Source organism: Streptomyces sp. B93 (assembly GCF_018070565.1).
In the GTDB taxonomy this organism is placed as follows: domain Bacteria; phylum Actinomycetota; class Actinomycetes; order Streptomycetales; family Streptomycetaceae; genus Streptomyces.
Map to the genome: position 1 here is coordinate 55918 of NZ_JAGPXL010000008.1, position 197486 is coordinate 253403.

The following is a 197486-nucleotide window of genomic DNA, read 5'->3' on the forward strand; positions in this document are numbered from 1 at the left end:
CCTTCAGCTGGAGGGCGATGAGGTCCTTGCAGACCTCGGTCTGGGCGTAGACCATCACGGACCTGCCGCCGGTGAGCGCGGGGAAGTCGACGCGATACCGCCGCCGGTCGAACCGCAGCTCGATACCGTCGTGCCGCAGCCCCTCCCGGTCCATCCGCGTCCCGGCCCCGGCCGCGCGCAGCACGTCCACCGTCCCCTGCTCCAGGATCCCGGCCCGCTGCCGCTGTTCGACGTACTGCCGCTCCCGGCCCTCCAGGACGACCGAGTCGATCCCGGCGTTGTGCAGCAGCCGCGCGAGCAGCAGTCCGGCCGGACCGGCTCCGATGATGCCGACGGTGGTACGCATCGGTCGTCCCCTTTGACGTGGTCGGGTTTGACATGACGGCGTGTTCGCACAGTGAATTTTTATTCACTTACTCTCCGGCCTGAGTCTCCGATCCGGGCCGCCCGCTGTCAACGGGTCGGCGCCCGGCACTCCGGAAGGCAGTGGAAAAGCGGGGCGCCCGGTCGGCTGTGCGGCTCCGGGGCCGCTGGATCCGGACAGGGCGGGCCGGGCGTCGTACCGTCAGACGGTGAAAGCAGTCAGGAATCGGCCAGTTGACGACCCGTCGGAACGCCTCGGCGGCCCGGTCCGGGCGTCGCGCGCGCGGCCACCGGGTACTCACACACAGTGACGGCACCCTACCGACCACGAGGGTAGGTCGAGTGCCGTAGACGTGGAGGTGCCCGGAGCCGGACTTGAACCGGCACGCCCGCGAAGGGGCAGCGAGGTTTAAGCTCGCCGTGTCTGCATTCCACCATCCGGGCAGGCCGTGAGCTCCGCATCGAGCGCCCCGAGCCTATCGGGACGCATCCCCCGAACAGCGGACGGGCGGAGCGATGTTGTCTTATTTTATTGACGTCTGAGGGTGCATCAGCACACGGAACGAGCCATCCGCACTTGCCAACAGCCTTACGCGCGCCGACCTCCCGCGTATGCGGAATGACGGAATTTCACCGCCTGGACCAGGGTGCTCCACCCGTTCTTGACACCGCGCCCCACCGGGCCGCCCTCAGGGGCCCCCGTCATCCCCAGGTATGACACGGCGGCCCCCGGTCCGACCCGAGTCTGCCCCCGGAACCCGAACAGGGGCTGACTACACGGCACCGTCCGGTCGGGACGATGGGAGGGCCCCTTGAACGCCGCCCTCCCGACAGGAGTGTCCCTGCCGTGACCACCGCATCCCTCGCCCAGCCGACCACCACCGTGGCCGCCCGCGCCACGGACCTGTCGAAGATCTACGGGCAGGGCGAGACCCAGGTGATCGCCCTCGACCGGGTCTCCGTCGACTTCCGGCAGGCCGAGTTCACCGCGATCATGGGCCCCTCCGGCTCCGGGAAGTCCACGCTGATGCACTGCGTGGCCGGGCTCGACACCTTCTCCTCCGGCTCCGTGCGCATCGGCGACACCGAACTGGGCTCCCTGAAGGACAGGCAGCTCACCCGGCTGCGCCGGGACAAGATCGGGTTCATCTTCCAGGCGTTCAACCTGCTGCCGACGCTCACCGCGCTCGAGAACATCACCCTCCCGATGGACATCGCGGGCCGCAAGCCGGACCAGGGGTGGCTGGACACCGTGATCGGCATGGTCGGCCTGTCCGACCGGCTGCGCCACCGGCCCGCCCAGCTCTCCGGCGGCCAGCAGCAGCGTGTCGCCGTGGCCCGCGCCCTCGCCTCCAAGCCCGACATCGTCTTCGGCGACGAGCCGACCGGCAACCTCGACTCCCGCTCCGGCGCCGAGGTACTGGGCTTCCTGCGCAACTCCGTGCGGGAGCTGGGGCAGACGGTGGTGATGGTCACCCACGACCCGGTGGCGGCGGCGTACGCGGACCGCGTGGTGTTCCTCGCGGACGGACGGATCGTCGACGAGGTGTACCGGCCCACCGCCGAGGCCGTGCTCGACCGCATGAAGCAATTCGACGCAAAGGGCCGCACCAGCTGAGCCGCCGTCCCCCCAGCCACCCCTCCCCTCTGGACTGAGATCACCCCATGTTCCGTACCGCCTTGCGCAACGTCCTCGCGCACAAGGCCCGGCTCCTGATGACCGTCCTCGCCGTGATGCTCGGCGTGGCCTTCGTCTCGGGGACCCTGGTCTTCACCAACACCATCTCCGACGCCCTCCAGAACAGCTCCGCCAAGGGCTTCGACCACGTCGACGTCGCCGTCGAAGCGGAGTACCGGGACGCCAGCGGCGACCGCGTCGGCAAGCGCCACGAGCTGACGCAAGACCTGGTCGACGACAGCGCCGCGGTGCCGGGCGCGGCCTCCGCCATCGGGGTGGTCCGCGGGTTCACCGCCGTCGCCGACAAGGACGGCAAGCTGATCGGCGACGGGTTCCAGTCGCAGGGCGGCAACTACTGGGGGACCAAGGACCCGCGGTACCCGCTCGTCGAGGGGCGCGCGCCGAGCGGCGAGGGCGAGGTGCTCATCGACTCCGAGACCGCGAAGCGCACCGGGTACGGCGTCGGCGACACCGTACGGCTGTCCGTCGACGGCCCGGTCCTGGCGCCGGAGGTCACCGGCGTCTTCACCACCGACGACGGCAACGTGGCGGCGGGCGGCAGCCTCGCCCTGTTCGACACGGCGACCGCCCAGAAGCTGTTCGGCAAGCCCGGCGTCTACGACGAGATCGACGTCAAGGCCGCCGAGGGCACCAGCCAGACCGCGCTGAAGGCCGCGCTGGACAAGGCGCTGCCCGGGGACGTGGTGGAGACGACGACCGGTGCCGAACTCGCCGACGAGCAGGCGGAGATCATCGCGTCGTCGATGAGCGGGCTGAAGCAGGGCCTGCTGGTCTTCGCGGGCATCGCGCTCTTCGTCGGCACCTTCATCATCGCCAACACCTTCACCATGCTGGTCGCCCAGCGCACCAAGGAACTGGCGCTGCTGCGGGCCGTGGGCGCCTCCCGCCGCCAGGTCACCCGGTCGGTGCTGATCGAGGCGTTCGTGGTGGGCACGGTCGCCGCGGTGACCGGGCTGGTCGCGGGCATCGGCATCGGCGCCGGACTGCGGTCCCTCATCGGCTCGCTGGGCGCGACGGTGCCGGACGGACCGCTGGTGGTCTCCCCGGGCACGATCGGCACCGCCCTCGCGGTCGGTGTCCTGGTGACCATGCTCGCGGCGTGGCTGCCGGGCCGCCGCGCGGCGAAGATCCCGCCGGTCGCCGCGATGAGCAGCGTGCACGCGCAGGCCACCACCCGGTCGCTGGTGCTGCGCAACACCCTCGGCGCGCTGTTCTCCGCCGCCGGCGTCGCCGTCGTCCTCGCCGCGACGAGGATGGACGGCTCGGACGGCCAGGCCCCCATGGGCCTCGGCGCGGTGCTGCTGATCATCGGTGTCTTCATCCTCACCCCGCTGCTGTCCCGGCCGCTGATCGCGGCGGCCTCCCCGGTGATGCGGATCTTCGGGGTGTCGGGGAAGCTGGCCCGGCAGAACTCGGTGCGCAATCCGCGCCGTACCGCCGCCACCGCCTCCGCGCTGATGATCGGCCTGACCCTGATCACCGGCATGACGGTGATGGCGGGCAGCCTCCAGCAGGCCATCGACAAGATGGCGTCGGCGTCGATCCGCGCCGACTACGTGGTCTCCATGGCCAACGGCAACCAGCTCTCCCCCGACGTCGCCGAGAAGCTCGACGCCGCCGACGGGGTCACCGCGACCAGTCCGCTGCGCAACGCCGCCTCCCGGATCGACGGCGAGACCGAGTACCTGACCGGCGTCACCGGTGCCACCATCGGCGAGCTGACCGACCTGCCGGTGGCCGACGGCGCCTTCGAGGTGGGCGGCGGGCGGGTCGTGGTCGACGACGACACCGCCGAGCGGCACGGGTGGCGGGCCGGTTCGACGTTCACCGTCTCCTACGAGGACGGCGCGAAGGACCGGCTGACGGTCGCCGGGGTCTACCAGGCCAACGAGATGATGCGCGGCATCATGGTCGACAACGTCGTCCTCACCCCGCACCTGTCCGACCCGGTCGACATGCAGGTCATGGTGAGGACCGAGGACGGCGCCTCGGCCGCGGCGAAGGACCGGCTGGAGGAGGCCCTCGGCGACAACCCGGCGATCAGGGTCCAGGACAAGGAGGACATCTCCAACGACATCGCGCAGATGTTCACCCTGATGCTGAACCTGCTCTACGGCCTGCTGGCCATGGCGGTGATCGTCGCGGTCCTCGGTGTCATCAACACCCTCGCGATGTCGGTGTTCGAGCGTTCGCAGGAGATCGGCATGCTCCGCGCGATCGGCCTGGAGCGGGGCGGCGTCAAGCGCATGGTCCGGCTGGAGTCGCTGGTGATCTCCCTGTTCGGCGGGGTGCTCGGCATCGGCCTCGGGGTGTTCTTCGGCTGGGCGGCCGGTGAGCTGCTCGGGACGCGCATGGCGACGTACGAACTGGTCCTGCCCTGGGCCCGGATGGGCGTCTTCCTCCTGCTGGCCGCCGCGGTCGGCGTCCTCGCGGCGTTGTGGCCCGCGCGGCGGGCGGCACGGCTGAACATGCTGGCGGCGATCAAGTCGGAGTGAGGCGATGGGCCCGACCCCCCTCGGGACTCGGGCCCATCCCGTTCAGTTCCAGGTGCGGGCCCGCAGCGGCATGCCGGAGGCGCCGCTGTCGTCGGGGGTGCGGACGGCGAGGACCTGGTTCACGCCGATCCGGTTGTGCTCGAAGGCGAGGGCGGAGGCGGCCATGTACAGCCGCCAGACGCGGGCGCGGCCGGGCCCGGCCAGGCGCATGGCGCGCGGCCAGTCGGCCTCCAGGTTGGTGACCCACTGGCGCAGGGTCAGGGCGTAGTGCTCGCGGATCGACTCCACGTCCCGCACCTCGAAACCGGCGCGCTCCAGCTGGGTGACGGTCGTGCCGAGCGGGGCGAGTTCGCCGTCGGGGAATACGTAGGAGTCGATGAACTCGTCCAGGTGGTACACCGACTCGTCGCGCTGCGGGCGGCGGGCGATCTGGTGGTTGAGGAGCCGGCCGCCGGGCCTGAGGAGATCGTGCAGGGTCTCGGCGTACGCCAGGTAGCGTTCGGCGCCGACGTGTTCGGCCATGCCGATGGAGGAGATCGCGTCGTAGGGCCCGTCGCGTACGTCCCGGTAGTCCTGCACCCGGATCTCGATACGGTCCGTCAGTCCTTCTCCGGCGATGCGTTTACGGGCGTACGCCGCCTGCTCCTGGGAGAGGGTGATGCCGACGACGCTGACGCCGTGCTCGCGGGCGGCGTGCACGGCCATCGAGCCCCAGCCGCAGCCGACGTCGAGGAGCCGCTGACCGGACCGCAGCCCGAGCTTGCGACAGACAAGCTCGAGCTTGTCGCGCTGTGCGTCCTCCAGGCTGCCGTCCGGGGACTCCCAGTAGGCGCAGGAGTACACCATGGACGGACCGAGGACGATCTCGTAGAAGTCGTTGCCGACGTCGTAGTGATGGCTGATGGCGCGTCTGTCGGTGCGGCGGGTGTGCAGATGGCCGCGGCGGCGGACCTCCTCGCGGGGCGGGGCGGGCGGCAGCGCGGGACCGGCCAGCCTGACCAGCCCGCGTACGGCAGCCCGCACCTCCGGCTCCCGCAGCGCCTGCGCGAGCGTCCGGGCGTCGTCCTCCCGCTCCCAGATCAGCCCCGACAACAGATCGAGGGTGGTGTAGAGATCCCCCTCGATGTCGAGGTCCCCCGCCACCCAGGCCCGCGCCAGGCCCAGTTCGCCCGGCTTCCACAGCAGGCGGCGCAGGGCCCGCCGGTTGCGTACGACGAGCAGCGGTGCCGTGGGCGGGCCCGCCTGCGAACCGTCCCAGGCGCGGATACGAACCGGCAGCGGTACTCCCAGCACCTGTTCCAGCAGCCCCTTCAGCCGCGAAGCCGCGTCGGCCATGGCGCACACCTCCGTGACGACGATCCCGGAATGTCCAACACCCACGTAAACACCCCGCCGACCACTGAGCAGTCCCCCACGCCCGTCACATCTGTGCAAAATACGGCGTACGGCGCCGTGAGCACCGGACCCGGGTCACCCCGCGGCGCACCACGCCTTCTCCAACCCGGGCAGGTAGGCCCGCAGAAACGCGCCGATGTCCCGGCGCCGACCGCTCGGGTCCTCGGGCACCAGGTCCGGGTCCCCGACGTTGAACTCCACCACCAGCGCCTGGTACGGGCGCCCGCTGACCGCGTCAGACCGCGGCTGGCCCTCCTTGGGCTCACACCTCAGCCAGGCGATGGCGCCGTTCTCCCCCACACCCGCGCTCTTCACCCTGCCGCCGAGCGTGACCTCCTCCAGGTTCCGGTAGTCGTCCATGGCGTACTTCAGATCGGCATAAGCCGTCTGCCGCGACACCTCCATGGCCAGCGCGACCTTCTTGTCCACGCGGACATTGCAGTAGTCATGCGCCCCTGGCCGGACATCACTGTGGTCGATGTCCTCCGTCAGGGACTCACCCGCCGGCAGCAGGGGAGCGAGGACCTCATGCCCCGGCACACCAGGTCTTCTCCACGCCGGGCAGGTACGCCCGCACGAAGTCCTCGATGTGCTGACGCTGCTGGTCGGGGTTCTTGATCTCGGCGCCCTTGTTCCCGACCCTCAGTTCCATCACCAGAGACTCGTACGCGCCGCCGGTCGGCCTCGTCTGCGGCTGCGCGCTCTTCGGCTTGCAGTCGAGCCAGACGATGGCGCCGTCTTCTCCGACCCCGGCACTCAGCACGCTGCCGCTGAAAGAGGCTCGCTTCAGGTTGCTGTAGTCGTCGGATGCCAGCATCGCATCCACTCCGTCACCGATGTCACGGTCAAAACTGACGGTCAGGGCATAGCCCTTCCCCACCTTCAGGGCACAGAAGTCCTCCACACCCTCATCCTGAGAATACGGTCGCTTCTCCGCCAGGGAATCGCCTTCCGGGAGAAGAGGCTCGACGGCCGACTCGGCGACAGGGACATCGCAGACTTCGGCAGGGACGGCATAGTTCCGCTCCTGCTCACCACGAGAGCACCCCAGCCCGAAAAGCAGGACACTGAATGCGGCAACGGAACCGATGAGCTTGTTCTTCATGACCCCGCACCTGCCAGACGCCGGGCCGTCGCGTTGCCGTTGTTCGCGGCGTTGTCAATGGTTTCGACTGTCATCCACTTTTCTTCATCGGAAACCACACTGGGATTCTCTGTCATCCAATGCTCGGCCAGCATTTCGAGGCGCCCTTCTCTGCCAATCCCGGTCGCCAGGTTCGCGCGCGCTTGATTACTGTCAATGCGAGCAATCTCTTCCTCCAGCCACTTGGCGGTGACTACATCCACACCTCGCTGCGCGGCATCCCCGACGTGGGGAATGAAATTAACCACGCCGCCCCAGGTGTGGTAATCCCACTTCGCATCCCAGGTGGCCTTGCTCTTGGCGTCGTCGACATCTACCTGAAGGCCCTGATAACGGGCCTCCTCCAGGAATCCAATGGTGCGGCCTGCCCTGATGAGGGGCTCTTCACCGCCTTCGGCACCTGTATTGATGTCATACACGATCTCCCGGTTCAGGCTGTCGTGCAGTGTTCCGTACGCGTTCTGGTCGCGGGAGATCTGCTTGGCCACCTCGAGGACGTGCTGGCGGTTGAGGGAGGTTTCGCTGTCGTTGTGGGCGCTGGTGGCCTCGTGTACGGCGTCTCCGTGGTTGCCCATCACGAGGGCCATGGGCTCACGGAGCTGCGGTGGGAAGTCGTTGCCCTCCGCCGCGAGGTGGTCAAGGGACGTCTCGAAGATGCGGTCGTTGGCCGGCGAGTGGGGGACGAACCCGCCGCTGGAGTTCGCCGGGTCGATTCCCGTCGCGCCCGCGATCAGCGCCGCCCCAAGACCCGACCTGCTGCCCGCGTCCTCGATGTCGTACTGCCGCAGTACGTCGTCGGCGGCCCGGTCCGGGTCCATCGGGTTGCGCATGGCCGGATGCCCGTCGACCACGTTCCAGTCCCGCTCCCGCAGCAGGTACTCCAGCCGGTCGCCGGAACCCACCGCGGGGTCGAGGAAGCCCTCCGCCGCGCCGGGGTCGTGGCTCATCACCCCCAGGAGCCCGTCCAGGGGATCGTTGGCGAGCCAGTCGTCCCGTGCCCGCACGAACCCCTTGGGCAGGTCCCAGATGTCGTCGCCCCGGTCGGCGCGCTCGGCGGCGATCAGGTCGTCGCCGAGGTCGTGCAGGAACCGGTCCGAGTAACCGCCGCCGTGCTGCATGAGGGTGACGAAGGACTGGTACCCCGTGACTTCCTCCCCTGCCACTCGTACCGCCGGGCGCCCGCTTCCCGCAGCCCTTCCCGACACTCCCGGTAGAAGGCGGAGTCCGGGTCCCGCGTCGCCGTGGCGACGGCGGTGGCGAAGCCCTTCTCGACGGCCAGGTACCGCTGCCGGTTCCCCTCGTCCGAGTCGTAGGCGAGGTCGTTCAGCTGGTTGGTGAGCCGGATCGTGCCCTCGGGACCCACGTGGTCGAGCACCGTCCTGCTGAACACCTCGTCACCGGAGTTGTCCCGCATGAGGCGTTCCCACTCGGCCAGTTCGGTGCCGTCGAGCTTTTCGCCGCCGAGGATCCGGTCCGTGTACTTCTCGGCTTCCCGCGCCTCGTACACCTCGACGTCCCCGACGGCGGACCCGTTGAAGGTGTGGTCCCGGCCCAGCGGATCCCGGAGCCGGTCGAACCAGCTCCGCACACCCGCGGCCTGGTGCAGGGCGAGCTTCACGCCCTGGTCCGCGTCGTCGACGGCCCGTACCGCGTCCTTGATCTGCTTCGTCCAGGCGGCCTCGGCGATCTTCACCTGTGCCTCGTACTTCTGGAAGTCGGGATCGTGCCGCATCGCCTGGACGCTGTCCGCGTCGTAGACCGCCACGCCTTGGCTGGTCACGGTGAACTTCTCCGCCTTCGCCTGCTCCACGAGGCTGCGGACCCGGCCGATCAGTTCCGCGAACTGCTGGTGGGCGTCGCGCAGGAGGGAGGCGATGGCGCGGGCTTCCGTCTGGGCGTCCTTGAGCTGTCCGCGGGTGGCCGAGAGCTGCTCGTCGGCCGCGGTGGCGCTCACCCCGACCCATCTGCCCTTCCTGGCGACCGACAGCACCTGTGCGGCGTAGAGGGTCTCCAGGTCCTCGAAGCCCTTCGCCATGTCGTCCCAGTGCGTGGCCGCCGTGGTCAGCACGCCGATCCTGACCGTGACCACGTCCTGATAAGTGAGCATTCCCCGTTACCCCCGTCCCCCGGACTCCGTCACCGCCGCCCCGCCGCTAGACGTCCCGTCGCGGCTCGGTGCCCGCGTCGATCTGTGCCAGGCCGCTGCCCACGCCGTGGTCGACCTGCCGGAACTCCCGCTTGTTCGCCCGCAGTGCCGCCTTGTCGGCGGCCAGGCGCGCCTTGAGGTTCCTGACCTGCAACTCCCACTCCTGGTGAGCGTCCTTCAGGCCGGCGCCGGTGTCCCAGCCCGTGAACTCCCGTACGGCGACGTTCGACGACTCCTCGGCGCGGTTCCCGGCGCGGTCGGCGCCCGGCTGGATGTCCTCCTCCAGCGCCCTGACCGCCATGCTCTTGCCCGTGGGATCGGTCCTCAGGTCGGGCTGCCGGGTCGCGGCGCCGGCCTTCAGCTGTTCCCACTCGTCCCAGGACATGACAGATCTTCCCCCTTCTGCTCCAGCTTCCCCTTCAGGGCACCGGTGCCCATCGTGTCACCCCTGACAGCATCGCCCCCGGCCAAGCGCTTCGAACGAGCCAGCGGAGGCGGATGCCGAAGGGCCGCCCGCACCACGGATGGCGGGCGGCCCTTCAGGGTTTCGGTGCGGGTGGGTCAGGAGGCCTTGGCCTTCTGGTGCTCCGGCTTGGGGGTGGCCTCGGCGGGGGCCGGGGCCGGCTTCGCAGCCTCGTAGAACTCCTCGCGCGGGGACTCCAGCGCGCCGAGGGCGACGACCTCGCGCTTGAGGAACATGCCGAGGGTCCAGTCGGCGAAGACGCGGATCTTGCGGTTCCAGGTCGGCATGGCCAGACCGTGGTAGCCACGGTGCATGTACCAGGCGAGGCGACCCTTGAGCTTGATCCTCATCTTGCCCATGACGATCATCGCGACGCCCTTGTGGAGGCCGAGACCGGCCACCGCGCCCTTGTTGGCGTGCGCGTAGTCCTTCTGCGGGAAGCCCCGCATACCGGAGATCACGTTGTCGCCGAGGACCTTCGCCTGGCGCAGCGCGTGCTGGGCGTTGGGCGGGCACCAGGCGTTGGGGTTGCCCGCCTTGCGGCCGACGAGGTCCGGGACCTGGGCGTTGTCGCCCGCGGCCCAGATGTAGTCGGTGCCGGTGACCTGGAGCGTCGGCTGGCAGTCGACGTGGCCGCGGGGGCCGAGGGGGAGGCCGAAGCGGGACAGGACCGGGTTGGGCTTGACGCCCGCCGTCCACACGATCGTGTTGGAGTCGACCTCGAGTCCGTTCTTCAGGCGGACGTGGCCGTCGACGCAGGAGTCCATGGAGGTGGAGAGGTAGATCTCCACGCCCCGGCTCTCCAGGTGCTCCTTGCCGTAGGCGCCCAGCTTGGGGCCGACCTCGGGGAGGATCTTGTCGGCGGCGTCGACGAGGATGAAGCGCATGTCCTCGCGGGAGACGTTGTTGTAGTACTTGGCCGCGTCCCGGGCCAGGTCCTCGACCTCACCGATGGTCTCCGCGCCCGCGAAGCCGCCGCCGATGAACACGAAGGTGAGCGCCTTGCGGCGGATCTCCTCGTCGGTGGTGGAGTCGGCCTTGTCGAGCTGCTCGAGGACGTGGTTGCGCAGGCCGATGGCCTCCTCGATGCCCTTCATGCCGATGCCCTGCTCGGCGAGGCCGGGGATCGGGAAGGTGCGGGAGACGGCGCCCATCGCGATGACCAGGTAGTCGAACGGCAGCTCGTACGCCTCGCCGACCAGCGGCGCGATCGTGGCGACCTTGCGGTCCTGGTCGATGGTGGTGACCCGGCCGGTGAGGACCTCCGCCTTCGGCAGCACGCGTCGCAGCGGGACGACGACGTGCCGGGGGGAGATGTTGCCGGCGGCGGTTTCGGGGAGGAAGGGCTGGTAGGTCATGTACGACCGGGGGTCGACGACCGTGACGGTCGCCTCGCCGTAGCGCATCTTCTTCAGGATGCGCCGAGCTGCGTACAGGCCTACGTACCCACCGCCTACTACGAGGATCCTGGGACGCTCCGTGGTGCTCATGGCATCGAGTATCCACCCGCCCCAGGGGGGTACCTCGTGCGCCCCTTCACAAGGTTCTACCGGCCCTCTGCTACACTGCGCCGCCCGCGTGACCCAGGTCATGGGGGCGGACAGGAACCACGGTGCGGTTTCGGGCGTTGTCAATGCCGCGTGAGCTGCCGCGCAGGGTTCCGGAGGGGTCCGTACCAGTCGGTGGACGGATCTTGACAGGGTCGCCGTACACCCTCACCCCGAACCCCACAAGGGGCCGTTCGGGGCACCGAAACGGCCCCCTGCGGCCTTGCTGTCGCCCCCCGGGGCCCAATTCCTTGTGAAGAACTTCACGAACTTTTCCGACGCCATGTCACCGAAGGGCCGGTTCCACCTCGGAACCGGCCCTTCCGGCGCGCTCAAAAGCCATCCGCCCTGCTCAACCGAGGGGCGTAGACGGCATCACGAGGGCCTCAGGCGATCGACCACGCGATGCCGTCGAGGATGTCGTGCTCGCTCACCACGACCTCCTCCGCACCGATCCGCTCCATGATCGTCAGCAGCACCAGCGCGCCCGCCGCGATCACGTCCACCCGGCCGGGATGCATCGACGGTACGGCGGCCCGCTCGGCGTGCGTCGAGCGCAACAGCCAGTCCGTGATCTCCCGGACCCGCGCCCGCGAGACCCGCGAGTGGTGAATGGCCACCGAGTCGTACTCGGGCAGCTCCTGCGCGATCGCCGACACCGTCGTCACCGACCCGGCGAGACCGACCAGCGTGTGCGCCTCCCGCAGCGGCACCTGCTCCTCGGCGAGGTCCAGCGCCGCCACGATGTCGGCCCGCATCGCCGCGATCTGCTCCTCGCCCGGCGGGTCCGACACCACCCCGTCGCGCACCAGGTGCCGTTCGGTCATGCGCACACAGCCGACGTCGACCGAGCGCGCCGCGCGCACCTGGTCCTCGCCGACGACGAACTCCGTGGAGCCGCCGCCGATGTCCACCACCAGGAACGGCGGCGTGAGGTCCGTACGCCCCGCCAGCTCCCGGGTCGCGCCGGTGAACGAGAACTCCGCCTCCTGGTCACCGCTGATCACCTCGGGCTCGACCCCCAGGATGTCCAGCACCCCGCGCACGAACTCGTCCCGGTTCTCCGCGTCCCGGGAGGCGGAGGTGGCGACGAACCGGAGCCGCTGCGCGCCGTGCTCCTTGATGACCGCCGCGTACTCGCGGCAGGCCGCGAACGTCCGCTCCAGCGCCTCCGGCGCCAGCCTGCCCGTCCGGTCGACGCCCTGGCCGAGGCGCACGATCGTCATACGGCGGTCCAGCTCGGTCAGTTCACCGGTCGCCGGGTCGCAGTCGGCGACCAGCAGCCGGATGGAGTTCGTACCGCAGTCGATGGCGGCGACGCGGGTCACTGGCCGCCCTCCTCGTCGGTCACGGGGGTCACACAGGCGCCCTTGCGCCACCACTCGGGCAGCATGGCCAGCGCCTCGTCGCCCAGCGGGTTCACGCCCGGCCCGGCGGCCAGCGAGTGGGCCACCAGGACGTGCAGGCACTTCACCCGGTCCGGCATGCCGCCCGCACTCGGGAAGCCCGTCAGCTCCTCGATCTCGTCCCGGCGCCGGATGTAGTCCTCGTGCGCGGCACGGTAGGCGGCGGCCAGCTCCGGGTCGCTCGCCAGCCGCGCCGTCATCTCCTTCATCACGCCGTCGGCCTCCAGGGTGCCGATGGCCGACGCCGCCTTCGGGCAGGTCAGGTAGTACAGCGTCGGGAACGGCGTGCCGTCGGGCAGCCGCGGCGCCGTCTCCACCACGTCCGGCTGTCCGCACGGGCAGCGGTGGGCGATCGCGCGCAGTCCGCGCGGCGGACGCCCGAGCTGCTGCTTGAAGGCCGCCACGTCCGCGTCGGTGGGCTCGGTGCGCGGGGTGGGCGGCGGGGGCGTATCCATACGAATCTCTACGAGTCTCTCTCAGGTGTCACTGGTCGGCGGCGTCGGCCTTGTCGACCCCGTCCCAGACGTTGGAGTACCAGGGGCGGTCGGCGGTGCCCTGCTCGGCACGGGCCCGCTCGGCCGCGTCCGGGTCGATCACGACGTACCCGGTCTCCCCGGGCATCACATAGTGCAGCCGCTGCCGGATCTGCTGCTCGGCGTACGCGTCGTCCTGCCACCGGGCCTTCAGGTCGCGCAACTGCTCGACCCGCTCCCTGGCCTGCTGCTTCTGCCGCGCCAGGTCGGCGATCTCGGCGCGCTGGGCGACGTACTGCCTTATCGGGTAGGCGAGCGCGACGACCAGCGAGCAGACGACGAGGGCGAGCAGCGCGGCGCGGCCGGTGAGCCGGGAGCGGCGGGCCTGGCGCCGGGTCTGCGAGCGGTAGACACGGGCCGCCGTCTGCTCGCCGAGCAGCTTGAGTCTGGTGGTGGTGGAGAACCGGTCCCGGTCCTTCACGGCCATGCCCCGCCTCCCGTCTCGTCCCGCCGCACACGCGCGTACGTCCCCGCACACGGTACGGGACCGGGTACGGGGACGTACGTACGACGCTTCCTACGCGCGCGTGTGTGCGCTCAGCCCTCGAAGCGGTTCAGCCCTTAAAGGGGCTCAGCCCTTGAAGCGGCTCAGCCCTTGAAGCGCGGGAAGGCGGAGCGGCCGGCGTACACCGCCGCGTCGTCGAGGATCTCCTCGATGCGCAGCAGCTGGTTGTACTTGGCGACGCGCTCGGAGCGGGCCGGGGCGCCGGTCTTGATCTGGCCGCAGTTGGTGGCGACGGCGAGGTCGGCGATGGTGACGTCCTCGGTCTCGCCGGAGCGGTGGGACATCATGCACTTGAAGCCGCTGCGCTGGGCCAGCTCCACGGCGTCCAGGGTCTCGGTCAGCGAGCCGATCTGGTTGACCTTGACGAGCAGTGCGTTGGCCGCGCCCTCCTCGATGCCGCGGGCGAGGCGCTCGGGGTTGGTGACGAACAGGTCGTCGCCGACCAGCTGCACCTTGTCGCCGAGCTTCTCGGTGATGGTCTGCCAGCCCGCCCAGTCGTCCTCGAACAGCGGGTCCTCGATGGAGACCAGCGGGTACGCCTCGACCAGCTCGGCGTAGTAGTCGGTCATCTCGGCGGCGGTGCGCTCCTTGCCCTCGAAGACGTAGGAGCCGTCCTTGTAGAACTCGGACGCGGCGACGTCGAGGGCGAGGGCGATCTGCTCGCCGGGGGTGTAACCGGCTTCCTTGATCGCTTCGAGGATGAGGTCGAGGGCCTCACGGTTGGAGCCGAGGTTCGGGGCGAAGCCGCCCTCGTCGCCGAGGCCGGTGGCCAGGCCCTTGCCCTTCAGCACCTTCTTGAGGGTGTGGTAGACCTCGGTGCCCCAGCGCAGCGCCTCGGAGAAGGACTCGGCGCCGATCGGCGCGATCATGAACTCCTGGATGTCCACGTTGGAGTCGGCGTGCGAGCCGCCGTTCAGGATGTTCATCATCGGCACCGGCAGCAGGTGCGCGTTCGGGCCGCCCAGGTAGCGGAACAGCGGCAGGTCGCTGGCCTCGGAGGCGGCGTGGGCGACGGCGAGGGAGACGCCGAGGATGGCGTTGGCACCGAGGGAGCCCTTGTTGTCGGTGGCGTCCAGGTCGAACATGGCCTGGTCGATCAGGCGCTGCTCGGTGGCGTCGTAGCCGACCAGCTCCGGGCCGATCTGCTCGATCACGGCGAGGACGGCCTTCTCGACGCCCTTGCCCTGGTAGCGGTTCGGGTCACCGTCGCGCAGCTCGATGGCCTCGAAGGCACCCGTGGAGGCGCCGGACGGGACGGCGGCACGACCCGTGCTGCCGTCGTCGAGGCCGACCTCGACCTCGACCGTGGGGTTGCCTCGGGAGTCCAGGATTTCCCGGGCTACGACGACGTCGATGGACGGCACGAGCATCTCCTTCTTGGATGTGACGCGGGTCAGCAGTACCACGGTGGGTGCTGCGTCATGAGCCTAACCGGCCCGGGGCGATCGGCCAGCCGTCCGACCCCCCGATGACCAGAACCGAGAGTAAATTGTTTCCGAACGGAACAAAGAGTGGCCGGAAAGGGAGCGCTCACACAACACCCCGCCCCGGCGCGTACGGGGGGACACGCACCGGGGCGGGGGGTCTGACGGGGCAGCCTTACTTGAGGTGCAGCTGCTGGCCCGGGTAGATCAGGTCGGCGTCCTCGACGATGTCGTCGTTCAGCTCGAACAGCTTCGCCCAGCCGCCCTTGACGCCCTGCTCCTCGGCGATGGTGCTGAGGGTGTCGCCCTTGACGACCTTGTACTCGCCGTCGCCCTTCTTGACCTTCTCGCCGGTCGGGGTGGTGACGGTCTTCTTGGCGGCCGGACGCTCGGCGGAGCGGGAGGTGCTCGGCTGCTCGCTCTCGCGGGCGGTGGTGCCGCTGCCGGTGCCGGCGGACGACGAGCCACCCCCGTACGGGGTGCTCGACAGGTTCACGCCGCAGACCGGCCAGGCGCCCTTGCCCTGACCCGCGAGGACCTTCTCGGCGATCTCTATCTGCTGCGCCTTGCTGGCCTGGTCGGCGGTGGAGGCGTACTGGGTGCCGCCGTACGCGGCCCAGGTGGAGGCCGAGAACTGGAGGCCGCCGTAGTAGCCGTTGCCCGTGTTGATGGACCAGTTGCCGCCGGACTCGCACTGGGCGACCGCGTCCCACTCGGAGGCGGTGGCGGCGGAGGCGGTGCCGGCCGCCATCAGCGGGGCGGCGACGGCCGCGGCGCCGGTGACGCCGACGGCGGCGATGGCGCGGACGGTCTTGGACGGACGGCGGTGCTTGCCCTTGCCGGAGAACAGCATGGTGGATCCCCTCACCGACGCCTGCGAGGTGAGCTGTCGGGTTCGGGCCGGTTGAGTTGCCCGGCCACGCCCTTCTTTACGAACGGCGCGGCTTCACCCCTAGCCGGTCCGGCGGCGAGTCCTCTCAACCGCCGGGCCCGGCACTTACCTTGGGTCCCCCGCTCCTGCCTACGGCGCTTGACGCGACGACTGTTCCCGGGCAGCCACTGGCAGGATTCGGCGTTGCGGCGGCCGGGGCTCGGGTTGCCGAGCGGTCACGACCGTAGACACGCGATCCGCCGAATTTCAAAGACGATCAGGGCTTCTGAGACTCATCCCACACTTTCGCCAAACCGGACATTCAGCGCGAAGCGTGACGTGAACTCCCGCTACTTTTCGCCCGGTTCGACCCCTACTTCCAGGGTCTGACCGGGGATGATGAGGTCCGGGTCGGCACCCACGGCCTCCTGGTTCGCCCGGTACAGCGCACGCCACCCACCGCTGAGGTCAAGGGAGTCGGCGATGTAGGTGAGGTTGTCGCCGGGCTGGACGGTGTACGAGCCGTCGGTCACCTCGCGGGCGTCGCCGGAGGCTCGCGAGGCGTGCCGCCCAGAGGACTCGGACCGGTCCACGTCAGCCGGGTCCTCGTCGGCGCTGTCGCCGCGGTGACGTCCGCCACCGCCGCTCGCCTCCGAAGAGTCGCCCTCCTGGAGGGAATTGTCCGAGTCGTCGCTCTTTGTGGCGGGGGTGGACGAGCTGTGGGGCGCGGAGGAGTTGTCGCCGTCACCCGAGGAACCGGAATCGGCGCCATCGTCATCCGAGCCGGAATCCACACCGGAATCGGACTCAGGGGACTTGTCGGACTTGGTGGACTTGCCCTTGTCCGTACCGTCCGACTCTCCCGACGCCGAGTCAGAGGAGTCCCCGCCGGAGGAGGAGGGCGAGGTGGAGGGAGCGGGCGAGGCGTCCTCGGCCACGCCCGTGTCCACGTCGGCCGCGTCCGAGTCCTGCGACAGCCCGGAGAGCAGGCCGCAGGCGGGCCAGGCGCCGGGACCCCGGTCGGCGAGAATCCGCTCGGCCACGGCTATCTGCTGGGACCGGCTGGCCAGGTCGGCGCTGGCCGCGTACCCCAGACCGCCGTACGCCTCCCAGTCGTCCTGGGAGATCTGGAGGCCGCCGTAGTAGCCGTTGCCGTTGTCCGCGCTCCAGGAGCCGCCGCTTTCGCACTCGGCCACCTGGTCCCACACCGTGCCGTCGGCCGCGCTCGCGCCGGATGCGCCGAGGAGCGGGATGGCGATGGCGGAACCGGTCACCCCGGCGGCGACGAGGAGAGCCGGGGCCTGGCGGGGGCGACGGTGACGACCGTTCCCGGAGAGCATGCTGGGACCTTTCGCAAGACAGCAGGACCGGCGCGGCGTGTGTGACTGAGCGTCGCGCTGATGGGTGAACGTATAGGCAGACGATCACTTGTCACAAGTTAATGCCGCGCAGATCACGTGAAGATCACAGAGCTGAGCGTGTGTCACCTTTGCGTCGGGGAACGGTGCGTTCCGTTCTCCCCCGGCGGCGTGAACTCCACGGGCAGGGTGCGCAGTCCCCGCATGATGAGCCCGCCGCGCCAGCGCAACTCCCCGGGTTCCACGGCGAGTCGGAGATCCGGCAGCCGGGTGAGGAGCGTCGCCAGCGCGGTCTGCCCCTCCAGCCGGGCCAGCGGGGCACCGAGGCAGTAGTGAATGCCGTGGCCGTATCCGAGGTGCTGATTGTCGCGGCGGGACAGATCGAGCGTGTCCGGATCGGCGAACCGCTCCGGGTCCCGGTCGGCGGCGGCGAGTACGACGAGCACGGGGTCGCCCGCCGCGATGTGCTGACCGCCGAGGGTGAGCGGCTGGGTGGCGAACCGCCAGGTGGCCAGCTCCACCGGGCCGTCGAAGCGGAGCAGTTCCTCGACACCGGTCGCCAGCAGGCCCCGCTCACCGGCGGCCAGGGAGCGCTGGAGGCGGGCACGCTGCTCGGGGTGGGTGAGCAGCGCGTACATGCCGTTGCCGATCAGGTTCACGGTCGTCTCGAAACCGGCGAACAGGAGGATGAACGCCATCGCGGCGGCCTCGTTCTCGGTGAGGTGCTCACCGTGGTCGGAGGCGCGGATGAGCCCGGAGATCAGGTCCTCGCCGGGTCCGGGCTCGGCGGGCAGCGCCTCCCGCTTGCGGTGGATCAGCTCCGACAGATAGCCCCGCATCATCTTCACCGACCGCGCGACCCCGCCCCGCGGCCCGCCCTGATGCCGGATCATCATGCCCGCCCAGTCCCGGAAGTCGTCCTGGTCCTCGCGCGGGACGCCGAGCAGGTCACAGATGGCGTAGATGGGGAGCGGGAAGGCGAACTCATGGATGAGGTCCGCGCTCCCGCGCCCGGCGAACCGGCCGATGAGGTCGTCGGTCAGCTCCCGCACCCGCGGCGCGAACTCCGCCACCCGGCGCGGGGTGAACGCCTTGCTGACGAGCCGCCGCAGCCGGGTGTGGTCCGGCGGGTCGATGTTGAGCAGATGCGTCATCAGCTCGGCCTTGCGCTCCCCCGGGATCCCGGTCTTGCCCTTAGCGTGCGCGGGCTCGTCGTGGTGTGCCGGGTTCTTGCTGAGCCGCTGGTCGGCGAGCGCCTGCCGGGCATCGCCGTACCGGGTGACCAGCCAGGCCTCCACCCCACTGGGCAGCCTCGTCCGGTACACGGGCGCGTGCTCCCGCAGCCAGGCGTACGCGGGGTAGGGGTTGGCGGCGAACTCCCAGGTGAAGAGGTCTGGGGCGGGAGTGGACGGCGGGCTGGGCTGGTGCTGGTCGGTCACGTGTCGACGGTAGCGGGCGGGCCAGGGCGGCGGCTCAGTCCCGGGTCCCGTGCCAGTACTGAACGATGCGGTCGGCCTGGGCGAAGAAGCGGGCGTACTGCTGCTCGGTGCAGCGGATCTCGACGTAGGGGGCGGCCAGCCAGACCGTACGGCCCCGGGTGGTGCGGACCCGGACCCGGTGGGCGCCGTTGCCGCGGCTGGTCCGCTCCGCCACGGCGACGGACTCGACGTCCGCCCACGGCAGGAAGCGGCGGCCCAGCGGCCGGCCCGTGCGGATGCCCGCATCGTCCACGACCGTCTTGCCGAAGGCCACGTTGAGGAGGAACGGGGACAGGGCCAGCAGGGCGATGCCCAGCACGTCGAAGAACGTGACCTGCCCCAGCGACACCCGGATCAGCCCGGTCACCCCCCACACCGCGCACACCAGGGCGAACACCAGCGAACGCCTGCGGTCCGGGGTGCGGAACTCCAGCTTTCCGAGTCCCTGCCGCTGTGATCCTTGGCGCGCTCTCCACGGTCCCCACGGAAGACGCTTGGCGTGCGGGGCCCAGCGGGCGTTCCGCACGGCGGGTCAGCCGCTGTAGAGGACGAAGGACAGGCAGCCCCAGGCGATGACGCCCACCAGCATCGTCCACACGACCCAGGACGGTGGCTCGTACTCCTTGGACTCGATCTTCTCCCCGGCCGCCTTCCTGCGGTTCAGCTCCTTCCGCCTGCCGCGGGGGAAGTAGAGCATGAGGGACAGCAGGGCCAGACCACCGCCGAGGCTGAAAAGGAGCATGTTCAGCGGCTCGCCCTTGCCCAGCCCGAGGCTGATGCCCCCGATGAGCGGGATGAGCGCCCACAGCAGCGGCGTCCGCTGCTTCCAGTTGACGGTGACGGCGTAGTAGCTGAGCGCGAAGACGGCGGCGCCGAGAACGAAGACGACGAGCGCCAGCTCGCGAGAGGCGTGGGACATGGTGGACGGTCCTTGAATCAGCGATGGGGGAACGGACGTGGGCGGTGGGACGGGAGCCGGGAGGACGACCCGAGGCCCCCGTCAGGATGAGGGGTGCGCCGGACGACCGGGATACCGGGGTGCCACGGGGACCCAATGATCGCCGTGACGGTCACCCGTGTCACCGGCTGTGACGGCTCGGATTCCCCGGGGCCCGCGAGGCTCAGGCCGGAGAACGGCAGGACGCCAGGCGTGGCTGGGTGGAGGTGGTGGGGCGGAAGACGCGGCACGGGGTGCCCGGACGTGTCCGGGCACCCCGCTTGAGCGGTCGGGGAGGCGTCTACTTGAACGCCTTGTCCTGGCTCAGGCCCATCCACCCCCCGACGTTGGCGGCCGTGGTGTGCAGGCCGATGGACGCGCGTCCGACGCCCCGTTCCATCGCGCTCGCGCCTTGGTGGGCGAGCTTGATGCCGGGCCCGGACAGACCATCGCCGAGCGCGGCGCGGGCTCCGCGTGCGATGCCGCCGCTGCCCCTGATCAGCTTGACGGCGGCACCCGCACCGCCCAGCGTGATCGCGGCGACGGTACCGGCGAGCTGGCCCGCCGCCTTGTCGCCCTGGCCGTTGAGGGCGTAGATGCCGGCGGACGCCAGACCGGTCGCCGCGGACGCGGCCCCGAAGGCGGCGGCCACTCCTTGGCCACCCGGGACCATCGCCGCGACGCCCGCGATCGTCCCGGTGATCGTACTGACGTGCCCCAGGATCTCCGCGGCCCGTTCACTGGTGACCGCCCGGCCCACCTTCTTCGCTCCGGACCAGGTGGCCTTCGCGGCTCTCTTGGTGACCGAGGCGGCTTTCTGCACCCCTCGTTTCACCGCGCTCTTGGCCTTGGAGTAGGTGCGTTTCACTGCCCGGTAGGTCTTCTTGGCGTACTTCTTGACCACGCGCACGGTCCGCTTGACGACCTTCTTGACCGCCCGCGCCACCTTCTTGACGACCCGTTTGACCTTCTTCGCAACCTTCTTGACGACCTTGGTGACCTTTTTGACGGCCTTCTTGACCTTCTTGACGGTCTTCTTGACGACCTTGGTGACCTTCTTCGTGACCTTCTTGACGGTCTTCTTGATGGCGTTCTTGATCTTGCCGAAGAACAGGCCGTCGGGGTCGGAGAAGGAGACGGGGTTGTTGTTGGCGTAGGCGTAGGGGTTCATCCGCTGCGACTCGGTGTAGTCGACCAGCGGGTCCACGCTGATGAACCGGCCCAGCGTCGGATCGTAGGCCCGAGCGCCCAACTGTGTCAGGCCCGTACTGTCCGTGATGCCGCCGACGAAGCCCCGGTCCACCGGCCAGACGCCGGAGAGCAAGCCGCGCTCGGCACCGAACGGGTCGAGCCACCGGTGCGTGACCTCCTGCGTGGTGGCGTCGATCGCGGTCGTGCCGGTGCCGTGGTGGTCGGTGAAGAGGAACTCCAGCTGCCCGCTCGTACGGACCGCGACGGTCTCCCCGTCGAAGTCGTAGTAGCGGGTCCCCGCCTTCTTGCCGTCCGGCTGGAGCAGCAGCTCGTTGCCGCCGGGCAGGTACAGGGTGGTCCCGAGGGCGTCCTTGCGGAGCATGCGCTCGCCGCTGGCGTCATAGACGTACTCGGTGGTGGCCTTGCCCGGCTCCTCCACCTTGGCGAGCTGGTTCTCCGCGTCCCAGGTCAGCGTCTGCTGCCGGTTCCCCTCCTGGCGGCTGACGGTGTTGCCCGTCGCGTCGTAGGCGAAGGACTCGGTGGAGGCGGTGCCGCCCGCGACCGTTTCGACGGAGGCCAGGGCGTTCGGACCGCCCTGGGCCGAGCCCGACGGGCCGTAGCCGTAGGTGCGCACCGAGTCCTTGGCCGGGTCACCGCTCGTGTCGTGCTTGACTTCCTTGGTGCGGTTGCCCAGCGCGTCGTAGCTGTACGACGTCCAGTAGGGCCGCGGGCCGCCGACGTTCGCCTTCGACGGGCCGGCCGCGCAGTCGTCGGTCGACGTCCACGCCTCGGTCAGGCGCTGGAGCGCGTCGGTCGTGAAGCACTGGGTGTCGGTCTGCAGGTCCTCGCCCTGACCGGTCGACGTCTTGATGCGCTTGACGTTGCCCGCCGGGTCGTAGGTGTAGTGCGTGTCGTCGACCCGCTGGGGCGCCAGCGTCCGGTCGGTGGTGACGCGCAGCAGCTCACCGGTGTGCTCGTCGTAGGACCAGCTGCGGTACAGACGGCGGGACTGGTCGTTGTACTCCGTGCGGAGCACCCGCCCGAACGGGTCGTAGGTGTTCGAGTTGACCAGGATGCGGCCGCCCGCCGTCAGGCCCTGGGCCTGGTCGTCCCCGTCGTAGCGGGTGACCACGCGCTCCGCGGGCAGGTCGCCGATGGCCGGCTGGTTGATCTGGGTCAGCAGCCCCGTCCTGTCGTTGTAGGTGAACCCCCAGGAGTACGTGCCGGCCAGGTCCCCCTGCGCGGCGGGGATGACGACCTGGAGGCCGGTGGGCTGGTAGTCGTTCGTGTAGCCGGTGACCTTCTGGGTGTACGCCTGTCCGTCCACGTACCGCCGGGCCTCGGACAGTTCGCCCTTGGCGACCGTGTCGTAGACCCACTCGGAGCGGAGAGTGGCCCCCTCCTTGACCGAGACCACGCGGCCGAGCGCGTCGTAGCCCGTCGTCAGCGTCACGCCGCGGGCGTCGGTCGTGGACACCCGGCGGTCCATGACGTCGTACGCCATCGTGGTGGTGCCCTGGTCCGGGTCCTCGGACCGGACCTCCCGCCCACGGGCGTCGTAGGCGAACGTGCGCACGGTTCCGGCCGGGTCGGTGATCCGCTCCAGCAGGCCCCGGGCGTCGTAGGCGTACTTCGTCGACTGCGAGGCGGTGCGGGCCTCGTTGGTGTACTCGATCTCCTCGACCGGACGGTCCAGCGCGTCGGTGACCGTGGTGCGTGCCGTGCCGCCCTTCGGCGGGACGACGGTCGTGTGGTTGCCGTCGTACACCGTCGTCGCCCGGCGCGTCTCGGTGCCGTACTTCAGGGCGACCGTCTCGGTCGGGCGGCCCGCCCCGTCGTGGGTGATCCGGACGGCCGCGGGCGCCTTGGTGTCGTCGCCCGCCACGAGGACGGGCTCCGGGTCACCGGTGGCGTAGTAGTCGTCGTAGACCTTCCATTCCAGGCCCCGCGAGTCGTACAGCGTCTCGGTGAGCACCCGGCCGCCGGTTCCGCCCAGCACGGGCATCTGGGTCTGGCGTTCGCGCAGCAGGCCGTCGTAGAGGGTGTAGCTGGTCTCCGTCGACCCGTCGCCGCGCAGCTCCCGCGTCGTGACGGCGGGTGCCTCGGTGCGCGAGATGCGGTACTCGTACGCCGCGCTGGGCGAGTCCGGGTACTGGTCCTTCCCGCGGCCCGGTTCCCACACCTTGGTCACCCGGCCGAGGGCGTCGTAGGCGATGTCCGTGCGGTTGCCGTTGGTGTCGATCTCGGCGGTCTCCACACCGCGCTTGGCGTCGATCTCGGTGGTGAGCGTGTGGCCGAGCGGGTTGGTGACGACCATCTTCGTCGGCATCCCGGTGGCCGGAACGTACTCGGTGGTCATGGCACGGTTCTGCGCGTCGGTCACCGACACCGGCCGCCCGTAGGCGTCGTACGACGTCGTGGCCGCGGTGATGAAGCCGGTGCCCTTGTCGTCGTTCTCGTCCTGCCGGGTGGCGTTGCCCTTGACCGGGGCGGCGCCCAGGGTGGTGCTGCCGTCGTAGTAGGTCCGCTCCTCGGCGATCAGCTCACCGGGCGCGGCGCAGGTGCCGGTGGTGGTCTTCTCGGAGGCTTCCAGCTCCAGGATGTTCGCGCCCGTGTTGCGGGCGTACGTCATCCGGGTGCAGGTCTCGTCGCCGGCCTTGGCGGTGTCGCCGTGGTCGGTCTCCGTGGCGAGCATGCCGTAGGCGTCGAAGGTGCGCTCCGACTTGGTGCGCTGCCAGCCGCCGCCCTTCAGCGGACTGCGGCTGGTCTCCTGCGCCACGTCGGTCCGGTACGCGGTGAGCGCGGGCAGACCGGTGCGGGCGCGGGTGGCGATGGCGCCGCTGCGCCACGGCGTGGTGGTCTCCTCCGCCAGGACCGCGCCGCCCTCGTACGTGGCCTCGGCCCGCTCGACACCGGCGAACACCGGGTGGTCGGCGACCTCGTTGCCCTCGAAGTCGGCGACCTGGGCGCCCTCGATGCCGCGGAAGTAGCGGGTGCGGCTGTCCAGCCGGGGGCCGTCGGTGCCGTTGCCGACCTGGGTACGGACCTCACCGTAGCCGCGGAAGTCGCTGTAGGTGCGGTGCTCGGCCTTGGTGAACTCGTCCTCGCTCTTGGCCCAGGCCGCGCCGCCGACGTAGGTGTAGTCGGTCTGCTCGGTCGGGGACCCGCCGACCAGGTCGTTCTCCAGGACGCGGGTGACGACGTACTTGTGGAACCAGTCCTTGACCGGCTTGTAGTCGGCGGCCGGGGAGTCGGCCGAGGACCAGTAGACCGGGTAGCAGCGCTTGGTGTTGGTGGACTCCGCGGGCAGGCTGCCAGGGGCGCAGTCGGGCGCCGAGTAGGTCACGCCGATGGTGGACCCGGTCTCGGTGTTCACCTGGCGGACGCGGTAGCGCACGATCGGCGGGATGCCGTCGCCGGTGGTGTCGACGCGGTTGGCGAGCTGCTGGCCGAGGAAGGTGACCTCGGGCAGCGACTGCGCCTGGTCGGCGGTGTGTCCGGTGCGGGTGATGCCCGCCAGCCACAGCGCGGGCGTCGTGCCGTCGCCCGGGTCGGGGAACTGGTGGCGCAGCGCCCAGCTGTCGACGGCGGCGTACGAGCCGCCGGCCAGGACCTTGGTGGTGATGTTCGTCAGCCGCTTGGTGGTCCAGAAGGTGGGCGCGATCTTCGCCTTGCAGTCCTCGCCCGCGCGGCAGTACTGGTCGACGGGGACGTCGGGCCAGCGCTTGGCGTTGGCGTCGGTCATCTTCGACGGCGCGCAGTCGAAGGACGCGTCGGGCAGACAGCGCTCGGCGACGGTGAACTCCACCTTCGCGGCGGCGGCGTTGGTGCCGTAGAGGTTCCCGGCGCGCAGGCCGTACTCGATGCGCAGCGGGTAGCCGCCGCGCTGGTACTCCGTCACGGTGCCGAGGCCGGTGGTGGCGCTGGCGCCACGCGCGTAGCGGTTGGTCTCGGCGGCGTAGTAGTAGGCCGTGGCGTTGTCGTTGGTGTCGACGACGTAGTCGAGGTTCCAGCGCCAGGCCTGCTGGCAGTACGAGTCTGCGAAGGCGGTCTTGTGGCAGGGCTCACCGGACTGGTTGCCGTACACCGGCACGGTCCAGGCGGAGTTGGTCTCCGCCTTGCCCGACGTCCAGCCGGGCAGCCGGTGGTACCCGAAGTGGTACTGGGTGCCGTCGGTGGTGGTGATCCGCCAGTACTCGCCGTCGTTGTCGCCGTTGGCGCGGGCGGTGTCGGTCAGCCGCTCGATGCGGGTGCCGTCGTCGTCCTTCAGCTTCCAGGTGCCGCTGGTGTCGTCCCGGACCAGTTCGTGGGACTGGCCGTTGAGGGACATGGTCGCGTTGTAGCTGCCCCAGCACAGTTCGCCGTTGTTGGCGGTGTTGTTGCCGCCCGTCTTGTCGTCGTTGCAGGACGTGTAGCGGCGTTCGATGTAGTTCTCGGTCAGCGACCAGCCGTCACCCACCCAGTTGGTCTGGTTGTTGGTGGCGGCGGTGCGCCCGTCCAGCGACTGGGAGTTGTAGCCCAGGTCGAGGTCCGGTTCGAGACCGCCGGGGGCCTCGGGTATCTGGAGGTCGTAGGACCAGGTGAAGGCGCCGGAGGAGGAGCCCGCCGCCCACTGGCCCGAAGGGCTGAGCGGGGTCGCCTTGTAGTCGCCCCCGCCGCCGGAGGGGGCGGCCGTCGCGGCGAGCAGGGTGACACTCTGGTCGGCGGAGGCGGCGGCCCGCGCGAGCTGGGTGCGGGTGCCGTCCTCGACCGGGTCGCCGGTCAGGGTCGACGTGCCGTCCACGGGAACGTCCGCGGTCAGCGTGCGGTCGTCGGCGTCGTTGTCGGTGACTAGGGGTTCGGCGGTGGCGCACTTCCTGGCGTCGGGGTTGTCCAGCGCGCAGTGCGGCAGCCGGACGAAGGAGAGCCGGGAGGCCCATCCGGCGCCGTAGGCCTGCTCGAAGGCGGAGTAGTCGAGGGTGACCTTGACCTTGCCGTCCGCGCCGCCGCCAGTGCCGCGTACCGCGATGACGACGCCGTCGACGCCGAGTTCGCGGGTGGTGGCGCGGTCGAGGACCTGGACCTGGGCGGTCTGCGGGGGCGCGGTGTCCCGTGCCGTGCCGCCGCCCTTGGGGAGACCGACCGACACCGGCAGGGTTCCGACCTTCCGTGCGGCGCCGCGCCGCTCCGGCAGTTCGGCCTCGCCGGTGGCCGCCCGCGGCCACTCGACGTCCGCCGCGGCCTTGCGCGCGTCCCGCGCGGCGTCGTCGCGGCCCTTCGCCTTCTCGGCCCGCACCTCGGTGACCGGCACCGGCTTGACCTCGTCGAGGCCCGGCAGCTTCAGCTCCCCGACGGCTGCCGCGATGTCGGTGCCCAGTGCTCCGGTGACCAGCACGGTGACCGCGGTGGCGGCCGTCGCGCGCACCCAGCGGCGCTGTCTGATGGGTGGTCTTCTTCGCCGTTTGCGCATTGCGGCGCTCAATGGGTTGAGCACTCCCGCCCCCTGTCATTTTTGAAACAAAACGGAGGCAGGTTACTCGCCCTTTACTATTCGTCAAGCGAATAAAACGGACTCTTCGGCCTAGATCAATCCCTGGCGACAGAACGTTCTTGACTTGTGATCAGGATCGACAGGGGGGCCGCGCCTCCCGCACGAACGTTTACCCTTCTCTGGTTTTTGCCGAGTCATCCGGTGCCGCCCGTCGGCGGCACCCACGCGCTGGGGGCACAGAGCCGTCGACCGGCAGGGCGTCCCGAGCGCCAGGGAGGGGAGAGCTTTGAGACAGCAACCGCCATCACGCCGTTCCAGACCGGGGGCCGGACGCCGCGCGCTGGCCTGCGCGCTCGTCGCGGGTCTGGCGAGCGGCATCCTGCCCGCGGCGTCGGCGACCGCCGCGGAGAGCACCGCACCCGTCGAACGCACGGCCACCGAACGCGCCCTGGACCGGGCCGCGGAGACGGGCGAGCGCGTGGAGGTGACCGCCGAACGGACGGAGTACTCCACCACCTTCGCCAACCCCGGGGGCACCCTCACCCAGGAGACACACGTCGTCCCGGTCCGGGTCCGCCAGAACGGCCGCCTGGTCACCGCCGACCCGACGCTCGTCCGGGGCAAGGACGGCGTCGTACGGCCCCGGGCCACCACGGTCGGCATCGAGTTCTCCGGCGGTGGCGCCGCCGAGGACACCACCATGGCGACCATCACCCGTGACGGCCGCGCCCTGTCCCTGGACTGGGCGGGCGCCCTGCCCGAGCCCGTGCTCGACGGCGACACCGCCACCTATCCGGAGGTGCTGCCCGGCGTCGACCTCAAGCTGCGCGCCGGGGTCACCGGCTTCCAGCAGCTGCTGGTCGTCAAGAACCGCCAGGCGGCCGCCTCCCCCCAGCTCAGGCAGCTCCACTACGCGCTGGGCACCGAAGGCGTGCGCGCCGACACCGACGCGGCGGGCAACCTGACCGCCGTGGACCCGGCGGGCCAGGAGGTGTTCACCGCGCCCACGCCGCTGATGTGGGACAGCTCGGGCATTCCCGCCGAGCCCGCCGCCGCCACCCTGCGCTCGGCGGACGCCGGCCTCGCGGCGCCGCAGTCCGCGCCTCAGGCGACGGACCAGGAACACCACTTCGACCCGGCGGTGGGCGCCAAGCAGGCCGCCCTGGAGACCGACGTCGAGGGCGACGTCCTGAAGCTGACACCGGATCAGAAGCTGCTCGGCGACGCCGACACGGTCTACCCGGTGCACATCGACCCGTTCGTCTCCGGTGCCCGCAACAACTGGGCCGCGGTCGCCAAGAAGTACCCGGACACCGCGTACTGGAACAAGTCCGACAACGTCGCCCGGGTCGGCTACGAGTCGGACACCGGCGGCACCTGGCGGTCCTTCTTCACGATGGACTCCCGGAACCTGCACGGCAAGACGATCGTCAAGTCCACGTTCCGCATCAAGAACACGCACTCCTGGTCCTGCACCAAGAAGGCGGTCACGCTCAGCCTCACCGGCGCGATCAGCTCCACGACCACCTGGAACAAGCAGCCCACCTGGAGCACGACGCAGGCGACCGTCACCGACGCCAAGGGCTGGTCGTCCTCCTGCCCGGCGGGCAACCTGGAGTTCTCCACGCTGGACGCGGCCACCAAGGCGTCGGCGAACAAGTGGAACACCATCACCCTGGGGCTGAAGGCGAGTGAGACCGACACCTACGCGTGGAAGAAGTTCGACGCCTCCACCGCGGTGATCTCCACCGAGTACAACACGCCGCCGGCCGCGCCGAGCGCGCTGGACACCATCCCCAGCACCAAGAACAGCACGGGCTGCGGCGACACCGCCCCCTACGGCTTCATCGGTGACACCGACGTGTACCTGACCGCGAAGGGCAGCGACCCCGACGGCGGCACGGTGACCGTCAGGTTCCACCTGTGGGCGACGGGACACCACCCCAACGACGATCCCAACGGGGTGATGATCGTCAACCAGACCGTCGCCGTCACCTCCGGAGCGGTCGCCAAGCTCAGGGTCGCCAAGAGCACGCTGGTGCCCCACATCGGCGCCGCCAGCGGCAACTTCTCCTGGAAGGCGCAGGCCAGCGACGGCACCCTGACCTCGGACTGGACGCCCACCAAGGGCGCGCCCGGCTGCCGGTTCGTCTTCGACCCGGAGCGGCCCAGCACGCCGCCCACCGCGTCCTCGGCGCAGTTCCCCAACGGTGACGACGGCTGGCCCGCCGACACCAGCCCGGTGCGCACCAAGGGCGACTTCGTGATCACCCCCGGCGCCGCCAAGGACGTGGCCTCCTACGAGTACTGGTCCACCCTGGACGCCACCGTGCGCACCGCCACCCCGGCGGCCCTCAACGGCAGCGTGACCCTCTCGCTCACCCCGACCAAGGCGGGCCCGCACTACCTGTACGTACGCAGCGTCGACCGCGCCCAGAACAAGTCCGACCTGCTGTCGTACCTGTTCTACGTCAACGGCGCCGCGGTCCCCGACAAGCCGGGCGACCTCAACGGCGACGGCCACCCCGACCTGTGGGCGGTCGACGGCGCGGGCACCCTCCAGCGGTACTTCGGCGACGGCACGGGCGCGGCCCTCAAGGCGTCCGGAGCGGCCTCCACGGCCGGGAAGTACACCAGCGGGAAGACCACCCGGCGCGGTGACTGGACCGACGACGGCATCGAGGACCTGCTGCTGCTGCGGCCCGACACGGTCGAGCAGCGCGACCGGCTGTGGATCCACGCCAACGACGGCACCGGCGCCATCGACACCTCCGATGTGCGGGAGCTAAACGTCTGGGAGCCGGAGAACGACCACTGGCAGGGCGCGGACCAGATCCTCGCCATCGGTGACGTGGACGGGCCGCTGGACCTCGACGGGGACGGCACCATCGGCCCCGACGACCGGCCGGGCCACCCCGACCTGCTCGTCAAGCAGGGCGACCAGCTGTGGCTGTACTTCGGATCGCCCTCCGGCTACCTGGACGAGTACCTGGAGCAGCCTCCAGTGCTGATCGGCAACGGCGGCTGGTCCGGGTACGGGATCGCGGCCCCCGGCGACGCCACGGGCGACGGGCGCGTCGACATGATCGCCCGCAACCTGTCGACCGGTGTCCTGTACCGCTACGACGGCACCGGCCCGAACGGCGAGGGCCTCGGCGCCGGCGCCACCCGGGTCCAGATCGGCACGGGGTGGACTCCCGCCAACCGGCCGCTGGTCACCTCGGTGCCGAACGTCAAGGGCGACGGTCACCCGTCCGTCTGGGCCACGGACTCCTCCGGCACGCTGCTGTTCTACCCGGAGATCAAGGGCAGCGGTGTCAACGTCGGCTCCGGGCTGTCGGGCTTCCGGGCACTGAACTGATCCCCTGACACCCGAGGACACCTGACCGATCGCGCGCCCCGGCGGCCATGCCCCGGGGCGCGCGGCGCTCAGTCGCCGCCCTCGGCCACCCGGATCAGGTCCCGGTAGGCCCGGGCCGCCGCCCGCAACGCCGCCTCGGGGTCCGTGCCCGCCGCCTCGGCACGTATCGCCGCGGCGAGCAGTTCGTAGCCGATGCCTCCGTCCGTCGGCGGGGGGACGTCCAGGCCCGCCGTGCGCACCCGCGAGCCCAGCTTGGCGGCGAGGGCGAGGGCCGGCTGGTGCAGGGGGACGCCGTCGGTGACGGAGGCCCGCTGCTTCTCGACCGCCTTGGTGCGCAGCCAGTGCTCCTTGACCTCCTCCGGCGTCGAGGCGGTCGCGTCGCCGAAGACATGCGGGTGGCGGTGGATCAGCTTGGCGACGATGGTGGCCGCCACGTCGTCGATGGAGAACGGCGCGTCCGGGTCCTCCTCGGCTATCCGGGCGTGGAAGACGACCTGGAGCAGGACGTCGCCCAGTTCCTCGCGCAGTTCGTCGCGGTCGCCGTCCTCGATCGCCTCGACCAGTTCGTAGACCTCCTCGATGCCGTGCTTCGCCAGGCCCTTGTGGGTCTGCTGGGAGGACCAGGGGCACTCGGCGCGGATGCGGTCCATCACCTGGACGAGGTCGAGCAGCCGGGCGCCCGGCAGGTCGTAGGAGGCGGGGAGCAGTTCCAGGTCGGGCATGCGGACCCGGCCGGAGCCCGCGAGCCGGGCCAGGCCGTCCGTCAGGGCGGGCTCGCCCTCGCCGGTGGCGACGACGACCACCGTGCGGCCGCCGGCGCAGGCGTCGACCAGTTCCTCGGCGGTGGGGGCCGCCTCGGACACGGTGATCCCGGCCTCGCGCAGATACGGCAGCTGCGGATGCGCCCCGTCCGCGCACAGCACCCGGTCGGCGGCGTGCAGCGCCTGCCAGGCGGGCCAGGACAGCAGGCCGGGGGCGACCCGGTGGCTGGTGGTGAGCAGGACGACACGGCCGGGGCCGGCGGCCTCGGGGACGGCTTCGGAGCTGATTGCGTTCACGATCCGAACGTAACGCACCCCGCGGACCGGCCCCTCAAGTTGTCCACAAGCCCAGGTCGATCATCGGATGATCAACCCGCACCCCTCATGAAGTCGCCCAGCACCCCTCATGAGGTCGCCCGGCACCCCTCATGAAGTCGCCCCGCACCCCTCACGCGGGCTGTTCCTCGGCCCCCGCCGTCACCTCACGCACCCACGGCGTGCTCGCGTCCACCCGGCTGACCTTCTCCACGTCCCAGGTGCCGTAGCGCGGATTGACGTCGACGTTCAGCTCCTCGGACGCCTCCGACAGGACCGACCAGAAGGCGGGCTGGCTGGTGTCGGTGCCCAGCTTCGCGGCGAGCTTCTGGGCCTCCAGCTGGAGCAGCAGGTTCTCTTCGAGGCGCTCCGGCGCGACGCCGTACTGCTGGAGCCAGGCCGCCTCCAGCGCCTCCGCGCCCCCGGCCTGCTGCTCCAGGCCGCTGCGCATCTCCTGGACCTCCTTGCGGCTGACCGTGATGCCCGCGTCCTCGGCGGCGCGGTGCAGCACCCTGTCCAGCACCATGCTGTGCAGCGTGTCCCGCGCGAGACCCCCGGTCCCGGCGATGGCCTGCGCGTACTGCGCGTCGTCCTGGATCGCCGCACGCTGTGCCGAGCGCACCTCGTCGACCCGGTTCTCCAGTTGCGCGACGGTGATGCGCTGTCCGCCCACCACGGCCGCCGCGCCCGGATGCGCGTCGTTTCCGCAGGCGGTGAGCAGGGGGGCCGCGGCGGCGATCGCGGCGGTGAGGACGAGCGCGGTGCGACGGCGGCGGTGCAAGGAAACCTCCAAGGGAGATTGTGCGGCGGTGCACAAAGTCTTGCGATGATCGATGGTAGGCAGCAGGCAAGCTCTGGCCAACCCATTGGACCAACGATTCATCAGTCGTTACGGCACCGCCGCCTCCCGGGCCGCGACGGGATTCCTACCGCGCGCACAGCTCCTTGCCATGCTCCTGCTAATTGTTGACGAAACCGTCGACCTCGTGACTGACATCACGAACGACACCACGAACGGACACCGGCCCCGCACCCCCGCGACCCACCGCTCACGCCGGTGGTTCACGAACAAGGCCCTCCTCGCGGGAGGTGCCTCCGCCGTCGCGGTCATGGGCGGATACGCCGCCGCCACGGCCGGAGCCGAGGAGACCGCCACCGCCGACGCCACCGCGAGCGCGACCCCGTCCGGCCCGCCCGCGGGCGGCGGCTTCGGCCAGACCAAGGGCGCGCCGGAGCGGGCCAGGACAACGCCGTCATCCCCTACAAGGGCGTCAAGGGCTCCGACCTGACCCACCGCCAGCAGCAACCGCTCCTCGACCTCGCCGAGGTCTACGTCGGCTGCATCCACAGCCCGGTCGTCCTCATCGAGTACGACGCCCAGTCCCCGCTCGCCTACCACGAGGGCGAGGACGGCACCGGCGGCGGCCCCGGCCCCCAGGGCGGCACCTCCCAGCAGCACATCCACACCATCATCCGCACCCCCAACGGCAACGACTACGGCGTGGACCTGCTCAGGCTCCACCTGGAGACCGACCACTGACCAGGGGCCCGGCACGCCCGCCCCGGCCGGTCCGGCTCAGTCCGCGTGGAACCGCGGCGGGGCGGCCGTCGGGTTCCCGCCCGTCGGGAGCCGCTGGTCGGGGCACCCGGACAGCACCCGCTTCATGGCGGCCTGTTCGGCGGAGGTCACCCACAGTCCGTACTTCTTCTTCACCGCGACCTGGGCCGCGACATACGAACACCGGTACGACTTGTTCGGCGGCAGCCAGGTCGCGGTGTCGCCGTCGCCCTTGGCCCGGTTGGTGCCCGCGTCGACTGCCAGCAGATTGAGCGGGTCGTTGGCGAAGGCGATGCGCTTGCTCGGCTCCCACTTCCCGGCGCCCTTCTGCCAGGCGTCGGAGAGCGCGACGACATGGTCGATGTCGACCTGGCTGCGCCCGCGCACGAAGCGGACCTCCTTGCCGCTGTACGGGTCGGGGTCGAGGACCCCGGAGGCCACCTTGCAGCGCCCGTCGCCGAACTCGACGTCCTCCAGGTCGCGTTTGAGGATGTCGTCGCGGGTGCCGCAGTCGTTGGAGTCGGTGTCCGCCCACGGGCTGCCGAACCGGTCCCGGTCGTACCCCGTCTTCGGCGCCCGTCCCTTCACGGTCAGCGACTCCACGGCCGCGAGAGCGGGCCCCCCGCCCCCGCCGCCGGCAGCCCCGCTGGTCCCTCCGGCCCCCGCGGTCTCCTCGGTGCACCCCGCCGCCCCGGCCAGCAGCCCGGCCACCGCCACGGCGACCACCACGCCACGCCCCCGCCGCTTCCGCGAACCCCTCACCAGCGCTCCTCCCCTTGCCCGAGCCTGCGACCTGCCACGGTACCGACCGAGAGGTCCAGACCATATCTGCCCTTAAGGCGCATTCCGTACACCCGCGGCGTATCGTCGAACATGAGATCACCTACGGAAGGAGCCTTGCATGGGCATCTTCGACAGGTTCAAGAGCCACGGCCAGCACAAGGACAAGGGCACGGACAAGCGCGAGCAGATGTCCGACACCGTGGAACGGCAGGCCAACGAGAGGACGGGCAACAAGTACGAGGACCAGATCGACGCGGCCCAGCAGCAGGCCGAGGGCAGGATCGGGATGGACCGCGACCGCCCCGACCAGCAGTAGGGCAGCACGCGCGGGTCCCCGGGCGACGAGGAAGCCGCCCGGGTGACACCTACGTCCGGGCCCCGGCGGGGCCGCCCGCGCCTAGGACCCCGGCACCGACGTCAGGAACTCGCCCACCCAGGCCAGCAGCTCCCGCCCGACCAGCGGCTTGCCGCCCACCTTCGCGGTCTTGGGACGCGGTACGAGCACCTGCCGCACCGCGGGCTTGATCACCGAGCCCGGGTAGAGCCGCTTCAGCCGCAACTCCTGCGACTCCCGCAACTCCACCGGCGCGAACCGGATGTTGGTGCCCTGGAGGACGATCTCCCCGACCCCGCAGGCCCGCGCCAGCATCCGCAGCCCCGCCACCAGCAGCAGGTTCTCCACCGGCTCGGGCAGCTTGCCGTAGCGGTCTGTCAGTTCCTCGCGGACGGCGCGGATGTCCTCCTCGCTGTTGGCGGAGGCGATGGAGCGGTACGCCTGGAGACGCAGGCGCTCGCCGGGGGCGTAGTCGTGCGGGACGTGGGCGTCGACCGGCAGCTCGATCTTGACCTCCAGCGGCGGCTCCTCCTCGATCTCACCGGTCTCCAGCTGCCGCCGGTAGTCGGCGACCGCCTCACCGACCATCCGCACGTACAAGTCGAAGCCGACGCCCGCGATGTGGCCGGACTGCTCGCCGCCGAGGAGGTTGCCCGCGCCGCGGATCTCCAGGTCCTTCATGGCGACGTACATACCGGCGCCCATCTCGGTGTGCTGGGCGATCGTCGCGAGCCTCTCGTGCGCGGTCTCCGTGAGGGGCTTCTCCGGCGGATAGAGGAAGTAGGCGTAGCCGCGCTCACGGCCCCGGCCGACCCGGCCGCGCAGCTGGTGGAGCTGGCTGAGGCCGAAGTTGTCGCCGCGCTCCACGATCAGGGTGTTGGCGTTGGAGATGTCGATGCCGGACTCGACGATCGTCGTCGACACCAGCACGTCGAACTTCTTCTCCCAGAAGTCGACGACGACCTGCTCAAGCGCCGCCTCCGACATCTGGCCGTGGGCGGTGGCGATCCGCGCCTCGGGCACGATCTCCCGCAGCCGCGCAGCCGCCCGGTCAATGGACTCCACCCGGTTGTGGATGTAGAAGACCTGGCCCTCGCGCAGCAGTTCGCGGCGGATCGCGGCGCCGATCTGCCTCTCCTCGTAGGGCCCGACGAAGGTCAGCACGGGGTGCCGCTCCTCCGGCGGGGTGGTGATCGTCGACATCTCACGGATGCCGGTGACCGCCATCTCCAGGGTGCGCGGGATGGGCGTGGCGGACATGGTCAGCACGTCCACGTTGGCCCGCAGCTTCTTCAGCTGCTCCTTGTGCTCGACGCCGAAGCGCTGCTCCTCGTCGACGATGACCAGCCCGAGGTCCTTGAACTTGGTCTCGGAGGAGAACAGCCGGTGCGTACCGATGACGACGTCCACCGAGCCCTCGCGCAGGCCCTCCAGGACGGCCTTCGCCTCGGTGTCGGTCTGGAAGCGGGAGAGCGCCTTCACGCTCACCGGGAACTGCGCGTACCGCTCGCTGAAGGTGCCGAAGTGCTGCTGCACCAGCAGGGTCGTGGGGACGAGGACGGCGACCTGCTTGCCGTCCTGGACGGCCTTGAAGGCGGCGCGCACCGCGATCTCCGTCTTGCCGTAGCCGACGTCACCGCAGATCAGGCGGTCCATCGGGACCGTCTTCTCCATGTCCTCCTTGACCTCGGCGATGGTGGTGAGCTGGTCGGGCGTCTCCGCGTACGGGAAGGCGTCCTCCAGTTCGCGCTGCCAGGGGGTGTCCGTGCCGAAGGCGTGGCCGGGCGCCGCCATCCGCGCGCTGTAGAGCTTGATGAGGTCGGCGGCGATCTCCTTGACGGCCTTCTTGGCCCTCGCCTTGGTCTTGGTCCAGTCGGCGCCGCCGAGCCGGTGCAGGGTGGGGGCCTCCCCGCCGACGTACTTGGTGATCTGCTCCAGCTGGTCGGTGGGGATGTAGAGCCGGTCGCCGGGCTGGCCGCGCTTGGCGGGGGCGTACTCCACGACGAGGTACTCGCGGGTGGCGCCCTGCACGGTGCGCTGGACCATCTCGATGTAGCGGCCGACGCCGTGCTGCTCGTGGACGATGTAGTCGCCCGCTTCCAGGGTGAGCGGGTCGATGGTCTTGCGCCGCCGCACCGGCATCCGGGTGCCGTCCCGTCCGGCGGCCTTCTGGCCGGACAGGTCGGTCTCGGTGAGCACGGCGAGCTTGAGCGCCGGGTCGACGAAGCCGTAGTCGATGGACCCGCAGGCGACGTGCACGACCGACGGGGAGATCTCCGCCAGTTCGGTGTCCAGGCGGGCGGCGATGCCCTCGCCGCCGAGGACCTCGGCGGTGCGGGCGGCCGGGCCGTGGCCCTCGGTGACGTACACCGTGCGCCAGCCGTCGGCGAGCCAGCCCTTGGTGTCGGCGAGGGCCCGCGCGGTGTCGCCGCGGTAGCTCTCGGGGGCGCGCATGCCCACCTTGAGGGTGTCGGAGTCGTGCTCCTCGTCGGCGGCGAACGGCGACACCGACCACCACATCATGTCCAGCTCGCGCGCCCGGTCCCGGACGTCCGCGATGGACCACAGCGAGGCCGCGCCGACATCGATCGGCGCCTCGCCACCGCCGGCGGTGGCCGCCCAGGACGCCTGGAGGAACTCCTGGCTGGTCGCGACCAGGTCGGCGGCCCGCGTGCGGACCCGCTCCGGGTCGCACACCACGGCCATGGCGCCCTTCGGCAGCACGTCGACCAGCAGCTCCATGTCGTCGACGAGGACCGGAGCCAGCGACTCCATGCCCTCCACGGCGATGCCCTCGGCGATCTTGCCCAGCAGTTCGCCCAGCTCGGGATGGGCCTCGGCCAGCTCACGCGCGCGTGAGCGCACCTCGTCGGTGAGCAGCAGCTCACGGCAGGGCGGCGCCCACAGCCCGTGCTCGGCGACCTCGAGGGAGCGCTGGTCGGCGACCTTGAAGTACCGGATCTCCTCGACGTCGTCGCCCCAGAACTCCACCCGCAGGGGGTGCTCCTCGGTCGGCGGGAAGACGTCGAGGATGCCGCCGCGCACGGCGAACTCGCCGCGTTTCTCAACCAGCTCCACGCGCGCGTACGCCGCCGCGGCGAGCGCCTCGACGACCTCCCCGAGGTCGGCGGTCTGCCCGCTCCTGAGCGCCACCGGCTCCAGCTCGCCGAGCCCCTTGACCTGCGGCTGGAGCACGGACCGTACCGGCGCGACGACGACGGAGACCGGGCCCGTCTCGGGGTCGTCGGCGCGCGGGTGGACCAGCCGGCGCAGCACGGCCAGGCGCCGTCCGACGGTGTCGCTGCGGGGCGAGAGCCGCTCGTGCGGCAGGGTCTCCCACGACGGGTACTCCGCGACGCCGTCCGGCGGCAGCAGGGAGCGCAGCGCGGCGGCGAGGTCCTCGGCCTCCCGGCCGGTCGCGGTGACGGCCAGTACCGGGCGGGAGGTCTCGCGGGCCAGGGCGGCGATCGCGAAGGGACGGGCGGCGGGCGGGCCGACCAGGTCGACGTGCATGCGGTTGCCGTCCGCGGCCGCCTTGATCGCTTCCGCGAGTGCGGCGTCCTTGACGACGGCGTCGAGCAGACCGTGCAGGCTCATGGAGGGCTTTTCCGTCCTGGACCGAGGTCCTGGGTGTCCTGGGTGGGGCAACACATCGGGCAATGCTGGGCAACACGAAGGGCCCGGCGCGAAGCGCGGCCGGGGCTGTCCAGAGTACGACGCCGCACTGACGCCCGCCGGGCCTGTGGATGACGCCCGGCCTGTGGAGAACCACGTCACCCCGAACGCGAGCGGGAAAACGCCCGGTGCCGGGAAGCCCCCCAAGGCTCCCCGGCACCGGGCCGTCCGCACGCCCCCGCAACCCCCGTATGCGGTGGCCGCGGCACGTCTACTCGGTGGCGATCGCGTTCAGGACGTTCATCCGGCCCGCCCGGAACGCCGGGACCAGCGCGGCGAACAGTCCCACGAACGCCGACCCGATGAAGACCCCGATGATCGTCGGCCACGGGATGTCGAGGACGTTCAGGCCCTCCAGGGCGAGCAGCTGCTGCGCCGTGGCGCCCCAGCCCATGCCAAGACCGAGCCCCAGCAGGGCGCCGAAGAGGGCGATGACGACCGACTCCAGCCGGATCATCCGGCGCAGCTGCCGCCGCGACAGTCCGATCGCCCGCATCAGGCCGATCTCCCGGGTCCGCTCGACCACCGACAGGGCGAGGGTGTTCACCACACCCAGGATCGCCACGATGATCGCGAGGGCGAGCAGGCCGTAGATCATGTTCAGGAGCTGCCCGATCTGGTCCTTCAGGGCTTCCTTGTAGTCGGTCTGGTCGCGGACGGTGTACTGCGGGTAGTCGTCCAGCGCCGTCTTCAGCGAGGCGTACGCGGCCTCCTGCTGGCCCTCCTTCGCCATGACGAAGATCAGCGAGTCCAGCGGCATCTTGTCGGCGGGCACGTACTTGGCCAGCGTGTCGATGGAGGTGTACTTGGACCCGGCGTCGATCACGGCGTCGCTGCTGGTGATCGCGCGCACGGTCAGCTCGGCGGGGGCGGACGCGCCCTCGAAGGTGACGGCGATCTTGGAGCCGATGCTGATGCCGTGGTCCTTGGCGAAGTCCTCGTGCACGGACATCGAATCCGGCCGGTAGGCGTCGGCGAGGTCGCCCTGAACCGTCTCGACCCGCAGGTCCTGCGCGTAGGTCGGGTCGGCGGCGGTGATGTCGGTGTCCTTCAGCGTCTTGCCGTCGGGCGTGCGGTAGTCGGCCTTGAGCCACTTGTACTCGGTGACCCGCTCGACGCCGTCCGCCGCCCGCGCGGCCTCGACGGCCTGCGGGGTGATCAGCTGCCCGGAGTCGCTCTGGACGATGAAGTCGGTACCGACGCTCTTGTCCAGTTCCTCGGTCGCGGAGGCGACCATGGACGACCCCACCACCGACAGGCACGCCACCAGCGCGAGCCCGATCATCAGCGCGGCGCCCGTGGCACCGGTACGGCGCGGGTTGCGCAGGGCGTTGCGTTCGGCCATCCGCCCGACCGGGCCGAAGATCCGCAGCAGTACGGCGCTGAGGACCCGTACGACACCGCCCGCGAGGAGCGGGCCGATCACGACGAACCCGATCAGCGACAGCACCACCCCGGCACCCAGCCACAGCGCGCCCTCGCTGGCCTTGGTGGCGTCGGCGGCCAGGAACAGGGCCAGTCCGCCACCGCCGGTCAGCAGCAGCCCGAGCACGGCCCGTACGACACCGGCGCGGGCGTCGGCCGGGGCGCCCGCGTCGCGCAGGGCGGCCATCGGCGAGACCTTGCCCGCGCGGCGGGCGGGCAGGTAGGCGGCGAGGACGGTGACGACGACGCCGAGCACCAGGCCGACCACGGGGGTGGTCCAGGCGACGGTGAGGTCGTCGGTGGACAGGTTCATGCCCACGGCGCCCATGAGCTTCATCAGCCCGATGGCGAGCCCGACGCCCGCCCCGACGCCGAGGACCGAGCCGAACAGGCCGAGCAGCAGCGCCTCGACCAGCACCGACCGGTTGACCTGCCGCCGCGAGGAGCCGATGGCCCGCATCAGGCCGATCTCGCGGGTGCGCTGGGCGACCAGCATGGAGAAGGTGTTGATGATCAGGAAGACGCCGACCAGGAACGCGATTCCGGCGAAGCCGAGCATGGCGTACTTGATCACGCCCATGAACTGCTGGACGTCCTCGGCGTTGGCGTCCGCGACCTCCTGGGCCGTCTGCACCTGGTAGGCGCCGTCGAGCGCGGCGCTGACGTCCTTCTTCAGCTGGGCGTCACTGACACCGGAGGCGGCGGTGACGTTGATGTTGGTGTAGACGTCCGGCTCGCCGACGAGGGTCTGCTGGGCGGTCTTGGTGTCCAGGTAGAAGATCGCGGCGCCGGGGTTGGTGACCTCGAAGGCGGCGAAGCCGGAGACCTTGGCCTTGTGGGTGCCGACGACGGTGATGATGCCGATCTCGTCGCCGAGCTTCAGGTCGTGTTTGTCGGCGGTGTCGGCGTCCACCATCACCTGGTCCGGGCCGCGCGGGGCGGCGCCGTCGGTGACGGTCATGGTGCGGGCCTCGTTGCGGTTCCAGTTGCCGACGATCGTCGGGGCGCCGCTGGTCGGGGAGAGGCTGTCCTTGTCGGCGTCGATGACGGTGACGGAGGTGGAGAAGACGGCGCCCTCGGCCGACTTCACCCCGTCGACCTCGCCCACCCGCTCCAACACGGACGCGGGCATGACAGGCGGCTTGCCGTTGTCGGCCGTCGTCTCACCGGTGTCCGAGGAGTCCTTGGAGCTGACGGTGACATCGGAGGAGGTGGCCGCGAACAGCTTGTCGAACGTCGTCGTCATCGTGTCCGTGAAGACGAGCGTGCCGCAGACGAAGGCCACCGACAGCAGGACCGCCACGGCCGACAGGGCCATGCGTCCCTTGTGCGAGAAGAAGTTGCGCATCGAGGTCTTGAGCACGGTCATGACGTGCGCCCCCGCGCGTCGAAGTCCTTCATGCGGTCGAGAACCGTCTCCGCGGTCGGCTTGAGCATCTCGTCGACGATGCGCCCGTCGGCCAGGTACAGCACCCGGTCCGCGTACGAGGCGGCCACCGGGTCATGCGTGACCATCACGATGGTCTGCCCCAGCTCGTCCACGGACCGCCGCAGGAAGCCCAGCACCTCGGCGCCCGCGCGGGAGTCCAGGTTGCCGGTCGGCTCGTCCCCGAAGATGATCTCCGGCCGGGCGGCCAGCGCCCGCGCCACCGCGACCCGCTGCTGCTGGCCACCGGACAGCTGCGTCGGCCGGTGCTTGAGCCGCTGCGCCAGACCGACCGTCTCGACGACCCGCGCGAGCCACTCCTTGTCCGGCTTGCGCCCCGCGATGTCCATGGGGAGCGTGATGTTCTCCAGCGCGTTCAGCGTCGGCAGCAGGTTGAACGCCTGGAAGATGAACCCGATCCGGTCCCGGCGCAGCTGGGTGAGCTTCTTGTCCTTCAGCCCGGTGATCTCGGTCTCGTCCAGATAGATCTGACCGCTCGTCACGGTGTCCAGCCCGGCGAGGCAGTGCATCAGGGTGGACTTGCCGGAACCCGAGGGCCCCATGATCGCGGTGAACTGCCCGCGCGCGATGTCCACGTCCACATGGTCCAGGGCGACGACCCGGGTCTCCCCCGACCCGTAGGCCTTCACGACCTGCCGCGCCCGCGCGGCAACGGCCGTACGCCCTCCAGTACCCCCGTGCCTGGGAATGGTCACAGCCGATGTCACGGTATGTCTCCTAAGTCGGTCTTACGAATGAGTCGGTGTCACGAACAAGCCGGTCTTACGAACAAGTCGTGTGCCGCAGCCCCGCACCAGCGTGCCGGGTGAAGCGGACGTCAGCCCTACGACTGCCGCACATCTGAAGTCTGGTCGCCGAGACGGGTCCGGCGCGCTGGTGCCGGGCCCCGTCTTGTGCGGGGGAAAACCCCACCCCCGAAGCTGCGGCCAGTGGTACCGGCCGTCCCCCCGGCCGTTCCTCCGACCGCTCCCCCGCGGCGTAAAGCCAGGTTAAGGACGCACCCGGCCCCGTCTCGTCCTCCGCCGGTACCAACCCTCCCCGAGACGTAGTACGGAGATACCCCTAAGGGGCCTCCACCCCCAGGGGGACCCGGAGTAGGGGTCGTCTCCGCCTCCAGACCCAGGCACTCTCCACCCTCCCGCCGCGTGAGGCTCAAGTGGGAAGCTGTCCGACGGCAGATAGGTGCAAGGGGCACGCGGCGGCCAGGAGAGCGAGGAACCTGAGGTGGGCGACACCGGAGGTCATGCGGTACCCGACAAGCGCGGCGCGGTCGTGGCGGCCCTCATGCTCGCCATGGCCCTGGCCGCGCTCGACTCCACCATCGTCTCCACCGCCGTACCGCAGATCGTCGGCGACCTCGGCGGCTTCTCCGTCTTCTCCTGGCTCTTCTCGGGCTACCTGCTCGCCGTGACCGTCACCCTCCCCGTCTACGGCAAGCTGTCCGACACGTTCGGCCGCAAACCCGTACTCGTCATCGGCGCCGCGGTGTTCCTGCTCGGCTCACTCCTGTGCGCCCTCGCCTGGAACATGTGGGCCCTCATCGCCTTCCGCATCGTCCAGGGACTCGGCGGCGGCGCCCTCCAGGGCACCGTGCAGACCCTCGCCGCCGACCTCTACCCCCTCGAACAGCGCCCGAAGATCCAGGCCCGGCTGTCGACCGTATGGGCGGTGTCCGCGGTCGCGGGGCCCGCGGTGGGCGGCCTCCTGGCGGCGTACGCGGACTGGCGCTGGATCTTCCTGGTCAACCTGCCGATCGGCGCCGTGGCCCTGTGGCTGATAGTCCGCCACCTCCACGAACCCGCCCGGCAGTCCCCGACCGGCACCCGCCCCCGCGTCGACTGGGCGGGCGCCCTGACCATCTTCGCCTGCGGCGGCGCCCTGCTCACGGCACTCGTCCAGGGCGGGGTGGCCTGGTCCTGGCACTCCACCCCGTCCCTGACCCTGCTCGGCACCGCCGCGGCCCTGGTCGTGGTCGTCGTACTGATCGAACGCCGGGCGGCGGAACCCATCATCCCCGGCTGGGTCTGGCGCCGCCGCACCATCGCCGCGGTCAACCTCGCCCTCGGCGCGCTGGGCCTCCTCATGGTGGCGCCCACGGTGTTCCTGCCGACGTACGCCCAGTCCGTCCTCGGCCTGGCCCCCGTCGCCGCGGGCTTCGTCCTCTCCGTCTGGACCCTCAGCTGGCCCATCTCCGCGGCCCTCAGCCAACACGTCTACCGCCGCATCGGCTTCCGCTCCACCGCCATGCTCGGCAGCGCCCTCGCCGCGCTCATCCTCCTGGCCTTCCCCTTCCTCCCCTATCCCGGCTCGGCGTGGCAGCCGACCCTGCTGATGCTGCTCCTCGGCGCCGCCCTGGGCCTCTTCCAACTCCCGCTGATCGTCGGCGTCCAGTCCACCGTCGGCTGGGCGGAACGCGGCACCACCACCGCGTCCGTCCTCTTCTGCCGACAGACCGGCCAGACCATCGGCGCCACCCTGTTCGGCGCGGTCGCCAACGGCGTCCTCGCCTCCCGCCTCGGCGGCGCGAGCGATCTCGACTCCGTCACACAGGGTTACGACACGGGGACGGCGGCGCCGGAACCGGTGCGGGGCGCGATCGCCGACGCGGTCCACGCGGTGTACCTGGGCGCGTCGGCCGCCGCGGCCCTCGCCTTCCTCGCCCTGCTCCTCCTCGCCCCGCGCCGCTTCCCCGTCCTCACCCCAGCCGCAGACTCCGCTCCCGGTCCCGACACCGAGGACACGCACACGGCGGAAACCGGCCCGCCGAGTCGATAGGCGCGTCCAGCTTCGACGGCCGGAACACCAGGGTCGGGCCCCAGGTGCGGCCACCGTCCCGGGAGACGCGGAGGGTGAGGCGGGGGGTGTCGTCGTCGGCTTCCATGCTCTTCTCGCTTTCTGTGCTGTTCCGTACACAGCGTGCAGTCGGAGTGGGTAGCCTCGGAAGGTGACGGAGCGTGACAACGGAGGCGGCACGGAGGGGAGTTGAACACGTGGCCATCGAGGACAATCCGCGGTCGCGGGAGAAGTACGGGGAGGAACTGCGGAGGAGGCGGGAGGGGGCGGGGCTGACACAGGAGGAGCTGAGCCAGCGTGTCGTGATGTCGCGCACGCACATCGCCCATATCGAGGCGGGGCGGCGGAGGCCGGATGTGGAGGATGCGCGGCGGCTCGACCAAATGCTGGGGACGGACGGGTTCTTCGAGCGGTTCCTACCGGTGCTGGACGGGCGGAAGGTCTCCGAACACTTCAAGGGGGCCATGGAGTTCGAGGCGAAGGCAACCGAGATCCGGCTCTACGCCCCCAAGCTCGTGCCGGGCATCTTGCAGACGCCTGCTTACGCGCGCGAGGTACTCAGCTCCGGCGCCTCACCCAGGACGGCCGAGGATCGCGACAAGCTCCTGGCCACCCGCCTCGAACGTGGTCGCATCCTCGACAACTTCTACTCGCCTGCGGTGTGGGCCATGTTCGACGAGGCTGTACTACGCCGCCCCATCGGCAGCCCAGCCGTGATGTGCGAGCAGCTCCGGCACATCGTGTCCTTGGCCGAGAGCCACCGCATTCGCGTACATGTGCTGCCCTTCGCGCGTGGCTATCACGCCCTCCTGGAGGGCTTCGTCTCCCTCATGTGGTTCGAGGACTTGCCGCCCGTCGCCTACGTGGAAGGCTTGAAGTCAGGGCGCCTGTGGGAACTTCCACCCGTGGTCCGCGAGTGCCAGAAGGCCTACGATCACGCGCTGGGCGACGCCTTGTCGCACCAGGAGTCCCTGGCACTGCTCAGGTCGGTCACGGAGGATTACGAGCATGAAGTACAGCAAACACACCATCCCTGACGCATCGGTACTGACCGCTTGGCGCAAGTCCAGTTACAGCGGTGGGGACAGTGGGGACTGCCTCGAAGTGAACGGCACCGCCGTCCGCGACAGCAAGAAGCCCACGGGCCCGGCGTTGATCTTTTCCGCCCCCGCATGGGGGGCGTTTATCGCATCGCTCACGGGAAGGTGACCGTTCATTACGTTTTCCGCACAGGGATATTTGGATCCTTAATGGCTCTCGATTAACCAATTATCCACGCGCCCATTCACCCGTTTGCCCCGCATCCAACTGAGTGAGGCAACGTTAGTCGGTATATGAATGAGGCAACCGAGGAGGCGTCGGCCGACCTCAAAGCGACCGACTCCCTGCTGTCGGAATTCCTCGACGCGATGGCGACACTCGAAGCCGACCTCGCTCCGAGATGGCCGAGATTCGAGAGTGGACGCTTTCCAGCCAGGGCGGAATAACTCGGCCGCGCCATGTACAACGAAGAGATCGATTACGGCCGAGCAGCGTCGGCCCCGTTGGTGCCGCCGGAAGCGACCTGGGATCCGGCCGAGGAACTGGCCTGGATGCTTCAGGAAGCAATGGTCGAGCAGCCTCCGGTAATTCCGGGACCCCGCGACGAGCAGTCGGTCACCGCACCCCCGGCAGGTTCTCATCTGAGCAACCTCCAGGAAATCACGGCAGAACTACCGCCGTTGAAAAGATCCTCTCACAGTCATCGCAGGGTCCGGGAGCGTGGCCGCCTCAACGCACTGCGGTCCATCAGTTACCTCATTGCGGCGATCGCGGCGGTTATCGCGTCCGCGGTGAGTTTCCTCAGCGGAATAGTCGCGGGGGATCCCCTGCGGGCGGTGGCCGCGGCGCGTACGCAGGGCGGGGTCATCGCGTGGTGGCCGTTGCTGGTGTACGGCCCGTGGCTGGTCGCGTCACTTTCGATCCTCAGGGCGGCCCTGCACCGACGCCGGGCGACGCACTCGTGGTGTGTGGTCGTCCTCTTCTCGGCGATCGCCATCTGCCTGAGCGTCGTACAGGCGCCGCACACCTTCATCGACAGCACGGCGGCAGCGCTGCCGGGCCTCGCCGCCCTGGCCTGCCTCCAGCAGGCGGTACGCCAGATCACCCTGACCCGGACACCGCGCCGAGCGGCCCCACGCCACCGAGTACGGCAAACAGACGCACCCCCGAAGGACCAGGAACCCCACGAGGACGACACCCCCAACCCCCGGCATCCCCACGCCCCCTGAAGCCTCAACGCCGACGCCTTGGCGCAACTCCCACTGCAGCAAGAACCCCACGGGCCCCGCATTGACCTCTTCCGCCCCGCAGAGGGGAGGGAGGGGGACGTTAACCGCATCCCTCACCAAGAAGTGACCGTCGGGGCCGCCCGCTTCTTGGCCAGTGTCGTGCTTCCGCGACCCGGCCTCAAGGGCGCTCCGCTACGCTCCGCGTCGGCTACGCCGATAGCCCTGCGGGCCACCCTTGACCCCGGCCCGCTCCAGCCCGGGTGAGAAGCGAGCGGACGGCCCGGAAAGACGGGTGGCCGGGGCGTGTTCTCCCTTCGGGTGGGCTGCGTGGCGGGCCGGGGTGGCGGGGGCGCGTCGGCGCCTCGCCAGCACGCCGGGCCGGCTCAGCGGCCTGCGGCCCGGTGGGCGGTGCGCGCCCGGTGGCCGGGGGCACGCCGGGATGGACGTGGCGGCTGACGGCCGGTTAGGGACGCGCGTCCGGTGGGCGGAGGCACGCCGGGATCGGCTTGGCGGCCATCGGCCTGTGTGCGGCTGGGGAGACGCGAACGGTAGTCACCAAGCACGCTCGCTTCGGCGACCGACCGTCGGTGGCGGGTGCGCGCCGGGTGAGTGGACCACACCGGGCGGACTAGGCCACTGACAGTGACGGCGTAGTGGGCGGGGCGCGCCAGGCAGTCGGGCCACGCCGGGCGGACTTGACGGCTGACAGGCCAATGGACGGGGCGCGCCAGGCGATCGGGGCACGCCGGGATGGGTTCGGCGGCAAAGGGCCGGTGGGTGGGGGTGGTCGCGGGCGCGTCCGGTGGATGGGGGCACGCCGGATCGGCTCAGCGAGCCTCGGAGGGCGGGCAGGTGTGTGGGGGCGCGGGAAGCACGGGGGCGGGGCCGGGGCCTCGCCGGGATGGGCTGGGCCTGGCCATCAGGCGGACGGACGGGCATAAACGACCCTCACCAGCCACACAAACCTCACCAACCCCAGCAAACACACCCCCCGACACCAATTGGCCCCTTTGACCCACACGCCACCTGACCAGGCACGACATACCCCCACCTCACAGAGGATGCAGGCCAGACAGGCCATGAGCCAAAGGCACCAATCACTCCCACAGGACTCACTCACGAGGCTGATGTGACCCCAGAGGTCCCTGACCCGAGTCCCAACAGCCACCCACACCCCACCCAACCGAAAACCCCCAGCACCGGCACGCCCCACAGCAACCGGACCCCACCACCCAGGCACCCCACCCACGAACCCACACCACCCACCAGCCCGAGCCAGCCGCCGACCCCACCTGGCATGCCCCCCGCCTGACGCGCACCCCACCACCAGCCAATGGCCGCTTAGCCAGCCCGGCGTGCCCCCGACAACCAGGCGCGCACCCGCCACCGGCCGATAGCCGCCAAGCCCATCCCGGCGTGCCGCCACCCGCCTGACGCGCAACCGCCCACCGGGCCGCCACCCGCTGAACCCGCCCGGCGTGCAGGCGAGACGCCGACGCGCCCCCACCACCCCGGCCCGCCCCACAACCCACCCGCATGGCCAACACGGCCCGGCCCCCCGTCTTTCCGGGCCGTCCGCTCGCTTCTCACCCGGGCTGGAGCGGGCCGGGGTCAAGGGGCGGCCGCAGGCCGATCGGCGTAGCCGACGCGCAGCGGTAGCGGAGCGCCCTTGAGGCCGGGGCGCGGAAGCACGACACTGGCCAAGAAGCGGGCGGCCCCCACGGTCACGGCGCGTAACCGCTCCGGGAATCTCAGGTTCCCTCAAGCTGCGCCCTGGTCAGGGGGCCGATGTCGTGGGGCCGAGGTGCTTCGCGAGAGGCTGACCGGTGTCGGGAACCCGTCACTCGGGCGGACCTTCCGCTTCACGAGGTGGGTAGGGCTCCGGGGGAGGGGGGCGGGGCTGAGGTCTTGGTTCTTGGTTGTAAAAGTCTGAGTTAACGCGGGTAACAGCCCAGGTCAGCGGCTTCCCCGGTGCGTTCGCGCGTACCGACCAATCAGTTTGGCGAAAGCCTTACGTTCGGGTCTACGGACGAGTAACGTGCGTGCCCCGCACCACGCCCCCCACTCCCTGCGGTCCCTCAGGGACCTGAGCCGCGCAAGGAGCGCCGGGATGTCCTACGAGCCGTATCCAGCCAATTCCCATCCACATCCCCCTCATCTGACCTACCCCTGGCTGCCGCCACCCCCGGCCGCCCCGCCCGCCGCCGCCCCGTCCCGGGCGCCGCAGCATCCGCCCCTCGGGCACCACAGTGACCTGCGGATCCTGCGGACCGCCTACCGTTGGCAGCGGCGCGTCGCGACGCTCGCCGCGCTCGGGTACTTCGTCCTCTTCCTCGTGCTCTCCGCCTTCGCACCCGGGTTCATGGCCGGTACCGTCGCCGACGGGCTCCCCGTCGGGCTGGTGCTGGCGCTGGCCCAACTGCCCGTGACCTGGCTGGCGATCGCGCTGTACGAGTACACCGCCCACCGGTACGTCGACCCCCTCGCCCGGCGCATCCGGCGCCAGGCCGAGGTCGACGCCAAGCGTGCCGGGCACGGGGGAGTCACAGGCCGATGACCGGGTTCAGCGACTCCGACCAGGCCATGTCCCTGGTCGCCTTCACCGCCGTAGCCACCGTCACGCTGCTGCTGTGCGTGATGACGGGGCCGGACCGTGACGACCTCGACGAGTTCTACACCGGGTACGGGTCACTGTCCCCGATGCGCAACGGGCTCGCCATCGCCGGTGACTACATCTCCGCCGCCACCGTCCTCGGCACCGGCGGGGTCATCGCGCTCTACGGCTACGACGGGATCGTGCTCGCGCTGAGCACGGCTCTGTCCCTGCTGTTGCTGATGTTCCTGCTCGCCGAACCGCTGCGCAACGCGGGCCGGTTCACCATGGGCGACGCCTTCGCCCGCCGTATGCCGGGGCGCTCCGCGCGGATCGCGGCGTGTGTGGTGACGCTGGCCGCGCTGCTGCCGATGATGCTCGTACAGCTCGCGGGGACCGGGCAACTGCTCGCCTTCATCCTCGGGTTCAGCAGCGACGAGCTGAAGACCGGCGTCATCATGGGCGTCGGCGCGCTGATGATCTCGTACGCGGCGATCGGCGGGATGAAGGGCACGGCCCTGATCCAGATCCTGAAGATCGTGCTGCTGCTCGGCTCCGGTGCCGTCATCGCCGCGATGATGCTCAACCGGTTCGACTGGAGCCCGGGCGCCCTGTTCGACGCGGCCGCCGCCAACAGCGGTGTCGGGGACTCCTTCCTCAGCTCCGGCCTCCAGTTCCAGCGCGGCTCACAGCCCGAACTCGACATGGTCAGCTCCCAGCTGGCCGTCGTCCTGGGCGGAGCCTGTCTGCCGCACGTCACCATGCGCATGTACACCGCCTCCAGCGCCCGCCAGGTACGGCGGTCGATGTCCTGGGCGGTGTCCTGCGTGGCGCTGTTCGTCCTCGTCATCACCGTCGTCGGCTTCGGTGCCACCGCCCTGATCGGGCGCGAGCCGATCGCCGCCGCCGACCCGCAGGGCAACACCGCCTATCTGCTGGGCTCCCGGGCCGCGTTCGGCACCGAGGTGTCCACCCTGGAGACGTTCCTCTTCACCACGGTCACCGCTGCCATCTTCCTCACCGTGCTCGCCTCCGTCGCCGGGATGATCCTCGCCTGCGCCAACTCCCTCGCGCACGACGTGTTCGCGGCCCGGGTGCAGGAGATGACCCCACGCCGGGAGATGACACTGGCCCGGCTCTCCGCCCTGGCGGTCGGGCTGCCCACGATCCTGCTCGCCACCCTCGTCCAGCACCGCAGCCTGCAACCGCTGGTCACGCTCTCCTTCTGCATCGGCGCCTCGGCCCTCGCGCCCGCCCTGGTCTACAGCCTCTTCTGGCGCCGCTACACCCGCACCGGTCTGCTGAGCACCCTCATCGGCGGCACCCTCGCGGTCCTCGTGCTGATGCCGGGCACCAACCTCGTCTCCGGCTCCCCGCACTCCGCCTTCCCCGAGGCCGACTTCAACTTCTTCCCCTTCACCACCACCGGCCTGGTCTCCATCCCCCTCGGCTTCGCCTTCGGCTGGCTGGGCACCGTCCTCTCCGGCCGCCGCAAGGCCGACGAACAGCGTCGGCAGTACGAGGCAGTGGAGGGATGGATCCTCGCGGGGATCACCCGCAGGGGCGGCAAGTGACCCGGCAGGCAACCACCGGACGGGCTGACGGACGGGACGGGCGCCGGACGCGCTGACGCACGTGCTGACAGTGGCGGTTACGGCTACTCCGCGATCGCCCGTCCGCCCGTGAGCGCCGCGATGGTGTCGCGCACCTGGTCCATCTGCGCCTGTACGTCGTCCCAGCGCTCGCCGTGCTCACGCAGCAGCCGCTCCGTCTCCCGGGCGACCCGCTCGGCGTCCGCCCGCGCCCCGTCGACGATCTCGGCGGCGCGCGCGGTCGCCTCCTCCTGCCGGCGCCGTACGGACTCCTCCGCGTCCGCGAGTTCCTGCCTGGCCTCGGCCAACGCGGCATCGGCGCGCGCCGCCGCCTCGGCGTGGCGCGCGTCGAAGGCGGCCTCCCGTTCGGCGGTCTCCCGCTCCACGGCGGCGCACCGCTCGGCCTGCTCCCGCTCCTGCTCGGCTAGCAACGCGGCGGTGCGCTGGCGCACCTCACGCAACACGGCGAGCACCTCGGCGCGCCGCTCCTTCACCTCACGCCGGGCGGCGACCCGGATCTCGTCGGCCTCGGCACGCGCCGCGGCCAGCCGCTTCCCGGCCTCCTCCTCGGCCTCGGCGCGCACTCCGTCGGCGTACTCCCTGGCCTCCCGCATCAGACCGTCCCCCCAGGTCTCCGCCCGTGCCAGCTCCTCCCGCCCCGCGCCCCGCGCCCGCTCCCGCACGTCCGCCGCCTCTTCCTCCCCGAGCAGGAAGAGGCGCCGCGCGCGCTCCCCGAGCGACTCGTACGTCTGCGGCCGCAGCTCCGCCACGACCTCCCGCAGATCCTCCAGGTCCTCCTCCATCTCGCGGGCGAGGACGGTGAGGCGGGCGGCCCGCTCCCACGCCGCGTCCCGGTCGTCGGAGAGCGCCACGACGAACGCGTCCACCTGTCCGGGCCGGTAGCCGCGGCCCCGGACGGTCGTGAACCCATAGGGCACATAGGGCACGTGCGGCGGCATCGACGCGCTGCTCATCCTGGAACCCCTCTCCACCGGTCACGCGAAGGACAGCGAGGGGCGAACGACGCCCTTCGCTGCATTTGGCGCACATCTTGATGGATGAGAGGGAAGTGTTCATAACGCGACACTCCGCCCACAAGTCACGCACACAAAAGGGCTGGGTCCGGTCACACGACCGGACCCAGCCCCTGGCAACTGACCAACTGCCCTACAGCAGCCCGTCCCACATCTGCTCCAGCAGCACCGACCACCAGCTCTCCGGCGAACCCAGCGCCGCCGGATCGAGCGCCGCCAGCTGGGCCTGGAAGTCCACCGTCCAGCGGCCCGCCTGCTCCTGGTTCAGCCCGAACCGCAGCCGCCACATCCGCCCCAGCAGCGCCAGGCACCGCGTGAACTCCGGCAGCCCGGTGTTCACGAACTGGGGCGGCACCGGCGCACCGCCCGGACCGGCCTCCACCGGCACGGCCACGATGTGCGCGGTCCCGTACTGCACACAGATCGCCTTGCCGAAGTCGCTGCCCATCACCAGGTACGACCCCGCGTCCGACGCGGGCTGCACCCCACGCTCGGCCGCCAGCTCCGCCAGCGTCGGCACCGGCCGCCCCGGCTGGGCCTGCGCCCAGAAGAACGGGCCCATGTCCACCGGCAGCCCGGCCACCATCAGCGTGTGCGCCACGACCGGCGGCACACCCTGCCGGGACACCGCCGCCTGCTCGAACCGGAACACCCCCGGCCCGAACGCCGCCGCCAGCTCCTGCGCCACGCCCTCCGGCGGGACCGGCGGCGCGGGCTGCACGGGAGGCAACGGTGCCCGCACCGGGGCGGGACGCGCCGGGCCGTCCGCGACCTGGTGCAACTCGCCCTGGTGGGACAGCAGCTGCCGCATGCCCTGCTGCCGGCTCGCCTGATCGGTGCCGTACGGCGCGATCGACGTGATCCGCGCCTGCGGCCACTGCTCCCGGATCATCCGCGCGCAGTACGCGCCCGGCAGCTCGCACGACTCCAGCTCGGTGTGCAGCTCCAGCACCTGGTCCGGCGGCACGTTCATGGCCCGCAGCTCATGGAAGATCTGCCACTCCGGGTGCGGCGTACCCGGCGCCGAACGCCGGATCAGCTGCTGCTCGGAACCGTCCTGCGCGCGGTAGCGCAGCACGGCCTGGTAGCCGGGGCCGACGGTGGGCTGACCGGTCGGCTGCTGCGGGTAGCCGTACGCCGGGGGCGGGCCGCCCGGTGCCGGGGCGCCGGGGGGACCGGGCGGCATCGGCTGCGGGGGAGGCGGGGGCGGGGGCGGCGGCGCACCCGGGCCACCGACCGGCGGCGCGGACAGCATGGTCTCGGCGTGGTGCACGGCACCGTGCGCACCACCGGCGGAGCCGCCAGGGGCGCCCGGGGCACCGGGGGCGGCCGGGGCACCGGGGGCGCCTGGACCCGCCATGCCCCCGGGGCCGGGGTCGGCGAGCATCGTCGCGGCGTGGTGCACGCCACCCGGCGGGGTTCCGGCACCACCGGCACCACCAGGAGCACCGGGCGGACCGGGCGGACCGGGCGGGGTGGGGGGAGCAGGAGGGCCGGGCGGGTTCGGAGCGCCCGGTGTGCCCGGCGGAGGCGTGCCAGGGCCGTCCGGGCCCAGCGACGACACCATCTGCGTGGGCACGTACGCCCCACCGGTACCGCCAGCACCACCGGGCACCCCCGGCGGCGAAGGCGGCGGCGGAGTGGCGCCCCCGGCCCGCGCACCCGGCGCCCCGGGCGCACCCGGCGGAGGCGGCGGCGCGACCCCGGCGCCCCGGCGTGGCGGAGGCGCGGCCTTGCTCGTCGCGGCGTCGGCGATGTCCCCGGCGTTCGGCGCGAGCGGGCGCTCGGGCGCAGGCGGGGTGGGTGCTGGCGGGGCAGGCGCGTGCGGAGCGGGCGGGGAAGGCGGGGTGGCAGGAGGCGTCTGACCCGGCCCCGGCGCACCCGGCGGCGTCTGACCCGGCCGCCCCGGCGCACCCGGCACCCCGGGTCCCCCGGGCACCGCAGGCGCCACCGCCGTCGGCGGCAGCTGGCTGCCCCCCGACATCAACGCCGTCGGAGCCTCCGGCGGCGTACCACCGGAACCGGAACCGGAGGAACCGGAACCGAAGCTGGGGCCGCCACCGGCCCCCGGCCCCGCGTCCCCGTCGCTCAACTGCGGCGCGTACACCGTCTCCGGCAGCGGTACGGAACGGTCCTCGCCCCCCGCGCCATTGGTGTCCGTACCCGCCCACGGCGTCGCCCCGGCGGGCGCCCCCGGCGCCGCGTCGTCGGCGCCCGCGGCGGCGGGCCAAGGCGTGGCCCCACTGGACCCAACACCACTGGACGCACCGCTGGACACACCAGCACTGGACGCACGAGCACTGGACGTGCTGGACGCACCAGCACCCGAGGCGCCCCCGGAAGCACCACCCGCCCCGGACGTCTCCGCCTCCCGCCGGTCAGGAATCCCGATCCGGTCCGCCGCCTCCTGGAGCCACTCCGGCGGAGTCAGCAGGAAGGACGTCTGATTGAGGTCCACCCGGGCCGGAGGCGCGGGCGGCGCGTCGGACACGGCGTCCGCCTGGCCGCCGTACTCCTCCTCGTAACGGCGGATCACCTCGCCCACCGGCAGCGAGGGCCACAGCGTGGCCTCCCCGCTGTCGCGGGCGATCACCAGCCGCTGGGTGCCGCCGTCGGAACGCGGCCCGTCGGCCCGGTCCTCGGCCCACACCACGAAACCGAGGTCGAACTCCCGCACCCGCACCTCACGATGCTGGTACGACGGCACGTCCCCGTTGATCCACTCCTCGGCGCGCTCCTGCGCCTGCGCGAAGGTCACCATCGCCAGCTCACTCCCCCACCGGGACGGAACGGGCGAACCCGCCGTCCACCATCAGGTTCGCCACCGTGTCCAACTCCGGCGGCGAACCCGCGAGTCGGGACAGGAAGGCGTCGAAGTCCTCACCGCAGGGCAGCAGCAGCCGCTCCACCCGTTCGGCGGGTGACCACGACGGGTCGACGTCGCGGGCGTCGTCGTAGGCGCAGAACCACACCGACCCGATCCGCTCGCCCTTCACCTTCACGGCGAGCAGACCGCCCTGGACGAAGGCGACACCGAGGTAGTCCTTGGTCAGGTGGTCGCGCAGGCACTTGTTGACGTAGACGAGGTCGTTGACCGCCGCCTCGTCCCGCACCGTGAAGAACGGCTGGTCGATCAGCAGCCCCAACTCCGCGTCCAGGGCCGTCCCCACCGGCGCGCAGCCGCCCGCCGCCTTCAGGAAGGTGCGGTACGCGCCCGGCAGCCGGTAGCCGAGGTCCTCCTCGACACCGAGGACCTGCGACTCGGTCACCGCCACCGACGCCTTCGGCAGTCCGAAGTGCGCGGGCCGGGTCTCCTGGAGGGGCCGGGTGCCGCGCTTGGTGTGGTCGACGGCCGTGGTGGCGATGCCGCCGTGGTGCCGCAGCAGCGCCTTCACCTCGACCGGCACCAGCTCCAGGCGCCGCGTCCCGACGACGTGGTGCCAGGTCCAGCCGTGCGGCGTGGCCACCGCGGGCACGGTGTCCCAGAGTTCATGGCCGGATGCCGAGAGCGCCGCGTTCGCCGACACGTAGTCCGTGAGCCGCAGCTCGTCGACGCCGAAACCCTCCGGGGGCTCCGCGATCTCCGCCGCCGCACGCGCGTAGGCCGAGAAGTCGGGGTAGCCGTGCTCGTCGACCCGTACCCCTCTGGGATGACGCGACGCCCGGACCGGATCCGGGAAGTGCACGACCTGCCCGGCGTAGGCCGCGTTCGGCGGCGCAGCTTGTCCCCCGGCCTGGCGGCCGGGAGGTGCCCCCAGCCCGAGCCGACCTGTCGTCATGGCGGTTGCCCCCTGCGGCACTCTGGTACGGCCCGCGACGACCGCCCTTGGCCGTCACACCCCGTATCGGTTTCCGATCTTGCGCGGCCGGGACCCGGCGCTGGTGCCGGTCCCCGTCCGCGACGCGTTGCCCGCGCAAGCGCGGTGCCCGACAGCCTATGCGGTACGCCTCCACCGGTCACCGGCACCGGTCGGCACCCCCTCCGCTTCGCCCCCGCCACCGTGACCAGCCGTCACCCCGCCGTGACGCACCGCCCCGACCGGGCGTGTCGCACCGCCCCAGCTTCCGCACCAGCCACGCCATTTGGCAGTCTGTGACATCCGGGGGGATGCACTGGAGGGGAAAAACGATCATGAACGCGACACAGACGGGGCCGCACACCAGCGCATCAGGCGACCCACGCATCGGCTGGAGCACCAGCGAGGCCAACCAGGCCCCTACGCTCCGTCACCGCCGCGACGGCATACTCCCCACCATCGCCGCCGCCCTCTCCGTCCGCGGCGCCACCCTCACCGGCACCGCCGCCCGCGGCGACCAGCCGCCCGCCCTGCACCCCCTCGTACAGGACTTCCTCGACACCCTCACCAGCGCCCAGCGCGACCGTTTCACCGGACGCTGCGCCGAGACCATCCTCATCTCCCGGCACATCGCCACCGCCGACGCCGCCCGCAGCAAACGCGCCGCCCGCAAACCCATGACCAACGGCGAAGCCCGCAAGATCCTCAAGCAGGCCAAGCTCACCGCCCGCCGCATCCGTGAGGACGGCGACCCCCTGCACGGCAGCTACGCCGCACCCTGCCGCGCCTGCGCCGCACTCAGCGCCCACTTCGGCGTCCGCGTCGTCGACCCGACGGCCGGCGACGACTGAACACCGCGCGCCCCACGGACGTAACAAGAAACACGAAGAACCCGCGAGACCCGCACACCAGACGATCGAAGGGCAGATGCACACCGACCGCACGTCGAGCACCCGCTTCCCCGTCCCCGTCGACGCCGCCCTGCGCGCCGCCGGCTGGCAGCCCGGACACTGGGACATCAAACAGGCGGAGATCTGGGCCGACACCCTGCGCGAGCACACCTCACCGGCAGGACACCGGCACGCCGTCTTCCCCGCCGCCGTCGAGGCCTGGGCCGAATTCGGCGGACTGCACCTCACCCCCAGCGGCACCGGCCGCCAGCTCGCCCCCACCGCCGTCCACCTCGACCCCCTGCACGGCCTCCACATGGCCCGCACCCTCGGCGACCTCGGCCGCGCCCTCGGTACCGAAGTCAGCCCCCTCGGCACCGAGACCGACACCGAGGCCCTCCTCGCCATCGACGCCGAGGGCCGCGTGTACGTCCTCGACCACACCGGCGACTGGTACCTCGGCCCCACCATCGACCATGCCCTCACCACCCTGGTCACGGGCATGGAACCGGTACGGCTGACCGCCGGCTGACGGATACGGCTCCGCCTACGACGCCGGGATGACCGCCGACACCCGGAAACCCCCCGCGTCCGTCGGCCCCGACACGAACACCCCGCCCAGCGCCGCGACCCGCTCCTTCATCCCCACCAGACCGTTCCCACCGGACGGCAACCGGGCCGACGACGCCGACGACGCCTCCGGCGGCGGCTCGTTCTCCACCTGCATCGCGATCTCCGACGCCCGATGCGCCAGACGGACATACGTCTTCGCGCCCGCCGCGTGCTTGTGAACGTTGGTCAACGCCTCCTGCACCACCCGGAACGCGGTCTGCTCCACCTCCGCGGCATACGCCCGCACCTCCCCCACCACCGACAGGTCCACCACCATCCCCGCCGCTGCCGACTGCCCGATCAGCTCGTCCAGCTCATCCAGACAAGGTCCCTCCACGTCGTCCGCCACCCGCGAGGCGGCAGCCGCCGCGGCCGCCCCGACCGCCGCCAGCGGCGGCGCCCCGGCACCCGCGCCCTCGGGCCGCCGCCCGCCGTCCGAACTCCGCAGCACCCCGAGCATCTCCCGCAACTCGGTCAGCGCCTGCCGCCCCATGTCCCCCACCAGGGCCGCGTTCCGCACCGCCTTCTCCGGGTCCTTCCGCGCCACGGCCTGGAGCGCCGCCGCGTGCACCACCATCAGACTCACCCGGTGCGCCACGACGTCGTGCATCTCCCGCGCGATCCGCGTCCGCTCCTCGTTGCGCGCCCACTCCGCACGCTCCTCGGCCCGCTCCGCCAGCAACTGAAGCTCCCGCTCCAGACTGTCCGCCCGCTCCCGGAGGCTCTCCATCAGCCGCCGCCGCGCCCCCACGTACAGGCCCAGCAGCACCGGAGGCGCGGTGATCCCCAGCGAGGCGGTGACCGAGATGAACGGCACGAACCAGTCCCCGCCGAAGCCCTCGTACTCCCCCCGCGTCATCCCCTGCTGGGCCCGCACGAACGTCACGATCAACGTGCCCACCAGGGACATCCCCGCGAGCGAGGCGATGATCCGGCGGGGCAGCTCGGACGCGGCGAGCGTGTAGAGCCCGACGACGCTCATCAGGAAGCCCATCTGGGCGGGCGCCACGGCGATGGCGACCAGCACCACCGCGATCGGCCACTGGCGCCGCACCAGCAGCACGGAACCGGCCAGCAGCCCGAAGACGACCCCCACCGCCACCGGAAGCCCGGCATCCCCCGCGAACTTGACGCCCTCGGCCCCGCACTCCACGGCGGACAGCAGGGCGAGCCCCCCGTCGAGCGCGGCACTGCGCCGCCGCTCCCACCACCACGGCCCTCCCCGGGCCGTCACATGCTCTTCCCCCGTCGCGGTCATGCCTCCAGCCTACGATCGCCCGCCACCCCTTTTCCGGCGACTTCCGCAAGCGATACGTCGCGATAGCCCTCGAACTGGTGGACCCGCCGCGCCCCAGGCCCGGAACCAGGCATTCCTCCCGGACGGTATGCCCATGGCACATGCACAGAACAGGTACGCGGACTTCGAGGAACTGCGTGAACGGGCGGTGGCACTGCGACGCCAGGGCCACCGCCTTCGCCGGATCCGCGACGAACTGAAGGTCTTCAACAACGACGTCCTCAACCGCCTGGTGCAGGGCGAACCCCCGCCGGAGTGGACGAAACGCCCCGAGCGAAGGACGACCTGAGGGCAATCAACCGGGAACTCCGGCTTCAGGGGTGGACGTACGACCAGATCCCGGTGGAACTGGGCTGCTCGAAGAGTTCCATCGCGCTGTGGGTACGGGATCTGCCTGCACCTCTACGCAGCGCACAGCCGACCCAGGTGAGGGCGGCACCACGAGCCCGTCCCGCGCAGGATCCAGCCGAGAGGGAGGTCGCCGCGCCAGAGATCGGCGCTCTGTCTGATCGAGAGTTGTTTCTCGTCGGGGTTGGCCTTTACTGGGCTGAGGGCGCGAAGGCCAAGCCAGGCTCCTACCGCCGGGTCATCTTCGTGAACAGTGATCCGAACATGATCCGCCTCTTTCTTGCCTGGCTCGATCTACTGGGCATGGCCCCGGAGCGCCGCCGGTTCTCGGTCGACATCCACGAGTCGGCAGACGTGCCAGCGGCTGAGGTGTACTGGGCTCGCCAGGTCGGCATCGAAGTGCGCACCCTTCTGAAGACCTCCCTGAAAAAGCACAACCCCAAGACCAACCGCACCAACGTGGGGGATGACTACCATGGCTGCCTTCGCGTCGCCGTGCTCAAGAGCGCCGAGCCGCACAGCCAGATCGAGGACTGGTGGAACCAGATCGTTCTTGGCAGCCCACTAAGCTCGGGTATGGTCTGACGCAGCCATCCGCCATGGGGTAACTGGTAGCCCGCGGGCCTTTGAAGCCCTGTAGTGCTGGTTCGAATCCAGCTGGCGGAGCTGCAACGTGCGGGGCCCTGACAGCCATGTCAGGGCCCGCTCTCATGTCACCCCCAAACGCCCCCGGTATCCTGCGCATGTCACCCCACCCCATCCCAAAAGCCGAAGGGCAACCCCGTGAGCGCCATTCGCCCGGCAGCCGTCGTCGTACTCGCAGCGGGTGAGGGCACCCGTATGAAGTCGGCCACACCGAAGGTCCTGCATGACATCTGTGGCCGTTCCCTCGTGGGCCATGTGCTGGCCGCCGCCGGTGAACTGGAGCCGGAGAGCCTCGTCGTCGTGGTCGGTCACGCGCGTGAGCAGGTGACCGCGCACCTCGCCGAGGCCGCCCCCGGCGTACGCACCGCCGTGCAGGCGGAGCAGAACGGCACGGGGCACGCCGTACGGATGGCCCTGGAGGAGCTGGGCGGCGCGGTCGAGGGGACCGTCGTCGTGGTCTGCGGGGACACTCCCCTTCTCACCGGGGAGACGCTCGCGCGGCTCGCCGCGACGCACGGCGACGACGGCAACGCGGTGACCGTGCTGACGGCCGAGGTCCCGGACGCCACCGGGTACGGGCGGATCGTGCGGGACGAGACGGGCGCCGTGACCGGGATCGTCGAGCACAAGGACGCCACCGACGTCCAGCGGGCGATCCGAGAGATCAACTCGGGCGTGTTCGCGTTCGACGGGCGGCTGCTGGCGGACGCGCTGGGCAAGGTGCGTACGGACAACAGCCAGGGTGAGGAGTATCTGACGGACGTGCTCGGCATCCTGCGGGAGGCCGGGCACCGGGTCGGGGCGTGTGTCGCCGCCGATCACCGGGAGATCGCCGGGATCAACAACCGGGTGCAGCTCGCGGAGGCCCGTCGCATCCTCAACGACCGGCTGCTGACCGAGGCGATGCTGGCCGGGGTCACGGTCGTCGATCCGCCGACGACGTACGTCGACGTCACCGTCACCTTCGAGCAGGACGTCGTGGTGCACCCGGGGACGCAGCTCCTCGGGGACACGCACCTGGCGGAGGGCGCGGAGGTCGGCCCGCACAGCCGGCTGAAGGACACCCGGGTGGGTGCCGGGGCGAGGGTGGACAACACGGTCTCGGACACGGCGGACATCGGTCCGCAGGCCAAGGTCGGCCCGTACGCGTATCTGCGGCCGGGCACCCGGCTGGGGCTGAAGTCGAAGATCGGTACGTACGTGGAGACGAAGAACGCGTCCATCGGCGAGGGCACGAAGGTGCCGCATCTGTCGTATGTAGGGGACGCGACGATCGGTGAGTACACGAACATCGGTGCGGCGAGCGTGTTCGTGAACTATGACGGTGAACACAAGCACCACACCACCATCGGCTCGCACTGCAAGACGGGTGCGGACAACATGCTTGTGGCTCCGGTCACGATCGGCGACGGCGCCTACACCGCCGCCGGGTCCGTGATCACGCGTGATGTGCCGCCCGGTTCGCTGGCCGTGGCCCGTGGCCAGCAGCGGAATATCGACGGTTGGGTGGCCCGTAAGCGTCCGGGGAGCGCGGCGGCGAAGGCGGCCGAGGCGGCTTCCCGGGAGCCGGAAGGCGAAGGCTGACCGGAAACAGGTGCGTCTGGGACGGCGTACCGTGATAAGTGCACACCCGCACCTAACCAGCTGAGACGGCGTCCGGCCCGCCCGCTGTGACGTCGTGTCCACACCCAGCTGCGACACCTCTGAGGAGACAGTGCTGTGACCGGGATCAAGACGACCGGCGAGAAGAAGATGATGTTCTTCTCCGGCCGCGCCCACCCCGTGCTTGCCGAGGAAATCGCCCACCAGCTGGGTGTCGGGGTCGTCCCGACGAAGGCCTTCGACTTCGCCAATGGCGAGATCTATGTGCGGTATCAGGAGTCTGCCCGTGGCGCCGACTGCTTCGTGATCCAGAGCCACACGGCTCCGATCAACCAGTGGATCATGGAGCAGTTGATCATGATCGACGCGCTGAAGCGTGCGTCGGCCCGTTCCATCACGGTCATCGTGCCCTTCTACGGTTACGCGCGGCAGGACAAGAAGCACCGTGGCCGTGAACCGATTTCGGCCCGCCTGATCGCCGATCTGATGAAGACGTCGGGCGCGGACCGGATTCTCGCCGTGGATCTGCACACCGATCAGATCCAGGGCTTCTTCGACGGTCCCGTGGATCATCTGTTCGCGCTGCCACTGCTGGCGGACTACGTGGGCGCGAAGGTGGACCGGGCGAAGCTGACCGTGGTATCGCCGGACGCGGGCCGGGTGCGGGTGGCCGACCGTTGGTGCGACCGGCTGGGCGCGCCGCTGGCGATCGTGCACAAGCGGCGGGACAAGGACGTGGCGAACCAGGTCACCGTGCACGAGGTCGTGGGTGATGTGGAGGGCCGGATCTGTGTGCTGGTGGACGACATGATCGACACGGGTGGCACGATCTGTGCGGCGGCGGACGCGTTGTTCGCGCACGGTGCGGAGGACGTCATCGTGACGGCGACGCACGGTGTGCTGTCGGGTCCGGCGGCGGACCGGCTGAAGAACTCGCGGGTGAGTGAGTTCGTGTTCACGAACACGCTGCCGACGCCGGGTGAGCTGGCGGACGACCTGGACAAGATCAAGGTGCTCTCGATCGCGCCGACGATCGCGCGTGCGGTGCGTGAGGTGTTCGAGGACGGGTCGGTGACGAGCCTGTTCGACGAGCAGTAGGCGGCCCTGGCCGGGCGTTCTGCTTGATCGATTTTTCGCGGCCTTCCTGGCCGAGTATCCTGCTGGGGTTGCTCGGCGAGGGAGGCCGTGGTCCGTGTGTGGCACGGATGTACGGCGGTCCGTTATCGACGCGCTCTTCGTAGCAGGCCGTTCGTGGCCGGGTGACCTGGTCCGTCAACTAGCTTTCTACGAGGAGTGATCATGTCTGAGGTGAAGCTTTCCGCCGAGACCCGTACCGAGTTCGGTAAGGGTGCCGCCCGTCGTATCCGTCGCGCCGACAAGGTTCCCGGTGTTCTCTACGGCCACGGTTCCGACCCGCTGCACCTGACCTTCCCGGGCCACGACCTGCTGCTGGCGCTGCGTACGCCGAACGTGCTGATCTCGCTGGACATCGACGGCAAGTCGAACGAGCTGGCGATCCCGAAGTCCGTGCAGCGTGACCCGCTGAAGGGCTTCCTGGAGCACGTGGACCTGCTGCTGGTCAAGCGTGGCGAGAAGGTCAACGTCGAGATCCCGGTCGTCACCGAGGGCGAGCTGGCCGCGGGTGGCAACCTGCTGGAGCACGTGCTGAACGCGCTGCCGGTCGAGGCCGAGGCGACGCACATCCCGGAGCAGGTCACGGTCTCCGTCGAGGGCCTGGAGGCGGGTGCCTCGGTGCTGGCGAAGGACATCGCCCTGCCGAACGGTGTGACGCTGGCCGTCGACGAGGACGCGGTCGTCCTCCAGGTGCTGGCCGCGCAGGCCGAGGAGGCCCCGGAGGGTGCCGAGGCCGAGGGCGAGGGTGAGGCGGCCACCGAGGCCTGATCCTCACCTTTTCGTCGTTTCGTCAGCCGCTGTTCCGCCCGGGTCGGGTGGGGCAGCGGCTGGCGCGTATGCAACGCGTGGTCCGCGTATTCAACGCGTATTCGAGGAGAGACGGACGTGACGACCGATGCCGGTGCCCCGTGGCTGATCGTGGGGTTGGGCAATCCGGGGCCGGAGTACGCGATGAACCGGCACAACGTGGGGTTCATGGTGGCGGATCTGCTGGCGGAGCGGATCGGGGGCAGGTTCAAGCGGGCGGGCAGGGCGCAGGCGCAGGTCGTGGAGGGCCGGATCGGTCCGCCGGGGCCGGGCAGCCGGCGGGTGGTGCTGGCCAAGCCGATGTCGTACATGAACCTGTCGGGTGGTCCGGTGAACGCGCTGCGGGACTTCTACAAGGTGCCGGTGGCGCATGTGGTGGCGGTGCATGACGAGTTGGACATCGACTACGGCACGCTGCGGTTGAAGCTGGGTGGCGGGGACAACGGGCACAACGGTCTGAAGTCGGTCACGAAGGCGATGGGGCCGGACTATCACCGGGTGCGGTTCGGGATCGGGCGGCCGCCGGGGCGGATGCCGGTGGCGGACTTCGTGCTGAAGGATTTCGGGTCGGCGGAGCGCAAGGAGCTGGACTACTTCGTGGACCGGGCGGCGGACGCGGTGGAGTCGTTGGTGATCGATGGTCTGGAGCGGGCGCAGAGTACGTACAACTCCTGACTTGTCCGTTGCCCCACCGGGCTCGAGTTGACTGACCGTGCAGGCATGGCCAAGGATCGCGGCCATGCCCAAGGCCGCCGTCAGGTCCGGCCAGGGCGCCGCCGTCGCGTTGCGGTTCGGGCGGCTCGCGGTGATGGGGGTCGTCGCGGCGCTGATCCTGATCGCGGGGGTGTGGGCGTCCTGGGGGACCGCGCAGTACGTGATGCTCACCAAGGGCCGGGAGTCCGGCACGGTGGCGGTGACGCGGTGCGACGGGGAGCTGTGCGGCGGCCCGTTCACCGGGGACGGTCCGGCCCTCCGGCGCGGTGATGTGGTGATCGAGGATTCCGTGGCCGTGGAGAAGGGCCGCACCTACGCCGTCGTCGTGAAGCCCGGCAGTGACGAGGCGGTGCGCTCGGGGCCCGCCGGGGTGCTGTACGCGTGGGTGCCGCTGGGCGGCGCGCTGCTGCTCGCGTCGGTGGTGGTGGCGGGCGGGCTACGGCGTCCGCGGGCGGGCTGGGTGCTGGCGGGGGCGGGGGCCGCGCTGCTCACCGCCGCGTTTGTCGCGGTCTGAGCTTGTCGCGGTCTGAGAACAACTGTCCGACTTCCACGACTGTGGATCATTCGAGTGTTCTCTGTTCGTCATTGACCTGCGGCCGCCCGGTGCAGGAAGCTGAGCCGCCCCCCTCACATCTTCCCCATAGGTAACAGAAGATGGGTTGACTCATGCGTACCCTCACCCGCGCCGGTGTATTCGTCACCGCCGCCTCCTCCGCCGTCCTGCTCGCGGCCCCCGCCGCCCTGGCCACCGCGCCCGGCGACAACGGCACCGTCAAGATCCACGATGCGGTCACCGGCGAGGAGCAGCGCCAGAACGAACCGCACGTGTGCACCTTCTACCTGGACGCCTTCGGCTTCGACGGTGTCCAGGAGGTCGACTGGCGCATCGATGCCTGGGCCCCCAGCGCCGAGGTGAAGGGCGAGACGGTCGAGTCCGGCGCCATCACCCTCGACGCCGAGGGTCACGGCCGTACCGACGACCTGTCGCTGCCCGACGGCCACTACAAGCTGTTCTGGAACTTCGAGGGCGAGCACGGCTCGGCCAAGCACAAGGTGTTCTGGACCGACTGCGAGGACGAGGACGGCGGTTCGGAGCCCACGCCGTCCGGCTCCGCGTCCGAGAGCACCGGTACGACGGCCTCGCCCTCCCCGTCCGCCGGTGAGCCGGGTGAGTCCGGCGAGCCGGGCGAGGAGGTCGCCCCGGGTGCCTCCCCGTCGTCGTCCCCGTCGGCGCAGGGCGACAGCGGGAACCTCGCCGAGACCGGCAACGGCGCCCCCGTCGGCCTGCTCTCCGGGCTGGCCGCGGCGCTCGTCGCGGCGGGCGGTTTCCTGCTGTTCCGCCGCCGGAAGGCGCAGCAGGGCTAATCCCTTGGGGTGAAACCTGGATACGGGCGAACCCGGACACGGGTGAACCCGCGAAGACGGCGGTGCCCCCGTGCTCGTACGCGGCACGGGGGCACCGCCGTTGGTGCGAGGTCCGTCAGCCGGTGTTGCGCAGGCCCGCCGCCACACCGTTGACGGTGAGGAGCAGGGCGCGGGAGAGCAGCGGGTCGGGTTCCGCGCCGGAGGCGGCGGCGTCGCGCTGCCGCTTCAGCAGGGCTACCTGGAGGTAGGAGATCGGGTCGAGGTAGGCGTCACGGATGGTGAACGTCTGCTTCAGCACGGGCTGTGCGTCGAGCAGTTCCTCCTCGCCGGTGATCCGCAGTACCTCGCGGACGGTGAGTTCGTGCTCGGCGCGGATGGTGTCGAAGACGTGCTTCAGCTCGTCGGGGACGAGGGTGTCGACGTAGTGCCGGGCGATCCGCAGGTCGGTCTTGGCGAGGGTCATCTCCACGTTGGAGATGAAGTTCCGGAAGAAGTGCCACTGCTCGAACATCTCGTCGAGCACGGTGTCCAGGCCCGCTTCCCGCAGCGCCTTGAGCCCCGACCCGACGCCGAACCACCCGGGGACGATCTGCCGGGACTGGGTCCAGCCGAACACCCAGGGGATGGCGCGCAGGCCGTCGAGCGAGACGCCGGAGCCGGGGCGGCGGGAGGGCCGGGAGCCCAGGTGCAGGTCGGCGAGCTGGTCCACCGGCGTCGACGCGAGGAAGTAATTCGGCAGGTCGGGGTCCTCGACCAGGCGCCGGTAGGCGGCGTGGGCGGCGTCGGAGACGACGTCCATCGCGGCGTCCCAGCGGGCGAGGGCCTCGTCGGACTGTCGGGGGGCGGTGTGCAGGGCGGACGCCTGGAGGGTGGCGGCCACCGTGAGTTCCAGGTTCTCCCTGGCCAGCGACGGGATGAGGTACTTGTCGGAGATGACCTCGCCCTGTTCGGTGACCTTGATCTCGCCTTCCAGGGTGCCCCAGGGCTGGGCGAGGATGGCGTCGTGGCTGGGGCCGCCGCCGCGGCCGACGGTGCCGCCGCGGCCGTGGAAGAGACGCAGCCGTACGCCGTAGCGGTGAGCGACGTCGCGCAGGCGGCGCTGGGCGCGGTGGATCTCCCACTGGCTGGTGGTGATGCCGCCGAACTTGGACGAGTCGCTGTACCCGAGCATGACCTCCTGGACGTCACCCCGCAGCGCGACGAGGCGCCGGTAGGAGGGGTCGGCGAGCATGTCCTCCAGGATGGTGTCGGCGGCCTTCAGCTCGTCGGTGGTCTCCAGCAGGGGGACGATGCCGATCTTCGCCCAGCCGGCGTGCAGGTCGATCAGCCCGGCCTCGCGGGCGAGGACGGCGGCGGCGAAGACGTCGTCGGCGCCCTGGCACATGGAGATGATGTAGGACTCGATGACCTCGGGTCCGAAGACCTCCAGGGCCTTCTTCACGGTCTGGAAGACGCCGAGGGTCTTGGCTCCGGCCGCGTCGACGGGCGCCGGGGTGGGCGCGAGGGGTCTGCGGGAGCGCAGTTCCTTGGCGAGCAGCTTGGTGCGGTACTCGCGGGGCATGTCGGCGTACCGCCAGGACTCCTCGCCGAGGCGGTCGAAGAGCTGGCCGAGGGCGTGGTGGTGGGCGTCGGCGTGCTCGCGTACGTCCATGGTGGCGAGCTGGAGGCCGAAGGCGGCCAGGGTGCGGATGGTGCGGGCGAGGCGGCCGTCGGCGAAGAGGGCGCCGCGGTGCTCGCGGAGGGAGGTCTGGATGATCCGCAGGTCGCCGAGGAGTTCGCTGGTGCCGAGGTAGTCGCGGCCGGGTTCGTGGGCGGTGCCCTTGGCGAGCCGGGTCTTGGTGTTGACCAGCTTCTGGCGGATGCAGGTGGCCTTGAGCCGGTAGGGCTCCTCGGCGTTGAGGCGCTTGTAGCGGGGGCTGATCTCGGGCAGGCGTTCGAGGTCGGCCTGGAGGGACTCCAGCAGTTCCTCGGTGGCGCCGGTGTAGCGGATGGAGTTGGACAGCAGCCCGCGCAGCTCGTCGATCATCTCCAGGGCGTCGTTGATGCCGTGTTCGTGCTGGAGGATGAGGACGTCCCAGGTGACCTGGGGGGTGACGTTGGGGTTGCCGTCGCGGTCGCCGCCGATCCAGGTGCCGAAGGTGATGGGGCGGGTGCCGTCGGGGAGCTTGACGCCGACGCGTTCCAGTTCCGCGGTGAGGTCCTCCAGGACGTCGCCGACGGCGCCCGCGTGGAGTTCGTCGAGGTAGTAGATGGCGTTACGGGCCTCGTCGGCGGGTTCGGGTCGTACGACGCGCAGTTCGTCGGTCTGCCAGACGAGGTCGATGTTCTCGGCCAGTCGGGTGTCGTGGCGGCGGCGGTCGGATTCCAGGACCGGGGTCTCCAGGAGGGCGGCGACGCGCCGGAGCTTGTTGAGGACGGAGCGGCGGGCGGCCTCGGTGGGGTGGGCGGTGAAGACCGGGCGGACGTTGAGGTGCCGGACGGTCTCGCGCAGGTGGTCGGGGTCCGCGTCCTTGAGGCGGTCGGCGGTGCGGGAGAGCAGGCCGCCCTCGGCGGCGCGCCGCTCGCGCAGTTCCCGGCCGCGGTGGACCTGCTCGGTGACGTTGGCGAGGTGGAAGTAGGTGGAGAAGGCGCGGACCAGCTTGGCCGCGGTCTCCAGTTCGGTGCCGCGCAGCAGTTCGGCGGCGGCCTCGCCGTCCTCTCGGGTGAGGCGGCGGACCTTCTCGACGAGTTCGAGCAGCTCCGGGCCCTCCTGCCGGACGAGGGTCTCACCCAGGAGGTCACCCAGTCGGCGGATGTCGGCGCGCAATTCGCTGCTGGTCGTCGTGGTCTGGTCGTCGGCACTGCTCACAGGTGCGGCTCCTTGCAGTGTTGAAGCTCGTCTGAAGCTCGGCTGGGAGGGAACCCGGTTGACCGTCACGCGGCGGCGGCTGCCGCATACGGGCCGGACATCCGGGAAGGAATCAGAGCGGACCGCGCTGTCCGACCGACACCAGGATAGGTGTCGGCGCGGACGCGCAGGCTCACGGGCTCTTGCCGCCGGGCGACGCGCTGCCATACTTACGACGCCGTAGGTTACGGAACCGTAGGGAGACCCCGCGCGGTTCCGCGGCCCGGTACCCGCCTCAACCCTCGATCCCACAGGGACGCCCCTATGACCACAAGCTCCGATGTGATCGATGACGCCCCGAAGGCGACCGACGACACTCCGCCCTCCTCCGCCACCCTGGGCGGCGAGCAGAAGCGTTCGGTAGAGCAGCTCGCTCTGCTGCTGTTCATCACCGTGCCGTTCCTCGCGCTGCTCGCGGCCGTGCCGCTGGCGTGGGGATGGGGTGTGAGCTGGCTGGATCTCGGTCTGCTGGTCTTCTTCTACTTCCTCGGCTGTCACGGCATCACCATCGGTTTCCACCGTCACTTCACTCATGGTTCGTTCAAGGCCAAGCGGCCGCTGAAGATCGCGCTGGCCATCGCGGGGTCGATGGCGGTCGAGGGCCCGCTGGTCCGCTGGGTCGCCGACCACCGCAAGCACCACAAGTTCTCCGACGCGGAGGGCGACCCGCACTCGCCGTGGCGGTACGGCGAGACGGTCCCGGCGCTGATGAAGGGCCTGTGGTGGGCCCATATCGCCTGGATGTTCGACGAGGAGCAGACGCCGCAGGAGAAGTACGCGCCGGACCTGGTCAAGGACCCGGCCCTGCGGGCGATCTCCCGCCAGTTCGTGCTCTGGACCGTGATCTCCCTGGCGCTGCCCGCGCTGATCGGCGGCCTGGTGACGATGTCCTGGTGGGGCGCGTTCACCGGCTTCTTCTGGGGCTCACTCGTCCGGGTCGCCCTCCTCCACCACGTCACCTGGTCGATCAACTCGATCTGCCACGCGGTCGGCAAGCGCCCCTTCAAGTCCCGGGACCGTTCGGGCAACGTGTGGTGGCTGGCGATCCTGTCCTGCGGTGAGTCCTGGCACAACCTGCACCACGCCGACCCGACGTCGGCGCGGCACGGTGTGGAGCGCGGCCAGATCGACTCCTCGGCGCGGATCATCCGCTGGTTCGAGAAGCTCGGGTGGGCGTACGACGTGCGCTGGCCGTCACGCTCGCGTATCGATTCGCGCCGTAACACCGGCGAAGAAGGCTCCCGGCGCCGGAAGGCGACGGCCGAGGCGGCATGATTGACGCCGTGGCGACCGACTCCAGCACTCCCAGCAATGAAAAGCCGCGGCGCGCACGGCGCACCCGGATGACCGGTGCCGAGCGCCGCCAGCAGCTGCTGGAGATCGGTCGCACCCTCTTCGCCGCGAAGGGCTTCGAGGGCACGTCGGTGGAGGAGATCGCGGCGAAGGCCGGGGTGTCCAAGCCGGTGGTGTACGAGCACTTCGGCGGCAAGGAGGGGCTGTACGCGGTCGTCGTGGACCGTGAGATGCGCCGCCTGCTGGACATGGTGACCAGTTCCCTCACGGCCGGTCACCCGCGCGAACTGTGCGAGCAGGCGGCGTTCGCGCTCCTGGACTACATCGAGGAGTACACGGACGGCTTCCGCATCCTGGTCCGTGACTCGCCGATCCCGCAGTCCACGGGTTCCTTCGCCTCGCTGATCTCCGATATCGCCACCCAGGTGGAGGACATCCTCGGCCGCGAGTTCAAGAGCCGCGGCTTCGACCCCAAGCTGGCCCCCCTCTACGCCCAGGCCCTGGTCGGCATGGTCGCCCTCACGGGCCAGTGGTGGCTGGAGGTCCGCCGCCCCAAGAAGGCCGAGGTCGCCGCCCACCTGGTCAACCTGGCCTGGCACGGCCTGGACGGCCTGGAGGCGAAGCCTCACCTGATAGGCCGCCGCAAGAGCTGACCGGTATGGCACGCTGCGGCCATGCACCAGGTTCCCGTCAGCGAGGCCGCCCCCCCAGTTGGAGGCGCTGGCCCACCGCGTCGCCCGGCACCGGGAGACCATCGCGCTCACTGTCGAGGGGCACGTGGCCGCCCTCCTCGTATCCCCCCGCGTCCTGGAAGACCTGGAGGACACCCTCGCCGTGGCTGACTACCGACGGCGCAAGGCGGAGGGCACGCTGGAGCCGGGCGTCCCACACGAGGAGGTCAGGCGGCTGCTGGGCTTGAGCTTCGATCCCTCGCCCTCTCAGAGCGGCTCCAGGAACTTCAGGCGGTTGCCCACGGGGTCCCCTGAGTAGAAGCGGCGGTGGCCCGGCAGGCCGTCGTCCCAGGTGATGGGCGCGCCGTGGGCTGCGAGGCGGGCGGCGAGGCTGTCGATGCCGGTGACCCTCAGGCCGGGGTGCGCCTTCCTGGCCGGGCGGAAGTCGTCCTCGATGCCCAGGTGCAGCTGGACGGGGCCCGCCTGGAACCAGCAGCCGCCGCGGGCAGCGAGCGCGGGTGGCTTGGGAATCTCCGTCATGCCTAGGACACCGGCGTAGAAGGCACGCAGCCGCTCCTCGCTGCCCGGAGGGGCGGCGAGCTGGATGTGGTCGACCGCGGTGATCATGCGGACTCCCTGCGGGCCACCGCGAACACGCGGCGGAAGGGGAACGGGGTGCCGTGTGGGCCCGGTGGGTAGGCCTCGCGGAGGGCAGACCGGTAGTCGGCGATGAACGCCTCCCGGGACTCCGGGTCGTCCGCGAGGGCCGTCAGGACCGGGCGCAGGCCCGTTCCCTTCACCCAGTCGAGCACCGGATCCTCCCCCGTCAGCAGGTGGACGTACGTCGTCTCCCAGGCGTCCACCGTGCAGCCGAGTGCGGTGAGGCGGGCCAGGTACGCCTCGGGGGTGTGGACGGCGTCCTCGTGGTGGAGGGTCGTGGAGAGCCGGTTCCGCCAGCGGGGGGACCGGGCGAGGTCCCGCATCAGGCGGTGGCTCGGGGCGTCGAAGTTGCCGGGGACCTGGAGGGCGAACGTGCCGCCGGGGACCAGCGCGGCGATCCAGTCGGGGAAGCGGTCGGCGTGGCCCGGCACCCACTGGAGGGTGGCGTTGCTGATGATCAGGTCGTGGGAGGCGGGCGCGGGCGTCCAGGTGCGGGCGTCGGCTTCCGCGAAGGCCGGCCGGGGGTGGTCGGCGCGCGCCTTGGCCAGCATCTCGGGTGAGTTGTCGTAGCCGGTGACGTGGGCGGTGGGCCAGCGTTCGGTGAGCAGCGCGGTGACGTTGCCGGGCCCGCAGCCGAGGTCGGCGATCCGCGGCGGGTCGCCGGGGAGGTCGGGGACGCGGGCCAGCAGGTCCAGGAACGGGCGGGCGCGGTGGTCGGCGTGGCGCAGGTACTGCGCGGGGTCCCAGCCGGGGGCAGCGGTCGTCATACGACCAGACTGACAACCGAAGTATCTTGACGTCAAGAGACTTCACGTCGACACAACCACTACACTGATCAGCATGGAGGACGAGGTCGATCGGCTGGTCGCAGCATGGCGCCGGGAGCGCCCGGACCTCGACGTGGAACCACTAGAGGTCCTCAGCCGGGTGAGCAGACTGGCCCGGCACCTGGACCGCGCGCGCCGTCTGGCGTTCGCCGAGCACCACCTGGAGCCCTGGGAGTTCGACGTGCTGACCGCGCTCCGGCGCGCCGGGACGCCGTACCAGCTCTCCCCGGGACAACTGCTCACCCAGACCCTGGTCACCTCCGGCACGATGACCAACCGCATCGACCGCCTCGCCAAGAAGAGCCTGGTCGAACGCCTCCCCGACCCCACCGACCGCCGCGGCGTCCTGGTCCGCCTCACCCCCGAGGGCAGGGACCGCGCGGACCAGGCACTCGCGGGCCTGCTGGACCAGGAGCGCGCCATCCTCGCCGAACTCTCGCACGCCCAGCGCGGCGAACTGGCCGCCCTGCTACGCCAGCTGACCGCCCCGTTCGACAACATCCCCGGTTAGGTCGACCGGACCCACCCCGGCCCGCCGCGCCAGCGCGACCGCCGCCAGGGTGGAGTGGACGCCCAGCTTCCCGAGGACGTTCTGCATATGCGTGCGCACGGTGTGCGGGGAGAGGTACAGGCGCTCCGCGACCGCCTTGCGCCCGAGCCCCGCCACCATGCACCGCAGCACCTCCCGCTCCCGCGGCGTCAGCGACTCCACGAGCCGCTCGCTCTCGGTGCGGTGCTTGCGGGCGGCGGTCAACTCCCGCAGCACGCCCGTGAGCAGGGCGGGCGGCAGATGGGTCTCGTCACGCAGCACACCCCGTATGACGGTCAGCAGCCGGGACAGCGAACAGTCCTTCGCCACCCAGCCGGACGCCCCGGCCTGCAACGCGAGCGCCGCCCGCCGGGGCTCGTCGCGCTCGGCGAGGACGACGATCCGCACACCGGGCTGCGCGGTGCGCACCCCCGCGACCAGCGACAACCCGTCGACGAGCCCTTCCTCACCGTTCTCCCGCACGGGTACGGCGGCGGGCCGGACCCCCGGCACGCTGCCGCCCAGATCGGCGTCGACGAGCAGCACATCGAACCGGCGCCCTTCGGCGGCCGCCCGCTCCAGACTGCGCAGCGCGGCGGGACCGCTCCCGGCCGCGGACACCTCGACATCGGGCTCGGCGGCCAGTGCCGCGGCGAGCGACTCCGCGAAAATGCGGTGGTCGTCGACGACCAGGACTCGGATGCGAACCACGAAACCCCCTTCCCCAAGCTCTCCATGAGCAGGGGATCACCCCATCGTCGGAGCCGACGACCGGTGCGGGCACGACACCCGAAGCTCCCGGGTTTCCTTGCGGTCGCTTACCCCGGGATGGGTCGCCGCAGCCACACGGCCGCCGCCGTGCAGAGACTGCTACCCCCACTTCGGGTGTCGTACCCGACTTGTCTCGCCCCCTGAACAGCACCGGCCCCCACCGGTGCTGTCCATCAGAGTACGGGCGGGGGCCGTAAGGGGAAGGAAATTCACAGAACTGGCCGCCCAGCGCGTTTATGGTGTGCCGCATGTTTCGTCTGGAGACAGAAGTCGACAAGGCCCGACGCGATCTGCTCCGCGCCCGCCTGCGGGACACCAACACCAAGGCGTCCCCCGTCCTGCGCGCCCTGCGCGGCACCCCCGAGGAGCACGACACCCCCCTGCACATCTGGGCCATGGACCGGCACGACGCCCTCGCCGGCGGCCTGGTCGGCTACACCTGGGCGACCTGGCTGCACGTCAACTACCTCTGGGTGGACCGGGCCCACCGCGGCGGCGGCCTCGGCTCCCGCCTCCTCGCCGAGGCCGAACACCTCGCCGCCTCGGAACGCGGCTGCCGGGCCGCCCGCCTGGAGACCTGGGACTTCCAGGCCCCCGGCTTCTACACCAGACTCGGCTACGACATCGTCTGCGTGATCGACGACTACCCGCCGGGCATCACCGAGTACACGCTCACCAAGCGACTGCCCTGACCCCTACCGCAGCCGCCGCGCGCCCTCCGCGGGCACCGCCTCGAACACCCGGGGCTCGGTGAACCCGGCCGCGGCGAAGGCCTCCTGGACGGCCTTAGTGACCGCGTCGACGTCGGCGGTCTCCGCCAGCACGATCGCCGAGCCGCCGAAGCCGCCGCCGGTCATCCGGGCGCCGAGCGCACCGGCGGCCAGGGCGGTGTCGACGACGAGGTCCAGCTCCGGGCAGGAGACGCGGAAGTCGTCGCGCAGCGAGGCGTGGCCCTCGACCAGGACGGGCCCGATGGCGCGGGTCTCACCGGCCTCCAGCAGCCCGACGACCCGCTCCACCCGCTCGTCCTCGGTCACCACGTGCCGCACCAGCCGCCGTACCTCCTCCTCGTCGCCGAGCCGCGCCAGCGCCGCGTCCAGCTCCGCGTACGGGATGTCCCGCAGGGCGTCCACGCCCAGCAGGGCGGCGCCCTTCTCGCAGCCCGCGCGGCGCCTGCCGTACTCGCCCTCGCTGTGGGAGTGCTTGACACGCGTGTCGACGACGAGCAGGCGCATGCCCTCGGCGGCGAGGTCGAAGGGGATCTGCCGCTGGGACAGGTCGCGGGTGTCGAGGAAGAGCGCGTGGCCCGCCTCGCAGCAGGCGGACGCGGTCTGGTCCATGATCCCGACGGGCGCGCCGACGTAGACGTTCTCGGCACGCTGGCACAGCCGGGCCAGCTGCCACCCGCGCAGTCCGAGCCCGTACAGGTCGTTCAGCGCGAGCGCGACCACGACCTCCAGGGCGGCCGAGGAGGACAGGCCCGCGCCCGCCGGGACGGTGGCGGCCAGGTGGATGTCGGCGCCGGTCACGGCGTGCCCGGCCTCCCGCAGCGCCCACACCACACCGGCCGGGTACGCGGTCCAGTCCCGGTCGGTCCCGGGGGCGAGGGCGTCGACGCGCAGCTCCACGACCCCGCCCTCGACGTCGGCGGAGTGCAGCCGCAGTACGCCGTCCTCGCGCCGGGCCACGGCCGCGACCGCGGTGTGCGGCAGCGCGAACGGCATCACGAAGCCGTCGTTGTAGTCGGTGTGCTCACCGATGAGGTTCACCCGGCCCGGCGCGGCCCAGACCCCCTCCGGTTCGCTCCCGTACAGCCGCGTGAACCGCTCAGCGACTTCGGCCGCCGTATCGACGCTCATCCCCAGACCTCTCCCTGCCTGAACTGCCAGCCTGCTACTTGTCGCGCCGCTGCGCGAAGGCCCACGCGTCCGCGACGATGCCCGCGAGATCCGCGCGGGACGGATTCCAGCCGAGCCGCTCCCGGGCGACCTCGGCGGAGGCGACCAGGACGGCCGGGTCGCCGCCCCGGCGTGGTGCGGTGACCTCGGGGACCGGATGCCCCGTCACCTGCCGGACGGTCTCGATGACCTCGCGGACGGAGAAGCCGTTGCCGTTGCCGAGGTTGCAGATCAGGTGTTCGCCGGGGGTGGCCGCGGTGAGGGCCAGCAGATGGGCCTCGGCCAGGTCGGCGACGTGGATGTAGTCGCGGACGCAGGTGCCGTCCGGCGTCGGGTAGTCGTCGCCGTACACGGAGATGGCGTCGCGCCGTCCCTGGGCTACCTGGAAGACCACCGGGATCAGATGCGTCTCGGGGTCGTGCCGCTCCCCGAACTCGCCGTACGCGCCCGCCACGTTGAAGTACCGCAGCGAGACGGCCCCCAGCCCGTGGGCGGCGGCCTCGCCGCTGATCATGTGGTCGACGGCGAGCTTGGAGGCGCCGTAGGGGTTGGTGGGCGCGGTCGGGGCGCTCTCCACGATGGGCGTGCGCTCCGGCTCACCGTAGGTGGCGGCGGTCGACGAGAACACCAGCCGCCGTACGCCCGCCTCCCGCATGGCCCCGAGCAGGGCCATGGTGCCGCCGACGTTGTTGTCCCAGTACTTCTCGGGCTTCACCACGGACTCGCCGACCTGCGAGAAGGCGGCGAAGTGCAGCACACCGTCGTACGAGGAGTCCAGCCATTTGGCGGCATCCCGGATGTCGCCCTCGACGAAGGAGGCGCCCGCCGGGACGCCCTCCCGGAACCCGGTGGAGAGGTTGTCGAGGACGACGACCTCGTGCCCGGCCTCCAGCAGATGCTGGGCGACGACACTGCCGACGTACCCCGCCCCGCCGGTCACCAGGTACTTCCCGCTCATGAACTAGCCACCTCTCGCAGTCGCTCGGCCGCGCGCTCCGGCGGCACGTCGTTGATGAACACGCTCATGCCGGACTCGGAACCCGCGAGGTACTTCAGCTTGCCGGACGTACGGCGGATCGTGAAAAGCTCGAGGTGCAGCGCGAAGTCGTCACGGCTGACACCGTCGAACTCCTCCAACTGGCCGAACGGCGCCTGGTGCCAGGCGGCGATGTACGGCGTCGGAGACTCGTTCTCCCCGAAAAGCCGGTCGAAGCGCCTCAAGAGTTCCAGATACACCTGGGGAAACTCTGTGCGCGCGGCCTCGTCGAGCCCCAGCAGGTCGGGCACCCGGCGCCGCGGGTACAGGTGGACCTCGTACGGCCAGTGCGCGGCGTACGGCACGAAGGCGACCCAGTGTTCACCCGCAAGGACGACCCGCTCGTCGGCGGTCTCCCGCTCCAGCACGGCGTCGAACAGGTTCTCCCCGCCGGTGGCCTCCTTGTGGGCGGCGACCTGACGCAGCATCAGGGCCGTGCGGGGGGTGGTGAAGGGGTAGGCGTAGATCTGCCCGTGGGGGTGCTGGAGCGTGACACCGATCTCGGCCCCGCGGTTCTCGAAGCAGAACACCTGTTCCACAGCGGAAATATGGGACAATTCGGCGGTCCGGTCGGTCCATGCGTCCAGGACCAACCGCGCCTGTTCCGGGGTGAGATCGGAGAACGACGCCTGATGGTCAGAGGTGAAGCAGACGACCTCGCAGCGACCGGAGTCCCCGGCGAGCGAGGGGAAACGATTCTCGAAGACCACCACGTCGTACGACGCGTCAGGAACCTCGCTCAGCCGCCCCTGCCGGGACGGGCACAGCGGGCACTCGTCGGCGGGCGGGTGATAGGTCCGGCCCTGGCGGTGTGAGGCGATGGCGACCGAGTCCCCCAGCAGCGGGTCGCGCCGGATCTCGGAGGTGGTGACGGTGGGCTCCAGGGGGCGCTGGTCCACCGCGTTCCGCACCACGTCGTCGCGCAGGTCGTAGTAGATCAGCTCGCGACCGTCGGCCAGCCGGGTCGAGGTCTTCTTCACCGGATCTCCCACCACTCTCCAAACAGAATCAAACACATCGAAACACAACTCACCACAATCGTCAACATCACAATCAAACAAAGAACATCAACAGAAGTGTTCAATTACTGAACGCGGAGGCATGGGTTCCGCGGTATCGGTTCGCGCAACGAAGCGAGTACTTATGCAAACCCAGACACACATGCCCAACCACCTGGCCGCCGAGCTGCGGCTCCCGACCAACTGGCTCGACTACGTCATCCTCGCCATCTACTTCGTCGCCGTCCTGGGCATCGGCTTCGCGGCCCGCCGCTCCGTCAAGACCAGCCTGGACTTCTTCCTCTCCGGGCGCTCCCTGCCGGCCTGGGTCACCGGCCTCGCGTTCATCGCCGCCAACCTCGGCGCCACCGAGATCCTCGGTATGGCGGCCAACAGCGCGCAGTACGGCGTCTACACCACCCACTGGTACTGGATCGGCGCCATCCCGGCGATGGTCTTCCTGGGCCTGGTGATGATGCCGTTCTACTACGGCTCCAAGGTCCGCTCGGTCCCCGAGTTCCTGCTCCTGCGCTTCGACCGAGGGGCCCACCTCCTCAGCTCGATCCTGTTCGCCTTCGCCGCGATCCTCATCGCGGGCGTCAACCTGTACGCGCTGGCGATCGTGGTCGAGGCCCTCCTCGGCTGGCCCGAATGGGTCTCCATCGTCGTCGCCGGGTTCTTCGTCCTCGCCTATATCACCCTCGGCGGCCTCTCCTCGGCGATCTACAACGAGGTGCTCCAGTTCTTCGTCATCCTCGCCGCGCTGATCCCGATCACCATCCTCGGCCTGAAGAAGGTCGGCGGCTGGGACGGCCTCTCCGACACCCTGACCGAGAGCAAGGGCGGGGACTTCATGACCGCCTGGGGAGGCACCGGCATCGGCAGCGACAACCCGCTCGGCGCCAACTGGCTGACGATCGTCCTCGGCCTCGGATTCGTCCTCTCCTTCGGCTACTGGACGACCAACTTCGCCGAGGTCCAGCGCGCGCTCTCCGCGAAGAACCTCTCGGCGGCCCAGCGCACGCCCCTCATCGCGGCCTTCCCGAAGATCTTCATCGTCTTCCTCGTGATGATCCCCGGCCTGGTCGCCGCGGCCTTGGTCCCCCAGTTCGGCACCCCCGACTCGGGCTACCAGTACAACGACGCCATCCCGTTCCTCATGCGGGAACTACTCCCCAACGGCGTCCTGGGCATCGCCGTCACCGGACTCCTCGCGGCCTTCATGGCGGGCATGGCGGCGAACGTCTCGTCCTTCAACACGGTCTTCACCAACGACATCTGGTCGAAGTACGTCGTCCGGGACCGCGACGACAGCTACTACGTCGGCTTCGGCCGCATCATCACCGCGATCGGCGTCCTCGCCTCCATCGGCACGGCGTTCCTGGCGTCGTCCTTCTCCAACATCATGAGCTACCTCCAGACGCTGTTCTCCTTCTTCAACGTGCCGATGTTCGTGGTCTTCATCATCGGCATGTTCTGGCGGCGGGCCTCGATGAAGTCGGGCTTCTGGGGCCTCCTCGCGGGCACCACGGCCGCGATGATCAACTACTTCGTCATCTACAAGCAGGACATCATCGACATCCCCACCGACCAGGGCGCCAACTTCGTCTCGGCCATCGCGGGATTCGTCGCCGGCGCGGTCGTCATGTTCGCGGTCAGCCTCTTCACCGCGCCCAAACCCGACGAGGACCTGCAAGGCTTGGTGTACGGCACCCGCTCCCCCGGCATGGAGGAACCACCGGCCGCGGGCGACGACGCCTGGTACCGCAAGCCCGCGCTGCTCGGCTGGGGTGCGGTGGTGCTGGCGGCGGCCTGCTACATCCCGTTCTCCTTCTGACGTCCGACCGGGGAGTGTGAGAAACCATGTCCGAACACCACGAGCGTCATCCGGCGTACTCGGAGCGGGACGTCCAGCGGGAGGTCTCCGAACTCGAGACGAAGTCCGCGACCGCGGCGCGCCTCTTCGACATCCGTCGCATCATCGGCGTCCTGTTCGTCCTCTACGGCGTCATCGTCATGATCGCCGGGTTCACCGCGTCCGACGCGGACATCGACAAGGCGGAGGGGGTGAACATCAACCTGTGGACCGGGCTGGGCATGCTGCTGCTCGGCCTGTTCTTCCTGATCTGGCTGAAACTCCGCCCCACGGCTCCGCCGCCCCCACGGGTTCCTCCGGAGGAGGGACCCGGCGTCTGACAGCCGCCCGGCGTGTGGCTGAGCGGGGGCGTTGCGCACCCCGGCGCTACGGGGTGCCCGCAGCTATGCGGGGACAACCCCCGCAGCTACGGCAGCGGGCGACGGCCCGCAGGCGCCGTACCACGGAAGGGGACGTGTCGGGGGGTGTCCGCCCGCAGTGGTTCGCGCGGAAAGCCCCGGTGGCTATCCAGTTGGCAGACCGCGCGGTTCCGAGGACGGACACCCCCCGGCGCGGCCCCGACCCACCACCGGCAGACAGCGCCACGCAAGCCACCCACCGGACCCTCGCAGGCCGCCGCAGGCGATCAAGCCTCCGGCCGAACCACCCGGTCCAGCAACCCCGTCCGCGCCGCCAGCGCCGCCGCCTCCAGCCGGGAGCCCACGCCCAGCTTCATCAGCACCCGCTGGACATGGGTGCGAGCCGTCGACGGAGCGATGCCCATGCCCGCCGCGATCAGCCGCGTGTCCTCGCCCTCCGCGACCCGCACCAGCACCTCCACCTCCCGGGGCGTCAGCATCTGAAGCAGCCGCTGCCCTTCGTCATCCGGCTGCTCCGCCGGGTTCAGCAGCTCACTGAACGCGCCCTGAAGCAACTGCGGCGCCACCGCCGCCTCCCCCGCGCGCGCCTTCATGATCGCGCGCTCCACACCCTCTATCCGCTCGTCGTGCCGCACATACCCCGACGCCCCCGCCGCGAACGCCGCCGCGATCCCCCGAGGACTCGGCACCGGCCCCAGCACGAGCACCGCCACCTGCGGCCGCTCCCGCTTGATCTTCAGCACGGGATCGAACACCCCGGCCTCCGCGGGCGTCGCCGTCCCCAGCAGACACACCTCCGGCGCCCGCGCGATCACCAACTCCGCCGCCCCGGCCGCGGGCGCCGCCGCGGCCAGCACCCGGTGCCCCCGCAGCTTCAGCGCGGAGGCCAACGCCTCGGCAAGCAACCGGTGATCGTCGACCACCATGAGCCGCACACCCATCGAGCAACCCCCCAGTCCCCCCAACGGACGCCCACTATGGATGCCCGGAGGCCCACACGGAAAGACCACCTGACGCCAAGCCCCCCCGACGTCAGCTCCCCGACATGCTCCCGGAAGCTACACGCTCACCCGCCGTTGCGCTGCCCCTACCGGGGAACCTTTCACACCCCCGCACCGAAAGCGATCACCAGGTACTCCTGCTCGCCCGAACTGGACGCACTCGCGTACACATCGGACATGTACAGCCGCCCCTGCGAGTACAGGATCTCCGCGTACTCGGGCAGCATGCTGCTCTCCACGTCCCGCACCGACTCCGTCGCCGGGTTCTCCAGCAGCTTCGTCTCCTTGAACGACCCGCCGTCGATGCTGACGATCTGCCCGCCCTTGTCGTACGGCGGCCGCTTGTACGCGATCACGTTCCCGCCGTCCATCCTCAGCGGAGTGATCGTGTACCCGTCACCCGCGTCCGCCCGCTGCCCGGTCTGCTTCCCGGTCGCGAGGTCGAAGGCGACGATCTCGTTGGTACGGCTGTACGACTCACCGCTGCCGTCGTGCTCCTCGGTCGGCAGGTACAGCCGGTCGTTGCCGACGGCGATGCCCGAGCAGTCCTCGATCCGGGAGATGCCGTCGCAGTCCGCGGCGTACTCGTCACCGGGCGCGGAGATCCGGTTGCGCAGCTTCCCCGTCTTGTTGTCGATGGAGAAGAAGTCCGAGATACCACTGCCGTCACCCGCGGAGTCCCCGACGTCGGCCGCCACGACCAGCGGGTCCGTGGACACGACGCTCGCGTACTCGATGCCCTCGGTCATCTTGTACTCGGAGATCACCTTCCCCGACTTCGGGTCGATGGTCTGGATGTGCAGCTGCCGCTGGTCGTACGGCCCGCACTTGCGCACCGCGACCAGCTTGGGCCCGCCGCCGTACCCGGCGTCGTAGCAGGTGTCCTCGGGCTTGGGCGCCCACAGGGCCTTGCCGCTCTCGATGTCGAAGGCGGCCCCGCCGCTCGTACTGCCGACGGCGACGGTGCCCCCGCTGACGGTGACGTTGTCGAAGCGGATCGGCTGGTCGCCGGTCTTCGCGGTCTCCTCCCACAGCTTCTTGCCCGTGGTGAGGTCGATCGCCGCGACCTGGCTGCACCCGGCGGAGGTGTTCTTGTCCGGCATCTCCGGCTGGAAGATGACGGCGGTCTTGTTGTCGTCGGTCATGAACCGGCTGGCCTGGCAGACGGGCCCGGACAGCGGGATCGTCCACTTCTTGGTGCCCTTGGCGGGGTCGTAGCCGACGATCTCGGCGACGCCGCTCTTGGCGTAGACGTCGTCGGTGAGCCAGGAGCCCTCCACGACGATGCTGTCGTCCTTCTCGACCTTGGGCGTGGGCACCTGGAAGAGCACCTTGGACGCGGGGTCGGAGGGCACCTTCTCGCTGCCCTTGGACGAGGTCCCGCCCTTCTCGTCACCGCCGTCCTCGCCACCGGTGCCGCCGCTGCTGCTCGCGGTGTCGTTCTTGCCGTCGTCCGAGCCGCTGGTCTTGGAGTACCAGACGCCGGCGCCGACGATCAGCGCGATGGCGACGACCGCGGCGACGATGATGACGACCTGAGCGTTGAACTTCCCCCCGGCACCGGAGGCCGGCCCCGGCTGCTGGGCCTGCATCGGCACGGTCGGCCCGCCCGGGTAGCCGTACCCATAACCACCCTGCTGCCCGTAGCCGCCCGGCTGCTGGACGGTGTACGGGTTCGGCTGCTGCCCGGGATACCCGTACCCGGGCTGTGGCGCGGGCGGTCCCGCGGGCGGCGGCGTCTGCGGCGCACCCGGGGGCTGCTGCGGCTGCTGCGGGTACCCGTACCCCGGCTGCGGCGCGGGCGGCCCGGCAGGCGGCGGTGTCTGAGGCGCACCGAAGCCACCCCCCTGTGGAGGCTGGCTTCCCCCCTGCGGGGGCTGGTTGGGCGGCGGGGGCGGCGGCTGGGTCATGACGTGGGTACCTCGTGGGAGCGAAACGGCCGGGACACGGAACGAGACGGGACAGCAGGAGGAAGGCCTACTTGCCGTACGCAAGCATCAGCTTCTCCTTAGCGTCGTCGTTCCCGGACAACCGAGTCGTGGAGATGTAGAAGCGGCCGTCGACCCAGTCGATGTCCCGGGAGAAGAAGGAACGCTCGACGGTGGCCGCGCCCTGCGGGTTCTGGAGCAGCTTGGCCGGCTCGTGGCCGCTGCCCGTCGTCGGGATGGCGACGACCTGCCCGCCCGTGTCGTAGGTCGGCTGGACGTAGGCGACGAGCTTGCCGCCCTCGACCCGCATCGGCAGCATCGCGGCGTCCGCGGGCGACTTCACCCGCCACTTCTCCTTGCCGTTGTCGAGGCTGATCGCGACGATCTCGTTGGCGCTGGCCGTGGACTCGGTCGGCAGGTAGAGGGTGTCGCCGTCGGCGGCGACGCCCGCGCAGCCGGTGAGGTCACGCTGGAGGATGGCCCAGCCGCACTCGGGGGCGAAGTCCTCGTCGACGCCGACCTGGGCGCCGATGGAACCGTCCTTGCCGAGGACGGAGATGTTCCACTGCTTCTTGTCCTCGTTGGTGCTGTAGACCACCAGCGGGTCGAGGGAGTAGGCGCGCTCGACCCGCCACCCCTTGCCGAACTTCCGGGTCCACTTGGCCTTGCCCGTGGCCGGGTCCAGCTCCTGCACCTCGTCGTGGGCGTTGTCGGTGCCCGCGCCGCAGGACGCGACGGAGATCAGCCGCTCGCCGCCCGCGAAGCCGGTGGGGAAGCAGGCGTCGCCGTATTTCTTGACGTCGAAGAGCTTCTTGCCGGTCGTCACGTCGTACCCGGTGCCGGACTGGGAGCGGCCGACCATCAGTGTCTTGCCGGTGATGGACAGTTCGATGCTGAGCGCGCTGTCGAAGAGCCCGCCGTCGGCGACCTCGCCGCTCCAGCCCTTCTCGCCGGTGGCGAGGTCGATCTCCTGGAGCTGGTTGCACTTGGCGCGGTCGCTGGAGCCGTTCATGTAGGCGACGACGATCTTGTCGTCGGCGGTCTTCTGCGGGGTGGTCGCGCAGATCTTCTGGTCGAAGGTGATGGCGTCCCAGGTGGGGTCGCCGTCGGCGACGTTGAAGGCGAACAACTGCTTGTACGCCGCCTTCACCGCCGTCCTGTCGGTGATCCACATGCCCTCGGCGTCGGCGCCGGAACCGGGTGCGTCGGGTGCCTCCTTGTACCAGAGCACCTTCGCCTCACCGGCCTGGCGGCCCTCATTGAGGTTCTCCGGGTCCTCGCCGCCGTCGCCGCTGCCGTCACCGGGGTTCACCGGGGCGCCGCTGTCGGTCGGCTTGGCGTCGTCGGTCTGCTGGGCGACGGGCTTCTTCTTGCCCTTGCCGTCGTCGTCACCGCCGGACACGGCGAAGACGGTGGCCCCGGCGACGACCAGCACGGCCACCGCGGCGCCGATGATGACGGCGGGCTTGCCCTTGAAGGGGTTGCGGGAGCCGCCCCCGGACGGCGGCGGGGTGCCGGGCGCGCCCGGGAACTGGGCCTGCGGATAGCCGTACCCGGGCTGCGGCGGCTGCCCGTACGGTCCCGGGGTGTTGTACGGCCCGGGGGTGCTCCCCGGGGTGTTGTACGGCCCGGGGGTGCTGTACGGCCCCGGCTGGGCGTACGGTCCGGACGGCGCGGGCTGCGGCGGACCGGCCGGGGGCGGCGGTGGGGTCTGCGGAGCCCCGAACCCACCACCCGGCGGCGTACCCGGCGCACCCGGCGGAGCGCTCGGCGGCGGGTCCTGCGGCGCTCCGAAACCACCCGGCTGCGGCGGCTGGTTGGGCGGCTGCGTCATCAGCGGCTTCCCCCGTTCCTCACTGATTTCTAGCCAGTTCTGGCCAGCTTCGGCCAGTTCTCAGACGGCCCTTTCTATCACCCGCCGCCGACACGGCACCGGGCCGCATCCACCCCTGTTCCCAAGGGAGGACCGGCCCGTGATGCCCTCGTTACGCGCCTTCACGCCCCCTTCACGGGTCGCGCGCGCCCCGCACGCGAGTGGCGTCGAGCGCCTACGCGTCCTCGGCGAGTTCGAGCCAGCGCAGCTCCAGCTCCTCGCGCTCGCCGGTCAGCTTGCGCAGCTCGGCGTCGAGTTCGGCGACCTTGGCGAAGTCGGTGGCGCTCTCCGCGATGGCGGTGTGCAGCTTGGTCTCCTTCTCGGAGATCTTGTCCAACAGCCGTTCGATGCGCTGGAGTTCCTTCTTCGCGGCGCGCTGGTCGGCGGCGCTCTTCTCGGTGGCGGGCCTGGCCGCGGCGACCGGTGCGGAGGCGGCCGCGGCCTCCTCCATGCGCTGCCGCCGTTCCAGGTACTCGTCGATGCCGCGCGGCAGCATCCGCAGGGTGCCGTCACCGAGGAGGGCGAAGACACGGTCGGTGGTGCGCTCGACGAAGAACCGGTCGTGGGAGATGACGATCATCGAGCCGGGCCAGCCGTCGAGGACGTCCTCCAGCTGCGTCAGCGTCTCGATGTCGAGGTCGTTGGTGGGCTCGTCGAGGAAGAGGACGTTGGGCTCGTCCATCAGCAGCCGCAGCAACTGCAACCGCCGCCGCTCACCACCGGACAGGTCCCCGACCGGCGTCCACTGCTTCTCCTTGCCGAAGCCGAACGTCTCGCACAGCTGGCCCGCGGTCATCTCGCGCCCCTTGCCGAGGTCGACGCGCTCGCGCACCGCCTGGACGGCCTCCAGCACCCGCCACGCGGGGTTCAGTTCGGCCACCTCCTGGGAGAGGTAGGCCAGCTTGACGGTCCTGCCGACCTTGACCCGCCCGCCCGCGGGCTGCCGCTCGCCCTCGCTGAACGCCGCGTCCGCCATGGCCCGCAGCAGCGAGGTCTTGCCCGCGCCGTTGACGCCGACGAGGCCGATCCGGTCACCGGGCCCGAGCTGCCAGGTCACGTGCTTCATCAGCACCTTGGGCCCGGCCTGGACGGTGACGTCCTCCAGGTCGAACACGGTCTTGCCGAGCCTGGACGAGGCGAACTTCATCAGCTCGCTGCTGTCCCGCGGCGGCGGTACGTCCTTGATCAGCTCGTTGGCGGCCTCCACCCGGAACCGCGGCTTGGAGGTCCGAGCGGGCGCGCCGCGGCGCAGCCAGGCCAGCTCCTTGCGGACCAGGTTCTGCCGCTTGGCCTCCTCGGTGGCGGCGATGCGCTCGCGTTCGGCACGGGCGAAGACGTAGTCGGAGTAGCCGCCCTCGTACTCGTGGACGACACCGCGCTGGACGTCCCACATGCGGGTGCACACCTGGTCAAGGAACCAGCGGTCGTGGGTGACGCAGACCAGCGCGGACCTGCGCTCGCGCAGATGGCGGGCGAGCCAGGAGATGCCCTCGACGTCGAGGTGGTTGGTGGGCTCGTCGAGGACGATCAGGTCCTGGTCGTCGATGAGCAGCTTGGCCAGGGCGATCCGGCGCCGCTCGCCACCGGAGAGCGGCCCGATGACGGTGTCCAGGCCCTGCGGGAACCCCGGCAGGTCGAGTCCGCCGAAGAGGCCGGTCAGGACGTCCCTGATCTTGGCGTTACCGGCCCACTCGTGGTCGGCGAGGTCCCGGATGACCTCGTGGCGGACCGTCGCCTCCGGGTCGAGGGAGTCGTGCTGGGTGAGGACGCCCATGCGCAGGCCGCCGGAGTGGGTGACCCGGCCGGTGTCCGCCTCCTCCTGCTTGGCGAGCATCCGGATCAGGGTGGTCTTGCCGTCGCCGTTGCGGCCCACGACGCCGATCCGGTCCCCCTCCGAGACGCCGAGGGAGATCCCGTCGAGCAGGGCACGGGTGCCGTACACCTTGCTGACGTTCTCGACATTGACCAGGTTGACGGCCATTTCACTCCTGTGCGCGGGGACCGGTCAGCCTCCCAGCCTAGTGCGCGCCGGTGGGTGGCCGGTCCCCGTGCAGGTCAGCGGCCGGTCACTGGGCGGCGGCGGTCCGCACCTCGCCGAGCAGGTCGTACATCGTCTGGCCCGGGCACTCGGTGGCCAGCCAGTCGCGGTGGCCGCTGATGGTGTGGACGTCCTTGGTGACGCCGTTGACCGGGTTGACGTAGGTGATCTTGGCCTGCGGGTCCAGGCCCTTGATCTTGCAGACGGCCCTGATCAGGCGGGTCAGGGACTCCTTGGCCGCGGCGGTGGGCCCGGTCTCGGTCAGCTCGCCGAGGAGGGCGATGCCGAGGTTGCCGGAGTTGTAGCCGCCGGTGTGGAAGGCGGTGACGACCTTGCCGTCCGCGTCGAAGCCGGGGATGCCGTCCTCGCCTGAGTAGCGGCCCTCGTAGACGTTGCCCGCCTCGTCGATGAGGAAGTGGTAGCCGATGTCACCCCAGTCGAGGGTGACCGCGTGGTACTCGTAGATCGCCCGGATCGTGGCCGCCGGGTCGGGGTCGCCGTTCACGCCCGCGGTGTGGTGGACGGTGATCGACTGGAGCGGGTAGTACACCTCGGGCGAGTTGACCACGCCGTCCTTGTAGCGCTTGGACTCGTCGGCGCCCCACGCGGGCCGGGACAGGTAGCGCACGCCCCGCACCCGGGTGGGCTCGGTCGGCACCTGGAAGGTCCGGGCCGGTCCGTCGGTGGTGTCGATCGCCAGCGAGCGCACCTCGGTGGCCCCGTCCGGGGCCTGGACCTCGTACGCGGTGGCGTCCCCGGCGGGCACCAGCGCCGTACCGCCGCCCTCGACGGTCGCGCAGCCGCACCTCACCGGCTTGAGGGCGCCCGCCTCGGTGCCGTCGGCGAAGCGGATCGCCGCGCCGTCGGGGGCGCCGGTCCAGCGCAGGGCGACGTAGGAGGCGGTGAGCGCGGTGGCGGCCGTACCGGTGCCGGTGGCGGCCTCGGTGCGGGTGGCGGGGAACGTCTCGGGCTCGGTGCCCGTGGGGGTGGGCGCGCTGCCGGATGGGGCCGCCGCCGCGACGGCGTCCGGCAGCAGGGCGGCTCCGGCGGCGACGGCACCGGCGGCGCCGAGTACGCCGCGGCGGGACAGCGGGCGCCTGCGGGGGGTGGTTGCAGTCACGAAGTTGCCTTCCATGGGGGAGTCTTCGATCTTCGAGTCTTCGAGTCTTCGAGCAGCAACTCACCCTAGGGACAAGATCGTTGTCCGGACGGCACTTCGGCGCAACGGCGCGGTGAGACCATCGCCACGCCGTTGCCGGGCAACCGATCCCGGTACGGCCTACGCCACCGGCGGCCCCTCGGTCACCGTCGCGCCCCGCGCCGGACCCGACGCCGTGCGCACCGTCCGGCAGGTGCCGGAGCCGCGCAGCGCGTCCGCCACCTTCGCCGCCGACTCGGGGTCGCGGGCGAGGAAGGCGGTGGTCGGGCCGGAGCCGGAGACCAGCGCGGCCAGCGCCCCGGCGGCGGTGCCCGCGGCGAGGGTGTCGGCGAGGGCCGGGAAGAGGGACAGCGCGGCGGGCTGGAGGTCGTTGGAGACGGCGGCGGCGAGCGCGTCCGGGTCGCCCTTCGCCAACGCGTCGAGGAGGGGGCGGGAGGCGACCGGCGCGGGCACGTCACGGCCCTCGGCGAGCCGGTCGAACTCCCGGAAGACCGCCGGGGTCGACAGCCCGCGCTCGGCCATCGCGAACACCCAGTGGAAGACGCCGCCGACGTCCAGCGCCGTCAGCTTCTCCCCCCGCCCGGTGCCGAGCGCCGCCCCGCCGATCAGACTGAACGGCACGTCACTGCCCAATTCGGCGCAGATGTCGAGGAGTTCAGTGCGCGAGGCGCCCGTCCCCCACAGCGCGTCGCACGCCACAAGCGCGCCCGCCCCGTCCGCGCTGCCGCCCGCCATGCCGCCCGCGACGGGGATGTCCTTGGCGATGTGGACGTGCACGTCCGGGCCGCGGCCGTACCGCGCGGCGAGCGCCTCGGCGGCGCGGGCGGCGAGGTTGGTGCCGTCCAGCGGGACGAGTGCGGCGTCCGGGCCGTCGCAGGTGACGCGGACGCCGGTGCCGGGCTCGGCCGGGGTCGCGGTGATCTCGTCGTACAGCCCGACGGCGAGGAAGACGTTGGCCAGGTCGTGGAAGCCGTCGGGCCGGGCGGCACCGACGGCGAGCTGGACGTTGACCTTGGCGGGGACGCGTACGGTGACGCTCACTGCTGACCGGGCTCCTTGTGCTGGGCGTTCTCGGCGATGCGGGCGAACTCCTCGACCGTGAGGGACTCGCCGCGGGCCTGCGGGGACACGCCCGCCGCGACCAGCGCCGCCTCCGCGGCCGCCGCGGAGCCCGCCCACCCGGCGAGCGCCGCCCGCAGCGTCTTGCGGCGCTGCGCGAACGCCGCGTCGACCACGGCGAAGACGTCGCGCTTCGACGCGGACGTCCTGACCGGTTCGGTGCGGCGGGTGAGCGCGACCAGGCCGCTGTCGACGTTGGGCGCGGGCCAGAAGACGTTGCGGCCGATGGCACCGGCCCGCTTCACCTCCGCGTACCAGTTGGCCTTCACCGACGGGACGCCGTACACCTTCGAGCCGGGGGCGGCGGCGAGGCGGTCGGCGACCTCGGACTGCACCATGACGAGGGTGCGCTCGATGCTGGGGAACGTGGCGAGCATGTGCAGCAGCACCGGGACGGCCACGTTGTACGGCAGGTTCGCCACGAGGGCGGTGGGGGGCGGGCCCGGGAGGTCGGTGACGTGCATCGCGTCGGAGTGCACCAGGGCGAAGCGGTCCGCGCGGTCGGGCAGGCGGGCGGCGATGGTGGCGGGGAGGGCGGCGGCGAGTACGTCGTCGATCTCCACGGCGGTGACGTGGGCGGCCGCCTCCAGCAGGGCGAGGGTGAGCGAGCCGAGGCCCGGACCGACCTCGACGACGTTGTCGTCCGGGCGGACCTCCGCGGTGCGGACGATACGGCGGACGGTGTTCGCGTCGATCACGAAGTTCTGGCCGCGCTGTTTGGTGGGGCGCACGCCGAGGGCTGCCGCCAGCTCGCGTACGTCGGCGGGACCCAGGAGGGCATGATCGGGGACGGGGCTGCTGCTCACGGGACAAGGGTACGGGGGGTGGCCGTGAGGGTGGGCCGCGCGGCCCGGCGCGAGCGGGGTGCGCGGCCCACCCCCCGTCACCCCTCCAACCGCGCCCCGCAGTGCGGCCAAGCCGCGGCGCCCCTGCGTACGTACAGTTTCTTCGCGCGGTACGTCTGTTCGGACGCCGTCGCGTCCTGGGGGCGGCCCGAGCCGCCGAGGCTGCGCCAGGTGTGGACGTCGAACTGGTACAGCCCCCCGTACGTCCCGGACGCGTCCACCGCGTCCGCCCGCCCACCCGACTCGCACGCCGCGAGCCCCTGCCAGTTCAGCCCGTCCGCGCCCGCGACGGAGGCGGGCATGGGCCGGGTGCCGTACTTGATCACCTGCTCGCGCGGCTCCCGGACCACCTCGGACTTCTCGCGCCGGGGCCGCTCCTGGACCCCGTTGACGGTCCGCAGGAGGTAGGTGACGCGGCGCAGTCCCGGCTGACCGGCCTGTTCGACGACCTCCGTGCCCCGGAAGACCGTGGGGTCCGCCACCCGCCGTACCTGGAAGGGGATCTCCTCGTCCCGCACCTCCCGCCCCTTGGTGATCCGCAGCACGCTGATGGTCTGCCCGTCGCGCGGGAAGCTGTCCTGCGCGACGGACGTGCTGTCCTGCCCGCGCAGGGTGACCCCGGCCTCCTCGACCGCCTCGCGCACGGTGGCCACGTTGGTGCGGATCGTGCGGGCCCGCCCGTCGGCCATGACCGTGACCGCGCGTTCGGTGCGGACGTCCAGCGTGAGCCCGTCCCGCCCGATCCGCCGGGAGGACGGCACGGACAGGTACGCGCCCTGGGGCCGCACCCCGAACTGCCGCAGCGCGCCCGCGACCGTGCGGGCCGTCGTCCAGACCTGGTGGCGCCGGCCGTCGAGGGTGAGCCGCAGGGGCCGCCCGTAGCGGACCACGACCTCGTCGCCGCTGGTGAGCGCGGTACCGGGCGCGGGCGCGACGACATCGTGGGCGCCGAGTTCGACGCCCTCGTCGGCGAGGAGTTCGGTGACGTCGTCCGCGAAGGTGTGCAGCCGCCGCGGCTGCCCGTCCACGCTCAGCTCGATCGCCTTGTCCTCGGCGACGAACGCGCTGGTCCCGCCCGCGAGGAACGCCACGACCAGCGCCTGCGGCAGCAGCCGCCGTACGGGACCGTCGGCGCGTCGGCCGGACCGGGACGGCCGGGATCTGCGGCGCCGGTGCGACACCTGTCCCGCGTCGGACGGGGTGGCCTGCGGCGGCAGGTACGCCGGGGCCGCGGGCCCGTAGCCCAGCGTCGGCGCGCTGTGCACGTCGTCCACGGGTGCCTCGTACGTCCCGTACTGCGAGTTGCTCATTGCCGACACGCTCCAGGGTCCGGTGGCGTCCAGGGGGTCCGGATCGGGCCCAGAACCTAGCGGAGCGGCCGTCACTCTCCAAAGCGACGCGACTACGAAACGTGAGCGAATCGCCGGGCGGGGTGGCGGTCAGTAACCGAAGGCGCGGGCCGTGTTCGCGCCGAGCGCGGTCGCCATCGCGTCCTCGTCGACGCCGCGCACGGCGGCCATGGCGCGGACCGTCACCGGGATCAGGTACGGGGCGTTGGGCCGCCCGCGGTAGGGGGCCGGGGTGAGGAAGGGCGCGTCGGTCTCGACCAGGACCAGCTCCAGCGGGGCCACCGTCAGGGCGTCCCGCAGGTTCTGGGCGTTCTTGAAGGTGACGTTGCCCGCGAAGGACATGTAGTAGCCCGCGCGGGCGCAGACCTCGGCCATCTCGGCGTCGCCGGAGTAGCAGTGGAAGACGGTCCGCTCGGGCGCGCCCTCCTCCTTCAGCACCCGCAGGACGTCGGCGTGGGCGTCCCGGTCGTGGATGACGAGGGTCTTGCCGTGCCGCTTGGCGATCTCGATGTGGGCGCGGAAGGAACGCTCCTGCGCCGCCTTGCCCTCCGGCCCGGTCCGGAAGTAGTCGAGCCCCGTCTCGCCGACCGCCTTGACCTGCTCCAGCCCGGCCAGCCGGTCGATCTCGGCGAGCGCCGCGTCGAGGGCGGCGTCGCCGCCGGGCTCGCGGGCTCCTTGCCGGGACCATCCCGCCCGTCGCCCACCACCACCCTTGTCCGAGTCGCTACGCGACGCCCCTTCGATGGGGTCGCCGTGGACGATGCGCGGCGCCTCGTTGGGGTGCAGGGCGACGGCCGCGTGGACGTCCTCGTGGGCCGCCGCCGTCTCGGCCGCCCAGCGGGAGCCGTTGATGTCGCAGCCGACCTGGACGACCGTGGTGACACCCACCGAGGCCGCCTTGGCGAGCCCTTCCTCCACCGTGCCGGACTGCATGTCGAGGTGGGTGTGGGAGTCGGCGACCGGCACCCTCAGGGGCTGCGGCAGGGGCGGGGCTTCGGCGTCACGGGAAGGCATGCCCCGATCCTACGAAAGCGCCACGCCCCGGTGAGGCCCTAGCCGGCCCGGCGCTGGAAGGGGTGCAGCAGGTGGGAGAGCTGCCAGTGGGGTCCGGGGCGCCGGGCGCGGGAGGCGTCCCGCGCGGAGGACACCCGCCCCGGCCGCATGATCCGCACCAGGTGCCCGTCGCAGTTGGCGCACGCGGGGCGGCTCAGCGGCGACGGCACGACGCGCCCCTCGGCGACGTACCGGACGAACTCGCGGCCCCCGGCGTCCGTGTGGTGCTCGATCGCGTACGACTGCTCCCAGCCGTGTCCGCACCGCATACAGGCGAAGGAATAGGACTCGTGTACGACGGCGATGCGGCTGGCGTCCTGGCTCATGCCGACTCCCCTTTGATCCACTGGAGGACGTTTCGTCCCGCTCCAGTGCATGCCCGAGAGCCCCCCAAAGCCACGTCAACTACCCACTGTTGCCCAGCATTTGGGCCCCCCTTGCCCAACGCCCCGCACCCCTTTACCGACGCATGGCGCAACGCCTCCGGGGGCGCGGGGCTGTGACATCATGCGGCTCCGCCGCGTGGGCGCGACCAGCCACACCGAACCCGCACCCGCCTACGGCGATTTCTTGGCAGCCACGACCGCGTCAAAGACAACCCGCTTCGGCACACCCGCCTCAACGGCCACCGCCGCAATCGCCTCCTTGCGCCGCTCCCCCGCCTCCTCCCGCACCCGCACCCGCCGCACCAGCTCCTCCGGCCCGACCTCCTCGGCCCCCTTCTCCGGCGCGCCCTCGACCACCACGGTGATCTCCCCGCGCACCCCCTGCGCCGCCCACGCCGCCAGCTCCGCCAGCGGCCCGCGCCGTACCTCCTCGTACGTCTTGGTCAGCTCCCGGCACACGGCGGCCCGCCGCTCCCCGCCGAACACCTCGGCCATCGCTGCGAGGGTGTCGTCGAGACGGTGGGGGGCCTCGAAGTAGACGAGTGTGCGCCGCTCACCCGCGACCTCGCGCAGCCGCGCCAGCCGCTCCCCCGCCTTGCGGGGCAGGAACCCCTCGAAGCAGAACCGGTCCACGGGCAGCCCGGACAGGGCGAGCGCGGTGAGCACGGCCGACGGCCCCGGTACGGCGGTGACCCGGATGTCCCGCTCAACCGCCGCGGCGACCAGCCGGTACCCGGGGTCGGACACCGACGGCATCCCCGCGTCGGTGACGAGCAGCACCCGCGCGCCGCCCGCCAGCTCCTCCACCAGCTCGGGCGTGCGGGCGGCCTCGTTGCCCTCGAAGTAGGAGACGACCCGCCCCTTGGGCGTCACACCGAGGGCCTGGGTCAGCCGGCGCAGCCGCCGGGTGTCCTCGGCGGCGACCACGTCGGCCGCCGTGAGTTCCTCGGCGAGCCGGGGCGGCGCGTCCGCGATGTCACCGATGGGGGTACCTGCCAGCACGAGGGTTCCAGTCACGCCCCCATCCTCCCAGCCCCGGCGAGGCCCCCGATATCCGGACGCAACCGGCCCCGTGGCCCCATGCACGGGACTCCCACAGACGTGTTCCCTACGATGGCGCGGTGACCAGTACCGCGTCCTCCACGGACACCCGGCAGGACCAGGCCCCGCACGAGCGGCGGACGCCGTGGCAGCAGCGGCTGCGCCGTTTCGGTTACCGACCGGCCCGCCCGCGCGGCGACGTCAGGGACCGTCTGGTGCCGCCGTACGCCGCGCCGGGACCGCGGCTGTGGGCGACGCTCGGTGTGCGGCACATGCTGGCCGGGCGGATCACCCGCTGGTCGGGGTGGCTCGGTCCGCTGCTGGTGACGCTGTTCGCTGGGGTGCTGCGGTTCTGGAACCTGGGCAGCCCGAAGGCGGTGATATTCGACGAGACGTACTACGCGAAGGACGCGTGGGCGCTCATCCACCGCGGCTTCGAGGTCAACTGGGACAAGAACGCCAACGACCTGATCCTCTCCTCGGGGGGCAATGTCCCGATCCCGACGGACGCGGCGTACGTGGTGCACCCGCCGGTCGGGAAGTACGTCATCGGGCTCGGCGAGCTGGTCTTCGGGTTCGAGCCGTTCGGCTGGCGTTTCATGCCCGCCCTCCTCGGCACCCTCTCCGTGCTCCTGCTGTGCCGGATCGGGCGGCGGATGTTCCGCTCCACGTTCCTGGGCTGTCTGGCGGGCGCGCTGCTGGCGCTGGACGGGCTGCACTTCGTGATGAGCCGGACCGCGCTGCTGGACAGCGTGCTGATGTTCTTCGTGCTGGCGGCGTTCGGCTGTCTGCTGGTCGACCGGGACCGGGCGCGCGAGCGGCTCGCGGCTGCGCTGCCGGTGGACGCGGACGGCCGGGTCCGCCCGGACGCGCACGTGGCGGAGACCACCCGGCTCGGGTGGCGTCCGTGGCGCTGGGCGGCGGGTCTGATGATGGGCCTGGCGGTCGGCACCAAGTGGAACGGCCTGTACGTGCTGGCCGCGTTCTGTGTGATGGCGGTGCTGTGGGACGTCGGCGCCCGGCGGGTGGCGGGGGCCCACCGCCCGTACACGGCGGTCGTGAAGCGCGATCTGGGCCTGGCGTTCCTCGCCACCGTCCCGGTCGCGGTGTTCACCTACTTCGCGTCCTGGATCGGCTGGATCCTCTCCCCGTCGGACGGCTCCGGCGGCTACTACCGCGACTGGGCCACCGCGAACGGCCGCGGCAGCGACTGGAGCTGGCTGTTCCCGGACTGGTGGCTGAGCCTGTGGCACTACGAGAACCAGGTGTACGACTTCCACGTCGGCCTGTCCTCACCGCACACCTACGAGTCGAACCCGTGGAGCTGGCTGGTCCTGGGCCGCCCGGTGTCGTACTTCTACGAGTCCCCCGAGCCCGGCACGGACGGCTGTCCGCTGGACGCGGGCGAGAAGTGCGCGCGCGAGGTGCTGGCGCTGGGCACCCCGGTGCTGTGGTGGGCGGCCTGTTTCGCCCTGCTGTACGTGCTGTGGCGCTGGTTCTTCCGGCGCGACTGGCGGGCGGGCGCGATCGCCTGCGGCATCGCGGCGGGCTATCTGCCGTGGTTCCTGTACCAGGAGCGCACGATCTTCTTCTTCTACGCCGACGTCTTCGTGCCGTTCCTCTGCCTGGCCCTGGCTATGCTGATCGGCGCCCTGCTCGGCCCACCCACGGCCCGCGACACCCGCCGGGTCGCGGGCGCGGCGGGCGCGGGGGTGCTGGTGCTGCTGATCGCCTGGAACTTCATCTACTTCTACCCCCTGTATACCGGCATCGCCATCCCGATCGATGACTGGCGTTCACGGATGTGGCTGGATACATGGGTCTGATCCGGTATCCGGCCAGGTGAAGGGGTTTCCGGATCTCCATTCGGACAACATCCGGGCACAGAGCAGAACACCGCTCACCATCCGTCCCTCCCGCCCCATACAGTCGAAGGTCCGCAATCGGGAGGGGACCGTGCCATGCGCAGGGGGGTCAAAGCTGCCGTCGTGGGCAGTGTGTTCGCCGTGATGCTCGGGGGGGCCGGGTACGGCGCGTTCAACTTCGTGTCCGCGTTGGGCGATGACGGCGGGTCGGGGTCCGGCTCGCAGGCGGAGGTCAAGAGCGGGCCGCCGAGCGCGGCGGAGGTCGAGGAGACCACGCGGGAGTTCTTCGCGGCCTGGCAGCAGGGCGACGGGGCGAAGGCGGCGTCGTTCACGGACAACGCGGCCGAGGCCGAGCCGGTGCTGACCTCCTTCGGGCAGGCCGCGCACATCGGGGACGTGAAGATCACGCCGGGTGCCGCGGTGGGTGACACCGTGCCCTTCTCGGTCAAGGCGACCGTGTCGTACGACGGGAAGAGCGAGAAGCTGGCGTACGACAGCGAGCTGAGCGTCGTGCGGGGCGTCACCACCGGGCGGGCGCTGGTCGACTGGGAGCCCTCCGTCGTCCACCCGGAACTGGGCGACGGAGACACCCTGGTCACCGAGGAGTCCGCGAACCCTCCGATCGAGGCCGTCGACCGGAACGGCACCGTGCTGACGAAGGAGAAGTACCCCTCCCTCGGCCCGATCCTCGACGAGCTGCGCGCCAAGTACGGCGACAGCGCGGGCGGCACGCCCGGCGTCGAGCTGGCCGTCCGGCACACCGCGAGCGGCGCCGCCGACACCCCGCTGCTGACGCTCTCCGAGGGCGAGCCGGGCCAGCTGCGCACCACGCTCAGCGCGACCGCGCAGGCGGCGGCCGAGAAGGCGGTCGAGAGCTACGACGAGTCGTCGGTGGTGGCGGTCAAGCCGAGCACCGGTGAGGTGCTGGCGGTCGCGAACAACCGTGCGGACGGCTTCAACGCCGCCTTCCTGGGCAAGCTGGCCCCCGGCTCCACCATGAAGATCGTCAGCGCGGCCACCCTCATCGACAACGGGATCACCTCGATGAACGGCCCGGCGCCCTGCCCGAACGAGGCGGTGTGGCAGAGCCAGACCTTCCACAACCTCACCGGCATGACCCCGAACGAGAACGCCACCCTCTCCGAGAGCTTCGCCCGCTCCTGCAACACGGCCTTCGTGAAGTACGCCGACGAGGTGCGGGTCGACTCCCTCACCAAGGAGGCCGAGGAGCGCTTCGGGCTCGGCAAGGACAACTGGAAGGTCGGCATCCCCTCCTTCGACGGCTCGGTCCCCGCGTCCGGCGGCCCCGACACCGCGGCCAACATGATCGGCCAGGGCCAGGTGCAGATGAGCCCGCTGAACATGGCGTCCGTCACCGCCACCGCGATCACCGGCACCTTCCGGCAGCCGGTGATCGTCCCGCAGAGCCTCGACGACCGCCCGCTGGCCCAGGCACGCGGCCTGGACTCCGGGACCGTGCAGCAGCTGCGCGCCATGATGAACCGCACCGCGACCAGCGGCAGCGCGGCCGGGGTGATGACCGGGATGACCGGCAGCTTCGGCGCGAAGACCGGCTCGGCCGAGGTCGACGGCCAGGAGGTGGCCAACAGCTGGTTCACCGGCTACCGCGACGACATCGCCGCCGCCGCGATGAGCCAGCAGGGCGGCCGCGGCGGCGAGGCCGCGGGCCCGATCGTGGCCGCCGTACTGCGTGCGGGCGGCTGAAACCGAACGGTCGCCGCGCCGCGTCACCCCTGTCGGACGGGACTCTAGGGTGGTGCCGTCGTTGGGGAGTACAGGCCGGTCGCGGGGGGGCCAGCGAGAGCACGGAGGAACGGGTAACTGTGGGCACGAGAAGGCGCGTCGCCGAGCGACGGAGGACGAGACGGCCCGCCGTCGTCGGCGGGCTGGTCGCCGCCGCGGTCGTGGGGGGCGCCGGGATCGCCGCCTGGGCGCTGCTGGGCGGATCCGACGACAAGTCCGCCGCGACCGTCGCCGCCGGTGAGAAGGCGGCCGTCAAGTCCGGCCCGCTGACGGCGGCCGAGGTCGACTCGGCCGCACGTGCCTTCCTCACCGCCTGGCAGCGGGGCGACGCCGACGAGGCCGCGGCCGCCACCGACGACCCCGAGGCGGCCGGGCCGCTGCTGACCGGCTACGCCAAGGACGCCCGCATCAAGGACGTCACCCTCACCCCGGGCACCCGCGCGGGCGACCGGCTGCCGTTCTCCGTCAAGGCCACGGTGGCCTACGACGACCTCAGCAAGCCGCTGACGTACGACAGCGCGCTGACCGTCGTACGCGCGAAGGCGGACGGCGAACCGGTGGTCGACTGGTCGCCCGCCGTGCTGCACCCGGAGCTGCGGGACGGCGACCGGCTGGTGACCGGGGAGGCGGGGACACCTCCGGTGACCGCGCTGGACCGGGACGGCGGTGAGCTGACCACCGAGGCGTACCCGTCGCTGGGCCCCGTCCTGGACGGCCTGCGCGAGAAGTACGGCAAGACGGCGGGCGGCGAGGCGGGCGTCGAGCTGCGGGTGGTGCGCGGCAAGGCGGCCAAGGACGACGACAAGGACGCCGAGCCGGCCGACAAGACACTGCTGGAGCTGAGCGAGGGCACCCCGGGCGAGGTGAGGACCACGCTGAGCCCGTCCCTCCAGAAGGCGGCCGAGCAGCAGGTCGCGGGCCGGGACCGGGCGTCGGTGGTGGTGCTGCGCCCGTCGACGGGCGAGATCCTCGCGGCGGCGAACTCCTCCGCCGGTTTCAACACCGCCTTCCAGGGCTCCCTCGCCCCCGGCTCCACCATGAAGGTCATCTCCGCGTCGCTGCTGCTGGAGAAGGGGCTGGCGGCGAACGACAAGGCGCACCCCTGCCCGAAGTACTTCACGTACGGCGGCTGGAAGTTCCAGAACGACGACAAGTTCCAGATCGACGACGGCACCTTCAAGGCCAGCTTCGCGCGTTCCTGCAACACCGCCTTCATCAGTCAGGCGCCCAAGCTGAAGGACGACGACCTCACCAGGCAGGCGCAGCAGGTGTTCGGGCTCGGCCTGGACGACTGGGCGGTGGGCGTGCCCACCTTCGACGGGGCGGTGCCGGTGACGTCGAACGCCCCGATGGGCGCCGCGCTGATCGGGCAGGGCCTGGTGCGGATGAACCCGCTGAACATGGCGTCGGTCTCGGCGACCGTGAAGGCGGGGACCTTCCACCAGCCGTATCTGGTGTCACCGTCGGTGGACGGGCGCAAGCTCGCCACCGCCTCGCGCACGATGTCCGCGGGGACGCTGGGCCAGCTGCGGGAGCTGATGTCGTACACGGCCGCCTACGGCACCGCGGCGGAGGCGATGGCCGGGGTCACCGGCGATGTCGGCGCGAAGACCGGTTCGGCGGAGGTCGACAACCAGAAGAAGCCCAACGGCTGGTTCACCGCCTACCGGGGCGACCTGGCCGCGGCGGCGGTGGTGCAGTCGGCCGGGCACGGCGGGGACACCGCCGGCCCGATCGTGGCGGCGCTGCTCAGGCAGGGCGGCTGACCGGCGTGGCGGCCGGGGCCGCCAGGTAGGTGCGGCGCAGGAAGCGCATCAGGGTCTTGGACTCGAGCTGCACGACCGAGGTCCCCTTGGCCGTGTGGAACTCCACGACGGCCTGCACCCGGCCGCACGGCCACACCCGGATCTCACCGCTCCCGGCGGGGGCGCGCAGCCCCTGCTCCAGCAGGGCGCGGGGGAGGGTCCATTCGTGTGGTCCGGGCAGGCCTATCCGTACCGAGCGGGGGTCGCGGTCGGGGTCGTAGCGCAGGACGACCGGTATGGCGCCGCGGCCCGTCTGCACCTGGTCGTCCGTGTCCGTGACGATCTGGGCTCGTGCGTACTCTTCGACTACAGACATCGGACGGCCCCTAACGCTGAGCGACCTATGCGAAAGATAAGAATCCGCTTCCACTCCAATGTCCCACATCTTCCGGATTACACCCGTCGGGATACCCGCGGGCGAGATAACGACCACCTCGCTCTTGCAAGCCGTTCGCATTAAGCCCTTATCATCGACGCGTGCATGTACCTGACGGATTCATCGACGCCCCCACCTCCGTCGCCACCGGCGTGATCGCCGCGGGCGCCGTCGCCGTGTCACTGCGCGGCGCGCGCCGGGAGCTGGACGAGCGGACGGCGCCGCTGGCCGGGCTGGTGGCCGCGTTCGTCTTCGCCGTGCAGATGCTGAACTTCCCGGTCGCCGCCGGGACCAGCGGGCATCTGCTGGGCGGCGCGCTGGCCGCGATACTCGTGGGCCCCTACACCGGGGTCCTGTGCGTCTCCGTCGTCCTGCTGATGCAGGGCATCCTCTTCGCCGACGGCGGCCTGACCGCCCTCGGCGTGAACATCACCAACATGGCGATCGTCACCACCGTCGTCGCCTACGCCCTCTTCCGCGGCCTGGTGAAGGTGCTGCCGCGCACCCGCCGTACCGTCACCGTCGCCTCCTTCGTCGCCGCGCTCGTCTCGGTGCCCGCCTCGGCGCTCGCGTTCACCGCCATGTACGCGGTCGGCGGCACCACCGACGTCTCGATCGGCAAGGTCGCCACCGCCATGGTCGGCGTGCATGTGCTCATCGGCCTCGGCGAGGCCGTCATCACCGCCCTGACGGTCGGCGCGGTCATCGCCGTACGCCCGGACCTGGTGTACGGGGCGCGCGGGCTGACGCGGCGGCTGAAGCTGCGCGTGCACGGCGAACTCGTCGACGCCCCGGCCGCCGAGCCGGAGCCGGTCCCCGTCGCCGCCCGCTCCCCGCGCCGGGTGTGGATCGCCGGGCTGGTCACCTCCCTGGTGCTCGCCGGGTTCGTCAGCTTCTACGCCTCCGCCGACCCGGACGGCCTGGAGAAGGTCGCCTCCGACAACGGCATCGACGAGAAGGCCGAGGACCACGGCCTCGCCGACTCCCCGCTCGCCGACTACGGCGTCAAGGACGTCGACGACGCCCGGCTCTCCGGCGGCCTCGCGGGCGTGATCGGCGTCGGTCTCACCGTCGTCGCGGGCACGGGCGTGTTCTGGGCGGTGCGCAGGCGCCGCTCCGACCAGGCGTCCCCCACCGACACCTCGCCCGCCAGCACCACGAGCGTCTGACATGGCCGCGGGGCACGCGCACAAGCTGTACCGGCACGGGCACTCCCCCGTGCACGGACTGCCGCCGCACACCAAGCTGGCCGCCGCGTTCGCCTTCGTGATCGTCGTGGTGTCCACACCACGGGAGGCGATGTGGGCGTTCGCCCTGTACGCCGTGCTGCTCGCCGGGGTGGCGTGGGCGGCGCGCGTGCCGCCCGGCTTCCTGCTGAAACGGCTGCTGATCGAGGTGCCGTTCGTGGCGTTCGCGGTGCTGCTGCCGTTCGTGGCGGAGGGCGAGCGCGTGGAGGTGCTCGGCATGTCGCTGAGCGTCAGCGGACTGTGGGGCGCCTGGAACGTGCTCACCAAGGGCACCCTCGGCGTCGCCACCTCCGTCCTGCTGGCCTCCACCACCGAACTGCGCGAACTGCTCCTCGGCCTCCAGCGACTGAGGCTGCCCCCGCTGCTGGTGCAGATCGCCTCCTTCATGATCCGCTACGGCGATGTCATCACCGACGAGATGCGGCGGATGCGGATCGCCCGTGAGTCGCGCGGCTTCGAGGCGCGTGGGATACGTCACTGGGGTGTGCTCGCCAAGTCGGCGGGCGCGCTGTTCATCCGCTCCTACGAGCGCGGCGAGCGCGTGCACCTGGCCATGGTGAGCCGGGGGTACGCCGGTTCGATGCCGGTCATCGACGAGGTGACCGCCTCGCGAGCCCAGTGGTCCCACGCCTTCGCCCTGCCGGTCGCCGCGCTCGTCGTATGTCTGCTGGGATGGACCCTGTGACCGCACCCGAACCGCCCCCGTCCCTCGAGGTCTCCGGCCTCGCCTTCGCCTATCCGGACGGCCACCAGGCCCTGTTCGGCGTGGACTTCCAAGTCGGGCGCGGCGAACGGGTCGCGCTGCTCGGCCCGAACGGCGCCGGGAAGACCACCCTGGTGCTGCACCTCAACGGCATCCTCGGCGGCGGCACCGGGTCGGTGACGGTGGCCGGGCTGCCGGTCGGCAGGAAGCACATGGCGGAGATCCGGCAGAAGGTCGGCATCGTCTTCCAGGACCCGGACGACCAGCTGTTCATGCCGACCGTGCGGGAGGACGTGGCGTTCGGCCCGGCCGCGGCCGGACTGAAGGGTGCCGAACTCCAGGCACGGGTGGAGGAGGCGCTGACGCGGGTCGGGATGGCGGAGTTCATGGACCGGCCGCCGCACCACCTGTCCTTCGGGCAGCGGCGCCGGGTGGCGGTCGCCACGGTGCTGGCGATGGAACCCGAGATCCTCGTCCTGGACGAGCCGTCCTCCAACCTCGACCCGGCCTCCCGCCGTGAACTGGCCGACATCCTGCGCTCGTTGGACGTCACGGTCCTGATGGTCACCCACGACCTGCCCTACGCCCTCGAACTGTGCCCCCGCTCACTGGTGCTCAGCGACGGGGTGATCGCCGCCGACGGCCCGACCGGGACGCTGCTCTCCGACGACGCCCTGATGCGGGCGCACCGTCTGGAGCTGCCGTTCGGCTTCGACCCTCGGTCGGTGCCGGCGGGCGCCTGATCCACCCCGAGGAATCGAAGGCGCGGCGCCCGTGTTCCACTCACTGTCGCAGGCGGGTCGAGAGAAGTGGAGTACGGACGTGAACGCGGACGTGGAGGTGCACGGCACCGTCGCCGACGGCTTCGAGCCGGTCAGGGAAGCGTTCGCCGCGAACTTCCGGACGCTGGGCGACCGCGGCGCCGCCGTCGCCGTCTACCGGGACGGCCACCGCGTCGTCGACCTGTGGGGCGGCACCAAGGACGTCGACGGCACCCTGCCCTGGGAGCGCGGCACCGCGCAGATCGTGCGCTCCGCGACCAAGGGCGTCGCCGCCGCCGTACTCCTGCTGCTGCACCAGCGCGGCGAGCTGGACCTGGACGCGCCGGTCGGTGAGTGGTGGCCCGAGTTCAAGGCGGCGGGCAAGGAGCGGACGCTGGTGCGTGACCTGCTCGCACACCGCGCCGGAGTGCCCGTCCTGGACCGGCCGCTCACCCCCGCCGAGGCCGCCGACCCCGACCTGGGAGCCGCGGCGGTCGCCGCGCAGGCGCCCGCGTGGGAGCCGGGCACCGACCACGGGTACCACGCGCAGACCTACAGCTGGCTCACCGGCGAGCTGGTCCGCCGGGTCACCGGACGGCCCGTCGGCGACTGGATCGCCGACGAGATCGCCGCGCCGCTCGGCGCCGACCTCTGGCTCGGGCTGCCCGATACGGTCGCCTCCCGCGCGGGCCGGGTGGGCCCCGTCACCGCGCCCGCCGCGTCCGGCGCGCTGCGGACCCGGCCCAAGCGTGCCGTCGTCGACGCCTACGCCGACCCGGACTCCCTCACCAGCCGCGCCTTCGCCGCGATCACCCCGGTGCCCGACGAGAACGACCCCGGCTACCGCGCCGCCGCCCTGCCCGCCTCCAACGGCGTCGCCACCGCCGACGGGCTCGCCCGCTTCTACGCCGCCCTGATCGGCGACGTCGACGGCGGGACCCGGCTGTTCACCCCCCGCACCGTCGAGCTGGCGCGCGCCGAACGGGCCGCGGGCGCCGACCGCGTCCTCGTCGTCCACACCCGCTTCGGCCTCGGCTACATGCTGCACGGCGCCGCCTCCCCGCTGCTCTCCCCCGCCTCCTTCGGCCACCCCGGCCGCGGCGGCGCCCTCGGCTTCGCCGACCCCGAATCCGGAATCGCCTTCGGCTATGTGACCAACGGCTTCCGCACGAGCGTGACGGCGGACTCGCGGGCCCAGGCCCTGGTACGGGCGGTGCGCACCGCGATCACCCAGGAGCAGGGGCGGTCCTGAGCAGGCGCGGCCCGGAGGACCGGGTCCGCCCGGCCCTCCGAACCGCACCGCGCCTTCCTATACGTGAATGGGGTGGGAGGTCCGGCCGGACGCCGCGTCGATCTCGTCGTGCGCCTTGGTGAGCAGCTGCATCGCGAGTTCGTTGAGCGCGCGGGCACCGGCGATCTCCTCGCCGACCCTTGGCTGATTGGAGTCGGTGTGGTGCCTGGTGGCACTGCCGTGGGCCCGCACCTCGGACCCGTCGGGCAGGCGCACCAGCGCGGCTGCCTTCGTCCGCTGGTCGTCCTCCTGGAACTCCAGCTCGACATGCCATCCCACAGTGGTGTGCATCGTCATGACGGTCACCTCCGGAATACCTGCTTCCAGGGTGCCCCCCAGCCCCGCGGGACGCACCTATGAGCACGGGATTCGGGAACGCCGCGACGAGGGGGTCACTGCGTGGGCTCGCGTACGTCCACGAGGATGCCGCCCGCGTGGGCGATCAGCTCCTTGGGCTCCATCGGGAAGACGGAGTACGGGGTCCCGGCCGCCGCCCAGATCACGTCGTGGGCGAGGAGGGAGCGGTCGGCGAGTACGCGGGTGCGGGTGCGGTGGCCGAAGGGGGGAACGCCTCCGATGGCGTACCCGGTGGCCTCGCGGACGACGTCGGCCTTGGCCCGGGTCACCTTCTGGGCGCCCAGCTCGGCCCGGACCCGCTCCACGTCGACGCGGGAGGCGCCGTCCATGAGCACCAGGACCGGTTCGCCGTCGGCGGCGAAGATCAGTGACTTGCAGATCTGGCTCAACTCGCACCCGATCGCCGCGGCGGCCTCGGCCGCGGTGCGCGTGGCCTCCGGGAAGCTCCGGACCCGCGCGCCCACCTCCCCGAGGCCCAGCTCGTCGAGCGCGGCGGCGAAACGGGGGCTGGCTCCATTGGTCATGCCGGGCACGGTAGCGGTGCGTGTACGGGGCATGCGAGCGGATTCCGCGCGCCCGGCCCGGGAGCGGCTACCCGCCCCTTCCCCAAGAGACCCCTCCCCCAGGAAACCCTCCCCGGAAAAGGAGGAAGCCGGTGAGGGCGCCCCGTCCCCACGGAACCCTCACCGGCTGGTCTCTCTCAGCGGCGGTACGTCAGGCGCGTACCAGCTCCTTGTCGTCGTCGCGGTCGGCGTCCCTGTCCGACAGCGCGCGCAGGCCCTCGCCCTCGACGTCCACGTTCGGCATGACGCGGTCCAGCCACTTCGGCAGCCACCAGGCCTTGCGGCCCAGGAGCGCCAGGACGGCCGGGACGATCGCCATGCGGACCACGAACGCGTCGAAGAGGACCGCGATCGCGAGGCCGAAGCCGATCATCTTGACCATGGAGTCGCTGGAGCCGATGAACCCGGAGAAGACGGCCATCATGATCACCGCGGCGGCGGTGACGACGCGCGCCCCGTACTTGAAGCCGGTCACCACGGCCTGTCCGGGCTGCTCGCCGTGGATGTAGGCCTCGCGCATCCGGGTCACGAGGAAGACCTCGTAGTCCATGGCCAGTCCGAAGACCACGCCGACCATGAAGATCGGCATCATCGACATGATCGGGCCGGTCTCCTCGACGCCCATCAGGCCCGACAGCCAGCCCCACTGGAAGACCGCGACCACCGCGCCCAGCGCCGCCATCACGCTGAGCAGGAAGCCGAGCGCCGCCTTCAGCGGGACCAGGATCGACCGGAAGACCACGATCAGCAGCAGGAACGCCAGGCCGACCACCAGGATCAGATACGGCACCAGCGCGTCGTTCAGCTTCTGGGAGATGTCGATGTTCATCGCCGTCGTGCCGGTGACCAGCACCTCCGCGCCGGTGTCGGCCTGGATGTCGGCACCGGTGTCACGCATGGCGTGCACCAGGTCCTCGGTGATGGTCGAGGAGGGCTTGGAGTCGGGGATCACGGTGATCGTCGCGGTGTCGCCCGCCTTGTTGGGCGCGGCCGGGGTCGCCGTCACGACGCCTTCCAGGCCGCCCATCTTCTCGGACACGTCGTCGAAGACACCCGTCGCGTCCTCGCTGCCCTTGGCGTCGACGACGACCATCAGCGGACCGTTGAAGCCGGGCCCGAAGCCCTCGGAGAGCAGGTCGTAGGCGCGGCGCTGGGTGGTGGACGTCGGCTGCGAGCCGTCGTCGGGCAGGCCCAGCTCCAGGGAGGCGGCCGGGACGGCGGCGGCACCGAGGCCGATCACACCGAGCAGCAGGACAGCGACCGGGCGGCGTACCACGAAGCTGGCCCAGCGGGTGCCCATGTTGGCCTTGCCCGGCTGCTTCGGGGTGCGCCCGCCGCCGAGCAGCTTGCTCTTCTCGCCCGCGGGACGGACCTTGCGGCCCGCGTAGCCGAGCAGCGCGGGGATCATGGTGAGGGCGATCAGTACGGCGATGGCGACGGTGCCCGCCGCCGCGATGCCCATCTTGGTCAGCATCGGGATGTTGACGACCGACAGGCCGACCAGGGCGATGACGACGGTCAGGCCCGCGAAGACCACCGCGGAGCCCGCGGTGCCGACGGCACGCCCGGCCGCCTCCTCGCGCTCCCGGCCCTCGGCGAGTTCGGCCCGGTAGCGGGAGACGATGAACAGCGCGTAGTCGATGCCGACCGCGAGGCCGATCATCGAGGCCAGGATGGAGGTGGTGGAGCCGAGGTCCAGGGTGCTGGCCAGCGCGGTGATCGAGGAGACGCCGATGCCGACGCCGATGATCGCGGTGAGCAGCGGCAGCCCGGCGGCGAGCAGCGAGCCGAAGGTGATGACGAGGACGACCGCGGCGACGGCGATGCCGATGATCTCGCCGGTGCCGGTGTGCGGCACGGCCTGGAGGGCGTCACCGCCGATCTCGACGGTCAGACCGGTGTCCCGGGCGTCCGCGGCGGCCTGCTCCAGGGCGTCCTTGGTGGAGTCCTCCAGCTCCATGCCGGAGACGTCGTACCTGACCTGGGCGTAGGCGACCGTGCCGTCCTCGCTGACGGCGTTCGCCTGGTACGGGTCGGCGACGGACTCGACCTCGGAGCCGTCGGACAGCTCCGAGACCGCCTTCTCGACGGTGGCCTTGTGCTCCGCGTCGGTCATCTTCTCGCCCTCGGGGGCCTTGAAGACGACCCGGGCGGTGGCGCCGTCGGCGCTCATCCCGGGGAACCGTTCCTCCAGCAGGTCGAAGGCCTTCTGGGCCTCGGTGCCGGGGATCGAGAACGAGGTGCTCCCGGGGGTGGGGGCGCTTGCCGCGCCGACGCCGGCGAGCGTCAGCAGCGCCACCCAGATCAGGGCGACGAAATGCCGTCGCCGGAAGGCGAGCCGGCCGAGTTTGTAGAGGAACGTGGCCACGAGGGCGTACTCCCGGTCAGGTCGTGGGATGTTCGGGGCAGGGGTGATCAGCACGGTGGGGAGCGTGGCTGATCGGCCCGACGACGTGAGCGGTTCGCGTCAGGTGGTAACGGAAGAGGTGGTGCTCAGGTGGTCGGGACGCCGAGAGCGGGGAGGATCACGGCGTCTACGTACGAGATGAGGAAGTCCTGCGTCGGCGGCAGTTCGTCGATCAGGGTCCGGGTCACGAACGCGCCGAGCATCATGTGCACGACGTACCCGGTCGCCGGGTTGTCCGGGCGGACCTCGCCCCGGTCGACGGCGCGCGCCAGCACCCGGTGGAACTCCTCCAGCTCGGGCTCGATCAGGAACTCCCTGAAGGCCCGCAGCAGGTCGGGGTTGCCGTGCATCGCCATGGCCAGGCCCCGCATCAGCGCGGCGTTCTGCTCGATCTGGCCGTCGTCCTCACGGGTCACCAGCGCGATGAAGTCGCCCCGCAGGGACCCGGTGTCGAAGTCGGCGAGGCTGCCCGGCTTCAGGCACCGGATCGCCTTCGCCACCAGCTCGGCCTTGCCGCCCCACTGGCGGTAGAGCGTGGCCTTGCTGGACCGGGTGCGGGTGGCCACGGCGTCCATGGTGAGGGCGTCGTAGCCGACCTCCCGGAGCAGGTCGAGCACGGCGCCGTACAGCTCGGCCTCGCGCTCGGGTGTGAGGCGACTGCGGCGCGCGGTCGCGACCTCCGTCATCTCTCTCACCTCTCCACTCCGACAGCTCCGTGCCGAACGACACGGTTTCGTACACGTCGAGAGTAGCCCAGACCACGAGCGAAACGAAACGGTTTCGTACGTGGCGTGGATCACTCCTCGGACACACCTCCGACCGCGTGCCCCGAAAGTCACGACTTGCCCCGCCTACTCCCCCGGAAAAGCATGGGGAGGGTGAGCTATCTGCGCCTGCCCCACATCAGCGGTGACCTGCTCTGCTTCGTCGCCGAGGACGACCTCTGGCTGACCTCCCTGGACGGTCCGGGCCGCGCCTGGCGGCTCACCGTCGACCGCGCCAAGACCGGCCCGCCCCGTTTCTCCCCCGACGGCCGCCACCTCGCGTACACGAGCTGGCGGAGCCTCGCCCCCGAGATCCACCTGGTCCCGGTGGACGGCGGCACCGCCCGCCGCCTCACCTACTGGGGCAGCTACGACACCGAGGTCCGCGGCTGGACCCCGGACGGCGAGATCCTCGCCGTCGCCTCCCACGGCGAACCCTTCTCCCACTTCACATGGGCCTACAAGCTCACCCCCGACGGCGACCCCGGCCGCAAACTCCCCTGGGGCCCGGTCACCGACATCCAGGTCGCCGACCTCGACGGCGAACGCAGGACACTGCTGCTCACCGGCACCCCGCCGCACGAACCCGCCGCCTGGAAGCGCTACCGCGGCGGCGCCACGGGCCGCCTCTGGCTGCACGGCGAACGGCTCCTCCAAGGCATCGGCGGCCATCTGGCCTGCCCCATGCTGGTCGGCGGCCGGGTCGCCTTCCTCTCCGACCACGAGGGCGTCGGCAACCTCTACTCCTGCGCCCACGACGGCTCCGACCTGCGCCGCCACACCGACCACGACGCCTTCTACGCCCGGCACGCCGCCAGCGACGGCACCCGGGTCGTCTACCAGTGCGCGGGCGACCTGTGGATCGTCGACGACCTGACCGCGGGCTCCGAGCCGCGCCGCCTCGACGTCACGCTCAGCGGACCGCGCGCCGGACGGCGCCCCTACCAGGTGCCCGCCACCCAGCACGTCGACGGCATCTCCGTCGACGAGACCGGACGGGCCAGCGCCGTCGTCGTACGCGGCAGCCTCTACTGGCTCACCCACCGCGACGGCCCCGCCCGCACCCTCACCGACGCCCCCGGCGTCCGGGTCCGGCTGCCCGTGATGCTCGGACCGTCCGGGCAGGTGGCGTACGTGACGGACGCGGAGGGCGAGGACGCCGTCGAGATCGCCTACCTGCCGCGCGCCACCGGCGACCGCGAGCCCCGGCGGCTGGCGGCGGGCGAACTGGGCCGGGTCCTGGAGCTGGTGTCCGACCCGGCGGGCGAACGGCTCGCCCTCGCCGCGCACGACGGGCGGCTGCTGCTGATGGACGCCACCGAGGACTCCAACGGCGAGGTCACCGAGCTGGTACGGTCCGCCAACGGGCCCGTGCGCGACCTCGCCTTCTCCCCCGACGGGGCCTGGCTGACCTGGTCGCACCCCGGGATCGGCCGGACCCTGCGGCAGATCAGGATGGCCCGCATCAAGGACCGGTTCGTCATCGAGGTCACCGACGGCCGCTTCGAGGACGAGAACCCGGTCTTCACCTCCGACGGCCGCTACCTCGCCTTCCTCTCCTGGCGCGGCTTCGACCCGGTGTACGACGTCCACACCGGCGACCTGTCCTTCCCGCTGGGCTGCCGCCCCTACCTGGTACCGCTGTCGTCGGCGACCCCGTCCCCGTTCGCCCTCAGCCCCGACGGGCGGCCCGCGGCCGGGGGCCTGGACCCGGTGGCGGACGCGGCGGGCACCGGGGAGGCGGGCGCGGTCACCGTCGAGACCGAGGGCCTGGAGTGCCGGGTCACCCCGTTCCCCGTCACCGCCTCCAAGTACTCGGCGCTGCACCCGGTCGCGGGCGGCGGCCTGGTCTGGCTGCGCTGGCCGATCTCCGGCGCGCTCGGCGAGACCTTCGCCAACCCCGACGACACCACCGGGCGCCCCACCCTCGAACACTTCGGCATCACCAAGGCCAAGCGGACCGAACTCGTCGGCCACCTCGACTGGTTCGCCGTCAGCGGCGACGGCTCCCGGCTGGTCGTCGTCGACGAGGGCGAACTGCGCGCCGTCCCGGCGACGGAGTCCGGAGACAGCGACAGCACCGTCTGGATCGACGTACGCCGCATCCTGCACGAGGTCGACCCCGGCGCGGAATGGCGGCAGTCCTACGAGGAGGCCGGGCGGCTCATCCGCGCCTACTTCTGGGAGCCGGGGATGTGCGGCATCGACTGGGACGCGGTGCTCGCGCAGTACCGGCCGCTGGTCGAACGGGTCGCCTCCCCCGACGAGTTCGCCGACCTGCTGCGCGAGGTGCTGGGCGAGCTGGGCACCTCGCACGCGTACGTCACCCCCGCCCGCCGCAACGAGGGACCACCGCACTACCAGCGCTGGCAGGGCCTGCTCGGCGCCAACTTCGTGCGCCGCGACGGCCAGTGGACGGTCCGGCGCATCCTGCCCGGCGACTCCTCCGACTCCAAGGCCCGCTCCCCGCTCGCCGGTTCCGGCATCCGGGCGGGCGCCGTCCTCACCCATGTCGACGGGCGGCCCGTGGACCCGGTCACCGGGCCCTACCCGCTGCTCGCGGGCGCGGGCGGTACGACCGTGGAGCTGACCTTCACCCCGGCGGAGGGCACCGCGGGCCGCTCCCGCCGGGTCGCCGTCGTCCCCCTGGTCGACGAACGCCCCCTGCGCTACCAGGACTGGGTCGCCAAACGCCGGGAGGTGGTCCGGGAGTTGAGCGGCGGCCGGTGCGGCTATCTGCACATCCCCGACATGGGCGGCTCCGGCTGGGCGCAGTTCAACCGCGACCTGCGGATGGAGGTGTCCCGGCCCGCGCTCATCGTGGACGTGCGCGGCAACGCGGGCGGCCACATCAGTGAACTCGTCGTCGAGAAGCTCACCCGCACCATCCTGGGCTGGGACCTCACCCGCCACTCCCAGCCGGTGTCGTACACCTCCAACGCGCCGCGCGGGCCGGTCGTGGCGCTCGCCGACGAGGCCACCTCGTCCGACGGCGACATGATCACCGCCGCGTTCAAGCTGCTGGGGCTGGGGCCGGTGGTCGGGCAGCGCACCTGGGGCGGGGTCGTCGGCATGACCGGGCGGCACCGCCTCGGCGACGGCACGGTGATCACGGTGCCGATGAACGCCGCCTGGTTCGACGCCTACGGCTGGTCCGTGGAGAACGAGGGTGTCGACCCCGACGTGGCGGCCCTGCGCACCCCCCTGGACTGGGCCGAGGGCCGCTACGCCCAGCTCGACGACGCCGTACGGCTCGCCCTGGAACTGCTGGAGAAGCACCCCGCCGCGACCCCGCCCGACTACAGCGCCGTACCGGACCGTTCGCGGCCGGTGCTGCCGCCGCGAGCATGAGAACGGGGGCATGAGAACAGGGGTGCTCCCTCGCGGGGGCACCCCTGTCGCTCGGCTCAGGCCGGGCCGACGTCAGACGTCGTAGTCCTGGTCGAAGCGCTCCTCGTCCTCACGGTCCTGACGGGGCCGCTCGGTGCCCGGACGCATGTGCTCGGGCTGCTCGCCCTGCTGGCGGCCGCGCTGCTGCTGGGACCGCTCGCGGGTCTCCTGCATCTTGTCCTTCGCCTGCTGCTGCCACTGCTCGGCCTGGTCCTGGAACTTGTCCTTCATACCCATGTGGGTTCACTCCTGTGATGAATGAGGTTGTTGGGCCTCGTGGGCCCAACTCAGATTCACACGGGCCGTGACCCTGCGCATGTCGATCACTTACGGTGCGTAGCCCTTGCCTGTTCGTCGGCGGCGCCGCCCGCCCCGACCAGCCCCGTACGCATCCCGTCCAGCCGGTCCGCGAACCGCCGCATCTCGCGCTGGCCCACCGTCCCGATCAACGCGGGCAGATACCCGCGCACGCCCTGCATGCCGCGCAGCCACCACTGCCCGTACACATGGCTGGACCGCCGCTCGATCCCGGCGACGATCCGGTCCACCGCCGGACCCAGCGGATAGGTCTTGTTCGACGGCCACGGCAGCCGCTGCCGCAGCTCCCGCATCACGTCCAGCTGGTCCGCGCCGCGCACCATGTCCGTGTCCGTCCACGACAGGTACGCCACCCCCACCCGTACGCCCTTGTAGCCGACCTCGGCGCGCAGACTGTGCGCGTACGCCTCCACACCGGACTTGGAGGCGCAGTACGCCGTCATCATCGGCGCCGGGGTGATCGCGGCGAGGGACGCGATCTGGAGCAGATATCCCCGGCTCGCGGCGAGCAGCGGCAGGAAGGCGCGGGCGGTGACCGCCGAGCCGATCAGGTTGACCTCGATCACCCGGCGCCAGGCCTCCGGATCGGACTCGGAGAACGGGCCGCCGGTCGCGACGCCCGCGTTGGCGACCACGATGTCGACCTTGCCGAACCGTTCCTTGACCTCACGGGCGACCTCCGCCATGGCCTCGTGGTCGGTGACGTCGGCGTGCCAGCAGTCGCTGTCGCCGTGCAGCCGCTCGGCGACCCGCTTCAGTTCGTCCGGCTCCAGGCCGACCAGCGCCACGCTCGCGCCGCGCGCCGACAGCTTGCGGGCCAGCAGCTCCCCGACACCGCGTGCGGCACCGGTGACGACCGCGACCTGCCCTTCGAGGCTCACCCTGGTCATGCGCCCTCCTTGACGTTGGCGTACGTCGTGACGAGTTCCCGTATCTTGCCGGTGACCAGCTCGGGTGCCTCCACCGGTGTCATATGGCCGAGGCCGGGCGCCTCGGTCAGCCCCACGCACCGCGGCAGCGCGGCGGCCAGCGACCGCGCGTGCACCGGCGGCGTCAGCCGGTCGGCGGTGCCGACCAGCACGGCCGTCGGCGCCCGCAGCTCCCGCACCCCGTGGTCGAGGTCGAGCAGGTCCAGTACGTTCGACCAGGCGTGGCGCACCCCGCGCGGGCAGGCGTGCACGATCCGCGCGCACGCCTCCACCATGTGCGGCGCGGAACCGGCGCCCATGGTGGCGTACTTGAGGATTCCGCGGGCCAGCGGTGTGACCGGCCCGAGGGGTGCGCGTGAGCCGAGCACCCTGCGGGTGAGCCAGGTCCGGGCCCGCCCGGCCCGCATCGGGAGCACGGTCGACTCGGCGACCAGCCGTGAAGCGCCCGTGCTGCACAGCAGGACGGCCGCGGCCCGCGCCTGGAACGCCGGGCGTGCGGCGGCGGCCAGCACGGTCATGCCGCCCATGGAGTGCCCGACAACCACCGCGCGCTCGCCGGGCGCGAGCGTCGCGTCCAGTACGGCTTCCAGGTCGTCGGCGAGGGCTTCGGTGCCGCAGGCCCGGCTGGCCGGGCTGCGTCCGTGGCCGCGCTGGTCGTAGGCGATGACGCGGTGGTCGGTGGCCAGGGCGCGGATCTGGGCCGCCCAGAACGCGGTCGAGCAGGTCCAGCCGTGGGCGAGGACGACGGCCGGCGCTCCGTCGGGGCCGTGCACCTCGACGTGCAGCCGGGCTCCGTCGGCGGAGACGGCGGTGAGTTCGCGGGCGGCGGCGGGCGGGGCGTAGGGCCCGGCGACGACATGCGTCAGACGGCTCATACGGCGGCCTCGGTCTCCGCGGCCTTCCCGGAGGTCCTGGCGACGGCCGGTCGCAGGACCTCGTACTCCGCGAGATCGACGCGCCGCGTCGCACGCCGGAACTCCGCCGTCGTACCCGGCCAGATGGTGGTGTTGCGCCCGCTGGCGTCCAGGTACCAGCTGGTGCAGCCGCCGGTCTTCCACACCGTGCGTTTCATCCGCTCCTGCACCCGGTGGTTCCAGGCGGTGACGGCGTCGGGGCGGGCGTCGAGGGCGACGCGCCCGCCGAGCACGTCCAACTGCCGCAGGTAGTCGGCGAGGTAGTTCAGCTGGGACTCGATCATCAGGATCATCGAGGAGTTCCCGAGGCCGGTGTTGGGCCCGATGATCGTCATCCAGTTGGGGAACCCGGCGGCGGACGCGCCGCGCAGCGCCTCCATGCCGCCCTTCCAGGTCTCGGCGAGGGTGCGGCCGTCGGCGCCGACGACCCGCTCGGCGATGGGCATGTCGGTGACGTGGAACCCGGTGCCGAAGACGACCACGTCGGCCTCGGTCTCGGTGCCGTCGGCGGCGACGAGGACGTTCCCGCGCACCTCGCTCAGCCCGCTGGCGACGACGTCGACATTGGGCCGCGCGAGCGCCGGGTAGTAGTCGTTGGAGAGCAGGATGCGCTTGCAGCCGATGCGGTAGTCGGGGGTGAGCTTGGCGCGCAGGGCCGGGTCCTTGATGGCGCGGGCCATGTTGCGCTTGGCCAGCTGCTCGACGAAGCCCAGCTCGCCCGGGTGCTTGGTGAAGGCCTGCACCTGCAACTCCCGGATGCCCCACAGCAGTCCGCGGCGCAGCTGGGTGGTGAAGGGCAGGTTCCGGTGCAGGGCGCGTTCGAAACCGCTGATGGGGCGGTCGACGCGGGGCATCACCCAGGGCGGGGTGCGCTGGAAGAGGGTGAGCCGGCCGACCTCGGGCTGGATGGACGGCACGATCTGGATGGCCGAGGCGCCGGTGCCGACCATGGCGACGCGCTTGCCACGCAGGTCGAGGCCGTGGTCCCAGCGGGCGGAGTGGAAGACCTCGCCGGGGAAGGAGTCGAGGCCGGGGATGTCCGGGACCTTGGGGTCGGACAGCGGCCCGGTCGCGGAGACGACGACGTCGGCGGTGAGCGACCCGGAGCTGGTCTCGATGGCCCACCGCAGCCGCTCGGCGTCCCAGGTCATCTTCTTGACCTCGGAGTTGAACCGCAGGTGCGGGCGGAGCCGGAAGGTGTCGGTGACGTGCTCCAGGTAGGCGCGGATGTGCCGCTGCCCGGAGAAGGTGCGGGGCCAGTCGGGGTTGGGAGCGAAGGAGAACGAGTACAGGTGCGAGGGCACGTCACAGGCGCACCCGGGGTAGCTGTTGTCCCGCCAGGTGCCGCCGACGCTGTCGGCCCGCTCCAGGACGACGAAGTCGGTGATCCCCTCGCGGCGCAGCCGCACGGCGGCCCCGAGTCCTCCGAACCCGGACCCGACGACGGCCACCCTTACGTGCTCGTGCTCGGCCATCCGATGCCTCCTGACCCCACTGATGCCACTGGGCAATTCCGCCAGTGAACACTGGCGCAATGGGAGCGTAAGGGAGTCGGCTACCGATGGGTAGGGGTCGGTCGCAGGAAAGTTACCGGCGGTACGACTTAGAGTCGGGGCGTGACAGAGGAGCGCGAGACCCGCGAGTACCGCATGGAGGAGCTGGCCCGGCTGGCCGGCATCACCGTCCGCACCCTGCGCTTCTACCGCGAACGCAAGCTGATCCCACCGCCCCGCCGCGAGGGCCGGATAGCGTGGTACGACGACCACCACCTGGCCCGGCTGCGCACCATCGCCGCACTCCTGGAACGCGGCCACACCCTGAACGGCATCGCGGAACTGGCCGACGCCTTCGACCACGGCCGCGGCGTCGGCGACCTCCTCGGCTACGGCCCGCCCACCGAGGAGACCCCGGTCCGCCTCACCCCCGAGGAACTCGCCGCCCGCTTCGAGGGCGAGGTCACCCCGGAGAACCTCGCCGCCGCGATGGACCTCGGCTACCTCGGCACCGACGGCGACGAGATCGTCCACATCAGCCACCGGCTGCTGGACGTGTCCTCGGCACTGGTCCGCGAGGGCATCCCCCTCGCCGAGGTCCTCAAGGCGGGCGCCCGCGTCCGCGAGCACGCCGACGCCCTCGCCGACCTCTTCGCCGAGATGGTCCTGCGCCACGGCACCGAGCCCGACCTCCAGCGCCTGCGCCCGCTGGCCCGCAACGTGGTGGCGGCGGAGCTGTCACTGGCCCTGGACCGCAGAATGCGACGCCAGGACTCCTCGAACTCCTCGAACCCCTCGAACTCTTCGGACTCCTACAGGTCGTAGACCACGGTCACCGGCGCGTGGTCCGACCAGCGCTCGGCATGCGTGGCGGCCCGCTCCACGAACCCCTTGACGGCCTTGCCCGCGAGCCCGGGCGTGGCGACGTGGTAGTCGATCCGCCAGCCGGTGTCGTTGTCGAAGGCCCGCCCCCGGTACGACCACCAGGAGTACGGCCCCTCCACCTCGGGGTGCAGCGCCCGTACGACGTCGACGTACCCCCCGTCGGCCGGGTCCAGGACCCGGGACAGCCACTCGCGCTCCTCCGGCAGGAACCCGGAGTTCTTGGTGTTGCCGCGCCAGTTCCTCAGGTCGGCCCGCTGGTGGGCGATGTTCCAGTCGCCGCAGACGAGGACCTCGCGCCCGTCGGCGGCGGCGCGCTCCCGCAGCCCCTTGAGGTGGGCGAGGAACTCCCCCATGAAGCGGACCTTCTCGTCCTGCCGCTCGGTGCCGACCTCGCCGGACGGGAGGTAGAGGGAGGCGACGGTCACACCGGGCAGGTCGGCCTCGACGTACCGGCCACTGCCGTCGAACTCGGCCGAGCCGAAGCCGACCCGGACGGCGTCGGGCTCGCGGCGGCTGTAGAGGGAGACCCCGGCCCGGCCCTTCGCGGCGGCGGGGGCGTGCAGGACGTGCCAGCCCTCCGGGGCGCGGACCTGCTCGGACAGCTGCTGCGGCTCGGCGCGCACCTCTTGCAGACAGAGCACGTCGGCGGAGGTGTCGGCGAGCCACTCCACGAAGCCCTTCTTCGCGGCGGCCCGCAGCCCGTTCACGTTCACGGAGGTCACAATCAGCACCGGGGCACCATACCCTTACCTTGGACAAAGTCCAGATCCGGGCCGACCGCCCACCAACTCCCCTTCCGCATGATTGTACGATGCATCGCATGAATATTCGCCGGGTCGCCTTCGACCACCCCGACGCCGTCAAGCTCAACGACGAGGTCCAGGCCGAGTACCACGAGCGCTACGGCGACGGCGGCGACGCCACCCCCCTCGACCCGTCCGACTTCACCCCGCCCAACGGCGTCTACCTCATCGCCTACGACACCCAGGACCGCCCCGTGGCCACCGGCGGCTGGCGCAGCCAGGACAAGAACGACGAGGGCAACGAGGACGGCGACGCCGAGCTGAAGCGCATGTTCGTCGTCCGCGAGGCCCGCGGCAACGGACTCGCCCGACGCGTCCTCGCCGCCCTGGAGGACGACGCCCGCGCCGCCGGACGCACCCGCATGGTCCTGGAGACCGGCACCCAGCAGCCGGAGGCCATCGCCCTGTACACCTCCAGCGGCTACGAGCCCTGCGCCAAGTTCGGCTACTACCGCTTCCATGACGCCAGCCGCTGCTTCGCCAAGCCCCTGTGAGCGGCACCGCGATCAGCGCGGGCACCGCCGTGCCACGGCTGACCCCACAACACGATGAAGCCCCAGTCGGTTTCCCGACTGGGGCTTCATGCTGCGTGGACCTGAGGGGATTTGAACCCCTGGCCCCCTCGATGCGAACGAGGTGCGCTACCGGACTGCGCCACAGGCCCTTGCAACGAGTGAAACCTTAGCACCCCGATCCGGGTGCTTGGAAATCCGTTCCCGGCGCAGGTCCGGGGGCTCTACTCGTTGGCCGCGCGGGGGCGGTCGCCGTCCTCGTACTGGTCGAAGAGGGGGGTGCGGCCACCGCGCTCGCGGGAGCGGCGGGCGGAGGCGGCGCGGCGGCGGGCGTCGTCGCGGTCCGCGTCCGGGGCGGCGGGGGCGGGTGGCTCGGGCTCCTCACGCTGGTCCGGCTCGTCCTGGCCCGCGGGACCCGAGCGGGCGGAACTCCAGGCGTCCGGTCCCGCGAGGTCCACGTCCGCCGTCGCGCGCGGCGCCACCGGCGCGGTGACATACGTCGGCAGGGGCACCGGCACCGGGTCCCAGCTGTCGCCCTGGCCGGGCCGCCGCTGCCGCTCACGCTGCTGGTCCACCCACTCGGCGTGGTCGGTCTGCTCGACCAGTGCCCGCCGGTCGGCGGCGAGGGCGGTCAGGCCCGGGTCGGTGTCCGTCGCCGGTCCGTCCTCCTCGGGCTCGTCGGCGTCGGCGGGCGACGACACCGGACGGCGCGGGGCGCGGGCACGCTCACGCAGGTGCTGGGCGGCGGCCTCCGCGCGGCGGCGGTCCATCTGGTAGGTGAAGCGACGGCGCTCCTGGGAGCGCAGGTACGCGATGTAGGCGCTGAGCATCACGGCGGGCACGCCCGGTGCCCACAGGAACGCGAGCCCGCCGACCGCCGCGACGATCGCGCCGAGCGAGAAGGCGAGGAAGAGCATCACCGTCGTACGGCGACGGCGTGCGAGCACCTTCGAGCGCTGGGCGCGTGCTGCCGCCGCCTCCGCGCCGGGCGCGCGCCGGGGCGCCGGGGCGCGGCGCCGGGGTTGCGGGGACGGCCGGGAGGTGGCAGGGGTGGGGTCGGGGGCGGAGGGGACCGGTGTCCGGGTCCGCTCGGGTGCCTGTACCGGCGCCTGGACCGGTGCCTTAGCCGGGGGCATGGCGAAGGCCCGGACGTCCACCGAGTCGGTGACGCCGTCCGGGTCGCCTGGGCCGGGCTCCGCCTGGTCGGTGGAGCGTGCCCGCAGGTCCTTGGCGTATCGGCGCTCCATGGCCGCCCGTCCGGACAGCAACCGGATGGCGGTGCTGAAGCGCTCCGTCGGACGGGCTTCGTTCAGCTCGTCCTGCCTACGGAGCCACATCGGCACCAAGTAGGCGGCCCAGGCCCCGACGATGACTGCGTAGATGAGGCCGCTGCTGCTCACGCCTCACACGGTAGAGGGGTTCGCGTGAGGGCATCCGCCAATTGGGCCGGTGTGTCGCACGATCCGGCTGATATTTCGAACTTTTTTTGTGACCGATGCGATCAACAGCCCGCCGGAACCGTGAATTCTGTGTCCTTCAGCGATCCCTGAACGACAGAATTCGAACGTCTATTCAATTTCCGCGTTGTGCGAGTTCCGCTTCCGCCGCCAGCGGTTCAGCAGGCCGTCGGGTACTTCCTCGGCGGTCAGCGCGAAGACCAGATGGTCCCGCCAGGCCCCGTCGATGTGGAGATAACGGGGCCTGAGGCCCTCCTCACGGAATCCGAGTTTCTCGACCACCCGGCGGCTCGGGCCGTTCTCGGGGCGAATGCAGACCTCGATACGGTGCAGTCCCACCGTGCGGAAACAGTGGTCCACCACCAGGGCGACAGCCGTCGGCATCACCCCGCGTCCGGCCACCGACTGGTCCACCCAGTAACCGACATGGCCCGAGCACATCGAGCCCCAGGTGATTCCCGCGACCGTCAACTGGCCGACCAGCCTGCCCTGGTACTCGATGACGAACGGCAGCATCCGGCCCGCGTTCGCCTCGGCGCGCAGGTGCCGCACCATCTGACGGTAGGTCGGCCGGTGGGTGATCGGCCCGCCGGGCGTGGGCGGCGGGATGGTCGCCTCCCAGGGGCGCAGCCAGTCGCGGTTGCGCCGGTTCACCTCGCGCCACGCCCGCTGGTCGCGCAGCTTTATCGGCCGGAGGACGACATCGCCCTCCGCCAGCTCGACGGGCCACGACGGGCTGTTCAGCTCGCACCCCCACTGCCACCGGGTCTGGGGTGGTCGCCGCCGCGCAGCTGGTCGACGGCGTGGACCAGCAGCGGCTCCAGCACGGCCAGCCCGTCGCGCACCCCGCCCGTGGAGCCCGGCAGGTTCACGATCAGCGTCCCGCCCGCCACCCCGGCCACGCCCCGCGACAGCACCGCCGTGGGCACCTTGTCCCGGCCGTACGCCCGGATCGCCTCCGCGATGCCGGGCACCTCGTGGTCGAGGACCGCGCGGGTCGCCTCCGGGGTGCGGTCGGTGGGCGAGACGCCGGTGCCGCCGGTGGTGACGATCACGTCGTACCCGGCGTCGACCCCGGCGCGCAGGGCGGCCTCGACCGGGTCGCCGTCCGGGACCACCTGCGGGCCGTCCACCGCGAAGCCGAAGCCGCGCAGGCCGTCCGCGATCAGCGGGCCGCCCTTGTCCGCGTAGACACCGGCGGCGGCCCGGTTGGAGGCCGTGACCACCAGGGCGCTGTACGGCGCGGTCAGCGCGCCGCCAACTGATGTGTCGAGGGTCATGCCCGGCTCCAGTCGCCCGACTTGCCGCCCGTCTTCTCCTCCACCCGTACGTCCGTGATGACCGCTCCCTTGTCGACCGCCTTGACCATGTCGATCACGGTGAGCGCGGCGACCGAGACCGCGGTGAGGGCCTCCATCTCCACGCCCGTGCGGTCGGTCGTCCTCACCGTGGCGGCGATCTCCACGGCGTCGTCCGCGACCGACAAGTCCAGTTTCACACCCGACACCGACAACGGGTGGCACAGCGGGATCAGGTCCGGGGTGCGCTTGGCGCCCATGATCCCGGCGATCCGCGCGGTGGCCAGCGCGTCGCCCTTGGGGACGCCCTCCCCGCGCAGCAGCTCGATCACACGGGGCGAGACGAGGACGCGTCCGCTCGCGCGCGCGGTGCGGGCGGTGACGTCCTTCTCCGATACGTCGACCATGCGGGCCGCGCCCGCCTCGTCGATGTGCGTCAGTCGGTCCTGCGTACTCATGCTCGTGTGGCGCTCCCGGTCCGGGGTGGGCCCGGTGCGGTGCGGCGCGCGGGCCTGTCGTGCGCGACACGGTACCCCCAACCGGTGGCCCTCAGCCGAGCAGGACCACCTCGACCTCGGTGCCGGGCTCGACGGCCGCCACGTCCTCCGGGACGACGATCAGCGCGTCCGCGTGCGCGAGGGCGGCGACCAGATGGGAGCCGGCGCCGCCGACCGGGGTGACCGCGCCGTCGGCGTACGTCCCGCGCAGGAACTGTCTGCGGCCCTTGGGCGACGACAGCGGCTTCCCGGCCGTGAGGGTCGCGCGTACGCGCGGGCGGTGGACGTCCTCCAGACCCATGAGGGTGCGGATCGCGGGGCGCACGAACAGCTCGAAGGAGACGTACGACGAGACCGGGTTGCCGGGCAGGGCCAGCAGCGGGGTGTGGTCGGGGCCGATGGACCCGAAGCCCTGCGGCTTGCCGGGCTGCATGGCCAGCTTGCGGAACTCGATGCCGCCGCCGGGCTCGTCCTCGTCACCGACGTACGACAGCGCCTCCTTGACGACGTCGTACGCGCCGACGCTGACCCCGCCGGTGGTCACCATCAGGTCGGCGCGCACCAGCTGGTCCTCGATGGTGGTGCGCAGGGTCTCGGCGTCGTCGGCGACCGCGCCGACCCGGTAGGCGATGGCCCCGGCGTCACGGGCGGCGGCCGTGAGGGCGAAGCTGTTGGAGTCGTAGATCTGACCGGGCGCCAGCTCCCCGTCGGGCTGGACGAGTTCGCTGCCGGTGGAGAGCACCACCACGCGCGGACGGGGGCGCACCCGGACCGTGCCGCGGCCGATGGCGGCGAGCAGGGAGATCTGCGGCGGGCCGAGCACCGTCCCGGCCGCCAGGGCGCGGTCGCCCGCCTTCACGTCGCTGCCCTGGGCACGCACATGCGCGCGTGCCTCGGCCGCGCGGTACACCTGGACCTGCCCGGTCGCGGCCTCGGGGGCGAGGCTGCGGGCCCGCATCCCGGTGACCGGGCCCTCGCCGAGCCCGCCGTCGGTCCACTCCACGGGGACGACCGCCTCGGCGCCGGGCGGCAGCGGGGCGCCGGTCATGATGCGGGCGGCCTGGCCGGGCCCCACGTGCAGCAGCTCGGCCGCGCCCGCGGCGACGTCCCCGACGACCTCCAGGGACGCCGGGTACTCCTCGCTGGCGCCCGCGACATCCGCGACCCGGACCGCGTACCCGTCCATCGAGCTGTTGTCGAACGGCGGCAGCGAGACCGGCACCGTGATGTCGTCGACCAGGACGCAGCCCTGGGCATCGAGCAGTTGCAGCTCGATGGGGTCGAGGGGACGGACGGTGGCGAGGATGTCCTCCAGGTGTTCGTCCACCGACCACAGGTGGTCCTGGCCGGTGGCGCGGGGCGCGGCGGTGCTCAAGGTGGCTACATCTCCTCGGTGACGTAACTGCGCAGCCAGGTCCGGAAGTCCGGGCCCAGGTCCTCACGTTCGCACGCGAGCCTGACAATGGCACGCAGATAGTCGCCGCGGTCGCCGGTGTCATAGCGGCGGCCCTTGAAGACGACGCCGTGCACCGGGCCGCCGACCTTCTCGTCCGCCGCGAGCTGCTGGAGGGCGTCGGTCAGCTGGATCTCGCCGCCGCGGCCGGGCTCCGTGGTGCGCAGTATGCCGAAGACGGCGGGGTCGAGGACGTAGCGGCCGATGATGGCGTAGTTCGAGGGGGCGTCCGCGGCGTCCGGCTTCTCGACCAGACCGTTGACCTTGACGACGTCGCTGTCCTCGGTGGTGTCGACGGCGGCGCAGCCGTAGAGGTGGATCTGCTCGGGCGCGACCTCCATCAGGGCGATCACGCTGCCGCCGTACTGCTCCTGGACCTCGATCATCCGCTTCAGCAGGGGGTCCCGGGCGTCGATGAGGTCGTCGCCGAGGAGGACGGCGAAGGGCTCGTCGCCGACGTGCGGGGCGGCGCACAGCACGGCGTGGCCGAGGCCCCTGGGGTCGCCCTGGCGGACGTAGTGCATGGTGGCGAGGTCGCTGGACTCCTGGACCTTGGCGAGCCGTTCGGCGTCGCCCTTCTTCTCCAGGGCGGACTCAAGCTCGTAGTTGCGGTCGAAGTGGTCCTCGAGGGGGCGCTTGTTGCGGCCCGTGATCATGAGAACGTCGTCGAGACCGGCGGACACGGCCTCCTCGACCACATACTGGATCGCGGGCTTGTCCACGACCGGCAGCATCTCCTTGGGAGTCGCCTTGGTCGCCGGCAGGAACCGGGTGCCGAGGCCTGCTGCGGGGATGACAGCCTTGCTGATCCTGGGGTGCGACTGAGTCATGCCCGACACCATAACCGGTGCCTTTGTGTGGAATCTGAGGCTCCGAGCGTTTGGCTCATATGAGCACATTCACGAAGGGAATGGGGTACGACAGGTGCGCCAGATGGGGTCCGGGGCCGAGCCTGACAAGCGAACGTTGCGACGGGAGTTCCTCGCGGTGAGGAACAGGTTGACAGCGGATGACGTGCGGGAATCCGGCGCTGCGCTGGCGCGGCACGCGCTCGCCCTGCCCGAGTTGGCGCATGCGCGCACGGTGGCGGCGTACGTCTCCGTGGGGAGCGAGCCCGACACGCTCGCGCTGCTGGACGCGCTGCGCGCGCGGGGCGTGTGCGTCCTGCTTCCGGTGCTGCTGCCCGACAACGACCTGGACTGGGGCGAGTACACCGGCGAGGGCTCGCTCGCGCGGGTGCGGCACGGCGGGCGGATGGCGCTGCTGGAGCCCGTCGGCGAGCGGCTCGGACCGGACGCCGTCGCCGCCGCCGACGCCGTGCTGCTGCCCGGCCTCGCCGTCGACACACGCGGGATGCGGCTGGGCCGCGGCGGAGGGTCGTACGACCGTGTCCTCGCCCGGCTGGACCGCGCGGGTGTCCGTCCGGCGCTGGTGGTGCTGCTCTACGACACGGAGGTCGTCGGGCACGTCCCTGAGGAGCCGCACGACCGGCCGGTGCGGGCGGTGGTGACGCCGTCCGGGGTGCGGCGCTTCTCCTGAACCTCCTCGAACACCGGAAGGGGCCGTCACGCGCGCGTGACGGCCCCTTCCCGAGGGGTCCCGGTCAGGGCTTGAGCACCAGCGTGTCGCTCGTGCTGTCGTCGACCGCCTTGTCGGTGAATGCCCACGGCAGCAGTTCGCCGTTGGCCCACTTGTCGGTCTGGTCGACGTAGTGGGCGTTGTAGGCGTGGCCGGAGGCGCCGGTGAGGTTGATCCACTGGGACTTGTCGAGGTTGTCGAGGTTGACCACCATCCGCATCGACGGCACCCAGACGACGCCGAAGCCGCCCGCCGCGTTCCAGCCGGTCGCGTTGACCGTGGCCTCGCCTCCGCTGAGCTTCCAGGGGCCGCGGTTGAGGACGTACTGGACGAAGCCGGGGCCGGAGGTGCCGAGCGTCTGGTTCTTCAGGAACAGGCGGTGCAGCCGTCCCCAGCTCCAGGTGTCGATGTCCTTGCCCAGCTTGGCGGTCAGCTCCCAGCGGGCGTCGATCAGGGCCCGCTTGAACAGGTCGTCACGGTTGGCGGAGGCCGGCGGGCGGGTGCCCGACCGGGGCGTGGTCCACCAGTCGCTGTCCTTGTCGTCCATCAGGTTGCGGACCACCTCGAACCAGCGGTCGCCGCCGTCCGGCTGGGCCTGCTCGGCGTCGCGCTGACCGCACTCGCGGACCTTCTCCACCTCGTCCGCCGGACCGGTGGTGTTGACCGGGTCGACCCACAGGCACTGGCCCTTGACGCGCAGCTCCTTGGGCAGCTTGTTGCCGAAGGACAGCTTGAGGATGTTGCGCCACACCGAGTTGAAGTAGGCGGCCGCCGCCGAGTCGGCGTCCTGGGTGTAGTCCCAGCCCTCCAGCAGCTTCTGCGCCGCGCGGACGTCCTTGTCGCCGACGTCGATCTTCAGCAGCTGGGGGACGAGCAGCTTCGCGATCTCGCTGCTGTTGTCCATCTGCATCTGGCGCATGTCGTCGGTGGAGATCTTGCCGTCGCCCTTGATCTTCGACTCGATCAGGTCGGTGATGCGCTGGCTGCGGGTGCCGTAGCCCCAGTCCGTGGTGAGCGTGTAGGGGTAGTCCTTGCCGACGACGGCCTGGTTGGCGGTCACGATGTAGCCGCGCTCGGGGTTGTACTCGTACGGCAGCTCGTCCTGCTCGATGTAACCGGTCCAGCGGTACTTGGCGTCCCAGCCCGGCGCGGGGATGGAGCCGTCGTGGTTCTTCGCGCGCGTGGGGATCTTCCCCGGCAGGGTGTAGCCGATGTTGTTGTCGGTGTCGGCGTAGACCAGGTTCTGCGAGGGCACCTCGAACAGTGCGGCCGCCGCCCGGAAGTCGTCCCAGTCGGCCGCCTTGTTCATCGCGAAGACGGCGTCCATGGTGGTGCCCGCCTCCAGCGCGGTCCAGCGCAGGGCGATGCCGTAGCCGTCGCCCCGGTCGGGCGCCGCGGTGTCGACGGTGGCCTTCTTGCCGACCTTGACCAGCTCGTCGTCGCGGTCGGACAGCAGCGGGCCGTTGTTGGTCTCCCGGACGACGATCCGCTTGGAGGCGCCCCCGGCGACCTTGATGGTCTCCTCGCGCGTGGTGAACGGGACGACCTTGCCGTCGTACTGGTAGCCCTCGCCGGTGAGCTTCTCCAGGTAGAGGTCGGTGACGTCGACGCCGGAGTTGGTCATGCCCCAGGAGATGTCCTGGTTGTGGCCGATTATGACGCCCGGCAGGCCCGCGAAGGTGTAGCCCGCGACGTCGTACTGGCACTTCTCCGAGACGCTGCGGCAGTGCAGGCCCATCTGGTACCAGACGGACGGCAGCGAGGCCGACAGGTGCGGGTCGTTGGCGAGCAGGGGCTTGCCGCTGATGGTGTGCGCGCCGCCGACGACCCAGGAGTTGGAGCCGATGCCGTTGCCGTTGACACCGACGGCGGTGGGCAGGTCCTCCAGGAGGCCGTAGAGGCCGCCGAGCTGGGTCTGGAGGGCGTCGGTGGAACCCGTCGACGTGCCGAGCGGATCGGTGCCGCTCGGGTCGGTGCCGACGCCGCCCGTGGAGCCCTCGGTGCCGGTGCCGGTGCCGGTGTCCGTGCCGGTGCCGCTGTCGCCCTGCGTCCACGCCCCGGTCAGCTCGTCGTACTGACCCTCCTGGACGATCGCCTTGTTACGGCTGTAGGGGTACTGCGGGTACAGCTCCGCGATCTGCTGGGGGCCGAGACGGCTGGTCATCAGCGCCCGGTCGATCTCGTCCTCCATGTTGCCGCGCAGGTCCCACGCCATCGCCTTCAGCCAGGAGACCGAGTCGACCGGGGTCCACTTCGCGGGCTTGTAGTCGTTGGTGAAGCCCAGCGCCGCGTACTCCAGCGAGATGTCCTCGCCGTCCTTGCCCTCCAGATAGGCGTTGACCCCCTTGGCGTACGCCTGGAGGTACGTCTTCGTCTCGTCCGACAGCTTGCTGTCGTACTCCTCGCGCGCGATCCGGTCCCAGCCCAGGGTGCGCAGGAACTCGTCGTTGTCCACCTGGCTCTTGCCGAACATCTCCGACAGGCGGCCGGACGTCATGTGGCGGCGGACGTCCATCTCATAGAACCGGTCCTGCGCCTGGACGAAACCCTGCGCCATGAAGAGGTCCTCGTCGGAGGAGGCGTAGACCTGCGGGATGCCGTAGCCGTCCCGCTTGACGTCGACCGGCCCGGAGAGGCCGTCGAGCGTGATCGAGCCCTTCGTCTGCGGGAAGGAGGCCCGCACGGTGCTGATGGACCAGTACGCCCCGTAGGCGACGCCGCCGATGATGGCCAGTACCAGCACGAACACGATCAGGCGGGCTCCGCGTCCCTTCTTCCTGCCGGACTTGCCGGGCTGCTGACCCGTTGAGGCGGTGGTGTTGGGGGGCATCGCTGTCCTTGCTGTCCTAACGCGAGCGGCAGGTCGGGCTGTGATTTTGAATGAGCGCTGGAGCAACCATAGGCGCAGCGCCTTGAGCCAGTTGACGCGGAGTGGGGAACCGGGACGGACGGACGTTCGATCATGCCTGTCCTCGCGTCAAGAAATCGTCAAGAGTTAGGTAAGGTAATGAAGTAACCGATTGGTTGATACGAAGCCCAGGGCCGGCCGCGGGGGCGCGCCGCCGCTTCGTGTCCCATGCTCGAAGGCGTTCACGCGCGCGTGCCGCACGTGAGCCAGGGAAGGGAACGGCCGCTGACTGTCCACGACCTCAACCAGCTCCTGCTCGTCTCCTCGCTCGTCCTGCTCGTCGCCGTCGCAGCGGTCCGGGTCTCCTCGCGCAGCGGGCTCCCCAGCCTGCTCGTGTACCTCGGCATCGGCATGGCCATGGGCCAGGACGGCATCGGCGACATCCACTTCGACAACGCCGAACTGACCCAGGTCATCGGGTACGCCGCCCTCGTCGTGATCCTCGCCGAGGGCGGACTCGGCACGAAGTGGAAGGAGATCAGACCCGCCCTGCCCGCCGCCTCCGCGCTGGCGCTGGCCGGGGTCGCGGTGAGCGTGGGCGTCACGGCGGCCGGAGCGCACTACCTGACCGGGCTGGAGTGGCGCCAGGCCCTCATCGTCGGCGCGGTGGTCTCCTCCACCGACGCGGCGGCCGTCTTCTCCGTCCTGCGGCGTATCCCGCTGCCCGCGCGCGTGACGGGCACCCTGGAGGCCGAGTCCGGCTTCAACGACGCCCCCGTCGTCATCCTCGTCGTCGCATTCTCCACCGCCGGGCCGATCGAGAACTGGTACACGCTGCTCGGCAAGATCAGCCTGCAACTGGCCATCGGCGCCGCCATCGGCCTGGCCGTCGGCTGGCTCGGTTCCTGGGCGCTGCGGCACGTGGCCCTGCCCGCCTCCGGCCTCTACCCCATCGCCGTGATGGCGATCGCCGTCAGCGCCTACGCGCTCGGCGCCATCGCCGAGGGCAGCGGCTTCCTCGCGGTGTACCTCGCCTCCATGGTCATGGGCAACGCCCGGCTGCCGCACTGGCCCGCCACCCGCGGCTTCGCCGACGGCCTCGGCTGGATCGCCCAGATCGGCATGTTCGTCCTGCTCGGACTGCTGGTCACCCCGCACGAACTGGGCGCCGACATCCTCGCCGGACTCGTCATCGGGCTGGTCCTCACCGTCGTCGCCCGCCCGCTCAGCGTCTTCCTCTGCCTGCCGCCGTTCCGGGTGCCCTGGCGGGAGCAGGCCCTGATGTCCTGGGCCGGGCTGCGCGGCGCCGTGCCCATCATCCTGGCGACCATCCCCATGGTGAACGGCGTCGAGGGCAGCCGGCGGATCTTCAACATCGTCTTCGTGCTGGTCGTCGTCTACACTCTGATCCAGGGTCCGACCCTGCCCTGGCTCGCCCGCAAGCTGCGCCTCGGCGACAGCTCCGGGGCCGCCGACCTCGGCATCGAGTCGGCGCCCCTGGAGCGGCTGCGCGGGCACCTGCTGTCCCTCGCGATCCCCGAGGGCTCGCGGATGCACGGCGTCGAGGTGGCCGAGCTGCGGCTGCCCGCCGGGGCCGCCGTCACCCTCGTCGTCCGGGAGGGCACCTCGTTCGTACCGCTGCCGACGACCGTGCTGCGGCGCGGCGACGAACTGCTCGTCGTCACCACCGACCCCACCCGGGAGGCCGCCGAGCGGCGCCTGCGGGCCGTCGGCCGCGGCGGCAAGCTGGCCGGGTGGCTGGGCACCAACGGCGGCGAGACGTAGTCACGGGTGGTAATCGCAGGTGGCGAGTCCTGTGGTGCTCGCTTTCACAGGTGCGCCGCCCGCCGCTCCTTGTACCATGTGGGTGAACCACCTGATCGAACCAACTCTGCCTGACGCAGAGCTGGCGCGACCGTATGGCGGCCGGGTAGCCCGCTGGAGCAGCGGGCACCGGTATCTACCGCATCCGCGCACGAGGACAGCTCTCGGCGCCGCCCCCACCCGAAGGGGCCGCGCTACCAGGCGGCAGAAAGGCACGGGCCGTGGAGTCCACGGTCACCTCGTCGAAGGAGCCGAAGAACTCGGCGTCCTCCTCCCGCCAGGGTTACGGACAGCTGCTGCGCACCCGCGGCGCCTGGACGTTTCTGCTGCCCGGGTTCGCGGCACGCCAGCCGTTCGCGATGCTCACCCTCTCCATCGTGCTGCTCGTACAGCACACCACCGGCTCCTACGGCGCGGCAGGCGCCGTCGCGGCCGTCACCGGCGTCTCCATGGCGCTGTTCGCGCCCTACAGCGGCCGTCTCGCCGACCGCTTCGGACAGCGCGCCGTCCTGGTCCCCGGGGTGCTGGCGCACACCGTGTCCGGACTCGCCCTGACCGCGCTCGCGCTGGCCGACGCTCCCCTGTGGGCGCTGTTCGTGGCGGCCGTCCCGACCGGCGCCTCGGTGCCCCAGATCGGCCCCATGGTGCGCGCCCGCTGGGGCGTCAAGCTCCAGGGCTCCCCCCTGATGACCACCGCCGCCGCCTTCGAGTCGGTCACGGACGAGCTGACCTTCGTCGTCGGCCCACTGCTCGCGACCGCCCTGTGCACCACCGTCGACCCGGCCGCCGGCCTGGTCGCGGAGGCCACGCTGACCCTGGTCGGCGGTCTGCTGTTCGCCGCCCAGCGCTCCACCCAGCCCCAGGTCTCGACCGGCGCCCACGCGCGCGTGAAGCACGCCTCCGCGCTGCGCGTACCCGGCGTGCGGGTGCTGATCGTGGCGTTCCTGGGCATCGGCTCCGTCTTCGGCGGCATGCAGGTCTCCCTGGCCGCGTTCACCGAGTCCATCGGCGAGCCCGGCCTGAACGGCGTCCTGTACGGCGTCTTCGCCGCGGGCAACATGATCTCCGGCATCGTCTGCGGCGCCATCGCCTGGAAGTCCGCCCCGCAGCACCGCCTGGTCGTCGGCTACGCCGCCCTCGCGCTGGTCGCGTCCGGGCTGTGGGCCACCCAGTCGGTGGTCGTCCTCGCCGGACTCGGTCTGCTGGTCGGCATGGCCATCGCGCCCGCCCTGATCACCGGCTACACCCTGGTGGAGGGCCTGGTCCCGGCCGGTGCCCGCACCGAGGCGTTCACCTGGCTGACCGGCGCGGTCGCCCTCGGCCAGGCCGCCGCGGTCACGGTCGCCGGGCAGCTGGAGGACCGCGTGGGCGACGGCGCCGGGTTCCTGGTGCCGATGGGCGGCACGCTGCTCGCCCTGGTGACCGTGTTGGCGCTGCGCTCGCGTCTGAGGGCACCGGCAAGCTCGCGGACCGTCGCACGTGGTGTCGGTCACCGCGCCCCGGTGACAGTGGACTGATCGGCGGGAATACGTCACTATGGAGCGTCGTTAGCACTCATCGAGTGAGAGTGCCAGGAGGAAGACAGTGCCGACCTACCAGTACCAGTGCACCGAGTGCGGCGAGGGCCTCGAGGCGGTGCAGAAGTTCACCGACGACGCCCTGACCGAGTGCCCCAACTGCGGTGGCCGCCTCAAGAAGGTGTTCTCCGCGGTCGGCATCGTGTTCAAGGGCTCCGGCTTCTACCGCAACGACAGCCGCGGCTCCTCGTCGAGCAGCAGCCCGGCGTCGTCCAAGCCGTCGACGTCCTCTTCCGCTTCTTCGACGTCCTCGTCGTCGTCCTCCGACTCGAAGTCGTCGAGCGGCAGCACCACCTCCAGCTCCTCCAGCTCCGCCGCGTAGCACTCAGCGCGCCTTCGCCCGGACCCTGTCGTCGACCGACGGCGGGGTCCTCGGCGTATCCGGGCCTCTCGGCGGCGTACCTGGGTTTCCCGGCGGCGTATCTGGGTTTCCCGGCGGCCAGCTAGGGTCAGGGGCATGGCGAACAAGGTGAACGCCGAGATCGGCGTGATCGGTGGCTCCGGCTTCTACTCGTTCCTCGACGACGTGACCGAGGTCCAGGTGGACACGCCGTACGGAGCGCCCAGTGACTCCCTCTTCCTAGGCGAGATCGCCGGCCGTCGGGTCGCCTTCCTGCCCCGGCATGGACGCGGCCACCATCTGCCGCCGCACCGGATCAACTACCGCGCCAACCTGTGGGCGCTGCGGTCGGTCGGGGTGCGCCAGGTCCTCGGGCCGTGCGCGGTGGGCGGACTGCGGCCCGAGTACGGGCCGGGCACGCTGCTCGTGCCGGACCAGCTGGTCGACCGCACGAAGTCCCGGGCCTCGTCGTACTTCGACGGCCTCCCGCTGCCCGACGGCCGGGTGCCGAACGTCGTGCACGTGTCCCTGGCCGACCCGTACTGCCCCACCGGGCGCGCGGCGGCGCTGAAGGCGGCCCGCGGACGGGACTGGGAGCCGGTGGACGGCGGCACGCTGGTCGTGGTCGAGGGGCCGCGGTTCTCGACCCGTGCGGAATCGTTGTGGCACCGGGCGCAGGGCTGGTCCGTGGTCGGCATGACCGGCCACCCCGAGGCGGCGCTCGCCCGGGAGCTGGAGCTGTGCTACGCGTCCATGGCCCTGGTCACCGACCTGGACGCGGGCGCCGAGACCGGCGAGGGCGTCTCTCACGACGAGGTGCTGCGGGTGTTCGCGGCGAACGTGGACCGGCTGCGGGGCGTGCTCTTCGACGCGGTGGCCGCGCTGCCCGCGACCGAGGAGCGGGACTGTCTGTGCACGACTGCGCTGGGCGGTATGGATCCGGGGTTCGAGCTGCCGTAGGTGAGGCGGGGCGGGGGGTGAGGCGGCGCGACGCGGGGCAGGGCGCGGCGGGGCGCGGCGGCGGAACTTCTCGTTCGAGTGGGCGAGTTGTCCACAACCTGTGAGTAGTGCACGGGCTCCGGCGGGCCACGCCGGGAGGCCTCATCGTGGACGGGCAAGCCGATCCGTTGCCGCGTCTCGCGCCGTCCCAGGTGGTGGTCCCCGTGCCCGTGTCTCCTCCCTCGCCGTCTTCTTCGTCCTTCTCCCCTTCCTCCTGCGCGGCTCCGCTGCCGTTCCCGTCCGGCACCGAGGTGCCTCCCGGCCGTGAGGTGCCCGGCTTCGCTCCCGTTCGGGTGCGTGGCGGGCGGGCGGGGTTGCGCCGGTTGGTACGGCATCGGCGGCGGGCCGTAGCCGCCGGGCTGGCCGTCACCGCCGCCGCGCTGGTGGCCGCCGGGCCACGTGCACCGTCGGAACCCGCGCGGGACGCGCAGGCCTCCCGCGGCCACCCTGTCGTGCGGCCGGAGCGGGAGCCGGGCCGGGCGGACGAGCGGCGCGGCGACCGGCGGGTGACCGCACCGGTGCGGATCGCCGACGCGGCCACGGCGCGGCTGCTGCGGCCCGGCGACCGGGTCGATGTCATCGCCGCGGAGGAGACGGCGACCGGCCAAGAGGCCAGGGTGGTCGCGCGCGGCGCGGTGGTCAGCAGGACACCCGAGCCGTTGCGGGCCACCGCCGATCCGGACGACGCGACCGTGACGGACCTGGACGGGTCGACCGAAACCGGTGCGCTGGTGCTGCTCTCCGTCCCGCGCTCGGCGGCGGCGGACCTGGCGGGCGCGAGCGCCACGGCACGGCTGGCGGTGACGCTGTGGTGATCGGTGCGCCACGCCCTGTGCGCACAGCCGGACCTGACGCTACATCAAGCCGCCTCCTCGAACGCCCCCGTTGGACAGTCCCGCAGGGCCCTGACGTAGGTTGCGGAGCGTTTTGTTCCGTGACTTGTTCCGCGCCGTGGGCGCGTGAGGAGAGGCTCCTAAGTGAGCGAGAAGCAGGGACCGAGCGTCTGGCAGGGCTTCAAGACCTTCCTGATGCGCGGGAACGTCATCGACCTGGCCGTGGCGGTGGTCATCGGCGCCGCCTTCACCAACATCGTCAACTCGGTGGTGAAGGGCGTCATCAACCCACTGGTCGGCGCGATCGGCACACAGAACCTCGACAGCTACCAGTCATGCCTGAAGGGCCCCTGCGTGGTGGCCGAGGACGGCACGGTCACCAGCGGCGTGACGATCCTCTGGGGGTCCGTGCTGGGGGCCACGCTCAGCTTCGTGATCACCGCGGCGGTGGTCTACTTCATCATGGTCCTGCCGATGTCGAAGTACCTGGCCCGGCAGGAGGCCCGCCGCAAGGCGCGGGAAGGCACCCACGAGGTCATCGAGGTGACCGAGCTGGAGGTGCTCAAGGAGATCCGCGACGCCCTGGTCGCGCAGCGGGGCACGGGGCCCGACCGGCGCTGACGTCGGCCCGCGGGCGGGCCGGGACCGGCGGTCAGAGGTGGTGCGGCGGCTTCTCGTCGAGGAAGCGCTTCAGGTCGTCCGCGCTGTCCCCGCCCGTCGTACCCGGCCGCTCGCCCCACCCGCGGTCCGTGTCGTCCGAGGACTGCTGGTCCAGCGGGTCGTCGAAGATCAGCGGGGCCTTGGGCTCGCGCGGCTCGGGGGCGGATGCGGTGGTCATGCCTCCAGGGTACGGGGCCCGGGACGCGCGCTTTCGTACGCTGGTTCCGAAGACTTTCGGCCAGGTATCTGCTGGACTTGATCTCATGATGTCCAGTTCAACACCGCCCACCGGACCGGCCGAGTCTTCCGGCGGGCGGTTCCCACAGGCTCCGGTGCGGCCGCTCATCGCCCGCACCCGCACCGAGGTGCACCGCGGCGCCACCCCGCTTGAGCTGTTCTTCGACCTCTGCTTCGTGGTGGCCGTCGCCCAGGCGGGCGTCCAGCTGGTGCACGCCCTCGCGGAGGGCCATGTCGGCGAGGGCATCCTGGACTACGCGATGGTGTTCTTCGCCATCTGGTGGGCCTGGATGAACTTCACCTGGTTCGCCTCGGCGTACGACAACGACGACGCGCTGTACCGGGTCGTCACCCTGGTGCAGATGGCGGGCGTCCTGGTGCTCGCCGCGGGGGTGACGCGGGCCTTCGACGACCACGACTACGGGCTCGTGGTGCTGGGCTATGTGTTCATGCGCGTGGCGATGGCCGCGCAGTGGCTGCGGGCCGCGAGAACGGCCCGGGGCGCCGAGAGAACGGTCGCCGTGCGGTACGCGGTCGGGGTGCTGGTCTGCCAGGTCGGCTGGATGGGACTGCTGGTCCTGCCGGAACCCGTCCGCCCCTGGCTGTTCCTGGCGATGGCGGTCGCGGAGCTGTCCGTACCGGTGATCGCGGAACGCAGCCGCCCCACGACCTGGCACCCCCGGCACATCGCCGAACGGTACGGACTGTTCACGATCATCGTGCTCGGCGAGACGATCCTCGCGGCCACGGTCGCCGTGAAGTCGGCCGCCGACGAGCACGAGGCGCTGGGTGAGCTGCTGCCGATCGCCACGGGCGGGCTGCTGATCGTGTTCTCCGCCTGGTGGATCTACTTCGTGGTGCCGATCCACGGGCATCTGCGCTCCAACAGACAGTCGTTCCTGTGGGGTTACGGCCACTATCTGATCTTCGCGTCGGCCGCGGCGATCGGCGCGGGCCTGGAGGTGGCGGTCGAGCAGGCGGTCGGCGTGGCCCACATCTCCACCCTGGCCGCCTCCGCGTCGGTGACCCTGCCCGCCGCGCTGTACCTGCTGTCCGTATGGGCCCTGCACGCACGGCACTTCAAGGTGGGCCTGGCCCAGCAGATCGTCCTGCCGACCACGGCGCTGCTGGTGATCTGCTGCACCTTCCTCGGCGACTGGGCGGTCCTGGCGGCGGGCGTGGTGTCGGGACTCTCGGTGGCGACCGGCGTGATCCTGTCGGCGCGCACGACCGCGACCCGAGAACACCGGACACCGGACAGCACACTGACCTCATGACAGCAGACGCATTGACGGACGTGGCCGGGCTGCGGGTGGGACATGCGACGCGGAACGGGGACGGGTGGCTCACCGGTACGACGGTCGTGCTCGCACCGCAGGGCGGCGCGGTCGCCGCGGTGGACGTGCGCGGCGGCGGACCCGGCACCAAGGAGACCGACGCCCTCGATCCGCGCAACCTGGTGCAGAAGGCCGAGGCGGTGGTCCTGACGGGCGGCAGCGCCTACGGACTGGACGCGGCGTCCGGGGTGATGGCCTGGCTGGAGGAGCAGCGGCGGGGGGTGCGGGTCGGGCCGGACCCGGCGCATGTGGTGCCGGTGGTGCCCGCCGCCTGCGTCTTCGACCTGGGGCGCGGCGGTGACTTCCGGGCCAGGCCGGACGCTGCGCTCGGCCGGGCGGCCGTCGAGGCGGCCGCGGCCACCGAGTACGGCGGGCCGGTGGCGGAGGGCTGCGTCGGCGCCGGGACGGGGGCGGTGGTCGGGACGGTGAAGGGCGGCGTCGGCACCGCGAGCACCCTGCTCGGCTCGGGGATCACGGTGGCGGCGCTGGTGGTGGCGAACGCGGCGGGAGAGGGGGTGGACCCGGAGACGGGGGTGCTGTATGGGGAGCTGTTCCAGGGACGGGTGGAGTATCCGGAAGCACGGGTGCACGAGGCGGCGCGCGGGCGGCTGGCGGAGGTCGCGGCCAGGAACGCGCCACCCCCGCTGAACACCACGCTCGCGGTCGTCGCCACCGACGCGGAGCTGTCGAAGGCGCAGGCGCAGAAGCTGGCCGGTACCTCCCACGACGGGATCGCGCGGGCGGTGCGGCCGGTGCACCTCCTCAGCGACGGCGACACGGTGTTCGCGCTGGCGACCGGGGAACGCCCGCTGGACCCGCACCCGCTGGCGCTGAACGAGGTCCTCGCCGCGGGCGCGGACATGGTGACCAGGGCGATCGTGCGGGCGCTGCGGGCGGCGGAGCCGGTGGCGGGCCCCGGGGGCGCCTGGCCCTCCTACCGGGAGCTGTACGGGGATCGATAGGCGGCGAGAAGTGGCCGGGGGTGCCGAAGGTTTGACGGATCGTCGGCAATGCGGGAACTTTTCGCGCGGGGCGGCCGTTTTCCCGGCGTACGTTTTCTCGGTTCCCGGACATGATGTCCGATCGAGGGGCTACGGTATGCACCCACAAGGTGACATGCAGCAACGCCAGGAGAAACCTTGAGCGTTCCGTACGAGACGGCACCGTACGAACCGTCCGAGTCGCCCGAGTCTCCGGAGGAGCACCTCGCGCGACTGCTCGGCCGTGCACTGAACTCCTTCGAACTGCCCGACGAGACGATAAGGCGGCTCGACAGCGCGCTGGCCCACGACAGCTCCCTGCACTCCGCGCACCACGGCGCGGGCCTGCACCGGGAGACCTACCGCCACACATGGCTGCTGACGGACGGTTCGGCGCTCACCCTGTGGGAGCTGGTCCACAACACCGCGCCGGATCACGGCTTGCAGCGTGAGGTGTATGTCGACGAGGAGGAGCTGCGGGTGGCCACCGGGCGGCTGCCGATGCCTCCGGACGCCCCGGACTTCGAGCTTCCGGTGCTGGTGGAGCTGTCGCCGCTTCCCGAGCCGCGGCACGCGTATGTGCCGGACGACTCGGCGGACCACGCGCGCCGGCTGCTGCGCCGCGCGGAGAATCCGGACCGGCCGGGCGCGGACACGGCGGCCCTGCTGACCACGGCGTTCGCGCATCAGATCACCCAGGCGTTCGGGCGTCCGTGCCGGGCGGGCCGGATCGGCATGGGCTTCTCGCTGTACGAGCACGCGTTCCTGCTCCGCGACGGCCAGGAGGTCTCCCTGTGGGAGGTCGAGCACACGGCCACGCCCGACGGGCGGCACATGTGCGAGGTCTACCCGACGGAGGACGCCGCCCGGGACGCCATGGAACGCCGCGCGGCGCAGGTCCCCTGACCCGGCGCCCCGCGACAAACAGCGATCCGCACACGCGCCGGGCGGCGCGGGTCCGCTGACCCGCGCCGCCCGGTGCTGCGTGTGTGGGTGCGTTACGCCGCCACCGCCTGCTTCGTGCCGGTGGTCGCGGTCGTCGCGCCGCCCGGTGCCTCGGACGACTCGGTGCCCCGCACCGGCCCCCGCAGGCCCTTCAGCAGGATCACCAGGCCCGCCGTGACCGCCGTACCGGCCGCGATGGCCAGCAGGTAGAGGAACGGCTTGCCGATCAGGAAGGTGACCCAGACGCCGCCGTGGGGGGCGCGCAGGGTGGAGCCGAAGGCCATGGTCAGCGCGCCGGTGACCGCGCCGCCCGCCATCGAGGCGGGGATGACCCGCAGCGGGTCGGCGGCGGCGAAGGGGATCGCGCCCTCGGAGATGAAGGAGGCGCCGAGGACCCAGGCGGCCTTGCCGTTCTCCCGCTCGGCCGTGGTGAACAGCTTCTTGCGCACCACGGTCGCCAGGGCCATGCCCAGCGGCGGCACCATGCCCGCCGCCATCACCGCGGCCATGATCTTCATCGCGGAGTCGCTGGGCGCGGCGACGGAGATACCGGCGGTGGCGAAGGTGTAGGCGACCTTGTTGACGGGCCCGCCGAGGTCGAAGCACATCATCAGGCCGAGGAGGATGCCGAGGAGGACGGCGTTGGTGCCGGACAGGCCGTTCAGCCAGTCGGTCAGGGCGTTCTGCGCCTCGGAGATCGGCTTGCCGATCACCACGAACATCAGGAACCCGACGACCGCCGAGGAGACCAGCGGGATCACCACCACCGGCATGATGCCGCGCAGCACGGGTGGGATGTCGATGCGCTGGATGGCGAGGACGACGCCACCGGCGATCAGACCTGCGACCAGACCGCCGAGGAACCCGGCGCCGATGGTCAGCGAGATCGCGCCGCCGACGAAGCCGGGCACGAGGCCGGGCCGGTCGGCCATGCCGTAGGCGATGTACCCGGCGAGGACGGGGACGAGGAAGCCGAAGGCGGCGGCGCCGATCTGGAACAGCAGCGCGCCCCAGCTGTCGACCTGCCCCCAGTCGAAGTGCTCGGTGACGGACTTGGCCTCGTTGATCTGGTAGCCGCCGATCGCGAAGCCGAGCGCGATGAGCAGACCGCCCGCGGCGACGAACGGCACCATGTAACTCACGCCGGACATCAGCCACTTGCGCAGCTTGGTGCCATAGCCCTCGCCGGGCTCACCGGCCCGGTCGACGGGGGTGGAGCCGGGCCGGGCGGCGGCCGTGACCTCGCCGCGGGCGGCCTTCTCGCGCACCTCGGCGATCAGTTCGGCGGGCCGGTTGATGCCCGCCTTCACCCCGACGTCGACGGTGGGCTTCCCGGCGAAGCGGTCCTTCTCCCGTACGGCGACATCGTGGGCGAAGATCACGCCGTCCGCCGCCGCGATGACCGCGGGGTCGAGGCGGGTGAACCCGGCCGAGCCCTGGGTCTCGACGACGACCTCGACGCCTTCGGTGTCACGGCCGGCGTTCTCCAGGGCCTCGGCGGCCATGTAGGTGTGCGCGATACCGGTGGGACAGGAGGTGACGGCGACGATCCGGAACGGGCCGTCCGGCACCCGGTCGTCAGCGTCATCGGCGTCGTCGCCGCCCTCGGCGCCTTCGGTGACCGTGGCGGCGTCGGTGGAGGCCGCCGCCGAGGCCGCCACGGAGTCTGCCGCGCCCGGCGCGTCGGCGGCCGGGGCTTCCTCCCCCCGTATCAGCGCCGCCGCTGCCGCCGCGTCGGTCACGGAGCGCAGCGCGCCCGTGAACTCGGCGTCCGTCAGCTTGCGGGCCAGCGACGAGAGGATCGTGAGGTGGGCGTCGTCGGCCCCGGCGGGCGCGGCGATCAGGAAGATCAGGTCGGCGGGCCCGTCCGCCGCCCCGAAGTCGATCCCGGCCGCGCTGCGCCCGAAGGCGAGCGTCGGCTCGGTGACATGTTCGCTACGGCAGTGCGGGATGCCGATGCCGCCGTCGAGGCCGGTCGGCATCTGCTCCTCACGGGCCGCCACGTCGGCGAGGAAGCCGTCGAGGTCGGTCACCCGGCCGAGGGCGACCATGCGCTCGGCGAGGGCCCGCGCCGCGGCTTCCTTGGTGTCGGCGGACAGGTCGAGGTCGACCAGATCCACGTTGATCATGTCGCTCATCGCGGGCTCCTTAGCACGCGTATCGCCCGTTTCGGGGTGGGGAGATGGGCGGGGGTGGGGACGGGGTGCGGTGGGGGGCTGTGGGGCTCAGGGGCTGCCTACGGGGATGACAGCCGACTGGTGGGCTGCGCGTACAGCCGGTCGATAGGCGGCGCGTAAGGGCCCGTTCATGACACCGGCTCCGAAAGTTCCCGGTCCACCGGTACCTCCGCCGTCACCGTCACCGCCGCCGGGTCCAGGTCCCCGGGCGTCGGCATCACGCTGCCGGGCAGCTGGACGGCGGCGGCGCCGTGGGCGATGGCGGAGGCGAGGGCGTCCGGCCCCCGGCCGCCCGCGATCAGGAAACCGGCGAGGGAGGAGTCCCCGGCGCCGACGTTGCTGCGTACGACGTCGACGTGGGCGCTGCCGTACCAGGTCCCCGCGCCGTCGACGAGGAGCTGACCGTCGGCGCCGAGGCTGGCGAGGACCGCGCCCGCGCCGCGCTCGCGCAGTTCCTCGGCGGCCTTCACCGCGTCGCCCACGGTGGCCAGCGGCCGTCCGACCGCCTCGGCCAGTTCCTCGGCGTTCGGCTTGACGACGTCGGGGCGTTCGCGCAGCGCGGCCAGCAGGGCGGGGCCCGAGGTGTCCAGGGCGATGCGGGTGCCCGCGGCGTGGGCGCGGGCGACCAGGTCGGCGTACCAGGAAGGGGCGAGGCCGCGGGGCAGGCTGCCGCAGCAGGCGATCCAGTCGGCGTCGCGGGACTGCCGCCGTACGGTCTCCAGGAGCAGTTCCTGCTCCGCCGCGGACAGTTCCGGACCAGGCGCGTTGATCTTGGTCAGTACCCCGTCCGCCTCCGCGAGGGCGATGTTGGAGCGGGTCGCCCCGGCCACCGGGACCGGCGCCACCTCGATGCCCTGCGCGTCGAGCAGTTCGGCGACGAGCGCGCCCGGCGCACCACCCAGGGGCAGTACGGCGACCGTGCGCCGTCCGGCGGCCGCGACGGCGCGCGAGACGTTGACGCCCTTGCCGCCGGGGTCCATGCGCTCGCCGGTGGCGCGGATGACCTCGCCGCGCTCCAGCGAGGGCACCTCGTAGGTGCGGTCGAGGGACGGGTTGGGGGTGACGGTGAGGATCATGCGCGCACCACTTCCGTACCGCCCCGCTCGATGGCGGCGGCGTCCTCGGGGTTCAGCCCGCTGTCGGTGATCAGCAGGTCCACATCGCCCAGCGCGCCGAAGCGGGCGAAGTGCTCCTGGCCGTGCTTGGCGGAGTCGGCGAGCAGCACGACCCGGCGGGCCGCCGCCATCGCCGCCCGCTTCACCGCCGCCTCGGCGAGGTCGGGGGTGGTCAGCCCGTGCTCGGCGGAGAAGCCGTTGGCGGCCACGAACAGCACGTCGGCGCGGATCTCGCCGTACGCCCGCAACGCCCAGGCGTCCACGGCGGCGCGCGTACGGTGCCGGACGCGCCCCCCGACGAGGTGCAGCTGGATGCCGGGGTGGTCGGCGAGCCGGGCGGCGATCGGCAGGCTGTGGGTGACGACGGTGAGGTCGGCCTCCAGCGGGACGGCGGCGGCGAGGCGGGCCACGGTCGTACCGGCGTCGAGGATGAGCGTGCCCTCGGTCGGCAGTTCCGCAACGGCGGCCTTGGCGATGCGGTCCTTCTCGTCGGTGGAGGTGGACTCGCGCTCGGCGAGGTCCGGCTCGAAGTCGAGCCGCCCGACCGGGATGGCGCCGCCGTGCACCCGGCGGACCAGGCCCGCGCGGTCGAGGGCCTTCAGGTCCCGGCGGATCGTCTCCGCCGTGACCTGGAGTTCCTCGGCGAGCGAGACCACGTCCACCCGGCCGCTGTCGCGGGCGAGCCGGAGGATCTCCTGCTGCCGCTCCGGTGCGTACATGCCCGTTCGCCTCCGCTTCCGTCTGGCTTTCTGCCCGAACGTGTGGTTTCAGTGCGGAGGCTACGCCCGGATTTCCGGAAAGTAAACAGGCTCGGGCTTCAAGCGGACATGAACGGGCTCACCCACCCCTCGGGGAGCCGGGACACAGGTGTGGCCCGGCATCACCCCGATGCCGGGCCACCCGCAAACTCACACCCCTCGGCTCACCCCACCAGCTCAGGCTCCTTGACCGCCGGACCCTCCGCGGCCGAAGAACCCTCCACATGCTGCGCGGGCCGCTTCGGCAGCGCGAACATCAGCAGGAAGATCACGCCCATCACCGCGGCGACCCACCCGACCGAGTGCTGGAAGGCGTCCACGAACTCCGCGCCGACCCGCGCGGGGGCCACCCGCTCGTCGATCACCCCGAAGAACACCACCGAAACCAGCCCGAGCCCCAGCGCGTTGCCCATCTGCTGCACGGTGTTGATCAGCCCGGACGCCGATCCGGCGTGCTCGTGCGGCACCTCCGACAGGATCGCGTCCGTCAGCGGGGCGAAGATCAGGCCCATGCCCGCGCCCATGACGACCAGCGGCAGCATCATCTGCCAGGAGGAGATGCCGAGGCCGTACCGCTCGGCCTCCCACAGGTAGATCAGCAGCCCGGACGCCAGCACCAGCGCGCCCGCCTGGAGCACCTTGCGCCCGAACCGCGGCACCAGCTTCTGCACCGACATCCCCGCCGCCACCGACACCGACACCGAGAACGGCACCCCGGTCAGCCCGGCCCGCAGCGGGCTCCAGCCGAGGCCGATCTGCATGTAGAGGGTCCACACCAGGAAGAAGATGCCGAGCCCGATCCCGAAGACGGTCTGTACGGCGATGCCCGCCGCGAAGCTCTTCACCCGGAACAGCGACAGCTCGATCAGCGGCGAACCGTCCCGCGCGCTCTTGCGCCGCTCGTACGCCACCAGCGCCCCGAACACCCCCAGCGCGCCGCCCATCGACACATACCCCCACAGCGGCCAGCCCAGCTCATGCCCGCGGGTCAGCGGGTACAGCAGCATCAGCAGCCCCAGCGTCACCAGCGCCACACCCACCAGGTCCAGACGCAGGGCCCGCGGGGCCTTGGACTCGGTGATGAAACGACGGCCGAGGATCAGCCCGGCGATGCCGACCGGCAGGTTGATCAGGAAGATCGGCCGCCATTCGAGCCCGAAGAGGTTCCACTGCGTCAGCAGCGCGCCCAGCAGCGGCCCGGACACCGCCCCAAGACCCACGATCGCGCCGAACAGCCCGAACACCTTGCCCCGCTCGTGCGCCGGGAAGGTGGCGTGCACGATCGCCAGCACCTGCGGCACCATCAGCGCCGCCATACCGCCCTGGAGGATGCGGGAGGCCACCAGCATCTCCGGGTTCACCGCGAACCCGCACAGCGCCGAGGCGAGCGTGAAGCCACCGATACCGATCAGGAACAGCCGCTTACGGCCATGGATGTCACCCAGCCGACCGCCGGTGATCAGGCCCGCGGCGAAGGCGAGCGCGTACCCCGCGGTTATCCACTGGATCTGGCTGAAGGACGCGCCCGCGTCCCGCTGGATGGAGGGGATCGCGACATTGACGATCGTGACGTCGACGAGGTCCATGAAGGCCGCCGTCATGATGATCGCGAGGGCGAGCCAGCGGCGCCGGTCGGCGGTGCTCCCGCCCGAGGTCGGAGTCGTTTCGGTGGAGGTCATACCTCGACGCTAGAACCCCAGTAGGACAGATCATGTCCTACTCATCGGGCATCCTCGTCACCATGACGACGGACACCCCGGCCCGGCTCCTCCAACTGCTCTCCCTCCTCCAGACGCCCCGCGAATGGCCCGGCGGCGAGCTGGCGGAACGCCTCGGTGTCTCCCGGCGCACGGTCCGGCGGGACATCGACCGGCTCCGCGAACTCGGCTATCCCGTGCAGGCCACCATGGGCGCCGACGGCGGCTACCGGCTCGTCGCGGGCAAGGCGCTGCCACCGCTCGTCCTCGACGACGAGGAGGCGGTGGCCATCGCGGTCGGCCTGCGCGCCGGCGCCGGGCACGCCGTCGAGGGCGTCGACGAGGCCTCCGTACGCGCGCTCGCCAAGCTGGAGCAGGTGCTGCCCTCCCGGCTGCGCCACCGCGTCACCACCCTTCAGGCCGCGACCACCCCGCTGACCAGCGGAGACGGCCCCAGTATCGCCCCGGAAACACTGACCGTGATGGCCTCCACGGTGGCCGGGCACGAGCGGCTGCGGTTCGCCTACCGCGCCAAGGACGGCACCGAGACCCGACGCCTCACCGAGCCGTACCGGCTGGTGTCGACGGGTCGGCGCTGGTACCTCGTCGCCTACGACCTCGACCGCGACGACTGGCGCACCTTCCGCGTCGACCGCGTGACCAGCCCCTTCGCCACCGGCGCCCGCTTCGCCCCCCGTGAGCTGCCGACCGGCGACGCCGCCGAGTACCTCCGGCGCTCCATACGGCACCACCGGGAGACGTACGACTTCACCGTCACATTCGCCGCGCCCGCCGAGGACGTCGCCGCCCGGGTACCGGCCTGGCTGGGCGCCCCCGAACCCCTCGGACCCGACCGCTGCCGACTGCGCGCCACGACCGGCGATCCGGTGGAGTGGCTGGCGGTCCGGCTGGCCATGCTGGGCTGGGACTTCACCGTCCACGAGCCGGAGGAACTCGCGGCCTGCGTACGGGAACTGGGCGGACGGCTGAGCCGGGCCGGGGGTGGGTGAGCACCCGGGACCCGGATGCGCGGGTCCGAGGTGGACCTCCGCGCGCGCCGCTACGTGCCCTGCCCGGGCCAGGGGAACCGCCGCAGCGCCCCCAGGTTCCGCAGCACCGACTCCACCGGCCCCTCGGGACCGTCGAGCGGCGCGTCGCCGTTCGCCCAGGACTCCACCGCCACGCGTACGGCGGCACTGGCGACGGCGGCGGCGAAGCGCACGTCGGGACGGACGGGGGCGCCAGCACTGGCAACGTTGTCCGATACGTCCTCCGGCGCGCGGCCCACCGCCTCGTCCACCGCCTCGTCCACCGCATCGCCCAATGCCCCACCCGGCACCTCGCCCCGCGCCGCCGCCGTACGCCCCAGCAGCACCTCCGCCAGCGCCGCCTCCGTCTCCTGGCACACCTCCGCCCAGACCTTGCGCAGTGCCGGGCTGGTGCGGGCGAGGCGGATCAGGGTGCGCGCCCACTCCCAGGAGGCGGCCGAGACGCCCGCGCCGGGGGTGAGGGTGTGCCGTACGGCGTGTTCGAGGGCCGCGGGGACGGACAGTTCGGCGGGGGCGGTGCGTACCGCGTCGGCCCAGCGCTCGGCGCCCGCCGCGTAGAGCGGGGCGACCGCCTCCTCCTTGGTGGCGAAGTAGCGGTAGAAGGTGCGGGGGGCGATCCCGGCGGCCTGGGCGATGTCCTCGGCACGGGTGGCGCGCAGGCCGTGGGCGACGAAGAGCCGGGCGGCCGCGCGGGCGATCTCCATCCGGGTGGCGGCCTTGCGCCGCTCGGTCAGGGACGGGGACGCGGAAGAGGGCGGGGTGGTGCTGCTCACGTCGGCAGGCTATGCCCATGTGGCACAATCTGCCATCCGGAGCGGGCCACCCCGGTGTTCAGGTACGGGGTGGCCCGCTCCCAGGTAAGCAGGAAGCCGCAGGCACAAAAGGGCCGGGCTCCGACGCCCGGGGGAAGGCGCCGAAGCCCGGCGGGGAAAGTCCCGGCGCTGGGGGGGTGTGCGACGGGACTTGGCTTCTGGTCGGGCACGACAGGGGTGAACGTGCCCGAACTGCTGTGCCCGGAAGTCTTGTTCCCGGGCGCAGGCCGATTAAGCGGCGTTACACGGCCATGTTTGCGCGGGCTTTCGCCACCCGGCGTACGCGGCCACCGCCGGTTGTACGCCACCGGCGGTCACGCAACCGTACGCGCCCCTGGAGCAGACGTCACGTCACGCCACTCCCGTACCGCCGTCGGCGACGGGGCGCACTCCTCACGCCGCCGCGTCGAAGCCGGTCTGACGGGCCAGCTTCTTCAGCTCCAGCAGGGCGTGCTTCTCGATCTGGCGGATGCGCTCGCGGGTCAGGCCGTGCTCCTTGCCGACCTCGGTCAGCGTGCGCTCGCGGCCGTCCTCGATGCCGTAGCGCATCTTGATGATCGAGGCCGTGCGCTGGTCGAGGCGGCCGATCAGGTCGTCCAGCTCCTCGCTGCGCAGCAGCGTCAGCACCGACTGCTCCGGGGACACCGCGGAGGTGTCCTCCAGCAGGTCACCGAACTGCGTCTCGCCCTCGTCGTCCACCGACATGTTCAGCGAGACCGGGTCGCGGGCCCAGTCGAGCACATCGGTGACGCGCTCGGGCGTGGAGCCCAGCTCGGCCGCGATCTCCGCGGGCTCCGGCTCACGGCCGTGCTCACGGTTGAACTCGCGCTGCACGCGCCGGATGCGGCCCAGCTCCTCCACCAGGTGGACGGGGAGGCGGATGGTGCGCGACTGGTCGGCTATCGAGCGGGTGATGGCCTGGCGGATCCACCACGTCGCGTACGTGGAGAACTTGAAGCCCTTGCGGTAGTCGAACTTCTCGACGGCGCGCACCAGGCCCGCGTTGCCCTCCTGGATCAGGTCCAGCAGGGGCAGGCCACTGCGCGGGTAGCGGCGGGCGACGGCGACGACCAGGCGGAGGTTGGAGCGGATGAAGACGTCCTTGGCGCGCTCTCCCTCGGCGACCAGGGCTTCCAGCTCCTCGCGGCTGGCGTCGGTCTTCGACTCCTCGTAGCCGTCGAGGACCTGCTGGGCGAACACACCCGCCTCGATCGTCTGGGACAGCTCGACTTCCTTGGCGGCGTCGAGCAGCGGTGTCCGAGCGATCTCGTCGAGGTACATGCCGACCAGATCGCGGTCGGCGATCTCGCCGCCATGGCCGCGAACACTGCTTGCCGCGTCGCGGGTCTCGCCGTTGGCGGACGTACGACGGGCGACGGCACGGGTTGCCATGCGTGCTCCCTTGCGATGGTGAGGTCAGCGGGTGGTCCTGTGGACACTGGGGGCTCTCGGCACTCTCGCCACTCTTGGCACTCTCGCCGGGTGCCCGGCATCCGATGGAAACAACGACTGGAATCAGGACAGAATTCCCAACCCACCCCTCAATTTTTCTGATCATGCAGTACCCTGTCGGGCCGCGCGGGGTCGTAGGGGTTCCCGGAGGATCTCCGTGAGGGCTGTATGCCCAGGTCAGAGGGGCTGTCGAGCGACCTCCGAGCCGCTTCCGCCCGGTTCCGCCCGGTCCCCCGTCCGCCCCCGCCTGAGACCGCCCTCACCCGTCCGGCGCCCTCCACCCCCGCACCGGCGCCCTTCACCGGTATAGACGACCCGCGCCGCCCGAAGGTTGCCGGAGCCGCCCGTTGCCCTTCGGCCCGTCCGCCCGGTCAGCCGAACTGCACGGACCGCTTGGCCAGTCCCATCCAGAACCCGTCGATCACCGACTTCTGTTCCCCCAGCTCCCCGGCGGCGTCCGCGGCGCCCATGGTCACGAACAGCGGGGCGAAGTGCTCGGTGCGCGGGTGGGCGAGGCGCCCGGCGGGCGAGGTATGCCCGAAGTCGAGCAGGGCGTCGACGTCCCGAGCGTCCAGCGCCCGGCGCCCCCAGTCGTCGAACTCCGCCGACCAGCTCGGCACTCCCCCGCCGGTGTGCCGCAGCGCGGCGAGGTTGTGGGTGAAGAAGCCGGAGCCGACGATCAGCACGCCCTCGTCGCGCAGCGGTGCCAGCCTGCGGCCGATGTCCATCAGCCGTACGGGGTCCAGGGTCGGCATGGAGATCTGGAGGACGGGGATGTCGGCCTCCGGGAACATCTCGGCGAGCGGGACGTAGGCGCCGTGGTCGAGGCCGCGGTCGGGGATGTCCTGCACGGGCGTGCCCGGCCCGCGCAGCAGCTTCCGTACGGACTCGGCCAGCTCGGGGGCGCCGGGCGCGGGGTAGCGGACCTGGTAGTAGTGCTCGGGGAAGCCCCAGAAGTCGTAGACGAGCGGGACCGTCTCGGTGGCGCCGAGGGCGAGCGGGGCCTCTTCCCAGTGGGCCGAGACCATCAGGATCGCCCTGGGCCGCGGCAGGTCGGCGGACCAGGCGGCGAGCTGTCCGGGCCAGACGGGGTCGTCGGCGAGGGGCGGGGCGCCGTGGCTGAGGTAGAGGGCGGGCATGCGCTCCTGGCTACGGGCGGACATGACGGGGGCTCCTTGGATGCTGGACGCTAAATGCTTTAAATCTCAAACACTCACGACACCGCCACGATACGACCCGCTTGTTTAACTTTCAAGAAGCTCACTCGTACAGTGGACCCATGAACGAACCCGTGTGGCTCACCGCCGAGGAACAACGCGTCTGGCGCGCCTACCTGCACGCCACCACCCTCCTCGAGGACCACCTCGACCGTCAGCTCCAGCGGGACGCGGGCATGCCGCACGTCTACTACGGCCTCCTGGTGATGCTCGCCGAGGCCCCGGGCCGCCGACTGCGCATGACGGAACTGGCCATGCAGGCGAAGATCACCCGCTCCCGGCTCTCCCACGCGGTCTCCCGCCTGGAGAAGAACGGCTGGGTACGCCGCGAGGACTGCCCGGCGGACAAGCGGGGCCAGTTCGCCGTACTGACGGACGAGGGGTACGAGGTGCTGCGGCGGACCGCGCCGGGCCATGTGACCGCCGTACGCGAGGCCCTCTTCGAACGGCTCACCCCGGAACAGCAGAAGTCCCTCGGCGAGATCATGGAGATCGTCGCCGAGGGACTTCAGCCCACCGAAGCGGGAGCGGACCTGCCCTGGCTGCGCTGAGCCGCCTTCCGCTGGCGGCCGTGCGCGGTCCGGGGCAGGTCCGCCGGGGACCGTACGACGGGGCGTCCCCTTCCCCGTCGTACGGGTGGTGCTGGCGTACCCGAAGGGGTGGCGTGACTAGTGGGCGACGACGGGCACGGCGACCTCGTCCTCGGCACCGGCGCCGGATCCGGCGGCCGCGCCCATGTTGGGCTTGCCCGCGTTGACGAGGGTCATCGCGATCGCCGCGGCGACGACCAGGATGCCGACGGCGAACCAGATGGCGCTGGTGTAACCCTCCACCTGCGCCTGGAGCTGCACCAGCTGCGCCTGGGCACGGGAACCGGCCGAGCCGATGTGGTCCTGCACGTACGCGGTCGTCGCGGACGCGGCGATCGTGTTCAGCAGGGCCGTGCCGATCGCGCCGCCGACCTGCTGCGAGGTGTTCACCATCGCGGAGGCGACACCGGAGTCCCGGGGCTCGACGCCCTGGGTGGCCAGGGACATGGCGGGCATGAACGCCGTACCCATACCGAGGCCGAGCAGCACCATCGCGGGCAGCAGCAGGGCGGCGTACGAGGAGTCGATCTCCATCCGGGTCAGCAGCAGCATGCCGACGGCGGCGACCAGGAAGCCCGGTCCCATCAGCAGCCGCGCCGGGACCCGGGTCATCAGCCGGGTGCCGATCTGGGTGGAGCCGATGATCATGCCCACGATCATCGGGAGGAAGGCGAAGCCGGTCTTGACCGGCGAGTAGCCCTTCACGATCTGGAGGTAGTACGTCAGGAACAGGAACAGGCCGAACATCGCGATGATCGCCAGGCCCAGCGAGAGGTAGATCCCACCGCGGTTGCGCTCGGTGATCACGCGCAGCGGCAGCAGCGGGGCCTTCACCTTGGACTCGACCAGCACGAACGCGCCCAGCAGCAGCACCGACGCGACGAACATGGTGACGGTCACGCCGTCGCTCCAGCCGTCGGACTCGGCGCGCGTGAAGCCGTAGACCAGCGCGACCAGACCGAGGGTGGACAGGACCACGCCCGGGATGTCGAGCGGCGAGCGGTTGCGGCCGCCCTTCGGCTCACGGATGACCAGCCAGGCACCGATCGCCGCGACCACGGCGAACGGGATGTTGACGAAGAACGTCCAGCGCCAGTCCAGGTACTCGGTCAGGAAGCCGCCGAGGATCAGGCCGACGGCGCCACCGCCACCGGCGATCGCACCGTAGATGCCGAACGCCTTGGCGCGCTCCTTGGCGTCCGTGAACATCACGGCGAGCAGCGACAGCGCGGCGGGCGCGAGCAGCGCGCCGAACGCACCCTGGAGGGCACGGGCGCCGAACATCATCGCCTCGTTGGTGGCGGCACCGCCGAGCGCGGACGCGGCGGCGAAGCCCGCCAGACCGATGACGAACGCGCGCTTACGGCCCCACAGGTCGGCGATCCGGCCACCGAACAGCAGCAGACCACCGAAGGCGAGGGCGTACGCCGTGACGACCCACTGGCGGTTGCCGTCGGATATGCCGAGGTCCTGCTGGGCGGAGGGCAGGGCGATGTTCACGATGGTCGCGTCGAGGACGACCATCAGCTGGGCGAGCGCGATGAAGACGAGCGCCTTCCAGCGACCCGGATCAGGAACCGGGGCGGCTGAAGCACCGGAGGCGCTTCGGACTGTTTCAGACATGGGGGTACCCACTTCGGGACTTCGTGACGGAAATTTCGGTACTTGTACGGGACGTTAGAACTGCTGTGTCTGTGTGCGAGGTGTCTGTCTGCGAGGCGTCTCTGTGCGAGGTGCCTCTGTATGAGGTGGGGGACTGCCGGACGGGCGAGAACTCATCGCCCGCAGCCGGGGTCCCTCAGGTCCTGCAAGGTCACGGGCGTCCCCGGCAGGTCGTTTGAGCGGGAGTGGGCCCGCAGACCGTCCAGGAACAGCTGTAGGTGGCGGTGGACGTAGCGGTCGATGCTGAGGCACCCGAGCCCCGCCGGAGGCCGGCTGAGCTGGCCGATGACGATCATCAGATCGCCGACCGCCACATCGGTGCGCAGTTGACCGGCCGCCTTGGCGCGTTCCATGACGTCCGCGACGAGCCGCTCGACCCGTAGCCGGGCCGCCTCCAGATCGGGGTGGTGCTGGTCGAAGGTGGTGGAGATCATCGGACAGAGCGCGCTGATCCGTTCGTCGGCGGCGGCGTGCACGAAGCGCTCCAGCGCCATGAAGGCGTCGTCGTTCTCGGCGAGCGCCTGCTCGGCCGCCCGTGCCGTACGCTCCATCACCGAGCAGACGACCTCGCGGACGAGGGCATCACGGTCGGGGAAGTTGCGGTACACGGTGGCGTTGCCCACCCCGGCCCGGCGGGCGATGTCGTCGAGCGGCACGTCAGCGCCGTGTTCGACGAACAGCTCGCGGGCGGCGGCGACGATCCGCTCCCGGTTGCGCAGAGCGTCGGCGCGGGGCCGGGTCGTCCTGCGTCGCTCGGGAGGCGCGGTCTGCACGGTGTGCTCCTTAAGTGGCCGAGGTGCCGGGACGGTCCGGGGGCTCCCCGTTGTGCGGAAGGCTCCCCGTTCCGGGAAGGGCCCCCTGTTCAAGAGAGGGACTCCCCGTTCCGGGGAAGGAATCCCCGTTTGACCCGGACGCATGGTTAAACGGGGATCGGGTCCCCGCTTATTTCCCCCCGCCCGAATCAATTCCCGTGACCTGAGTCACATCCCCCGCCGGTCCCACGATCGGTCTCCTCCAGCGCGCGCCCGCGCCCGCCTCGGCACATGGTGATCAAGAGGGTGCAGCCGGAGACGGTGGCTGCCTGGAGCGAAAGGTCCATGCATGCAGCCGCTGCCGAGGAGCCGTCGGATACGCGCGCGGCGCGGGGCCGCCCTCACGGCCGTGACGGTCCTGACCCTCGCGGTCAGCACCTCGGCTGGCACCGGCCATCTGCTGCCGGACAGCACCACCGCGTCCGGCGCCCGCGCCATGTCCGCCGCCCGCTCCTCCGCCCTGGGCCCCTGCATGATCAACGGCGGCCTCGAGGTCCAGATGTCGGAGGGCCTGCCCACCCCCACCGGCTACACCCGCTCCACCGGCACCGTACGCGCCCTCACCCTGATGATCGACTTCCCCGACGCCCGCGGAAAGGGCAGCGCCCAGGCCCGCTACCGCGAGTTCTTCCCCCAGACCCGCACCTGGTTCCGCACCAGCTCCTACGGCCGCCTCGACTACCGCCCCGAGGTCCCCATCCGCGGCTGGCTGCGCATGCCGAAGCCCTTCCGGTCGTACGACATAGAACGCGGCGCCCCCTTCGACCCCGGCTACCGCGCACTCGTCGAGGACATCGTGGCCGCCGCCGACCCCAAGGTCGACTTCCGCCGCTACGACCTCGTGAACGTGCTGGTCACCCCGAACGCGGGCCCCTCCGCCCTCGACACCGTCCTCTCCGTCACCTTCGCGGGCAACACCGAGGCCCCGACCGCGGACGGCGTCCCCGTCGCCAACGCCTCCTTCGTCTACTCCCGCCAGGACGACGGCTCCGGCTCCTACGCCAGGACCGGCTACCGCGTCCTCCCCCACGAGAACGGCCATGTCTTCGGCCTCCCCGACCTCTACACCCAGGAAGGCGGCGGCGCCGTCGGCCACTGGGACATCATGAGCGAGGACTGGGGTGCCAACAACGACCTGCTCGGCTGGCACAAATGGAAACTGGGCTGGCTGGACCCCCACCAGGTGGCCTGCGCGTCCGCCCCCGGCACCACCACGGAACACCTCCTCACCCCGCTCTCCCGCGCGGGCGGCCCGAAACTCGTCTTCATACCCGTCGACGGGAGCACCGGATACGCCGTCGAACTGCGCACCCGCGGCGGCAACGACGAGGCGGTGTGCCGCCCGGGCGTCCTCATCTACAAGGTCGACGCGGAGGTGGACACCGGCCGCGGTCCGGTCACCGTCTACGACTCCCGCCGCGACAGCGGAGGCTGCACCCGCAGCCCCAACGTCCACGCGGAACTCTCCGACGCCACGTTCACCCCGGGCGAGACGTTCAAGGACCCACGGCACGGGGTGCGGGTGGAGGTGGCGGGAGCGGACCTTGAGGGGAACCATGTGGTGCGGGTGACTAGGCGGTAGGGGGAGGGGTGGCCTCCGGGGCGGGGGATGAGGGGGCGGGGCAGGTGAGGCGAGGCGAGGGGCCACTTGGGAGGCGAGGAGCCACTTGGCAGGTGAGGTGACGGGCAGATGCCCCGCCCCCCACATCGGGCATTACGGTGGGCCCTGCCGCCCCCGGCGCCGCCCCGCGCCCCGTACCGGAGACCCGATACCCGATGCCCGCCGCCCACACCACCACGCAGGCCCAGCAGGCCCAGGAGGCCCAGCAGGCCCAGGCCGCCCGGGAAGCCGCCGCACCGACCGCACCGACCGAGGCGGTCACTCCGCTGATCCGGGGAATCGCCGTACTGCAACGCCTCACCGAAGCCGACGGCACACTCACCCCCAGCGAACTGGAACGAGCCACCGGCCTCGCCCGCTCCACGGTCGACCGCGTCACGGCGACCCTGGCCCGCATGGGGTACGTCCGCCAGGACGGCCGCGATGTGACACTCGCCCCCCGCCTGATGGAACTGGGCAACGCCTACCTGGCCGCCCTCCGCCTGCCCACCCTCCTCGGCGCGCACGCCGACGCCCTCGCCGACGAACTCGACGAGTCGGTGTCCCTGGCGGTCGCCGACGGCGACGGCATCCGCTTCATCCACCAGGCCACGCGCCGCCGGGCGATGTCCCTGAGCTTCCGCATCGGCGACCTGCTCCCGGCCGAACGCACGGCCCCGGGCCCGCTGTTCGCCACGGAGTGGACGGAGACGGACTGGCAGACATGGCGCACCCGCCGCACGACGGACCCCACGGACGCGACGTTCCCCACGCTCCCCCCACGCCCGACCCCGATCCCGGACGAGGATTTCGAGACCCGGGTCCGGGACGCGGCACGCGACGCCCACTCCCTGGACGACCAGCTGATCGAACCGGGCCTGGTGGCGCTGGCGGCCCCGGTACGCGACCCGCACACGTCCCGCATCGCCTGCGTGGCGAGCATCGTCAGCCACACCAGCCGCCACTCGGCGACGAACCTGCGCGACACCCTGCTCCCCCGCCTCCGCAGGGCGGTGGCATCCATGGAGGCCGAACTCCGCACGGCCCCACCCCCCGAACCGGGCCCACCCCCCTCAGACCTGGCACTGTGGACAGGCGCGTCAAAGCAACAACTGGGCCGTGAATTCATCGAATCCCTGGCCAGAGGCCTGACCGTCCTCACCGCGTTCGGCGAGGGCCGCGCCGAGCTGACCCTCACGGAGGTCGCCAAGGCCACGGGCCTGGCCCGCGCGACGGCCCGCCGCGCCCTGATCACCTACGAACACCTGGGCCTGGCCACGCAAACCCCCCACCGCACGTTCACTCTCACCCCCCGAGCCCTCTCCCTCGGCTTCCCACCCCTCTCCCGCACCACACTCGCGGACATCGCGTCCCCCCACCTGGCCGCCCTGACCCAGGCCATCCACGAATCGTCGTCCCTAGCCGTCCTCACCCCCGACGCCCGCGAGATCCAGTACACGGCCAGGGTGGCCACGACACGCATCATGAGCGTCAACATCACCCTCGGCACCCGCTTCCCGGCGTACGCCACGTCCATGGGCAGAGTCCTCCTGGCAGACGCCCGCACCCCCCTGGACCTGGGCCCGCTCCCCCCACTGACCCCCCACACGATCACGGACCCCGAGCGCCTGACAGCCACCCTCACCACCATCCGCGCCCAGGGCTACGCCTTGGTCGACGAGGAACTGGAAGAAGGCCTGCGCTCCATCGCCGTCCCCATCCGCGACCGCACGGGCCGAGCCGTCGCCGCGATCAACGTCGCCACCCACGCGGCCCGCCGCACCGTCACCGACTGCGTGACGGACATCCTCCCCCACCTCTCCACCACCGCCTCAGCCATCGAGACCGACCTCCACGTCGCCTCCCACTTCACCCGCCTCCCCCTGACCTGACCCCCACACCCCGCCTCCCATCCGCTAACCTTGTGACGCCGCCCGCACAGGCGGCACCGCCTTCGTAGCTCAGGGGATAGAGCACCGCTCTCCTAAAGCGGGTGTCGCAGGTTCGAATCCTGCCGGGGGCACCAGATTAGACACATTCAAACCTTCGACACCCCGAATGGGGGCCGAAGGCCCATGACCCCCGGTCGCACGTAGTGCACCGGGGGTTTTGCCGTGCGCCGCGCCGCTGGGGCCCTGCTCCAGCGGCGCGGCCAAGGTGGCTAGTCCACTGGCCCGATCAGCCTGCATGGCCCTCCCAGCCTCGCGTACGTCCCCGTTCAGCAGGACGTCGAACGGCTCCGCGTACTCGCCGTGAGCGCTGTCTTCGTCGATCATGAGGTGAGTGAAGAACGCCTGATTGAAGAGCCTGCGCTCCTGGGGCGTTGCAGTCAGGTAGGCAGAGTGACAGTCACTGGCGAGGTCGAGCGCTGCGGACAGCGTGGATTCGATCTTGTCGGTTTCGGCTGCCGCGGCGCTGAGTCGTTCCTCGATGGCAGCAAGCCGGCTTGAGATGCGCTCCTGCTCGCTGGCGATCAGGTCCATGGGCATGGCGCCGCTGTAGATGGCCTCGACGAGCTTCTGACGCTGCGCTGTCAGCTTCTTCTTCTCGGCGAGCATGTGCCGATGCTCGTCTTCGGCTTCCTTGCGCTGTGCGGCCAGTGCATCGCGCAGGCCCTCTTCGAGCTCCTCTCGCAAGGTTGGGCCGAGCGTCACGGTTGCCCAGTGGTCTTCCACGAGCCTCTCGACCTTGCTGATGAGCAGCGCCTTGCGCGTGCAGGTCGTTGTCTTCTGGTGTCTCCCCAGGCACACGAAGTACGGGTAGATGGTGCCGTGTCGGTTCTTGGCGTTGGTGATCACCAGTCGGCTGCCGCAGCTACCGCAGAAGACGCTCGACTTGAGGTAGTGCCTATGCTCGCGCTGCTTCTCGCCGACGAGGTGGGAAGCGAGTACGTCCTGGACCTTCTGCCAGGTGACCGAATCGGTGAGATGTGGATGGTTACCCGGATGAGCAACACCTCGGTAGATCACTTCACCCTTGTAGTACGGGTTGGTCAGGATGCCGTGAAGGACGTTCGGCCGGACCGGGCGAGCGGGCTGCTTCGGCGTCTGCCGAGTGGTCAGCCCACGCAGTTCCAGCTCATCGGCCATTGAGCGTAGGGTCCACTCCCCTGTTGCGTACGCAAGGAACGCCCAGGCGATCAGCTCGGCGCGCTCCGGGTCGATTTCGACGGTGCGCTCCTCACGGCCTTCGGATGTAAGTCGGCCGACGTTGCGGTACCCGAGCGGCGCCCGTCCCGGGGTGCCTCCAGCTTTGGCCTTCTGCGACATGCCCTTGTGCACTTCGGTGGCCAGGTTGCGGGAGTAGAACTCCGCGATCGAGGACATGATGCCGTGCAGAAGCATCCCGGACGGCGTCTCGTCGATGTTCTCGGTTGCCGACACCAGCATCGCCCCGGCCTTCTTGATGGCCATGGTGATTTCGACGTCGTCCATGCGGTTCCTGGCCAACCGGTCGACCTTGTGCACGATGACAAAGTCCACGCGCGTGTTGGCCAAGTACTCCAGCATTCGCTTCAAGTTGGGGCGGTCGGCTGACTTCGCCGACTCCCCAGCATCGATGAAATCCTCGATGATGATCGCACCGAGACTTTCTGCCTTGCGTCGCAGTGCTTCACGCTGGGCCGGGATCGAGAACCCCTCGGCTTGTCCACCTTTCTGGGCCTGCTCTTTGGTTGACACCCGAAGATAAATTACAGCCAGCTTGCTTGCTTCCACGCCCTCCGGGCGCATCATTGACCAGTCCATTCCGCCTGCAATTTCCTTTCTTTCTTGGTTACTTACTACTTCCATTCTACCTCCGTTATTGCTAATTACGTACAGTGACTTTACGATTACTGGCCGGGTGGGGCCGTTTAGGCGCCACCCTTGGCCACGAACCTGGAAAATCTGTCTTTCGTGACCACTCGGAACATGCCCGTAGCGAACGACTCGCGTGTAGCGGACTCCGTTTCCAAAGCCGCTTCAATAGTCCCCTTGCGTCGTTCGTCCGGTACCACGAAGGCCACCACCGGGAAAACCTGGTGCTCACTCTGGTGGGCACCCGTGGCTGCATACTGCTGGTAAGTCATGGCCTTGCGGACAATGACTGGAGTGTGCTCAGTGCCGAGGTCTGTCTCAAGAAACCAGTGGTCCTCAAAGTCTCCGCCGGCGGTAATGGCGAACAAGTCCGGCTTGAGCCACTGCTTAGCCCCATGTGGAGCCAGGAAGGTTCGCCAGCAGTCCGGCTCACTTTCCAGGCTGGTTACCTCAATAGAGCCAGTGTCCGCCAGCTCGTGAAGCTCTACCGCTAGCTCGGCCGTAGCAATAGTGTGGAACGTGAAAGCCGCCGCTGGCTCCAGATAACGACGACGCTTTCCTTCGTTGTTGCCTTGACGAATCAGGCGGTCACCAGCACTAGTCAATTGCCAAATTACACCGGTCGAGCCAGCCCGGACACCGCCAATACGGCGGTGCAGCCTGGCAACCAAGTCATGCGACTCCAACCGCGAGAGCACGCGCATGGTGGCCACCGAGGCAGCCGCTTCGGTGGCATGCCGCTTGGGCTTCGATCCTTCCTCTGCAATGCCCCGCGGTGCGTTCTGACCGCCACTCGGAAAGTGCAGCCGCCGAATCAGGGCGGTGGTCAGCAGCCGGAATTTTCGCAGCGATCCCAGAATGCCAAGGTCACGCTCCGAGAGCGTTGACTTCACACAAGTTATATCCTTCTTCTTTTCCATGTTCTTTCCTCCCTTCCAAAATCTTCGATGAGATCTTGGGCTTGTTTGTATACATGTGGACGAAGTAGCGAGAGGGGCAGCCGGGACGGTGAAGATGACCAAGCGAAGCGGGTCAGTCCCTTCCCGCCTCGCGCCCGAACAGCCGCCTGAGCTGGGCAAACCCCTCAGCTACCTCCGTCGCGAACCTAGTAGCGAAGACAGCACCGGTGACACGGTCTAGACAGCGTTTCCCGTGCGTTGGCCGAGCGATCATTGGGTGTCTCTCCGCCGCCTTCGACCAATCGTGGTCGGCGCCTCTGCTGCGGAGGATTCCTCCGAGCTAGCCGTTTCCGAGTTCTCAGGTTTCGGCTCTGCTGGGCTGCCGTAGTTGGCTCGGCTTACTGCCCGCACGGCCTCAGCGTCTGCCGTAACCGGTGGTGGCGGCAGAGTCTTGACCAACGCCCAACCAGAAGGCGCTCCGTCTGCTACGAGATTGGAATAGGCGTGGAATCTGGGCAAGGTCATGAAGTCTTCGGCTTCCAGCCCTGAGGCCAGTTTCGCCATATCCCGAGCGTCGTCATACTCGCTGGCAAAGACAATCTTGCTACGAGCATTGACGTCGACTGCGGTTCGTAGAGACACCGGGAACTGGTCGCGGAACTGCGCGGCCAAGAACCAGCCTACTGACAGCGAGCGCGAAACCGCCAAGGCGTCGGCCAGCGACATGGGCAGGTGCAGAAAGCGAGGGGCCTCATCGACGTATACCGTGCCCGGTCGCTCACTGGCGTACGGCTCATTGGCTCGTTCCTGAGTGGCTTGCCAAATCTCGGCAATGACCAGGCTGCCGAGCAGTGAAGCCGTCCCCGGCCCAATAAGCCCCTCGTTGAGGGGCACCAACAAGACCTTTTTGTCCCGAAAGACATTACGCAGCCGGAAGTGCCCCTCTCGCTGATCCAACATCTTGACCATGGCCGGTCGTAGCAGGAATTGGCGGAGCTTGTTCATGGGGGCGGCAATAATGTTGGCTTGAGCCGCTGGCGACTGACTCTCGTACCAGGCCCAAAACTGAGCCAAGCCGACATCGCTCTGTATCCAGCCCACATACTCACGTCGGAAGCCAGCGTCAGTCAGCAAGCGCGGCAAATCCACCAAGGTCGCTGGATTCTTCGGGCTGCTACCTCGCGCCAAGGTGCGCAGTGACGCCGAGAAAATGTCGGCCGTCCTCGGTCCCCAGCCATCCGAGAAGACGTTCTCGAAGACCGACAAGATGCCATCGACTACCACGTCGGGATCGCGGCCAGCTACGTCCAACGGGTTGAAGCCAACCGGCGTCTCATCGGCAGCATTGAGCTCGACCACGTCGTTCACCCGGTGCTCTGGCATTCGCGCCAAGATGTCGTCAATGAGCTGCTGCTTGGGATCGAGAACAACCACCGGACGACCCGCCTCGATATCCGCCAAGATGAGGTGGAGCAAGGCTGTCGTCTTGCCTGAGCCGCTCGGCCCATAAGCGATGCCGTGGAAGGTCTGGTCCTTTGGTGATATGCCGAGTAGGCGGTCATCTCCTGGCGCCGCGCTCCGGGCGAACACTCGCGGTCCACGGTGGACGTGAGCCGCCGCGCGCAGCACTCGCGGATGCAGCGGGTTGCCGGGCAAGTCGCCCTCGCCGAGCGGCCAGCCGAGTAGGCCGACCAGCTCAGAGACGCCGAGCGTCAAGGGCCACAACCAGGGCAGACGGACGTCGTTCAGGCGGTCGGCAGCTTCCCGAACGAGGTCAATCTTCACGCCCGCGCCCTGGGCGACGGTCACCGCACTGAGCAGGCTCAGGATTCGGCTTCGGCGCCGGCGCGCTGGTCCGGCTACACCGAGCCGGATGGTGGCCGCGAACCCGGCTTGCCCCTGCCGCTCCTTGAGTCGAGCCCGGGTGTCGGTACTGGCCGGGACTTCGCCCATTACCAGCTTCTGAACCAAGGACGCTCCGGGGTCCGGAACATCCTTGGTCATGGTCCGGGGCTCTCGCCGCGGACCCAAGATGATCTGCACCGCCAGGGCTTCGTCGTCCTTGAGCGGCACCGTCAAGGCGGACAGCAACGCCCGCGAGGTGGCCTCGGCGACGTCGCTACGTAGCGGCATCCCTGCCGGGCGAAGCCGCAAGCGTCCGGCCACCTCGACCCGAGGCCGAGCCGGAGGTCGTCCGTTGTCGGACTGCACGAGCTGAGAACCTGGTAGGAAGTCGGTGAACAGGCGTCGCAATTGGGGTACTTCTGCCGAGCGACAACCCAGCAGGTAGCGGACAGAGCCGCGTTCACTGCGGGCTTCCAACACCAGCCGCGAAGTGGTGCGTTCGGCGGCCAGACGGCCCAGCAGCACCACGACCGATGCCTCGCTGAGCGGTCGGGGCAGGTGTAGCTCCGAGAACAGCAGTTCACTGCTGGGGTTGGCCATGTCGAGCCTTCCCCTCGGATTGGTCGTCGCCCTGGTGGGCTTCGGCGGCTTGTTTCTCGACCTCGGCCTGAGCCAAGGCGATGAGCGCCCGGCCCAGTTTGCGTAGATCAATTTCGCTGTGCTGGATACCCCGCACCACGAACCGGCGCTCGGGCTTGGGACTTCGTTTGCTTCGTTTTGCCATATATCTCCCTTCTGTTACTTCTCTTGATGGTTGTGGCGCCGATCGCTTGGCACCGGGTAGCCGGGAATGACGATGTCCGAGTCGATCTCGTTGCCCCAGACGAACCAATCCCGGTTGCTCGGTGGGCGGCGTCGGGCAAAGAGCTCGCAGAACGGACCCTCTGAGATGCGCTCGATGACGGCGTACTGTTCGTCGGGCTTCCGCGAGTGCTCCTGTACCGGCGCATTGATCCAGGTTGGTTGGCTGCGGAAGCGGATCGACGGCTTCCCGCGGGTGCAGAGCAAGAGGTGCTCCGTGCTGTTCCTGGCGTAGTGGCCCAGTCCGAGCCGGAACTTCACCCACGTGATCGGGACTCTGGGCACGTAGCCCCAGGCTTCGGCGACGTCGTAGGCGTCGCGCAGAACCGTGTTGGTTGTCCAGAGAAACAGGAAGCTGTCCGCTTCGGCGAGGTCGCCCACGGGCATCTCCTTGATGCACTCCAGGCTCATGAGTCGGTAGTGCCTCCCGGCACCTTTGGCGCCCTGCTGGTGCGTCTCCCAAGGGGGATCCGCCAGGATGGTCCGGAACCGGCGTGGTACGTCCGGCGATCGGCCCTCCTCGATTGTCTGATGGTTTGTCACGTTCTTTCTTTCCCTCCTTTCTTCGATGCCCCGATGTACTTTTTGCATCTGGGCACACCTTTAGCTATACAGAAATAGCCTTAAATGAAAAAGATGTTGGTTCGGGCGAAAGATCGCACGAAGGCACAGGCGAAGAAACGCCTGTGCCTCTCTGTTGGCTCCGCGTTTCTGGTACGCGGGTCTGCAACGAACTTTCTTGTTGTGGAATGGTCTACGAGGGACCATGACTCGCCCGGATAGCGAGCCATGGTCCTACCAACGTCGGCCGCGCCGGTGGAGGATGGCTCCACCAATCCCGCTGAGAATGACCAGTGGCACGATGATCGGGATTAGGGGAACGAGGAGCTCGTACAGAATTCGTGCTCCGATAGCCACCGCCAACAGCAGGGCCAGAGCGCGGAGCGCGCTCTGAGCCATACCTTCCCATCCGTTGTTCATGCCGCCCCGGGGCAGTAGTCCTCGTGGGACTGTGGGGTGGCGAACTCGTCAACCCGCCGCAGCTCAGCCAACAGACGGCGCTTGGCCGTCTCCCGGCGCACTCGCTCCTCGTCGTAGGCGGCGATGAAGGCCGCCTGAAACGAGTCAGTCAGGACTCGGATGGTCTTTGACTTGAGCAGCTCCAGCGGTACGGCGACCGCTGTGGTGGGAGTAGTGATCACTTCTCACTTCCTTTCTCTTGGTTGCGTATGGCCTCGGCGATGTGCTTGACACTCTCCGCCGTCTTGATGTGAGGGCGGTTCTTGTGCCATTGCCGAACTCGGCCAATGACGTAGGCGACCGCGATAACCGCCACGATTTCCAGACCGCTCACGCGCTCCTCCACAGCGCCGCTCGGCGCATCCGCCTTTCGGCTTCGCGTACCTCGGCGCTGATCTCTTGCTTGGCTTCGGTCTCGATGAGCTGGATGTAGGTCTGGCGGTCGAGCTCTCGGATGTAGAGCCAGAGCCGATCCAGACCCACACCCAGCAGCACCAGGCACAGCCCGATGAAGGTGGACATCTGTTCAGGCCAGGTCGTTCCCGAAGCGGTGGACCTGCTTCGCGATGGCACCGGCCGCCGTGTTGGCGATGAGGGCCAGGGCCTCGGCGGCATCGGGGCAAGCCTTCTCAAGCTCCATCTGCGTGTTCTTGAGGAAAGCAACCTCCGCGAGAGCGTGCTCGGCTACTGCCGAGATGGCTCGGGTGCGTGCCTGCTCGATGTGGAGAGCTCCGGCTACCTGCCGGAGCTCTCGGTGTACTTGTCGGGAGACCGGCATGCCTGCCGGCCTGCGCATGAGTTCACTCATTGGTGAGTTCCTTCCGATCTTGAGGTGTCAAGCCACTTACGTTCTGGGGTGAACGCCTTGCAGCACCAACACTGAGGCTTGCTTGACTCGGTGAGCGGAAGAAAGTTGGAAACCTTCTGGAAGTCTCTGACCTGCGATTGGAAGAAAACTGGAAGGCCTGGGGAGAGCAGACATGAAGAAGCCCGCTCACCTTAAGTGGTAGAGCGGGCGCGATGTGTCAGACAGGGTTGATCAGTTTGGCTACTAGTTACCGTTCTGGTGTCGGTAGGCAGTCATTTCATAGGCTCTGCGGTCGTAAAACTCCGGATTGCGTGGGTCGTAAATGCCAACCATGCGACGTCGGTAGGGTTCTAAGGGTGGACCTTCGTAGTCGAGCGAAATTCCGCCCTTCATCGCCAAATCAGCTATGACTAAGGCAGTCTCCAAGAAGTACTCATATTTGCCTGCGGTAAGCTCAATACCATTACCTCTCTCGAGCCATAGGCCGAGCAGAGGGTTCAGATACACCTCTTGTTCTTCAACGCCGTCTTCTGCGGTGTCACATGTTGCGACGAAGCGTTCAAAAAGATGGGCATTCTGTTCTAGACTTGTAGGGACATTCATATCACTCCTTTCGGTGATCTACTTCTATAAAACTACATTTTAGTTGAAATTGCAAGTCTGAGTTAAATGTGGTAAAATTCGCCACCCTAAAAGCGCGGCGTGAAATATAGGGTGGGGTGAAGTGGGGTCGCGGGAAGAAGCAAAAACACCCTGGGAAGAGCTGTTTCGTTTGGTCACCGAAATGGCCACTGTTGCGAATCTTGAGAGCTGCCCTACATGGCTGGCACTCGTACCTATTTCTCGGGCTCCTGCAAATTCCTCCACATATGACAAGGCTCGAGCCCTTCGTCGAATTTTCCTCGAAGTGGTCGATGCTGCATATGAGACCCACAAACAAACCCCTACAGATAACCTTGCATGCACCATTTTGGCTGCTGGCGCTTTGATGGGTCTTGTAGTGGATGATCCTAAGAGAGCCTTAGTGAGTCCTAGCCAGTCCAGGCGAGGACCCGCAGATCTGAAATCCATCCGGCAGGGCGTAGCTGGTGCATGGGTTGGTGGCGTAGACGAACGCACCGTTCGAAACCATTGGAAAACATACATCGAGAACTTCGGACAGGCGACGCATGATTATTTGGAAGAACTGACCTCTCAGGAGGAACAGAGTCGACAGCAGGTAGAGCCACAAAAGGCCCTACCTGATTTCAAGGGTAGTGAAGCTATCAAGCACAGCGACTCACGTATCCAACCATCACTCGCACTTGATGGCTCACTTCCGATTGAGACCGTTGCTAGTGAACAAAACCTAACATCTCCTATTTCGGTAGACGATCACTCCGACAGTAGCTCGTCCGAGCCAATTCAGACTCGCGATCGCACGCAACCTTCTGTTGACTCCGACGATCGCAAACAGCCGCAACCAGCGAATCCCCGCACTGTGTTTCTCTCAATTCTCAGTGCTGTGGCACTGATCATCACAACGATTGTCGGCGCGTATAAGTGGATCAGTAGCGATGCTGGTGAGTCCCCTGAACCTGGCCCAGTTGCACAGCCAGCCGACCCCTCATCGTTGCCGGTTAAAGTGGTCAATATGGTGGACATAAAACCAGCACCCGTGGGGTCCTTCGTGCTCGCGGAGAATCTTGATTTTAGCGACGAAGAGCTCGCTGAGTTCAACACTAATGTTTACGCTCAAACTGAGAGGCATTCATCCTGGTTTAAAGAACATCAAGCGATTCCCGTGGACTCGAGAGCCTACAATCCTCGGGCAACTATCACGTTAATTGGCAATCTTCAGGAAGAAATTCGTATCACAGACATGAAGGTTATCAAGGATTGCAGGCCGCCGCTTGACGGCACCTTTTTCAGTCCTTTTGATCCAGAAGGGACTACGAGCCCTGGTCCTAAAATCCCTCGTATTGCGTTCAATCTTGACGAGGGTGATCCTGCTCCCCAGGATGCAAATAAAGAACCTCGAGGTAATGGTGAAAGCTACTTCGGTTCTCGCACCATCACGCTTAGGTATGGGGAAAGTGAAACGCTCGGCCTCGGATTTTTCTCGCAGCAGTACTTTTGTAAGTTCACTCTCCGCCTGTTCGTTGCTACGTCGAAAGGATCGGTCTACCAGGATATTGACGCTAGCGGAGAGAATCGAGATCTCAAGAGCACTACGACGCCATTCTCTCTTACGGCTCTACTGTCAGGTGATTCGAAAAAATGGCATCTTGGTGGTTGGAAGAACGTTTACGCAAGGTTTGACTGGCGCGATGATCGTGGTAAATTCCATCGAGAATGGGTGCGCGTGAGTCCCGAGTGCGGCTTGCCATCCGAACTGGCCCCGTACGAAGAACTGTTCTGCCTAGACGAATGAGTCCGATGTGGTCAGTGGTCGTACGCGATTAGAGATAGAGGGACCGAGGCTCCGGTCATGCGGCCATCGCGAGGATGCGCTGAGCGACCCGGATGACGACGCCCTCGAAGGTCCGGCCACCGTGTTGTTCCAGGTCGAGCTGGCCTGAGGGTGTCGTTGACCATATCTGGACATCATGCTGAACCAGCACTGACTTACGCAGTGAATTCCCGACTCAGGACACCAGGACTCGTGCACCCCGATTGGTGAGCCTCTCACCCCAACCCCACCCGACACCAAACAACCTTCCCGCCGCTCGGCGGCTGGAAGAATCCCCACTCCTTGGCGAGGGCCTCAACAATGATCAGGCCCCGGCCGCCCTCGGCCTGGGGGCTGACAATCCCCTTGCGGACTGGCGGTTGGTGGAAGCCGTCTGCTACTTCGACGACCAGCTCGCCGGGCATGTAGATCAGCGTCAACGAGATGCGTGCCACCGAAGCGCCCAGCGTCTCCTCGGTGATGAGCACAGCGTTGGTGACCAGCTCGCTGACGCACAGCTCCACCGTGTCGATCCGCTCGGGCACCAGGCCCCAGGCGCCAAGGACGTCCCTCGTGTGGCGACGAGCCCAGGGCGAGGCGTCACGCTGAGCGGCAAGCTCCAGCCGGCTGACAAGTCGTCCGCTATTCACGACCCGCCTCCTGACTCTTCGGGGCGGTCGCTTCGAACGGCTCGACCAACCAAAGCTGGCCGCCAATCTCGCGCTCTACCTCGTCCCGCATGATCTCCGCCAACACGGGGATCTGGTGCAGGTGCTCGGGCGAGGGCATGACGACGTGGGTCACGTTCTTCATGCGGCTGTGCGCTACAACTTCTTGCCACGCCTTGAGCTGCTGCCACTGGGCCTCGACGAACACGTCTGCGAGAACCAGTCCGTTGTTCTCGGCGAAGATCACCAGGTCTCGTTGGAGACGTAGAACATCGTCGATGCCGAGGTCCGGAAGGACTCGGAGATAGCCATAGGCAAGTCGGGGTGAAGCAGGTCGCACGGTCGGCTCCTTGCCCCGTCCGCTGGACGGGTAGAAAGACGGGGGACTACCGAGCCTGCTTAGGTCTCCCACCTGCGCCAACTACGGCCGTACATACACCGGTATACGTCCGGCGTATTGCCGCCCACGGGCCCCGTATGGCAATACGCTGGGTTGGGCAAAACAAGGGGCAACAAGGGCGGGAGTACAGCGGTATGGCACCACAACCACCAGCCCGCTTTTGCCAGTGCGGTACCCGCCTGGCACGGGATAACGCCGGGACCCACTGTGGCGCCTGCGCCCGCCAGGAGCGCGGCTCAGCTGGTCAACCGCCCGTTCTGCCCGTCGAGTTCTGGCAGCACCCGCAGATGCGTGAGGCCCTGGAGAGCTGGCACTTCGGGAAGGTGCTGTACGCCTACCGCACACATCCGCACCACGAGCGCCCCATCTCCCAGGGAGCCGTCGCCAACTGGCTTGGTCTGACTCAGGCGCAGCTCAGCCGCATCGAGAACGGTCCGGCTCCACAGGACCTGTCCAAGCTCATGAGTTGGGCGCATAGCCTCGGAGCCCCGGCCGACCTACTTTGGTTCAAGCTGCCGGGAAGCCGACACCAGTTCGCCGCTCCCACGAATCCGCGGGAGCAGGCCGGTCGCCAGAAGCCAGAGCAGTCGTCCCAGACCCAGGGATCGACACTGCTCCCCGTCGTGGTCGACGGACAGACCGTCTTCGTACCCATTGACGCCTCCACGCTGGCGACCAGCGGCCTCGGCAGCCTGTCGGCGATCCCAGCCGACAGCACCACGAGCGCAGAACACGAGGCCATGAGTCCGCTTCACCGTAGAACCCTGCTCAGCGGCATCGCCGCTGCTGCCCTCCCGGGTCTGGGCCTGGAAGAACTCCAGCGCGTAGCGAGCGCCTTGGACGATTCCCGTCGGTACCAGGGCGGCCCGGTCGTCGACTACTTCCGCACCCAGTTGGAGAGCGCCAAGCGGGACGACGGCTCCCTCGGGCCCAAGACGACCCTGCCGTTTGTCCTCGGGCTGCTCGGCGCTATTGAGCGGCACGCCCGCGATGTGAAGCCGAAGGCCCGCCGCGAACTGCTGTCGGTCGGGGCGGACGGAGCCGAGTTCGCCGGATGGCTTTACCGCGACATCCACCAGCCTGGACAGGCCGGCTTCTGGTACGACCGCGCCATGGAGTGGGCTCAAGAAGCCGACGATGCAGCCATGCAGGGGTACGTCCTGCTCAAGAAGTCCCAGATGGCTTACGACGAACGGGATGCCCTGCGAGTGCTCACCCTGGCCCAAGCAGCTCGTCACGAGCGGTGGCGGCTCCCACCGCGCGTTCACGCCGAGGTCACTCAGCAAGAAGCCCTCGGCCTGGCCATGACCGGCGAACCGTTGGACGCCGTCAAGCAGAAGCTCGACGAATCGCGCAGCCTGCTAGCCGAGGTGCCTGGAGTCGACCCGAGCCCGCTGGGGGCCTACTTCGCCGAAGACACCCTGATGCTCCGCAACGCCGTCACGTACACCGAGGCTGGGAAGCCGAGCATGGCGGTGGAGTTGTTCGGCGAGGCAATCTCCTCCGGGACGCTGTCGCGGCGTGACACAGGGTTCTTCAATGCGCGGCGGGCGGCTGCCGTAGCGCTGTGCGGCGAGCCTGACGAGGCCGCCCAGCTTGGCCGGACATCTGCCGAAGTGGCCCACACCATGAAGTCGGAGCGGACCCTGCGCGTCCTCGGCGAAGTTCTGCACACTTTGGATCGCTGGAGTAGCCGGCCCGCGGTACGAGACTTCCGCGAGGCTCTGCGAGCTTCGTGAGGGTCGCGCACCCGAAGCCGTCGGGCTACGGGAAGCTTCTTCTCGACCTGCTCAATCGTGGCTAACTAGATCAGCAGATCCCAACGGTCCCGCCATTCATTCACATGCTCAAGTTGGATGACGTGATTCTTCGAATCGGGGTTCCGTGGACGAGTGCCTCCCACGCGTTCAAGGAACTCCTGATGGCGTTTACGCACACCAGCACGCAACTGGTTTGCATCAACAATGTAGAAGTCGCGGGTGTCGGAAATGTTGATCAATATCGCTCGATCGCATGTGAGCGCGGTGAACTCATCAACGTCCCCGATGATCCAGGCATTTTTGGTGGCTACCTTTACCAACGCGACGTGCTCGCCGACTTCGATGTAAGTCTGGGCTCCCCGTAGCTTCGCTGGGAGCGCACGCAACAAAGCTTCGGCGACCGCAAGATGACGCCCAGACTGATGTACCTGCGCGGTGGTGGGTCTCGTTGCTGACATGCAGCAGATCCTGCCGCATCAGCTGCATGTCACGGAAGCTCCTGGTGTAGTTTCAATCGCTTCCTACCTTTTCTGGTAGTCAGCCTGGGCCCTGACTACCCGTCTCCAACGTGGCGGCCATGCACGACCTGCAACCTGCTCACTACCCACCACACCGCGTTACAGGCTGCGCGCTCCGCGCATCCGTACGGTACCGGCGGCTCAGGCAAAGTAGCGGCAGCCCGACGGATGGACCACAGGCAAGGCCGAACGGCAGGCGGGGCACGTCGGAAAACAACTGCATGGCTATGGTGTTCGAGTCGCAGCTCAGAGGACGTGTTGAGCGGCAAAACCGCACCACTTGTTTCACGACAGGCCCGAGGCGGCGTGCCCTACTTCCGAGGGGTGAACTTCCAGCTCTGATACGTACTCCCGTTGCACGGAGCGAGGATCTGCAAGCTGGAGAGCTCGACGCACTTCCCGGAGGCCGCGTTCCTGATCTCGTACCCTCCGGCCACTGACGGAGTCCCGTGCCACTTCTGTTCGATCCTGTCGTCGCATTCCTGGATGTCCAACTTGACCCCCTCCGCAGCGCACAAGAAGCCATTAGCCATTAGCCGGTAGGTGCCGTCAGAGGACTGGGACACCTCCCACCGCTGGTAGACGCTGCCGTTACACTCTTTAGGCCGGGCCGAATAGACGTCCCATTCCAGGCAGAAATCGGGGTACCTAGTACTGGAGATCTGGTAGACCCCGTCGTAGCCATCGGCGGCGGTCGCCGGAGCGGCCAGGGCTGCAGCAGTCACGGCCGCACAGGTCAAGGAACTGAGGACACGGGACAGAGGATTCATGGGCACCTTTCAGGAAGCAGCCGACGTCAAGGGTGCTCCCTCACGCTTAACGGCTCGCATGTCCCTAATCTGATCTGCTTCACGCGCTTCGCGGGGACGGCTAGCCGATAGATCACCCGATCGCGTGCCCTGCCGGCGAGTGCTGTCGAACAACAGCCCCAAGACCCCCAGGGCTAATCAGGCGCCGACAGTGCTCGTTCCGCCGTAGGGCAGGTTCATGCGCTCCACGCTCTCTTAGACGCCATCTCATTTGGTGAGTCGGCGATAGCAGATGAGGGTGCAGGCGATGCTGGTGAAGGCCAGGAAGTGCTCGGCTTTGCGCTCGTAGCGTCGGTGCAGTCGGCGGCATCCTGCGAGCCAGGACATCGTGCGTTCTATCGTCCAGCGGTGGCGGCCCAGGCGAGTCGAGGACTCGATGCCCTTGCGGGCGATGCGGTGCCTGATGCCTCGCCTGCGTAACCATCGCCGCAGGTGGTCGTAGTCGTATCCCTTGTCGGCGTGGAGCTTTCCCGGTTTGCGCCGCCGTCGTCCGCGCCGGGAGCGGATCGGCGGTATCCCCTTCACCAGCGGGATCAGCGCCTGACTGTCGTGCAGGTTCGCCCCCGAGATCCCGACGGACAGGGGCAGACCGGTCCGCTCGGTGATCAGGTGGATCTTCGAGCCGTACTTGCCCCGGTCGACAGGATTCGGACCTGTCAGCTCCCCCTTTTCAGGGCCCGCATGTTCACCGAGTCGATCGCACAGCGGGACCAGTCCAGCTCGCCGCGGGCACCAAGCTCATCGAGGACCAGGCGGTGGAGTTTTGCCCACACCCGGGCCTTCGACCACTCGGAAAAGCGCCGGTGAGCCGTCGCTCCCGATGGCCCGAACGACGCGGACGGCAGCTGCTGCCACGTGCAGCCCGACGTGGCCACGAACACGATTGCAGCCAACACCTCCCGGTCGCCATGCCGACGCCGACCGCCGCCCTGAGGCCGCGAGGGAGCCTCCGGGACCACCCGCTGGAACAGCTCCCACAACTCATCCGGCACCAGCCGCTCAACGATCGAAACCACGACCGATAGGCTACCGATCCAAATGAGATGACGTCTTAGAGTTCCTGAGTCACCCACTCCGCCACCGTCCGGACCACGAAGGCTTGCCACTCCTGGCTCTGGGGGTTGAGGTACTGCGGGTCGTCGTGGACGGCGAAGCCGTGCTGTGCGCCCTCGATCTCGACCAGTTGGCACGGAACCCGGAACTGGGAGACGGCCAACTTCGAGGACTCGAACGGTACGAGGGTGTCCTTGGTGCCGTGCACGATGAGGGTCGGCGCCTGAACGTCGCCGAGGGCTTCATGGGGGCGGAGCCAGAAGACCTCGTTGAAGATGGGCCGCCCGTGCTTGAGGGTCGGCGTGAACTGGATGAAGCCCTCCGACGCCAACTGCTGGGCTGCCTCGTCCTGGAGGTAGTCGTTCTCCCAGAAAGGCCGGCTGTCGATGGTGCGCTTTTTGTAGTCGAGCTGGGGGTTGAAGAGGACCAGGCGCGAGAGCTCGTCCGGGCGCTGGGCCGTGTAGTAGGCACAGATCCCTCCGCCGAAGCTCGCCCCAAGCAGCGTGACCTCCGCGGCCCCAGTCTCCTCACGGACGTACGCCAGCACGACCCGGATGTCGTTGAGGATGGCGGACAGGGTGAGGTCTTCCTGACGACCCTCGCTCTGGCCGTGCCCGCGGAGATCGAAGCGCAGCGAGGCCACACCGGCCTCGGACAGCCCGGTCGCCAGCCGCGTGAAGAAGCCGCCTTCCTCACGGGTGACGCCTCCACCGTGAACGAGCACCACGGCTCGGGAGGTTGGTTGCTCCGGCGTGACCAAGGTGCCCGCCAAGAGGAGGCCGTCGAGGGTGCGGACGCTCACGTCAGTTGAAGGCATGGGAACCAGCGTAGGGAGTGCGGGGGTGGAGTGGCCAGGTGGAGCGACGACCCTGCGGCCTGACGACGGCTCGGGGCTCGTTGGTGGGGCCGGCGGGACGGGACGTAATTGTCCGTGACAGTATTTAATATTTGACTCACCTAAAGGGTATATATATAATTGAACTATTAAAAGGATCACCATTTATGAAAGATGCGTCGAACGCAGAGGGGCTTCACCCGAAGCTGGGTCAGATTGTAGATCTCGAATCTCTTCAGGAAACATTTTCATTCAAGGATAAGCTCGAATCTCACAAGACTGCTCTAGAGCAAAAATTAGAAGATTTCTATGCTCTGACAGGAACGAGTGAGGCGTTCTTTAATGACACGCCCTTTCCGAACACATCTTGGCAAATATACGCCAAGTGGGTTAAGTTGAGGCATGATTATCGGTATCAGATTCCAAACTATAACTTCCTCGTTAGGTACATAGACCTGATTGACCGCGTAAATGAAATGTTGTTTCGTCGCGACTTCGATGAATGCCTTGAGTCCTTCAGAAGCGAGCTTCAGGAGCTAACAGAAGAGAAGGTTGAAAAGGAATTTTTGCAAGCCTGTTCTAGCGGACTCCAAGAGGAACTGTTGGAAAAATTCGAGGCATCCAATAAAGATGAAAGTTCGCCGATCACGGAGGAAGATAAGGAGAATTTGAAGCTCCGCGTTGCCGACTTCTTAAAGAGAGACTACGGGTGGTCAGATGCGGAATGCGCAAAGTTGATTCGATCATATCCATGGTAATTTCTTAGAAACTCCAAACTTCCTGGTTCTCTAGAACGTCTGGCACTTCATAGTCGCGCGCTGCCGGATGAAGTTGAAGGATCTGGCGCAACGTCACCAAAGCCCGGTAAGCATCGCGCATAAGCTTGGCCTGTTCCTTGAACAGCGCGACGTTGTACTCGTCGGGCCTGATCGTGTGAGCGTTCGGGTTCCGTTTCTTACGGATTTCCTTCAGCGTCTTGATGGCGTGCTCGATCAGCTCGGGATTCTCACACCGGACCTTCGCCTTGATCCACTCGTCAAGGATTCGGATGGTTCCCCGCTGTGTGACGACCGTGCGCCCCTTCTTGTCGGTCTGCTCGTCTTCATACGGAACCTCGTTCTGGAAGAAGTCCCGGTTGATGTTGTCTGAGAGCATCTTGTCGAGGGCACCTGCGAAATTTGCCAGTTCGCGGCCCGTCGGACGAATCAGGTAGCCGAAGTCATTGGGCCAGTTCTCACTGTAGGTGTTCCTGAAGAGTGGTGGCCGCCCGATGTGCTGAGCGAGGGCGTTGATCTGTTTCATCTCTTCCAAGACCGCCCTAAACAGAGAGAGCTTCTCGTGCCAGTCTCCCAGAATGCTCGACCGCAAGTAGTCGGGGTGTGGAGCGAACTTTTCCCTGTCGTCCTCCTGCTTGGCCTTCCAGATCTGCTGATGCTCAGGAGAAAGTGAAGACAGGTATCGGCGAAATACGACAACGCCCCATCCGTCGTCCTTTTGTAGCGCCAGGCCGAATGACTCAAGCAAGATCTGATCCCGCTCGGGCATGGTTGACTGCCTGAAGTGGTCATCGTGGATGCTGATCCTGCCACTGATGTCGAAGCTGTAGTAATAACGCGGATCGTTGCGGTACGACTCCAGAATCGAGAGATCGAAGAAGTGGTATCCGAGGGCGGGATACCCGAGGGCAAGTTCGAGGCTGTACGGCCGGCCTCGGTATGTATCACGGTCTACAACCGATTCAAGGTGACCAACCGTGGGATAGAGACACGCGCCAGCCAGGTCGTTGGTTGCCAGCTTTTCAAGCTGCTGCTCTCGCGACTCCGGCTCGAACGCCAAGATATGAGGGTTGGGGTGCCGGTCACCATAGTTGACGTATGCAGTGCCCGCCTCGACCAATGGCCGCAGGAGCGCTCGGAGGTCGTCCGGTTCCATTTCAAGGGCGTGCACCGGTAGACCGTTGAAGTCGTGCGACTGCACATAAAACTCGGTGGCCAGAGCCAGGAGATACTCTGGGGTCACCTTCTCGTCAGCTGACGACTTCCGGAAGAGCTTCGAGAAGGCGGACATTGCGGATCTGAAGATCACGGGCACCTCAAGATTTTGGCGCGTAGGCAGAGCCGCCCAAGAGACGACGGCCCGCGGAAATTCTACTGCGCCACAGGTGGGGTGATGCCAGTGATATTTCTAGGAGGCCGAGGTCGGAACACCGCCACTGCCGACGTCACCCGGCGCCTTCAACCCCTGCACCAACTCTCCTGGGTCGATACCGAGCGCCTCAGCAATCTTGAGGATGTTGTGCAGGCTGACGTTGCGCTGGCCGCGCTCGACCTGCCCGATAAAGGTCCAGTGCATACCGCTGTCGTCGGCAAGGCGCTCTTGGCTCTTGCCGAGCTCGTTTCTGCGGGTGCGTACCCGGGCCCCAAAGGTCTGGGCAGCGTCTGAGATGGGCTGTTTTGCCATAACAACGCCCAACTACATATGTCCCAAGCATTAAAATCCAGAGACCTTGTATCCCAAGACTCTGCATCCCATGACTATGAGTCCTATAGTCGTGGCCAAGGTCCCCGGCACTTGGGAGGGGGGTGATGGCCATGCTGCGCGCCAACAGTGGCGGTGGTGGCGGCACCGGCGGCTGATAGCCCCCGTGCGCCACACCCAGGAGGCCCCGAGTCGTACCTAGCGACTCGGGGCCTTCCCCATGCTAACCATTGCTCTGAGCTGCACGTTTGTTATAATTGATCTTGTATATGTCAAGTCCGCTCGAGCGCCTGTACCAAACCAAACCTGCACTCCTCGCGACCGTCGTCACGGTGGTTGGTATAGCTCTGATGCTCCTCGCCCACTGGACGAGCGGCAACGCGGCCGGCGCCTGGCTTGACAGCCTCCCCGTGATGGAAGTCGGTTCAGCCCTCTTCACGACCGGGCTCATTGCCATCTTCTTTGAGTACATCGACCAGGCCGACGCCGAGGCTCGTGCCAATCAGCGACTCCGCAAGGTGCTGTCCGAGGAAGCACCTGCCATCCGGGACGCCGTGGTCGACGGCTTCGCCTTCGCGCCGGAGTCCCTGACGAACGTCGCCTCCCAGAAGACGCTCGACCGGATCGTCGAGAACACCTTGAGCATCCGTCTTGGTGACAAGGAGCTGGCGGCTGACGCCTACCAGGATCTCCGAGAGCAGATCATCGGGGCTCGGCAGCGCTGGGAAGATGCCCACGCTTCGGTAGCCCTCGCACCCTGGGGCAAGGGGCCGGCGGAAGGCCGAGGCGCGATGTTCGTCGCCACCATCCGTTGGGACTACCGCTTCGTGCCGTCGAGCCCGGTACTGCGCTTCTCCTGCGTCTCCGACCTGGATGCCTACCGAGAACTGCTGGCCGACCCAACCTCCACAGCAGAGTGGTACTTCGAGCCGATCGACGGCCTCGACGCCTCATCGCCCGAAGCCTTCGAACTGGTGCAGATCGCCGTCAACGGCAAGCCGCAGAAGGTTCGTCGCAGCGTACGCAAGGAGGGGCAGGTCTTCACCTGCAACCTCGGCAGCGACGTGAAGACCAACGAGGCCGTCACCGTCTCCTACACCTACCGCGTGTTGGTCCAGCAGCACGGGCATGTGTTGCACCTCGATCTAGCCCAGCCGACGAAGGACTTCCGAGCTGAGCTTTGGTACGGCGATTGCGGTATCCGGCACATGAACGTCTTGAACTACCTCTCCGGACCACGACAGCCGCGGTACACCCACCTCTCAGCATCGGACCCGTCACCGAGTGTCGAAGTCGCTTACGAGGGATGGACGTTCCCCAAGGGAGGCGTGGCGTTCGTATGGGTGTTGGAGAGGGAGATGCAGGAGCGGGCTGTGTCGGATGGGCGCAGGAAGTGATCGGGTTCAATCAAGGTCACGGAGAATCAGAGTGAAGTCGTCATGGTCAAGTCCGGCTCTTGCGCAGGCTCCTGTCGGTGCCACCCTCTACCCTGTGTTCGTGCAACCTGGAGGGCGATCTGACCTCTCGGATGCACCCACAGACTTCCGAAAGGGGCCGAGATGAGTCCGCGGGTCGGCGGTGAGGCTGACAAGCTCGGTAACCACTATGAGGGAGCTTGGACGGTCTGGCAGGTCCTTCAGGTGCTAGCTGGTCGTGCCAACTCCGTCATGGTTGAGCCCCTGGGGGACATCGGTGATGGCATCGAGTTCACTGTTCGTCGTCACAACGTTGTGGAAGCTCACCAGGTCAAACGCCAGCACGGGAACGCGAACTACTGGACACTTGGCGACCTGCGAGCTAAAGGAATTTTCGCGGCAGCCCAGGCCCATGTAGATGGAGGGCGGCAATATCACTTTGTTTCAACCATCCCGGCCAGAAGCCTCGACGAGCTAGCCGGACGAGCTCGGCGCTCTCCAGATCTCCAGACATTCGTCGACACGCTAACCGACACTGCTGACTTTAATTACCTTAGCTCAACTGTGTACAACTCATCCCAGATTGCCTGGGAAACGCTTCGAGGCATTCATGTCCAGTGCGTTGATGAGCGACTGCTGCGAGACTGGAATGCCGCACTTGCTGGGATGCTCCTAAAGGGTGCTTCTGGGCTCACGACCGCAGTCACTCTGGGCGACCTTATTACTGAGAAACTAGCAAGACCGCTCGACTATCAGTCAATCTGTGATTACCTACCGGAGTATGAGCTCAGCTTGGCAGGGATCGTTGGATCCCAAACGCTTGCCCAGGCCATTGGCAATACTTTCACTAGTTGGAAATCGAGCGTTAAGCGCGAGCTTCTCAATCCACCCATCGAACGTGCTGAGGCAGTGCAGATCGCCGATCAATTGATCAATGGAGATCGGTGCATCTTTGCTGTGGGTGTTGGTGGCGTCGGAAAAAGCACGGTGTTGTATGACGTAGTTGAGCGGGTCGAATCAGAGCTTTGGGCCGTACTCGCATTCCGTCTTGACAGGGAAGACCCTTTCTCATCGACCTATGAGTTGGGTCAGCGGTTCAACCTGGGTACATCACCTGTGTCAGCGCTGGCAGCAGTGGCACAGGAGCGCCCTTGTCTTCTAGTCATCGACCAACTGGACGCCGTAAGTAAGGCGTCCGGCCGGATGCCGCGAACCTTCGATGCCGTCGACGACCTTGTACGTGAAGCATCAGCATTCCCGAACATGCGGGTACTACTGGCCTGTCGCAAATTCGACTTCGATCACGACGATCGGATCAGGACACTCGCAAAGACCCGTGACGCGAAGCAAGTCGAATTGAAGGGATTGGAGGATAACCAGGTTGTTTCGGCAGTCGACTCTATGGGGGTGGATAGCAGTCGCCTGAGTGATGGACAGAAAGAAGTGCTTCGAGTACCACTGCACCTCAAGTTGCTACAAAGCATCTCAGACCAGTCAGAAGCGTTCTCCTTCTCAAGTACTAACGATCTGTTCAATGCATACTGGGATCGGAAGCGACGGGATTGTCAATCGCGAAGAGAAGCGTCTGTTCGCTTTAATGACGTTGTGGCAGTACTCGCCGACGAGATGAGCAGACGGCAGCGTCTTACTGTTCCAGCTTCATGTCTTGACGATGAAGATTTGTCGAATCATGCTGATGTCTTGGTCTCTGAGCATGTGCTGGTGCAGGAGGGACGCAAGATCTGGTTCTTTCATGAGTCATTCTTCGACTATGCGTTTGCTCGGCGGTGGACGCGCCGAGGTCAGACACTGGTGGAGTTTCTTCTCGACGGGGAGCAGGAGCTATTTCGGCGGGCGCAAGTACGCCAAATCCTCACGTATCTGCGTGAGGAGGAGCCAGAGCGGTTCGTTAACGAGATGGAAGCTCTTCTCTCTGAAGCAGGGGTTCGCTTCCACGTCAAGGATGTAGCACTTGGGGTGCTCCGGTCCTTGGAGATGCCAACGACCGCTGAATGGTTCATGGTTGAACGACTGCTCGGCAAGGATCTCTCCTTCCTGGGTCGTATCTGGTTGACACTTCGGACATGCCCGTGGTTCGAGCGACTTGATGAGGAAGGCGCGATCGAGAGGTGGCTCCGAGGTAGCGACAAGGACCAAAGAGTTCGGGCCCTTGAAATCATGCTTGGAGGCGTCAAGGAGCATCCGGATCGCCTGGCGCAGATTATTGCTCCTTATGCGGGTCAAACCGACGAATATCCATCATGGCTGCAGTGGGTTATTCGCTTCGCCGATGTCAATGAGAGTCGAGATCTCTTCGACTTGATCCTTGAGGCGGTACGAAGAGGCGATCTTGATGGCAACGATACCGAGTTGTTCATGTCTCTGTATGATCTCGGTAGCAAACAGCCTGATTGGGCGGTAGAACTACTCAAAGCATACTTGGTCGACCGTCCGGGAGCTCTAGCACTTGACTCAACTGGAAAAGTAGAGGTGCTTTCATCTCGGGATTCTGGAGCTATTCAGATCACCACAGGAGCGGCAACCGGGGCGACTCAGAAGTTCTGCGAGGAGATGGTCCCCTACCTACTCAAGGTGATGGCGCTGACGGAGTACGAGAGTGAGAATGGTCAGCTCCTTGATCGTCTCTCTTGGTATAGTGGCGATGAAGGAAATCACCATGAGCTCGGTTCGGCGTTGGTGGCCGGCGCAGTTGGAGCACTGCGGAAGTTCACGGCCGAGGACTCATCAACAGCCAGAGCACTTCTCGAGAAGCTTGCTGAAGATGGGCACGGGACAGCGCAGTGGCTCCTGTATGAAGCACTGGCAGTAGCTAGCGAAGAGAATGCTGAATACGCCGCTACCCTTCTACTCGACAGGGAATCGGGTCTACAGGCTACCGCCTCTCTGTGGCCAGTTCAGCGACTTGTAAAGGCGATCGGCCCACATCTGTCTGATGAACGCTTCGCGAGACTCGAGGGCGCGATCCTGGAATTTCGGCCCGAATGGGAAAGCGAGGCTGGTGCTTGCTCATTTGCCCTGCTGTCCGGACTGGACCAGGACAGGCTGTCCGACGCGGGCCAGCAGAGACTTGAAGAATTGCGCTGTCTGTTTAATACTGACGAACTAACCGAACCGCCGAGGCCGCGCGGTGGCTTCATTCAGTCACCTATTTCATCCGAGGTAGCCCGGCACATGTCGGACGCTCAGTGGCTGGAGGCAATGGAGGAATATGATTCGGACCAGACTGACTGGACGACTCAGCAGGGCGGCGCGGTCCAGTTGTCGCATGTGCTAAAGGAGGAAGTTAAGCGAGATCCAGCACGCTTTTCACAACTCTCAAGCAGTCTCAAGAAGGAACACCATCCGTCCTACGCAAACGCGATCTTGCAAGGGCTAGGCGATAGTGACGTATCGGTTGACCCTAGTCTCGTATTTGAGGCAGTTCGACACATCGCATCGCTTGAAGTAGAGGAAGTTGACCGATGGCTTGGGTGGGCTTTGCGCCCTCATCTGAGGAGTGAGATCCCTGACAACATTATCGCGTTGCTCGTAAAGCAAGCGCTGTTCTCGCCCGACGCGGGTGACGTAACTGACTCTGCGCAGGAAGACGGCCGCGATCCGTGGGAGCGCGGTATTAATACCGTACGCGGTGCAGCTGTAGAAATGTTGGGGAACATTCTCGTACATGACGCAGATGGAAGGCGGACAGCTCTACTTCTGCCTTCACTGGTCCAAATCGCTGGTGACTCGTCTGTTGCAATTCGTGCTTGTGCTGCCCATTTGGTTGCTGCATGCCTTCGTCATGCTCCAGATGAGTCAGTGGTGGCATTCCGGCGACTCATTGACTCAGAAGATCGCCTTCTCGCAAGTCACTACGTTGAGCGCTTGATCTTTTATATTAGTAATCGTGATGTGTCGATTGTGCATCCAGTGATTCGCCACATGATCGCTTCTCCTGTATTTAAGACGCGCGAGTCCGGAGGACGTCTAGCGGCTTATGCAGGTCTGGAACTGGGTGTAGATGACCTTCTTACAGAAGTCAGGACGAGCACCGATATCGCAGTTCGCAAGGGCGCGGCCCAGATGTGTGCTGGCCGACTGCCACACACTGCGAATGTCGTAGCTGCGGGCGATGCGCTTCGCCAGTTCCTTGAAGATGGAGAGCAGGAGGTGCGGGAAGCTGCAGCCTCGATGGCCAGTGCGCTGCGTGGAAAAGCTCTCCGTCCGTTCGAGCGTGAGCTGATCTCTCTCATCAATTCACCATCCTTCGAGCATGCCGCGTCCCAGATTCTTATCACTTTGGACCAGGCGCCAGATCGAGTAGACGGGTTGATTATGCAATGCGCTCGACGTTTCGTTGAGGCATATGGCACGGACACCGGAGACATTTCGACTAGAGCTTCAGCGGATGCACGTGAAGTGGGTGCCCTATTGGGCAGGGCGTATGCGCAAGCGCATGACTCTGGCGGGCGAGCTTCAGTGTTGGATCTCTTTGATCAACTGCTACTTCATGGTGCATACGGTGTTGTTGATGTCGTCACAGCAGCTGAGCGTTGGTAAGTGACTTCGTTCGAGTTGTTGAAAGTTTCAGGAACTAACTCTCCGAGCTTTTGCCCCTCCGTCCACCACGACTCGATCCTGTATCCGCCGGCGCCTCGTTTGAAGCCGCTGCTGTCGATCCGAGCACCTTCTCGATAGCAGCACGTTGCTCTTGAAGCTGGCGTTGTTGTTCCTCGATTCCAGCCATAGCTTTGCTACGGACTTCTGGATCTCCGAGTATCTTCTCGGTCCAGTCTCGTAGTGCCTCTTCGCCAAGTTGGTTGATCGTGTGCCCTGTGATGCCTCTCAATGCCTCTATCTGGGCACGTAACTCCTGGCTGATCCGTGGTGCAAAGACCTTCTTTTCGGCTTCTTCGCCCTGGCCCTCTGGTTGTTGCTGTTCACTCATCGAGTAACCCTCCTTTGGTTTTTAGTGAGTATCCAGTCTTATTTAAAACCTCCCATCGGATTGAGTCAATGACTTGACTTTCTACCTTGATTTCATGTTGCGGTGGGCGCATAATGGAAATATGGCAACACAAAACCGTGATGAGTTAGATAAAAAATTCGACGAGTTCGCTCTATCGCTCGCAAAATACTTCAACCAGCGCTTCGATGACCTGGAAAAGAAGTTTGACGACCGCTTCGAGAAGGTCGACCAGAAGATTGACCGGCTCCAATCCAGCGTTGACGAAGTTCACGGCATGCTCGAAGTAGAGCGTGACGAGCGCACAGTCATAGCTCATCAGCTCGACCGTCACGAAGACTGGATTGAACGAGCCTCACGCAAGTTGAGCATCGACTACGACCAAGCTGCGTAGCAGCCGAACGAGAAAGACCGCCCGAACAGAGCGATCTTTCATCGTCCCAAACTGCTAGTCACGCCACTGGTGGTCGCATTCTCACGCCCTCACGCTTAAGCGCCTTGTATACGGTGCTTCCACTGACGTTTAGCTTTCGCCCGATCTGATTGGTGCTCAGGCCCTGTTCGTACAGCTCCTTCGCTCTGGCTACCCGGATTGGGGTCATCTTGACCATCGGGCGCTTTACGACACCCGCGCGCTCCAGGTGCCGGTCAACTGTGTGGCGGTGCACACCGTAGCGGCGAGAGAGCTCCCGCTCGGTAGCCCCTCGTCGATACTCCTTGATCAGCTCTACCACCTCGTCGGGCGACAGGATCTTGTGCTCGCGGATCTCCTTGGCTATGGCCGGATCTTCCACCGGCCTCACCTGCTGTTCCGTTGCTACGTTGGCCATTACAGACCGCTTGAGCAGGCGTTCTAGTGGTGCACTCGGGTTCGCAAGCGAGTCACGAAGGCGCACAGACCGCATCGCAGGTCAGAGGAGTCACAGGCCTCCCGTTCAATTCGAACGGGAGGCCTGTTCCATGCTCGGAGTCCACATGGATGCCACATCCCCGCCGATCACACCCTCACGGCGTTCCCCTCCTCTGTGATGGAGTGGGCGGGTCGTCGTCGGGCTTCCAGTGGCAGGCGCAGCGGCAGCGGCGCACCAGCAGCACCCTGCGGCTGCAGGGCAGCGGAATGTCGTTGGTCTGGCGACAGTCACCGTGAAGGCTGCGGTACTCCGGCCGCTGGGTCGCCAGCGCGCACTCCGCCGACCGCTCCACGGCCGTTCCGCCCGGGGCAGGCGCGTCCATCAGCCCGGCCGCAGGTTCTCTCGGTGGTCACACAGGGCATTCACCGAGCGGGCGAGCCGCCGAACATGCGCGACATACGCAGGCTGCGTCTCATCGGAGGCCCCCTGGCGGAGGAGTCTGCGGGCTTCCCCGACGCAGGCGAGAGCACACGCCCGCGGAATGTCGTCCTCCGACTGTCGGTACGCCGCAGCCTCAACCTCTGGGATCGACACGACCGCATACCCCCGCATCTGGAGAACCAGGTCCTTCAACTCCTCCAGAGGAAGAAGCTCGGGGTCCCCGGTCATGAGGCGTCTTACGGCAGTCCGCATCATGGCGACGTCCAGCGGCACCTCAGCGTCGGATGGGACGAAGCCCTTCATCCGGCCGCCCTACGAGTCCTGAACGGTCCGACAGCGAGAATGCGCGCGATGCGGTCGGCGCACTCCTCCTCTGCGCCCCGCACTCCGATCTCGTAGTCGAAGCCGGTGACGTACCGGTCGGAGAGGGCGAGAATCTCTTCGGTGAGGCGATGGTTGAGCGGATTGGTGACGCGCATCCGCATCTCGGCCTCGTTCACGGTTACCTGAAGCCCATGGTTCTCCAGGTAACCCACAAGCTGTTGCAGGTCGTTGGTGTCCACACCCAGACGATCCCAACGGGGCGTAAGCCAGGGGATATGACAACCTATGACACGGAGTAGATCTTGAGTCGTACGGTGACGATCACCGGCACCCGTAGCACCGGCCACAGGCCAGTCACAGAGTATGAGGCCCTGTTCAGGGAGTGGCTCGGCCCCTTCGAAGCCGACGCGCACTTCTACATCGGCGGCGCCAACGGCATCGACAGCCTCACCCTTCTGTGGCTTGCCGGGAACACGGATGCGAGCCTCACCGTCGTCGTGCCGGGTACGGTCGCCCAGCAGCCCTCCGAGGCCCGGCAGGCGATCACCCGCGTCCGCACCCGCGTCAAGGAGATCGTCGAACTCGGGGCCGACACACTGAACTCGGACACCTACCATGCCCGCAACCGGTGGATGGTCGACCACACCACGATGACGATCGGCTTCCCCCGGGCCGGGCAACTGGGCTCCGGGACCTGGCAGACACTCACCTACACACGCGATCAGGGGAAACCTCACCTGATCGTGCCCGTGTAGCCGCCTGCTGCCGCACCATGGGGTGCCATGGAGGACAGGGCCGCGGGGGCGGCAGCGCTGAAGGCACTGCGGAAGCGGCGCGGCTTCTCCTTGAGCGCGATGGCCCGCGCACTCACCGGGCTCGCCGACGACCTGCGCCAGCCACCGCTTCCTGCCGTAGCCAGCGTCCAGCGGTCCGTCGCCCGCTGGGAGGCCGCGCGCCCGACGATGCCGGACGAGCGCTACCAGCTACTCCTTGCCCACCTATATGCCCGCACCCCGGCCGACGACCTCGCGCTCGGACCGGGCAGCGACTTCGCGCACTACGTTGACGCCCTCCGTCTGCTCGGCGAGAGCGAGCACCGTACCGCCGAACTGCGCACCACCGTCCTGCGCGCGGCGACCGACACCGACGGCGGCATGCTCGCGCTGCTCTCCCCTGACTTGCACGCCAGTCTCTCTGCGGCGCTGTCCGACCCGGCGCGCACCACCGAGGAAGCGGTAGCCGGGCTGGCGTCCGTCGTCGCCGACGTCAACGCCCAAGTCGGCAGCCTCCCGATGGTGCGCCTGCAACTCCTGCTCGCCCCGGCCGTCGAGGCAGCCCGCCGGTTACTCCCCGGGCCGGTGCCCGAACCGCTCGGTCCTCGACTACGCGAGGTCGCTGTAGCCGCCTCGGCGCTGGCCGGTCGGCTGGCCTTCGAGGCACGGGACGACGCGACATCGCGGGCCCTGTACGCCGACGCCACCCGCGAAGCACAGCGTCTGCCGTCGTGGCAGCGCGCTGGCATTCACATGAGCCACGCCCTCGTCACCCTCTACTCGGCGCCGGGCCTTGAAGGCGCACGGCAGTTGGTGGACCGGGCAGTGCATGCAGCACGGACCGGGGAGAGTCCCCTCGTCCGGGCCCGCGCGCACGCGCTTCAGGCCGAGCTTGCCGCCCGAGCCGGGAACCGGCAGCAGGCGGACGCTGCGCTCGCTCTGGCCTGGTACGACGTAGAAAGCGATCACAGGGAGGATCCTGCACCGACCAGCTTCTCCGCCGGTCACCTGCGGGGCTTCCAGGGCGTGTGCGAGCTGTACGTCGGAGACCCCGACCGGGCGCACGACCGCTTCTCCCGGTCAGCGGCGACGCTGTCCACACCCCGGGAGCAGGTCCAACGAGCGATCGTCACGACCGACCAGGCCCTGGCCCGAATCCGGCTCGGCGAACCCGAAGCGGCGGCCGCTCTACTTCATGAGTGCGTGACCACGGCGTCAAGCACGGGCGGCCGAGTACCGGCGCTACGCCTCCGCCAGGCCCGCCGAGAGCTGCGATCGTGGCGTCGGGAGGAATGGGTGGCTGACCTTGATGACCACCTGATGGACACGCTGGGGGCATGACGAAATGGCCCCGTCCGAAGTGGATAGGGCACGGTTCCCGGAGACTGGCAGCGCTGCGGCACCAGTGCCACCAACTGTGCGCTGCCTGGTGGCAGGCGCTCCAGCCGCGGGGGTCTGTCGCGACGGCAGATGACGGCGCGCCTGGGTGCCGCGGGCTGGAGACTGTAGCCATCCAGCCATGCAGACACAAGACGCCCCCTTACTCCCCATGAGCACCTGTTCGCCGAGCACTCGGTGCTTCCCCAACCCACCTCGCGGGCCAGGGCCCCAGCAGCCCATTGTTCGCCGTCCCCACCTGCACAGTGACCATCGACATGCCACATCCGCATCACTTGGTCCATCCGCTTAGCCTCCTACCGAGTTACAGCTTCCTCACTGGTGTCTTTTTCAAGGCGGCTCGCTCCGCCTCCCACGCGCGGCCCGGCCGACGCCCGGACCGCGCGCGACATCAATCAGCCGCTTGCCGTAAGAGAAGGGGTACGCACTCTCGTCAGCCACCTGGGCGCCGACATCCGGGATACGTACTACCGGCCCGCGTACGACGCAGCCGCGAACGTCTGTTCCGGCATCTTCGACACGATCCCTGTAGACCTCCACGACGTCGTACACGAGGCGGTCATGGCTGGATACGCGGCCGCGCTGAGCGACCCTGGAGGACGGCAAGCTAGACGACCAGGTTCGAGTGCGGGCCGAGATCATCGAGTGAGACCCACGCGGAGGGCCGTCGCAGCTGCCAACCCAGTACTGCCAAGGCGAGTGTCTGCACGGAGCCTGTCTGCTCTAAACGGTGACCGCCAGGGCTGCGGTGGGTTCGGCGAGGTGAAGTAGATCAGGTTGTCGCGGAACCCTGTCCGGGTTTCTGCTCCTCCTTGATGCGGTCCTATTCCGCCAGCAGTGGTCTACTCCCGGTGACGTCTTCTGGGGCGGCCATGGCCGTTCCACAGCTCGGGTCCCAACTGGGCTGGTGAGCGGGCGGGCAGGTCTCCGGCGCTCCGGCCCCTGCCCGCCCTGAACACCCAGAAGACTCAGTCGGCAACACGGAAACGCGGCAGGTTGTTGGGGTTGTTTCGTTCGATCCAACCCTTGCCGTCCGCCGCGATTCCCTCCAGAAGATGGAAGGTGTGGGCGAAACCCGCCGAAGTGAGGTTGATTTTAGCGATTTCCTCGGCATCTTCGCCGGGTGCCAATTGATGGGTGTCGGCGTCTTTGACACGAATATCCCTGACCGGCCCATTGGTGAGGATGAGCTCCAGGTCGTAGCCGACATCGACGCGTTCCGTGACCTGCACGGAAGAAAACGCATCGAACCGGTAGTTGCTTCGCTGCACTTTCTCGCGTCTTGCGTCGGCGAAATTAAACTCCGTGCTAATTTCACGAACGCCGTCCTGCGTGACCAGGAAAAGACGGAAGTTGTAGCGCGAGTATCGCCAAGGACCGCCCTTCACGCGCCCTCGCTTGTAAGGGCTTGCGGGTGTCATCAGGATGGCGTGGGTGATCAGGTCGCGCCAGGTCAGCTGGTGGTGACGGAGTGCTTCGTCGACGAACAGCGTCTTGTCACAGGTGAGCCAGGTCTCCATCTCCAGCTCGCTGGGTCGCGTGCTGTCCAGGAACGACTTCCAGTTCTGGTACGCGACTTGTCGCGCGGTCAACTGCTCTTGGTACACCTGGGTTTCCTCGGCCATTCGGCGCTCTTCGCCTCGGGCCTCCAGCCACGAGAAAGCGGCCGCGCGTCCGGACCAGACCGCACCGACTACGGCCAGGACAGCCAGCAGCATCGACTCGCCGGCACCTGAGGCCACTGTTCCGAGCAGGGCCAGTGTGGTGATGCCGAGAGCGATGAGGGCAATGACGCACACCCCCTGCGCCACCCCCGCCGTCTGGTTCTGGTGGCGTTGATCGAACAGAGTTCCTCTGTTGTGGCGTTCTCGGGCATCCTCGGCGAGATAGCGTATCAGCCAATTGACCCGGTCCACGCTGATTCGGCTCTCGCGGTACAGAAGCGCGATCTCGGCGACAAGGCTGTTACGGATGTGGACGGTATAACCGAGCCATTCCTGCGGGGCGAATCCGTGGGGTGTCCGGACACTGAAGTAATGGTCGAAGGAATGACGGACACGGTTGGTGAACCCGTCCACGGGAGAAGCGGGATCGCGCGGGTGCGGGACGTAGGGCTGAGGGTTCTTCGCTTTCAGCTGATGTTCCTGATACCACCATTGGCTGCCGAAGTGACCCGCGGTCAGGCCCGCACCGAGCGCCACCAGTAACTCGATGACTGCCGCAACCGGATTCGCGACCAGCGCCAGTATCCAGAGGAATGCGCTGCTGACGGCGAACAGGCCGGCTCGGACCGGGAGGGCTGCCCGGGCGGCAGCAGCGGTACTCGGACGGGGCGGCAGGGCTCGTGCCCCGATCGGGTCGGGCTCAAAATAGGCCCAGACCCGTTTGACCCGGTCGTTGGCGAAGCGATCCGTCTCGGCCCGCTCGCGGTTCTCGGCCCACAGGGCGTCCTTCAGTCCTCCGGTGAGTACGAGGTCGAAGTGGCGGAGAATCGCGTCACGCCGACGAGGTGAAAGGGCCCGCAACCGCTCCAGTACGCGTCTTGTCTCGCCGTCCGCGGTACTGAGCATCGCCAGCAGTTCGAATGCGATGCGCAGAGCGTCTTTCCACTCTCCGTCTGCGTAATTCCGTACGAGCCCGGAGGCATGGTGCAGCCGCTGGAGTTCTTCGGTGCTGAGGTCGTGGTAGGCGCGTCCACTGAGCATGGCGAGTACCCAGTAGAAACGGACCTCCGCGTTGTCGTATCCGTGGGCGATCGCGTCACTGATCATGTCGCGAGCACGGCTGGGGATGCCATCCTCAAGAAACCGCACACCGACGCTGCACTTTTCCTGAGGCGACGCATCAGGATGGACGAAGTACACGTTGGAATTATGTACGGTCTCGGCCTGGATTCCGACTGTGGAATGGCTGGCCCAATTGTGCGTGACACCGCTGCCGTCGATCATGATAAGTCACCCGCCGCGACAACCAGTGGTGCCAGCCTGGTCACCAGCTCGGGAGCCTCTGCGATCAGGCCCCGTAATCTCTTGAGTGCCATGGTCGCCCCCTTGGGCGATTCGGCGGTGTTCTCCCTTGCGGCCCGGCGGGCAATGCCCAGCTCGGCCAGTGCTTCTCGGTAGGTGTCGTCGTCGAGGGCTCCCTCGGCGTGGTGACGCTTCAGGTACTCACGAAAACCGTCCAGTTCCGCGACCAGGTCCGCCGCGCTGGTCACCTTCGGGTCCACGTTCACGTAGACGCTGCTCTCTTTGACTGAGCCGGCCATGATGCCAACGGTGCTGTTACGGGCAGTGTTGCTGACGTGCCCTTTGTGTCTGTCGGCCGTACAGGCCCTGTCTGCCAGGGACATCGCGATCTCCTCCTGCTCTCCCACCAGTTCCACGGCCAGTCGGGTGGCGAATGCCGCCGCGTTCGCCGCGGCCCGTGGTTGCCAGTTGCGGTCCTTCGCACTGCTCTTCGTACCGTCCGCCCGGTCGCTGATTCCCCGAATAATGGCCACCGGTGCCCCGTTGAGATGACCGGCTTGCGCCACACCGGCGGCCTCCATCTCGATCGCGAGCGCGTCGTTGTAGTGCTGCCGGATCCACCGCGCCTCGGTCGAGATCGTCGAGTTCTGTACGACCTCGCCTGCGGCGATCGCGCCGAAGCGCACCTGCGGCGCGCGCCCATGACCGGGCGTGTCATCAGCCCAGTCGTTCATGCGAGCCAGATGCGAGCCGAGCTGGCTGATACCGTGCGCCGCCTCCCACACCCGGGGACGGGCCTTGAGCCCGTCGTCCTCGCTGGTTCCGCCGTGGTAGGCGTACACGTGCGTCGCCATCACCACGTCACCCAGCCGGGCGGTATCCCACAGGGCACCGGCGACGCCCACGAAGAACACGGCCACCGGGGAAAACTCCTGTATCGCGCGCTCGGCGATCACTGCGGCGGAATGATTCCCTTTGTTCGTCAGACCGAGCGCGACACGACATGAAGTGCCTTGCACATTTCCCACCTCGAACCGCGTCCCGCGCTCATGACGGTAAACCTGCAGATCGGCCAGTTTCCGACGCACGGCCTGGTACTCCAGATTGAGGGCGGTAAGAATCACCACCAGGTCTTTCGACAACTATTTCCCTTCCTCTCTTGTGTCCTCTTCCGTCGTGGACGGAACAGGTCGGATCAGTGGTGGGAACAACACCGTATTCGGCCCGGCCCGGTACAGCCGCGCGGGCCGTCCTCCTGTGGTTCTACGTCCGGATCCGGCGGGGATAATGAATCCCTTTACGGCCTGGACTTTCCGGTAGAAATTACGAGTGTCGAGTTCGGTGCCCCAAACCGCCTCGTACACCTGTTGCAACTCGGCTATGGTGAATAGTTCTCCGCAGAATGCCGTGGCCAGTGCCGAGAATTCGAGCTTGGTACGTGCGCGTTCGATTCCGTCCGTAACGATCTGGCGGTGATCGAAGGCCAGTTCCACCTCACCGGACAGGACGGATGCCACGGGTACCCACGCGGCATCCGTGGCATCTGTTCCCGCGACTGGTTCGGGGAGTCCCGGCGCGATTGCCAAGTGGGCCACGGAAACGACTCGTCCTCGTGGATCACGGCCTGCGTCCCCGTAGGTGGCCAACTGTTCAAGATGTACCCGCCCAGCAGCCAGAGCGGTTTCCTCACTCAACTCACGGTGGGCGGCGTCCAAGATCTCCTCACCAGCATGATTGAGGAATCCGCCAGGCAGAGCCAGCATGCCCTGAAAAGGATCTTCGCCCCGCTCCACGAGCAGGAGGCACAGTTGCGCCTCACGCAGTGTCAGGATCACGAGGTCAACCGTCAGCAGCACCGGCGGGGGTGACCACTCGTCAGCTTGCATGCAACTCAAGGTACTTCGATTCCTGTCAGTTTGACAAGAAAGGTGATAAGGAAGCCGTTGGTGCTGTATGGCGGGGCGCTCCGAATGGTCAACTCGTCATCCGCCCCGCAGCCGGGCGCGGACCGATCGCGGCCTGCGGGTTCGGTGTTACCTGGTTGAGTTGGTCCAGTGGTGGTGGAGTGTGGAGCTGGAGGTCGCACGAGAGGGCACTGTCCGCTCCGTCGGGCCCGCAGTGCAGTGACCGGGAGGTGCTTCATGACGGCCGAAATAGTGGCCCCGGCATGGATGCACGAGCAGATCACGGCGGAGGAGTACGAGTCCTGGTCCGAGGGGCAGTGCGCCGGCATCGAGATCGTTGACGGGATGGCCGTCGTGAGTCCGAGTGCATCCAAGCGGCACAACCGGCTGGCCCGGATTGTGGTGAATGCCCTGGATGCCGTCGCGGGCGCGGAGTGGAGCGCCGACACGGACTTTGACGTCCGGCTTCAGGATGTCCCGCTCACCACTCGCCGCCCGGACGATGTCGTGTACCGCGCGGACACAATCAACATCACCCCCGCCGTACCAGTGTCCTTCCGTCAGCCTTCCTGGGGCGCCCTCGGGCGGGTGACCAGTACGACGGTGAGGAGGGCGTCCAGGCCTCTGAAGTCGTCGGGGTTGGTGGTGAAGAGGGGGAGGTCCTCGGCCACGGCGATGGCGGCGATCATCAGGTCTGCCACCCGGCGGCGTGGCTTGCGGCCGGCGCTGATCACCGCGGCGCAGATACGGCCGTAGATCCGGGCCGCCTCGGCGTCGAAGGGGATGGGGTCGAACTCGTTCTCGGCGCGTTGCAGGACGTCGAGCCTGCGGGCGCGTTCGGCGTGTTCGTCGTAGCTGGTCTGTTCGTCGTTGCGACGGACCTCGTGCGGGCCGGCGGATAACTCGGCCAGGGTGATGGCGGTGATCGCCATTTCATCCGGTAGCTCCTCGGGGGCCACCCAGCGGCGCAGAATCATGATGTTGGTGTCGAGGAGGCCCTGCTGATGGGTTGGGCGGTCAGCGGTCATAGGGATCGTCCGCGTAGGTGTCGGCCGTGGCGTCCTGATCGGCGCGGAACCTGTCGAGGTCGATGCCGGGGGCGGTCCTGGACATCGCGGCGAACTCCTGGCGGGAGACGAACCGACGGCGTCGGCGCAGCGGGACGAGCTGGCCGATCGGGTGTCCGTCGCGGGTGACGGTGAACGACTGACCGCCCTGTATGGCATCCATAATCTCTCGGGACCGGCTGCGCAGGTCCCTTTGGGTGATTTCGGGCTGAATGCTCATACTGGCCAAGGTAGCACTGGGTGCTACCTGGTGGCACAGGGCAGCCTGCCTTCAGTGGTCCGGCAGTGTTTGTTCTGTCCAGATTGTCTTGCCGGGGGAGCTGTAGCGGGTGCCCCAGGCTGCTGCCAGTTGGGAGGTGATGAAGAGGCCTCGGCCGCCCTCCTCGGCGGTGCCGGCGTGGTGGAGGTGGGGGGCCGCGTCGCCGTTGTCGCGGACTTCGCAGGTGAGGGTGCGGTCGTGGATGAGGCGGAGTTCGAGAGGGGGGCTGCCGTAGCGGATGGCGTTGGTGACCAGTTCGCTGACGATGAGTTGGGTTTCGTGGGAGGTGTCGTCGTCGATGTGCCAGGCGGTGAGCTGGGCGGCGGTGCGGTGGCGGGCGGTGGCCACCGAGGTGGGGTCCGGGGCCAGTTGCCAGGAGACGCAGCGTTCGGAGGGGAAGGGGCGGGCGCGGGCGACGATGACGGCCGCGTCACCGATGCCGAGGTCCGGGGGGAGGGCGTAGACGAGGGCGTCGCAGAGGTCCTGGAGGGGGCGGTCGGGGGATGTGGGGAGGGGGGTTGAGGTTGCGGAGAGGTACGAGGTGAGGAGGGGGGTGCTCGTGAAGATGAGGACGCTGCCCTCGGGGACTTCGACCTCCGTGGCCGCGAAGGGGGCGTCCCGTGGGGTGCCCAGGCGGGGGCCCGCGGGGGCGGCGGGGACGGTCACGGTGCCGTCGGGATGTACCAGGACGGGGGCGAGGCGGCCGGCCGTGGCGAGGGTGCAGGTGCCGGTCAACGGGTCGTGGACGGCGTACACGCAGTCGGCGCTGAGGGCCTCGCGGCGCAACGGGTCGCCGAGGGGCAGGTTCGCGCGTTCCGCGGCCAGTTGTCCGGCGGTGTCGTGGAGGCGGGCCAGGAGTTCGTCGGGGGGCAGGTCGAACGCCGCCAGGGAGCGTACGGCGGTGCGCAGCTGGCCCATGGCCGCGGCGGCGTTCAGCGCGCGCCCGGCCACCGTGCCGACGACGAGGGCGGTACGGGCGCTGGACAGGGCGATGGTGTCGTACCAGGCTCCAGGGTCGACGCCGGTGACGGAGAGGTAGGCGGCCTCCAGGGAGGTGTGCGTCTCGGGGCTGCGGGGCAGCAGCTGGCGCTGCACGGTCGCGGCGACGGTGTGCTCGCGGGTGTAGCGGCGGGCGTTGTCGACGCAGAGGGCCGTGTGGGCGGCGAGTTCGACCGCGAGTTCCTGGTCGCCGGCGTCGAAGGCGGGAGCCGGTCCGGCGCGGTAGAGGCTGATCAGGCCGATGGCGGTGTCACGCAGCGTCAGGGGTACGACGAGCAGGGAGTGGGCCCGCGACGCCATGATCGCCTGGGCTCGTGCCGGGTCGGCGGACAGCCAGGGGGCGGCGGGGTCCAGCGGCACCACGCGTGGGCGCAGGTCGGTGAGGGCCTGGGTGAAGGGCGTGGGGCCCGGCACGCTGTGCACGTCGCCGACCTGGTGGGCCCGCGGTGCGGTGGCGCTGCCGCTGCGGTAGGCGGTGCGCATCAGCGGGGTGCCCGGCGGCAGGGGAGCCAGCGGCGGGTCGTCGCCACGGATGACCGCGTCCACGACCTCCACGATCGCGGCGTCGGCGAACGCGGGCACCACCGCGGTCACGAACTCCTCGCCGGTCAGCGTCGGGTCCAGGGTGCGGCCCACGCCCGCCCGTACGGCGTCCAGGACCCGGGACCGGGTCCTGGACCGCTCGCGTTCGGTGACGTCGGTCACGGCGACCGCCAGGCCGAGCACCCTGCCGCGCGGGCCGCGCAGCCTGAGCACCGTCGCCTCGAAGTGCCGCGGGTCCCCGTCGAGGCGGGCCCGCAGGACGTACTCCCGCAGGGGTTCGCCGGTCTCCAGGACGCGGGTGAGGAGCGCCTCGACGTCCTCGTCCTCGATCATGTCGTAGACCTCGCGGGCGGGGCGTCCCAGCAGCTGGTCCACGGGCATGCCCTTGGCCCCGGGTGTCGTCGGGTTGATCCGCACCACCCGCAGCTCGGTGTCCAGCAGGTGCAGCCCGATCGGTGACTGCTCGAACAGGGCGTCGAGCATCGGGACCGCTGTCTCGTCCACCAGCCGTAGATCGGCGCTGTGTTTCATAGGGTCGTCCTCCCGCCTCCGCCCCGGGGTCGGCTTCCCGGCGGTGTGGTGGCGCCGACGCGGCTCCGCGCGGATGTGTCTCCAGCGTGCTCCGGGCGACGGGACGCTGCATCCGCGGGGCATCCGCGGGCGCACGCGCGGGGAGCCACGCCAAGCCTTCAGGAGCCCCGGGGCTCCCGAGAGCCCGCGGTCACCCGTGGCGGGGGAGGCGGGAGTCCGTCCCGTCCGGCCATGTTGGGTGCACGCCGCGTGGCGCCGGAGGTGACAGCGTGAAGCACTGGCGGGCCCTGATCGTCCTCGGTACGGCCCAGTTCCTGATGGTGCTGGACACCTCCGTCATGAACGTGTCCATCAGCCAGCTGGTCGAGGACTTCGACACGGAGGTCACCGCCATCCAGGCCGTGATCACCCTGTACGCGCTGGTGATGGCCGCCTTCATGATCATCGGCGGGAGGTTCGGGGACATCCTGGGGCGCCGCCGCGTGTTCACGCTGGGGCTGGTCGTCTACGGCGTCGGATCGGCCCTCACCGCCTCGGCGCCCACCCTGTGGGTGCTCGCGCTGGGCTGGTCCGTCATCGAAGGGCTGGGCGCGGCCCTGGTGCTGCCCGCCATGGCCGCCCTCGTCGCGGAGTCGTACCGCGGACGGGACCGCGCCGTCGCCTACGCGGTGATCGGCGGGCTCGCCGGTGCCGGGATCGCGGTCGGTCCGCTGCTGGGCGGCTGGGTGACGACGTATCTGACCTGGCGGCTGGTCTTCGCCGGTGAGGTCGTGGTCGTCGTGGGCATCCTGCTGGGCCGCCGGGTCGTCGCGGCTGCCGCACCCGCCGGGACGCGCCCCCGGCTGGACGGGGTCGGCGCGCTGCTCTCCGCGACCGGGCTGGCGCTGGGCGTGCTCGGGGTGCTCCAGAGCAGCAGCTGGGGGTGGGTGCAGCCGCGCAACCCGCCCTTCACGGTGCTCGGCTTCGCGCCGACGCTGTTCGTCATCGGCGCGGGCGTGGCCGTCCTGGCCGTCTTCCGTTGGTGGGAGCGGCGGCGGGAGACCGCGGGCGCCGACCCCCTCGTCCATCTGTCCCTGCTACGACGGCCCGTGCTGCGGTCCGGCCTGGCGACCCTGCTGAGCCAGAACCTCATCCTCCTCGGACTGTTCTTCACCATCCCGCTGTACTTGCAGGTCGTGCAGGGGTTCGACGCCTTCGAGACGGGGCTGCGGCTGCTGCCGGTGTCCGCGACGATGCTGGTGACCTCCCTGTGCGGGTCCGCGCTGGGGCGGGTCGCGGGGCCGCGGCGGGTGGTGCGGCTGGCCCTGCTGATCCTGGTCGGGGCCGTGGTGTGGCTGCTGGCGACCATCGACCCCGTCTTCGACGACGGGCAGTTCGCCGGGGCCATGGCCGTGCTGGGCGTGGGCGTCGGCCTGCTCGCCTCGCAGCTCGGCAACGTCGTCCAGTCCGGCGTCGGCCAGGCGGAACGCAGCGAGGCCGGAGGGCTCCAGTTCACCGCGCAGAACCTGGGCTCGGCGCTGGGCACCGCCCTGATCGGGTCGATCCTCATCGGCGCGCTGGTGCAGGCCTTCACCAGCCAGGTGGCGGACGACCCGCAGCTGTCGCAGGAGACCCGCGACGCCGTCGGCGTCTCCCTCCAGGCCGGGGTCTCCTTCGTCCCCACCGACCAGGTGCGCTCGGCGGCGGAGCGCGAAGGGCTGCCGCCGCCGCAGGTCGACGCCCTCACGGACTCCTACGCCGACGCGCAGCTGGACGGCCTCAAGGCGGCGATCCTCGCCACCGGCGGCGTCGTGCTCGCCAGCTTCCTGGTCACCCGGCACCTGCCGACCGGCCGGGAGGAACCGGAACGGGAACAGGAACGGGAGCCGGAGCCGGAACCGGAGCCGGAACCGGAGCACTGAGCCAACGTCCGAAGGGAGCCCCCCGTGTCGACCCCCAGCGACGACCCCCGGACCCGGGCCAGGCGTCCGACCCGGGCCGAACGCCGCACCCAGGCCGAACGCCGCACCCGGGCGGCGGACTACACCGGCGGCGTCTACGGATCCCTGCTCGCGGCGTCCGTGGTCCTCGGCGCCGGGTCACTGGGCGAGTTCCCGCGCACGGAGCTGGTGCTGCTGCTGTTGCTCACCGGGCTGCTGTTCTGGATCGCACATGTGCACGCCAACCTGTTCGGGGCACGGCTGGCGAAGGAGGGCCTGGACCGCCGGGTCGTGCTGCACGTGTGCCGCGAGGAGTGGCCCATCTTCAAGGCCGCCGTCCCGCCCGCCGTCGCCGTCGCCGTCAGCCCGCTCCTCGGTCTCGACGTGTCCGGTGCCCTCTGGCTGGCGCTGTCCGTCGCCGTCGCCGGTCAGGTCGGCTGGTCCGTGGCCGCGGCCGTCAGCGCCGGTGCCTCCCGGCGGCTGCTGGCCGCCACCGCGTCCGTCAACCTGCTGCTGGGCCTGCTGATCATCGGCCTCAAGATCGCCCTCAAGGAATGACCACGCCCCCCCCACCCGGCCACCCCGCGCCTCAGCGCCGCTCAGCCCTGATCCGGCCCGAGCGGTGCGCCGCCCCCAGCGCCTCGAAGTCACGCTCGTTCTGGTCGGCGTAGGACTGGGCGAACTCGGTGAGCGCGCGGTCGAAGCGGTCGCTGCCGCCCAGGTAGGCGGCGATGGCGAGGGGATCGCCGGAGCGGGCGTGGGCGCGCGCGAGGCACGCCCCGCACAACCGGCCGAACAGGGCGAGCAGCTCCGGCCCCATGGTCTCCGGGCGGGCGATGCCCTTCCAGTCCCACAGCTGGCGGACGTAGAAGTCGCGGGGCTGCCCGTCGAGGCCGGTGACATGGGTCCAGCCCAGGAAGATGTCGCTGGTCGTCTGGATCAGGCGCTGTCCGGACACCACCCGGCGGCCCTGGTTGTCGTAGCGGTCGCCTCCGGTGTGCGCGGCCAGCACCGACTCCTGGGCCTCCTTGGCCTGCAACAGCAGCGGATCGTCGTCGTCGCGGCCGAGCAGCAGCAGGATCCAGCAGCGGGTGCCGACACTGCCGACGCCGACCACCTTGCGGGCGATGTCCACCAGCCGGTAGTGCCGCAGCAGGTGCCTGCGTTCCGACGGCAGGGTGCGCGCGTAACCGCCCACCAGGCCGCGCAGCTCCCGCTCCCGGTCGGCCTCGGACGGGTCGGACCGCAGCCGGTCGAGCGGCGTGACCAGCGGCGGGTCAGGGGTGATGCGCCGCCCGTCGGCCGTGACCCGGGTGAGCTTGGCGTAGGCCTTGAGATGGGTGCGCGTACGGGCCCGCTCCGCCGCCCGGGAGACACGGTGCCTGGCGTCCTCGTCCATCGAGGACGCCAGCAGCTGCCGCAGCCCGGCGACGTCGTCCTGCGCGTACCAGACGTCCAGGGTGCCCATGGCCGACAGCTCACGCATCCGCTCCCGGTACGCCCGTACGCAGGTCCGCACGATGCGGTTCTGCTCCCGGACCGGGAAGCCGTTCGCGCGGGCCGCGGTCACCAGACCGGCGGCCAGCCGCTTCACGTCCCACTCGAACGGGCCCGGCAGGGTCTCGTCGAAGTCGTTGATGTCGAAGACCAGACGGCGCTCCGGGGAGGCCAGCAGCCGGAAGTTCAGCGGGTGGGCGTCCCCGCAGAGCTGCACCTGGAGGCCGGTGCCGGGCAGCGGCGCCAGGTCCGCCGCCATGATCGCGGCGGCGCCGCGGTAGAAGCGGAACGGCGACTCCAGCATGCGGCCGTACCGGATCGGCACCAGCTCCGGTACGCGATCGGCCGACTGGGCCTCGATCACGTCCACGGGGTCGAACCGCTGCTCCGCGGTCTCGTACCAGCCGTGGCTCGAACGCGGCGCCCGCCGGCGCGCTCCCCTGCCGTACGCCACGCGCTCGGCGGGTGTCAGGGACGCGGTGAAAGCACTGGGGACGGTCATGGTCGGTCCGCTCGTCTCGGCGTCTGCGGGGTTCCAGCCCACCGCGCCGACGACGGCGACGGATCACCCGTGGTGGGTGACCCCAGCGCCCGGCCCCCGCGTGACTCTGGACCTGCGCCCGGTCCACGGACCTGGGTCCATTCGCCCTCTCACGCTCGATCACGCGAGGAGAACCCATGACCATGCCGCGTGGTCCGGCACCGCACACCGGACGGGAACACGAACCCGAACCCAGGCCCGAACGCAGGCCCGGACCCGCCGGGTACGACCCCGAATCCGCCGCCTCCGCGCTCGCCCGCCTCGGCCGTTCCTGGACCTGGCTCCTCGGCTCGGCCGTCGCGACACTGGTGCCGGGCATCCTGGTACTGGTCTGGCCGGACGGCACCCTGCATGTGCTCGCCGTCCTCGTCGGCCTGTACCTGCTGGTCACCGGGGCGTTCCGGTTCGTGGCCGTCTTCGGCCGCGACGAGCCAGGCGAACGGCTCCCCGGACTGCTGCTGGCCGTGCTCTACGTCCTCGCCGGGGTGCTGTGCCTGCGCAACCCGCTCCAGACCGTCGCCGCGCTCTCACTCATCGTCGGCGTGGTCTGGCTGGTGTCCGGCATCCTCACCCTCTACACCGCCGTCGCCGCCAGGGACCTCTACCTGCCGCACCGCGGCGTCGTCATGGGGGCCGCGGCGCTCGGCATCGTGGCCGGGATCGTGGTGCTCGCCCTGCCCCTGGAGTCGGCGCTCGCCCTGACCCGGCTGCTCGGCCTGTGGCTCGTGCTGCTCGGCGTGGCCGAGGCGATCGTCGCCCTCGCCTGGCGGACCGCGCTCCGCAGGGCGGGCCTGACGGGCGCCCGGGACCGCCCGTGACCCCGCCCGTGCCCCCGGACGCGACCCCCGGTCCACCGGACCCCGGCAAAGACCCGGACCGGGTCCACATGATGACCGCCGACGAGCGGGCGGAGTACGAACGCCTGCGGCGGCACGCGACGGTACGGCACCGGCGACTGCGCCAGGCGGGCTCCTCGGTCCTCCTCGTGCTGGCCCTGCTGCTCGCGCCGCTGGCCGTCGTCGCGGCCTGGGTCCAGGAGACGGTCACCGACACCGACCGGTACGTCGAGACCGTGGCGCCGCTGGCCTCCGAGCCCGCCGTGCAGGACGTCGTGATCAACCGGCTCACGGACCGGGTCGTGGAGCACGTGAACGTCGAGGCGGTGACCGACGCGCTCACCCGGGCCCTCCGGGACGCCGGGGCGCCGCCCAGGGTCGTGGAGGGGGCGGAGGCCCTCACGGGTCCGCTGCGCAGCGCCGTCCGGACCGTCGTCGACCGGACCGTCACCCGGGTGGTCACCAGCCAGGTGTTCCAGGAGGCGTGGGAGGACGCCAACCGGCGTTCGCACGCCGCGGTGATCGCCATGCTCACCGGCCACGGCGAGGGGGCCGTGCGCGCCGAGGACGGGGCCGTACGGCTGGACCTCGGCGTGGTCGTGGACGAGGTGCGCAAACGGCTCGTCGCCGCGGGCTTCGACCAGGCGGCCGCCATCCCGGACACCGACCGGACGGTCACGCTGTTCCACGCCGAGGAGCTGAGCCAGGCGCAGGACGGGGTGCGGCTGCTGGACGTCCTCGGTGCCTGGCTGCCCGTCGCGACCGTCGTGCTGGCGGCGCTCGCCGTGTGGATCGCTCCGGCGCACCGGGTGATGCTGGTGATCACCGCGGCGGGTGTCGGCGTGATGATGGTCGTGCTGCTGGTGGCGCTGGCCGTCGCCAGACGCGTCTACCTGGACTCGGTGCCGCCCACGGTGCTGCCCGGTGACGCGGCCGCGGTCATCTACGACACCTTCCTCCGCTTCCTGCGCGACACCACCCGCACGCTGCTGGTCCTCTCGGTGATCACGGCGCTGGCGGCGTACCTGTTCGGCCCGGGCCGCCCCGCGCGCGCCCTGCGCCGGACCGCGGACCGGGGCACGACGGCCGCGGGCCGCGCGCTGAACCGTGCCGGGGCGCCCACCGGGGCCACCGGGCGCTGGCTGGCCGGTCACCGGGCGTGGACCACCGGGGGCGTCCTGGCGGCCGGGGCGCTGGCGCTGCTGCTGTGGAACCGGCCCACGATCGCCGTGGTCGCGCTGGTGCTCGGCGTCGTCCTGGCGGCGCTGGTCGTCCTGGCGGTCGTCGCGGCGGCGGCGGGGCCCCGCGAACGGGCGGCGGACCGGGCGGCGCCCTGAGCACGAACACGCCTCCTGCCCACGGCGGCGTGAGCGGCGGCGCCCGGAGGCCGCCCCCTGTCCTGTTCGTTCAGGTCAGCCCGATCGGGCTGGCCTGACTCCGTTGAGCGGTGCCGTGCCCGCATCCCGGGACAGGGTGACGGCCCCTGAGCGTCAGCTCGCGGTGCAGGTCGTGCCGTTGAGGGTGAACGTGGCCGGGGAGCCGTTGGCGGTGGTGCGGGTACCGGTGAAGCCGAGGGTGACGGCCGAGCCTGCCGGGATCGTCGCCGTGTAGGCGGCGGGTGTGACGGTCACCGTCGCGCCGGACTGAGCGGGGGTGCCGCCCCACATGTTGCTGATGGTCTGGGAGTCGGGGAAGGCGAAGGCGAGGGTCCAGCCGCTCAGCGCGGCCGTGCCGGTGTTGCGGACGGTGAGGTCGGCCTGAAAGCCGCCGGGCCACTCGTTGACCACGCGGTAGGTGACGGCGCAGGACGTGCCGGGGCTGCCGGTGTCCTGGCCGGTGGTGACGGTGACCGTGGCCGAGCGGGGGGAGCGGTTGCCCGCCGCGTCCCGGGCGTAGACGGCCAGGGTGTAGGCCGTGGCCGGGGTGAGACCGGTGAGGGTGACCGTGGGGGTGGCGGAGGAGGCCAGGGCGGTCTCGGTGCCCGCGCCGACGCGGACCACGTCGTAGGCGGTCACGGCAACGTTGTCCGTCGACGCGGCCCAGCTCAGCGTCGCCGAGGTGGCCGTCACCGCGGAGGCCGACGGGGTGCCGGGGGCGGTGGGGGCCTGGGTGTCGCCGGGGTTGCCGGTGCCGTAGACCGTGGCTTCCTCCGACGTCTGGGCGATGCCGTTCGGGCCGTGGAAGATGCGCTCGCCCCAGCTGCTGAGGCGGCTCGGGTCGAAGTCGACGGCGAGGTCGAGAATCGGGTCGGTGTTGCCGCTCCAGGACCAGGCGAGGTAGCCGAGGTCGAGCTGTTCGGCCGCGGCCATCATGGTGTCCTCGTCGGGGTCGCCCCACTGGTCGGCCGGGCCGCCGAACTCGCCGATGAGAATGGGCAGTCGGGCGGCGACGAAGGCGCCCAGGTAGTCGGTGATCTCCTGGGCGGTGTCGAAGACGCTGTACATGTGGATCGAGAAGATCAGGTTGCCGGTGGTGTCGGCGTCGTACACGGTCTGCGCGTTGGCGCGCATGACGCCCTGCCAGTCCTGGCCCCAGTTGGGCGCGTCGACCATGATCGTGTGCTGGAAACCGGCGCCGCGCAGCTTCTGTACGGCGGCGATGGTGGGGGCTGTCCAGCCCGCCGGGTCGGTGTTGCCCCAGGGCTCGTTGCCGATGTTGATGATGACGTAGTCCTCTTCGCCGTCGAGGACGCCCTTGAGGGAGATCCAGTAGTCGGCCGCCCCGTCCAGCGTGCCGGCGGCGGCCTCCTCGCCGTAGCCGGTGGTGTCGTGCACCTCCAGTACGCAGATCAGCCGGTTGGCCTTGCAGTCGGCGACCACGGCGGCGACGTCGGAGGCGCTGTTGCGGGTCCAGCGGTGGCCGTTGGACAGCACGACCCGGACGGTGTTCGCGCCGAGCGCCTTCACGTCGGCCAGGGACTGGGTCTCGCCGGGGTACCAGGTGTGGGCGTGGTTGACGCCGCGCATCACGAAATCGTTGCCGTTGCCTTCGAGCAGACGGCCGTCGGCGATGTGCAGGCCGGTGGCGGCGGCCCCGGCGCCCGGGGGCTCGGCGGCGTGGACGGCGGGGGCGAGGGCGCCGACGAGGAGACCGAGCAGGGCCGTGAGGGCGGTCAGCAGGGTCGCGGGGAGGGGGAGTGCGCTCTTCCGCGTGCGCCGGTCCATACGCCGGGTGCCGAGGTCTGCGGGCCGGGCGCCGAGGTTCATACGCCGGGTGCCGAGGTCCGCGGGCCGGGCGCCGGCTGGGATCTTGCTCCTTCGTGTGCTCATCGCTGCTCCAGGGAGTGGGGGTCGGGAAGGCAGTGCGACGGTTCGACGGGTTCGATGAGAGCGACCCGTGGGAGCGCTCCCATAAAGCCATCGGGTCAGGGACACGTCAACCCTCGCGGTGACACTTTCCACGCCCGGCTCGATGTGTGAGATGTGGGAATCATGAGCACTCGTGGTGCAGTTGATGCAGATGTGATGCACACCGAGCAGTTCCAGCAGACCCCATGGAGGTCTCCCGTGCGGCCGTTCGCCCTCCAGTACGCCTCCCTCGGAAAGCCCACGGACACGGTCGCGCCGTACCGGTTCGACGCGGCACGACAGCTCAACGTGCTGCCCGACGGCCGTCCCGCGATCAGCGACACCGAGCTGCTGCTCACGGCCGGGACGACGACGTCCACCGCCGGTTCGCAGACGCACTTCGACGACTGACGCTCCGTAACCGAATGACCGTACTGATCCTCACGTCCGACGAGGACGTGACCGCCGACATGGTGGTGGCCCGGCTGCACGCCACGGGCACCTCCGTCCTCCGGCTGGACCCGGCCGACCTGCCGGGCAAGGCGACGCTCTCCGTCGAGTACCGCGACGGCGACGTCCACGGGGACCTGTCGGTGCACGGCCGCACCGTGTGCGTCCACGCCCTGCGGTCCGTCTGGATGCGCAGACCCGGGGAACCCGCCGCGCACGCCGCGCACGCGTCGCCCTGGCTGACCGCCGAGACCCGGCAGGCGCTCTTCGGCATGCTGCACTCCTCCCCCGCGCGCTGGATGAACCATCCGCGCAGCGCCGAACAGGCGCGTCTCAAGCCCTGGCAGTTGCGCGTCGCCCACCACAGTGGGTTCGCCGTACCGCCGACCGTCTTCACCACCGCACCGCACATGGCCCGGGAGTTCGCCGAGCAGCACCGGGAAGTGGTGGTGAAGGCCGCCTCCGGTCCCCCGCGCGGCGGACCGGGACCCGAGCTGATGCTGCCGACCACCCTCATCGGCCCCGACGCCGACTTCGCCGCCGTGGCGGCCGGTCCGGCGCTGCTCCAGCGGTACATACCCAAGCGTGCCGACATCCGGCTGACCAGCGTCGGCACCCGGCTGTTCGCCGCGCGCAAGACCGCCGAACCCGACCAGATCGACGGCCGCTACGGCGACACCGGGCACCTCTGGGAGCCGGTCACCGCGCCGGAACGCATCCAGGCGTCGGTGCGCGAGTACGTCACCCGGGCCGGGCTCGCCTACGCCGCCTTCGACTTCGCCGAGGACCTCGACGGGACCTGGTGGTTCCTGGAGTGCAACCAGGGCGGGCAGTTCGGCTTCGTCGAACTGGAGAGCGGGCTGCCGATCTCGGCGGCGGTGGCGCGGTGGCTGGCGGACGGGGACGGGGCGGAGTAGCCGACGGCCGGGGTTGGGTGGCGGGTGGCGGGTGCGGCGGGTGTGGCGGGTGGCGACTGAGGCGGCGGTCGAGCGGCGACCGGGGCGGTCGGCTGAGGACGCTGAGGAGGCGACTGAGGCGGCGGTCGAGCGGCGACCGGGGCGGTCGGCTGAGGACGCTGAGGAGGCGGCTGGGGCGGCGGTTGAGTAGCGGCTGAGTACGTCCGCTCATGTGGGGGTGGCCGGGGCGCGGGCACCCTGGACTCATGACGAATCGGGGAACGCTTCTCACCGCCGCCACCGCGCTCGTGGCCGCCGTACCGGTCGCCGCCTGGGGCCTGATGGGCCAGCAGGACGCCGAGGGCTTCGCGCCCGCCGAACTCGACTACGCCTACCAGCCGCCCGGCGTCTCCGACGGCACCGCCGCCCTCGTGGGGGCCGCCGCCCTGCTCCTCGGCGGCCTCGCCCTGGCCCTCCTGCTGCGGGCCACCCGCACCGGCCGCCTCGACCCGCGCTGGTGGCAGGTGCTCGCCCCGCTGATGGTGACCGGGCTCGTCATCGGCGTCGGCTACCGGGTGCTCACCGCCGGGGTCGTCGGCGCCAACATCGGCGCCGGACTGACCATGCTGTTCGGCGTCCCCGTGGTCGCCTCACTGGTGTCCTGGGCGCTGCTCCGGGGCGCATGGCTGGCCACGCACTCCGGGAACGGCGGCTCCGGCCCGGTGGGCCGGATAGCTCCCCACGGCTCCTGAGCCGGAGCGCGGTCCCTTCCGGGCGCCTCCCGGGCCCTCCTTAGCGACTCCCGCGTGCCTCCCGCGCTCCTGCGCGCCTCCCGGGCCCTCCCGCGCGTCTCGCAGACAACCCCGCCCTTCCCGGGGCCCTTCCGAGCCGCTCCCGCACGCCTCCCACGTCACCCCCGGACCCCTCCCGAGCCCTTCCCGCGGGTGGCGTCCCGCCGAGTGGTGTAGCCATACGGACGCGCCGGTCCGGTTGGCCTGTGATCGGCCGGCCCGGCAGGAGCCCCGCGCTGCTGCGCGAGCCGGTCAGGGCGGCGGGGGCCGCCCGGCCCCAGGGGTGCAGGCCCAAACCCGGTCCGAGGGGTGCAGGGCCAACCCGGCCCCAGGGGTGCATGGCCCAACCCGACCGCGACCTGCCGAGCCGCGAAGGTCCGCCGACTACACCGCTGAGCGGGACGCCGCCTTCCCGCGCATCCCCGGATCACGCCCGCGCACCTCCTGAACCCGTTCCGCGCGCCCCGCGACCACCCCCACCCACCTCCCAGCTCTCTCCCGCGCACCCCCCAGACCACCCCCACC

Annotated in this window: 167 protein-coding genes, 4 tRNA genes, 4 pseudogenes and 1 riboswitch (1 of these 176 running past the window's edge); of the genes and pseudogenes, 71 read left to right on the plus strand and 104 right to left on the minus strand. The window is 69.7% G+C overall.

What is annotated here, in order from left to right:
- Both KBY47_RS10250 and KBY47_RS10255 read right to left on the minus strand, forming a co-directional pair.
- Nucleotides 1-346, minus strand: partial view of a 4-hydroxybenzoate 3-monooxygenase gene (locus KBY47_RS10250; RefSeq protein WP_210920703.1) — the beginning only. Its footprint begins 830 nt before the window's first position; the window shows 346 of its 1176 coding nt (coding positions 1-346); the start codon lies at nucleotides 344-346; its stop codon lies beyond the left edge, outside the window.
- 377 nt (nucleotides 347-723) lie between these two features.
- Nucleotides 724-807, minus strand: a tRNA-Leu gene (locus KBY47_RS10255).
- Nucleotides 808-1210: 403 nt separating this feature from the next.
- Between KBY47_RS10255 and KBY47_RS10260 the strand changes: the two genes are divergently transcribed.
- Together KBY47_RS10260 and KBY47_RS10265 are read left to right on the plus strand one after the other, a co-directional pair.
- Nucleotides 1211-1981, plus strand: coding sequence for an ABC transporter ATP-binding protein (locus tag KBY47_RS10260; protein WP_210920704.1), 771 nt, complete (start codon nucleotides 1211-1213; stop codon nucleotides 1979-1981).
- 47 nt (nucleotides 1982-2028) lie between these two features.
- Nucleotides 2029-4557: an ABC transporter permease gene (locus tag KBY47_RS10265; RefSeq protein ID WP_210920705.1), complete on the plus strand. Its 2529-nt coding sequence runs from the start codon at nucleotides 2029-2031 to the stop codon at nucleotides 4555-4557.
- 42 nt (nucleotides 4558-4599) lie between these two features.
- Here KBY47_RS10265 and KBY47_RS10270 read toward each other — a convergent pair whose 3' ends face one another.
- From KBY47_RS10270 to KBY47_RS10345, 17 genes are all read right to left on the minus strand, one after another.
- A complete protein-coding gene (locus KBY47_RS10270) occupies nucleotides 4600-5892 on the minus strand; it encodes a class I SAM-dependent methyltransferase (protein ID WP_210920706.1) in 1293 nt (430 codons plus the stop codon).
- 135 nt (nucleotides 5893-6027) lie between these two features.
- Nucleotides 6028-6492: a hypothetical protein gene (locus KBY47_RS10275; protein WP_210920707.1), complete on the minus strand. Its 465-nt coding sequence runs from the start codon at nucleotides 6490-6492 to the stop codon at nucleotides 6028-6030.
- A complete protein-coding gene (locus KBY47_RS10280) occupies nucleotides 6479-7057 on the minus strand; it encodes a hypothetical protein (protein ID WP_210920708.1) in 579 nt (192 codons plus the stop codon). Before KBY47_RS10280 ends, KBY47_RS10275 begins: the two co-directional genes overlap by 14 nt.
- Nucleotides 7054-8214: a hypothetical protein gene (locus tag KBY47_RS36405; RefSeq protein WP_247694487.1), complete on the minus strand. Its 1161-nt coding sequence runs from the start codon at nucleotides 8212-8214 to the stop codon at nucleotides 7054-7056. Before KBY47_RS36405 ends, KBY47_RS10280 begins: the two co-directional genes overlap by 4 nt.
- Complete coding sequence (locus KBY47_RS36410) at nucleotides 8157-9203, minus strand: hypothetical protein (protein WP_247694488.1); 1047 nt, start codon at nucleotides 9201-9203, stop codon at nucleotides 8157-8159. The genes KBY47_RS36405 and KBY47_RS36410 overlap by 58 nt, the downstream gene beginning before the upstream one ends.
- A gap of 46 nt (nucleotides 9204-9249) precedes the next feature.
- Entirely contained in the window at nucleotides 9250-9627 is a 378-nt protein-coding gene (locus KBY47_RS10290) for a hypothetical protein (RefSeq protein WP_210920709.1), read from the minus strand.
- Between the two features lie 176 nt (nucleotides 9628-9803).
- On the minus strand, nucleotides 9804-11195 hold the full coding sequence (locus KBY47_RS10295; protein WP_210920710.1) for an NAD(P)/FAD-dependent oxidoreductase: 1392 nt from the start codon (nucleotides 11193-11195) through the stop codon (nucleotides 9804-9806).
- A 443-nt stretch (nucleotides 11196-11638) separates the two neighbouring features.
- Nucleotides 11639-12580, minus strand: coding sequence for a Ppx/GppA phosphatase family protein (locus tag KBY47_RS10300; RefSeq protein WP_210920711.1), 942 nt, complete (start codon nucleotides 12578-12580; stop codon nucleotides 11639-11641).
- On the minus strand, nucleotides 12577-13113 hold the full coding sequence (locus KBY47_RS10305; protein ID WP_210920712.1) for a DUF501 domain-containing protein: 537 nt from the start codon (nucleotides 13111-13113) through the stop codon (nucleotides 12577-12579). The genes KBY47_RS10300 and KBY47_RS10305 overlap by 4 nt, the downstream gene beginning before the upstream one ends.
- Before the next feature lie 28 nt (nucleotides 13114-13141).
- Nucleotides 13142-13618, minus strand: coding sequence for a septum formation initiator family protein (locus KBY47_RS10310; protein WP_210920713.1), 477 nt, complete (start codon nucleotides 13616-13618; stop codon nucleotides 13142-13144).
- 161 nt (nucleotides 13619-13779) lie between these two features.
- Entirely contained in the window at nucleotides 13780-15060 is a 1281-nt protein-coding gene (gene eno / locus KBY47_RS10315; protein ID WP_210920714.1) for a phosphopyruvate hydratase, read from the minus strand.
- A 235-nt stretch (nucleotides 15061-15295) separates the two neighbouring features.
- Nucleotides 15296-15973, minus strand: a complete 678-nt coding sequence (locus KBY47_RS10320) for a transglycosylase family protein (protein ID WP_210920715.1) — start codon at nucleotides 15971-15973, stop codon at nucleotides 15296-15298.
- A 3-nt stretch (nucleotides 15974-15976) separates the two neighbouring features.
- A riboswitch (cyclic di-AMP (ydaO/yuaA leader) is annotated at nucleotides 15977-16159 on the minus strand.
- A gap of 182 nt (nucleotides 16160-16341) precedes the next feature.
- A complete protein-coding gene (locus KBY47_RS10325) occupies nucleotides 16342-17331 on the minus strand; it encodes a transglycosylase family protein (RefSeq protein WP_210920716.1) in 990 nt (329 codons plus the stop codon).
- 143 nt (nucleotides 17332-17474) lie between these two features.
- Complete coding sequence (locus KBY47_RS10330) at nucleotides 17475-18788, minus strand: cytochrome P450 (protein ID WP_210920717.1); 1314 nt, start codon at nucleotides 18786-18788, stop codon at nucleotides 17475-17477.
- Nucleotides 18789-18822: 34 nt separating this feature from the next.
- Nucleotides 18823-19224 carry a PH domain-containing protein gene (locus KBY47_RS10335; RefSeq protein WP_210920718.1) on the minus strand — a complete coding sequence of 134 codons (402 nt, stop codon included), beginning with the start codon at nucleotides 19222-19224 and terminating at the stop codon, nucleotides 18823-18825.
- A gap of 135 nt (nucleotides 19225-19359) precedes the next feature.
- The gene (locus KBY47_RS10340; RefSeq protein ID WP_210920719.1) at nucleotides 19360-19746 is read right to left on the minus strand and encodes a hypothetical protein; all 387 of its coding nucleotides are present in this window, start codon (nucleotides 19744-19746) and stop codon (nucleotides 19360-19362) included.
- Between the two features lie 319 nt (nucleotides 19747-20065).
- Nucleotides 20066-26359: an RHS repeat-associated core domain-containing protein gene (locus KBY47_RS10345; protein WP_308405116.1), complete on the minus strand. Its 6294-nt coding sequence runs from the start codon at nucleotides 26357-26359 to the stop codon at nucleotides 20066-20068.
- Nucleotides 26360-26711: 352 nt separating this feature from the next.
- Here KBY47_RS10345 and KBY47_RS10350 point away from each other — a divergent pair, with 352 nt between their 5' ends.
- Nucleotides 26712-29786 (plus strand): VCBS repeat-containing protein, encoded by a 3075-nt coding sequence (locus KBY47_RS10350; RefSeq protein ID WP_247694489.1) that lies wholly within the window; start codon nucleotides 26712-26714, stop codon nucleotides 29784-29786.
- A gap of 68 nt (nucleotides 29787-29854) precedes the next feature.
- On the opposite strand, the gene KBY47_RS10355 is transcribed toward KBY47_RS10350, so the two are convergent.
- A complete protein-coding gene (locus KBY47_RS10355) occupies nucleotides 29855-30844 on the minus strand; it encodes a nucleoside triphosphate pyrophosphohydrolase (protein WP_210920721.1) in 990 nt (329 codons plus the stop codon).
- Between the two features lie 151 nt (nucleotides 30845-30995).
- Complete coding sequence (locus KBY47_RS10360) at nucleotides 30996-31643, minus strand: SurA N-terminal domain-containing protein (RefSeq protein WP_210920722.1); 648 nt, start codon at nucleotides 31641-31643, stop codon at nucleotides 30996-30998.
- A 276-nt stretch (nucleotides 31644-31919) separates the two neighbouring features.
- On the opposite strand from KBY47_RS10360, the gene KBY47_RS37180 reads away from it, so the two are divergent.
- Complete coding sequence (locus KBY47_RS37180) at nucleotides 31920-32402, plus strand: DUF3500 domain-containing protein (protein WP_210920723.1); 483 nt, start codon at nucleotides 31920-31922, stop codon at nucleotides 32400-32402.
- Nucleotides 32403-32438: 36 nt separating this feature from the next.
- On the opposite strand, the gene KBY47_RS10370 is transcribed toward KBY47_RS37180, so the two are convergent.
- Entirely contained in the window at nucleotides 32439-33182 is a 744-nt protein-coding gene (locus KBY47_RS10370) for an HNH endonuclease family protein (protein ID WP_374103063.1), read from the minus strand.
- A gap of 139 nt (nucleotides 33183-33321) precedes the next feature.
- On the opposite strand from KBY47_RS10370, the gene KBY47_RS10375 reads away from it, so the two are divergent.
- Nucleotides 33322-33519: an antitoxin gene (locus KBY47_RS10375; RefSeq protein ID WP_210920724.1), complete on the plus strand. Its 198-nt coding sequence runs from the start codon at nucleotides 33322-33324 to the stop codon at nucleotides 33517-33519.
- Nucleotides 33520-33600: 81 nt separating this feature from the next.
- On the opposite strand, the gene mfd is transcribed toward KBY47_RS10375, so the two are convergent.
- From mfd to KBY47_RS10390, 3 genes are all read right to left on the minus strand, one after another.
- Complete coding sequence (gene mfd, locus KBY47_RS10380; protein ID WP_210920725.1) at nucleotides 33601-37134, minus strand: transcription-repair coupling factor; 3534 nt, start codon at nucleotides 37132-37134, stop codon at nucleotides 33601-33603.
- A gap of 289 nt (nucleotides 37135-37423) precedes the next feature.
- Nucleotides 37424-40006: an FtsX-like permease family protein gene (locus tag KBY47_RS10385; protein WP_210920726.1), complete on the minus strand. Its 2583-nt coding sequence runs from the start codon at nucleotides 40004-40006 to the stop codon at nucleotides 37424-37426.
- Complete coding sequence (locus tag KBY47_RS10390; protein WP_210920727.1) at nucleotides 40003-40791, minus strand: ABC transporter ATP-binding protein; 789 nt, start codon at nucleotides 40789-40791, stop codon at nucleotides 40003-40005. Before KBY47_RS10390 ends, KBY47_RS10385 begins: the two co-directional genes overlap by 4 nt.
- 517 nt (nucleotides 40792-41308) lie before the next feature.
- Between KBY47_RS10390 and KBY47_RS10395 the strand changes: the two genes are divergently transcribed.
- From KBY47_RS10395 to KBY47_RS10420, 6 genes are all read left to right on the plus strand, one after another.
- Entirely contained in the window at nucleotides 41309-42859 is a 1551-nt protein-coding gene (locus KBY47_RS10395) for an MFS transporter (protein ID WP_374103064.1), read from the plus strand.
- Between the two features lie 215 nt (nucleotides 42860-43074).
- On the plus strand, nucleotides 43075-43914 hold the full coding sequence (locus tag KBY47_RS10400; RefSeq protein ID WP_210920728.1) for a helix-turn-helix transcriptional regulator: 840 nt from the start codon (nucleotides 43075-43077) through the stop codon (nucleotides 43912-43914).
- Nucleotides 43886-44086: a DUF397 domain-containing protein gene (locus tag KBY47_RS10405; protein ID WP_210920729.1), complete on the plus strand. Its 201-nt coding sequence runs from the start codon at nucleotides 43886-43888 to the stop codon at nucleotides 44084-44086. Before KBY47_RS10400 ends, KBY47_RS10405 begins: the two co-directional genes overlap by 29 nt.
- Nucleotides 44087-44376: 290 nt before the next feature.
- Nucleotides 44377-45147 carry a DUF2637 domain-containing protein gene (locus tag KBY47_RS10410; RefSeq protein WP_210920730.1) on the plus strand — a complete coding sequence of 257 codons (771 nt, stop codon included), beginning with the start codon at nucleotides 44377-44379 and terminating at the stop codon, nucleotides 45145-45147.
- Nucleotides 45148-47257: 2110 nt separating this feature from the next.
- Nucleotides 47258-47704 (plus strand): DUF485 domain-containing protein, encoded by a 447-nt coding sequence (locus KBY47_RS10415; protein ID WP_210920731.1) that lies wholly within the window; start codon nucleotides 47258-47260, stop codon nucleotides 47702-47704.
- Nucleotides 47701-49314 carry a cation acetate symporter gene (locus KBY47_RS10420; RefSeq protein ID WP_210920732.1) on the plus strand — a complete coding sequence of 538 codons (1614 nt, stop codon included), beginning with the start codon at nucleotides 47701-47703 and terminating at the stop codon, nucleotides 49312-49314. Before KBY47_RS10415 ends, KBY47_RS10420 begins: the two co-directional genes overlap by 4 nt.
- An 83-nt stretch (nucleotides 49315-49397) precedes the next feature.
- On the opposite strand, the gene KBY47_RS10425 is transcribed toward KBY47_RS10420, so the two are convergent.
- The 3 genes from KBY47_RS10425 to KBY47_RS10435 all read right to left on the minus strand — a co-directional run bounded on the left by KBY47_RS10425 (nucleotide 49398) and on the right by KBY47_RS10435 (nucleotide 54145).
- The gene (locus KBY47_RS10425; RefSeq protein ID WP_210920733.1) at nucleotides 49398-50306 is read right to left on the minus strand and encodes a cellulose-binding protein; all 909 of its coding nucleotides are present in this window, start codon (nucleotides 50304-50306) and stop codon (nucleotides 49398-49400) included.
- A gap of 193 nt (nucleotides 50307-50499) precedes the next feature.
- Nucleotides 50500-53127, minus strand: coding sequence for an SUKH-4 family immunity protein (locus tag KBY47_RS10430; RefSeq protein WP_210920734.1), 2628 nt, complete (start codon nucleotides 53125-53127; stop codon nucleotides 50500-50502).
- A gap of 7 nt (nucleotides 53128-53134) precedes the next feature.
- A complete protein-coding gene (locus KBY47_RS10435; protein WP_210920735.1) occupies nucleotides 53135-54145 on the minus strand; it encodes an SMI1/KNR4 family protein in 1011 nt (336 codons plus the stop codon).
- Nucleotides 54146-54498: 353 nt separating this feature from the next.
- Here KBY47_RS10435 and KBY47_RS10440 point away from each other — a divergent pair, with 353 nt between their 5' ends.
- Entirely contained in the window at nucleotides 54499-55014 is a 516-nt protein-coding gene (locus KBY47_RS10440) for a YwqJ-related putative deaminase (RefSeq protein ID WP_210920736.1), read from the plus strand.
- A 76-nt stretch (nucleotides 55015-55090) separates the two neighbouring features.
- A complete protein-coding gene (locus tag KBY47_RS10445) occupies nucleotides 55091-55585 on the plus strand; it encodes an SUKH-3 domain-containing protein (protein ID WP_210920737.1) in 495 nt (164 codons plus the stop codon).
- A 15-nt stretch (nucleotides 55586-55600) separates the two neighbouring features.
- On the opposite strand, the gene KBY47_RS10450 is transcribed toward KBY47_RS10445, so the two are convergent.
- A complete protein-coding gene (locus tag KBY47_RS10450; protein WP_210920738.1) occupies nucleotides 55601-56923 on the minus strand; it encodes a sensor histidine kinase in 1323 nt (440 codons plus the stop codon).
- Nucleotides 56924-57056: 133 nt separating this feature from the next.
- Here KBY47_RS10450 and KBY47_RS10455 point away from each other — a divergent pair.
- The 8 genes and pseudogenes from KBY47_RS10455 to KBY47_RS10490 all read left to right on the plus strand — a co-directional run bounded on the left by KBY47_RS10455 (nucleotide 57057) and on the right by KBY47_RS10490 (nucleotide 63577).
- Nucleotides 57057-57895: pseudogene (locus tag KBY47_RS10455) on the plus strand (hypothetical protein).
- An 8-nt stretch (nucleotides 57896-57903) separates the two neighbouring features.
- Nucleotides 57904-57976, plus strand: a tRNA-Gln gene (locus KBY47_RS10460).
- A 117-nt stretch (nucleotides 57977-58093) separates the two neighbouring features.
- The gene (gene glmU / locus KBY47_RS10465; RefSeq protein ID WP_210920739.1) at nucleotides 58094-59539 is read left to right on the plus strand and encodes a bifunctional UDP-N-acetylglucosamine diphosphorylase/glucosamine-1-phosphate N-acetyltransferase GlmU; all 1446 of its coding nucleotides are present in this window, start codon (nucleotides 58094-58096) and stop codon (nucleotides 59537-59539) included.
- Nucleotides 59540-59674: 135 nt separating this feature from the next.
- Nucleotides 59675-60655 (plus strand): ribose-phosphate diphosphokinase, encoded by a 981-nt coding sequence (locus tag KBY47_RS10470; protein WP_210920740.1) that lies wholly within the window; start codon nucleotides 59675-59677, stop codon nucleotides 60653-60655.
- 201 nt (nucleotides 60656-60856) lie between these two features.
- Nucleotides 60857-61459, plus strand: coding sequence for a 50S ribosomal protein L25/general stress protein Ctc (locus KBY47_RS10475; protein ID WP_210920741.1), 603 nt, complete (start codon nucleotides 60857-60859; stop codon nucleotides 61457-61459).
- 117 nt (nucleotides 61460-61576) lie between these two features.
- Nucleotides 61577-62173: an aminoacyl-tRNA hydrolase gene (gene pth, locus KBY47_RS10480; RefSeq protein ID WP_210920742.1), complete on the plus strand. Its 597-nt coding sequence runs from the start codon at nucleotides 61577-61579 to the stop codon at nucleotides 62171-62173.
- Between the two features lie 64 nt (nucleotides 62174-62237).
- Nucleotides 62238-62726: a hypothetical protein gene (locus KBY47_RS10485; RefSeq protein ID WP_210920743.1), complete on the plus strand. Its 489-nt coding sequence runs from the start codon at nucleotides 62238-62240 to the stop codon at nucleotides 62724-62726.
- Nucleotides 62727-62878: 152 nt separating this feature from the next.
- Nucleotides 62879-63577, plus strand: a complete 699-nt coding sequence (locus KBY47_RS10490) for an LPXTG cell wall anchor domain-containing protein (RefSeq protein ID WP_210920744.1) — start codon at nucleotides 62879-62881, stop codon at nucleotides 63575-63577.
- 115 nt (nucleotides 63578-63692) lie between these two features.
- Here the strand turns inward: KBY47_RS10490 and ppc are convergent, their stop codons facing one another.
- Nucleotides 63693-66425: a phosphoenolpyruvate carboxylase gene (gene ppc, locus KBY47_RS10495; RefSeq protein WP_210920745.1), complete on the minus strand. Its 2733-nt coding sequence runs from the start codon at nucleotides 66423-66425 to the stop codon at nucleotides 63693-63695.
- Between the two features lie 303 nt (nucleotides 66426-66728).
- On the opposite strand from ppc, the gene KBY47_RS10500 reads away from it, so the two are divergent.
- The 3 genes and pseudogenes from KBY47_RS10500 to KBY47_RS37185 form a co-directional block, all read left to right on the plus strand.
- Nucleotides 66729-67739: a fatty acid desaturase gene (locus tag KBY47_RS10500; protein ID WP_210920746.1), complete on the plus strand. Its 1011-nt coding sequence runs from the start codon at nucleotides 66729-66731 to the stop codon at nucleotides 67737-67739.
- On the plus strand, nucleotides 67736-68410 hold the full coding sequence (locus tag KBY47_RS10505; protein WP_210920747.1) for a TetR/AcrR family transcriptional regulator: 675 nt from the start codon (nucleotides 67736-67738) through the stop codon (nucleotides 68408-68410). The genes KBY47_RS10500 and KBY47_RS10505 overlap by 4 nt, the downstream gene beginning before the upstream one ends.
- Nucleotides 68411-68468: 58 nt before the next feature.
- Nucleotides 68469-68675, plus strand: a pseudogene (locus KBY47_RS37185) (type II toxin-antitoxin system prevent-host-death family antitoxin); the annotation flags it as partial.
- A 20-nt stretch (nucleotides 68676-68695) separates the two neighbouring features.
- Here the strand turns inward: KBY47_RS37185 and KBY47_RS10510 are convergent.
- A complete protein-coding gene (locus KBY47_RS10510; protein WP_210920748.1) occupies nucleotides 68696-69055 on the minus strand; it encodes a VOC family protein in 360 nt (119 codons plus the stop codon).
- Nucleotides 69052-69855: a trans-aconitate 2-methyltransferase gene (locus tag KBY47_RS10515; RefSeq protein WP_210920749.1), complete on the minus strand. Its 804-nt coding sequence runs from the start codon at nucleotides 69853-69855 to the stop codon at nucleotides 69052-69054. The genes KBY47_RS10510 and KBY47_RS10515 overlap by 4 nt, the downstream gene beginning before the upstream one ends.
- A 73-nt stretch (nucleotides 69856-69928) precedes the next feature.
- Here KBY47_RS10515 and KBY47_RS10520 point away from each other — a divergent pair, with 73 nt between their 5' ends.
- The gene (locus tag KBY47_RS10520; RefSeq protein ID WP_210920750.1) at nucleotides 69929-70426 is read left to right on the plus strand and encodes a MarR family winged helix-turn-helix transcriptional regulator; all 498 of its coding nucleotides are present in this window, start codon (nucleotides 69929-69931) and stop codon (nucleotides 70424-70426) included.
- Here the strand turns inward: KBY47_RS10520 and KBY47_RS10525 are convergent.
- On the minus strand, nucleotides 70385-71155 hold the full coding sequence (locus tag KBY47_RS10525; protein ID WP_210920751.1) for a response regulator transcription factor: 771 nt from the start codon (nucleotides 71153-71155) through the stop codon (nucleotides 70385-70387). The two genes, KBY47_RS10520 and KBY47_RS10525, sit on opposite strands and share 42 nt — an antisense overlap.
- Nucleotides 71156-71451: 296 nt before the next feature.
- On the opposite strand from KBY47_RS10525, the gene KBY47_RS10530 reads away from it, so the two are divergent.
- Complete coding sequence (locus tag KBY47_RS10530) at nucleotides 71452-71907, plus strand: N-acetyltransferase (protein ID WP_210920752.1); 456 nt, start codon at nucleotides 71452-71454, stop codon at nucleotides 71905-71907.
- Nucleotides 71908-71910: 3 nt separating this feature from the next.
- Here the strand turns inward: KBY47_RS10530 and galK are convergent, their stop codons facing one another.
- Genes galK through galT form a run of 3 tightly spaced genes read right to left on the minus strand, consistent with a single transcriptional unit; the run spans nucleotide 71911 to nucleotide 75129 of the window.
- Nucleotides 71911-73074, minus strand: coding sequence for a galactokinase (galK, locus tag KBY47_RS10535; RefSeq protein WP_210920753.1), 1164 nt, complete (start codon nucleotides 73072-73074; stop codon nucleotides 71911-71913).
- Between the two features lie 34 nt (nucleotides 73075-73108).
- The gene (gene galE, locus KBY47_RS10540) at nucleotides 73109-74071 is read right to left on the minus strand and encodes a UDP-glucose 4-epimerase GalE (RefSeq protein WP_210920754.1); all 963 of its coding nucleotides are present in this window, start codon (nucleotides 74069-74071) and stop codon (nucleotides 73109-73111) included.
- Nucleotides 74068-75129 (minus strand): galactose-1-phosphate uridylyltransferase, encoded by a 1062-nt coding sequence (gene galT / locus KBY47_RS10545; protein WP_210920755.1) that lies wholly within the window; start codon nucleotides 75127-75129, stop codon nucleotides 74068-74070. Before galT ends, galE begins: the two co-directional genes overlap by 4 nt.
- 163 nt (nucleotides 75130-75292) lie before the next feature.
- On the opposite strand from galT, the gene KBY47_RS10550 reads away from it, so the two are divergent.
- Both KBY47_RS10550 and KBY47_RS10555 read left to right on the plus strand, forming a co-directional pair.
- On the plus strand, nucleotides 75293-76984 hold the full coding sequence (locus KBY47_RS10550) for a sodium:solute symporter family protein (protein WP_210920756.1): 1692 nt from the start codon (nucleotides 75293-75295) through the stop codon (nucleotides 76982-76984).
- 26 nt (nucleotides 76985-77010) lie between these two features.
- Nucleotides 77011-77343, plus strand: a complete 333-nt coding sequence (locus tag KBY47_RS10555) for a hypothetical protein (protein WP_210920757.1) — start codon at nucleotides 77011-77013, stop codon at nucleotides 77341-77343.
- 305 nt (nucleotides 77344-77648) lie between these two features.
- On the opposite strand, the gene KBY47_RS10560 is transcribed toward KBY47_RS10555, so the two are convergent.
- The 11 genes from KBY47_RS10560 to rsmI form a co-directional block, all read right to left on the minus strand.
- The gene (locus KBY47_RS10560; protein WP_210920758.1) at nucleotides 77649-78323 is read right to left on the minus strand and encodes a LuxR C-terminal-related transcriptional regulator; all 675 of its coding nucleotides are present in this window, start codon (nucleotides 78321-78323) and stop codon (nucleotides 77649-77651) included.
- Nucleotides 78324-78484: 161 nt separating this feature from the next.
- Nucleotides 78485-80293, minus strand: coding sequence for a PQQ-binding-like beta-propeller repeat protein (locus KBY47_RS10565; protein WP_210920759.1), 1809 nt, complete (start codon nucleotides 80291-80293; stop codon nucleotides 78485-78487).
- Between the two features lie 67 nt (nucleotides 80294-80360).
- Nucleotides 80361-82145: a PQQ-binding-like beta-propeller repeat protein gene (locus KBY47_RS10570; RefSeq protein ID WP_210920760.1), complete on the minus strand. Its 1785-nt coding sequence runs from the start codon at nucleotides 82143-82145 to the stop codon at nucleotides 80361-80363.
- A 214-nt stretch (nucleotides 82146-82359) separates the two neighbouring features.
- Nucleotides 82360-84165: an ABC-F family ATP-binding cassette domain-containing protein gene (locus KBY47_RS10575; protein ID WP_210920761.1), complete on the minus strand. Its 1806-nt coding sequence runs from the start codon at nucleotides 84163-84165 to the stop codon at nucleotides 82360-82362.
- An 85-nt stretch (nucleotides 84166-84250) separates the two neighbouring features.
- Nucleotides 84251-85342, minus strand: a complete 1092-nt coding sequence (locus tag KBY47_RS10580; protein WP_308405117.1) for a peptidoglycan recognition family protein — start codon at nucleotides 85340-85342, stop codon at nucleotides 84251-84253.
- 159 nt (nucleotides 85343-85501) lie between these two features.
- A complete protein-coding gene (locus KBY47_RS10585; protein ID WP_210920763.1) occupies nucleotides 85502-86422 on the minus strand; it encodes a 4-(cytidine 5'-diphospho)-2-C-methyl-D-erythritol kinase in 921 nt (306 codons plus the stop codon).
- The gene (gene rsmA, locus KBY47_RS10590; RefSeq protein WP_210920764.1) at nucleotides 86419-87306 is read right to left on the minus strand and encodes a 16S rRNA (adenine(1518)-N(6)/adenine(1519)-N(6))-dimethyltransferase RsmA; all 888 of its coding nucleotides are present in this window, start codon (nucleotides 87304-87306) and stop codon (nucleotides 86419-86421) included. The genes KBY47_RS10585 and rsmA overlap by 4 nt, the downstream gene beginning before the upstream one ends.
- A gap of 77 nt (nucleotides 87307-87383) precedes the next feature.
- The gene (locus tag KBY47_RS10595; protein WP_210920765.1) at nucleotides 87384-88655 is read right to left on the minus strand and encodes a resuscitation-promoting factor; all 1272 of its coding nucleotides are present in this window, start codon (nucleotides 88653-88655) and stop codon (nucleotides 87384-87386) included.
- Between the two features lie 129 nt (nucleotides 88656-88784).
- On the minus strand, nucleotides 88785-89708 hold the full coding sequence (locus KBY47_RS10600; RefSeq protein WP_210920766.1) for a TatD family hydrolase: 924 nt from the start codon (nucleotides 89706-89708) through the stop codon (nucleotides 88785-88787).
- A gap of 38 nt (nucleotides 89709-89746) precedes the next feature.
- Nucleotides 89747-90073, minus strand: coding sequence for a hypothetical protein (locus KBY47_RS10605; protein WP_210920767.1), 327 nt, complete (start codon nucleotides 90071-90073; stop codon nucleotides 89747-89749).
- A 231-nt stretch (nucleotides 90074-90304) separates the two neighbouring features.
- The gene (gene rsmI, locus KBY47_RS10610; RefSeq protein WP_210920768.1) at nucleotides 90305-91150 is read right to left on the minus strand and encodes a 16S rRNA (cytidine(1402)-2'-O)-methyltransferase; all 846 of its coding nucleotides are present in this window, start codon (nucleotides 91148-91150) and stop codon (nucleotides 90305-90307) included.
- Nucleotides 91151-91254: 104 nt separating this feature from the next.
- Between rsmI and KBY47_RS10615 the strand changes: the two genes are divergently transcribed.
- The 3 genes from KBY47_RS10615 to KBY47_RS10625 all read left to right on the plus strand — a co-directional run bounded on the left by KBY47_RS10615 (nucleotide 91255) and on the right by KBY47_RS10625 (nucleotide 96569).
- Entirely contained in the window at nucleotides 91255-93000 is a 1746-nt protein-coding gene (locus tag KBY47_RS10615) for a dolichyl-phosphate-mannose--protein mannosyltransferase (protein WP_210920769.1), read from the plus strand.
- 135 nt (nucleotides 93001-93135) lie between these two features.
- Nucleotides 93136-94764, plus strand: a complete 1629-nt coding sequence (locus tag KBY47_RS10620; RefSeq protein ID WP_210920770.1) for a penicillin-binding transpeptidase domain-containing protein — start codon at nucleotides 93136-93138, stop codon at nucleotides 94762-94764.
- Between the two features lie 119 nt (nucleotides 94765-94883).
- Entirely contained in the window at nucleotides 94884-96569 is a 1686-nt protein-coding gene (locus KBY47_RS10625; RefSeq protein ID WP_210920771.1) for a penicillin-binding transpeptidase domain-containing protein, read from the plus strand.
- Here KBY47_RS10625 and KBY47_RS10630 read toward each other — a convergent pair.
- Nucleotides 96553-96924 (minus strand): SsgA family sporulation/cell division regulator, encoded by a 372-nt coding sequence (locus tag KBY47_RS10630; RefSeq protein ID WP_210920772.1) that lies wholly within the window; start codon nucleotides 96922-96924, stop codon nucleotides 96553-96555. The two genes, KBY47_RS10625 and KBY47_RS10630, sit on opposite strands and share 17 nt — an antisense overlap.
- 161 nt (nucleotides 96925-97085) lie before the next feature.
- Between KBY47_RS10630 and KBY47_RS10635 the strand changes: the two genes are divergently transcribed.
- The 4 genes from KBY47_RS10635 (at nucleotide 97086) to KBY47_RS10650 (ending at nucleotide 100947) form a co-directional block, all read left to right on the plus strand.
- On the plus strand, nucleotides 97086-98153 hold the full coding sequence (locus tag KBY47_RS10635; RefSeq protein ID WP_210920773.1) for an energy-coupling factor ABC transporter permease: 1068 nt from the start codon (nucleotides 97086-97088) through the stop codon (nucleotides 98151-98153).
- A gap of 1 nt (nucleotide 98154) precedes the next feature.
- Nucleotides 98155-98916 carry a cobalt ECF transporter T component CbiQ gene (gene cbiQ, locus KBY47_RS10640; RefSeq protein WP_210920774.1) on the plus strand — a complete coding sequence of 254 codons (762 nt, stop codon included), beginning with the start codon at nucleotides 98155-98157 and terminating at the stop codon, nucleotides 98914-98916.
- Nucleotides 98904-99677 (plus strand): energy-coupling factor ABC transporter ATP-binding protein, encoded by a 774-nt coding sequence (locus KBY47_RS10645; protein WP_210920775.1) that lies wholly within the window; start codon nucleotides 98904-98906, stop codon nucleotides 99675-99677. Before cbiQ ends, KBY47_RS10645 begins: the two co-directional genes overlap by 13 nt.
- A 91-nt stretch (nucleotides 99678-99768) precedes the next feature.
- Nucleotides 99769-100947: a serine hydrolase domain-containing protein gene (locus KBY47_RS10650; RefSeq protein ID WP_210920860.1), complete on the plus strand. Its 1179-nt coding sequence runs from the start codon at nucleotides 99769-99771 to the stop codon at nucleotides 100945-100947.
- 57 nt (nucleotides 100948-101004) lie between these two features.
- Here KBY47_RS10650 and KBY47_RS10655 read toward each other — a convergent pair whose 3' ends face one another.
- The 4 genes from KBY47_RS10655 to KBY47_RS10670 form a co-directional block, all read right to left on the minus strand.
- Nucleotides 101005-101283 carry a DUF1876 domain-containing protein gene (locus KBY47_RS10655; RefSeq protein ID WP_210920776.1) on the minus strand — a complete coding sequence of 93 codons (279 nt, stop codon included), beginning with the start codon at nucleotides 101281-101283 and terminating at the stop codon, nucleotides 101005-101007.
- Between the two features lie 95 nt (nucleotides 101284-101378).
- Nucleotides 101379-101867 carry a YbaK/EbsC family protein gene (locus KBY47_RS10660; protein WP_210920777.1) on the minus strand — a complete coding sequence of 163 codons (489 nt, stop codon included), beginning with the start codon at nucleotides 101865-101867 and terminating at the stop codon, nucleotides 101379-101381.
- A gap of 190 nt (nucleotides 101868-102057) precedes the next feature.
- Nucleotides 102058-104274: an MMPL family transporter gene (locus tag KBY47_RS10665; protein ID WP_210920861.1), complete on the minus strand. Its 2217-nt coding sequence runs from the start codon at nucleotides 104272-104274 to the stop codon at nucleotides 102058-102060.
- A gap of 125 nt (nucleotides 104275-104399) precedes the next feature.
- A complete protein-coding gene (locus KBY47_RS10670; RefSeq protein WP_210920778.1) occupies nucleotides 104400-104999 on the minus strand; it encodes a TetR/AcrR family transcriptional regulator in 600 nt (199 codons plus the stop codon).
- Nucleotides 105000-105191: 192 nt separating this feature from the next.
- Between KBY47_RS10670 and KBY47_RS10675 the strand changes: the two genes are divergently transcribed.
- The gene (locus tag KBY47_RS10675) at nucleotides 105192-108428 is read left to right on the plus strand and encodes a S41 family peptidase (protein ID WP_210920779.1); all 3237 of its coding nucleotides are present in this window, start codon (nucleotides 105192-105194) and stop codon (nucleotides 108426-108428) included.
- A gap of 72 nt (nucleotides 108429-108500) precedes the next feature.
- On the opposite strand, the gene KBY47_RS10680 is transcribed toward KBY47_RS10675, so the two are convergent.
- The 4 genes from KBY47_RS10680 to KBY47_RS10695 all read right to left on the minus strand — a co-directional run bounded on the left by KBY47_RS10680 (nucleotide 108501) and on the right by KBY47_RS10695 (nucleotide 112103).
- The gene (locus KBY47_RS10680; protein ID WP_210920780.1) at nucleotides 108501-108704 is read right to left on the minus strand and encodes a hypothetical protein; all 204 of its coding nucleotides are present in this window, start codon (nucleotides 108702-108704) and stop codon (nucleotides 108501-108503) included.
- Between the two features lie 86 nt (nucleotides 108705-108790).
- Nucleotides 108791-109675 carry an SDR family oxidoreductase gene (locus tag KBY47_RS10685; RefSeq protein WP_210920781.1) on the minus strand — a complete coding sequence of 295 codons (885 nt, stop codon included), beginning with the start codon at nucleotides 109673-109675 and terminating at the stop codon, nucleotides 108791-108793.
- Nucleotides 109672-110589: an alpha/beta fold hydrolase gene (locus KBY47_RS10690; RefSeq protein ID WP_210920782.1), complete on the minus strand. Its 918-nt coding sequence runs from the start codon at nucleotides 110587-110589 to the stop codon at nucleotides 109672-109674. The genes KBY47_RS10685 and KBY47_RS10690 overlap by 4 nt, the downstream gene beginning before the upstream one ends.
- Nucleotides 110586-112103 (minus strand): NAD(P)/FAD-dependent oxidoreductase, encoded by a 1518-nt coding sequence (locus KBY47_RS10695; protein WP_210920783.1) that lies wholly within the window; start codon nucleotides 112101-112103, stop codon nucleotides 110586-110588. Before KBY47_RS10695 ends, KBY47_RS10690 begins: the two co-directional genes overlap by 4 nt.
- A gap of 174 nt (nucleotides 112104-112277) precedes the next feature.
- Between KBY47_RS10695 and KBY47_RS10700 the strand changes: the two genes are divergently transcribed.
- Nucleotides 112278-112946, plus strand: coding sequence for a MerR family transcriptional regulator (locus KBY47_RS10700; protein ID WP_210920862.1), 669 nt, complete (start codon nucleotides 112278-112280; stop codon nucleotides 112944-112946).
- On the opposite strand, the gene KBY47_RS10705 is transcribed toward KBY47_RS10700, so the two are convergent.
- Nucleotides 112934-113737 (minus strand): exodeoxyribonuclease III, encoded by an 804-nt coding sequence (locus KBY47_RS10705; RefSeq protein ID WP_210920784.1) that lies wholly within the window; start codon nucleotides 113735-113737, stop codon nucleotides 112934-112936. The two genes, KBY47_RS10700 and KBY47_RS10705, sit on opposite strands and share 13 nt — an antisense overlap.
- A gap of 89 nt (nucleotides 113738-113826) precedes the next feature.
- Between KBY47_RS10705 and KBY47_RS10710 the strand changes: the two genes are divergently transcribed.
- Entirely contained in the window at nucleotides 113827-114303 is a 477-nt protein-coding gene (locus KBY47_RS10710; protein WP_210920785.1) for a GNAT family N-acetyltransferase, read from the plus strand.
- Between the two features lie 96 nt (nucleotides 114304-114399).
- Here the strand turns inward: KBY47_RS10710 and KBY47_RS10715 are convergent.
- The 7 genes from KBY47_RS10715 to galU form a co-directional block, all read right to left on the minus strand.
- Nucleotides 114400-114473: transfer RNA gene (locus KBY47_RS10715), tRNA-Ala, on the minus strand.
- Nucleotides 114474-114545: 72 nt separating this feature from the next.
- On the minus strand, nucleotides 114546-115721 hold the full coding sequence (gene glpR / locus KBY47_RS10720; RefSeq protein WP_210920786.1) for a gephyrin-like molybdotransferase receptor GlpR: 1176 nt from the start codon (nucleotides 115719-115721) through the stop codon (nucleotides 114546-114548).
- 168 nt (nucleotides 115722-115889) lie between these two features.
- On the minus strand, nucleotides 115890-116522 hold the full coding sequence (locus KBY47_RS10725; RefSeq protein WP_210920863.1) for a GNAT family N-acetyltransferase: 633 nt from the start codon (nucleotides 116520-116522) through the stop codon (nucleotides 115890-115892).
- Complete coding sequence (locus KBY47_RS10730) at nucleotides 116519-117058, minus strand: molybdenum cofactor biosynthesis protein B (protein ID WP_210920787.1); 540 nt, start codon at nucleotides 117056-117058, stop codon at nucleotides 116519-116521. The genes KBY47_RS10725 and KBY47_RS10730 overlap by 4 nt, the downstream gene beginning before the upstream one ends.
- Entirely contained in the window at nucleotides 117055-117534 is a 480-nt protein-coding gene (gene moaC, locus KBY47_RS10735; protein ID WP_210920788.1) for a cyclic pyranopterin monophosphate synthase MoaC, read from the minus strand. The genes KBY47_RS10730 and moaC overlap by 4 nt, the downstream gene beginning before the upstream one ends.
- Before the next feature lie 91 nt (nucleotides 117535-117625).
- Complete coding sequence (glp, locus tag KBY47_RS10740) at nucleotides 117626-118948, minus strand: gephyrin-like molybdotransferase Glp (RefSeq protein WP_210920789.1); 1323 nt, start codon at nucleotides 118946-118948, stop codon at nucleotides 117626-117628.
- 5 nt (nucleotides 118949-118953) lie between these two features.
- A complete protein-coding gene (gene galU / locus KBY47_RS10745) occupies nucleotides 118954-119856 on the minus strand; it encodes a UTP--glucose-1-phosphate uridylyltransferase GalU (RefSeq protein WP_210920790.1) in 903 nt (300 codons plus the stop codon).
- Nucleotides 119857-119959: 103 nt separating this feature from the next.
- Here galU and KBY47_RS10750 point away from each other — a divergent pair, with 103 nt between their 5' ends.
- Complete coding sequence (locus KBY47_RS10750) at nucleotides 119960-120565, plus strand: 5-formyltetrahydrofolate cyclo-ligase (protein WP_210920791.1); 606 nt, start codon at nucleotides 119960-119962, stop codon at nucleotides 120563-120565.
- A gap of 64 nt (nucleotides 120566-120629) precedes the next feature.
- Here the strand turns inward: KBY47_RS10750 and KBY47_RS10755 are convergent, their stop codons facing one another.
- Nucleotides 120630-123434: a penicillin acylase family protein gene (locus KBY47_RS10755; protein WP_210920792.1), complete on the minus strand. Its 2805-nt coding sequence runs from the start codon at nucleotides 123432-123434 to the stop codon at nucleotides 120630-120632.
- 246 nt (nucleotides 123435-123680) lie between these two features.
- Here KBY47_RS10755 and KBY47_RS10760 point away from each other — a divergent pair, with 246 nt between their 5' ends.
- The 6 genes from KBY47_RS10760 (at nucleotide 123681) to mscL (ending at nucleotide 129646) form a co-directional block, all read left to right on the plus strand.
- Entirely contained in the window at nucleotides 123681-125237 is a 1557-nt protein-coding gene (locus KBY47_RS10760) for a potassium/proton antiporter (protein WP_210920793.1), read from the plus strand.
- A 260-nt stretch (nucleotides 125238-125497) separates the two neighbouring features.
- Nucleotides 125498-126793, plus strand: a complete 1296-nt coding sequence (locus tag KBY47_RS10765; protein WP_210920794.1) for an MFS transporter — start codon at nucleotides 125498-125500, stop codon at nucleotides 126791-126793.
- Nucleotides 126794-126860: 67 nt separating this feature from the next.
- Nucleotides 126861-127175 carry an FmdB family zinc ribbon protein gene (locus KBY47_RS10770; protein ID WP_210920795.1) on the plus strand — a complete coding sequence of 105 codons (315 nt, stop codon included), beginning with the start codon at nucleotides 126861-126863 and terminating at the stop codon, nucleotides 127173-127175.
- A 135-nt stretch (nucleotides 127176-127310) separates the two neighbouring features.
- Nucleotides 127311-128153, plus strand: coding sequence for an S-methyl-5'-thioadenosine phosphorylase (locus KBY47_RS10775; protein WP_210920796.1), 843 nt, complete (start codon nucleotides 127311-127313; stop codon nucleotides 128151-128153).
- A 203-nt stretch (nucleotides 128154-128356) separates the two neighbouring features.
- Complete coding sequence (locus KBY47_RS10780) at nucleotides 128357-129007, plus strand: RcpC/CpaB family pilus assembly protein (protein ID WP_374103065.1); 651 nt, start codon at nucleotides 128357-128359, stop codon at nucleotides 129005-129007.
- 162 nt (nucleotides 129008-129169) lie between these two features.
- Nucleotides 129170-129646 carry a large conductance mechanosensitive channel protein MscL gene (mscL, locus tag KBY47_RS10785; protein WP_210920797.1) on the plus strand — a complete coding sequence of 159 codons (477 nt, stop codon included), beginning with the start codon at nucleotides 129170-129172 and terminating at the stop codon, nucleotides 129644-129646.
- Nucleotides 129647-129677: 31 nt separating this feature from the next.
- Here mscL and KBY47_RS10790 read toward each other — a convergent pair whose 3' ends face one another.
- Nucleotides 129678-129863, minus strand: a complete 186-nt coding sequence (locus KBY47_RS10790) for a hypothetical protein (protein WP_210920798.1) — start codon at nucleotides 129861-129863, stop codon at nucleotides 129678-129680.
- Nucleotides 129864-129951: 88 nt separating this feature from the next.
- Between KBY47_RS10790 and KBY47_RS10795 the strand changes: the two genes are divergently transcribed.
- The 3 genes from KBY47_RS10795 to KBY47_RS10805 all read left to right on the plus strand — a co-directional run bounded on the left by KBY47_RS10795 (nucleotide 129952) and on the right by KBY47_RS10805 (nucleotide 133145).
- Entirely contained in the window at nucleotides 129952-131199 is a 1248-nt protein-coding gene (locus KBY47_RS10795; RefSeq protein ID WP_210920865.1) for a low temperature requirement protein A, read from the plus strand.
- Nucleotides 131196-132221 carry a P1 family peptidase gene (locus tag KBY47_RS10800; protein WP_210920799.1) on the plus strand — a complete coding sequence of 342 codons (1026 nt, stop codon included), beginning with the start codon at nucleotides 131196-131198 and terminating at the stop codon, nucleotides 132219-132221. Before KBY47_RS10795 ends, KBY47_RS10800 begins: the two co-directional genes overlap by 4 nt.
- Nucleotides 132222-132398: 177 nt before the next feature.
- A complete protein-coding gene (locus tag KBY47_RS10805) occupies nucleotides 132399-133145 on the plus strand; it encodes a DUF6227 family protein (protein WP_210920800.1) in 747 nt (248 codons plus the stop codon).
- 92 nt (nucleotides 133146-133237) lie between these two features.
- On the opposite strand, the gene KBY47_RS10810 is transcribed toward KBY47_RS10805, so the two are convergent.
- From KBY47_RS10810 to KBY47_RS10825, 4 genes are all read right to left on the minus strand, one after another.
- Nucleotides 133238-135322, minus strand: a complete 2085-nt coding sequence (locus tag KBY47_RS10810; protein WP_210920801.1) for a fructose-specific PTS transporter subunit EIIC — start codon at nucleotides 135320-135322, stop codon at nucleotides 133238-133240.
- 167 nt (nucleotides 135323-135489) lie between these two features.
- Complete coding sequence (gene pfkB, locus KBY47_RS10815; RefSeq protein ID WP_210920802.1) at nucleotides 135490-136437, minus strand: 1-phosphofructokinase; 948 nt, start codon at nucleotides 136435-136437, stop codon at nucleotides 135490-135492.
- On the minus strand, nucleotides 136434-137195 hold the full coding sequence (locus KBY47_RS10820; protein ID WP_210920803.1) for a DeoR/GlpR family DNA-binding transcription regulator: 762 nt from the start codon (nucleotides 137193-137195) through the stop codon (nucleotides 136434-136436). The genes pfkB and KBY47_RS10820 overlap by 4 nt, the downstream gene beginning before the upstream one ends.
- A gap of 203 nt (nucleotides 137196-137398) precedes the next feature.
- Nucleotides 137399-138913, minus strand: a complete 1515-nt coding sequence (locus tag KBY47_RS10825) for an MFS transporter (RefSeq protein ID WP_210920804.1) — start codon at nucleotides 138911-138913, stop codon at nucleotides 137399-137401.
- Between the two features lie 62 nt (nucleotides 138914-138975).
- On the opposite strand from KBY47_RS10825, the gene KBY47_RS10830 reads away from it, so the two are divergent.
- Nucleotides 138976-139941 carry a YafY family protein gene (locus KBY47_RS10830; protein WP_210920866.1) on the plus strand — a complete coding sequence of 322 codons (966 nt, stop codon included), beginning with the start codon at nucleotides 138976-138978 and terminating at the stop codon, nucleotides 139939-139941.
- Nucleotides 139942-139991: 50 nt separating this feature from the next.
- On the opposite strand, the gene KBY47_RS10835 is transcribed toward KBY47_RS10830, so the two are convergent.
- From KBY47_RS10835 to KBY47_RS10845, 3 genes are all read right to left on the minus strand, one after another.
- On the minus strand, nucleotides 139992-140684 hold the full coding sequence (locus KBY47_RS10835; protein ID WP_210920867.1) for a TetR/AcrR family transcriptional regulator: 693 nt from the start codon (nucleotides 140682-140684) through the stop codon (nucleotides 139992-139994).
- A gap of 501 nt (nucleotides 140685-141185) precedes the next feature.
- Nucleotides 141186-142184 (minus strand): RNA polymerase sigma factor RpoD/SigA, encoded by a 999-nt coding sequence (locus tag KBY47_RS10840; protein WP_210920805.1) that lies wholly within the window; start codon nucleotides 142182-142184, stop codon nucleotides 141186-141188.
- Between the two features lie 431 nt (nucleotides 142185-142615).
- Entirely contained in the window at nucleotides 142616-143407 is a 792-nt protein-coding gene (locus tag KBY47_RS10845; RefSeq protein ID WP_210920806.1) for a dioxygenase, read from the minus strand.
- Nucleotides 143408-143523: 116 nt separating this feature from the next.
- On the opposite strand from KBY47_RS10845, the gene KBY47_RS10850 reads away from it, so the two are divergent.
- Nucleotides 143524-144012, plus strand: coding sequence for a MarR family winged helix-turn-helix transcriptional regulator (locus KBY47_RS10850; RefSeq protein WP_210920807.1), 489 nt, complete (start codon nucleotides 143524-143526; stop codon nucleotides 144010-144012).
- A gap of 117 nt (nucleotides 144013-144129) precedes the next feature.
- Here the strand turns inward: KBY47_RS10850 and KBY47_RS10855 are convergent, their stop codons facing one another.
- The gene (locus KBY47_RS10855; protein WP_210920808.1) at nucleotides 144130-145674 is read right to left on the minus strand and encodes an MFS transporter; all 1545 of its coding nucleotides are present in this window, start codon (nucleotides 145672-145674) and stop codon (nucleotides 144130-144132) included.
- 152 nt (nucleotides 145675-145826) lie between these two features.
- Complete coding sequence (locus KBY47_RS10860; protein ID WP_308405119.1) at nucleotides 145827-146486, minus strand: TetR/AcrR family transcriptional regulator; 660 nt, start codon at nucleotides 146484-146486, stop codon at nucleotides 145827-145829.
- A 328-nt stretch (nucleotides 146487-146814) separates the two neighbouring features.
- Between KBY47_RS10860 and KBY47_RS10865 the strand changes: the two genes are divergently transcribed.
- From KBY47_RS10865 to KBY47_RS10880, 4 genes are all read left to right on the plus strand, one after another.
- Entirely contained in the window at nucleotides 146815-148107 is a 1293-nt protein-coding gene (locus KBY47_RS10865; protein ID WP_210920810.1) for a M6 family metalloprotease domain-containing protein, read from the plus strand.
- Between the two features lie 194 nt (nucleotides 148108-148301).
- Nucleotides 148302-150017, plus strand: a complete 1716-nt coding sequence (locus KBY47_RS10870; protein WP_210920811.1) for an IclR family transcriptional regulator C-terminal domain-containing protein — start codon at nucleotides 148302-148304, stop codon at nucleotides 150015-150017.
- A gap of 58 nt (nucleotides 150018-150075) precedes the next feature.
- Nucleotides 150076-150151, plus strand: a tRNA-Arg gene (locus KBY47_RS10875).
- Nucleotides 150152-150377: 226 nt separating this feature from the next.
- Entirely contained in the window at nucleotides 150378-150575 is a 198-nt protein-coding gene (locus KBY47_RS10880; protein ID WP_210920812.1) for a hypothetical protein, read from the plus strand.
- Between the two features lie 270 nt (nucleotides 150576-150845).
- Here KBY47_RS10880 and KBY47_RS37345 read toward each other — a convergent pair.
- From KBY47_RS37345 to KBY47_RS10925, 8 genes and pseudogenes are all read right to left on the minus strand, one after another.
- Nucleotides 150846-151916 (minus strand): annotated as a pseudogene (locus KBY47_RS37345) (recombinase family protein); the annotation flags it as partial.
- Between the two features lie 62 nt (nucleotides 151917-151978).
- Nucleotides 151979-152842 carry a replication-relaxation family protein gene (locus tag KBY47_RS10895; protein WP_210920813.1) on the minus strand — a complete coding sequence of 288 codons (864 nt, stop codon included), beginning with the start codon at nucleotides 152840-152842 and terminating at the stop codon, nucleotides 151979-151981.
- A gap of 249 nt (nucleotides 152843-153091) precedes the next feature.
- Nucleotides 153092-155266 (minus strand): type IV secretory system conjugative DNA transfer family protein, encoded by a 2175-nt coding sequence (locus tag KBY47_RS10900; protein ID WP_247694493.1) that lies wholly within the window; start codon nucleotides 155264-155266, stop codon nucleotides 153092-153094.
- Nucleotides 155247-155450: a hypothetical protein gene (locus KBY47_RS10905; protein WP_210920814.1), complete on the minus strand. Its 204-nt coding sequence runs from the start codon at nucleotides 155448-155450 to the stop codon at nucleotides 155247-155249. The genes KBY47_RS10900 and KBY47_RS10905 overlap by 20 nt, the downstream gene beginning before the upstream one ends.
- Nucleotides 155451-155464: 14 nt before the next feature.
- A complete protein-coding gene (locus KBY47_RS10910) occupies nucleotides 155465-156118 on the minus strand; it encodes an MT-A70 family methyltransferase (protein WP_210920815.1) in 654 nt (217 codons plus the stop codon).
- A 386-nt stretch (nucleotides 156119-156504) separates the two neighbouring features.
- Nucleotides 156505-156729 (minus strand): hypothetical protein, encoded by a 225-nt coding sequence (locus tag KBY47_RS10915; protein WP_210920816.1) that lies wholly within the window; start codon nucleotides 156727-156729, stop codon nucleotides 156505-156507.
- A complete protein-coding gene (locus tag KBY47_RS10920) occupies nucleotides 156726-156881 on the minus strand; it encodes a hypothetical protein (protein WP_210920817.1) in 156 nt (51 codons plus the stop codon). The genes KBY47_RS10915 and KBY47_RS10920 overlap by 4 nt, the downstream gene beginning before the upstream one ends.
- Entirely contained in the window at nucleotides 156878-157069 is a 192-nt protein-coding gene (locus KBY47_RS10925) for a hypothetical protein (RefSeq protein WP_210920818.1), read from the minus strand. Before KBY47_RS10925 ends, KBY47_RS10920 begins: the two co-directional genes overlap by 4 nt.
- Between KBY47_RS10925 and KBY47_RS10930 the strand changes: the two genes are divergently transcribed.
- Nucleotides 157056-157361, plus strand: a complete 306-nt coding sequence (locus KBY47_RS10930) for a hypothetical protein (protein ID WP_210920819.1) — start codon at nucleotides 157056-157058, stop codon at nucleotides 157359-157361. The genes KBY47_RS10925 and KBY47_RS10930 overlap by 14 nt on opposite strands.
- A 237-nt stretch (nucleotides 157362-157598) precedes the next feature.
- Here KBY47_RS10930 and KBY47_RS10935 read toward each other — a convergent pair whose 3' ends face one another.
- Complete coding sequence (locus KBY47_RS10935; RefSeq protein ID WP_210920820.1) at nucleotides 157599-157958, minus strand: hypothetical protein; 360 nt, start codon at nucleotides 157956-157958, stop codon at nucleotides 157599-157601.
- A 121-nt stretch (nucleotides 157959-158079) separates the two neighbouring features.
- On the opposite strand from KBY47_RS10935, the gene KBY47_RS10940 reads away from it, so the two are divergent.
- Nucleotides 158080-159768, plus strand: a complete 1689-nt coding sequence (locus KBY47_RS10940) for a hypothetical protein (protein ID WP_210920821.1) — start codon at nucleotides 158080-158082, stop codon at nucleotides 159766-159768.
- A gap of 254 nt (nucleotides 159769-160022) precedes the next feature.
- Here KBY47_RS10940 and KBY47_RS10950 read toward each other — a convergent pair whose 3' ends face one another.
- Entirely contained in the window at nucleotides 160023-160436 is a 414-nt protein-coding gene (locus tag KBY47_RS10950) for an ATP-binding protein (protein ID WP_210920822.1), read from the minus strand.
- On the minus strand, nucleotides 160429-160701 hold the full coding sequence (locus tag KBY47_RS10955) for a hypothetical protein (RefSeq protein ID WP_210920823.1): 273 nt from the start codon (nucleotides 160699-160701) through the stop codon (nucleotides 160429-160431). Before KBY47_RS10955 ends, KBY47_RS10950 begins: the two co-directional genes overlap by 8 nt.
- A gap of 440 nt (nucleotides 160702-161141) precedes the next feature.
- Between KBY47_RS10955 and KBY47_RS10960 the strand changes: the two genes are divergently transcribed.
- The gene (locus KBY47_RS10960; protein ID WP_210920824.1) at nucleotides 161142-162593 is read left to right on the plus strand and encodes a helix-turn-helix transcriptional regulator; all 1452 of its coding nucleotides are present in this window, start codon (nucleotides 161142-161144) and stop codon (nucleotides 162591-162593) included.
- 65 nt (nucleotides 162594-162658) lie between these two features.
- On the opposite strand, the gene KBY47_RS10965 is transcribed toward KBY47_RS10960, so the two are convergent.
- The 4 genes from KBY47_RS10965 to KBY47_RS10980 all read right to left on the minus strand — a co-directional run bounded on the left by KBY47_RS10965 (nucleotide 162659) and on the right by KBY47_RS10980 (nucleotide 165811).
- Entirely contained in the window at nucleotides 162659-163072 is a 414-nt protein-coding gene (locus KBY47_RS10965) for a hypothetical protein (protein WP_210920825.1), read from the minus strand.
- Between the two features lie 371 nt (nucleotides 163073-163443).
- On the minus strand, nucleotides 163444-163857 hold the full coding sequence (locus KBY47_RS10970) for an RICIN domain-containing protein (protein WP_210920826.1): 414 nt from the start codon (nucleotides 163855-163857) through the stop codon (nucleotides 163444-163446).
- Between the two features lie 291 nt (nucleotides 163858-164148).
- Nucleotides 164149-164948 (minus strand): IS5 family transposase gene (locus KBY47_RS10975; RefSeq protein ID WP_210920869.1). Its coding sequence is split into 2 segments (ribosomal slippage): nucleotides 164149-164600 and nucleotides 164600-164948, totalling 801 coding nucleotides; the frame shifts between segments, so codons are not numbered across the junction.
- Nucleotides 164949-164992: 44 nt separating this feature from the next.
- Entirely contained in the window at nucleotides 164993-165811 is an 819-nt protein-coding gene (locus tag KBY47_RS10980; RefSeq protein ID WP_210920827.1) for an alpha/beta hydrolase, read from the minus strand.
- A gap of 185 nt (nucleotides 165812-165996) precedes the next feature.
- Here KBY47_RS10980 and KBY47_RS10985 point away from each other — a divergent pair, with 185 nt between their 5' ends.
- On the plus strand, nucleotides 165997-166587 hold the full coding sequence (locus KBY47_RS10985; RefSeq protein WP_210920828.1) for a hypothetical protein: 591 nt from the start codon (nucleotides 165997-165999) through the stop codon (nucleotides 166585-166587).
- Nucleotides 166588-166591: 4 nt separating this feature from the next.
- On the opposite strand, the gene KBY47_RS10990 is transcribed toward KBY47_RS10985, so the two are convergent.
- Together KBY47_RS10990 and KBY47_RS10995 are read right to left on the minus strand one after the other, a co-directional pair.
- On the minus strand, nucleotides 166592-167920 hold the full coding sequence (locus tag KBY47_RS10990; RefSeq protein WP_210920829.1) for a hypothetical protein: 1329 nt from the start codon (nucleotides 167918-167920) through the stop codon (nucleotides 166592-166594).
- Nucleotides 167921-168013: 93 nt separating this feature from the next.
- Nucleotides 168014-168289 (minus strand): helix-turn-helix domain-containing protein, encoded by a 276-nt coding sequence (locus KBY47_RS10995; protein ID WP_210920830.1) that lies wholly within the window; start codon nucleotides 168287-168289, stop codon nucleotides 168014-168016.
- A gap of 368 nt (nucleotides 168290-168657) precedes the next feature.
- On the opposite strand from KBY47_RS10995, the gene KBY47_RS11000 reads away from it, so the two are divergent.
- On the plus strand, nucleotides 168658-169704 hold the full coding sequence (locus tag KBY47_RS11000) for a hypothetical protein (protein ID WP_247694495.1): 1047 nt from the start codon (nucleotides 168658-168660) through the stop codon (nucleotides 169702-169704).
- A 162-nt stretch (nucleotides 169705-169866) separates the two neighbouring features.
- Nucleotides 169867-174282: a hypothetical protein gene (locus tag KBY47_RS11005; RefSeq protein ID WP_210920832.1), complete on the plus strand. Its 4416-nt coding sequence runs from the start codon at nucleotides 169867-169869 to the stop codon at nucleotides 174280-174282.
- A gap of 34 nt (nucleotides 174283-174316) precedes the next feature.
- Here the strand turns inward: KBY47_RS11005 and KBY47_RS11010 are convergent, their stop codons facing one another.
- Nucleotides 174317-174670, minus strand: a complete 354-nt coding sequence (locus KBY47_RS11010) for a hypothetical protein (protein WP_210920833.1) — start codon at nucleotides 174668-174670, stop codon at nucleotides 174317-174319.
- A gap of 121 nt (nucleotides 174671-174791) precedes the next feature.
- Here KBY47_RS11010 and KBY47_RS11015 point away from each other — a divergent pair, with 121 nt between their 5' ends.
- Nucleotides 174792-175082, plus strand: a complete 291-nt coding sequence (locus KBY47_RS11015; RefSeq protein ID WP_210920834.1) for a hypothetical protein — start codon at nucleotides 174792-174794, stop codon at nucleotides 175080-175082.
- 58 nt (nucleotides 175083-175140) lie between these two features.
- Here KBY47_RS11015 and KBY47_RS11020 read toward each other — a convergent pair whose 3' ends face one another.
- From KBY47_RS11020 to KBY47_RS11030, 3 genes are all read right to left on the minus strand, one after another.
- Nucleotides 175141-175482, minus strand: a complete 342-nt coding sequence (locus tag KBY47_RS11020; protein ID WP_210920835.1) for a helix-turn-helix domain-containing protein — start codon at nucleotides 175480-175482, stop codon at nucleotides 175141-175143.
- 438 nt (nucleotides 175483-175920) lie between these two features.
- Nucleotides 175921-176283, minus strand: a complete 363-nt coding sequence (locus KBY47_RS11025) for a DUF6415 family natural product biosynthesis protein (protein ID WP_210920836.1) — start codon at nucleotides 176281-176283, stop codon at nucleotides 175921-175923.
- The gene (locus KBY47_RS11030; RefSeq protein WP_210920837.1) at nucleotides 176280-176543 is read right to left on the minus strand and encodes a hypothetical protein; all 264 of its coding nucleotides are present in this window, start codon (nucleotides 176541-176543) and stop codon (nucleotides 176280-176282) included. Before KBY47_RS11030 ends, KBY47_RS11025 begins: the two co-directional genes overlap by 4 nt.
- A gap of 75 nt (nucleotides 176544-176618) precedes the next feature.
- On the opposite strand from KBY47_RS11030, the gene KBY47_RS11035 reads away from it, so the two are divergent.
- Together KBY47_RS11035 and KBY47_RS11040 are read left to right on the plus strand one after the other, a co-directional pair.
- Nucleotides 176619-177059 (plus strand): hypothetical protein, encoded by a 441-nt coding sequence (locus tag KBY47_RS11035; protein WP_210920838.1) that lies wholly within the window; start codon nucleotides 176619-176621, stop codon nucleotides 177057-177059.
- 27 nt (nucleotides 177060-177086) lie between these two features.
- Nucleotides 177087-178418, plus strand: a complete 1332-nt coding sequence (locus KBY47_RS11040) for a hypothetical protein (protein ID WP_210920839.1) — start codon at nucleotides 177087-177089, stop codon at nucleotides 178416-178418.
- Nucleotides 178419-179443: 1025 nt separating this feature from the next.
- Here the strand turns inward: KBY47_RS11040 and KBY47_RS11045 are convergent.
- The 3 genes from KBY47_RS11045 to KBY47_RS11055 are packed head-to-tail and all read right to left on the minus strand — an operon-like array spanning nucleotide 179444 to nucleotide 183327.
- Nucleotides 179444-181423, minus strand: coding sequence for a hypothetical protein (locus KBY47_RS11045; RefSeq protein WP_210920840.1), 1980 nt, complete (start codon nucleotides 181421-181423; stop codon nucleotides 179444-179446).
- On the minus strand, nucleotides 181420-182583 hold the full coding sequence (locus tag KBY47_RS11050; RefSeq protein WP_210920841.1) for a 5'-methylthioadenosine/S-adenosylhomocysteine nucleosidase: 1164 nt from the start codon (nucleotides 182581-182583) through the stop codon (nucleotides 181420-181422). Before KBY47_RS11050 ends, KBY47_RS11045 begins: the two co-directional genes overlap by 4 nt.
- Entirely contained in the window at nucleotides 182584-183327 is a 744-nt protein-coding gene (locus KBY47_RS11055; protein WP_210920842.1) for an NUDIX domain-containing protein, read from the minus strand.
- 255 nt (nucleotides 183328-183582) lie between these two features.
- Between KBY47_RS11055 and KBY47_RS36425 the strand changes: the two are divergent.
- A pseudogene (locus KBY47_RS36425) lies at nucleotides 183583-183894 on the plus strand (Uma2 family endonuclease); the annotation flags it as partial.
- An 11-nt stretch (nucleotides 183895-183905) separates the two neighbouring features.
- On the opposite strand, the gene KBY47_RS11060 reads toward KBY47_RS36425, so the two are convergent.
- The 3 genes from KBY47_RS11060 to KBY47_RS11070 are packed head-to-tail and all read right to left on the minus strand — an operon-like array spanning nucleotide 183906 to nucleotide 186744.
- Complete coding sequence (locus tag KBY47_RS11060) at nucleotides 183906-184373, minus strand: type II toxin-antitoxin system VapC family toxin (RefSeq protein WP_210920843.1); 468 nt, start codon at nucleotides 184371-184373, stop codon at nucleotides 183906-183908.
- Complete coding sequence (locus KBY47_RS11065; protein ID WP_210920844.1) at nucleotides 184363-184632, minus strand: type II toxin-antitoxin system Phd/YefM family antitoxin; 270 nt, start codon at nucleotides 184630-184632, stop codon at nucleotides 184363-184365. The genes KBY47_RS11060 and KBY47_RS11065 overlap by 11 nt, the downstream gene beginning before the upstream one ends.
- A 51-nt stretch (nucleotides 184633-184683) precedes the next feature.
- Nucleotides 184684-186744, minus strand: coding sequence for a SpoIIE family protein phosphatase (locus KBY47_RS11070; RefSeq protein WP_210920845.1), 2061 nt, complete (start codon nucleotides 186742-186744; stop codon nucleotides 184684-184686).
- 269 nt (nucleotides 186745-187013) lie between these two features.
- Between KBY47_RS11070 and KBY47_RS11075 the strand changes: the two genes are divergently transcribed.
- Nucleotides 187014-188645 (plus strand): MFS transporter, encoded by a 1632-nt coding sequence (locus KBY47_RS11075; protein ID WP_210920846.1) that lies wholly within the window; start codon nucleotides 187014-187016, stop codon nucleotides 188643-188645.
- A 24-nt stretch (nucleotides 188646-188669) separates the two neighbouring features.
- A complete protein-coding gene (locus KBY47_RS11080) occupies nucleotides 188670-189221 on the plus strand; it encodes a hypothetical protein (RefSeq protein WP_210920847.1) in 552 nt (183 codons plus the stop codon).
- A gap of 31 nt (nucleotides 189222-189252) precedes the next feature.
- Here KBY47_RS11080 and KBY47_RS11085 read toward each other — a convergent pair whose 3' ends face one another.
- Nucleotides 189253-190662, minus strand: coding sequence for a DUF2252 domain-containing protein (locus tag KBY47_RS11085; protein ID WP_210920848.1), 1410 nt, complete (start codon nucleotides 190660-190662; stop codon nucleotides 189253-189255).
- Nucleotides 190663-190838: 176 nt separating this feature from the next.
- On the opposite strand from KBY47_RS11085, the gene KBY47_RS11090 reads away from it, so the two are divergent.
- Nucleotides 190839-191519, plus strand: coding sequence for an HdeD family acid-resistance protein (locus KBY47_RS11090; protein WP_210920849.1), 681 nt, complete (start codon nucleotides 190839-190841; stop codon nucleotides 191517-191519).
- A 68-nt stretch (nucleotides 191520-191587) separates the two neighbouring features.
- Nucleotides 191588-192874, plus strand: a complete 1287-nt coding sequence (locus tag KBY47_RS11095) for a hypothetical protein (protein ID WP_210920870.1) — start codon at nucleotides 191588-191590, stop codon at nucleotides 192872-192874.
- Nucleotides 192875-193027: 153 nt separating this feature from the next.
- On the opposite strand, the gene KBY47_RS11100 is transcribed toward KBY47_RS11095, so the two are convergent.
- Nucleotides 193028-194701, minus strand: coding sequence for a cellulase family glycosylhydrolase (locus KBY47_RS11100; RefSeq protein WP_210920871.1), 1674 nt, complete (start codon nucleotides 194699-194701; stop codon nucleotides 193028-193030).
- Nucleotides 194702-195043: 342 nt separating this feature from the next.
- Between KBY47_RS11100 and tgmA the strand changes: the two genes are divergently transcribed.
- The 3 genes from tgmA (at nucleotide 195044) to KBY47_RS11115 (ending at nucleotide 196922) form a co-directional block, all read left to right on the plus strand.
- Entirely contained in the window at nucleotides 195044-195235 is a 192-nt protein-coding gene (tgmA, locus tag KBY47_RS11105; RefSeq protein ID WP_308405120.1) for a putative ATP-grasp-modified RiPP, read from the plus strand.
- A gap of 14 nt (nucleotides 195236-195249) precedes the next feature.
- Nucleotides 195250-196191, plus strand: a complete 942-nt coding sequence (tgmB, locus tag KBY47_RS11110) for an ATP-grasp ribosomal peptide maturase (protein WP_210920851.1) — start codon at nucleotides 195250-195252, stop codon at nucleotides 196189-196191.
- Nucleotides 196192-196436: 245 nt separating this feature from the next.
- Nucleotides 196437-196922 (plus strand): hypothetical protein, encoded by a 486-nt coding sequence (locus KBY47_RS11115; RefSeq protein ID WP_210920852.1) that lies wholly within the window; start codon nucleotides 196437-196439, stop codon nucleotides 196920-196922.
- Nucleotides 196923-197486 lie beyond the last annotated feature (564 nt).

Bases quoted from the DNA above. Each gene is read 5' to 3' on its own strand.
- KBY47_RS10265 (WP_210920705.1), top strand. From the start codon at position 2,029: ATGTTCCGTACCGCCTTGCGCAACGTCCTCGCGCACAAGGCCCGGCTC.
- KBY47_RS10270 (WP_210920706.1), bottom strand. From the start codon at position 5,892: ATGGCCGACGCGGCTTCGCGGCTGAAGGGGCTGCTGGAACAGGTGCTG.
- KBY47_RS10280 (WP_210920708.1), bottom strand. From the start codon at position 7,057: ATGAAGAACAAGCTCATCGGTTCCGTTGCCGCATTCAGTGTCCTGCTT.
- KBY47_RS36405 (WP_247694487.1), bottom strand. From the start codon at position 8,214: ATGCAGCACGGCGGCGGTTACTCGGACCGGTTCCTGCACGACCTCGGC.
- KBY47_RS36410 (WP_247694488.1), bottom strand. From the start codon at position 9,203: ATGCTCACTTATCAGGACGTGGTCACGGTCAGGATCGGCGTGCTGACC.
- KBY47_RS10290 (WP_210920709.1), bottom strand. From the start codon at position 9,627: ATGTCCTGGGACGAGTGGGAACAGCTGAAGGCCGGCGCCGCGACCCGG.
- KBY47_RS10295 (WP_210920710.1), bottom strand. From the start codon at position 11,195: ATGAGCACCACGGAGCGTCCCAGGATCCTCGTAGTAGGCGGTGGGTAC.
- KBY47_RS10305 (WP_210920712.1), bottom strand. From the start codon at position 13,113: ATGGATACGCCCCCGCCGCCCACCCCGCGCACCGAGCCCACCGACGCG.
- KBY47_RS10310 (WP_210920713.1), bottom strand. From the start codon at position 13,618: ATGGCCGTGAAGGACCGGGACCGGTTCTCCACCACCACCAGACTCAAG.
- KBY47_RS10320 (WP_210920715.1), bottom strand. From the start codon at position 15,973: ATGCTGTTCTCCGGCAAGGGCAAGCACCGCCGTCCGTCCAAGACCGTC.
- KBY47_RS10325 (WP_210920716.1), bottom strand. From the start codon at position 17,331: ATGCTCTCCGGGAACGGTCGTCACCGTCGCCCCCGCCAGGCCCCGGCT.
- KBY47_RS10340 (WP_210920719.1), bottom strand. From the start codon at position 19,746: ATGTCCCACGCCTCTCGCGAGCTGGCGCTCGTCGTCTTCGTTCTCGGC.
- KBY47_RS10375 (WP_210920724.1), top strand. From the start codon at position 33,322: ATGGGCATCTTCGACAGGTTCAAGAGCCACGGCCAGCACAAGGACAAG.
- mfd (WP_210920725.1), bottom strand. From the start codon at position 37,134: ATGAGCCTGCACGGTCTGCTCGACGCCGTCGTCAAGGACGCCGCACTC.
- KBY47_RS10385 (WP_210920726.1), bottom strand. From the start codon at position 40,006: ATGACCGTGCTCAAGACCTCGATGCGCAACTTCTTCTCGCACAAGGGA.
- KBY47_RS10405 (WP_210920729.1), top strand. From the start codon at position 43,886: ATGAAGTACAGCAAACACACCATCCCTGACGCATCGGTACTGACCGCT.
- KBY47_RS10410 (WP_210920730.1), top strand. From the start codon at position 44,377: ATGTACAACGAAGAGATCGATTACGGCCGAGCAGCGTCGGCCCCGTTG.
- KBY47_RS10415 (WP_210920731.1), top strand. From the start codon at position 47,258: ATGTCCTACGAGCCGTATCCAGCCAATTCCCATCCACATCCCCCTCAT.
- KBY47_RS10420 (WP_210920732.1), top strand. From the start codon at position 47,701: ATGACCGGGTTCAGCGACTCCGACCAGGCCATGTCCCTGGTCGCCTTC.
- KBY47_RS10425 (WP_210920733.1), bottom strand. From the start codon at position 50,306: ATGAGCAGCGCGTCGATGCCGCCGCACGTGCCCTATGTGCCCTATGGG.
- KBY47_RS10430 (WP_210920734.1), bottom strand. From the start codon at position 53,127: ATGGTGACCTTCGCGCAGGCGCAGGAGCGCGCCGAGGAGTGGATCAAC.
- KBY47_RS10435 (WP_210920735.1), bottom strand. From the start codon at position 54,145: ATGACGACAGGTCGGCTCGGGCTGGGGGCACCTCCCGGCCGCCAGGCC.
- KBY47_RS10440 (WP_210920736.1), top strand. From the start codon at position 54,499: ATGAACGCGACACAGACGGGGCCGCACACCAGCGCATCAGGCGACCCA.
- KBY47_RS10445 (WP_210920737.1), top strand. From the start codon at position 55,091: ATGCACACCGACCGCACGTCGAGCACCCGCTTCCCCGTCCCCGTCGAC.
- KBY47_RS10450 (WP_210920738.1), bottom strand. From the start codon at position 56,923: ATGACCGCGACGGGGGAAGAGCATGTGACGGCCCGGGGAGGGCCGTGG.
- KBY47_RS10475 (WP_210920741.1), top strand. From the start codon at position 60,857: ATGTCTGAGGTGAAGCTTTCCGCCGAGACCCGTACCGAGTTCGGTAAG.
- KBY47_RS10485 (WP_210920743.1), top strand. From the start codon at position 62,238: ATGCCCAAGGCCGCCGTCAGGTCCGGCCAGGGCGCCGCCGTCGCGTTG.
- KBY47_RS10490 (WP_210920744.1), top strand. From the start codon at position 62,879: ATGCGTACCCTCACCCGCGCCGGTGTATTCGTCACCGCCGCCTCCTCC.
- KBY47_RS10500 (WP_210920746.1), top strand. From the start codon at position 66,729: ATGACCACAAGCTCCGATGTGATCGATGACGCCCCGAAGGCGACCGAC.
- KBY47_RS10505 (WP_210920747.1), top strand. From the start codon at position 67,736: ATGATTGACGCCGTGGCGACCGACTCCAGCACTCCCAGCAATGAAAAG.
- KBY47_RS10510 (WP_210920748.1), bottom strand. From the start codon at position 69,055: ATGATCACCGCGGTCGACCACATCCAGCTCGCCGCCCCTCCGGGCAGC.
- KBY47_RS10515 (WP_210920749.1), bottom strand. From the start codon at position 69,855: ATGACGACCGCTGCCCCCGGCTGGGACCCCGCGCAGTACCTGCGCCAC.
- KBY47_RS10520 (WP_210920750.1), top strand. From the start codon at position 69,929: ATGGAGGACGAGGTCGATCGGCTGGTCGCAGCATGGCGCCGGGAGCGC.
- KBY47_RS10530 (WP_210920752.1), top strand. From the start codon at position 71,452: ATGGTGTGCCGCATGTTTCGTCTGGAGACAGAAGTCGACAAGGCCCGA.
- galK (WP_210920753.1), bottom strand. From the start codon at position 73,074: ATGAGCGTCGATACGGCGGCCGAAGTCGCTGAGCGGTTCACGCGGCTG.
- galE (WP_210920754.1), bottom strand. From the start codon at position 74,071: ATGAGCGGGAAGTACCTGGTGACCGGCGGGGCGGGGTACGTCGGCAGT.
- KBY47_RS10550 (WP_210920756.1), top strand. From the start codon at position 75,293: ATGCAAACCCAGACACACATGCCCAACCACCTGGCCGCCGAGCTGCGG.
- KBY47_RS10555 (WP_210920757.1), top strand. From the start codon at position 77,011: ATGTCCGAACACCACGAGCGTCATCCGGCGTACTCGGAGCGGGACGTC.
- KBY47_RS10560 (WP_210920758.1), bottom strand. From the start codon at position 78,323: ATGGGTGTGCGGCTCATGGTGGTCGACGATCACCGGTTGCTTGCCGAG.
- KBY47_RS10565 (WP_210920759.1), bottom strand. From the start codon at position 80,293: ATGACCCAGCCGCCGCCCCCGCCGCCCAACCAGCCCCCGCAGGGGGGA.
- KBY47_RS10570 (WP_210920760.1), bottom strand. From the start codon at position 82,145: ATGACGCAGCCGCCCAACCAGCCGCCGCAGCCGGGTGGTTTCGGAGCG.
- KBY47_RS10575 (WP_210920761.1), bottom strand. From the start codon at position 84,165: ATGGCCGTCAACCTGGTCAATGTCGAGAACGTCAGCAAGGTGTACGGC.
- KBY47_RS10595 (WP_210920765.1), bottom strand. From the start codon at position 88,655: ATGAGCAACTCGCAGTACGGGACGTACGAGGCACCCGTGGACGACGTG.
- KBY47_RS10600 (WP_210920766.1), bottom strand. From the start codon at position 89,708: ATGCCTTCCCGTGACGCCGAAGCCCCGCCCCTGCCGCAGCCCCTGAGG.
- KBY47_RS10605 (WP_210920767.1), bottom strand. From the start codon at position 90,073: ATGAGCCAGGACGCCAGCCGCATCGCCGTCGTACACGAGTCCTATTCC.
- KBY47_RS10620 (WP_210920770.1), top strand. From the start codon at position 93,136: ATGCGCAGGGGGGTCAAAGCTGCCGTCGTGGGCAGTGTGTTCGCCGTG.
- KBY47_RS10630 (WP_210920772.1), bottom strand. From the start codon at position 96,924: ATGTCTGTAGTCGAAGAGTACGCACGAGCCCAGATCGTCACGGACACG.
- cbiQ (WP_210920774.1), top strand. From the start codon at position 98,155: ATGGCCGCGGGGCACGCGCACAAGCTGTACCGGCACGGGCACTCCCCC.
- KBY47_RS10645 (WP_210920775.1), top strand. From the start codon at position 98,904: ATGGACCCTGTGACCGCACCCGAACCGCCCCCGTCCCTCGAGGTCTCC.
- KBY47_RS10655 (WP_210920776.1), bottom strand. From the start codon at position 101,283: ATGACGATGCACACCACTGTGGGATGGCATGTCGAGCTGGAGTTCCAG.
- KBY47_RS10660 (WP_210920777.1), bottom strand. From the start codon at position 101,867: ATGACCAATGGAGCCAGCCCCCGTTTCGCCGCCGCGCTCGACGAGCTG.
- KBY47_RS10670 (WP_210920778.1), bottom strand. From the start codon at position 104,999: ATGACGGAGGTCGCGACCGCGCGCCGCAGTCGCCTCACACCCGAGCGC.
- KBY47_RS10680 (WP_210920780.1), bottom strand. From the start codon at position 108,704: ATGGGTATGAAGGACAAGTTCCAGGACCAGGCCGAGCAGTGGCAGCAG.
- KBY47_RS10685 (WP_210920781.1), bottom strand. From the start codon at position 109,675: ATGACCAGGGTGAGCCTCGAAGGGCAGGTCGCGGTCGTCACCGGTGCC.
- KBY47_RS10690 (WP_210920782.1), bottom strand. From the start codon at position 110,589: ATGAGCCGTCTGACGCATGTCGTCGCCGGGCCCTACGCCCCGCCCGCC.
- KBY47_RS10695 (WP_210920783.1), bottom strand. From the start codon at position 112,103: ATGGCCGAGCACGAGCACGTAAGGGTGGCCGTCGTCGGGTCCGGGTTC.
- KBY47_RS10700 (WP_210920862.1), top strand. From the start codon at position 112,278: ATGGAGGAGCTGGCCCGGCTGGCCGGCATCACCGTCCGCACCCTGCGC.
- KBY47_RS10710 (WP_210920785.1), top strand. From the start codon at position 113,827: ATGAATATTCGCCGGGTCGCCTTCGACCACCCCGACGCCGTCAAGCTC.
- KBY47_RS10730 (WP_210920787.1), bottom strand. From the start codon at position 117,058: ATGACCCTCGACACATCAGTTGGCGGCGCGCTGACCGCGCCGTACAGC.
- moaC (WP_210920788.1), bottom strand. From the start codon at position 117,534: ATGAGTACGCAGGACCGACTGACGCACATCGACGAGGCGGGCGCGGCC.
- galU (WP_210920790.1), bottom strand. From the start codon at position 119,856: ATGACTCAGTCGCACCCCAGGATCAGCAAGGCTGTCATCCCCGCAGCA.
- KBY47_RS10750 (WP_210920791.1), top strand. From the start codon at position 119,960: ATGGGGTCCGGGGCCGAGCCTGACAAGCGAACGTTGCGACGGGAGTTC.
- KBY47_RS10755 (WP_210920792.1), bottom strand. From the start codon at position 123,434: ATGCCCCCCAACACCACCGCCTCAACGGGTCAGCAGCCCGGCAAGTCC.
- KBY47_RS10760 (WP_210920793.1), top strand. From the start codon at position 123,681: ATGCTCGAAGGCGTTCACGCGCGCGTGCCGCACGTGAGCCAGGGAAGG.
- KBY47_RS10775 (WP_210920796.1), top strand. From the start codon at position 127,311: ATGGCGAACAAGGTGAACGCCGAGATCGGCGTGATCGGTGGCTCCGGC.
- KBY47_RS10790 (WP_210920798.1), bottom strand. From the start codon at position 129,863: ATGACCACCGCATCCGCCCCCGAGCCGCGCGAGCCCAAGGCCCCGCTG.
- KBY47_RS10795 (WP_210920865.1), top strand. From the start codon at position 129,952: ATGTCCAGTTCAACACCGCCCACCGGACCGGCCGAGTCTTCCGGCGGG.
- KBY47_RS10800 (WP_210920799.1), top strand. From the start codon at position 131,196: ATGACAGCAGACGCATTGACGGACGTGGCCGGGCTGCGGGTGGGACAT.
- KBY47_RS10810 (WP_210920801.1), bottom strand. From the start codon at position 135,322: ATGAGCGACATGATCAACGTGGATCTGGTCGACCTCGACCTGTCCGCC.
- pfkB (WP_210920802.1), bottom strand. From the start codon at position 136,437: ATGATCCTCACCGTCACCCCCAACCCGTCCCTCGACCGCACCTACGAG.
- KBY47_RS10820 (WP_210920803.1), bottom strand. From the start codon at position 137,195: ATGTACGCACCGGAGCGGCAGCAGGAGATCCTCCGGCTCGCCCGCGAC.
- KBY47_RS10825 (WP_210920804.1), bottom strand. From the start codon at position 138,913: ATGACCTCCACCGAAACGACTCCGACCTCGGGCGGGAGCACCGCCGAC.
- KBY47_RS10830 (WP_210920866.1), top strand. From the start codon at position 138,976: ATGACGACGGACACCCCGGCCCGGCTCCTCCAACTGCTCTCCCTCCTC.
- KBY47_RS10835 (WP_210920867.1), bottom strand. From the start codon at position 140,684: ATGGAGATCGCCCGCGCGGCCGCCCGGCTCTTCGTCGCCCACGGCCTG.
- KBY47_RS10840 (WP_210920805.1), bottom strand. From the start codon at position 142,184: ATGGCAACCCGTGCCGTCGCCCGTCGTACGTCCGCCAACGGCGAGACC.
- KBY47_RS10845 (WP_210920806.1), bottom strand. From the start codon at position 143,407: ATGTCCGCCCGTAGCCAGGAGCGCATGCCCGCCCTCTACCTCAGCCAC.
- KBY47_RS10850 (WP_210920807.1), top strand. From the start codon at position 143,524: ATGAACGAACCCGTGTGGCTCACCGCCGAGGAACAACGCGTCTGGCGC.
- KBY47_RS10855 (WP_210920808.1), bottom strand. From the start codon at position 145,674: ATGTCTGAAACAGTCCGAAGCGCCTCCGGTGCTTCAGCCGCCCCGGTT.
- KBY47_RS10865 (WP_210920810.1), top strand. From the start codon at position 146,815: ATGCAGCCGCTGCCGAGGAGCCGTCGGATACGCGCGCGGCGCGGGGCC.
- KBY47_RS10870 (WP_210920811.1), top strand. From the start codon at position 148,302: ATGCCCGCCGCCCACACCACCACGCAGGCCCAGCAGGCCCAGGAGGCC.
- KBY47_RS10895 (WP_210920813.1), bottom strand. From the start codon at position 152,842: ATGGAAAAGAAGAAGGATATAACTTGTGTGAAGTCAACGCTCTCGGAG.
- KBY47_RS10900 (WP_247694493.1), bottom strand. From the start codon at position 155,266: ATGGCCAACCCCAGCAGTGAACTGCTGTTCTCGGAGCTACACCTGCCC.
- KBY47_RS10905 (WP_210920814.1), bottom strand. From the start codon at position 155,450: ATGGCAAAACGAAGCAAACGAAGTCCCAAGCCCGAGCGCCGGTTCGTG.
- KBY47_RS10910 (WP_210920815.1), bottom strand. From the start codon at position 156,118: ATGCAAAAAGTACATCGGGGCATCGAAGAAAGGAGGGAAAGAAAGAAC.
- KBY47_RS10930 (WP_210920819.1), top strand. From the start codon at position 157,056: ATGAAGGTGGACATCTGTTCAGGCCAGGTCGTTCCCGAAGCGGTGGAC.
- KBY47_RS10925 (WP_210920818.1), bottom strand. From the start codon at position 157,069: ATGTCCACCTTCATCGGGCTGTGCCTGGTGCTGCTGGGTGTGGGTCTG.
- KBY47_RS10935 (WP_210920820.1), bottom strand. From the start codon at position 157,958: ATGAATGTCCCTACAAGTCTAGAACAGAATGCCCATCTTTTTGAACGC.
- KBY47_RS10960 (WP_210920824.1), top strand. From the start codon at position 161,142: ATGCGTGAGGCCCTGGAGAGCTGGCACTTCGGGAAGGTGCTGTACGCC.
- KBY47_RS10965 (WP_210920825.1), bottom strand. From the start codon at position 163,072: ATGTCAGCAACGAGACCCACCACCGCGCAGGTACATCAGTCTGGGCGT.
- KBY47_RS10980 (WP_210920827.1), bottom strand. From the start codon at position 165,811: ATGCCTTCAACTGACGTGAGCGTCCGCACCCTCGACGGCCTCCTCTTG.
- KBY47_RS10985 (WP_210920828.1), top strand. From the start codon at position 165,997: ATGAAAGATGCGTCGAACGCAGAGGGGCTTCACCCGAAGCTGGGTCAG.
- KBY47_RS10995 (WP_210920830.1), bottom strand. From the start codon at position 168,289: ATGGCAAAACAGCCCATCTCAGACGCTGCCCAGACCTTTGGGGCCCGG.
- KBY47_RS11000 (WP_247694495.1), top strand. From the start codon at position 168,658: ATGCTCCTCGCCCACTGGACGAGCGGCAACGCGGCCGGCGCCTGGCTT.
- KBY47_RS11005 (WP_210920832.1), top strand. From the start codon at position 169,867: ATGAGTCCGCGGGTCGGCGGTGAGGCTGACAAGCTCGGTAACCACTAT.
- KBY47_RS11010 (WP_210920833.1), bottom strand. From the start codon at position 174,670: ATGAGTGAACAGCAACAACCAGAGGGCCAGGGCGAAGAAGCCGAAAAG.
- KBY47_RS11015 (WP_210920834.1), top strand. From the start codon at position 174,792: ATGGCAACACAAAACCGTGATGAGTTAGATAAAAAATTCGACGAGTTC.
- KBY47_RS11025 (WP_210920836.1), bottom strand. From the start codon at position 176,283: ATGAAGGGCTTCGTCCCATCCGACGCTGAGGTGCCGCTGGACGTCGCC.
- KBY47_RS11040 (WP_210920839.1), top strand. From the start codon at position 177,087: ATGGAGGACAGGGCCGCGGGGGCGGCAGCGCTGAAGGCACTGCGGAAG.
- KBY47_RS11045 (WP_210920840.1), bottom strand. From the start codon at position 181,423: ATGATCGACGGCAGCGGTGTCACGCACAATTGGGCCAGCCATTCCACA.
- KBY47_RS11055 (WP_210920842.1), bottom strand. From the start codon at position 183,327: ATGCAAGCTGACGAGTGGTCACCCCCGCCGGTGCTGCTGACGGTTGAC.
- KBY47_RS11060 (WP_210920843.1), bottom strand. From the start codon at position 184,373: ATGACCGCTGACCGCCCAACCCATCAGCAGGGCCTCCTCGACACCAAC.
- KBY47_RS11065 (WP_210920844.1), bottom strand. From the start codon at position 184,632: ATGAGCATTCAGCCCGAAATCACCCAAAGGGACCTGCGCAGCCGGTCC.
- KBY47_RS11070 (WP_210920845.1), bottom strand. From the start codon at position 186,744: ATGAAACACAGCGCCGATCTACGGCTGGTGGACGAGACAGCGGTCCCG.
- KBY47_RS11085 (WP_210920848.1), bottom strand. From the start codon at position 190,662: ATGACCGTCCCCAGTGCTTTCACCGCGTCCCTGACACCCGCCGAGCGC.
- KBY47_RS11090 (WP_210920849.1), top strand. From the start codon at position 190,839: ATGACCATGCCGCGTGGTCCGGCACCGCACACCGGACGGGAACACGAA.
- KBY47_RS11095 (WP_210920870.1), top strand. From the start codon at position 191,588: ATGATGACCGCCGACGAGCGGGCGGAGTACGAACGCCTGCGGCGGCAC.
- KBY47_RS11100 (WP_210920871.1), bottom strand. From the start codon at position 194,701: ATGGACCGGCGCACGCGGAAGAGCGCACTCCCCCTCCCCGCGACCCTG.
- tgmB (WP_210920851.1), top strand. From the start codon at position 195,250: ATGACCGTACTGATCCTCACGTCCGACGAGGACGTGACCGCCGACATG.
- KBY47_RS11115 (WP_210920852.1), top strand. From the start codon at position 196,437: ATGACGAATCGGGGAACGCTTCTCACCGCCGCCACCGCGCTCGTGGCC.